Origin of the sequence: Flavobacterium sp. TMP13 (assembly GCF_050847115.1) — a bacterium.
Classification (GTDB): Bacteria; Bacteroidota; Bacteroidia; order Flavobacteriales; family Flavobacteriaceae; genus Flavobacterium.
Window position 1 is genome coordinate 1,977,843 of record NZ_CP193656.1, and the last position, 230,686, is coordinate 2,208,528.

General features: G+C 34.1%; 190 protein-coding genes, 6 tRNA genes, 3 rRNA genes and 1 riboswitch (2 of these 200 only partly in view). Of the genes, 122 read left to right on the top strand and 77 right to left on the bottom strand.

Features of this window, described 5'->3' with window-relative positions; genetic code table 11:
• Window positions 1–1,162: the 3' portion of an MFS transporter gene (locus ACRASX_RS08675; protein WP_432220905.1), read on the top strand. It extends 80 nt beyond the left edge of the window; the window shows 1,162 of its 1,242 coding nt (coding positions 81–1,242); its start codon lies beyond the left edge, outside the window; the stop codon is at window positions 1,160–1,162.
• Between the two features lie 862 nt (window positions 1,163–2,024).
• Here the strand turns inward: ACRASX_RS08675 and ACRASX_RS08680 are convergent.
• From ACRASX_RS08680 to ACRASX_RS08690, 3 genes are read right to left on the bottom strand one after another with little or no spacing between them, the layout of a single operon-like run.
• A complete protein-coding gene (locus ACRASX_RS08680) occupies window positions 2,025–3,011 on the bottom strand; it encodes a HipA domain-containing protein (RefSeq protein WP_432220906.1) in 987 nt (328 codons plus the stop codon).
• Complete coding sequence (locus tag ACRASX_RS08685; RefSeq protein WP_432220907.1) at window positions 3,008–3,337, bottom strand: HipA N-terminal domain-containing protein; 330 nt, start codon at window positions 3,335–3,337, stop codon at window positions 3,008–3,010. The genes ACRASX_RS08680 and ACRASX_RS08685 overlap by 4 nt, the downstream gene beginning before the upstream one ends.
• Window positions 3,334–3,570: a helix-turn-helix domain-containing protein gene (locus ACRASX_RS08690; protein WP_432220908.1), complete on the bottom strand. Its 237-nt coding sequence runs from the start codon at window positions 3,568–3,570 to the stop codon at window positions 3,334–3,336. Before ACRASX_RS08690 ends, ACRASX_RS08685 begins: the two co-directional genes overlap by 4 nt.
• 762 nt (window positions 3,571–4,332) lie before the next feature.
• Here ACRASX_RS08690 and ACRASX_RS08695 point away from each other — a divergent pair.
• From ACRASX_RS08695 to ACRASX_RS08710, 4 genes are all read left to right on the top strand, one after another.
• The gene (locus tag ACRASX_RS08695) at window positions 4,333–5,541 is read left to right on the top strand and encodes a metallophosphoesterase family protein (RefSeq protein ID WP_432220909.1); all 1,209 of its coding nucleotides are present in this window, start codon (window positions 4,333–4,335) and stop codon (window positions 5,539–5,541) included.
• Between the two features lie 20 nt (window positions 5,542–5,561).
• Window positions 5,562–7,685 (top strand): AAA family ATPase, encoded by a 2,124-nt coding sequence (locus tag ACRASX_RS08700; protein ID WP_432220910.1) that lies wholly within the window; start codon window positions 5,562–5,564, stop codon window positions 7,683–7,685.
• Window positions 7,642–9,339 (top strand): 3'-5' exonuclease, encoded by a 1,698-nt coding sequence (locus tag ACRASX_RS08705; RefSeq protein WP_432220911.1) that lies wholly within the window; start codon window positions 7,642–7,644, stop codon window positions 9,337–9,339. Before ACRASX_RS08700 ends, ACRASX_RS08705 begins: the two co-directional genes overlap by 44 nt.
• Window positions 9,340–9,735: 396 nt before the next feature.
• On the top strand, window positions 9,736–11,334 hold the full coding sequence (locus ACRASX_RS08710) for an FISUMP domain-containing protein (protein WP_432220912.1): 1,599 nt from the start codon (window positions 9,736–9,738) through the stop codon (window positions 11,332–11,334).
• Between the two features lie 62 nt (window positions 11,335–11,396).
• Here ACRASX_RS08710 and ACRASX_RS08715 read toward each other — a convergent pair whose 3' ends face one another.
• Complete coding sequence (locus tag ACRASX_RS08715; RefSeq protein WP_432220913.1) at window positions 11,397–11,558, bottom strand: hypothetical protein; 162 nt, start codon at window positions 11,556–11,558, stop codon at window positions 11,397–11,399.
• Between the two features lie 305 nt (window positions 11,559–11,863).
• Here ACRASX_RS08715 and ACRASX_RS08720 point away from each other — a divergent pair, with 305 nt between their 5' ends.
• The 3 genes from ACRASX_RS08720 to ACRASX_RS08730 all read left to right on the top strand — a co-directional run bounded on the left by ACRASX_RS08720 (window position 11,864) and on the right by ACRASX_RS08730 (window position 13,448).
• Window positions 11,864–12,427, top strand: a complete 564-nt coding sequence (locus ACRASX_RS08720) for a sigma factor (RefSeq protein WP_432220914.1) — start codon at window positions 11,864–11,866, stop codon at window positions 12,425–12,427.
• An 88-nt stretch (window positions 12,428–12,515) separates the two neighbouring features.
• A complete protein-coding gene (locus tag ACRASX_RS08725; RefSeq protein ID WP_432220915.1) occupies window positions 12,516–12,809 on the top strand; it encodes a hypothetical protein in 294 nt (97 codons plus the stop codon).
• A gap of 9 nt (window positions 12,810–12,818) precedes the next feature.
• Complete coding sequence (locus ACRASX_RS08730) at window positions 12,819–13,448, top strand: hypothetical protein (protein WP_432220916.1); 630 nt, start codon at window positions 12,819–12,821, stop codon at window positions 13,446–13,448.
• 345 nt (window positions 13,449–13,793) lie between these two features.
• On the opposite strand, the gene ACRASX_RS08735 is transcribed toward ACRASX_RS08730, so the two are convergent.
• Window positions 13,794–14,968 (bottom strand): IS3 family transposase gene (locus ACRASX_RS08735; protein ID WP_432220917.1). Its coding sequence is split into 2 segments (ribosomal slippage): window positions 13,794–14,701 and window positions 14,701–14,968, totalling 1,176 coding nucleotides; the frame shifts between segments, so codons are not numbered across the junction.
• A 714-nt stretch (window positions 14,969–15,682) separates the two neighbouring features.
• Here ACRASX_RS08735 and ACRASX_RS08740 point away from each other — a divergent pair.
• Both ACRASX_RS08740 and ACRASX_RS08745 read left to right on the top strand, forming a co-directional pair.
• Complete coding sequence (locus tag ACRASX_RS08740; protein ID WP_432220918.1) at window positions 15,683–16,546, top strand: hypothetical protein; 864 nt, start codon at window positions 15,683–15,685, stop codon at window positions 16,544–16,546.
• 113 nt (window positions 16,547–16,659) lie between these two features.
• The gene (locus ACRASX_RS08745) at window positions 16,660–17,733 is read left to right on the top strand and encodes a hypothetical protein (RefSeq protein ID WP_432220919.1); all 1,074 of its coding nucleotides are present in this window, start codon (window positions 16,660–16,662) and stop codon (window positions 17,731–17,733) included.
• Window positions 17,734–17,805: 72 nt separating this feature from the next.
• Here ACRASX_RS08745 and ACRASX_RS08750 read toward each other — a convergent pair whose 3' ends face one another.
• From ACRASX_RS08750 to ACRASX_RS08775, 6 genes are all read right to left on the bottom strand, one after another.
• Window positions 17,806–18,153, bottom strand: coding sequence for a cyclic-phosphate processing receiver domain-containing protein (locus ACRASX_RS08750; RefSeq protein WP_432220920.1), 348 nt, complete (start codon window positions 18,151–18,153; stop codon window positions 17,806–17,808).
• Between the two features lie 160 nt (window positions 18,154–18,313).
• Entirely contained in the window at window positions 18,314–19,207 is an 894-nt protein-coding gene (locus ACRASX_RS08755) for a helix-turn-helix transcriptional regulator (RefSeq protein ID WP_432220921.1), read from the bottom strand.
• A 72-nt stretch (window positions 19,208–19,279) separates the two neighbouring features.
• Window positions 19,280–19,855, bottom strand: a complete 576-nt coding sequence (locus ACRASX_RS08760; protein WP_432220922.1) for a hypothetical protein — start codon at window positions 19,853–19,855, stop codon at window positions 19,280–19,282.
• Window positions 19,856–19,882: 27 nt separating this feature from the next.
• Window positions 19,883–20,089, bottom strand: a complete 207-nt coding sequence (locus tag ACRASX_RS08765; protein WP_432220923.1) for a hypothetical protein — start codon at window positions 20,087–20,089, stop codon at window positions 19,883–19,885.
• Window positions 20,089–20,661: a hypothetical protein gene (locus tag ACRASX_RS08770; RefSeq protein ID WP_432220924.1), complete on the bottom strand. Its 573-nt coding sequence runs from the start codon at window positions 20,659–20,661 to the stop codon at window positions 20,089–20,091. The genes ACRASX_RS08765 and ACRASX_RS08770 overlap by 1 nt, the downstream gene beginning before the upstream one ends.
• A gap of 74 nt (window positions 20,662–20,735) precedes the next feature.
• Entirely contained in the window at window positions 20,736–21,464 is a 729-nt protein-coding gene (locus ACRASX_RS08775; RefSeq protein WP_432220925.1) for a hypothetical protein, read from the bottom strand.
• 237 nt (window positions 21,465–21,701) lie between these two features.
• Between ACRASX_RS08775 and ACRASX_RS08780 the strand changes: the two genes are divergently transcribed.
• The 17 genes from ACRASX_RS08780 (at window position 21,702) to ACRASX_RS08860 (ending at window position 40,638) form a co-directional block, all read left to right on the top strand.
• Window positions 21,702–23,426: a type I restriction-modification system subunit M gene (locus tag ACRASX_RS08780; RefSeq protein WP_432220926.1), complete on the top strand. Its 1,725-nt coding sequence runs from the start codon at window positions 21,702–21,704 to the stop codon at window positions 23,424–23,426.
• Window positions 23,427–23,429: 3 nt separating this feature from the next.
• Window positions 23,430–24,140: a hypothetical protein gene (locus ACRASX_RS08785; RefSeq protein WP_432220927.1), complete on the top strand. Its 711-nt coding sequence runs from the start codon at window positions 23,430–23,432 to the stop codon at window positions 24,138–24,140.
• Entirely contained in the window at window positions 24,134–25,255 is a 1,122-nt protein-coding gene (locus ACRASX_RS08790) for a restriction endonuclease subunit S (protein ID WP_432220928.1), read from the top strand. Before ACRASX_RS08785 ends, ACRASX_RS08790 begins: the two co-directional genes overlap by 7 nt.
• A gap of 97 nt (window positions 25,256–25,352) precedes the next feature.
• The gene (locus ACRASX_RS08795; protein WP_432220929.1) at window positions 25,353–26,069 is read left to right on the top strand and encodes a DUF6140 family protein; all 717 of its coding nucleotides are present in this window, start codon (window positions 25,353–25,355) and stop codon (window positions 26,067–26,069) included.
• A 49-nt stretch (window positions 26,070–26,118) separates the two neighbouring features.
• A complete protein-coding gene (locus ACRASX_RS08800) occupies window positions 26,119–26,472 on the top strand; it encodes a hypothetical protein (RefSeq protein ID WP_432220930.1) in 354 nt (117 codons plus the stop codon).
• A gap of 34 nt (window positions 26,473–26,506) precedes the next feature.
• Complete coding sequence (locus tag ACRASX_RS08805) at window positions 26,507–28,276, top strand: DUF262 domain-containing protein (protein ID WP_432220931.1); 1,770 nt, start codon at window positions 26,507–26,509, stop codon at window positions 28,274–28,276.
• Window positions 28,273–30,804, top strand: coding sequence for a GmrSD restriction endonuclease domain-containing protein (locus ACRASX_RS08810; protein ID WP_432220932.1), 2,532 nt, complete (start codon window positions 28,273–28,275; stop codon window positions 30,802–30,804). Before ACRASX_RS08805 ends, ACRASX_RS08810 begins: the two co-directional genes overlap by 4 nt.
• Window positions 30,801–33,851 carry a type I restriction endonuclease subunit R gene (locus ACRASX_RS08815; RefSeq protein ID WP_432220933.1) on the top strand — a complete coding sequence of 1,017 codons (3,051 nt, stop codon included), beginning with the start codon at window positions 30,801–30,803 and terminating at the stop codon, window positions 33,849–33,851. The genes ACRASX_RS08810 and ACRASX_RS08815 overlap by 4 nt, the downstream gene beginning before the upstream one ends.
• Window positions 33,851–34,546 carry a M48 family metallopeptidase gene (locus ACRASX_RS08820; protein ID WP_432220934.1) on the top strand — a complete coding sequence of 232 codons (696 nt, stop codon included), beginning with the start codon at window positions 33,851–33,853 and terminating at the stop codon, window positions 34,544–34,546. Before ACRASX_RS08815 ends, ACRASX_RS08820 begins: the two co-directional genes overlap by 1 nt.
• A gap of 663 nt (window positions 34,547–35,209) precedes the next feature.
• On the top strand, window positions 35,210–35,521 hold the full coding sequence (locus tag ACRASX_RS08825; RefSeq protein ID WP_432220935.1) for a hypothetical protein: 312 nt from the start codon (window positions 35,210–35,212) through the stop codon (window positions 35,519–35,521).
• Window positions 35,522–35,553: 32 nt separating this feature from the next.
• Window positions 35,554–36,207, top strand: coding sequence for an RNA polymerase sigma factor (locus ACRASX_RS08830; RefSeq protein ID WP_432220936.1), 654 nt, complete (start codon window positions 35,554–35,556; stop codon window positions 36,205–36,207).
• A gap of 4 nt (window positions 36,208–36,211) precedes the next feature.
• A complete protein-coding gene (locus tag ACRASX_RS08835) occupies window positions 36,212–36,655 on the top strand; it encodes a hypothetical protein (RefSeq protein WP_432220937.1) in 444 nt (147 codons plus the stop codon).
• 740 nt (window positions 36,656–37,395) lie between these two features.
• Window positions 37,396–37,671: a hypothetical protein gene (locus tag ACRASX_RS08840; RefSeq protein ID WP_432220938.1), complete on the top strand. Its 276-nt coding sequence runs from the start codon at window positions 37,396–37,398 to the stop codon at window positions 37,669–37,671.
• 244 nt (window positions 37,672–37,915) lie between these two features.
• Complete coding sequence (locus ACRASX_RS08845) at window positions 37,916–38,269, top strand: hypothetical protein (RefSeq protein WP_432220939.1); 354 nt, start codon at window positions 37,916–37,918, stop codon at window positions 38,267–38,269.
• A gap of 69 nt (window positions 38,270–38,338) precedes the next feature.
• Complete coding sequence (locus tag ACRASX_RS08850; RefSeq protein ID WP_432220940.1) at window positions 38,339–38,788, top strand: hypothetical protein; 450 nt, start codon at window positions 38,339–38,341, stop codon at window positions 38,786–38,788.
• 162 nt (window positions 38,789–38,950) lie between these two features.
• Window positions 38,951–39,385: a hypothetical protein gene (locus tag ACRASX_RS08855; protein WP_432220941.1), complete on the top strand. Its 435-nt coding sequence runs from the start codon at window positions 38,951–38,953 to the stop codon at window positions 39,383–39,385.
• Window positions 39,382–40,638 (top strand): tyrosine-type recombinase/integrase, encoded by a 1,257-nt coding sequence (locus ACRASX_RS08860; RefSeq protein WP_432220942.1) that lies wholly within the window; start codon window positions 39,382–39,384, stop codon window positions 40,636–40,638. Before ACRASX_RS08855 ends, ACRASX_RS08860 begins: the two co-directional genes overlap by 4 nt.
• Window positions 40,639–40,984: 346 nt before the next feature.
• On the opposite strand, the gene ACRASX_RS08865 is transcribed toward ACRASX_RS08860, so the two are convergent.
• A tRNA-Met gene (locus tag ACRASX_RS08865) sits at window positions 40,985–41,058 on the bottom strand.
• Window positions 41,059–41,211: 153 nt separating this feature from the next.
• Here ACRASX_RS08865 and ACRASX_RS08870 point away from each other — a divergent pair.
• Window positions 41,212–41,604 carry an START-like domain-containing protein gene (locus ACRASX_RS08870; RefSeq protein WP_066307536.1) on the top strand — a complete coding sequence of 131 codons (393 nt, stop codon included), beginning with the start codon at window positions 41,212–41,214 and terminating at the stop codon, window positions 41,602–41,604.
• A gap of 53 nt (window positions 41,605–41,657) precedes the next feature.
• The gene (locus ACRASX_RS08875; RefSeq protein ID WP_432220943.1) at window positions 41,658–42,491 is read left to right on the top strand and encodes an aminotransferase class IV; all 834 of its coding nucleotides are present in this window, start codon (window positions 41,658–41,660) and stop codon (window positions 42,489–42,491) included.
• 4 nt (window positions 42,492–42,495) lie between these two features.
• Here ACRASX_RS08875 and ACRASX_RS08880 read toward each other — a convergent pair whose 3' ends face one another.
• The 5 genes from ACRASX_RS08880 to ACRASX_RS08900 form a co-directional block, all read right to left on the bottom strand.
• Window positions 42,496–43,056: a YqgE/AlgH family protein gene (locus tag ACRASX_RS08880; protein ID WP_066307722.1), complete on the bottom strand. Its 561-nt coding sequence runs from the start codon at window positions 43,054–43,056 to the stop codon at window positions 42,496–42,498.
• 124 nt (window positions 43,057–43,180) lie between these two features.
• Window positions 43,181–43,453, bottom strand: a complete 273-nt coding sequence (locus ACRASX_RS08885) for an HU family DNA-binding protein (RefSeq protein ID WP_066307532.1) — start codon at window positions 43,451–43,453, stop codon at window positions 43,181–43,183.
• Between the two features lie 180 nt (window positions 43,454–43,633).
• Window positions 43,634–44,581 carry a methionyl-tRNA formyltransferase gene (gene fmt / locus ACRASX_RS08890; protein WP_432220944.1) on the bottom strand — a complete coding sequence of 316 codons (948 nt, stop codon included), beginning with the start codon at window positions 44,579–44,581 and terminating at the stop codon, window positions 43,634–43,636.
• Window positions 44,581–46,476: a RecQ family ATP-dependent DNA helicase gene (locus ACRASX_RS08895; RefSeq protein ID WP_432220945.1), complete on the bottom strand. Its 1,896-nt coding sequence runs from the start codon at window positions 46,474–46,476 to the stop codon at window positions 44,581–44,583. Before ACRASX_RS08895 ends, fmt begins: the two co-directional genes overlap by 1 nt.
• A 65-nt stretch (window positions 46,477–46,541) precedes the next feature.
• On the bottom strand, window positions 46,542–47,075 hold the full coding sequence (locus ACRASX_RS08900; protein WP_066307525.1) for an AAA family ATPase: 534 nt from the start codon (window positions 47,073–47,075) through the stop codon (window positions 46,542–46,544).
• A 292-nt stretch (window positions 47,076–47,367) separates the two neighbouring features.
• Here ACRASX_RS08900 and ACRASX_RS08905 point away from each other — a divergent pair, with 292 nt between their 5' ends.
• From ACRASX_RS08905 to ACRASX_RS08920, 4 genes are read left to right on the top strand one after another with little or no spacing between them, the layout of a single operon-like run.
• Window positions 47,368–47,664, top strand: coding sequence for a DUF493 family protein (locus ACRASX_RS08905; RefSeq protein WP_432220946.1), 297 nt, complete (start codon window positions 47,368–47,370; stop codon window positions 47,662–47,664).
• 2 nt (window positions 47,665–47,666) lie between these two features.
• Window positions 47,667–48,392, top strand: coding sequence for a DUF4290 domain-containing protein (locus ACRASX_RS08910; RefSeq protein WP_066307521.1), 726 nt, complete (start codon window positions 47,667–47,669; stop codon window positions 48,390–48,392).
• Window positions 48,393–48,448: 56 nt separating this feature from the next.
• Window positions 48,449–49,759, top strand: coding sequence for a UDP-N-acetylglucosamine 1-carboxyvinyltransferase (murA, locus tag ACRASX_RS08915; RefSeq protein WP_432220947.1), 1,311 nt, complete (start codon window positions 48,449–48,451; stop codon window positions 49,757–49,759).
• Between the two features lie 9 nt (window positions 49,760–49,768).
• Window positions 49,769–50,644 (top strand): cation diffusion facilitator family transporter, encoded by an 876-nt coding sequence (locus tag ACRASX_RS08920; protein ID WP_432220948.1) that lies wholly within the window; start codon window positions 49,769–49,771, stop codon window positions 50,642–50,644.
• A gap of 31 nt (window positions 50,645–50,675) precedes the next feature.
• On the opposite strand, the gene ACRASX_RS08925 is transcribed toward ACRASX_RS08920, so the two are convergent.
• From ACRASX_RS08925 to ACRASX_RS08935, 3 genes are all read right to left on the bottom strand, one after another.
• Window positions 50,676–51,089, bottom strand: a complete 414-nt coding sequence (locus ACRASX_RS08925) for a type II 3-dehydroquinate dehydratase (protein ID WP_432220949.1) — start codon at window positions 51,087–51,089, stop codon at window positions 50,676–50,678.
• Between the two features lie 77 nt (window positions 51,090–51,166).
• The gene (locus ACRASX_RS08930) at window positions 51,167–51,727 is read right to left on the bottom strand and encodes a porin family protein (RefSeq protein ID WP_066307515.1); all 561 of its coding nucleotides are present in this window, start codon (window positions 51,725–51,727) and stop codon (window positions 51,167–51,169) included.
• Window positions 51,728–52,009: 282 nt separating this feature from the next.
• Complete coding sequence (locus ACRASX_RS08935) at window positions 52,010–52,672, bottom strand: outer membrane beta-barrel protein (protein WP_432220950.1); 663 nt, start codon at window positions 52,670–52,672, stop codon at window positions 52,010–52,012.
• 591 nt (window positions 52,673–53,263) lie between these two features.
• On the opposite strand from ACRASX_RS08935, the gene ACRASX_RS08940 reads away from it, so the two are divergent.
• From ACRASX_RS08940 to ACRASX_RS08950, 3 genes are all read left to right on the top strand, one after another.
• Entirely contained in the window at window positions 53,264–53,878 is a 615-nt protein-coding gene (locus ACRASX_RS08940) for an outer membrane beta-barrel protein (RefSeq protein WP_066307510.1), read from the top strand.
• A 278-nt stretch (window positions 53,879–54,156) separates the two neighbouring features.
• Window positions 54,157–55,056, top strand: a complete 900-nt coding sequence (gene xerD / locus ACRASX_RS08945; protein ID WP_432220951.1) for a site-specific tyrosine recombinase XerD — start codon at window positions 54,157–54,159, stop codon at window positions 55,054–55,056.
• Between the two features lie 81 nt (window positions 55,057–55,137).
• The gene (locus ACRASX_RS08950) at window positions 55,138–56,676 is read left to right on the top strand and encodes a PAS domain-containing protein (protein ID WP_432220952.1); all 1,539 of its coding nucleotides are present in this window, start codon (window positions 55,138–55,140) and stop codon (window positions 56,674–56,676) included.
• Between the two features lie 67 nt (window positions 56,677–56,743).
• Here the strand turns inward: ACRASX_RS08950 and rny are convergent, their stop codons facing one another.
• The 3 genes from rny to ACRASX_RS08965 form a co-directional block, all read right to left on the bottom strand.
• Window positions 56,744–58,306 (bottom strand): ribonuclease Y, encoded by a 1,563-nt coding sequence (rny, locus tag ACRASX_RS08955; RefSeq protein ID WP_066307505.1) that lies wholly within the window; start codon window positions 58,304–58,306, stop codon window positions 56,744–56,746.
• Between the two features lie 212 nt (window positions 58,307–58,518).
• Window positions 58,519–58,812, bottom strand: coding sequence for a cell division protein ZapA (locus tag ACRASX_RS08960; RefSeq protein WP_066307501.1), 294 nt, complete (start codon window positions 58,810–58,812; stop codon window positions 58,519–58,521).
• Window positions 58,813–58,816: 4 nt separating this feature from the next.
• The gene (locus tag ACRASX_RS08965) at window positions 58,817–59,107 is read right to left on the bottom strand and encodes a hypothetical protein (RefSeq protein WP_066307720.1); all 291 of its coding nucleotides are present in this window, start codon (window positions 59,105–59,107) and stop codon (window positions 58,817–58,819) included.
• Between the two features lie 175 nt (window positions 59,108–59,282).
• On the opposite strand from ACRASX_RS08965, the gene ACRASX_RS08970 reads away from it, so the two are divergent.
• The 3 genes from ACRASX_RS08970 to ACRASX_RS08980 all read left to right on the top strand — a co-directional run bounded on the left by ACRASX_RS08970 (window position 59,283) and on the right by ACRASX_RS08980 (window position 64,251).
• Window positions 59,283–60,968: a M23 family metallopeptidase gene (locus ACRASX_RS08970; protein WP_432220953.1), complete on the top strand. Its 1,686-nt coding sequence runs from the start codon at window positions 59,283–59,285 to the stop codon at window positions 60,966–60,968.
• 12 nt (window positions 60,969–60,980) lie between these two features.
• Window positions 60,981–63,434, top strand: coding sequence for a TonB-dependent receptor (locus ACRASX_RS08975; protein WP_432220954.1), 2,454 nt, complete (start codon window positions 60,981–60,983; stop codon window positions 63,432–63,434).
• A gap of 91 nt (window positions 63,435–63,525) precedes the next feature.
• Window positions 63,526–64,251 carry a hypothetical protein gene (locus tag ACRASX_RS08980; RefSeq protein ID WP_432220955.1) on the top strand — a complete coding sequence of 242 codons (726 nt, stop codon included), beginning with the start codon at window positions 63,526–63,528 and terminating at the stop codon, window positions 64,249–64,251.
• A gap of 110 nt (window positions 64,252–64,361) precedes the next feature.
• On the opposite strand, the gene ACRASX_RS08985 is transcribed toward ACRASX_RS08980, so the two are convergent.
• From ACRASX_RS08985 to ACRASX_RS09005, 5 genes are all read right to left on the bottom strand, one after another.
• Window positions 64,362–65,063, bottom strand: a complete 702-nt coding sequence (locus ACRASX_RS08985) for a DUF2971 domain-containing protein (RefSeq protein WP_066307498.1) — start codon at window positions 65,061–65,063, stop codon at window positions 64,362–64,364.
• A 38-nt stretch (window positions 65,064–65,101) separates the two neighbouring features.
• A complete protein-coding gene (locus ACRASX_RS08990) occupies window positions 65,102–66,928 on the bottom strand; it encodes an ABC transporter ATP-binding protein (protein ID WP_432220956.1) in 1,827 nt (608 codons plus the stop codon).
• An 85-nt stretch (window positions 66,929–67,013) separates the two neighbouring features.
• A complete protein-coding gene (locus tag ACRASX_RS08995; RefSeq protein ID WP_432220957.1) occupies window positions 67,014–68,741 on the bottom strand; it encodes a phospho-sugar mutase in 1,728 nt (575 codons plus the stop codon).
• Window positions 68,742–68,865: 124 nt separating this feature from the next.
• The gene (locus tag ACRASX_RS09000; protein WP_066307493.1) at window positions 68,866–69,819 is read right to left on the bottom strand and encodes a glycosyltransferase family 2 protein; all 954 of its coding nucleotides are present in this window, start codon (window positions 69,817–69,819) and stop codon (window positions 68,866–68,868) included.
• Between the two features lie 5 nt (window positions 69,820–69,824).
• The gene (locus ACRASX_RS09005) at window positions 69,825–70,367 is read right to left on the bottom strand and encodes a DUF4199 domain-containing protein (RefSeq protein ID WP_432220958.1); all 543 of its coding nucleotides are present in this window, start codon (window positions 70,365–70,367) and stop codon (window positions 69,825–69,827) included.
• Between the two features lie 243 nt (window positions 70,368–70,610).
• Here ACRASX_RS09005 and ACRASX_RS09010 point away from each other — a divergent pair, with 243 nt between their 5' ends.
• The 4 genes from ACRASX_RS09010 (at window position 70,611) to ACRASX_RS09025 (ending at window position 75,760) form a co-directional block, all read left to right on the top strand.
• The gene (locus ACRASX_RS09010; protein ID WP_066307487.1) at window positions 70,611–70,868 is read left to right on the top strand and encodes a type B 50S ribosomal protein L31; all 258 of its coding nucleotides are present in this window, start codon (window positions 70,611–70,613) and stop codon (window positions 70,866–70,868) included.
• A 159-nt stretch (window positions 70,869–71,027) separates the two neighbouring features.
• Window positions 71,028–72,203 carry a GlmU family protein gene (locus tag ACRASX_RS09015; RefSeq protein ID WP_432220959.1) on the top strand — a complete coding sequence of 392 codons (1,176 nt, stop codon included), beginning with the start codon at window positions 71,028–71,030 and terminating at the stop codon, window positions 72,201–72,203.
• 288 nt (window positions 72,204–72,491) lie between these two features.
• Window positions 72,492–73,955 carry an alanine/glycine:cation symporter family protein gene (locus ACRASX_RS09020; protein ID WP_432220960.1) on the top strand — a complete coding sequence of 488 codons (1,464 nt, stop codon included), beginning with the start codon at window positions 72,492–72,494 and terminating at the stop codon, window positions 73,953–73,955.
• A gap of 170 nt (window positions 73,956–74,125) precedes the next feature.
• Window positions 74,126–75,760: an ABC-F family ATP-binding cassette domain-containing protein gene (locus tag ACRASX_RS09025; RefSeq protein WP_432220961.1), complete on the top strand. Its 1,635-nt coding sequence runs from the start codon at window positions 74,126–74,128 to the stop codon at window positions 75,758–75,760.
• A 70-nt stretch (window positions 75,761–75,830) separates the two neighbouring features.
• Here ACRASX_RS09025 and ACRASX_RS09030 read toward each other — a convergent pair whose 3' ends face one another.
• Window positions 75,831–76,133 (bottom strand): GNAT family N-acetyltransferase, encoded by a 303-nt coding sequence (locus tag ACRASX_RS09030; protein ID WP_231739544.1) that lies wholly within the window; start codon window positions 76,131–76,133, stop codon window positions 75,831–75,833.
• A 310-nt stretch (window positions 76,134–76,443) separates the two neighbouring features.
• On the opposite strand from ACRASX_RS09030, the gene ACRASX_RS09035 reads away from it, so the two are divergent.
• Window positions 76,444–77,100, top strand: coding sequence for an alpha/beta fold hydrolase (locus tag ACRASX_RS09035; RefSeq protein ID WP_231739541.1), 657 nt, complete (start codon window positions 76,444–76,446; stop codon window positions 77,098–77,100).
• Here ACRASX_RS09035 and ACRASX_RS09040 read toward each other — a convergent pair whose 3' ends face one another.
• Complete coding sequence (locus tag ACRASX_RS09040) at window positions 77,101–77,796, bottom strand: TlpA family protein disulfide reductase (protein WP_432220962.1); 696 nt, start codon at window positions 77,794–77,796, stop codon at window positions 77,101–77,103.
• A 146-nt stretch (window positions 77,797–77,942) separates the two neighbouring features.
• Window positions 77,943–78,458, bottom strand: a complete 516-nt coding sequence (locus tag ACRASX_RS09045) for a hypothetical protein (protein ID WP_066307482.1) — start codon at window positions 78,456–78,458, stop codon at window positions 77,943–77,945.
• Between the two features lie 166 nt (window positions 78,459–78,624).
• On the opposite strand from ACRASX_RS09045, the gene rpmH reads away from it, so the two are divergent.
• On the top strand, window positions 78,625–78,786 hold the full coding sequence (gene rpmH, locus ACRASX_RS09050; RefSeq protein WP_022828464.1) for a 50S ribosomal protein L34: 162 nt from the start codon (window positions 78,625–78,627) through the stop codon (window positions 78,784–78,786).
• A 146-nt stretch (window positions 78,787–78,932) separates the two neighbouring features.
• Entirely contained in the window at window positions 78,933–81,785 is a 2,853-nt protein-coding gene (carB, locus tag ACRASX_RS09055; protein ID WP_432220963.1) for a carbamoyl-phosphate synthase large subunit, read from the top strand.
• Window positions 81,786–81,853: 68 nt separating this feature from the next.
• Here carB and ACRASX_RS09060 read toward each other — a convergent pair whose 3' ends face one another.
• Complete coding sequence (locus ACRASX_RS09060) at window positions 81,854–82,378, bottom strand: DUF4252 domain-containing protein (RefSeq protein ID WP_432220964.1); 525 nt, start codon at window positions 82,376–82,378, stop codon at window positions 81,854–81,856.
• 223 nt (window positions 82,379–82,601) lie between these two features.
• On the opposite strand from ACRASX_RS09060, the gene ACRASX_RS09065 reads away from it, so the two are divergent.
• Window positions 82,602–84,047 carry a S41 family peptidase gene (locus ACRASX_RS09065; RefSeq protein WP_432220965.1) on the top strand — a complete coding sequence of 482 codons (1,446 nt, stop codon included), beginning with the start codon at window positions 82,602–82,604 and terminating at the stop codon, window positions 84,045–84,047.
• Window positions 84,048–84,346: 299 nt separating this feature from the next.
• On the opposite strand, the gene ACRASX_RS09070 is transcribed toward ACRASX_RS09065, so the two are convergent.
• The 7 genes from ACRASX_RS09070 to ACRASX_RS09100 form a co-directional block, all read right to left on the bottom strand.
• Entirely contained in the window at window positions 84,347–85,378 is a 1,032-nt protein-coding gene (locus ACRASX_RS09070; protein WP_432220966.1) for a YncE family protein, read from the bottom strand.
• 3 nt (window positions 85,379–85,381) lie between these two features.
• Window positions 85,382–87,220 carry a TonB-dependent receptor plug domain-containing protein gene (locus ACRASX_RS09075; RefSeq protein WP_432220967.1) on the bottom strand — a complete coding sequence of 613 codons (1,839 nt, stop codon included), beginning with the start codon at window positions 87,218–87,220 and terminating at the stop codon, window positions 85,382–85,384.
• 26 nt (window positions 87,221–87,246) lie between these two features.
• Window positions 87,247–87,448: riboswitch (cobalamin riboswitch) on the bottom strand.
• A 72-nt stretch (window positions 87,449–87,520) separates the two neighbouring features.
• Window positions 87,521–88,075 (bottom strand): alpha-ribazole phosphatase, encoded by a 555-nt coding sequence (cobC, locus tag ACRASX_RS09080; RefSeq protein ID WP_432220968.1) that lies wholly within the window; start codon window positions 88,073–88,075, stop codon window positions 87,521–87,523.
• On the bottom strand, window positions 88,060–88,854 hold the full coding sequence (locus ACRASX_RS09085; protein ID WP_432220969.1) for an adenosylcobinamide-GDP ribazoletransferase: 795 nt from the start codon (window positions 88,852–88,854) through the stop codon (window positions 88,060–88,062). The genes cobC and ACRASX_RS09085 overlap by 16 nt, the downstream gene beginning before the upstream one ends.
• 19 nt (window positions 88,855–88,873) lie before the next feature.
• Window positions 88,874–90,553: a nicotinate-nucleotide--dimethylbenzimidazole phosphoribosyltransferase gene (gene cobT, locus ACRASX_RS09090; protein ID WP_432220970.1), complete on the bottom strand. Its 1,680-nt coding sequence runs from the start codon at window positions 90,551–90,553 to the stop codon at window positions 88,874–88,876.
• Between the two features lie 57 nt (window positions 90,554–90,610).
• Window positions 90,611–91,120: a bifunctional adenosylcobinamide kinase/adenosylcobinamide-phosphate guanylyltransferase gene (gene cobU, locus ACRASX_RS09095; protein ID WP_066307466.1), complete on the bottom strand. Its 510-nt coding sequence runs from the start codon at window positions 91,118–91,120 to the stop codon at window positions 90,611–90,613.
• 46 nt (window positions 91,121–91,166) lie between these two features.
• A complete protein-coding gene (locus ACRASX_RS09100; RefSeq protein WP_432220971.1) occupies window positions 91,167–91,529 on the bottom strand; it encodes a four helix bundle protein in 363 nt (120 codons plus the stop codon).
• A 163-nt stretch (window positions 91,530–91,692) separates the two neighbouring features.
• On the opposite strand from ACRASX_RS09100, the gene ACRASX_RS09105 reads away from it, so the two are divergent.
• From ACRASX_RS09105 to ACRASX_RS09120, 4 genes are all read left to right on the top strand, one after another.
• Window positions 91,693–92,835: an ABC transporter substrate-binding protein gene (locus ACRASX_RS09105; protein ID WP_432220972.1), complete on the top strand. Its 1,143-nt coding sequence runs from the start codon at window positions 91,693–91,695 to the stop codon at window positions 92,833–92,835.
• A 5-nt stretch (window positions 92,836–92,840) separates the two neighbouring features.
• Window positions 92,841–93,869, top strand: coding sequence for an iron chelate uptake ABC transporter family permease subunit (locus ACRASX_RS09110; protein ID WP_432220973.1), 1,029 nt, complete (start codon window positions 92,841–92,843; stop codon window positions 93,867–93,869).
• Between the two features lie 45 nt (window positions 93,870–93,914).
• Entirely contained in the window at window positions 93,915–94,325 is a 411-nt protein-coding gene (locus ACRASX_RS09115; protein WP_432220974.1) for a GxxExxY protein, read from the top strand.
• Between the two features lie 295 nt (window positions 94,326–94,620).
• Window positions 94,621–95,397 carry an ABC transporter ATP-binding protein gene (locus tag ACRASX_RS09120; protein WP_432220975.1) on the top strand — a complete coding sequence of 259 codons (777 nt, stop codon included), beginning with the start codon at window positions 94,621–94,623 and terminating at the stop codon, window positions 95,395–95,397.
• A gap of 110 nt (window positions 95,398–95,507) precedes the next feature.
• Here the strand turns inward: ACRASX_RS09120 and ACRASX_RS09125 are convergent, their stop codons facing one another.
• The 6 genes from ACRASX_RS09125 to ACRASX_RS09150 form a co-directional block, all read right to left on the bottom strand.
• Entirely contained in the window at window positions 95,508–95,963 is a 456-nt protein-coding gene (locus tag ACRASX_RS09125) for a tRNA (cytidine(34)-2'-O)-methyltransferase (RefSeq protein WP_432220976.1), read from the bottom strand.
• Between the two features lie 40 nt (window positions 95,964–96,003).
• Window positions 96,004–96,576 carry a pseudouridine synthase gene (locus ACRASX_RS09130; protein WP_432223081.1) on the bottom strand — a complete coding sequence of 191 codons (573 nt, stop codon included), beginning with the start codon at window positions 96,574–96,576 and terminating at the stop codon, window positions 96,004–96,006.
• A gap of 76 nt (window positions 96,577–96,652) precedes the next feature.
• Window positions 96,653–97,843 (bottom strand): ectonucleotide pyrophosphatase/phosphodiesterase, encoded by a 1,191-nt coding sequence (locus tag ACRASX_RS09135; protein ID WP_432220977.1) that lies wholly within the window; start codon window positions 97,841–97,843, stop codon window positions 96,653–96,655.
• Between the two features lie 73 nt (window positions 97,844–97,916).
• Complete coding sequence (locus ACRASX_RS09140) at window positions 97,917–99,374, bottom strand: outer membrane beta-barrel protein (protein ID WP_066307451.1); 1,458 nt, start codon at window positions 99,372–99,374, stop codon at window positions 97,917–97,919.
• Window positions 99,371–99,922: an RNA polymerase sigma factor gene (locus tag ACRASX_RS09145; protein ID WP_066307449.1), complete on the bottom strand. Its 552-nt coding sequence runs from the start codon at window positions 99,920–99,922 to the stop codon at window positions 99,371–99,373. Before ACRASX_RS09145 ends, ACRASX_RS09140 begins: the two co-directional genes overlap by 4 nt.
• A 123-nt stretch (window positions 99,923–100,045) precedes the next feature.
• The gene (locus ACRASX_RS09150) at window positions 100,046–100,939 is read right to left on the bottom strand and encodes a protease complex subunit PrcB family protein (RefSeq protein WP_432220978.1); all 894 of its coding nucleotides are present in this window, start codon (window positions 100,937–100,939) and stop codon (window positions 100,046–100,048) included.
• Window positions 100,940–101,096: 157 nt separating this feature from the next.
• Between ACRASX_RS09150 and ACRASX_RS09155 the strand changes: the two genes are divergently transcribed.
• The 4 genes from ACRASX_RS09155 (at window position 101,097) to ACRASX_RS09170 (ending at window position 104,129) form a co-directional block, all read left to right on the top strand.
• A complete protein-coding gene (locus ACRASX_RS09155; protein ID WP_432220979.1) occupies window positions 101,097–102,455 on the top strand; it encodes a DNA recombination protein RmuC in 1,359 nt (452 codons plus the stop codon).
• Window positions 102,456–102,465: 10 nt separating this feature from the next.
• A complete protein-coding gene (locus ACRASX_RS09160) occupies window positions 102,466–102,834 on the top strand; it encodes a 6-phosphogluconate dehydrogenase (RefSeq protein WP_066307443.1) in 369 nt (122 codons plus the stop codon).
• Window positions 102,835–102,837: 3 nt separating this feature from the next.
• Window positions 102,838–103,386 (top strand): acyl-CoA thioesterase, encoded by a 549-nt coding sequence (locus tag ACRASX_RS09165; protein ID WP_432220980.1) that lies wholly within the window; start codon window positions 102,838–102,840, stop codon window positions 103,384–103,386.
• 203 nt (window positions 103,387–103,589) lie between these two features.
• On the top strand, window positions 103,590–104,129 hold the full coding sequence (locus ACRASX_RS09170) for a YceI family protein (RefSeq protein WP_432220981.1): 540 nt from the start codon (window positions 103,590–103,592) through the stop codon (window positions 104,127–104,129).
• Here ACRASX_RS09170 and ACRASX_RS09175 read toward each other — a convergent pair.
• A complete protein-coding gene (locus ACRASX_RS09175) occupies window positions 104,121–105,038 on the bottom strand; it encodes a TIGR01777 family oxidoreductase (protein WP_432220982.1) in 918 nt (305 codons plus the stop codon). The genes ACRASX_RS09170 and ACRASX_RS09175 overlap by 9 nt on opposite strands.
• Window positions 105,039–105,131: 93 nt before the next feature.
• Here ACRASX_RS09175 and ACRASX_RS09180 point away from each other — a divergent pair, with 93 nt between their 5' ends.
• From ACRASX_RS09180 to ACRASX_RS09200, 5 genes are read left to right on the top strand one after another with little or no spacing between them, the layout of a single operon-like run.
• Window positions 105,132–105,791 carry a TetR family transcriptional regulator C-terminal domain-containing protein gene (locus ACRASX_RS09180; protein ID WP_432220983.1) on the top strand — a complete coding sequence of 220 codons (660 nt, stop codon included), beginning with the start codon at window positions 105,132–105,134 and terminating at the stop codon, window positions 105,789–105,791.
• A complete protein-coding gene (locus ACRASX_RS09185; RefSeq protein ID WP_432220984.1) occupies window positions 105,791–107,101 on the top strand; it encodes an ABC1 kinase family protein in 1,311 nt (436 codons plus the stop codon). Before ACRASX_RS09180 ends, ACRASX_RS09185 begins: the two co-directional genes overlap by 1 nt.
• Window positions 107,102–107,386, top strand: coding sequence for a TIGR03643 family protein (locus ACRASX_RS09190; protein WP_432220985.1), 285 nt, complete (start codon window positions 107,102–107,104; stop codon window positions 107,384–107,386).
• A 10-nt stretch (window positions 107,387–107,396) separates the two neighbouring features.
• The gene (locus tag ACRASX_RS09195; RefSeq protein WP_432220986.1) at window positions 107,397–108,080 is read left to right on the top strand and encodes an SDR family NAD(P)-dependent oxidoreductase; all 684 of its coding nucleotides are present in this window, start codon (window positions 107,397–107,399) and stop codon (window positions 108,078–108,080) included.
• 4 nt (window positions 108,081–108,084) lie between these two features.
• A complete protein-coding gene (locus ACRASX_RS09200) occupies window positions 108,085–109,509 on the top strand; it encodes an SDR family oxidoreductase (protein ID WP_432220987.1) in 1,425 nt (474 codons plus the stop codon).
• Window positions 109,510–109,608: 99 nt separating this feature from the next.
• Here ACRASX_RS09200 and ACRASX_RS09205 read toward each other — a convergent pair whose 3' ends face one another.
• The 6 genes from ACRASX_RS09205 to ACRASX_RS09230 all read right to left on the bottom strand — a co-directional run bounded on the left by ACRASX_RS09205 (window position 109,609) and on the right by ACRASX_RS09230 (window position 115,167).
• On the bottom strand, window positions 109,609–110,907 hold the full coding sequence (locus ACRASX_RS09205) for a cryptochrome/photolyase family protein (RefSeq protein ID WP_432220988.1): 1,299 nt from the start codon (window positions 110,905–110,907) through the stop codon (window positions 109,609–109,611).
• A complete protein-coding gene (locus ACRASX_RS09210; protein WP_066307426.1) occupies window positions 110,907–111,368 on the bottom strand; it encodes an SRPBCC family protein in 462 nt (153 codons plus the stop codon). Before ACRASX_RS09210 ends, ACRASX_RS09205 begins: the two co-directional genes overlap by 1 nt.
• Before the next feature lie 39 nt (window positions 111,369–111,407).
• Window positions 111,408–111,848 carry a sterol desaturase family protein gene (locus ACRASX_RS09215; protein ID WP_432220989.1) on the bottom strand — a complete coding sequence of 147 codons (441 nt, stop codon included), beginning with the start codon at window positions 111,846–111,848 and terminating at the stop codon, window positions 111,408–111,410.
• An 83-nt stretch (window positions 111,849–111,931) separates the two neighbouring features.
• On the bottom strand, window positions 111,932–112,771 hold the full coding sequence (locus ACRASX_RS09220) for a phytoene/squalene synthase family protein (protein ID WP_432220990.1): 840 nt from the start codon (window positions 112,769–112,771) through the stop codon (window positions 111,932–111,934).
• On the bottom strand, window positions 112,768–114,234 hold the full coding sequence (locus ACRASX_RS09225; RefSeq protein WP_432220991.1) for a phytoene desaturase family protein: 1,467 nt from the start codon (window positions 114,232–114,234) through the stop codon (window positions 112,768–112,770). Before ACRASX_RS09225 ends, ACRASX_RS09220 begins: the two co-directional genes overlap by 4 nt.
• A gap of 36 nt (window positions 114,235–114,270) precedes the next feature.
• Window positions 114,271–115,167 (bottom strand): MerR family transcriptional regulator, encoded by an 897-nt coding sequence (locus tag ACRASX_RS09230; protein WP_066307419.1) that lies wholly within the window; start codon window positions 115,165–115,167, stop codon window positions 114,271–114,273.
• A 487-nt stretch (window positions 115,168–115,654) separates the two neighbouring features.
• Here ACRASX_RS09230 and ACRASX_RS09235 point away from each other — a divergent pair, with 487 nt between their 5' ends.
• From ACRASX_RS09235 to ACRASX_RS09260, 6 genes are all read left to right on the top strand, one after another.
• Window positions 115,655–116,251 (top strand): Crp/Fnr family transcriptional regulator, encoded by a 597-nt coding sequence (locus tag ACRASX_RS09235; protein ID WP_432220992.1) that lies wholly within the window; start codon window positions 115,655–115,657, stop codon window positions 116,249–116,251.
• Between the two features lie 105 nt (window positions 116,252–116,356).
• Window positions 116,357–116,827, top strand: coding sequence for a heme-binding protein (locus tag ACRASX_RS09240; protein ID WP_231739564.1), 471 nt, complete (start codon window positions 116,357–116,359; stop codon window positions 116,825–116,827).
• Between the two features lie 6 nt (window positions 116,828–116,833).
• The gene (gene uraH / locus ACRASX_RS09245) at window positions 116,834–117,247 is read left to right on the top strand and encodes a hydroxyisourate hydrolase (RefSeq protein WP_432220993.1); all 414 of its coding nucleotides are present in this window, start codon (window positions 116,834–116,836) and stop codon (window positions 117,245–117,247) included.
• Between the two features lie 174 nt (window positions 117,248–117,421).
• Entirely contained in the window at window positions 117,422–117,856 is a 435-nt protein-coding gene (locus ACRASX_RS09250; protein ID WP_432220994.1) for a GlcG/HbpS family heme-binding protein, read from the top strand.
• Between the two features lie 420 nt (window positions 117,857–118,276).
• On the top strand, window positions 118,277–119,431 hold the full coding sequence (locus ACRASX_RS09255; RefSeq protein ID WP_432220995.1) for an MFS transporter: 1,155 nt from the start codon (window positions 118,277–118,279) through the stop codon (window positions 119,429–119,431).
• Between the two features lie 45 nt (window positions 119,432–119,476).
• Window positions 119,477–120,409: a peptidylprolyl isomerase gene (locus ACRASX_RS09260; protein WP_066307407.1), complete on the top strand. Its 933-nt coding sequence runs from the start codon at window positions 119,477–119,479 to the stop codon at window positions 120,407–120,409.
• Window positions 120,410–120,488: 79 nt separating this feature from the next.
• Here the strand turns inward: ACRASX_RS09260 and ACRASX_RS09265 are convergent, their stop codons facing one another.
• Window positions 120,489–121,043 carry a thioredoxin family protein gene (locus ACRASX_RS09265; protein WP_432220996.1) on the bottom strand — a complete coding sequence of 185 codons (555 nt, stop codon included), beginning with the start codon at window positions 121,041–121,043 and terminating at the stop codon, window positions 120,489–120,491.
• Between the two features lie 129 nt (window positions 121,044–121,172).
• On the opposite strand from ACRASX_RS09265, the gene ACRASX_RS09270 reads away from it, so the two are divergent.
• Window positions 121,173–121,508: a tRNA-binding protein gene (locus tag ACRASX_RS09270; RefSeq protein ID WP_432220997.1), complete on the top strand. Its 336-nt coding sequence runs from the start codon at window positions 121,173–121,175 to the stop codon at window positions 121,506–121,508.
• On the opposite strand, the gene ACRASX_RS09275 is transcribed toward ACRASX_RS09270, so the two are convergent.
• The 3 genes from ACRASX_RS09275 to ACRASX_RS09285 form a co-directional block, all read right to left on the bottom strand.
• Entirely contained in the window at window positions 121,505–122,053 is a 549-nt protein-coding gene (locus tag ACRASX_RS09275; protein ID WP_432220998.1) for an RBBP9/YdeN family alpha/beta hydrolase, read from the bottom strand. The two genes, ACRASX_RS09270 and ACRASX_RS09275, sit on opposite strands and share 4 nt — an antisense overlap.
• 88 nt (window positions 122,054–122,141) lie before the next feature.
• Window positions 122,142–122,519, bottom strand: a complete 378-nt coding sequence (locus ACRASX_RS09280; RefSeq protein WP_066307700.1) for a PUR family DNA/RNA-binding protein — start codon at window positions 122,517–122,519, stop codon at window positions 122,142–122,144.
• A gap of 64 nt (window positions 122,520–122,583) precedes the next feature.
• On the bottom strand, window positions 122,584–124,344 hold the full coding sequence (locus ACRASX_RS09285; RefSeq protein ID WP_066307399.1) for an ABC transporter ATP-binding protein: 1,761 nt from the start codon (window positions 124,342–124,344) through the stop codon (window positions 122,584–122,586).
• A 206-nt stretch (window positions 124,345–124,550) separates the two neighbouring features.
• Here ACRASX_RS09285 and ACRASX_RS09290 point away from each other — a divergent pair, with 206 nt between their 5' ends.
• The 3 genes from ACRASX_RS09290 (at window position 124,551) to yajC (ending at window position 127,053) form a co-directional block, all read left to right on the top strand.
• The gene (locus tag ACRASX_RS09290) at window positions 124,551–125,660 is read left to right on the top strand and encodes a Glu/Leu/Phe/Val family dehydrogenase (RefSeq protein ID WP_066307398.1); all 1,110 of its coding nucleotides are present in this window, start codon (window positions 124,551–124,553) and stop codon (window positions 125,658–125,660) included.
• A 180-nt stretch (window positions 125,661–125,840) separates the two neighbouring features.
• Window positions 125,841–126,752 carry a transcription antitermination factor NusB gene (gene nusB / locus ACRASX_RS09295; protein ID WP_066307697.1) on the top strand — a complete coding sequence of 304 codons (912 nt, stop codon included), beginning with the start codon at window positions 125,841–125,843 and terminating at the stop codon, window positions 126,750–126,752.
• A gap of 31 nt (window positions 126,753–126,783) precedes the next feature.
• The gene (gene yajC / locus ACRASX_RS09300; RefSeq protein ID WP_066307396.1) at window positions 126,784–127,053 is read left to right on the top strand and encodes a preprotein translocase subunit YajC; all 270 of its coding nucleotides are present in this window, start codon (window positions 126,784–126,786) and stop codon (window positions 127,051–127,053) included.
• Window positions 127,054–127,243: 190 nt separating this feature from the next.
• Here yajC and ACRASX_RS09305 read toward each other — a convergent pair whose 3' ends face one another.
• The 5 genes from ACRASX_RS09305 to ACRASX_RS09325 form a co-directional block, all read right to left on the bottom strand.
• Complete coding sequence (locus ACRASX_RS09305) at window positions 127,244–128,191, bottom strand: N-acetylmuramoyl-L-alanine amidase (protein ID WP_432220999.1); 948 nt, start codon at window positions 128,189–128,191, stop codon at window positions 127,244–127,246.
• A gap of 1 nt (window position 128,192) precedes the next feature.
• Complete coding sequence (locus tag ACRASX_RS09310; protein ID WP_432221000.1) at window positions 128,193–128,684, bottom strand: hypothetical protein; 492 nt, start codon at window positions 128,682–128,684, stop codon at window positions 128,193–128,195.
• Window positions 128,685–128,725: 41 nt separating this feature from the next.
• Entirely contained in the window at window positions 128,726–130,045 is a 1,320-nt protein-coding gene (gene rimO, locus ACRASX_RS09315; protein ID WP_432221001.1) for a 30S ribosomal protein S12 methylthiotransferase RimO, read from the bottom strand.
• Between the two features lie 247 nt (window positions 130,046–130,292).
• Window positions 130,293–131,795: a transporter gene (locus ACRASX_RS09320; RefSeq protein WP_432221002.1), complete on the bottom strand. Its 1,503-nt coding sequence runs from the start codon at window positions 131,793–131,795 to the stop codon at window positions 130,293–130,295.
• A 38-nt stretch (window positions 131,796–131,833) separates the two neighbouring features.
• Window positions 131,834–132,841, bottom strand: a complete 1,008-nt coding sequence (locus ACRASX_RS09325; RefSeq protein WP_432221003.1) for a hypothetical protein — start codon at window positions 132,839–132,841, stop codon at window positions 131,834–131,836.
• Between the two features lie 101 nt (window positions 132,842–132,942).
• Between ACRASX_RS09325 and proS the strand changes: the two genes are divergently transcribed.
• From proS to ACRASX_RS09355, 6 genes are all read left to right on the top strand, one after another.
• Window positions 132,943–134,421, top strand: coding sequence for a proline--tRNA ligase (proS, locus tag ACRASX_RS09330; RefSeq protein WP_432221004.1), 1,479 nt, complete (start codon window positions 132,943–132,945; stop codon window positions 134,419–134,421).
• An 86-nt stretch (window positions 134,422–134,507) separates the two neighbouring features.
• Window positions 134,508–134,579, top strand: a tRNA-Glu gene (locus ACRASX_RS09335).
• Between the two features lie 47 nt (window positions 134,580–134,626).
• Window positions 134,627–134,698, top strand: a tRNA-Glu gene (locus ACRASX_RS09340).
• Between the two features lie 36 nt (window positions 134,699–134,734).
• Window positions 134,735–134,806 (top strand) — tRNA-Glu (locus tag ACRASX_RS09345).
• A gap of 154 nt (window positions 134,807–134,960) precedes the next feature.
• Window positions 134,961–135,212, top strand: coding sequence for a 30S ribosomal protein S20 (gene rpsT, locus ACRASX_RS09350; protein ID WP_066307385.1), 252 nt, complete (start codon window positions 134,961–134,963; stop codon window positions 135,210–135,212).
• Between the two features lie 493 nt (window positions 135,213–135,705).
• Window positions 135,706–136,722, top strand: coding sequence for a TQO small subunit DoxD (locus ACRASX_RS09355; protein WP_432221005.1), 1,017 nt, complete (start codon window positions 135,706–135,708; stop codon window positions 136,720–136,722).
• Window positions 136,723–136,800: 78 nt separating this feature from the next.
• Here ACRASX_RS09355 and ACRASX_RS09360 read toward each other — a convergent pair whose 3' ends face one another.
• The 3 genes from ACRASX_RS09360 to ACRASX_RS09370 all read right to left on the bottom strand — a co-directional run bounded on the left by ACRASX_RS09360 (window position 136,801) and on the right by ACRASX_RS09370 (window position 139,490).
• Window positions 136,801–137,367: a DUF4494 domain-containing protein gene (locus tag ACRASX_RS09360; RefSeq protein WP_432221006.1), complete on the bottom strand. Its 567-nt coding sequence runs from the start codon at window positions 137,365–137,367 to the stop codon at window positions 136,801–136,803.
• 238 nt (window positions 137,368–137,605) lie between these two features.
• Window positions 137,606–138,559: a transketolase family protein gene (locus ACRASX_RS09365; protein ID WP_432221007.1), complete on the bottom strand. Its 954-nt coding sequence runs from the start codon at window positions 138,557–138,559 to the stop codon at window positions 137,606–137,608.
• A 76-nt stretch (window positions 138,560–138,635) separates the two neighbouring features.
• The gene (locus ACRASX_RS09370) at window positions 138,636–139,490 is read right to left on the bottom strand and encodes a transketolase (RefSeq protein WP_066307379.1); all 855 of its coding nucleotides are present in this window, start codon (window positions 139,488–139,490) and stop codon (window positions 138,636–138,638) included.
• A gap of 151 nt (window positions 139,491–139,641) precedes the next feature.
• Here ACRASX_RS09370 and ACRASX_RS09375 point away from each other — a divergent pair, with 151 nt between their 5' ends.
• The 3 genes from ACRASX_RS09375 to ACRASX_RS09385 all read left to right on the top strand — a co-directional run bounded on the left by ACRASX_RS09375 (window position 139,642) and on the right by ACRASX_RS09385 (window position 141,942).
• Window positions 139,642–140,223: a Crp/Fnr family transcriptional regulator gene (locus tag ACRASX_RS09375; protein WP_432221008.1), complete on the top strand. Its 582-nt coding sequence runs from the start codon at window positions 139,642–139,644 to the stop codon at window positions 140,221–140,223.
• 90 nt (window positions 140,224–140,313) lie between these two features.
• Window positions 140,314–140,811 carry a hypothetical protein gene (locus tag ACRASX_RS09380; protein ID WP_432221009.1) on the top strand — a complete coding sequence of 166 codons (498 nt, stop codon included), beginning with the start codon at window positions 140,314–140,316 and terminating at the stop codon, window positions 140,809–140,811.
• A 36-nt stretch (window positions 140,812–140,847) separates the two neighbouring features.
• Window positions 140,848–141,942, top strand: coding sequence for an alkene reductase (locus tag ACRASX_RS09385; RefSeq protein WP_432221010.1), 1,095 nt, complete (start codon window positions 140,848–140,850; stop codon window positions 141,940–141,942).
• Window positions 141,943–142,073: 131 nt separating this feature from the next.
• Here ACRASX_RS09385 and ACRASX_RS09390 read toward each other — a convergent pair whose 3' ends face one another.
• Window positions 142,074–142,400 carry a rhodanese-like domain-containing protein gene (locus tag ACRASX_RS09390; RefSeq protein ID WP_432221011.1) on the bottom strand — a complete coding sequence of 109 codons (327 nt, stop codon included), beginning with the start codon at window positions 142,398–142,400 and terminating at the stop codon, window positions 142,074–142,076.
• Window positions 142,401–142,540: 140 nt separating this feature from the next.
• On the bottom strand, window positions 142,541–142,855 hold the full coding sequence (locus ACRASX_RS09395) for a hypothetical protein (RefSeq protein ID WP_066307373.1): 315 nt from the start codon (window positions 142,853–142,855) through the stop codon (window positions 142,541–142,543).
• A gap of 252 nt (window positions 142,856–143,107) precedes the next feature.
• On the opposite strand from ACRASX_RS09395, the gene tgt reads away from it, so the two are divergent.
• From tgt to ACRASX_RS09445, 10 genes are all read left to right on the top strand, one after another.
• Window positions 143,108–144,238: a tRNA guanosine(34) transglycosylase Tgt gene (gene tgt, locus ACRASX_RS09400; RefSeq protein ID WP_066307371.1), complete on the top strand. Its 1,131-nt coding sequence runs from the start codon at window positions 143,108–143,110 to the stop codon at window positions 144,236–144,238.
• 123 nt (window positions 144,239–144,361) lie between these two features.
• Window positions 144,362–145,450 carry an LptF/LptG family permease gene (locus ACRASX_RS09405; RefSeq protein ID WP_066307370.1) on the top strand — a complete coding sequence of 363 codons (1,089 nt, stop codon included), beginning with the start codon at window positions 144,362–144,364 and terminating at the stop codon, window positions 145,448–145,450.
• Window positions 145,437–146,324 carry a DMT family transporter gene (locus ACRASX_RS09410; RefSeq protein ID WP_066307369.1) on the top strand — a complete coding sequence of 296 codons (888 nt, stop codon included), beginning with the start codon at window positions 145,437–145,439 and terminating at the stop codon, window positions 146,322–146,324. Before ACRASX_RS09405 ends, ACRASX_RS09410 begins: the two co-directional genes overlap by 14 nt.
• Window positions 146,325–146,439: 115 nt before the next feature.
• Window positions 146,440–147,393, top strand: a complete 954-nt coding sequence (locus tag ACRASX_RS09415) for an acetyl-CoA carboxylase carboxyltransferase subunit alpha (protein WP_066307367.1) — start codon at window positions 146,440–146,442, stop codon at window positions 147,391–147,393.
• A gap of 140 nt (window positions 147,394–147,533) precedes the next feature.
• Window positions 147,534–149,078 carry a replicative DNA helicase gene (dnaB, locus tag ACRASX_RS09420; protein WP_066307366.1) on the top strand — a complete coding sequence of 515 codons (1,545 nt, stop codon included), beginning with the start codon at window positions 147,534–147,536 and terminating at the stop codon, window positions 149,076–149,078.
• 177 nt (window positions 149,079–149,255) lie between these two features.
• Window positions 149,256–149,621, top strand: a complete 366-nt coding sequence (locus ACRASX_RS09425) for a hypothetical protein (RefSeq protein ID WP_066307365.1) — start codon at window positions 149,256–149,258, stop codon at window positions 149,619–149,621.
• Window positions 149,622–149,764: 143 nt separating this feature from the next.
• Window positions 149,765–150,280 carry a hypothetical protein gene (locus tag ACRASX_RS09430; protein WP_432221012.1) on the top strand — a complete coding sequence of 172 codons (516 nt, stop codon included), beginning with the start codon at window positions 149,765–149,767 and terminating at the stop codon, window positions 150,278–150,280.
• A gap of 97 nt (window positions 150,281–150,377) precedes the next feature.
• Window positions 150,378–151,184 (top strand): sensor histidine kinase, encoded by an 807-nt coding sequence (locus ACRASX_RS09435; protein ID WP_432221013.1) that lies wholly within the window; start codon window positions 150,378–150,380, stop codon window positions 151,182–151,184.
• Window positions 151,185–151,320: 136 nt separating this feature from the next.
• Window positions 151,321–151,986: a response regulator transcription factor gene (locus ACRASX_RS09440; RefSeq protein WP_432221014.1), complete on the top strand. Its 666-nt coding sequence runs from the start codon at window positions 151,321–151,323 to the stop codon at window positions 151,984–151,986.
• 348 nt (window positions 151,987–152,334) lie between these two features.
• Window positions 152,335–153,597 carry an asparagine synthetase B gene (locus tag ACRASX_RS09445; RefSeq protein WP_432221015.1) on the top strand — a complete coding sequence of 421 codons (1,263 nt, stop codon included), beginning with the start codon at window positions 152,335–152,337 and terminating at the stop codon, window positions 153,595–153,597.
• 8 nt (window positions 153,598–153,605) lie between these two features.
• On the opposite strand, the gene ACRASX_RS09450 is transcribed toward ACRASX_RS09445, so the two are convergent.
• From ACRASX_RS09450 to thrS, 7 genes are all read right to left on the bottom strand, one after another.
• Complete coding sequence (locus ACRASX_RS09450; RefSeq protein WP_157492618.1) at window positions 153,606–153,854, bottom strand: hypothetical protein; 249 nt, start codon at window positions 153,852–153,854, stop codon at window positions 153,606–153,608.
• A gap of 76 nt (window positions 153,855–153,930) precedes the next feature.
• Window positions 153,931–154,587 (bottom strand): response regulator, encoded by a 657-nt coding sequence (locus ACRASX_RS09455; RefSeq protein WP_432221016.1) that lies wholly within the window; start codon window positions 154,585–154,587, stop codon window positions 153,931–153,933.
• A 3-nt stretch (window positions 154,588–154,590) separates the two neighbouring features.
• Window positions 154,591–156,318, bottom strand: a complete 1,728-nt coding sequence (locus tag ACRASX_RS09460; RefSeq protein ID WP_432221017.1) for a tetratricopeptide repeat-containing sensor histidine kinase — start codon at window positions 156,316–156,318, stop codon at window positions 154,591–154,593.
• A 127-nt stretch (window positions 156,319–156,445) separates the two neighbouring features.
• Complete coding sequence (gene rplT / locus ACRASX_RS09465) at window positions 156,446–156,790, bottom strand: 50S ribosomal protein L20 (RefSeq protein ID WP_066307354.1); 345 nt, start codon at window positions 156,788–156,790, stop codon at window positions 156,446–156,448.
• Between the two features lie 177 nt (window positions 156,791–156,967).
• A complete protein-coding gene (gene rpmI / locus ACRASX_RS09470) occupies window positions 156,968–157,165 on the bottom strand; it encodes a 50S ribosomal protein L35 (protein ID WP_022827375.1) in 198 nt (65 codons plus the stop codon).
• 96 nt (window positions 157,166–157,261) lie between these two features.
• Window positions 157,262–157,819, bottom strand: a complete 558-nt coding sequence (gene infC, locus ACRASX_RS09475) for a translation initiation factor IF-3 (RefSeq protein ID WP_369815133.1) — start codon at window positions 157,817–157,819, stop codon at window positions 157,262–157,264.
• Between the two features lie 16 nt (window positions 157,820–157,835).
• Window positions 157,836–159,782: a threonine--tRNA ligase gene (gene thrS / locus ACRASX_RS09480; protein WP_432221018.1), complete on the bottom strand. Its 1,947-nt coding sequence runs from the start codon at window positions 159,780–159,782 to the stop codon at window positions 157,836–157,838.
• A 1,088-nt stretch (window positions 159,783–160,870) separates the two neighbouring features.
• On the opposite strand from thrS, the gene ACRASX_RS09485 reads away from it, so the two are divergent.
• From ACRASX_RS09485 to rrf, 5 genes are all read left to right on the top strand, one after another.
• A 16S ribosomal RNA gene (locus tag ACRASX_RS09485) occupies window positions 160,871–162,386 on the top strand.
• Between the two features lie 216 nt (window positions 162,387–162,602).
• Window positions 162,603–162,676, top strand: a tRNA-Ile gene (locus ACRASX_RS09490).
• Between the two features lie 88 nt (window positions 162,677–162,764).
• Window positions 162,765–162,838 (top strand) — tRNA-Ala (locus ACRASX_RS09495).
• Window positions 162,839–162,995: 157 nt separating this feature from the next.
• Window positions 162,996–165,881 (top strand): 23S ribosomal RNA (locus tag ACRASX_RS09500).
• Window positions 165,882–166,033: 152 nt separating this feature from the next.
• Window positions 166,034–166,143: ribosomal RNA gene (rrf, locus tag ACRASX_RS09505) — 5S ribosomal RNA — on the top strand.
• The 16S, 23S and 5S rRNA genes sit together here with 2 tRNA genes alongside, the layout of an rRNA operon.
• A gap of 1,380 nt (window positions 166,144–167,523) precedes the next feature.
• Here rrf and ACRASX_RS09510 read toward each other — a convergent pair.
• Complete coding sequence (locus tag ACRASX_RS09510) at window positions 167,524–168,114, bottom strand: RNA polymerase sigma factor (protein WP_432221019.1); 591 nt, start codon at window positions 168,112–168,114, stop codon at window positions 167,524–167,526.
• A 108-nt stretch (window positions 168,115–168,222) separates the two neighbouring features.
• Here ACRASX_RS09510 and ACRASX_RS09515 point away from each other — a divergent pair, with 108 nt between their 5' ends.
• The 10 genes from ACRASX_RS09515 to ACRASX_RS09560 all read left to right on the top strand — a co-directional run bounded on the left by ACRASX_RS09515 (window position 168,223) and on the right by ACRASX_RS09560 (window position 191,554).
• Complete coding sequence (locus tag ACRASX_RS09515; protein ID WP_432221020.1) at window positions 168,223–169,374, top strand: FecR family protein; 1,152 nt, start codon at window positions 168,223–168,225, stop codon at window positions 169,372–169,374.
• Window positions 169,375–169,484: 110 nt separating this feature from the next.
• Window positions 169,485–172,985 (top strand): TonB-dependent receptor, encoded by a 3,501-nt coding sequence (locus ACRASX_RS09520; protein ID WP_432221021.1) that lies wholly within the window; start codon window positions 169,485–169,487, stop codon window positions 172,983–172,985.
• An 11-nt stretch (window positions 172,986–172,996) separates the two neighbouring features.
• On the top strand, window positions 172,997–174,415 hold the full coding sequence (locus tag ACRASX_RS09525) for a RagB/SusD family nutrient uptake outer membrane protein (protein WP_432221022.1): 1,419 nt from the start codon (window positions 172,997–172,999) through the stop codon (window positions 174,413–174,415).
• Between the two features lie 100 nt (window positions 174,416–174,515).
• A complete protein-coding gene (locus ACRASX_RS09530; protein ID WP_432221023.1) occupies window positions 174,516–175,547 on the top strand; it encodes a TlpA family protein disulfide reductase in 1,032 nt (343 codons plus the stop codon).
• Window positions 175,548–175,830: 283 nt separating this feature from the next.
• On the top strand, window positions 175,831–178,638 hold the full coding sequence (locus ACRASX_RS09535) for a M16 family metallopeptidase (RefSeq protein ID WP_432221024.1): 2,808 nt from the start codon (window positions 175,831–175,833) through the stop codon (window positions 178,636–178,638).
• Window positions 178,639–178,766: 128 nt separating this feature from the next.
• Entirely contained in the window at window positions 178,767–180,830 is a 2,064-nt protein-coding gene (locus ACRASX_RS09540; protein WP_432221025.1) for a cytochrome c biogenesis protein CcdA, read from the top strand.
• A 79-nt stretch (window positions 180,831–180,909) separates the two neighbouring features.
• Entirely contained in the window at window positions 180,910–182,445 is a 1,536-nt protein-coding gene (locus ACRASX_RS09545; RefSeq protein ID WP_432221026.1) for an aminotransferase class V-fold PLP-dependent enzyme, read from the top strand.
• 308 nt (window positions 182,446–182,753) lie between these two features.
• Window positions 182,754–186,095, top strand: coding sequence for a glycoside hydrolase family 2 TIM barrel-domain containing protein (locus tag ACRASX_RS09550; RefSeq protein ID WP_432221027.1), 3,342 nt, complete (start codon window positions 182,754–182,756; stop codon window positions 186,093–186,095).
• A 403-nt stretch (window positions 186,096–186,498) separates the two neighbouring features.
• Window positions 186,499–189,621, top strand: coding sequence for a SusC/RagA family TonB-linked outer membrane protein (locus ACRASX_RS09555; RefSeq protein ID WP_432221028.1), 3,123 nt, complete (start codon window positions 186,499–186,501; stop codon window positions 189,619–189,621).
• A 19-nt stretch (window positions 189,622–189,640) separates the two neighbouring features.
• Window positions 189,641–191,554, top strand: coding sequence for a SusD/RagB family nutrient-binding outer membrane lipoprotein (locus tag ACRASX_RS09560; protein WP_432221029.1), 1,914 nt, complete (start codon window positions 189,641–189,643; stop codon window positions 191,552–191,554).
• A 516-nt stretch (window positions 191,555–192,070) separates the two neighbouring features.
• On the opposite strand, the gene ACRASX_RS09565 is transcribed toward ACRASX_RS09560, so the two are convergent.
• Window positions 192,071–192,802 (bottom strand): LytR/AlgR family response regulator transcription factor, encoded by a 732-nt coding sequence (locus ACRASX_RS09565; RefSeq protein WP_432221030.1) that lies wholly within the window; start codon window positions 192,800–192,802, stop codon window positions 192,071–192,073.
• A 51-nt stretch (window positions 192,803–192,853) separates the two neighbouring features.
• A complete protein-coding gene (locus ACRASX_RS09570) occupies window positions 192,854–193,912 on the bottom strand; it encodes a sensor histidine kinase (RefSeq protein ID WP_432221031.1) in 1,059 nt (352 codons plus the stop codon).
• Between the two features lie 225 nt (window positions 193,913–194,137).
• Here ACRASX_RS09570 and ACRASX_RS09575 point away from each other — a divergent pair, with 225 nt between their 5' ends.
• From ACRASX_RS09575 to ACRASX_RS09660, 18 genes are all read left to right on the top strand, one after another.
• Window positions 194,138–196,393: a GH92 family glycosyl hydrolase gene (locus ACRASX_RS09575; RefSeq protein ID WP_432221032.1), complete on the top strand. Its 2,256-nt coding sequence runs from the start codon at window positions 194,138–194,140 to the stop codon at window positions 196,391–196,393.
• Between the two features lie 17 nt (window positions 196,394–196,410).
• Window positions 196,411–198,288 carry a sodium:solute symporter family protein gene (locus ACRASX_RS09580; protein WP_066307060.1) on the top strand — a complete coding sequence of 626 codons (1,878 nt, stop codon included), beginning with the start codon at window positions 196,411–196,413 and terminating at the stop codon, window positions 198,286–198,288.
• Between the two features lie 4 nt (window positions 198,289–198,292).
• Complete coding sequence (locus tag ACRASX_RS09585) at window positions 198,293–199,258, top strand: glycoside hydrolase family 130 protein (RefSeq protein ID WP_066307058.1); 966 nt, start codon at window positions 198,293–198,295, stop codon at window positions 199,256–199,258.
• A gap of 9 nt (window positions 199,259–199,267) precedes the next feature.
• Window positions 199,268–200,338, top strand: coding sequence for a carbohydrate-binding family 9-like protein (locus ACRASX_RS09590; protein ID WP_432221033.1), 1,071 nt, complete (start codon window positions 199,268–199,270; stop codon window positions 200,336–200,338).
• 11 nt (window positions 200,339–200,349) lie between these two features.
• Window positions 200,350–201,465 carry a family 10 glycosylhydrolase gene (locus tag ACRASX_RS09595; protein ID WP_432221034.1) on the top strand — a complete coding sequence of 372 codons (1,116 nt, stop codon included), beginning with the start codon at window positions 200,350–200,352 and terminating at the stop codon, window positions 201,463–201,465.
• Window positions 201,466–201,598: 133 nt separating this feature from the next.
• A complete protein-coding gene (locus tag ACRASX_RS09600) occupies window positions 201,599–203,845 on the top strand; it encodes a GH92 family glycosyl hydrolase (RefSeq protein WP_432221035.1) in 2,247 nt (748 codons plus the stop codon).
• Between the two features lie 11 nt (window positions 203,846–203,856).
• On the top strand, window positions 203,857–204,876 hold the full coding sequence (locus ACRASX_RS09605) for an isoaspartyl peptidase/L-asparaginase family protein (RefSeq protein WP_066307052.1): 1,020 nt from the start codon (window positions 203,857–203,859) through the stop codon (window positions 204,874–204,876).
• Between the two features lie 32 nt (window positions 204,877–204,908).
• The gene (locus ACRASX_RS09610) at window positions 204,909–207,239 is read left to right on the top strand and encodes a glycoside hydrolase family 20 protein (RefSeq protein WP_432221036.1); all 2,331 of its coding nucleotides are present in this window, start codon (window positions 204,909–204,911) and stop codon (window positions 207,237–207,239) included.
• A 2-nt stretch (window positions 207,240–207,241) separates the two neighbouring features.
• Complete coding sequence (locus ACRASX_RS09615) at window positions 207,242–208,591, top strand: alpha-L-fucosidase (RefSeq protein WP_432221037.1); 1,350 nt, start codon at window positions 207,242–207,244, stop codon at window positions 208,589–208,591.
• A 7-nt stretch (window positions 208,592–208,598) separates the two neighbouring features.
• The gene (locus ACRASX_RS09620) at window positions 208,599–210,920 is read left to right on the top strand and encodes a GH92 family glycosyl hydrolase (protein WP_432221038.1); all 2,322 of its coding nucleotides are present in this window, start codon (window positions 208,599–208,601) and stop codon (window positions 210,918–210,920) included.
• A gap of 4 nt (window positions 210,921–210,924) precedes the next feature.
• Entirely contained in the window at window positions 210,925–213,150 is a 2,226-nt protein-coding gene (locus ACRASX_RS09625) for a GH92 family glycosyl hydrolase (protein ID WP_432221039.1), read from the top strand.
• A 58-nt stretch (window positions 213,151–213,208) separates the two neighbouring features.
• Window positions 213,209–214,390: a PNGase F N-terminal domain-containing protein gene (locus tag ACRASX_RS09630; protein ID WP_432221040.1), complete on the top strand. Its 1,182-nt coding sequence runs from the start codon at window positions 213,209–213,211 to the stop codon at window positions 214,388–214,390.
• A 419-nt stretch (window positions 214,391–214,809) separates the two neighbouring features.
• Window positions 214,810–217,926, top strand: a complete 3,117-nt coding sequence (locus ACRASX_RS09635) for a glycoside hydrolase family 2 TIM barrel-domain containing protein (protein WP_432221041.1) — start codon at window positions 214,810–214,812, stop codon at window positions 217,924–217,926.
• 85 nt (window positions 217,927–218,011) lie between these two features.
• Window positions 218,012–219,253: a glycoside hydrolase family 27 protein gene (locus ACRASX_RS09640; protein WP_432221042.1), complete on the top strand. Its 1,242-nt coding sequence runs from the start codon at window positions 218,012–218,014 to the stop codon at window positions 219,251–219,253.
• Between the two features lie 198 nt (window positions 219,254–219,451).
• The gene (locus tag ACRASX_RS09645; protein ID WP_432221043.1) at window positions 219,452–222,730 is read left to right on the top strand and encodes a glycoside hydrolase family 2 TIM barrel-domain containing protein; all 3,279 of its coding nucleotides are present in this window, start codon (window positions 219,452–219,454) and stop codon (window positions 222,728–222,730) included.
• A gap of 382 nt (window positions 222,731–223,112) precedes the next feature.
• Entirely contained in the window at window positions 223,113–225,599 is a 2,487-nt protein-coding gene (locus ACRASX_RS09650) for a DUF4982 domain-containing protein (RefSeq protein ID WP_432221044.1), read from the top strand.
• Window positions 225,600–225,720: 121 nt separating this feature from the next.
• On the top strand, window positions 225,721–227,346 hold the full coding sequence (locus ACRASX_RS09655; RefSeq protein WP_432221045.1) for a sulfatase family protein: 1,626 nt from the start codon (window positions 225,721–225,723) through the stop codon (window positions 227,344–227,346).
• A 227-nt stretch (window positions 227,347–227,573) separates the two neighbouring features.
• The gene (locus ACRASX_RS09660; protein WP_082706565.1) at window positions 227,574–228,410 is read left to right on the top strand and encodes a glycoside hydrolase family 16 protein; all 837 of its coding nucleotides are present in this window, start codon (window positions 227,574–227,576) and stop codon (window positions 228,408–228,410) included.
• Window positions 228,411–228,696: 286 nt separating this feature from the next.
• On the opposite strand, the gene ACRASX_RS09665 is transcribed toward ACRASX_RS09660, so the two are convergent.
• Window positions 228,697–230,686, bottom strand: the 3' portion of a protein-coding gene (locus tag ACRASX_RS09665; protein ID WP_432221046.1) for a TIM-barrel domain-containing protein. Its footprint extends 1,880 nt past the window's final position; 1,990 of the gene's 3,870 nt are visible here — the last part of the coding sequence; the start codon falls outside the window, past its right edge — the gene reads right to left on this strand; the stop codon is at window positions 228,697–228,699.

The following is a 230,686-nucleotide window of genomic DNA, read 5'->3' on the forward strand; positions in this document are numbered from 1 at the left end:
AATTGGGGCTGTGGTGGTTCCTTTTTTATCGATTTATTTCAAAGAAGAATTAAACCTAAGTTATTCGCAGATTGGTTGGATTATGGTTTGTTTCGGAATTGGATCTTTAGTAGGAACCTTCATTAGTGGAAAATTATCTGATGTTTTTGGATCGTATAAAGTGATGGTGTTTAGCTTATTTGCCAGTGGTCTAGTTTTACTTTCGCTGCAATTTGCTAAAACTTTTGAGCTGTTATGTATTACGATTTTTCTGCTAACTGCAGTTGCTGATATGTATAGACCTGCGATGATGGTGAGTCTTAATGATTATGTAAGCAGCGAATCCAGAGTAAGGGCGTTATCATTATTAAGAATGGCAACTAATGTTGGTCTTGTTGTAGGGCCTGTATTAGGAGGAATTCTAATTTTGAATGCAGAATACAATACCTTATTTATTGTAGATGGTCTAACTTCTATCATTTCGGTATGTTTTTTTGTAATTTTTGTTAAAGAGAAAAAACTACTCTATAAGCTCGAGATGAGCGCTATAGGACAGGATAAAATGGCGCCCTTAAAAGATTTTCCTTTTGTGATGAATTGGATTATTGCCCTGATAACAGGATATCTGTATTTTCAGGTTTTTTCTATTGTGCCTATTTATCACAAAGAGGCATATAACTTAACGGAGTTTGATAGTGGAATGTTTCTTGGTTTCAGTGGAGTTATTTTTATTTTATTTGAACTAGCGGTGGTTAATTTTGTTCAAAAAAATAAAATAACAGACATGGTGGCTATAATGATAGGATTACTTTTAATAGGTTCTTCTTATCTCTTACTATTCTTAGTTCATGAGCCTTGGATATTCTGGGCATTTATGTTTTTAATGAGTCTTGGAAACATGTTGACTTTTGCGTTTGCAAGTGGTTTTGTGATGAATAGAAGCCATAAAAACTTAGAAGGAGTGTTTATGTCAACTTTTCAAATGAGCTACGGTTTTGCACACGTATTCAGTTCTAAGACAGGTCTGGCTATTATTCAAAATTACGATTACAATACCAATTGGATCTTTAATTATACGCTTGCATTTGGTACCGCTTTCTTAACTTATCTGATCTTTTTGGTGGTAAAAAAAGAACAAAAGAAGGTAAAAGAAGATATTGTTGTTTCGTTTTTCAAAAAATAATAAAATTTGATATTTTACTTATCTCGAACGATAACAAATGCTATAGTTTCTATTACAATTTATTAAAGCATTGAATCTAAAAATGTAACAATAAAAAAAGGTCTTAAACAAATTAAGACCTTTTTTTATTGTCTCGAATTTGTAATAGTAATTTTTGCAGATTTTAAAAATAATTGAAGCAAGCGATAGCTTTGACCGTTGTAGTTTATAAGTCCTAGAGGCTGATTTAAACTAATAATTCAATGATTCAGTAAGTAGGACTTACTATTGTAATTAGTTGCTTAATGCGAATTAAGATATTGTAAAGTGTATGTGTCTATAAAGCTACTCTAAGATGATTCGGAAAGGTGAGTATTGGTCGGAGTATTAAATCGAAAGATTCCAGTTTAAGTTGAGATGAAATTAAAGTCTATGCTCTTTTGGAATTTTTATTCTTTAGAGATGATTGTTGCGCTAGTTATTTTTAAGTTTCTGGAGAAATGATACTAGTCAAAAAGTAAAGATGTACTTCTATAAGAACACTTGTAAATTTGATTAATTGCGACGGTAAGAATACCTCTTAAAAATAAAAAACCCTTAAACAGTTATTGTTTAAGGGTTTGTTTTTGTAGCGAAGACGGGAGTTGAACCCGTGACCTCAGGGTTATGAATCCTAGATTGTGTTGGTCTTGTGTATTTAAAATGTTAGCTGTCAGTTACTTATATTTTTATATAAAAATGTTTTTTGCTTTTTTTTGAAGGTTTTCTCACTCCTTTTCCTCACTCCTCGTTAACTACAAATTCATTCATTTTTTAAATTCACTTTACAGACTTTAAATTAAGATTTTGTTCTTGCTTTCTAGTTTTTGTTAGTATTTTCTAATCATATTTTCAGTAGTTGTTTTATACGCCCTTGGTAAGATTGCAAATAATTTCTTTTAGTGACATCATTGAGAAAAGAAGCAGCTATCATTTTTTCAACTAAATCTGATTTGGACAGCATTAATGACATAATATCATCAAAAGCTTTTTTACTGATTCCTGTATTCTCTGCTAGTTCACCAAATTGCAAACTGATTTTTCCTTGAGCTAAATTTCTAGGTAATAGACCGTCATCCAATGCGAAGTCTTTATCTTCTATATGGATTCGGCTATTTAGCAAGTCATAAGCCGGACTTAGTCGATAATCGCCCATAGGTGTTTCTAATATCGAAAAATTTTTAAAATGAGCATCTCCATTTGAATAAAGGTAATTAAAGATGAGAATTTTTAAAAGTTTAGGAGCTTCTATTTTGTATGTAGGCAAGTACTTTTGCATTAATTCAAATAGCTCTAAATAATTACCTAAATACTTATAGTGTTCTCCGTGTGTTTGTGGTGTCCTTTCTGCCAAGGAGGCAAAATCATCTTGTGCCAATTTTGAGCCATCTTCTTTTACATCAAATCTTTTGGTGATGTAAGCAGGTTTACCGTCTTTAAAAAAGATCAATGCATTTTCTGCGGTCTCTATACCATAAATCTGGCGGGCTATTTGCATAGTTAAATGCTCATTGGCTGGTATTTGGTCAGATTTTTTGCCAACACTTGGAATTGGTTTCAGGATATAGGTACCATGTTCGTCTTCATTAATGAGCCTTAGTTTGTTTTTGTCAAGCAATACAGAAAATTTTTCTTGTACGCCTGATATTGATATGCATCTTCGATTATCTTCAAATAGTTCGTTTGTCTTTGGATTGGATGTTGGGGAATCGTAAGGTAAAATATGATGCACCTTCTTGCCTTGAAATACTCTTTTCAATGCAGTTCTGCTATAGGTATTAAAGCCCTCAGATAATGTGCCAGGACAATATTTAATTTCTGGTAAACTCATTGATTTTCTGATTTAATAACTCTAACCGCGCCTATACTGTCATTTTTTGCAGTAATCATTAGTAATCCGAAGTAGTCATCAAGGTCGATTCTATTTAGTTTACATACTACTTGCTTATTAGAACCTTCAGGAAGCATGTTGAAAAAAAAGGGAAATAAGTACTTAGATTGAAATTCTTTTTCGGTTTTAGGCAAAGTAAGACTTATGCTTTGCTTACTGTTGTCAGCTATCCATTCATCGTGATAACGAAATGAAAACGAGGCATCGTCGTATTGCGTTAAAATACCTGCTTCTTTGTCCTTAAATAGCACTTTGGCATTTCTCATTTAGTAGGCGTTATATTTTTAATTTTTAGGTAAACCTCCATGCCTAACACATCACAGATTTTCTGTAATGTTAATAGTGTAGGATTTCCTTTTCCGCTTTCAAGCTGCTTTAGTGTTCTCAATCCAACATTAGATAGTTCAGCTAGTGTTTCTTGTGTTACATGTAGCGCTTCCCTGCGTTCTTTTATAGTTTTTATTATTTCTGTAAAGTGCATTATATGGCATAATTTCATGTAAATGTAATGCTAATTTTTCAAACAACAACAAAAAGAGCTATATAGAGCACTATATTATATCTTTTTCATTTTTGACCTTTATTTTTATCATTAAGAGCGTTAAATCGCACTATATCAAAAATATAGTGATTCATTTTATGTGTTTGAGATGTTTAATATTTTACAGATTATTTTAATAAATCAAGTTTTTGAAGTTTTCTCCCACGTTCATCATCTGATGCTAATTTTAAAAATCATCTTGAATACGTAATACTCTTAGAGAAAATGAAGTAAACTCAATTTTGAAAGGAGAATATTAAGAGTCAGAAGTGATCCGATTAAAGAAAGATTCTTTGTTATGTCAAATTGAAAGTATTTTAATTGAAGGAAAAGCTATTTGTGGTACATTAATGGATTCTCAGAAAAACTTACAATTAGCGTATTTAAAATTGTTAACTTATCATGGGTTTAATTATGCTACGAAAAAGGAGAGTTTAGAACTTCTATTGAAAGAAAAAGAATTTTAAGAACAAGGAGAGCATTATTTAACCAGAAATTAATAAGTGAAATTACCACCGAAATTGAAGATCTTAAAATTGAATTAGAGTCCATTAATTTTAAGTTATTGTTAATAGCCTAGAAATAGTAAAGGAGGATATAGTTTCATCATCAAAATTGGCTTACTTTAGAATAGTATTAAGTATCGTTTTTTGATTTTATCACAAAAGAATCAAAGGAATTAAAGTCAGATTGTTACCATAAAATAAAACGAATAGTTATATGAAAATTTTGCACACCGCCGATTGGCATTTAGGAAAAAAGCTAGATTATTTTTCGAGATTCGAAGAACAGAAAGCGGTGATGAATGAAATTTGCGAGGTAGCAGATGAACAAGATGTTGATGTTGTAATTGTAGCAGGTGATTTATTCGATACTTTTAACCCTCCCGTTGAAGCGGTTGATTTGATGTATAAAACCTTGAAAAGATTAACGAATAACGGGAAACGTCCTGTAATTGCTATTGCAGGAAATCACGATAGCCCAGATCGAATAGATGCTCCAAATCCTTTGGCGAGAGAATGTGGAATTCTTTTTGTGGGCAATCCAGATGTAGTAATTCCAAAAATGGCATTCGAAGATAGTTTTGAAATTATGCAATCTGAGAGTGGATTTATTGAAATTCAATTGCCCCAATCCAAATATCCCATTCGCATTATTACGACGCCGTATGCCAATGAATTGCGTTTAAAAACCTATTTGGGCGCAGAAGATAAAGAAGAACAATTGAATCAATTATTACACGATTCCTGGACTTCATTAGCCAATAAATATTGTGACACGAATGGAGTTAATATCTTGACAACACATTTGTATATGTTGAATAGAGGAGGAGAAATCCTTGAAGAACCTGATGGTGAAAAACCATTACGTATCGGAAATGCAGATGTAATTTATACAGATTGTATTCCTAATCAAATTCAATATACGGCTTTGGGACATTTGCATCGCTTTCAAGAAGTGGGCGGTCATAAAAATCCAGTGGTATATTCGAGTAGTCCTTTGTGTTATAGTTTTTCCGAAGCAGGACAGGAAAAAAAGGTAGTGCTTATAGAAGCAGAACCTAATAAACCCGTTCAGTTTACTGATATTTCAATTCAATCGGGTCGTCCTTTGTACAGAAAACGTTTTGACGATATAGATAAAGCAGTTGATTGGCTCAAAGAAAATCCTTATTGTTTGGTAGAACTGACATTGGTTAGTGTTACTTTTATTTTAAATTCCGATTTGAAGCGTATTCACGAAAGTCACGATGGAATTATACACATTATTCCAGAAGTAATTCAAGAGAATATATCTTCTACTCAAGGTCCAAAAGTGAATTTAGATCAGGATATTCACGGTTTGTTCAAAGATTATTTTGTTTCAAGATTCAAGCAGGAACCAAATGAAGATTTAATCGATTTATTCAAAGAAGTAGTAGGCAGTTAATCCTAAATAAACAAAGTATTATGTTACCATTATTTTTAAGTCTTACAGGATTATATTCTTATCAGAAAAAGCAAATTATTGACTTTAAGGAATTGACGGATGCTGGTTTATTCGGAATTTTTGGTGCAGTAGGTTCTGGGAAATCATCCATTTTGGAAGCTATCGGTTTTGTTTTGTATGAAGATACGGAACGATTGAATAAAGCCGAAAAACGATCCTATAATATGTTGAACTTGAAATCGGATACAGTCAATATTGAATTTGAATTCTTAAATTTTGAAGATCGAAAATTCAAATTTGTTGCCAATTGGAAACGTAAAAGAAAGTTTGAAGATACTACACCTATTGAGCGGTTGGCTTACGAATGGATAGACAACGATTGGATTCCATTAGAATCTAATGATGCGACCCCAATTATTGGTTTGACTTACGAGAATTTCAGAAGAACGATTATTATTCCACAAGGAAAGTTCAAAGAATTTTTGGATTTGAAAGGCAAAGATCGGTCGGATATGATGAAAGAGATTTTTCATTTAGATCAATTTGATTTAAGTTCAAAAGTTGGGAATTTACAAAGTAGTACAAAATCAAAACTGGATGAACTTAGAGGTGCATTATCTCGATACGAAGATACTACGCAAGAAAAAATAGTAGTTTTAGAAGAAGAATTAGCTTTAGCAGAAAAAGAATTGTTGCAAAACAAAACAGAGCTTGGAGTCATTGATGCCGAGTTTGCGAGTTTGACAATATTAAAAAATAATTTTGAAGAATTAGTAAAAAAGAAAGGTCAGCTTACTCTTTTAATGGAGAGAAAACCGTTGATGGATCAATTAGCGTCAGAAATCGCTTCTTTTGAAAAAACTGAAAAAGGGTTTAAAGCACTTTTAAATCGTTTTAATTCTAATAAAATAGCATTAGAAAATTCAAAAAAACAATATGTTTCTTTTACAGATCAAAAGGATAAGATTGTGAAAATCATTGACGAGAACCAAACTAAAATAGTGCTTTTGCAACCGCTCTTTGATAATTTAGAAAACACTAAAAATAAGGTCTCCGATTTAGAATCTATTGAAAAGATAAAAGGATTCAAAACTGATTTGATTGTCGTTGACGAAAAGATAAAAAAAGCAGATACTTTATACGTCGAAGCAGAAAAGAAAGAACAAGAATTAAAAACTGACTTGGTTGATATTCAAAAGGAACTAATTACTATAAAGACGAAACGAATGGATGCAAATCTGTTGGTGGAGATAGGGAATTGGTATAATGTACAGGGAAATCATAGCGTAAAACTAGCAGAGATTATTCAAAAAAGTACTCAAGTACAGAATGAAATTGACAAACAAAAAGAATTATTTAGTGCATCGAACTTGCCTTTTGAAAATTGGAAAGAAGTAGTAGCATCAAAAAGAGAAGTGCTTTTACTTCAAAAAAAGGAATTACAAACGGTTCAAACGAAACTTATGGTTTCAAAAGAACTAGCTCATTTTGCAGATAATTTACACGAAGGGGAAAACTGTCCTTTGTGTGGTGCTCTCGAACATCCGAATGTAATGCAAGCGGAAGATGTTTCGGAAAGATTACAAACGAATAAATTAGCACTTTCAGTAGTAGAAGAGCAAGAAGTGGAACTCGCTAAAATAGCTTTAATAGCAGAGAAATTTGAATTGTCTTTTGCGCTATTAAAAAGTCAATTAGAAACTTTCAATTCAGAAAAATTGGCAACTGAAACTACAATTCAAACCCATTTATCAAAATTTGTTTGGACTGATTTCAATGCTAATGATATGACTGTTTTCAATTCAAAAAAGAGAGAGCAGATTGAGGTCGAAAACGGAATAAAAGCGATTGAAGATAAAGAAAAGGCATTCCGATTACTAAAAGAGACAAAGGAAGCAGAATTAAAGCTCCAATTGAATAACAGAGGAATTTTAGTTGCGGAACAGGCTTCCAAATCAGGTGCAATTACTAACGAATTAACCCAGTTAAAAAAACTATTATTTTCAGATTATGATGCCATTCCATTAGCCAGTGTTCAAGCTGAAATAGCTGAATTAAATCAGGAAAATATCAGAATTGCTCTTTGTTTTGAAGGCAATATTGAATTCAAAAAAAACGTTTATTCAAAAAGCTTTGCTCACTGAATTACTGGGAAAGAAAGTTGTTGATTTGGAATTCATTGATTTTAACCAATGTGTAGAACAGTTTACTAATTACCTTAAAACTTGGGAAAAGGATGGTGTTTTTGTAGCATTAAATCAATTGGTGGTTGATTTTAAAGTGGTTGAAATACATCAAAAAGACACCACTAAAGTACATCGCGTTTTGTCGAATGTTAGGCAGTTGTTAGAATTGCTTCAAGAGAAAGAACTCAACAATGCTTTAACACCAAATGAAGTGTATCTTTATTTATACCACCAAACAAAATCATTGGATAGTAGCGAAAATGCAGATTTGTCACAGCGAATTGAAAGTGATGAAGATGCCGTAAAGATTGTTACCATTCATAAAAGCAAAGGATTAGAATACGATGTGATACTGACTCCTTATTTAGATTTATTAGCTAAGGAAATGTTCTATTTTAGTAGTATTAGAATCGAAAATAATGAGAATCAGGATTATGTTTTTGTACGTAATCCAATTCAGGATTCGGAATTAAAGGAAATTTTTATTCATCAAAAAGCTCAGGAAAATATAAGATTGTTGTATGTAGCTTTGACTCGTGCAAAGTATAATGCGATACTAATTAATAAGTCAAATAATCAATATAATAAAAGAATAAAACATAATTTTTCTGCTTTTATAAATGAAATAGAAAATCAAGACAACTTTCAATCGGAAAATATTATAATTAAATCAAAAGAAGAAATAGATAATTGGGGATTAGAATCTGTTTCTTTAAATAAGAAAATTAAATTATCTGTAGATAAAATCATTCCGAAAATTTCATTTGCAGATGCGAACTATAATAAAATGAGTTATTCATTTTTGTCGGCACACGGTGCGAGTTCTCCAAAAGAAAATTTATCGGTTTATGATGCCTTAGAATACAATCATTTTATTTTTAAAGACCTTCAAAAAGGAGCGCAAATAGGAAATCTGCTTCACGCTATATTTGAGTTTATAGATTATACCAACTCCGATAATTGGGAAGCAATAATTCGGAATGCAGTGCGTAGTTTTGCACCTTCAAAACTAGATGATGTAGCCTTTTTTGCAAATTTATATTCGTTGGTGACTTTTACAATGCAAGTTAATTTAGGCTCTGATACCGATGGAAATCTATTTTCTTTGCAATCCATTTCCAAAGATAAGCGAGTCAATGAGTTGGAATTTAATTTTAGTTTACCCAATGATTTTAATATGGCGAGTTTAGAATATCTATTGCAAGACGAAGAACGTCAAATCGAAACCAAGCGTAATGGAGAAGTACAAGGAATGATGCTCGGTTTTATCGATTTGTTTTTTGAACACAAAGGCAAGTATTATATTTTGGATTGGAAATCTAATTTTCTAGGGGATACTTTGGCTCATTATGATGAGGTAAATGTGTTGAAGGCGATGAATGAAAGTAATTACCATTTGCAATATTTAATCTATGCTGTGGCAGTTAATAAATTTCTAACTTCAAAAATTCCTAATTTTGATTTCGAAAGCCAATTTGGTGGTGTGATTTATTTGTTTCTGAGAGGGGTTAGAGAAAATCAAAGTTCGGGAGTTTATTTTCAAAAAGTAACTCTTGATGAGGTTGAAAGAATGGGAAATATTTTTAATTCCGAATTTGTAGTGTCAAATTAGAAATTTTTTAAAATTGCGATTTTATGAGATAATTAAAAGTATCCAAAAAGAATGTTGAATTGTGCAGAGAAGTTGATTTAGATGATTACTTAAACGAAGTTGAAAAATTTACTTCACTTACAAATGCTGAAGAAGGCGAACTGATTTCAAAGAAATGTATTAAATGATCTGATGTGTTCCGATAGATGATTTTGTAAAACGTAAAGTTAAAATTTAGGATTTGCCATTCACGATGTAAATTTCACGAAAATCAGTATAAAAAACTTGTAAATATGTATGCTATAGCATCAATTCCACAATGGGAAAGAATGATTAATTAAACGGCTTGAAGTTTTTAAAAACTAATATTTAAAAAAGATTGTAAGTATAAATTTCATTATCTAAATTGTTTTAAACATGATAAATAAAATAGAACAAATTAAAGAATTAAAGATGCTTCTTGAAACAGGAGCTATAGACCAAGATCAATATTCAATATTGTTAAACGAGATAATTGGAAACAATGTGAAAGTTGAAGAAAAAAAGAAGGAGAAGTTTGAACAGATAGTTGAAGATGAATATAGTACTGTAACCATTGGTGATCAAGTTTGGATGACTGAAAACTTAAATATAAAAACCTTTAGAAATGGAGATTCCATAATTGAAGCTTCAAGTAAAGAACAATGGGAGACTGCTTTAAAAAGTGAAACACCTGCTTGGTGCTATTATGATGATGATCCTTTAAATGGTGAGAAATTAGGACTTTTATATAATTACTTTGCAATTTATGATAGAAGAGGTCTTGCTCCCACTGGATGGACAATACCTACAAAGTTTGATTTTTCAACATTATTGAAAAATGCAGATACAAAAGCTTTGAGAAGTAGAGAGGGATGGTCTTATTATGAAATAATTGAAAAAGTTGAAGAATATCTTACATATAATTCTTTTGAATTACAATCTGGTAAAAATGGTACAAATAAAAGCGGGTTTGATTTGAAACCTGGTGGGTTTTATGGAAAATTGATTAAATGGGAATTTTTTATGATTGAAAGCATTAGTGTTTTATGGATAAAAGATTCTTGGGATAAGTTTTCCTCTACGGACAGTGAGAATACTTCAATGCACGATTATTGTTATATTTATCCTAATATAGTAGATAATGATCGTTATTATTATGATGATATATTTGAGACACCGTTGTCAGATTCTTATGGATATTCAGTTAGATGTATAAAGGAAAATGAAAAAGAAATATCAATAGAATTAAGTTCATCAAAATTGTCAGAAAAAATATTAAATTATGGAAAAAACATTTTAGATGCTTTTAAAGCAGTAGAATATGAGGTTTGTAAGATAACTGCTTTACATGATGATAGCACAATTTATTATGAAATCTGGCCAGAGGCTGGATTTAGGCTTTCCAAAATGAAGGAGGTTGAAAAATACTTTATATACGAATTGTCTTCTAAATTAAATTTATCCATTTCAGATATTAAGTGCCTCATTCCAATACCTGGAAAAGGTACTTTAGGGGTTGAAATACTATTTAATAGTAAAACAGAAATTCTTAAGGAAATAAATATTGATATTGAAAAAAAAATGAATCTCAAATTTAATGAAGATACTTTTCATGAAAAAAAAAATACTTCGTCATTCATATTACCAGAAGTGATTAAATTTGATTTTAGTAATAAAGATTTATTGTTTAAAGAAGCTGCAGAAATAATAGTCAGTACTCAACAAGGTTCAGGATCATTATTACAAAGAAAGTTGAAAATTGGTTATAACAGAGCAGGTCGATTAATTGACCAACTTGAAGCTGCTGGGATAGTAGGTCCTTTTGAAGGAAGCGTAACCAGAAAAGTAAAAATTATTGACATTGAGGAATTAAATTTATTTTATAAAAAGGAAGAATTAGAGAACGTTAATAAAGAAGGAACTGAATTTCCATTAGAAAATAAAACATTATCTCGTAAAATATTTAATTTGTTTTTAGGAAAAGGAGAAAAGTAAATTGATAATTCTAATAAAAATAGGGTTTAACTTAAAAGTTAAACCCTGTAAAATTTAATGTTTTAATTTGGACTAGTTGACATTTGTTTAGCCCAAGAATCTATTTGCCCTGAATATTGAGCTTCAATGTTTTTTTTTGCAGCTGAATTATTGCTTGCTTCAGTAGTAACATTAATTGGATGTCCACCTGATTTTAATCTGATTTTACCGTAGTATGTTTGCATATTTTTATAGATGATATGATTTTATAAAAGTAAATATATACATATTTTTAAAATACTTCTATAAATAAAAAATGATTTGTTTAAATAATATAAAAATTTTTCATGTAATTTTTGGAGGTAAATCAGCTGTGGTAAACTCTTATAAGTAACAAAATGAGGAAGATAATTTTAATAGTATAACTTCTTTAAATTAATATTAAATGTGGTTTCAAAAAAGTAATTTCCGATGAGGTTAAGAAAATGAGAAGTATTTTTAGAAAGGAAATTATAGAAAGGAAATTAGAAATTTTTAAAGTTAAGATTGTATGAGACAATTAAAAGTAACAAAAAAGATAAGTGATTCGGAAAAAGAAGTTGAGTTAAAGAACTATTTACAAGAAATTGAAAATTATAGCTCACTTACAGATGCCGAAGAAGTTGAACTGATTGTATTGATTAAAACGGGCGACCAAAATGCAATTGAAAAATTGGTTAAATCCAATTTTAGTTTGGTAGTATCAATAACAAAAGAATATGAAAATCAAGGGCTTGCTCTTTGGAATCTTATTAATGAAGGTAATTTAGCTTTGATAAATTCTGCTAAATGTTTTAAAGTAGAGTTAGGAGTTTCTTTTCGTTTTTATTTGGAGTGGTCCATTCGAAAATATCTCTCTCAAGCTGTGGCAGAGCAAATAGTGCTATTGCCTATAGATCCAATTTTAGGATCTATGCCTAAAATTGGAAAAAAATATGCTTTGTTAGAAGACACAGTACAATCTCAATTGTCAGTTGAGAAGATAGCTGAGGAAAAAGAACGGAAAATCAAGAATGAACAAGATTTGTTTGCAAGCTATTTAAACGAATACAAGAAATTACCTGATAATCTGTAAAACAAATTTACTAGTTCAATAAATATCGTTAAAACCAAAAAAGAGTTTTGTTATAGCTAGCTGAAATTAAATCACGTAATAAAAAAACATGGCAAACCGATTCGTAATTCCACAATCAGAAAAAAGTATCATTGCTACTATAGAGGATAATAAAATTGTAGAATTAGGTTCTATCAATATTCCCTATCATTCGATAACCATAGTGAGTGAAAACTTGTATTTTGTTTCTATTTTTTATAAAGAGAAAGCCCTTAAAATATTTAATAAAGAGGGTGAATTAATCGCTTTTAACAATCAATTTGATTTTAAAACAATAGCAGTCAAAAACAATACTGTTTATTTAGGAGGTGCTTACAAGAGTAAGAAAAATGGAGCTGGATAACTATGTTCTTTGCTGGATTTAGAAACGATTGAAATCAAATACAAACAAATCGATTTGCCTATTAAATTGATTAAGGAAAAATCTATTGATGATATTGTGATTGTTGATGACAAATTGATTCTAATGGATAATATTGTATACCCAAAATATATTTTTGAATTTGATATAGCCATTTCAAATTCGCCAGAATATTTAAAAACGATTGAATTGCCTATGAATGGAGCCTATGAGCATGTTGTAAAAGGGGATGGAAATAAGGATTGGTTGATCATCTTTTCTTCTACATTTGGATCTATAGGAGGAAGTCAGCATATTAGTATCAAAGGGAAGAAAGACGTTTGTTTGTCTGTTAATGACTATTTTAATTCTAATAACGATTTAATTTATTCAATCGATCCAGATACGGGTGTTTGTATTGAAAAATTGGGTAGCTATTCTTTTAAAGATTTCTTTTTAGTAAATGATTATTTGTATGTACTTCGATCCGATTGCTTAGGCTATATCGACTTGAATAAAACTATTTCGATGGAAAATTTTGTAAGGATACCAACTGATTTAACAGCTATCGATAAGCTTATAAAAACAACAGATAGCAGAATTGTAGGGTATACTAATTTAGGATATGAATTAATAGGTTGAAAGCGACTAAAGTTTTTAAAAAAAACAATTAGAATCTTCATCTTTATGAAATCAGATATAGCAGTCTATAGGCTTGCAATTAGATCAGTATTAAAATTTTCTTATTCTTTTGAGTAATATCGAAAATAGTATTCTACACTACTGTTAAAGATTGAACTTTGTTGCGGAGTTATGACTTTGATAAACATATAAAATCTTATTTTAGAAATATCTTTTTCAAGAATTTTTTTCACAATAGGTTTGGCAATTCTTTTATATTCAAAGGGTGCATTAAGATCGCTTTCAGCATGTAAAACAACTTTTACTTCATTATTGTGGATATGCAAATAAAACCTGCAGTATAAGTTAAGCTACATTTTTGTAATTAATTTGATTGTTAAATTCTTCAATAGTTGCATAATTCAAAGCAGAGTGTCTCCTTTTTCTATTGTACCAAATTTCAATGTATTCAAAGATCTCCAGTTTCATTTGTTCTTTAGAAATCAGTTTGTTCCCATAAATCAATTCCGTTTTCAAAGATTTGAAGAAGCTTTCCGCCACAGCATTATCCCAGCAATTTCCTTTACGACTCATACTGCGGGTTATTTTTTTAGAGGAATCAAGAACATTTACAAACTTTTTACTGGCATATTGGACACCTCTGTCAGAATGAAAAATCAAACCTTCATCGACATCTCGGTTTTTAACCGCCATTTTCCAAGCTCCAAGCGTAGTTTCTTCTGTATTCATTGCGTCACTTAAACTCCAACCAATAATTTTTCTGTCGTATAAATCCATAATAGTGGTCAGGTATACAAACCCCTCTTTAGTTTGGATATAAGTAATATCCGAAACCCAAACTTTTGAAGGCATTTTTACAATAAACTCTCTATTTAATACATTTTCGACAACTAAATAATTATGATTTGAGTTGGTTGTAACTTTGAACTTTTTGCTTAATTTACTTCGCAAGCCAAGTTCTTTCATATATTTTGCAACTGTAATTCGTGAAACTTTATAACCTAAATGCTGTAATTCCAATATTATTCTAGGACTTCCATATCTTTGTTTCGTTGCAAAATAAATCAATGTTATCTGTTCTTTTATAATAATTTTTAGCTGTCGTCTTGCGGTAATTGATTGTTTTTTCCATCGGTAATAACTTCCACTACTCACTTGTAGAACTTTGCACATTTTTTCAATCGGGAATACTTGTTCATTGTTTTTAATGAAACTATAAATCATCGACCGCTCATGGAAAAAATGCCGATTGCTTTTTTTAATATATCACGTTCTAACTCGGCATCTTTGAGTCTTTTCTCCAATTCGTGGATTTTTTCTTGCTCGGGAGTGAGTTTTAAATTTCCTTTACCAGGAAAACTTCCTTCTCCAAACTCCTCGTACTCTTTACGCCATTTATACAACTGTGGTGCTGTAACTCCTAACTCTCTGGCGAGTTCTGATACATTTGTTCTCTCATAACTCAATTGAACGGCTTTTTCTTTAAAAGCTTTGTCATAAATTTTGCGGACTTCTTTCATAGGCTAAAATTAAGATTATTTCTTAACTTTCTGTGTAGGCTAAGTTAGCATGTCCACTCAATACTTATATCTAGAATTGATTGAAAAGTTTAGCTAAAATTGAATATTATGATCAAGTTTTTTATTTTGAGCACTAGCGTAATGAGTTAAGATTTATCATGAAATAACTAACGAAAGACAATTTCGGTTAACTATGATGATCTGTTTTATTCGTTACATCGTTTTTGGGGTGGATTTATTATTTTTGTTTCAAGTCAATAGTGGCTTGGCCTAACATGCGAATTTGTTATATTTTATGGGAATAAAAGCGGAACTTTGAATACTACTTATTAATTAATTATAAGTAGTTATTTGGTTTTTTTTTTTATTCTTTCTAATCTATAAATTATAAATATTTAAACCATTATATAAAGATGACATGAGAAGTAAAAGTTTTAATATTTCAATTCAAGATAAAATCTAACTATAAAAGTTGACCATAGATCGACTTAAAGTGCACTAACTAAATTCACTTTAAATTAATGGTATTATGGATTTGATTACATACGATATTTGGATTTATAAACGACTTAGAAGGCTTTGGTAGAAAATCAATTTATTTATGATCAGCACTTTTTACAAAATTGAATACTGATATTAAATTATTAATTATTTTGCTGGCATTTGTTGTTTTGTTAACGTAAATTAGCTGTATATCAATCGATTATGATAAAAATGAAAGTTATTGCCGAAGAAGAAGTTATCTGTATAAAAAAGAAGTACAACAGTCAAATGAACCACTTCACAATTAATTTAGTTGATAATCAAAGTACAATTGATGTAGATGTTATTATCGCTTACGATCAATTGAAGCAAATACCATTGAAATTCGGTAAAGTTGGGGGAAATTTCACTTGTTCGGGATCAAAACTGCTATCGCTTAAAAATGCGCCACACTTTGTGGGTGAAAACTTTGTGGTAACCAATAATGGTTTAACCTCTTTAAAATACGGACCAAAATTTGTCGGTGGGAACTACGACTGTAGTCGAAATCAGCTCACAACATTGGATGGGTGTGCCGATATCGTTCGAAATGATTTGCTATGTAATAATAACTTATTGCATACTTTAGAGGGATGTCCACAAATAATTAAGGGATGTTTGAATTGCAAATCAAATAAGTTAAAAACCTTAAAAGGTGGCCCAAGAGAGCTGTACGGAAGGTTAAATGTATCTCACAACTTGCTTAATAATTTTGATGGGGTGTCACAAAACATGACTGGGGAAGTATATGCGGAGTCGAACTTTCTAATCAATCTGTTTGGTTTTTCGGCTGATAGTGATTTAAAAATATTCCTGGATACTTCTGCTCAGTCGTTGAATACAGGTTTTCTCTCACAAAAGAAAATAAAGGTAGAGGTACGGCAGAACGATAAATTTGCGTTTAACTTCATGCCAATTCAAGTGAGTAGTAATCTTCGTTACTTGGACCTAATATTTGATTATCAGAATTATTACGAGATATGGAATGCGAATGATGAATTAAATGTGGAATATTTTGAAGATTTGATCGAGGATATAGAGGATGGGTTACTTTAGATGTTCGAGTGTTAATCTTATTCGTTGTAATTAAATTTCTATAAATTCCAAAATCCAACCGACACATTCTGGCAGATCTTCCCAATACTTTTGAAGCAAACAAATAAAAGATTATGTGTTATAAAATCGCAAATAAGAGCGTAGCTATTCAAATTCCAGAAAATATGACTGGAATGATAAAAGTGCTAGGACTAGGTACTTTCGGAATTAATATAATCAATGAATTATTTCTGAATGACAATACAGGATTGGACTTTATAGCTGCGAGCTGCAGTGAAACAACTTTACAAAGTAGTGCGGTTCCAAATAATAGGCAACTAAATACTAACATATCCAGCTTTTTTCCCTTTCGTTCGAATGGTACCATTAAAAAGCAGTATTTAGCCGAAAGTTTTGATAAAATAATTGACGACCGAACTAAAATAATTATTGTAATTGCCGAAAGTAAAAACAGTGAGATGATTGCGTTACTTGGTCGTATGGCAAAGAGTAAAGGAATTCTTTCTATGGCAATTATAACTGTGCCAATTGATCGTAATAAAATAATAGAACAAATGGTAACTCTTCCAAAAATTAAACGACTTTATAGCTATGTGAATGCTCTACTGATTATTGATCATTTCAGAATTAAAGACAAATACGGCATACTCAATCATGATGAAAAATTAGTAAAATTGAAAGAAAGTGTAATTGAATCGCTTTCGTCCATTGTTACTAACATAACTGTGTCTAGTGCAGATACTCTTTGTGCTAACTATTCTAGTATTAACTTTAAATACAGTAAAATGGTGCTGTCAGACAACAGTAATTGCTTTGCAGGACAAGCAATGGCTAAAGGTGAAAACAGAGCAAATAAGGCAGTTACAGAAGCCTTAAAGCCTTGCTGCTTGCTTCATTCAAATATTAAGAGTGCTAAAAATATATCCGTGGTGATTAGCTCGGGAACAGTTGATATGACAATAGAGGAAGTGGGAGTCATAAATGCCTACATTCAAAGTAAAACAGGACATTGTTCGAATATAATTATGAGTACAAGTGAGGATTTAAACCTAAACGATGCAATAGCAGTCAATATTTTAGCGACTGGGTTTGGAGTATCAACTTTCTATAAAATCAAAATTTGGATAGCGATGAAAATCAATAATTTCAGTCTATTTTCTAAAAAGGAATACACATTCATTAATTAATGTGTATTCGTTTTCTGGCTTAGACTTATGATAATGTCCGAACAATTAAATCTAACAAAATTTACTCTCTGATCAAATATCATCGTCACTGTTAAGATGTTTAATATAATTATCCAATAAGCTTTGAATTTGCTGCTTGGCAACTGGGTTAGCCGAATGCACATAGAATTGTAACTCTCTTAAATCTAATCCAGAATTATATACCAACCATTTTGCCGCAGCATATCCATCTGGCGCAATGATTCCATATTCATCAAGTCCAAGATCATTATCGAAACTTATATAAGAAGGAAGTCCTTTTTTTAGTATTACTTTTTTGAAATCAATAAAATTTCTAACAATTATGAAATCATCATCCTTGAGGCTTTTATATACCATTGGAACAGTTCGAATGTCATCAAGAAAAAGTTTGTAGTTCATTATAATGTATTGTTAAAACCTGTTGCTGAAAGAAAATAATTTATTGTCTTCCGCTTTTCATTACGCATATTTGATGATGTAACTTGTGTTTTGCTATCCATACGTAATTAGATTAGCTTTTATTATTCTAAATTGAAATTAAAAGTATGATAGTGAATTTTCACTCATACAACTTCATCATTTCGATCGCACGATTTTTAATGTCATTTCGCAGCGATTCTGGTTCGATTACTTTAACTTCGGCACCGTATTTTAGTAATTCCATGGTAATGTCATTCGTAGCATGCATGAAGAGTTCAATAACCAGTTTTTCTTGGTTGTCTGTTACAATTTTTTGGGAAGTGTGTAGCGGGAACGACTTGATGTAATTTCCTTGCTGCCAAGAAAATTCTAGTACTATTTTTTGTGCGGGAGAATATGTTTCTATGCCAAAAGCATGTTGGTATTTTTTCTCTATATCAGCGAGTACGGGTTTGAATTTAATATCTAAAATTTTAAAATTAGAAATACGATCGAAGCCAAAATTTTTAATCATTTCGGTTTTGCTATCCCAAGCAATCAAATACCAACGGTGTTGCGATTCTTTGATAGCTAAGGGTTTTACAGTTCGTACCGTAATTTCCATATCCCAAAACTTAGTGTGCGTAAAACTCACTTTTAAACTGTTTTGAATAGCGTTCAAAATATCGTTCATCAGATGAGTTCCAGATGATTTTCGTTTTTCTAAGTAAATACTTGGTGTTATTTTATTGCCCTTCAGTGCTTGGTGGATCGAAAAAGCCTCGATCATTCTCGATACTGATGGATCTTCTGTTTCTTCATCAATATAATAGACTTTGTCCTTACGATTGAATTTGATTACAGTCCCAAATAAATCAGCAATGTCTTTTTTATCACGGTCAAAAGTGCGCGACGAGAATTCAAAATTAGAACCAAGATCATCGTTTTTTAACTTAGTCATCACATATTGATGCAAATCTTTAAAGTTTGTGGGAACAGTATTAAGACGATCAATGATGAATAAATACCTTTTGTAAAATCCTACTTTAGCCATAATTACTGTAATTTTAATACGGCTAAAATACAGTTTTACACCGCCAAAAAAAGTCAGTATAAATAAATTATCTTATTTAATTTCAAAAGCATTTTGATACGTTATGATCGTATCGCTTTTTGTAAGATTGAAATTTTGGTTCTGATACTTTATTTGAGTTAACAAATCCTCATTCTCATATTTAGAAATATGGAAAGTGAAATCATCTACAGTCAGATTATGCGAACTAACCTCTAATTGCTCGGATTGAAGTAAACCAATCGTTTTTTGAACTACATAAAGTCCATCTTCCAAATTATTTTTTAAAAAACTTTGGTTCTGTTCTAAATGGAATAAAGGAAACAATAGCATTTCATTAAACAAATCATACGAATCAATTTTTATAACTTTTTTTCGATCAAACCAGATCTCGATATGACTTTTCGGGTTGTTTATCATTCCAATTACACTAGTGGAATCGATATCCGAAACTTGCTTAAAACGTTTATTCTTTAATCTATGATAGAAAAATGGATCTAAAATTAAATCCGTTAGAAGTCGGTTTCTTTTTTTTGCGATTGCGATCCATTGCTGCCGTGTTTCTTCATCCAAATGCAATTGCCGAATTTCGATGCCGATACCGAAAGTATTAATTTTTATCTTGGGCATAGTGCTTATTAAATCCAAAGTTTTTTACTAAATAATTTTCCAATCAACATCGCCCAAATCCAGTTCGCCATTCATATCAACCGTTAGCCAAGACATTCCTGGAAAAGCTTCTTTTAAAGTAATTGAAAATCCAGAAAGTGTACTATGTTCCATGTTTTTAATGGCTTCGCTTTCTATTTTTTTGGTAAACATTTCGTGTTGTTCGTCGGTTAAGGTGATCAGTAACTGTTTCATTATAGTACTTTATTAAATGAATTGCTATATAAATCTTCGATGGCTTTTATACCATTTATAGTAATCTTTCGAATTCCAATGCCTGCGAAATTCAAACTTGTAATTTTGGGACATGATGGTAATATACAGAATTTAGATTCCGAATAAGACCATGTAAACCAAGTATTCTGAATTTGGTCAAACACAAAAATCTCTTTTTGATGATCAATTGCCATTTGAACAGCCCAGCCTGTCCCACCCGAAACACATTCAATATTCTTGAAAATAATTTTACTAATGGCAAAAACTTGGTCGGCATTTTTAATTTGTTGCCAATTTCTAGAAAGTAAATTGATGTATTTGTAGTTGATTTTTCTCTGTAGCGATTTATTAGCTAAATGCACTTTTTCAACACCTTTAAGGAAAGATTCCTCATTAATTTCAATTTTATTTTTACTTTGATGTTCAAGTGTTTTATAAGAATAAGCCAAAGTGATAATACCGTGAGATTCGCCAATAGTTTCAAAAACAGTGTCTGCACCAATTGCACCCCCTGAATGGCATATTATTATAGTTTTTGTAGTTCTTTTCATCCTTTAATACAAATTGGTTGAGTGACATAATTCAAATTGATACCTACTTTGTTATTCTTAAGCTTATTCAATCTTCATAAAATATAATCTATTGTACCATTAATTTTTACTTTTATATCGTACAATTCCTGTTCTAAAAGTTTTAATTCTTCTATGATTTTATCCGCTTTTAGATAGTTGAATTTAACAATTATCGATTTTAATTTTTCCGAAAGTTCTTCCAATTGTACTTCTAACTCAGATTTTCTTTTTTCCAAAGTTGCTTTAACAGTTTGAAAATCCCAATGGTAATAATGTAGAATAGACTTTAGTTGGTTTTTTAATTCTTCATTTGGTATGTTATTTGGTTTTTGCTGTCTACTGGCATGAAATTCTTTCAACATCAATTTTGATTGTATTTCAATGAGTTCCATTTCGCTACTGCACAAATCTGCTGCTTGATTTTGTCCTAATCTCGCGAAGTAAATTTGATCTTGACGGAGTGTAGCATGTTTGTCTTGTAAAATATTTAAACAATAGATCGCTGCATTATTTATTTGCGGTTTCAAATTGTGTTTTTTTTCTAAAATATACAGTTTGCTAGCGAATAATTTTAGTGCAATATGATTGTCACTTATCGTATTCCGAAAGAGTTTCATATGCTCTTGAATTTGTCTTTTGGCAATTCTTTCCTTTTCTTCCAACTCTTTTATTATAAATGTGTTCTTATGAAAATGAGCCTCACTCAATTGATGTTGTATTGCTTCTATTTTGCGCTCTAAGTCTTGTACGACAAATGTTAATTCCTCTATTGTTTTAATCATGACAAATAGTTTTATAATGCGAAAATAGTAAGCTATTCAGCCAATAGGTGGCGGACTGTTTTATTAATTTCGGATTATTATGTAACTAAATAAAAATACTTTTTCTGAGTTTTTTATTTGAGTATTCAATAGCAAAATTCAGCCAAATACTATAGATTAGCGACCGAACTTATTTTAAAATATAAATTCAAATAAGAGCACATTAGTACTCTTGTTTAAAAAGACAATAAACAATCAATGGCAATCAAAAAATCAGAATTATACAGCTCATTGTGGGCGAGTTGCGATGAATTACGAGGCGGAATGGACGCTTCTCAGTATAAAGATTACGTACTGACGATGTTGTTTGTCAAGTACATTTCAGACAAAGCCAAAAAAGACGATAGTTTTGCTATTGTAGTTCCGCCCGAAGCGTCATTTGATGCTATGGTGCAATTAATTGGAACACCAAACATCGGTGATGACATCAATAAGAAAATTCTGAATGTTCTCAAGGAAGAAAATGGGCTAAATGACTTTCCTGATTTTAACGATGAAAACAAACTCGGAAAAGGAAAAGATTTAGTCGATACCGTTTCTAATTTGGTTCGAATCTTCAATGATAATTCATTAGATTTTTCTAAAAATTCTGCCGAAGGCGATGACATTCTCGGTGATGCTTACGAATATTTAATGCGTCATTTTGCAACAGAATCAGGAAAATCAAAAGGGCAATTTTATACACCAGCCGAAGTTTCTCGTATTTTGGCAAAAGTAATTGGGATTTCTCCAAGCAATGCCACGACGCAAACTACGGCATACGATCCGACTGCGGGGTCGGGCAGCTTATTGCTGAAAGTAATGAACGAAGCTGGGAAAGGCATCGATTTGTACGGACAAGAAAAAGAAACCGCTACAGCCAATTTGGCGCACATGAACATGATTTTGCACGCCGCTGAAACAGCGAGTATTGTAGCTGATAATACCTTAACAAGACCAGCGTTTATTGAAAACGGAAAGTTGAAGCGTTTTGATTATGTAGTTTCAAATCCACCTTTTTCGTTAAAAAGTTGGAGTAATGGTGTCAATGTTGAGAATGATCCCTTTGATCGATTCGAGTTGGGTGTTCCGCCAGAAAAAAATGGCGATTATGCCTTTTTATTACATATTCTTCAATCCTTGAAATCAACTGGAAAAGCAGCGGTAGTTTTACCACACGGTGTGTTGTTTAGAGGAAATGCCGAAGGTGAAATCAGAAAAAACATTTTAAAGAAAGGCTATATCAAAGGAATTATTGGTTTGCCAGCCAACTTGTTTTACGGAACAGGAATTCCCGCTTGTATTATTATTTTAGATCGTGAAAATGCCGAACATCGCAAAGGTATTTTTATGATGGATGCCAGTAAAGGATTTACAAAAGATGGCAACAAAAACCGCTTGCGCGAACAAGATATTCGTAAAATTACCGATGTGTTTACCGAACAAGCCGAAGTGTCAAAGTTCAGCCGAATGGTTCCGATAAGTGAAATTGCTGATGCCAAGAACGATTACAACCTGAACATTCCACGATATATTGATACCCAAGAAACCGAAGATTTACAAAATATTGAAGCGCATTTACAAGGTGGTATTCCACTGGTAGATGTAGATGCATTACAAAATTATTGGAATGTCTTCCCTACGTTGCGTAAAACCTTATTCGAAAACCTTCGGGAAGGATTTGTACAAGTGGGCGTTCCTACAAGCGAATTAAAAACTACCATTTTTGACCACAGCGAATTTGTGGCTTTCAATACTAATTTGCAAAACACGTTTGACCAATGGATGCAACAACAGCAACAACTTTGGGGAAACCTGAACGTTGGCGTACATCCTAAAGAAATTATTGCGCAGGCAGGCGAAACGCTTTTGTCTGCTTTTGAAAGCAATGTGTTGGTGAATGGCTATGATATGTACCAACATTTGATGCAATATTGGAACTAAACCATGCAAGACGATGTCTATTCGATTGCTTTAGACGGTTGGAGAGCAGGAAACGAATACCAACGATTGGTAGTAAAAGGCAAAAAAGGAAAGGACGGCAAAGTTGCCAAAGACAAAGAAATTGGCGGGTTAGTAGGTGTAGAAGGCAGAATGATTGCTCCACAATTGCTAATTAAAATATTTTTTAGTGAAGAAAAAAATGCCATTGCCACAAAAGAACAGTTGGTAGAAACTGCACAAGCACGATTAACAGAAATAGAAGAAGAAAATGCTGGTGAAGAAGGATTGTTCGCCGATTTAGAAAAGGTAAACGCTACAGAAGTAGCTAAGTTGCTGAAAGAAAGGCAAAAAGACAAAATGATGCCAAAAGGAGAATTAGAAGTACTAAAAGACTATCTTAAAAATGCCGAGGTCATTAAGAAAGCAAGTACCGAAATTAAGAATTTAGACATAGCGTTAGAAAAATTGGTAATTGCTCAGTATTCAACTTTACCAGATGCTATAATTAAAGATGCTGTTTTGCACTACAAATGGAAAGCGCATTTGCAAAACTGCCTGCAACAAGAACAAGAACGCATTAGCCAAAACCTAACCCAACGCATTAAACTGTTGGCAGAACGTTACGCCACTACTTTAGTAAGTTTAGATACGCAAGCCAATGAAGCGGCAACCAAAGTAAAAGCGCACTTGCAAAAAATGGGATGGTCATGGTAAAAAGCGGTTACAAACAAACGGAGATTGGTGTGATTCCTGAGGATTGGGAGGTTAACGAACTAGGAAACATTGGGAATGTTAATACAGGTATGACACCAGCAACAAATAATCGTAATTTTTATGGTGAAGAATATTATTTTGTTAGTCCTTCAGATTTAGGAAAAGGTAAATACATTTTAAATAGTGAAAAAAAGCTTTCAAAACTTGGTTTTAGTATTGCACGAAAATATCCTAAAAACAGCATCCTTTTTACATGTATAGGTTCAACTATTGGTAAAGCAGGAATATCTTTATTTGAATTAACATCTAATCAACAAATAAATGCAGTTTTGCCTAATGATTTATATTCGAGTGATTTTGTTTATTATTTTCTAACTTTTATTTCACCAAAAATTAAATTAGGAGCTAGTGAACAAGCTGTTCCTATGATAAATAAAACAGAATTTTCAAAAACACAAATCCCACTTCCACCACTAGCAGAACAACAAGCCATAGCCGAAGCTTTAAGCGATGCCGATGCGTGGATTGAAAGTCTAGAACAACTCATTGCCAAAAAACGCCTGCTCAAACAAGGTGCTATGCAGGAATTGCTGACACCAAAGGAAGATTGGGAAGTTAGGAAGTTGGGGGAAGTTCTTCAATTTGGAAGTGGAAAAGATTACAAACATCTTTCTATTGGTGATATTCCAGTTTATGGAACTGGTGGAATCATGACAATGGTTAACGATTATCTTTATGATGGTGAATCTGTTGGAATTGGAAGAAAAGGAACAATAGATAAACCCGTATTTTTAAAAGGAAAATTTTGGACAGTTGATACATTATTTTTTAGTCATTCATTTTCAAACACTTTACCAAAATATATTTATTATCAATTTTTGCAAATTCCATGGAAAGAATATAATGAGGCATCAGGCGTGCCAAGTTTAAATAAAAAAACATTGGAACAAATTGAGATTTCAATGCCATCAATCACTGAACAAACCCGCATTGCGGCGATTTTATCGGATATGGATTTGGAGATAGAAACGTTTGAGAAACAATTAGAAAAAGCAAGGCAAATTAAACAAGGGATGATGCAGGAGTTGTTAACGGGGAGGATTAGGTTGGTTTAGGGTTTCGGATTGGAATTGAAGTTTGATAGTTAGAAAGACATGGTTTGCGTTATTTGGGATTAGGTTTGTGGAATAAATTAGAAAAATGACTTAAAATATGAAAAGAGAAGAGTTTAAAAACTGGCTGTTTGAAAATAAGGAATACGATTCAAATACGGTTAATTCTCGTATTGGTAATTGCAGTACTATTGAACAAGCATACGGTAATCTTGATGAACATTACGATAGTGATAGATTAAGTTATGTTGCTAATCTTCTTAAATATTCAAGACAAGACGATAGAGAAAAAATAAAACCACATCCGCCATTAGAAATTGAAGGAAATATCTATGATGGATTAGCAACTTTAAGACAAGGCTTAAATAGATATTGTGAATTTAAATTATATACTGAATCTTTAGATGAAAGTACAGAATATATTGTGCCGAATGATGTTTTTAAAATAATAACTAGTAATTCAATAGCAAGTATAGAGTTACCCATTCAAAGTAAAAACACACTTATTTTATTACCTATTAAAGATTTAAGTAACAAAACATTTGTAATTGGAAGCTATCAAAGAGGTTATAAATGGGGAAAAAAAGAAATTTTAGAATTATTGAATGATATAGATAGTTACGATAAAAGTCAAGGATTGTACAGTGGTGGTCAAAAACTTGAAAAAGGAATGAGTGTCGAAATTATTGATAACAATAATCCTTTGTCTACAGAAAAAGGAAGAGAAAAAGTAAGAGTAGCTATTGAAGCTAAATATGGCTCTGATTTAAAACAATTTGCATCAAGTTCATATTTTGACAGCGAAAAAATAAATTAAAATATGGAAAAGAAAAAATTAGCAAATATTTTAGAAGGAAAAATATTATATGGAATGGACATTAGTAAAATCAAAGCTTTTAGATAAAACTTATTCAGGCTGTAAATTTGATAAAAACAGTGAAATTAGAGAAGTACTTGAAACACCCGAAATGGAGAATGGAGAATTTAAAATAAAAATTTCAAAGACAGGAACATCTATTAAGATTTCGATGGAAATGCTGAAGAAAGTATTTGAAGCAACAATAGAAAACAAAAACAAGTATAACAAAGGTGTTTTATATAACTTATATCCAAAAGAAGTAGATACGAATAGTTGTTATGTTTACTCAGTAGGTCAATTATTTGAATATATTGGAGTAATGAGTAAAGAAGATAAACGCAATTTTGTAATTATAAAATAATTAATATTAATCAACTAGTTGTAAAAAACAATAAATGGATGCACTACAGTATATAAAAAAATTAGAAGGTTTTATTTTTCATATCGATAAATATCAAAGAGGCTACAGATGGGGAATGCGTGAAATTTATTCTTTATTAGATGATATTTATTCTTTTGATGCTATTAAAGAAAACTTCTATTGTTTACAGCCATTAGTTGTAAAAGTGAAATCTGAAAATAACTTTGAATTAATAGATGGTCAACAACGTGCGACAACGATCTTTTTAATTTTAAAATTTTTATTGAACAAAGATTTTTATCATTTAAAATATGAAACCAGAGGTGATGAAGAAGGAGAAAATACTTTCTTACAACAACTAAATACATTTATTATACCTGATTTTTTAGAGATAAAAATAGATGATTTAGATAAAATGATTTCCAATCATTGGAAAAATGAATTTTTACCAATCCATCAGGTAAAAGATACAGTTGATAATTTCTATTTTTTTAAAGCATATTGTATTATTAAACATTGGTTTTCTTTAAAAAAGGAAGAACACAAAGCTGTTTTAGAACATAATTTACTAAATAAAACAAAGGTTATATGGTATGTTGAAAATAATGCAGAAGCCAATGTAACTAATACATTTATCAACTTCAATGATGGTAAAATTAGTTTAGATCAAGCCGAATTAATAAAAGGATTGTATGCTTTAGATTTTAATAACATTCATGATAAAACAAGAAAATCATATGAAGAAAACCAATTTGCAGATGAATGGAACAATATTGAGCATCATTTAAAAGTACCCTCTTTTTGGAATTTTATTCATTATGAAAAAGATAATAGAGAATTAGCAAATAAAATAACTTTGTTATTAGAGATTGAAAAAGGAAAAGCAAAAAAAGTAGAAGACCTTTTTCATACCTATCGTGAATACGAAAAGGCATTTAAATCTAATGATAAGCCAGAATGGAGAAGCTTATCATCTTTATATAATCAATTAGACGAATGGTATAATTCTCGGGAAACGTATCATTTAATGGGAGCGGTAGTTCATTTAACCAACACTTCGGTGCATATGGTAATAAATCATTACAACGAACAGTCTAATAAAAAAACCTTAAATAAATATTTAAAAGAAGTTTTAAAGGATGAATTTTTTAAAGACAAAAATGAATTTAAAGATGTTTACAATCCCGACGAATTAAAATACGGTAAAAAAGGTATAACGTCAATGTTATTATTATATAATATTGCAGTTGCCCAATTAACCGATAAATATTATAAATTTCCATTTGATCTTTTTAAACAAGTAAAGTCTTGGAATATTGAGCATATTTATGCTAAAAACTCTAAGGGTTTTGAACAAATAGAGGATTTAGAGAATTGGCATATTGAGTTAAAAGAAATTATCGAAGAAAGAAGAGATTTATTAGAAAATATAGAACTTCAGAAACTATGGCAACAGATCGACTTAAAAGATTTAGAAAAGTCTAATTATTTAATTAAAAAGATTGAATTTCAATTACAAGAATTACTGGATAAAGATAGTTTAACAAATCTTTGTTTCTTAGATAATGTTACGAATATTCAAGTTGGTAATAAAGTTTTTAGGAAAAAACGCGAAATGATTTTAGAAATTAGTGAACCCCTAAATGAAGGGGCTTATGTTCCAGTTGCATCAAAAATGGTTTTTCAAAAAGGCTTAACTCCTTCCAACGAGCTTAAGATGAATTATTGGAATACTATGGACCGAGAAGCTTACATTAATGACATTGAAAATAAAATTAAAGAATTTCTATCCATAAAATTATGATTCAAAAATATACTTTTTTCAAATTAATAAATCAATTTATTATTGAAATTCCGATAATTCAGCGTGATTATGCACAAGGTAGAGAATTACCCAATGTTACCTACATTAGAGAAAAATTTATTACAGATTTAGTTCAAACTGTTTCCAAAAATGAAGATATGCATTTAGGTTTTGTATATGGTAAACTTGAAGGAAAAGATAAGAGTCGTAATATGCAACTGCATAAGGAAGCAGTAGAGAAATTATTATATACAGTAGAGCAGTATGCAAATCAATTTCAAATAAATGTCAATTCTACTATTGATTCACAAAATATTGAAAAATCTCATACATTACGTTTTATACCTTTAGACGGTCAACAGCGTTTAACAACTTTATTCTTATTGTATTGGTATATTAATCTTAGAAAAACTAATGCAAATTCAATGTGGTTAACTAATTTTAAATACAATAATCGTAAAGCTGCTTTAGCTTTTTTTGAAGAACTAGGTAAAGAAGAAAACATTACACTCATTAATTCAAATTTAGAATCTAATTTAAAAAAACAACTTCAAAATTACACTTGGTATTTAAATAAATGGGATTACGATGCAACTGTTAGCGGAGCATTAGTAATGCTACAACAAATTCATAATGAATTTAAAAAATATGACAATATTAATTTTGATGATATTAATTTAGAAGAGTTGTCTTTTACATTTGATTTTCTTGATTTAGATGCACTAAATCAATCAGATGAATTATATATAAAAATGAATGAGAGAGGCAAACAACTTACCGATTTTGAGCACTTTAAAGCATGGTTACAAGATTACACAAATAAGAAGTATACAAACGATAATGATAAAGTGTTTTTAAATAATTTTTGGAAACAATTAGATACAGAATGGTTAGAGTTTTTCTGGAAAAACATAGATGTAGATTATACTGGACTTGACGATTTTTACTTTAATTATTTAAAGACAATTGCTATAAACTATCATTTAGCAACAAATTCTGAAAAAGAAATTCCTGAGTATTTAAAAAGTTTATTACAAGACGTTAGAAATACAGATTCCTATGATAAGGAAAAAGTAAAATATATTCCATTAAGTCGATTCGTACAAAAAATTAAAAAAGAAAATACTGAAGAAGAAACAATTTTTGAATTATTTTCTATTGATTCTTTAAAACATATTAGTAAGTCTTTTCAATTCTTAATTAACGTAAGTAAAGATAACGAACTAGTTAATGACATTAATAAAACTATTAAAGCACCATTTATCTCAAATACAATTTTAGAAGCTTATGTAAAGAAAAAATCATTTACACTTAATTTATGGGATCAAACAATGTATTTTTCAATATTAAAATACTTTGAAAACACATCAATATCTAATTCTATACATTTTGAAAATTGGACTAAAGTAATTAGAAATCTAATCTACAATACATATATACAAAGTCCTGAAAACTTATACAACGCATTACACTCAATAAACGACTTGTTTAACAATCATTATAGTGATACTAACTTATTAAGTGAAATACTAATTTCAGATAGTTTCCAATTAAAGTTTTTTAGTGAAAATCAACTGAAAGAAGAAAAAATAAAAGCCACATTATTAGATTCTGAAGAATGGCAAAATAACATTGAAAGGTTTGAAAACCATAACTATTTTAACGGTCAAATTGGTTTTATTTTAAAATTATCATTTGATGAAAGTCAAAGTTACAATTTAGATTTATTTAAAAATAAAGGTTTAATATTAGAATCTCTTTTTGAAAAAGAAACACCAGATTTTTTACTACAACGTGCACTGTTAACTAAAGGTGACTATTTAGTTCAAATTGGCTCCAATCATACTTTTTGTAAAACAGAAACGGATTCGTTAAGAAGCAGAAATGAAAACTGGAGGAGAGTATTTAATGATGATAAAAGATTAAAGTTATTAAATGAACTTGTGATTGACGTTCTGAATAGAGATAATGATGACATTTATGAAAGCCTAAAGGGAATAATAATTTCTCACACTTATGATAGTAATCAATGGCAATTTTATTTTTTAGAATCTCCGTATCCTCTGCAAAATTCTAAAATACTTGAAATTAGATGGAATGATAATGAAGATATAAGACTTTTACAATCAAAGACAGTAATTGGCTATCATTTAGAATTAAGAAGTATTTATCTTTTAAAGATGATTAATTCTAAAGTAGATTCAATTTTTCCATTTGAAAAAATTCAATTTTTATGGGATAAAACATCAAGCGGTCATCCTGGTATTTCAATAACTGGTTTTATTTATAAAAACAAAAAATACCAATTAGATATACGATATTCGTTTGAAAATAATCTTTATAATTTCTGTATTTACCACAAAGCAGATATTTTAAAAGAAAGAAAAATGGACTCAATTGTTTTAGATTGTTTATTGAATTATGACTTTGATGATAAATTTAATTACTATTCTAAATCTGTTCATTTTGATTCAATAGTAGAAGAATTAAATATGTTAATGCAAAATTTAAAAAAAACAGCATTATGATCAACCCAATAGAACGAATTACCCAAAACCGCATCATTCAATTGTTTACCAAGCAATTGGGTTACAGTTATTATGGCAATTGGGAAGAACGCCCCAATAACAGTAATGTAGAGCAATCCCATTTAAAAGCATTCTTGCAAAAGAAAGGGTATGCCGAAGCATTGATCAATAAAGCAGTTGCTGAGGTGGCTCAATTAGCCAATACAAGCAGTGGTAATTTGTACGAACGCAATAAAAAAATGTACAATTTGTTGCGTTATGGCGTAAAAGCGCGTCCTGAATTGGGAGAACAGTTTGATACCGTTTTCCCTATTGACTGGCAACATTGGGAAAAGAATGATTTTGCTATTGCAGAAGAAGTAACTTTAAACAATACTGAACACAGTCGCAGACCAGACATTGTATTGTACATCAATGGAATTGCCATTGGGATTTTAGAATTAAAACGAGGAACCGTAGATATTGCCGAGAGTATTAGACAAAACATTTCTAATCAACAAGGAAAGTTTTCCGAATGGTTTTTTACGACTACGCAAATTGTTTTGGCAGGAAATAATACGCAAGGATTACGCTATGGAACCATTGAAACGCCAGAGAAATATTATTTGTCTTGGAAAGAAGATGAACAAGAAAACAGCGACTACAAACTAGATAAATACCTCCAAAAAATCTGTAGCAAAGAGCGTTTGTTGGATTTGATTTACAACGGAGTGATTTTCGATGCTGGTGTAAAAAAACTACCTCGTCCGCATCAATATTTTTGTTTAAGAGAAGCGCAAGATTTTGTAAAACGCAGAGAAGGCGGTATTATTTGGCATACACAAGGTTCTGGAAAATCATTGATGATGGTAATGCTGGGTAAATGGATTTTAGAAAACATTCCCAATTCACGCATTGCAATTATGACAGATAGAACGGAACTCGACGACCAAATAGCCCGTGTGTTCAATGATGTTGGCGAAACCGATATTGCCAAAGCCAAATCGGGTAAGGAATTGATGATGTATTTGCAATCGTCTCGACCACGATTAATTTGTTCGTTGATTCATAAATTTGGTGCAAAAGGTGAAACCGATTACGACACCTTTATTAAAGAATTAAAAGACAATCCCATTCAAACGCAAGGCGATATTTTTGTATTTGTAGATGAATGCCACCGTTCGCAAGGCGGGAAATTGAATGAAATCATGAAAGCGGCATTGCATAATGCAGTTTTTATAGGATTTACGGGAACTCCTTTATTAAAACAAGATGCTAAGACTTCACAACAGGTTTTCGGTCGCTACATTCATACCTATAAATTTAATGAAGCCGTTGTCGATGGCGTAGTAAAAGATTTAATGTACGAAGGACGTTCGATTGAGCAAAATTTGACTTCTCAAACCAAAGTGGACCAGTGGTTTGAAGCCAAAACTGCTGCTTTGAATGATTTCCAGAAAAATGAAATCAAAAAGAAATGGGGAACGATGCAAAATGTGCTGAGTTCTAAAAGTAGAATGGAGAAAATTGTAGCTGATATTGTAATGGATTTTAGCACCAAATCTCGTCTAAAACACGAAACGGGTAATGCCATTTTGGTAGCTTCCAGCATTTATGAAGCAGCCAAATATTATTCCTTGTTTTTGAACACCGAATTTAAAAACAAATGTGCGATAGTTACTTCATATAATCCTATGGCAAGTGATGTCAGTAAGGAAGATGTAGGAGCAGATACAGACACCGACAAAGAATTCATTTTTAAAGTCTATACCGATTTACTGAAAGACGTGAGTCCAAAAGGGAATAAATCGAAAACAGAAACCTACGAATCAAACGTTAAGGAGCAGTTTAGAAAAGAGCCAGCACGAATGAAATTGCTTATAGTAGTTTCTAAATTACTAACTGGTTTTGACGCACCACCTTGTTCTTATATTTACATTGATAAGAAAATGCAAGATCATACGTTGTTCCAAGCGATTTGTCGTGTGAACAGATTGGATACCGATGATAAAGATTATGGTTATATCGTCGATTATATGGAACTGTTTGGCAAAGTAACCGATGCCATTGATGTTTATACTTCCGAATTAGATAGTGAAGGTTTTACCAATGAAGAAGTAAATATTCAGTTAAAAGATAGAATCAAAGAGGCAGCTGACCGATTGGAAGTAGCGATGGAAACGGTGGAAGCTATTTGCGAAAATGTAGATAGTCCCAAAAATGATTTGAATTATATTCGTTTTTTCTGTGGCAATACAGAAATTGCAGAAGAATTAAAAGGCAATGAATACAAACGTATGGCGTTGTATAAAGCCATCGTTGAATATATTAGAGCCTACACAAACATGGCAGCCGATTTTGAAAATGCAGGCTATGATGCAAAAAGTATTCTGAGATTTAAAACCAAATTAGAGAATTATTTAAGCATCAGAGAATTGATTCGAATTGCTAGTGGCGAAACGATTGATTTGAAATCATTTGAAGCCGATATGCGTTTTTTAATTGATACGTATATCAAAGCCGAAGAATCGGAAAAAATCACACCTTTTGATGATATTTCATTGTTAGAGTTGATGGAAACCAGTATGGCGGATGCAATTGCTTCGATGCCTGCCTCAGTGAGAGGAAATAAGGAAGCCGTTTCGGAAATTATGGAAAATAATGTGCGAAGTAAAATTGTAGAAAATCATTTATTGGATGCGAAGTATTTTGATAAAATGTCGCTTTTGTTGCAAGAATTAATCGAAGCTCGAAAAAGAGAAATGATAGACTATCAAGAATATCTTATCCGAATGGCTACATTAACCAAAATGGTAAATAAGGGACAGCAAGAAGATATTCCGAAAGCATTGAATTCAAAAGCAAAAGTTGCGTTGTATCATTTGCTAGAAGATGAGCAACTGGCAATGGTATGCGATGAAGCGGTTCACTATGCCAAGCAAGATGGCTTTAGAGAAAATATGATGAAGCAGCGTAAAGTGAAAAAAGCAATTAGCGATATTGTTGAAGATGAGGAAATAGCCAGGAAAGTCTACCAAATTATTGAAATTCACAAAGACGAGTATTAATGAGTAGTACGAAAGTAATTATTGGATCGGTTGAAGTTGAGGTTCAGTTTAAACCCATTAAAAATTTACACTTGAGCGTTCATCCACCTTTTGGAGAAGTGACAGTGTCCTCGCCTGATTTTTATGATTTAGAGAAGATCAAAATTTATTTGGCTACCAAATTAGGCTGGATAAAAAGAGAGCAAAAGAAAATTGCCAGTCAAGATCGCGAAGCAGAAAAATTATATATTACCAAAGAAAGTCATCAGTATTTTGGAACTAGATACTTACTGGAAGTCGTAGAGGCAAAAAGATCCAAAATAGCAGTACAGCATGCCAAGATCATTTTACACGCAGTAAAAGACGCGACAGTGGCTCAGAAACAAAAAACACTGTACAATTTCTATCGTAAAGAGTTGCGTTTAAAAATAGAACCCATAATAGCTCTTCATGCAGCAAAAATGGAGGTTACTTGCCCTACTTTCAAAATTCAAAAAATGAAAACAAAATGGGGAAGTTGTGCCGCTGCATCCAACAGATTATTATTTAATATTGAATTGGCTAAAAAACCTATTGAATGTATTGAATACATAGTGATTCACGAATTAGTTCATTTACTAGAAAGAAAGCATAATAAAAATTTTATTCTACTGATGAATCGATTTATGCCTGACTGGAGAGTGCAGAAGAAAATTTTGAACGAGTTGCCGATCTAGCAATTTGGTTCGAACATTCACTTTTTTATTAAATTGAACTATTTGAATCATCCTAGTTTTAAATACGCTGGTCTGAGTAGTAAAAGATCATTGTTGTCTTTATAACAAACATAAAAATTACTTTGTTGGTGTTTAAAAGTTATATATTTTATAAATGATAAGTTGTAAGTATTTGTTTTATAGTTAGTTATTGAGTTATTTGAAGCCATGACACTACAATAATATACACTAATATCCCAAAGCATATAATCTTCATTTCAAATCAGTAATTTTTTTTAATCAATGTTAAAAATTATATATTTTATTCTATTAAAAAGCAAATAAAATAGTATATCATAGTCAATATAAGTAGTTTAAAGTTAAATGACGGCGTTTTTAAATTTCCACTTACCAATATATTAATTTTAACCAAAGATACTTATGCTTTATATATTTTATGAACTAAATATTTTGGTAAAAAAAACATATTTTGTGTAAAGTTCTTGACATTAAGCTTTAAGCAGTTTTTGTTTAGCTCTTTTGTCTTTTTTATGTTTTTAATGCATCGTATGAGTTAAAAGTATGAAGATATTTTCATTATATTTTAAATTCCCTTTAAGGCTTATTTCTTTATGTAAAGGAAGTCTACTCTGTTGAAATATAAATAATCTAGTAAGATTTTAAATGAAAAAAAATATAATAGCGATAAAGTTAGAAGAGTATAGAATCGAATTCAATGAAAGCTCCGGTAGTTATAAAATTTCGAGTGACTTTGATTTTAGAACTTTGTCTTGCAAGAAAATTATTAAGATGCTTGGGCTGAAAAATGACAAAGGACATTTAGTTTTGATTGAGAAATTAAATACGATACAGCCAATTTGGTTAAATATTTTCTTGAAGACCTGTGGTCATTATGATGTTTATAATGACGATAAGGTTATTGATATGTCTAATTTTTACTTATTGTTAGACGACATCTTAGATGGATTAGAATAGTTAAAACAAAAGATACTTAATTTATAAAAGTTATGAACGAAGAAGAATTATTACTTATCCCAGATGCTCAATTGTTGGGGTTAATTTATGAAAATGAAAATTATTTAGGAATTCTATATAAAATATGTAGAGCGGGTTCTTTATCTTTTTTACGATCAAAAAATTCTGTTTTTAATGATGAAGACCTTGAAGATTTATTCTCAGAAGCTATGGTTGTTTTATTTGAAAACATTAGAAAGGGTACTTTTACTTTAACAGGTACTTTTCAAGCTTACTTAAACAAGATTTGTTATTACAAATTTATAGATAAAACTAAGGTGATTAGGTCAGTTTCTTTAAATGAAAATGATAGTATTGATGTTGAAAATGAGGAGGATATCGATTTTGGAATTGATACTAATTCACTCGATTTTGAAACTATAGACGATGATTTATTTAATTCAGTAGTGCAAGATTCGGAGGAAAAAAGAAATTTCGTTGAGAATGCTATTGTTAGTTTAACTCAAGCATTAGAAAGTATCAGAACTGCTGTTGGAAACTGCTATGAACTTATTACTTTATTTAATTATGAAGGGTTCAGTATAGCAGACTTAACGCAAAGATTTAATTACGCTAGTGATCAAGTTACAAGGAATCAAAGATCTCGGTGTATAAAAAGGTTAAGAATAGCAACTCAGATAAATTAAACAAATGAAAACAGCCATAGAAATAGTTAAAGGATATTTAATTCCTAAACTAGAAAAAGTATCTAATTTTAATATTGAAACTTCATCAGAAGATTTTTGGGAAAGTTTTGTTGATTCTCTGCTTATTTTTGAGACAAATGGAAAACCGATTTATAAACTAATCACTAGTTGTAATCTGAGCAACGAGGTAAAAGAAAAATTAATTTCAAAAACTCCTATTATATATTCAAAGTTAATTAAAGAATTAGCAGAAGAATATGTGAAAGGAAATACTTCAAAAGCAATTGGAATACTATTGAATTCAAAAGGAACTTCGTTTAAAGGTGAGGTTGAGTTTTTCTATATTTTGAAAAAGGCTTCGGAAATTGCTGAGCGAAAAAGAATAAAAGAAGAATTGCCATTGTTTTTTGAAAGATTGAAAAACCAAATTTCCAATTCTGATCAATAAATTTTAAATTATAAAGTAAAATTTAATTTTAAACAAAAGGGCGTAACATTTAATTGTTACGCCCTTTTTTTTGTTTTTCCACGAAAATGTATTGTCAAAGTTGCCCTTTTAAATTCTAAGATAAGTATATAAGCGATGTACTGATACGAGATTTTAAAACAACTAAACCAAGTAAGGTTACCTTTTTTTAATTCGACGATAAGTATAAAAGAGAGCTTCTTAAAAGGTATTTAACTAATGTCATCAAGTATAAGATTGTCTTTTTTAAATTCAACGATAAGGATAAATGTTAGGGTTTTCAAAAGAGATTTTAAATAAATGTCTTCAAGTTTAAGGTTACCTTTTTTTAATTCGACGATAAGTATAAAAGAGATCTTCTTAAAAGAGATTTTAAATAAATGTCATCAGGTATAAGGTTACCTTTTTTTAATTCGACGGTAAATATAAAAGAGACCTTCTTAAAAGAGATTTTAAATAAATGTCATCAGGTATAAGGTTACCTTTTTTTAATTCGGCGATAAGTATAAAAGAGAGGTTGTCAAAACATATTTAAATAAATGTCATCAAGTGAGGTTACCTTTTTAAAATTTAACGATAAGTATTAAAGAGATGATAGGGAAAGAGGATTTAAATAAAAATATAGAATGTGGTGTTCTCTGTTGGCAATTTTTAGGAATAAAATATGTACTTCAAATTGATCTAAGAATAAGTAAACAGGTTTAAAAATAAATTATATAAATATGAAGAAAAAATTTCAGTTCAGAACACGCAAAGATGCTTTTCGCGCTTTGTTACAAAGTAGTTGTCAGTTCAATACACAACAACAAGTAGATTATTGGTTTAAAGAATTTATGAGAAATACCCTTGAGGATGAGTATTGGGTATTTAGATTGCTATTTTTTATTGGTTCTAATAATTTCATAATCGAAGATTGGTTTGCAAATGAAGTTAAAAATAAAAGTAATTGGTCTTTAAATTGTTATTATCTAATTGAAAAAATTGATAGTTTTTATTAATTTTTATAGTTTTCCAGAATACGATTAGTTAGAGTTAGGTAAACTCAAGCGAAATAGTTTCAAATACAATATTTGTCCATCATCTCAGGTGGTTTACGAGAAATATTAAGTTGTTGTAGAGAATTACAATACTATTCAAAATCAAATTTATCACACAAGTACAATTCGGTGAAATAGTCGAAGCGGGAAACTCATGCCTTCGAGAAAAATATTACAAACAATAAAATTAATCATAAAAAAAATCATGAATAGAACAGTAGGTAAATCAAAAATTGTTAACATTTTTCCCATTTGTAGTAATGGGGTAATCACCCACATTGGATATTGTGCACATGAATGTGAAGGTGATGCTGAATTTAAGTATAATTTCCTAGAGGCAAATATGAAAAAAGATTTCAAAAAATGCAGCAAAGTTCAGGTTAAATCTAGACTTATTAAAAGTCCTTTCTTAAAAAAAGATCTTGGAATTACTTTGGAGCATTATAAGTTTTGTTTACAAATCCCTAACTATAATGGACTTTTTGATGAAATATTTGAACGCATAGATGCTCCTTTTGACCAACATACTATTTGTCTAATTTCATTATACAACGTCTAATCTTTAATAGTAAAATAGAGGGTATGAATGCTTTCTACACATTAATAATAAATAATAAAAAAAAACATCATGAAAAACACTGCGAATAAATTTTATCATTATACAAGTATTGAACGACTAGAGGAAATTATAACTAGTCAAGAGATAAGACAAGCTACTGCATTTGTGGCCAAAAAAGAAAAACCGATCGCATGGGTTTCTTCAAATCAAACCTGGGAAAACACAGCAACAAAATCGTATTTATCAGAAGGAATAATTTATCCACTAACATTTGCTCAGCAACAAGTAACATGTGGATGTGCAAGAATTGAAGTTTCTTCCAAAGGATTGCATACGTGGGGTAAACTGAAGCATATTGCAAAAATAAAACCCGATACTGTTAGTAGATTAGAAGTCGTTGGTTTAATGAAGGGAAGTAAGCCCTCTGAATGGTTTGGTAGTTTAGTACCTATAAAATGGAGGACTGGATTAAAATTGAAGTTTACCAGAATGGTAAGTGGATCTGAAATAAATGTTTAGAACAATTTATTTTAAAGAATGCAAATTAAAAAAGAAATTAATAACTTCAGTAAATATAGGCAATAAGAAGGTTTTTGTTAAGTTAGTTTTATATAGCAAACTCCTAATTATAGATTTTTAAATCATTTGTTTATATCTATAAAAAATAATAACAATTTAAAAATGAATAAAAATGTAATTAAACAAGAAATAATAAATCCACTAATGTCATCAGTTGATTTGTTTAATAGTGATTTTAGTGTTGGTAGTTTGTGCACATTATCACTGCATGAGGTGGGTTTTATGATTAATATGAGAGATATTGACTGTGTAAAGAGATGGCTTACTTCTAATAACATTAAAATATATAAAAGATCTAAGTTTAACTATGTATATAAAATTGACGTTGAATGCGAAATTGATAAAGTTCGAGTAAGAGATTTACGTGTCTCACATCCAAATGAGTGGGAGATGAGATATAAAATAATCGCAAAGGACGATGCTGTTTATGAGATGGTCGTGCTGAGTTTAGGAGGTGAGGTCTGTATAATGCCAAGTACAAGAGTGATAAAGAAAAATAAAAGAGATGTTGAATTATTTAAAAAATTAATATCATGATAAAGTTATCTCTGCCTAAAAAATCGCACAAAGGCTTGAAAATTTTCTGCAAAGTTTGCTTGCGAGATAATCCAAAATGTAAACATTTAGATTCTCAGATATATAGAGTAAGGGTTCATGTGCCTGGTAGTGCTAAAAGAGTGAAGACAAAGGTTTTGTTATCTAGGGAATATAATGATGCTGTAATTGAAGCGGTTAATTTTGAAAAGGATTTGATTGCACGAAGCTATTCTTCTCCAGTAATTAATTCGGAAGAAGGAAATGACTACTCGATTGTTGATGCGGTCATTAAATTCAATCAATATCTAGATGGAGCAAATCAATATGCTCATTTAAAAAAGAATATAAGCCAAGCTTATAGAGATGAGTTAATTAGATACTGTACGGTTTTTTTAAAAAGTCTTAAGGAGTATAAGAATATCGAAATAGCTAGAATAAACAGTATAACTAATAGTGATATTTCAAAGTTTTATGTGATGGCAGAAAAAATATATGCGCCGAGGACATTTAATAAATGTATGAATGGAGTGAAATTCTTTTTTTCTTTTTTAATTGATATTGAAGATATTGAAATGAAAAATCCAATGCGAAATTATATAGCAAAAGTGGTTTTGAAATCTGAAGTAGAGTCTATTACTAAAGAAGAATTCGAATCTATTTTGCTTGCTATTGATAATTATGACCCAGTAAAAACTTTAGGAGGAAAAGGTGAAAAGAAAAATTTGTTTAAGCCATATTTGAAAGCAGGTTTCAAATTGTTTTTATTAACAGGAGGAAGACGCGAGGAAGTAGTTGATTTACGTTGGGATGATATTTTTATTACGGTAAATGGAGTGAAGTTTTTTAAAGTGGGGAATTTAAAGGTCGAGCGGATAAAAAAAGTAAAAAATGTTTTTAAATATATTCCTATAAATGAAGACTTAAACGAATTGCTTTTAGAAATGGGTTACAATCAAAAAAAGGATACGAACGAATACATTTTGTTTCCAGATCGAGATGTTACTTCCAGAACAATAATGGACGCATTATCAAAAGCTTTTACTCATTATAGAAAAGGAGCTGGTATATCTAAAGAAATTGGTTTGAAGAATTTAAGAAAGACCTATTTAAGTTGGGTAAATCACGTAATGGGAGATGATACAAAAGTCTTATCTTCTCATTCAACTAATGGAGTTTTAAAAGAGTTTTATCTAGATCCAAAAATCTTGTCGCCAATTGAGGAAGCGAGTATTAAAATTAAGATATTCGGTTAAAATTGTAATATTAGAGATTATTATAAGAAGTAGGTGAGATAAAATATAGGGGTTGACTTTTTGATTAAAGTTTACCCTTTTTTTATTTTTAAAAATACTGATAAAAACTATCGTGAGATTATTTGTTAATTAGAGATTGCTATACTTTATTGATTACTTCTTTCAATTAGTCAATTTATAAATGATTTTACATTGGTGTTTTTACGGTTAACTACAAGATGGAAGTGAATGTTTTTTGATAATACCTCACTCGATAACCTCACTCGATAAATAATGTAATTAATTGTTTTAGATTTAATTCCAATAAAAAACCCTTAAACAGTTGTTGTTTAAGGGTTTGTTTTTGTAGCGAAGACGGGAGTTGAACCCGTGACCTCAGGGTTATGAATCCTGCGCTCTAACCGACTGAGCTACCTCGCCAAGGTAAATAAGAAAGTAGCTCCTTATTGCGGGTGCAAATATAAAAATAATATCAATGCAAACAAGCATAAAACAAAGAAAAAAAAATATTTTTCAAAATACTTTTTTTACGTAGTAATATTCTATATATTTCCAAAAAATTTAATGTAGCACATGGATCAAAAAGTACGTTACGAAATAGAGTTCCCTATAAACTCGTCACCTCAGTTATTGTATCAATATATCTCAACACCATCTGGTCTATCGGAATGGTTCGCAGATAATGTTAATTCAAGAGGAGAGTTTTTTACTTTCATTTGGAATGATTCCGAAGAGAAAGCACGTCTTGCTTCAAAAAAGACGGGAGAGAAAGTAAAATTTAAATGGGTAGATGATAACAATAAAGATTCAGAATATTATTTTGAGTTACATATTTTAGTTGACGAAATTACCAAAGATGTTTCGTTGATGGTAGTAGATTTTGCTGAAGAAGATGAGCTGGACGAGGCAAGACAATTATGGGAAAACCAAATTTCAGACTTAAAACATCTTATCGGTTCTGTTTAGAAATGTCTTTATTATAACTTATATTTGCCCTGAACAAAATTCAGGGCTTTTTTATGATTAATTTTAATGGAACAGTAGTAGCAAAAGAAGATAATATTTTAACGAATAACCGCGCTTTTTTATACGGTGATGGTGTTTTCGAAACCGTTAAAATCATTAATAATAAGATCTTATTTTTAGAGGATCATTATTTTCGCTTAATGGCTTCGATGCGTGTGGTTCGAATGGAGATTCCGATGAACTTTACAATGGAATTTTTAGAAGACCAAATTCTAAGTTTAGTTAATCAAAATGGAATTGCTAGTTCGGCAAGAGCTCGTATAACTGTTTTTAGAAACAGCGGAGGCTTGTATTTACCTACTTCAAACGAAATCTCATACTTGATCCATGCGATCAGTCTAAACAACCAGAATTATATAGCTTATACCGATACATACGAAGTTGATCTCTACAAAGACTTCTATGTAACCAAGCAGCTTTTATCGTCTATAAAATCTACCAATAAATTAATAAATGTTACAGCGAGTATTTTTGCAAATGAGAATGACTTAGATAATTGTTTGCTGCTTAATGACGCTAAAAATGTAATTGAAGCATTGCAAGGAAACTTGTTTATGGTTGTAGGAAACAAACTAATTACTCCGCCAATTTCTGAAGGATGTTTGAACGGAGTAATGCGCAAGCAAATTATAGAACTGGCAAAAAAAGAATCCACCTTAGAAGTTGTTGAAGAAGTAATATCTCCTTTTGAATTACAAAAAGCAGATGAATTATTTGTAACCAATGTAATTATGGGAGTTCGCCCGATAACAAAATATCGCAAAAAAGAATTTTCAACAATTGTCTCTCAAATTTTAGTAAAAAAACTGAATGACTTTATAGCGTAATTTCTTAGTTGAGATATGGGTTTTCTGGAGCATTAGACCAAATAACATAATCACCACCTAACTCTACCAATTGTTCTTTCCAGAAATGAGTAGCCGATTTGCCGATAATTTTATTCTTGTAGTTATTGTCAGTTATTATCCAAGAATTCTCTTGCATCTCGTGTTCCAATTGGTCTTCGTCCCAACCCGTATATCCTAAGAAAAAGCGAATGTTGTTTTTGTTAATTCGACCAGCATTAATAAGAACTTTGGTTGACTCAAAGTCGCCACCCCAATAAATTCCATTAGATATTTCAATGCTATTTGGTATTAAATCCGGAATATTGTGGATAAAATACAAGTTATCTTGTTCGACAGGACCGCCGTTATATATTTTAAAGGAAGCTTCAATCTCGGGGATCAAATCATTAATAGTATACTTCAATGGCTTGTTAATAATGAAGCCAATTGAGCCTTCTTTGTTGTGATCTGCCAATAAAATGACTGATCTATTGAATGATAAATCTCCAATTATAGAAGGTTCCGAGATAAGAAGGTGCCCCTTTTTTAATTTTTCTGAAATCATGCGGTTACAATTTTTATTAAATTTAACAAATTTATTTTTAATTACACAAAATAAATCGTCAAACCGCAAAAAAAAACCTTCCATATGGAAGGTTTTAATATATTTTAGCTTGTAAAACTAATTCTTAGTTTACTGCTCCTTCTAATTCTGCACCAGCTTTAAACTTTACAACGTTTTTTGCAGCGATTTGAATTGTTTTTCCAGTTTGAGGATTTCTACCATCTCTTGCAGCTCTAGCAGAAACTGACCATGATCCAAAACCTACCAAGGAAACTTTACCACCTTTTTTCAAAGTAGCTCCTACGTTTCCTAAAAATGACTCTAAAGCTAACTTAGCAGCAGCTTTTGTAATTCCTGCGTCAGCAGCGATAGCATCGATTAATTCAGACTTGTTCATAATTATTAGTTATTAATTGTTGGTTAAAAAAAATTGTTAATACACAAATTTAGTAGGAAATCCGTACCTCGCAAGTATTTTGTTTAATTTTAGATAAAATTGTTGATAACTTGCTTTTATTGTTCATAAAAGTAACAAAAAAAAATCGTTAAACCGCTTAACCTCCCTGTTTTATTGACTTTAGTGCACTTTTGCCTGCTCTGAAAAACGAACTCCATTTAATAATTCAGCGGTTTTCATTCTTTTTTTACCCGGCAGCTGTAAATTATTTACAATTATAAACCCATCACTAATCGTTATTTTTAATTCTTTCTTTGTACTAATTACTTTTCCAATTTTATAATCATGGCTTTCCATGCTAAATTGTGCATCGTATATTTTTACTGACATTTCGTCGGCTTCATCTTTTAAAAAACACCACGCAGCAGGATACGGACTTAAACCTCTAATCAGGTTAATGATATTTGCTCCAGTGTCGTTCCAGTCTATCTTACAGTTTTCTTTATTAAGTTTGTAAGCAGTTTTAATGTCAGCAGGTTCTTCTTGAATGGTCGTAACTACATTTTCATCTTCCAATTTTTGCAGTGTATCAATAACAGTTTGACACCCTAAGTTCATCAATCGATCGTGCAATTCGCCCGCGTTTTCGTTTGGTTCAATTTCGATCTCAGAACTTAAAATCATTGCGCCAGTATCAATTTTATCATCAATAAAAAAAGTAGTTACTCCCGTTTTAGTTTCACCATTAATTATTGCCCAATTAATAGGAGCTGCGCCGCGGTAATTAGGTAGTAGCGAAGCATGAAGATTAAATGTGCCTAGTTCTGGCATTTCCCAAACTACTTTTGGTAACATTCTAAATGCAACAACAATTTGTAAATTGGCATTTAAGCTCTTTAATTCTTCTAAAAAAGAATCGTCTTTTAAATTAGTAGGTTGTAATAAAGGCAAGTTTTGTGCTAGAGCATATTCTTTTACCGCTGAATATTTTAGTTTTTGCCCGCGCCCTGCAGGTTTGTCTGCAGCAGTAATTACACCGACAACTTCATAGTTGTTTTTTACAATGGTATCCAAAATGCCGACAGCAAATTCGGGAGTTCCCATAAATACAATTCTTAATTTTGTCATTATCTTTTTAGTGTATATTTATTATTCGGTAAGATCGCAATTTCATTATTCTCTAAAAGTTCTTGCAAAGCAAAAACAATTTCTTTATCGCTATGATTGGTTTGGGTAGCAAGTACTCTCGAATCTAAATTCTCTTTTTGCAATAACGCTACAATTGCTAATTTAATAGATCGATCGTCTTTTTGCCGTTGTTTTTGATTGATGCAATACGAGCAAATGCCACAATTCTTTTCTGCCGTTTCTCCAAAGTAGGCGAGTAGTAAGGTGCTTTTGCATGTTTTTTTGTCTTTTACGTACTCTAAAACACTTTGAAGCTGATTTTTTTTCAATAAATTTTGTTTTTCAAGATACTTAACAACTCTATTTATTGTGTGGTCATCTTCTCTAACTTCATTAAATAAAATAGAAGAATCGTTGTTTTTAGCTTTATAAGCGATAATTTCTTTTTCTTTTAATTTGTCTAAAACGACCAGAACTTCTGCTTCAGTAGAATTCGATTTTTTTGCTATTAAACTCACATTAAAGGGAGTTTTTACTTCATAAACACCGGGATATGTTCTTAAAATAGCTAAGATAATTTCCTCGTCATTTTGATTTAAACTAATGTATCGAATCACTTCTTTAGATTCAATTAAAAACTGCAGCGAGATTTTTTCCGAGTATTCTTGGGATAAAGTAATAATACCTTGTTTATCTAAAAATTGCAAGGCGTTATAGGTTTTTAAAGTTGGAAAATTATATTTGGTACAAAACTGATTCAAATTAAACGAAAATTGTTCGTTGATTCCTTCGCCGTAAGCAATTTGAAAGGAGTTGCATAATTTGACAAAAAGAGTATTTAAGAATTTTTTATCAGGTAGAACATCCAAAAATTGTGCTTTCGTTTGCATAATGTCCGAAACACTAGTTAAGACCACGGCATATGCTTTTTCGCCATTTCTCCCAGAACGTCCTGCTTCTTGATAATAATTTTCGATGTTTTCGGGCAATTGTGTATGAATAACAGTTTTTACATTTGGCTTGTCAATCCCCATTCCAAATGCATTTGTCGCAACCATAACTTGTGCATCTTCATTCAGCCACAAATTCATCTGTTTTTCTTTTTCTTTAGAAGATAAACCTCCATGATAAAAAGTAGCAGTAAAACCTAAAGATTGTAATTGCTGCGAAAGTGTGATGCAGGATTTTCGATTGCGAACGTATAATATAGAAGGTTGCGGATTTTTCTTTAAAATTTGTTCGGTGCGGTATAATTTATCTTCGACCTCAAAAACCATGTAAGCAATGTTTGCTCTAGCAAAAGATTGCTGAAAAATTGTAGTATTTTGCAGCCCTAATTCTATTTCAATATCTTTCTTTACCGCAGGAGTTGCAGTTGCCGTTAAAGCAATAAAGGGAATCTTAGGAAAGTATTTTTTTAGATCAATAATTTTTAAATACGCCGGTCTAAAATCGTGTCCCCATTGCGACACACAATGTGCTTCATCAATGGCTATATAATTTATAGGTAAGTTTTTTATGCGATCTAAAACCCAATCTTGTTGCAAACGTTCTGGCGAAACATAGAGAAATTTGTAATTTCCATATTGGCAATTGTCCAGTAAATCAATTAAATCTTCGGTATGAATCCCGCCTGTAATTGCAATAGCTTTAATGTTTCGCTTTTGCAAATTGGCAACTTGGTCTTTCATTAGCGCAACTAAAGGTGAAACGACAAGACAAATTCCTTCTCTCATTAAAGCAGGAACCTGAAAACATATCGATTTGCCACCACCAGTAGGCAAAATAGCCAAGGTATCGTGACCATTTGCAACCGATTCAATTATCTCGCGTTGTAAAGGTCTAAACGCATCGTGTTTCCAATATTTTTGAAGAATTGCTAACGCTTCTGGCATTCGTAATTAATTTAAAGTTAGGAAAATAGACCACGGTACCTTTACAAAATAATTAGAATTCGAACCTAAATCTTATCTAAGATATAAAGAATTCTGTTATCAACCGTGTCTTTTGGCACTTCAATCAATTCGTAACCATACTTTTGATAGGTCTGAATGAGGTGATTGTATATAATTGTAGCTTGTTCAAAGTTTTCATATCGCTCGCTGTCGCTCAGATATATTTCTTCCCACGGCGGAAGCAAAAATATTTTTGAATATTTACATTGCTCGCAAGCTGCCGCAAAACGTTCGGGGTATAAGTCACCAATAAAATCCATATACGCCACAACATCGGGTATACCGCGATCAATAAATACCACTTCAGACGATTCTTGCAGCGCGCTTTCAAACTGCTTTATCCTTCCTTTCAAAAGCATATCACTAAACAATAACGGGTTTTCAAGAAACAATTGATCGATTCCTTGCTTTTGCGCCTCCATCGTTACTTCGCGCGAAATTTCAGGATAACAACAGTAACCCTTGGTAACTAACCCTTCTATAATGGTTGACTTTCCCGTTCCCGGACCGCCAATAATAACTATAATTTCTTTTTGCACACTCTAAAAATAAAGGGCAAATTTACCTAAACTAATTCAGAATTAAAAAGGTTATTTGAGTTAGGAGCGAAAGATTTGGCTTTTTTTTAGGCATGGGTTCCTGCTGCCTTTCCAAATCTGCCGAAAATAAACGGCAGGATTTTCCCTTGCATCAGGGCTATTGAATTGACATAGTTTCTTTTATGCCAAGAAAACACAAAAAAGCAGTACTGTTTTGATCTTTTAAATTTACCAAATGGGTTTTCTAGATTCTAAAATCAAAACCGTATATTTGCTGATATTTTATTAGATAATGGAGAACGAAAAAGATAAAAAAGTAACCGAATTTTACGAGCGATTAAAAACGGAATTGGACAATAGTAACACTTGGCCAGCCGAATATTTATTTAAATTTATTGTTCCGTCGCTTGCTGATAATGTAACAACAGTCGAAAAAGCATTTGACAATCTTGGTGCTGTAATTAAAACGACACAATCAAAAACCGGTAAATTTACTAGTGTTTCTGTAGACGTAACCATGAAAAGTGCCGATCAAATTATTAGCAAATACAAAGAAGTTTCAACCATCGAAGGAATAGTTTCACTATAATTATGAGCGAAAAATATAAAAAAGAAAATGCCAATGATGTCGTCTTTAATTTAGAATACAATTCTGAAAGACAGCATTTAATTATTCCCGATTACGGACGTCATTTGCAAAAATTAATTGATCAAGCCACCACAATCGAAGATGATGAATTGCGCAATAAAGCTGCAAAATATATCATTCAGGTTATGGGAACTTTGAATCCGCACTTGCGTGATGTTCCCGATTTTCAGCATAAATTATGGGACCAATTGTTTATCATGTCCGATTTTAGATTAAATGTCGATTCACCCTATCCAATACCGTCCCGCGAAGTATTGCAATTGCGACCAGATGTTTTAGAGTATCCACAAAATTTTCCAAAATACCGTTACTACGGCAACAACATCAAATACATGATTGATGTGGCTAATAAGTGGGACGATGGTGACATGAAAAATGCTTTGATAATGGTCATTGCGAACCACATGAAAAAATCTTATTTAAGTTGGAACAAAGACACTGTAAAAGATGATGTCATTTTTGAGCATCTGTACGAGTTGTCTGAAGGTACTATCAATTTGATACAAAGCACGGAAGAGTTGTTAAATACTACCGATTTGCTGCGTACTAATAAACGCATGTCGAACAAAATTAGCACAAGCACAAGCCAACCTAAAATACAGAATAACAAAAATAAAGTTGGCCCAAAAAAGCCTTTTCAAAAAAGTAATCAAAATAAAAGTAATTAAGAATTAGTTTTTTCACTTCTTAAACAAAATAAAAAGTCATAATAGTAAAAGAATATATGGGAGTATTTAAAATCGAAGGAGGAGTTTCTTTAAAAGGTGAGATCACACCACAAGGTGCAAAAAATGAAGCTTTGCAAATTTTATGTGCGGTACTTTTGACGCCAGAAAAAGTACGAATTAACAATATTCCGGATATTATTGATATCAATAAATTAATTACACTTTTAGACCACTTAGGTGTAAAAATTGAAAGAAACAGTTCAAGCTCGGTGACTTTTCAGGCCGATCAGGTAAATGTTTCTTATTTAGAAACCGAGGAGTTTAAAAAAGAAGGTGGAGCACTACGTGGATCTATTATGATTGTGGGACCATTGTTAGCTCGTTTTGGAAGAGGATACATTCCGAAACCAGGTGGAGACAAAATTGGTCGTCGCAGATTAGATACCCATTTTGAAGGTTTTATTAATTTAGGAGCTAAATTTAGATACAACCGTGAAGATCATTTTTATGGAGTAGAAGCAGAAGATGGTTTAGTTGGGGCAGATATGTTACTTGATGAAGCATCGGTTACTGGAACAGCTAATATTGTTATGGCTGCGGTTTTAGCTAAGGGAACAACAACAGTTTACAATGCCGCTTGCGAACCGTATTTGCAGCAGTTGTGTAAAATGTTGAACTCTATGGGTGCTAAAATCTCTGGAGTTGGTTCTAATTTATTGACGATACAAGGGGTAGAAAATTTAGGAGGTTGTGAGCATACCATACTTCCAGATATGATAGAGATTGGTTCTTGGATTGGTCTTGCAGCCATGACTAGAAGCGAAATCACAATTAAAAATGTAAGCTGGGACAACTTAGGATTAATTCCGAATACCTTTAGAAAATTAGGAATTACCCTTGAGCGAAGAGGAGATGATATTTACATTCCTGCTCACACCGATGGATACGAAGTAAAAACAGATATTGATGGCTCTATACTAACCATTGCAGATGCGCCATGGCCAGGTTTTACACCTGATTTGTTGAGTATTGTTTTGGTCGTAGCCACACAAGCAAAAGGAGATGTGTTAATTCACCAAAAAATGTTTGAGAGCCGTTTGTTCTTTGTCGATAAATTAATTGATATGGGTGCAAAAATAATGTTATGTGATCCGCACCGTGCTGTCGTTATGGGACATAATTTCCAATCGCAATTAAAAGCAACAACAATGTCTTCACCAGACATTCGTGCAGGAATCTCATTATTAATTGCAGCTTTATCAGCAAAAGGAACAAGTACAATTCAAAATATTGAACAAATTGACCGTGGCTACGAACGCATCGACGAGCGTTTAAGAGCTATCGGAGCAAAAATTGAAAGAGCATAAATTCATGCAATGACAAATGAACAAAAAGCAATAAAAGCTACATATTTTAGTATTATAGGAAACACCTGCTTGGCCATCATAAAAGGCTTTGCAGGTTTTTTTGGCAATTCGTATGCCTTAATTGCTGATGCGATAGAATCTAGTACAGATATTTTTGCTTCTTTTTTGGTTTTATTCGGAATCAAGTATTCAAATAAGCCGCCGGATGAAAATCATCCGTATGGTCACGGTAGAGCAGAACCTTTAATTACTTTTTTGGTAGTTGGCTTTTTGATTACTTCGGCAACGATTATTGCGTATGAAAGTATACTCAATATTCAAAAACCGCATGATCTACCTAAATCCTGGACACTTTTTGTGTTAGGTGCTATAATTGTGTGGAAAGAATATTCGTTTCACAAAGTGATGAAACGAAGTAAAGAGACCAAAAGCTCTGCGTTAGCCGCAGATGCTTGGCATCATAGAAGTGACGCAATCACATCCGTTGCTGCTTTTATAGGTATTTCAATTGCACTTTTAATGGGGCAAGGATATGAGTCAGCCGATGATTGGGCGGCACTTTTGGCAGCTTTTTTTATTTTGTACAATAGTTACCGAATATTTAGACCTGCTTTAGGAGAAATTATGGATGAGAATTTAAACGATGATTTAATCGTTGAAATTAGAAAAATAGCCAAAGAAGTTGAGGGTATTATCGATACCGAAAAATGCTTTATTCGTAAAGCCGGAATGAAATACCATGTTGATCTACACGCTATTGTCGAAGCTACAATTACGGTCAAAGAAGGACACGATCTAGCGCATCAATTGAAAGACAGATTAAGAGAGGAAATTCCTGAAATCGGTCATGTTCTCATTCACGTGGAGCCCAATACTTATATTTAAAGAGAATTGAACTTTGCAATCAGCGCGCTTCTTACAAAAAGGAACGAATCGCTAATTCGTAGCTTTTCAAGCCAAAGCCCAAAATAACTCCTTTTGCATTTCCTGAAATGTACGATTGATGTCTGAAACTTTCGCGCGAATAGGTATTTGAAATATGAACTTCAATAACAGAAGTAGTAACTGCTTTTATAGCATCTCCAATACCAATGGAAGTGTGGGTGTAAGCGCCTGCATTTAAGATAATTCCATCACAGTCAAAACCAAATTCCTGAATTTTACCAATCAATTCACCTTCAATATTGCTTTGATAATAACACAACTCTATGGTTGGAAATATAGTCTTTAGTTCTATTAAATAATCTTCAAAAGTAGTAGAGCCGTATACGTCAGGTTCTCTCTTTCCTAATAAGTTGAGGTTTGGTCCGTTGATGATGCAGATTTTCATAAAGTATAATTTGTGTAAAAATAAAAAAACCGTTCTACATTATAGAACGGTTTTTAAAATATTATGTGATATCACTTTTAAAACATAAATCCTGCTGATACTTGAAAAACAGAATTTTTAACATCAGCATTTTTCGAAGCTTCAGTTAATCCTAAGCCGTAACGTGCTTGAACAAAGAAGTTTTCTGTAATTTTGTATCCTAATCCACCTACTACTCCAAATTCGAAAGTTTCACCATTTTTGACATCAAAGTCATTTTTTTCACTTACTAAAAAAGACGCTTGTGGACCTAATTCTAAACTTAAATTTTCTGCAACAAAAAATTTAGCTAAAACAGGGATAGAGATGTATCCTAATTCATTTATAAAATCTTTACCAGCAGTTTTATAAGAAGCTCCTTCTGTTGAATATAAAAGCTCAGGCTGTATAGCAAAACTTTCCATAACTTTTATTTCCGCAACTAAACCTGCATGATAACTTGTAATTCCTTCTTTGTCGTAAGCTATACCATCAAAATTTGCATCACCAGTTTGATTCGCAAAGTTTGCTCCTGCTTTAACTCCAAATTTTACTAATTGTGCTTGTACTTGAGTGAATGACGCTACCATCATTATTGCTCCTAAAATGATTTTTTTCATTAATTGATTTTTTTAAAGTTTAAAATTATTGTGTAAAATAAGACAATATAAAACGAACTATTGTTATAAGTATTGTGCATTTTCTGTTAGAATTTCCATTTTAACTTTTTTTAACAATCGCTGTTTTTATATGTCATTACCTAGTTTACAGTGTATTTTTATAAGTGTCTAGTAGATAGAGTTTTCTTTGTTAAAAGTGCCTAAAATCAGAATTTGTTTGTTAGAATCAAAAAATCCCGTTCCAAGTATTGAAACGGGATTTTAGTATAAATCTATTTGTTATTAGAATTGAAAACCAATTCTAACTCCTCCAAAAACATTTGATGTAATATCAAAATCTTTTGATCCTGGAGTAGACGTAGAATTTGTAACAGTCCCTACTCTTGTAGAAGTTGTTGCATCTTTCGTTTTATCAGACATAAAGCTTAATCCAGCTTCAACACCTAAATAAACTTTTTTAGCAATATAGTAATCTGCACCTGTAAATAGTCCAATTCCAAAACCTGACGTTTTTTGTTCAGCTTTAATGTAATTACCGTTTTGAGAAACGATGTCATTAGCTGTTTTTCCAAGGCCAACGATTAAATCTGCACCCGCATAAGTAGACAATCTGTTTGTACCAGCAAAATGCTTTTCAATACCTAACTTAATAGCGTTAGATGATACTTTGTTAGTCGTTGTAATTTCATTTGGTGATACACCTGCTACAGCTTCGGTCGTAGTACTATTTAATCCTAAACCAGCTCTTAATGCTAAATCTTCTTTAAGAAAATATCTAAATTTTAAAGCTCCGCCATTTAAATTAAAAGTGGCATTATTTAAACCACCTGCTAAACTTACTTCAGTTGTAACACTTCCAGTTGTTGGTTTATAAGAAGAATCATCTTGTGCACTTACTGATTGAAACGCAAAAAAAACTACTGCAATTAAAAATACTTTTTTCATCGAATTAATTAAATTATAATTTTCTCTATTTTGCTTAGTGCAAAATTTTGCGCAAAGGTAGGGAAAAATCCTAATTGATGTTATTTTCTTACACATTTTAAAAATTATTTTGAAAGTATTTACTTGTTTATATTTAAGACACTGACAGACAGTTCTTACAGTTTATAATTCTTGTAAACTCTTGTTATTTTGATCATGATTTTTTACATAATCACAAATTATTAAAGTTTTTATTGCAGCAATTTTTTTTTAAAGTGTCTTATAAAGCTTTTTTTGAGCTACTATTCCTAAATTAGTTCGTTTGATGTATTTTTTTAAGATTAGTCGTAATCTTTCATTTTTTTAGAATCAGTTTTATAGTTGGCCTTTTGATTAAATCGTATAATTCTGAATGTTAAACTATTACTGTGACTATTTTTTTTCCTTTTTGCTAAAAGCTGTTTTTATTGTGAAATAACGATATAAAAGTACCTGTAATTATTCACTGTAGCTATTTTGTAAAAGTCTGCTAAATTAGTTTGACCCTAGGTTTTAAAGGGAAGTATGATTATTTTTGCAACTTTAAACGCAATAATTAATTAAAAAAAAAAGATGAAAAAAATTTTATTAACAGCTGTAGCTGTTTTTGCATTTAGTTTTGCAAACGCACAAGATTCTAGTAAAAGTTTTGGTTTTTCAGAAGGTGATGTTCTAGTTGAAGGTAACTTCAGTTTCAACTCAACTAATGATAAAAACACAGATACTAAAACAAATTCACTTGGTTTCAATCCAAAAGTTGGTTATTTTTTAACTGATAAATTTGCATTAGGACTTGAATTAGAAGTGGCAAATGGTAGCACTGAGGTTGCAGGAATTGATACTAAAAAAAGTTCTAATTTTGGTGCTGGAGTTTTTGGTCGTTACTACTTTCTTGAATTAGGAGAGAGATTTAAAACGTATGCTGAAGTTGGAGTTGATTTTAACAACGGTAAAGATGGACTTGGTAACATGGAAACTAAATACAGCGGTGTTGGATTTGGTGCTGGTTTAGGACTTAATTATTTCGTTACAGAAAATTTCGCAATCAATTTCGGATTGTCTGATATTTTAGGATACTCATCTTACAAAGTTGAAGATGGAAAAGCGGTAAGTGGCTTTGGTGCTAACTTAAATGTTTTCAATAACTTTTTTGCTACTGCAAACTTTGGTTTGACTTTTAAATTGTAATTCTCACAATTTACTTATATGAAAACCTCTCCATTGGAGAGGTTTTTTTTTATATAAAATTCTTGCAAGTATTGATTTAGGTTAAAAACTTTAGCAAACAAGTATCTAGCTATGACGATTAGTTTTTAATGTAGGTTATCAAAAAGACAAAATTAAATTGCATATTGGTATAGAGTCCTTTCTTTAGATAATTTTAAATTTGCAGTAAAAATCAAATTGTAATACTGTATCAATATCGAGAGCGTCCTTTTTAATCGAAAATGATTTACTTTGTAGTTATGAATTGGAGTACTTACATCAAAGATTATCAATCGTATTTAAAGATAGAGCGTGGTTTATCTAAGAACACCGTCGAAAATTACACCTTAGACATTGAGAAGCTGTGCCTTTTTTTAGAAGAAAATAAAATAGAAGTAAGTCCGATAAAAATTAAGGAGGAAACACTTCAAAATTTTATTTATGAAATTTCTAAAAATGTCAATCCACGTTCTCAATCTCGAATTATTTCGGGCTTAAAAAGTTTTTTTAGTTATTTAATTTTTGAAGATTATCGGGCAGACAATCCTTTAGAATTAATTGAGTCTCCAAAACTAGGACGCAAACTTCCAGATACTTTATCACTCGAAGAAATTGATTTTTTAATTGCTGCGATAGATTTAAGTACGCCGGAAGGTGAAAGAAATAAGGCAATATTAGAAACCTTATACAGTTGCGGTTTGCGAGTTTCGGAGTTGATCAATTTAAAATTATCTGATTTATTTTTTGATGAAGGTTTTATAAAAGTTACCGGAAAAGGCAATAAGCAACGATTTGTACCGATAGGTCGCGGCACTCAGGTTATTATAGAGCGCTATGTGCAACATACTAGAGGATTTTTAGCAATAAAAAAAGGACAGGAAGATACGCTATTTTTAAATCGACGCGGAAATTTCTTAACCAGAGCAATGATTTTTACTATTATAAAAAACTTAGCTGTTAATTGCGGAATCGCAAAAAATATTTCTCCCCATACTTTACGCCATTCTTTTGCGACGCATTTACTTGAAAATGGCGCCGATTTACGCTCCATTCAATTGATGTTAGGACACGAATCTATCACAACGACAGAGATTTACGTTCACTTAGATCGAAAGTTCCTTACTGAAGTAGTTTCAAAGTTTCATCCGAGAAAAGGCTGATTGAAATCAGATTGTAATTAAAAATATATTACATTTATAATAGTAATTGCTAGTGGTCAATCTTTTAACTTTTTTGAATCCATGATTTTTGATTTATCAGAAAATACAAATGTCCAAAATGTCAACGATTTTTATAAGAAATTGTTTGAGAGGATACCCGACTTAATTTTCCAATTTATAGTAACTCCCGATAATACGTATTCTTTTCCACTGATTAGTAAAGCAGTTGAAGATCTTTTTGAAATTCCAGTGGATGATTTTTCAAATAGTTCTAAATTTTTAATTTATGAAAAGGTTGCTTTAAGTGATCGAAAAATGTTTTTTAATACATTGATGAATGCAAAAAGAAACTTAGTTCCTTGGGAAATAGAATTTAGAGTTAAATTACCAATAAAAGGAAAGCGATGGTTGAAAGTAACTTCAAAACCAGAACGATCTGATGATGGAAGAGTTATTTTTTGCGGGCGAATTTCAGATATTACTGATGCAAAAAAACAAGAACTAAGATTGCGAATCTCTGAGGAGCGATTTCAGTTTGCTTTGGACGCTTCGACAGTTGGAATTTGGGACTGGGATATGATTGAGAACCGTGTGTTTTATTCGTCTTTATCATTAAAAATTTTGGAGCAAAACTCTAGCGATGTTTTTGATAATCCAGAAATGTGGGATAAGATTGTTCATCCAGAAGATCTCGCGAAATATTATTCAGATATTCAGGAGCATTTTGATAATAAAATTCCGTTCTACGAAAATTACCACCGAGTATTAACATCTAGTGGAAAGTACAAATGGATATTAGATCGTGGTAAGGTAATCGAAAGAGACGAAAGTGGAAAGCCATTGCGTGTGATAGGAACGCATACTGACATTTCTGTACAGAAAGAAAAAGAATTGGCATTGCTAAAAACAATGGAATTATATAGTGACCAAAATTCACGATTGATTAATTTTTCTCATATTGTAACGCACAACCTTAATACACAAGCGGGTAATTTTAAATTGATTTTGGATTTAATAGAAATGCAAGACGATTACAATTCTACTACCGAAATGATTTCGCATTTGAGAACAGTTTCTGATGATTTAAATGAAACTATTTCTCATTTAACAAAAGTAGTCGATATTCAAAATCATTTGAATATTGAAATTAAGGCATTAAATTTAAGCTTTTACTTACGAAAAACTATTACAATATTAAAATCGTATATCAACGAAAACAGTGCAGTAGTGGTTAACAATATTCCCGAAGATGTTTTTGTGAATTTTAATCCTGCTTATTTAGAAAGCGTTCTGCTAAATTTTATGACCAATGCAATTAAATATTCAAAAGATGATGCGAATGCAATTGTCGAATTTGATTATGTGCCAACTTCTGAAGGATTTAGTTGTTTAAAGATAAAAGATAACGGCTTAGGTGTCGATATGAAGCGCTATGGCGACTTAATGTTTGGTATGTATAAAACCTTTCATCAAAACAAAGAATCTCGTGGAATTGGTCTTTATATTACCAAAAGCCAAATTGAATCGATGAAGGGAAAAGTTTCAGTTGAAAGCGAGGTAGGAGTGGGATCGATTTTTTCTATTTTCTTCAATGAAGAATTACCATCACAAGCAAACTAAATTTAAAATAGCAGCATAAAAAAAAGCTTCACAATTGTGAAGCTTTTTTTATCTCTACTAGCTTGTATTATTTTGCAATATTTACAGCTCTTGTTTCTCTAATTACAGTAACTTTTACTTGTCCTGGGTAAGTCATCTCCGTTTGAATTTTTTGTGAAATTTCAAAAGAAAGGGTAGAAGCATTATCATCAGAAACTTTTTCACTTTCTACAATAACTCTCAGTTCTCTACCAGCCTGAATGGCGTAAGCACTTTTTACACCAGTAAATCCGTAAGCAACTTCTTCTAAATCCTTCAAACGTTGAATGTAAGAATCTAATACTTGTCTTCTTGCTCCAGGTCTTGCTCCAGAAATAGCGTCACATACTTGAACAATTGGAGACAGTAAGTATTTCATCTCAATCTCGTCGTGATGCGCTCCAATTGCGTTACATACTTCTTCCTTTTCACCATATTTCTCAGCCCATTGCATTCCTAAAAGCGCGTGCGGCAAATCACTTTCTGCATCTGGCACCTTTCCAATATCATGTAGTAAACCAGCTCTTTTCGCTAATTTTACATTCAATCCTAATTCAGCAGCCATGATTCCACAAAGTTTAGAAACTTCTCTCGAGTGCTGCAACAAGTTTTGACCGTAAGAAGAACGGTATTTCATACGACCAACTACTTTAATCAATTCTGGGTGTAAGCCATGAATCCCTAGATCGATAACCGTACGTTTTCCAACTTCAATAATTTCATCATCAATTTGTTTGGCTGTTTTAGCAACAACTTCTTCGATTCTAGCTGGGTGAATACGACCGTCGGTTACTAATTTGTGCAAGGCTAAACGAGCGATTTCTCTACGAACAGGATCAAAACAAGAAAGTATAATTGCTTCGGGCGTATCATCAACAATGATTTCAACTCCAGTTGCCGCCTCTAAAGCACGAATATTGCGTCCTTCTCTACCAATAATTCTTCCCTTTACATCATCCGATTCAATATTAAAAACAGAGACGCAATTCTCAACTGCTTCTTCTGTTCCAACTCTTTGAATAGTATTGATGATAATTTTTTTAGCTTCTTGTTGTGCAGTCAATTTAGCTTCTTCAATAGTGTCTTGAATGTGAGACATTGCTTCACTTTTTGCTTCGTTTTTTAAGCCTTCCACTAGTTGACTCTTCGCTTCATCTGCAGAAAGACCAGAAATAACTTCCAATTGTTGCAATTGGCTTTTGTGTAAACGATCAACTTCGATTTGTTTTTTATCTAATAGCTCAATTTTTGACTCATGTTCTACAGTTTTAGCTTCATAATCATCATTAATTTTTCGAGCTTTCGAGAGTTCGCTAGAAATTTGAGATTCTTTATCACGAATTCTTTTCTCTACTTCCGCTACTTTTTTGTCACGAGTTAAAATAACTTGCTCGTGTTCTGATTTTAATTCTATAAATTTTTCTTTTGCTTGAAGTATTTTATCTTTTTTAATATTTTCAGCATCTAGATTTGCGTCTTTTATAATTGAAGCGGCTTCCTTCTTTGCATTTTTAATCAGGTTAGAAATATTGCTTTTTTCAATAATTTTTGCGATTCCAAATCCTGCTGCGATCCCAGCAATTAGTGAGATTATAATTGTACTTATGTCCATGTTTGTTTAGGTTTATATATAAAAAAAAGCCTACATTAGATTTATTGTATAAACTCGAAAAGACAAGTTTTGAGCTAACTCATTGTTCAAGTTTCCTCGCCGAAGCGTGGCATACTCTAGTAATGATGATTCGCTCATTTTAATTTGTTAGTGTTGAGTTTACCAAATGTGAACTAATGTAGGCAGTATCTTAGTTGTTATAAAGAACGTATTTATTTATTGAGATATTGATCTAAGATTAAATTTAATTTTTTAATTCTTTCAATTGTTTCTGTTCCATCTATTGCGTTGTCCAATTGCTTTTGCTCTACTTGTGCCGCAAATTGTAGGGCACACATTGCCAAGACATCTTGTTTGTCACGCACAGCATAACTTTCTTCAAACTGCTTAATCATCGTATCAATTTTTTTAGAGGCACTTCGAAGTCCTTCCTCTTGATTGAGTTCGACCGTTAACGGGTATACTCGATCGGCTATTGATATTTTAATTTTAAGCTTTTCGTCCATGTTTTTAGTCAGATAATTGCCCTATACAGTAATCAATTTCGCGAATTAATGAATTTATTTTAAGCTTAGTCTCTCTTTTATTGTCATCGTTGCCCATTAATGAACTGGCAATTTTAAGTGTATCATACTGCTTTTTTAGAGCTGCAATCTCTTCAGATTGATTTTGTATGATGATTGCGGATTGGTTAATTTCTATCTGTAATTCTTGATTGTGTCGCTCTAAACCATTGGTTTTAGTCAGGAGCTTTTCAAGTTTATTTTCAAGAGTATCAATTATTTCTGCAATTACACTCATTTTACTCTTATTCATTACTTAATCATACAAAGTTAGTATTCCTTTTTATTATTACAATATTTTAAGTGTTTTTTTGAATTAAAAAAATAAACAAGCTTATTTTAATACTTTCTAATTTGTAATCTGAACTGTTTTTATGGCATTGTTTTTTTTATCTTAGCTAAAAATGTTACCTATGAAATTTGTTTTTATTTTTGTGTTGATGTGCAGTTTAGCGTTCGGACAAGCTACTTATCCTACAGACTATTTTGATTCTCCATTGGAAGTTCCTTTGCAATTGTCAGCTAATTTTGGCGAATTACGTTCGAATCATTTTCACGCTGGTTTTGATATTAGAACACAGCAGCGTACAGGTCTTAAAGTTTTAGCTGCAGCCGAGGGCTATATTTCAAGAATAAAAATTTCTACTTATGGAGGTGGAAAGACATTGTATATTAGTCATCCAAACGGTTACACAACAGTGTACTGTCATTTGGACAGTGCCGTTGGTGCAATCGAAAACTTTATTAAAGACAATCATTATAAAGAGGAAGCTTACGAAACGGAAATGTTCTTAAAACCAGATCAATTTCCGGTTAAAAAAGGCCAGATTATTGCCTTATCTGGTAATTCAGGAGGATCAGGTGGGCCACACTTGCATTTTGAAATTCGCGATTCAAAAACAGAAAATATCATCAATCCAATGCTTTTTGGTTTTGATAAAAAATTCACCGACACTCAGAAACCTATTTTATCAACGTTGTATGTATACCCATTAAATGATAGTACAACGGTAAATCAATCGCGCAGACCATTGGTTTTAAATGTTAAATTACAAGAAGATGGATCGTATTTATCAGACCGTGTGAGTGCAAATGGTAAAATCGGATTCGGAATCACAGTTCGCGATAAAGACAATGTTTCGCCATTTAAGTATGGTATTTATAAAGTAGTCTCTTTTTTTAATGGCAATCCGAATTACGAGTATAGATTCGATTCATGTTCATTTGATGAAATGCGTTACATTAATGCTTTCATGGATTATGAGAAATATAAAAGTACTGGACAAAAAGTGCAGCAGTTGTTTATGCGTAAAAAATTTCCGTTAAGTATTATAAAAACGGATGCTGCCAATGGCGTTTTGACTATTGTACCTAATTTGGCTTCTTCTTACCGTGTGGAAGTTTCAGATTTTTACGGCAACACGACCAGTATAAATATTCCAATTCAATATGATTCATTACCGGTACTTATTCCTGCAGCAAAACCAGCTTCAAAATATGTAATTAATTCAGGTAAGGATGCTATGTTTTCAAAAGATAATGCGACTGTTTTTTTTCCGGCAGGAACTTTTTACACTGATTTTTCGATGGATTTTGATGTTCGACAAGGCACTGTTTATATTCATGAAGACACTGTTCCCGTTCATTCTTATTTTACCGTTACTATCGACGATAGTACTTTTGGAGCTGGGCAAAGAGACAAAGTCTTCATCGCAGAAGTGCGCGGTAATAGATTAAATTATAACGGAACAGCTTTGAAGGGTACTACTTTTACTGCGAAAACGAGAGCTTTGGGACAATATAAGTTAGCGATGGACACAACGGCACCTTTAGTTAAAATCACAAAAGCAATTGAAGGAAAAAATGCAGACTCAAAATCGGTTCAATTTATTATATCTGATGATTTGTCAGGCATCAAGTCATACAATGGATATATAAATGACAAGTGGATCTTGTTTGAGTACGATTACAAAACTAAAAGAATTACGCATGACTTTGCTGATGGAATTGTAGTAAAAGGTTCCAATACTTTAAAAGTAGTAGTGGTTGATAACGTAGGGAATTCAACTACTTTTGAAACACAATTTTTTAGAAACTAAACTTTATTTCTGTTGAATACGTTAAAAATAGCGCTTGTTTTTCTAATAACTGGAATCGGCATTTCAGTTGAGGCACAAAATGCATTTTTGCGTGGAGTTGTATTAGATGAGAAACATCAAACCGTAGCAAGCGTAAATATTTTGTGTTTAGGCAAACAAGCGCAATCGCAAGCAGATGGCTCTTTTAGTATTGAGCTGCCTTCTAATAAAAAGGTAAGTGTCATTTTTACCCATGTTGCTTTAAAAATGATTACGCTGGATTTACTGTTGAATACAAATGAATACTTTGTTTTTAATCCTGTAATGAAGGAACGAATTGAACAAATTGGAGAGGTAGTTGTAAGTCAGACTAACTCAAAGAGAGTTGACGGAATTTTAGCTTTAAGCGCTTCTATTGTGCAAAAAATTCCGGGTGCCAATGAAGGAATAGAGAATGTTTTAAAAAGCTTGCCAGGCGTAAATTCTAATAATGAATTGAGCACGCAATATGCTGTTCGTGGTGGAAATTATGATGAGAATTTAGTGTATGTGAATGAAATTGAAATGTATCGTCCTTTTTTGATTCGTTCGGGTCAACAAGAAGGATTGAGTTTTAACAACACCGATTTGGTGCAAAATGTTGATTTTTCAGCAGGTGGATTTCAAGCTAAATATGGAGATAAAGTATCTTCTGTTTTGGATATTACGTATCGAAAACCGACCCAATTTGCCGCATATCTGCAAGCGAGTTTTCTAGGAGGAAGTTTAGGGTTTGATTTTATTTCGAAAAGTAAAAAATGGACTGGAGTTACAGGAGTGCGCTACAGAAACAACAGCTTGCTAGTAAATAGTCAAGAAACGCAAACTAATTATACGCCTTCATTTGTAGATGTGCAGACCAACATAAATTTCCAATCGTCAGATGTATGGGAGTTAAGTTTTTTAGGAGCAATTTCGCAAAATAACTACGAATATGAACCTTTAACAAGAGAAACAAAATTCGGAACAATCGCTAAGCCACTAACTCTCTCCGTTTTTTACCAAGGTCTAGAAAAAGATATTTATAATACTTATTTTGGCGCGGTAAAATCAACACACAAAATTTCGGATGCTGCTACTTTAAAAGTTATCGCATCCTTATACCATACTACCGAACAAGAGCATTTTGATATATTGGGTCAATATCTTTTAAAGCCTACAAATGCAGTAGTTGGAGATGTAGATTATGAAACAGGAATTGGATCGCAACTCAATCATGCGCGAAATGATTTAGATGCTTTAATTGCTTCTCTTGAAATTAAAGGAAATAACAACTGCAATGACAATAGCGTAGCGTGGGGTGCTAAATTTACAAGTGAATCGATTCGTGATCGATTAGTAGAATGGGAAGTAATTGATTCGGCAGGATTTTCGATCAATCTGCCAATTTTAAATTTACCTATTAACGAGCAGCCTTACGCTACTTACACTGGACCTTTACTGCCGTATCAAAATGTTCGTGCGAACAATTCAAATCAAATCAATCGATTTTCAGGATTTTTGCAGTTCAATCGGAAAAGTGAGGTCGGTAGCAGTCAAATTTGGTATAATGCTGGAGTTCGATTTCAAGATTGGCAGGTTTTAGGTGGAGCCGTCAGGGGAGGTAATCAGATCGTATTTAGTCCACGCGCACAATTTGCTTTGCGGCCCAATTGGACTGCTAATATGATCTTCAGGCTTTCTGGCGGATTGTATTATCAACCACCCTTTTACAGAGAATTACGAGACAATCAAGGTGTAGTTCAACCAAACGTAGAAGCGCAGCAATCAGTTCAAATCGTCTTGGGTAATGATTATAATTTTAAGATGTGGCAGCGACCTTTTAAGTTAGTTTCTGAGTTGTATTATAAGTGGCTTGACAATGTTAATGTGTACAGCATTGACAATGTTCGCATTCGATATGCAGCCAACAATACTGCAGTAGCTTATGCAAAAGGAATCGACCTGCGATTAAATGGTGAGTTTGTGCCAGGAACTGAATCGTGGTTGAGTTTTGGTTACCTTAAAACCGAAGAAAATTATCAAAATAAAGGATATATAGCCAGACCAACTGATCAACGTTTGAAATTTGCGATGTTATTTCAAGATTATATGCCTAATTTGCCAAGTGTAAAATTATACCTTAATTTAGTCTATAATACAGGTTTACCAGGAGGTTCGCCGTCCTATAGCGATTCGTACCTGTATCAAAATAGGCTAAAGGACTATCGAAGAGCAGATATTGGTTTTTCAAAGGTTTTTATTGATGTAAATACCATCCAAGCGAAACAAAATTGGTTGAGTAATTTTAAAGAATTATCGATTGGTCTAGAAATCTTTAATTTGTTTAATAATCAAAATGCAATTACCAATACATGGGTTCGCGATGTGTATTCTAAAAACGAATATGCCATTCCTAATTATATGACTTCGCGAATTTTTAATGTTAAAATGAATATGAGACTGTAATTGTCCATAAGACGGTCAACAAAATGCTGTTATTAATCCATAAAATATTTCAAATTCATTACATTTGAAATTATTTTTTAATACGAGATAGATGAAAAAAATACATATTGCTCTTACCGCTCTAACTGTTTTATTTATGGTGAGTTGTAAAGAGGAACCAAAGGAAAAACCGAAAGTAATTTATGACGCGACGAATATGGAAAAAGCTTCCGCTCGTTACGATTCTACTCAAGTTGCAATTGCCGATCTTCCCATTCAAATGGAAGGAACTAATTATTTGATTCATCCTGTTGGAGATTTGCGTGTGTACGAGAGAGGAACAAAATCGAGATATGGTAGCTCTAGCGTTAATGATTTGAGCTTTACTATTTCAAATTTTGGGGAATATGAAATTACGGGCTATTTGCAGAATTTGAAGTTTCAGAAAATTGATTCTGATTCTATTAGACCGCTTACTGATAAACCTGCTTTGATTCTAACAGCTACGTATTTAAAAACGATTGCCGACAGGACAGGTCATCAGGTCATGGTGTATACCATGATTGATACCGATACCAATCGCGATGGAAAAATAGACACTAGCGACATTAAAGCACTGTATTTGAGTGAAAGTAGTGGCCAAAAGTTCACGAAAATGTCTGAAGATTTTCAAGAATTAATAGATTGGAACTTAGTAGAATCTAAAAATCGTTTGTATTTTAGAACTATAAAAGACACAAATAAGAACGGTCAATTTGATAAAAATGATGTGCTTCATTACAGCTATATTGATCTGAATTCCAAAGTGTGGGAAGTGCGGTCGTATCAGCCTATTTAAGATATTGATCTAGATCAAAAACACTAAAAACCATTACTCTATCAATTTGAGTAATGGTTTTTTTTAATTCTATTTGCAAAAAAATAAGATATTTTAAGATAGATTTATATTTAAATCAATATGTCGCTTTCTAGATCTGATTTTTCAATGGTGATATCAAATCCTAAACGCTCCATCAATTCAATTACTAAATTTTTATACCAGTTTTCAGACTTAGGATGAATGTATAGCTTTTCGATAAGGTGTCGAATATCTACATTGATCTTTAAGCCATCGTTCAATTTGATATTGTTTTGAGAAGTGTCTGTTATAATGCGGACTTCTCTTTCATATTGAAAACTTTTACGTTTGAATAAAAAAGGAAAAAACAGATCCTCAAACGGAATGTATTCTTTTTTATAGTCGATATAATTCACTTCACCAATATATTGATCGTAATTGTTCTCTGGTTTCAATGCTTTCTTTAAACGGCCTATGGTAGATTGAATTGCTAAACCTTCGCTGTTTTGAGTGAATATTTGCCACATTGCAAACGATTCATTCTCGTTGATGTGCCAGCTACTAACGGCGACTTTTTCGCGATGTGTTTTATAATATTTTAAAAAATCAGGATTATTTTCTGCTAATTTTTTAATTTCACCAAAAGTGGGTTCGCTAAAAGTTCCTTCATATTGATCTTCAAATTTGTCGGAACGTGACATGAATAATTTTTTAGAAATCAATAAATCTAAAAATTTAGATAGGTCTAAGTATTTCCAAACAATTGTATCGGGATCTGCTGGTAAAGTTATATTGGGATGTGATACGTACATTCTAACAGAAGTATTTTGATACTCTAATATACATCAATTTATTCAAAAGATTGCATCGTTACTAATTTGTTGTACATGCCATTATGATTAATTAACTCTTCATGACTGCCTTGTTCTACAATTTTACCTTTTTGCATGACTACAATTACATCTGCTTTTTGAATGGTTGATAGACGATGTGCGATTACAATGGAAGTTCTATTTTGCATCATGTTCTCTAGCGCCACCTGTACAAACTTTTCACTTTCGGTATCCAATGCCGAAGTAGCTTCATCTAAAATCATAATTGGAGGATTTTTAAGAACAGCACGCGCAATAGACAAACGTTGTTTTTGCCCGCCCGAAAGTTTGTTTCCACTGTCGCCAATGTTAGTCATGATTCCAAGCGGTAAATCTTTTACAAATTCGTACGCATTCGCAATTTTTAATGCCACCAAAATTTCTTCGTCGGTTGCATCTAATTTACCTAATGAAATATTTGCTTTGATGGTGTCATTAAATAAGATACTGTCTTGAGTAACCAATCCCATCAAACCACGTAAGGATTGTAAGTGAATGTCTTTAATGTCGATGTTGTCGATTTTTATAGCACCTTCGTGTACATCGTAAAAGCGAGTTAATAAATTAGCAATCGTACTTTTTCCACTTCCAGATTGTCCAACAAGCGCCACAGTTTGCCCTTTTTTAATAGTTAAAGAAAAGTCTTTTAATACATTTTCTTCTTCATATTTAAAGTTGATGTTTTCAATAACAATTGAATCGCTAAAGTCTGTTTTTTCAATTGCATCTATTTTACTAGTAATTGGATTTTCTTGGTGCAGAATTTCTAAAACACGTTCTGCCGCAGCATCTCCTCTTTTTACTCCATAAGAAGCTTTTGATATCGATTTTGCAGGAGTAAGAATATTGTAGGCTAATCCCATATAAGCGATAAAAGCTGCTCCATTAAGTGTTTTATCAATTAAAACCATTTGGCCACCGTACCACAATAAAATCGAAATCACCATAATTCCCATGAACTCACTTGCAGGAGATGCCAAGTTTTGACGGTTTCCAATGCTGTTTGAAAGTTTAAAAAAGCGTTGTGTAGATTCCTGAAAAATACCATTAAAGTAATTTTCAGAATTGTATCCTTTTACCACCTTTAAACCACCGATCGTTTCTTCGATAGTCGAAAGAAAGTTTCCTTGTTCTTGTTGCGCTTTGGTAGATTGCCTTTTTAATTGCTTTCCAATCAAAGAAATTACATAACCAGAAAGAGGAATAAAAATAAATACAAAAAGAGTCAATTTGGTGCTAATGGTAAGCATTGCAATAATCGTAAAAACAATCGTTAGCGGTTCTTTTACGATCAGTTCTAATATGGCTAAAAAAGAGGTTTGTACTTCGTTTACATCTGCAGAAATACGAGCAATTACATCTCCTTTTCTCTTTTCAGAAAAGAAAGATAACGGCAATTCGAGTGTTTTTTTATACATTGCATTACGCATGTCTCTCAATATACCGTTGCGTAAAAAAGTAATAAAAAACATCGCAAAATAATCGCAAATATTCTTTAGTAAAAAAATAGAAATTACAACACCAACCATTATTGATAATGTATAGCCAACACCGTAATTTGCTGTTGTTGTAGTGACGTAATAGCTTAAAAAATCTTCGGCAAATTGCTTAAATTCCCAGATACCAGTGTAAGTTGGCTTAATTGTGTTTTGCTTGGTTTGATCAAATAAAACCTGAATCATCGGAATCAAAGACATAAACGAAAGCGTACTAAATAAAGCATACAAAACATTAAAGAAAATGTTGAGGTAAGCGTATTTTTTATAAGGATATATAAAAGGAAGTATTTTTTTAATATTACTCATTGTAGGCTATTATTTTTACCATTAAAACCCGACAGTTTTTTAAACATTGTCGGGTTTATTTTAAAACAGAAGTTTGTTAATCTCTTTATTTCAACTGCATTGCTGCAATAATGCTTTTTATTTTTTCGTCTAAATACGTCTCAGTCGACTCATAATCTTCAACAGAATCCAAATGCGTATTAACACTGATGTAAAATTTAATTTTTGGTTCCGTTCCGCTAGGTCTGGCACAAATTTTAGAACCGTCTTCCGTATAATAAATCAAAACATTTGATTTCGGAATAATCATTTCAGTAACTTCATTAGTCAATAAATTGAGTGCTGTTGATGATTGGTAATCTTCGACCATTATTACGCGTTGACCAGCTATTTCTTTTAAAGGATTCTCTCGTAAATCAATCATCATTTGGTTGATTTCCTCAATGCCTTCCATTCCTTTTTTAGTTAGAGAAACCAAATATTCTTTATAAAAACCATTCTCTACGTAAAGTTCAATCAATTCTTTGTATACGCTACTTCCTTCTGCTTTAGCTTGAGCGGCTACCTCACAAATTAGTAAAGTAGCTGCAACCGCATCTTTGTCACGAACGGCATCGCCGACCATAAAGCCGAAGCTTTCTTCGCCACCACCAATAAATTCTAATTCAGCAAAATCCTTAATCATTTTGGCGATCCACTTAAATCCAGTCAAGCCAATTTTGCATTCGACCCCATAACTACTTGTTAATTCCATTATCATGGGAGTCGATACTATGGTAGAACCTACAAACTGTTTTCCGTTAAGTTTACCCGCTTTTTTCCATTGCTTTAAAAGAAAAGACGTCATCAAAACCATCGTCTGGTTTCCATTAAGTAAAATCATTTTGCCCTCGTTGTCACGAACAGCGACACCCAACCTGTCGCAGTCAGGATCTGTCCCCACCACAATGTCAGAATTAGTTTTATCAGCCAAAGCCAATGCCATAGTTAACGCTTCTGGTTCTTCTGGATTGGGAGATTGAACGGTTGGAAAATCACCATTTGGCTCCGCTTGCTCAGGAACAATGTGAACATTTTTGTAACCAGCCGCTGCCAAAGTAGGAGGTACCGATACAATCGAAGTTCCGTGCAGCGAAGTAAATACAATTTGCAAATTGTCTTTTGCTTCTTTTGGGGTATTAAAACTGGCGTGTTCAACCGATGAAGCCACAAAAGCGTCGTCAATAGTTGTGCTTATATATTCAATTAAATTCTCGTCGGCTTTAAATTTAATTTTATCGTAATTCAAACTTTCAATTTCGGCAATAATAGCCGCATCTTGTGGCGGGACGATTTGTCCACCATCTTCCCAGTATACTTTATAGCCGTTGTATTCTGGCGGATTGTGAGAAGCCGTCAAAACGATTCCGCACTGACATTTTAAATATTTTAATGCAAACGATAGCTCTGGCGTCGGACGCAATTCTGAAAATAAATAAACTTTAATTCCATTAGCAGAGAAAACATCAGCAACCACTTTCGCAAGCGTATCGCTATCGTGGCGACAATCGTAAGCAATAACTACTTTTATTTCTTGATTCGGAAAAACTTCATGCAGGTAATTAGAAAGTCCTTGCGTATTTTTCCCCAGCGTATATTTGTTAATTCGGTTATTACCAACGCCCATAACACCGCGCATTCCACCGGTTCCAAATTCCAAATTTTTATAGAAACTTTCTTCCAATTCTTTTGGAGAGGTAGTCATCAATTCTTTAACTGCCGCTTGCGTTTCAGTGTCAAAAGTCGGAGTCAGCCATTCGTTCACAGCTGTTAAAATATTTGGTTCAATATTCATCTGGATGTATCTTTTATATTTAAATAATAATTTTCAGTAGCTTATTCCTGCTATTCACTGTATTTTTTGTGTTGAACCCCAACACAAAAAGATGCCGTTGCTATCAGGGCTAGGCCAGTCGTTATTAATTAACTTCTTTTCCTATTTTATAACGGGCTTCGTTGTTTTTAGTTCGCAATATAATTTCACCTAAGAAACCAGCTAAAAACAATTGTGTTCCTAGAATCATGGTAGTCAATGCGATAAAAAACCACGGATTTCTAGTCACTAAACTATAATGCGGGCCTTCATATAAAGAGTACAATTTCATCACACCAATATAAAAAGCCAATAAAAACCCAATTATAAACATAAAAGAACCCAACGCTCCAAACAAGTGCATCGGTCTTTTGCCAAATCGAGATAAAAACCAAATGGTAATTAGGTCTAGAAATCCGTTAATAAAACGCTCCATCCCAAATTTAGTTTCACCGTATTTTCGAGCTTGATGTTGTACTACTTTTTCACCAATTTTTCCGAAACCAGCATTTTTTGCCAAAACCGGAATGTATCGGTGCATTTCGCCCGAAACCTCAATATTCTTTACAACTACATTTTTATACGCTTTTAATCCGCAATTAAAATCGTTTAATTCTACTCCAGACGTTTTTCTAGCAGCCCAATTAAATAATTTTGACGGAATGTTTTTGGCTACAACCGAGTCGTATCGTTTCTTTTTCCAACCAGAAACTAAGTCGAATTTTTGTTGAATAATCATGTCGTACAAATCCGGAATTTCTTCTGGACTGTCTTGCAAATCGGCATCCATAGTAATGATAACATCACCTTGAGCCTTGGCAAATCCAGCATGTAACGCTTGAGATTTACCAAAATTCTTCATAAAACGAATTCCTTTTACATTTGGATTCTCGTTTGAAAATCCTTCAATTATTTGCCAAGAATTATCAGTACTACCATCATCTACAAAAATGATTTCATAAGAATAATTATGAGTGTGCATAACTTTAATAATCCAATTATAAAGTTCTTGCAGAGATTCATCTTCGTTAAGAAGAGGTATGAGTATGGATAAATTCATTTAAATTAGATGCTTTGCGGATTGTTGTTTTTTAAAACTGCTCCCACAATTAAAGAGTATACTAAACCAAAAAAGGAATACATAGCGAGAGTAACTGGGAAAACAATTAATGGATTCATGAATTTTTTAATCATCGACATTCCCATTTCTACTTCTTTACTGGAAATATTTGGGTTTTTTGAAATCATATCTTGTTTAGAAATATATAAAACTTCATTTATGAATTCTGGAAAGAGAAGATTAAATATTACACTAAAAGCAGCGTAGATAAAAGCGGCTACAAAAGCGATAGAAACACCAGTTTTTAAACATTCAGAAAAACTTATAAAACCATTGTTTACGTTTTTCTTATAATTGTTACAACCTAAATAGATAAAGAATAAAGGTAAAATTAGATAATTTGCAATGTTCACAATAGCACCTGCGCTGGTGTTTACCAATGATTTCATGCCAATTACATACATGACAACAAATTCTAAAATCATAATAACACCAAATAGAACACCATATAAAAGACCTGAATTTGCAGGTGAGACATTTTTTATCATAATTTTATGCTTAGAATTAATCTACAAATATAGTAATTCCCAAAATACAGCGGGCTATAAATTGCTTTTCGAATTTAACTAAAAAAATAAAAGTAAACTGTTGTTTATTGAAAAATAATTGTAAATTTGCAGACTGAAAATAATTAAATTTTAGAACAAAAAAAGAGTGGTTGCATTTACACCTTTTTCTATTAATGAAAAAGCTTCAAAATAAAAACGCTCTAAATATCAAATAAAAAAAAGATGAGAAAAGGAATCCACCCAGAGAATTACAGATTAGTTGCTTTTAAAGACATGTCAAATGATGATGTTTTTTTAACTAAATCTACAGCAGATACAAAAGAAACAATTGAAGTTGATGGAGTTGAGTATCCAGTTGTAAAAATGGAGATTTCTAGAACTTCTCACCCTTTTTATACTGGTAAATCTAAACTTATCGATACTGCAGGACGTATTGACAAGTTTAAAACTAAATACGCAAAACACATTAAAAAAGACTAATTTGTTTTTTTATAATACAAAAGCCTTCCATTCGGGAGGCTTTTTTTATGCTTTATTTTTCGTGTTTTATGTCTTTAGTACGAATCAAACTACTCAAAAACTTTGTAACTTTGCCCCGTATTTATAAATAACCACTCATAAATAACCAAACAATACGGTATGAACTATATTCTTTTTGATGGCCCAGCACGAGATGCTTTGTTGCCTTTTACTTTTACGCGACCCGTCGCTGATATCCTAATCGGTATTATGACCATTCGCGAAAAGTGGGAGATGCGTTTGGGATCTACTATTACAACTATTACTGAAGAGTACTTATCACAGAAATTTCCAATGGTCGAAGTGGAAGAGAACGTCATGATAAATGCCTCATTTTTGCCCACAGCCAATTTGGTTGAAATGATTCAAGATTTAAAGGAGAATCAAGCCATTTACAAAGGCGAAGATATAATTGCTTTTTACACTACAGAAAATCAAGAAGAAGTAGATTTGGACGCTTACGAGATTTTACAATTTTCAGAAGATTGCATTACAGTTCAAAACACTTGGGATATTTTCTCTAAAAATAATGCTGCGATTTGCCAAGATTTCGAATTCGTAACCGCAGACAGAAAATCACAGCCAATTCCTAAAAGTGTTAATGTTATTGCGCCAGAAAATATTTTTTTAGAAGAAGGGGCTAAGTTAGAATTTGTAACTCTTAACGCTTCTACCGGACCTATATATATAGGTAGGAATACAGAAATTATGGAAAATGCCGTTATTCGTGGACCTTTTGCGTTATGTGAAAGTGCTTCTGTGAAAATGGGAGCCAAGGTTTACGGCGCTACAACCGTCGGGAATGGCTCTAGAATTGGAGGTGAAGTCAAAAATTCAGTTATTTTTCCAAATTCAAATAAAGGGCACGAAGGTTATTTAGGAGATTCTGTTGTAGGTGAATGGTGTAATTTGGGTGCAGATACTAACAACTCTAACCTTAAAAACAACTATGAAGAAGTGAAATTGTGGAGTTATGAGACCGAAGGATTTGCTAAAACAGGACTGCAGTTCTGTGGTTTAATGATGGGTGATCATAGTAAATGTGGTATAAATACCATGTTTAATACCGGTACAGTTGTGGGCGTCAGTGCAAATATATTCGGGACTGGATTTCCTCGTAATTTTATCCCAAGTTTTTCTTGGGGTGGTGCTGCTGGATTTACTACTTACAATACTAAAAAAGCTTTTGAAACTGTAAAATTAGTCTTAAGTCGTCGTAATATTGCTTTTGACGCGGTCGAAGAATCTATTTTAGAACACGTTTTTGACGAGACTAAAAAGTGGCGTAGAGATTAAATTAAAAGTAACTAAAATAAAAAGAGCTTTTCCGTAATATGGTAAAGCTCTTTTTGTTTTATTGCGAATTTATAATGGATTTACTCTTCAGTATGATGTTTTAACAATAATTATGTAAATTTAGATGCGTTTTTAATAGTTTTATAATTCTTCGGTATTGGTTTTTAAATTTTTAATATGATTATCTATTAGTTTTTTTTCTTTAGATGTTATAGTTTTATACCAAATTTTTATTTTTTGAAAGATTTTATTGCATTTTTAATAATTATAAAATAACAGATTTGTTGTATGGAAGAAATTGTAACGTTTTTGAATGATATCATATGGAGTAATGCTTTAATTGTATTGTGTTTAGGAGCAGGTCTCTATTTTTCATTAAGAACTCGATTTCTTCAAGTACGTCATTTTAGAGAAATGTTTCGCTTGTTATTTGATGGTGAAAGTTCAGAATCTGGCGTGTCCTCTTTTCAAGCGTTGTCGATGTCTTTGGCTGGTAGAGTAGGTACAGGAAATATCGCAGGTGTAGCTACTGCTATTGCTTTCGGTGGACCTGGCGCCTTATTCTGGATGTGGACGGTAGCATTTTTTGGTGCTAGTACGGCATTTATAGAAGCAACTTTAGCACAAATTTATAAAGAAGAAAATAAAGGATTGCTACGTGGTGGACCTTCTTTTTATATTGAAAGAGGTTTAGGAGTAAAATGGTTCGCTACTGCTTTTGCGATTGTAGCTGTAGTTGCCATGGGAATTTTATTACCAGGTGTACAGGCCAATTCGGTTGCTGAAGGAATACAAAATGCTTTTCAATTGGACTCATGGATCACGGGTATTTCATTGGCAGTTATTTTTGCTGCAATTGTTTTTGGAGGAGTTAAACGTATAGCGAAATTTACGGAGCTAATTGTTCCTTTTATGGCAGCAGGTTATATTATTGCGGCTATTATAATTATCGCGGTAGATATTGATCAATTGCCTGGAATCATCTCCTTGATCTTCAAAAGTGCTTTCAATCAAGAAGCTGGTTTCGGTGCTGTATTTGGTTTAGCCGTACAGTGGGGAGTAAAAAGAGGAATTTATTCTAATGAAGCAGGTCAAGGTTCGGCACCACATATTGCTGCAGCGGCAAATGTGTCTCATCCTACGAAACAAGGATTGGTACAAGCTTTTTCGGTTTATATTGATACACTTTTGGTTTGTACAGCTACCGGATTTATGATTTTAATTACGGGAACTTATAATGTGCAAAACCCTGCGTTTGGATCTAAAGGAGAATCAGAGTTTTTATATACAGGATTGGCTAGTGTGAGTCCTGGTGCTGGTTATACGCAAAGTGCGATGGACACAGTTTTTCCGGGTTATGGTTCTTATTTTGTTGCTATCGCATTGTTTTTCTTTGCCTTTACAACTATTTTGGCTTATTATTATATTGCAGAGACTAATGTTTCGTATTTGACACGTAAGTTAAAATCACCATTTTACAATCATTTATTGCGAGCAGTAATGATTTTAGTTATCATTTACGGAAGTGTAAATACAGCAAAATTGGCATGGGATATCGGTGATTTAGGAGTTGGTTTAATGGCGTGGTTTAATATTATTGCCATTTTAATTTTGCAAAAACCTGCTTTGGCAGCTTTAAAAGATTACGAAAAACAACGAAAAGCAGGAAAAAACCCAATTTTTAATCCGAAAGATATTGGTGTTGATAATGCGCCGCTTTGGGAAGAGTTGTATGAGAACAGAAAATTGTAATAACTTTTCGATCAATATAAAAAAATCCGATAAGCATTCTATCAAGATGGTTATCGGATTTTTTCCTGGTTTAAAGAATAAATTTATGGTTGTGCAATTATAAGAGTATCCAATTGTCTACTTCTCTAATTAATCTATCTTTGCAACTTCAAAAAAAATCAATCAACGTAATGATTACAGTAAATGATATTTCCGTTCAATTTGGCGGGACCACACTTTTTAGCGATGTTTCTTTTGCTATTAATGAAAATGATAAGATTGCCCTAATGGGAAAAAATGGCGCGGGAAAATCGACTTTGCTGAAGATTATTGCTGGTCAAAGTAAACCTTCTACCGGAAGTATTTCTACGCCAAAAGATGCTGTTGTTGCTTATTTGCCGCAGCACTTACTAACGGTGGACGGAGCTACTGTAATGGAAGAAGCATCAAAAGCTTTTGGTGAGATCTTTAAAATGAAGTCTGAAATAGATGAAATCAACGAACAGTTAACTGTTCGTACCGACTACGAAAGTGATGCGTACATGAAGTTAATTGAACGAGTTTCTGACCTAAGTGAGAAGTTTTACGCAATTGAAGAAGTAAATTACGAAGCAGAAGTAGAGAAAATTTTAACTGGGTTGGGATTTGTTCGCAAAGATTTTAGTCGACAAACTTCAGAGTTTTCTGGAGGATGGAGAATGAGAATTGAATTAGCTAAAATTTTATTACGCAAGCCTGATTTGATTTTACTAGATGAGCCAACCAATCACATGGATATCGAAAGTATACAATGGTTGGAAGATTTTTTGATTAATTCTGCAAAAGCAGTCGTAGTTATTTCCCACGACAGAGCGTTTGTAGATAATATTACAAATCGAACTATCGAGGTGACAATGGGACGTATTTACGACTACAAAGCAAAATACAGTCATTATTTAGAGCTTAGAAAAGACCGACGCATTCACCAACAGAAAGCGTACGACGAACAGCAAAGGATGATAGCGGATAATAGAACTTTTATCGATCGTTTTAAAGGGACTTTCTCTAAGACAGACGCCGTTCAGTCTCGTGTAAAAATGCTCGAAAAATTAGTGATTGTTCAAGTGGATGAAGTGGATAATTCGGCATTAAAATTAAAGTTTCCGCCGGCTGCGCGTTCAGGTCAATATCCGGTTATTGTTAAAGACTTGACAAAAGCGTACGGAGATCATGTGGTTTTTAAAGATGCTAATATTGTCATTGAAAGAGGTGAAAAAGTGGCTTTTGTTGGTAAAAATGGCGAAGGAAAATCGACTATGATTAAGGCTATCATGAAAGAAATTGGTATTGATGGTGGAAGTTTAGATATAGGCCACAATGCGCAAATTGGATATTTTGCTCAAAATCAGGCTTCTTTATTAGATGAAAATGCAACTATTTTTGAAACTATAGATAATATTGCGGTTGGAGATGTGCGTACGCAAATCAAAAATATTCTTGGTGCTTTTATGTTTCAAGGTGACGACATTACCAAAAAAGTAAAAGTGCTTTCGGGCGGAGAAAAAACGCGTTTGGCAATGATAAAATTATTGCTAGAACCAGTAAATTTATTAATTTTAGATGAGCCTTCCAATCACTTAGACATGAAGACTAAAGACATTATTAAAGATGCTTTGCGTGATTTTGATGGCACTTTAATCTTAGTTTCGCACGACCGTGATTTTCTTGATGGATTAGCTACCAAAGTTTTTGAATTCGGAAATAAACGCGTAAAAGAACATTTTGAAGATATTTCAGGATTCTTAGCGCACAAAAAAATGGAGAATTTAAGCGAAATTGAAAAATAAAAAAGATGCAATAGTATTAAAAAAGGCAAACTAATTAAAGTTTGCCTTTTTTTTATTGTTAAAAGTGAGTTTACAGTCTAATTCCGGGAGGTAGGAGTTCTTTATACGATGGGTTTTTTTTGAAAAACTGAACAACTCTAGGGTAAGTAGGAACAACTTTTAAACGTTGTTCGGTAGCAGTTTCTAAGATGTTTTTAATTAGATTATCAATAAAAGGTTCATTTTTAAATTCTTCGGGAGTGTTTATTTTGGTTAAGAATATTTTTCTATCTTGAAAAGAATATTCAACGCTAATCATTCCTTCTGTTACTGTGGTTTCAAATTGTCTTGCAAAAGTGTTGTCTTTAATTTCAATAGCTGTAATTGGTTCCATAACTTTTATTTGTTTTTTTGAATTTATGCTTTTAAGAGCAAATTATAAGAAAATTATACTCTTTGTTGGTTCTAATAAACCAACAGCTCTCAAAGTCTATTTTGAGTTAATTTAGCAAGTGCAAAGTTAAGTGTTTGAAAGTCAAACACAAAGTGTTTTAACATCTGATTTCTCAGTCTGTCCGAAGGAACAAGCGACCCTTAAAATGATTTGGGCGATTATAAGTAACCAATAGAAGCTTTAGAAATTAGGTGCTTCTATCAAAAAACTTTAAATTTATGGTTCTTAGAAGTTTAAAATCTGTGAAATAATGACACCAAAAATCCCCGTTTATTTTATGCCTGGTTTGGCTGCGAGTAGTTTAATTTTTGAACGAATTAATCTGCCCGACGAATTTGAAGTTCATCTATTAGAATGGGCTATTCCCATGGAAAATGAGTCACTTTCGGCTTATGCAAAACGAATGACGTTGTCTATTAAGGAAGAAAATCCAGTTTTGATCGGCGTGTCTTTTGGTGGAATTTTGGTTCAAGAGATGGCGGAACACATAAAAGTGAAGAAGGTAATCATTATTTCTAGCGTTAAAAGTAATAAAGAATTGCCGCTTCGAATGCGAATTGCAAAATCTACTCAAGCATACAAATTAATTCCTGTACGATTGTTGGCAAACGTTGAGAGTTTAGCGAAGTTTTCTTTTGGAAAAAAAATAAACAAACGATTGGTTTTGTATAAAAAATATTTATCCATTCGCGATTATAAATATCTAAATTGGGCTATTCGAAGTGTTATTCTCTGGGAGAGAGTTGTTGCAAATCCGAACGTAATTCATATTCATGGAGATTCAGACGACGTTTTTCCTATAAAATGTATTGATAATTGTATCGTTGTAAAAGGTGGTACTCACATTATGATTTTAAATAAATTTCGTTGGATGAATGATAATCTACCTGATTTTATAAGAAAGTAATTAATTTTCTACAAGTGGTAAAACAACCGAATTGTTTTTTAATCGTACGGTATTAATCATAGAGATAAAATTTTTATAGCTCTGTTCGGTTGCTTGTTCCAAAGTAATATTTCCCATGAATGGATTGCTAATTCGGTTAATACTTAGCACTTTTTGATTGGAATCAATAAAATAGGAGGTTGGGAAGCCTAAAGTATTTTTTAGCCGCGTTACTAATTCATAATTTTCATTCTCACTAGTGTCCGTATAGCAAATTTGAATTTTTTTATGAAAAAACCGAGACGTTTTTTGCAAGTCAGCTCTGGTTCCCCAAAAGAAAACTAAAACTTCTAAGTCGCCATGCTGTTCTTCAACAATTTTGTTGAGTGCCGGAATATCTCCTTTATTTATAATGCACCAAGAGGCATAGGTAATGATAAAGACGGGTTTGCCTATTTTGCTAAGCGTAATTTTTTTGGAAGAAAGATTTTTTACTGTAAAATCGTCAAATTGTGTTCCGACTAATTTATAGTTCACTAACGAATCAAACAACCGAACTCCTTCTGTGAAATTTTGATCTCTAAAGGCTTTGTTACTCGCTTTGATATACGGACGTATATTTAACTGCAAAGCGCGTGAAAAAGCAACATTAGTATTTTGTCCATAACTAATAGAAAAACAAAGTAAGAGTAGTGTAGAAAATACCTTTTTTAACATAGCTATTTTTTTGTAAGGTTTAAATTATTACAAATCAAGCTACTGCTCTAAAAAACACGTTCAACTGTTTGTTTATTTGATGAACGGCACAAAAAAACCATCCGCAATGGATGGTTTAGTTTATTAAGAAAGAAATTTTATGAAAACTATATTTTCTTCATCTGATCTTTCATCATTATAATTTGATCTTTCAGCATTCCTTGTTTGTCTAATTTTTTAGCTTCAGCTAACAAACCGCTGGCTTCGATTTTTCTTCTTCGAGACATCGCAACCCCTGCAAGGTTTAATTTAGCAACAGCTAAGTCCATATCCATAGACAATCCTAATTCGATTGCTTTTTTGAAATGCTTCTCTGCCTTATTTAAATTGGTTTGCGAAAGCATGATTCCGTGCAAGTAATTAAAGTATCCTTGTTGTTTGCGAACTAGCGCAGTATCGGGATTTTTAATATAAGCCAACCACTTTTTTGCCCCTTCAAAGTCTTGTTTTCTTAATTTAAGAAAGGCTAAAAGAATAAATTCATTCTTAAAATAAAGAAAAACAGGAATTCCTGCTACTAAAATTAAGAAAATTCCATTTCCAATGTTGTTTTCCGTAAACTGCCAAACACTAGCCACTAATATAAGTGCCGCTAGAATTAATTTAATATTTTTGTGAAACATAATAGGGTGTAAATTTATGTTTGCAAAGATAGTAAAATGAATTAAAAATATTTTTATAAAACTTCTTGCTAGTAAAAAAAGACTTTGTATATTTGCACTCGGTTTTGGAGGAAGTCTTTCAAAACTAGTAAAAAGAAAATAGACACCATTTTAAAGATACAAAGCAATGAGCAAAAGAACATTTCAACCATCGAAAAGAAAAAGAAGAAATAAACACGGATTTATGGACAGAATGGAATCTGCGAACGGAAGAAAAGTTCTTGCGCGTAGAAGAGCGAAAGGAAGACATAAACTGACTGTTTCTTGCGAGCCAAGACACAAAAAATAATGTTTGTATAAACATAAATAAGGCGTTACTTTTTTTAAGTATCGCCTTTTTTTATACCTTGTCAGTAAATAAAGGTTTAATCCTTTAGTTTTAAGGTAGCTACAACTTTAAATTAGAAAAAACTATAACTACACAACACAAATAAAATGCCTAAAGACACATCAATTAAATCGGTTTTAATAATAGGTTCGGGTCCTATCGTTATTGGTCAAGCTTGCGAATTTGATTATGCAGGTTCTCAATCTGCACGCTCGATTCGTGAAGAAGGAATTGAAGTTATTCTTATTAACTCTAATCCTGCAACAATTATGACCGATCCAACAATGGCCGATCATATTTATTTGAAACCATTAACTACAAAATCGATTGTTGAAATTCTGAAAGAACATCCGCAAATTGATGCTGTTTTGCCAACTATGGGAGGTCAAACTGCATTAAACTTATGTTTAGAAGCAGAAGAAAAAGGAATTTGGAAGGATTTTGGGGTACGATTAATTGGTGTAGATATTAATGCAATTAATATTACCGAAGATAGAGAGCAGTTTAAACAATTACTTCACAAAATAGGAGTGCCTTCTGCACCGGCAGAAATATGTACTTCTTATTTAAGAGGAAAAGAAATTGCGCAAGAATTTGGATTTCCTTTGGTAATTCGTCCTTCGTTTACACTAGGAGGGACTGGAGCTTCTATTGTTTACAAACCTGAAGATTTTGACCGATTGCTAACCGCCGGTCTAGAAGCATCGCCAATTCATGAAGTACTAATTGATAAAGCTTTGATGGGCTGGAAAGAGTACGAATTGGAGCTTTTAAGAGATAAAAACGATAATGTTGTGATTATCTGCTCGATTGAAAATATGGATCCTATGGGAATTCATACTGGAGATTCGATTACTGTTGCACCTGCAATGACTTTATCTGATACTACATTTCAAAGAATGCGTGATTATGCGATTTTAATGATGCGTAGCATTGGTAATTTTGCAGGAGGTTGTAATGTACAATTTGCAGTATCGCCAGATGAAAAAGAAGATATCGTTGCTATCGAAATTAATCCTCGTGTATCTCGTTCTTCTGCTTTAGCGTCAAAAGCTACTGGATATCCAATTGCAAAAATTGCATCAAAATTAGCTTTAGGATACAATTTAGATGAATTGCAAAATCAAATTACAAAATCTACTTCAGCGCTTTTTGAGCCGACTTTGGATTATGTAATTGTAAAAATACCACGTTGGAACTTCGATAAATTTGAAGGTTCAGATCGTACTTTAGGTCTTCAGATGAAATCGGTTGGTGAAGTAATGGGAATTGGACGTTCGTTTCAAGAAGCCTTGCACAAAGCCACTCAATCTTTGGAAATCAAAAGAAATGGTTTAGGAGCTGATGGAAAAGGATATACCAATTACGAGCAAGTCATTGAAAAATTAACGTACGCAAGTTGGGATCGTGTTTTTGTAATTTATGATGCTATTGCAATGGGTATTCCCTTGAGTCGCATTCATGAAATCACCAAAATTGACATGTGGTTCTTGAGACAGTATGAAGAATTGTATGCTTTAGAAAAAGAAATAGCTACTTATAAGGTAGCCGATTTACCGAGAGAGTTATTGCTTGAAGCGAAACAAAAAGGTTTTGCAGACAGACAAATTGCTCACATGGTTGGTTGTCTAGAAAGTGAAGTGCACACTTTACGTGATACAATGAATATCAACCGCGTATTTAAATTGGTAGATACGTGTGCAGCTGAATTTAAAGCGAAAACACCTTATTATTACTCGACTTTTGAGGCTGAAATTGAAAAAGCAAACGGTGAGCGTTATGTAGATAACGAAAGCGTAGTTTCTGATAAAAAGAAAATTATTGTTTTAGGTTCAGGGCCAAACCGAATTGGACAAGGAATTGAGTTTGATTATTCTTGTGTTCACGGAGTTTTAGCTGCCAAAGAATGTGGTTACGAAACCATTATGATTAACTGTAATCCAGAAACGGTTTCGACCGATTTTGATACAGCGGATAAATTGTACTTTGAACCTGTTTTCTGGGAACATATTTATGATATTATTCAACACGAAAAGCCAGAAGGAGTTATCGTACAATTGGGTGGACAAACTGCTCTTAAGTTGGCAGAGAAACTTTCTAAATATGGAATAAAAATTATTGGAACTAGCTTTGATGCTTTGGATTTAGCAGAAGATAGAGGACGTTTCTCTAATTTATTGACTGAATTAGAAATTCCGTTCCCACAATTTGGGATTGCAGAAACTGCAGATGAAGCTTCAGCTCTGGCTGATGTTCTAGACTTTCCGTTATTGATCCGTCCTTCTTATGTATTGGGTGGTCAAGGAATGAAAATTGTAATTAACAAACAAGAATTGGAAGAGCACGTTGTAAACTTGCTGAAAACAATACCTGGAAACAAATTACTTTTAGATCACTATTTAGATGGTGCCATTGAAGCGGAAGCAGATGCAATTTGTGACGGTGAAAACGTGTATATTATCGGAATTATGGAGCATATTGAACCTTGTGGCGTACACTCGGGAGATAGTAATGCAACATTACCTCCTTTTAATTTAGGTGAATTTGTGCTGCAACAAATTAAAGATCATACTAATAAAATTGCTTTGGGTCTTAAAACGGTTGGATTAATCAACATTCAGTTTGCGATTAAAGACGATACAGTTTACATTATTGAAGCCAATCCAAGAGCTTCTCGTACGGTTCCTTTCATCGCAAAAGCATACGGAGAGCCTTATGTGAATTACGCAACGAAAGTTATGCTAGGACATAATAAAGTAACTGACTTTAATTTTAACCCCCAATTAAAAGGGTATGCAATTAAACAACCCGTTTTCTCTTTCAGTAAATTCCCAAATGTAAATAAAGCATTAGGACCAGAAATGAAATCGACAGGAGAGAGCATCTTGTTCATTGATGACTTAAAAGACGATCAGTTTTACGAATTGTATTCAAGAAGAAAAATGTATTTGAGTAAATAATCTCAGATTATTTATAAAAAAAGCCTCAAGAAATTGAGGCTTTTTTTATAATGAATTGCGAAATAATATTATCGACCGTTTGCTACTTGTTTCAGATACTTTCCACCAGGGATTTGCATTTTATCAATCAATAATGAAATTTCGCTTAAACTAAAATTCCCTTTCAAATCCATTAAAACAGAATCTTCATTGGACGAACTTTCAATAAACATAAACAGTTCCTTAACTTGACTGGCAGTTGCTCCAGCATTAGAGTAAATAGTAACTGTTTTGCCTGTCTCGTTTACTTTTTTAAGCTCCACTAAACTAGCAGACTTTATATAATTGTAAGCGCTAATCTTCATTTCTTTTTCACGGGCAGCATTTTGAGTTGTAAAAACTTTTAGATCGGTTAATTTTTTAGTTAAATTCAGATAGTTTTGACTTACACTGTCAGATCCATCTATTTGTACCTTACCCATTAATTCGAACATCTTTTTTGTGACAACTATAGCATTAACATCATCATGCTGATCGTAGGCATCAAAAGTGCTCTGAGAATAAAATGTTGTGGTGCAAAGCATTGCCATTGCCAATATTGTTAGTTTTTTCATTTCAATTTTTTTTAAATCCACTTTTTTTGATTTATGCAATACAAGATACTACTATAATTGTGCCATTTGTAGGACTATGATAAGTTTCTTGAGCGAAAGCAGATTATTTTATTTTGCACTTATTTATAATCTTAGTGTAATGTGGCTTATTTTTTGTTATTAAAAATATAATTAAAACTAATGCGTTTATATTTACAAGAACCATACAATCGAAATTAACTATATGAAATCTACATTAAAAATTATTGCAGTATTTCTTTTTGCTTCGCTCACCTTCTATTCTTGCCAAGATCAAGATGATATTGATTTAGCGAAACAAGATAACTTAGAAGTTCAAGACTTTATTTGGAAAGGATTAAACCAATACTATTTATGGCAAGCTGACGTGCCAGACTTAGCAGACAATCGTTTTGCCAATCAAGGTCAATTAAATTCTTTTCTACGTAATTATACCGATCCTTTCGAACTATTCGATGCACTGCGTGTTAACCCTAAAATTGATCGATTTAGTTGGATGGTCAAAGACTACACCGCTTTAGAGCAATCTTTTCAAGGAATAACTACGGCTGATGGAATGGAGTTTGGTTTGTCGTATAAATCGAGTGGTAGTTCAGAGATTTTTGGCTATGTTCGGTACATTGTTCCAAATTCTGATGCATCGAAAAAAGAGATTAAGCGAGGCGATATTTTTGTAGGTGTAAATGGAACGCAATTAACTGATAGCAATTACCAATCCTTGCTAAATCTTGAAAATTATACGCTAAATTTAGGTGATAATAACGGTGGTACTTTTACCTCAAATGGTAAAACAGTTGCTTTAACTAAAGGCGTATTAGCAGAAAATCCAATTGCCATTCATAAAGTGATTGAGTCAGGTTCTCATAAAATTGGTTACATCATGTACAACGGTTTTTATGCGGATTATGATAAAGAGTTAAATAACGTTTTTGGAGAGCTGAAAGCCGCTGGAGTTACTGATTTAGTTTTAGATTTACGCTACAACGGTGGAGGTTCCGTGCAAACAGCCACTCGTTTGGCAAGTATGATAACGGGACAATTTGATGGAAAGGTATTTTCGAAACAAGAATGGAATGCGAAATTCAATGAGTATTTTAAAAAAGAAGATCCTGAATTGCTAAAAAATTATTTCACAAAAGATTTAGAAGGACAATCTATCAATAGTTTAAATTTGAGCAAAGTATATATTTTAACAACTAAAAGCTCCGCTTCGGCAAGTGAATTGGTAATTAATGGTTTGAAGTCGTATATAGACGTAGTTCAAATTGGTGATGTCACAACTGGAAAAAATGTTGGATCTGTAACTTTATACGATTCGCCAACTTTTACCAAGAAAAATGTAAATCCGAACCATAAATACGCCATGCAACCCATTGTTTTAAAAATAGTTAATGCAAATGATTTTGGGGATTATTACGACGGACTAGTTCCAACTTACGAACTTAAAGAAAGTCTTAGCAATTTAGGAATTCTTGGAGAGCTTTCTGAACCATTATTAAGTACAGCCGTTGGTAAAATTACTGGAACTCAAAAATTGACAAAGAAGAATCCGAGTTTAGTTTATAAATACTTTACAGATAATAAAGCGATGAACAATCTAAATCAGATGTTTATAGAAAAAGCTCCTGAAGGACTTTTAAGAGCATTATAGTACTAAAAAACGGCTTCCAATTGGAAGCCGTTTTTGTTTAAAACAACTAAAATAAAAATAATTAAAACGTAATTATGGGTTAACTATTTTCTTCAATAGTAGAAGAAAAATTAGTAGTATGCTAAACTTGGATTTATTATATGTTCCTTAATAAAGTTCTTTGTGTGAGTTCTACAACGATAGCCTTTGGTTATAAGTGATTTGTTCTATTTGAATTTAGAAAAATCTTTAAGAAAACGAACAGCTTGTAAAGCTTTAAAAGATGCGCTTGTATTTTATTTAGAAACGTGTTTTTATTTTTAGTTACTAGAGTAAAATCCGTTCGGTCCAACTCCAACATCTACTGTTTTTAAAACTGCTCCAATATTTGAGTATACCGTTACAATTCCACTCGATGTAAATCCGTTTGCATCACCTGAATAAATTTTATCATCAATAACTCCAAACCCGTAAAAAGTAGACCAACTACTATCAGTTACAGAAAATAATGGGGTTTCCGTTAAAGTGGTAGCTTTTAAATCCATTACGTAAACGCCAGTTCCTTTTGTATAGTAGATTTTGTTTCCATCGATATCCATGTTTAAAGCACCAGTTAGTTTAGTTGATTCTATTACGGTTGAAGTATCGGATTTAGAATCGATTGTAAACAATGCGCTTTTTTCTGAACTTCCGCACAATACATAAACATTTCCGTCTTTTGCTTCTATAGAGTTAACACCTTTTTCTACCACTATCGTTTTTGCGATTAAATTCGTTGCAGGATCAATCACTGTTACGTTGCTACCACTTCCGAAAGCTCCATTGGTTATATATAGTTTACCATTTGCTGAAATAATTTTTTCAACAGTTTTGCCTACAGGAATTGATGCTAAATAAGCATAAGTTTTTGCGTCATAAACAGTTACTTCTTTAGAAATACTATTTGTAACATATAATTTTCCGTTTAAAACAGTGCTGTATCTTGGGTTTTTCAGTTTTTCAGTAATGCTTCCTAAACTTTCAAAAGTGTAACGATTAACAATTTTAACTTCATTGGAGTTATTGAGTACAATAAAAGCTTTTTCGTCAGCGAAGCTCATAGATTGTGCCACATCTCCTAGAACTTTTGAAGGATTTACAAGCGCAAATAAGTCGTTTTGGAAAGTAAGTAGATCATTAGAAATAAAGGATACTGATGCGTTTGGTGTTCCAAAATTACCTTCGTTCGTAATAAATACACCATTATCATATGCACCAAGTGGAGTGTCAATTTCGGTGTTGTCATCGTTGCTACAAGAGGCAAATAAAAATGTACTTGCAATAATTCCTAAATAAAGATTTTTTAATTTCATGGTTTAATAATTAAGATTTAAATTAATAGATAAATTTCTTCCAGGCATGTATCTGCTTGGTAAAGCTTCATATTTTTCGTTCCATAGATTTTGCACTTTAAAACCTATTTTGAATGTGTTTTTTTTGCTGAAATTATAATCAATTCCGAAATTCGAAACATTATATGCATCAAGTATGTATTTTGGATTATTATCCGAAGTAGTAAAAATTTCTCCAGTGTACATTATTTGATAATAAGCAGCTACTTTTTTATAATAATAGGATAGTGAACCTGTTAGTTTATTATAAGGAACATAAAACAGTTGCTTGTCCGTATTTTTATCGGTCGAAACCGTATAAGCGTAAGTACTAGTAAGATCGAACGTATGTTTATCTATACTTTTTTTATAATTTAGCAATGTTTCTGCTCCATAAATGAATACTTTATCAGTGTTAACTGGAGACCAATTTCCTGTATTGTTGGGTAACCAGCGAATCATGTCTGTAATTTTCATGGTATAGGCGGTAACCGTAAGTTTTACATCTTTATATTTAAATTGATTTCCAATTTCTGCTTGATAGGAACTTTCTGGTTTTAGGTCTAGGTTGCCACTTCCTTCCCAATACAAATCGTTGAAAGTGGGCACTCTGTAATTTCTAGATAAATTAAATTTTAATTGATAGGAATCGGAGAAATCATATCGAGAACCAGCATTAAAAAGTATTGGACTTTTATAAGCATCAGAAATTTCTTTTCTCAGGCTCATTTCATAATTCCATTTTTCGCTTAAAATGTGGTTTAAAAGAATGCTAACTCCGCCAACTTCACGACTGCTTTTGCCAATTCCAGAGCCAGTTCCATTATTCTTATTGTAATCTAAAATGGTACTAATTTTTGCTTTTGCTGAAAGTTCATACGCAATGTCATATTTTCCAATAAAACTTTTTACTCCGCCAGATGTATACCCGTCAAGTTCGATGTCCTCAAAGTAATTGTAATGTTCCGTGATGTAAGCCAGTTTTAAGTCTGTATTGAATGTACCGAATGAATTTGTCCAAGTCAGTAAATTTCGAGTATTGTAATCCTGATATTTTGTCTTGGTAGCATTGGGAGATGTTAACGAAAAATGACGTTCTCCGTCGAAAATTTCATTATAAAATTGAATTGTGCTTTTTGTATTTATTTTATATCCTAAAGCAAAATTGTATACATTATTATAGTATTGGCCGTTTGAATTTCTTCCTTCGTGTCCGACAAATTTAAAGTTATTATCGGAGCTGTTTCGGGTAAAACTGGCATCAAAACTCATTTTTTTTGTCGATGCAGTAATTCCATACACTGCGCTTAAAGTATTGAAATAGCCATAAGAAACTTGCAAATCATTTTTAAATGTATCTGAAAATTTAAGATCATTATTAAGATGAATAGTTCCTCCAATGGCGCCGCTTCCGTAAACAACACTTCCTCCACCCGCCTTAACATCAATAGAATTAAATCCTCGAGTAGAAATAGTGTTAAAATCGGTTTGCCCTAAAAGTTGTGAATTGATGTTGATTCCGTTCCAAACTACCACAGTTTGTTGTGATGTTGTTCCTCTAAAAGAAGGCGAAGAAGTCATACCTAAACCATTTTCTTTAAAATAAAGTACCGTATTGTAATTTAAAAGCGACGTTAAGGAGGCTTGATTGTTGCGAATTATAGTATCGCTTAGTTTTTGTAAAGATTGGGTGTTGGAGAAGTTTTTGAGATTAGCATCAGAGACGATAACCACTTCGTTAAGTTTAGTAATACTATCGTTCTGTGCCAAAATAATTTGGCAACAAGTCATTAAAATAAATAAAAAGAAATTTTTCGCTTTCATAATTTCTAAACCCTTCTTCCCGAGAGTTCGATTTTTATGCAAAGGCAGGTCTCCTGGCTTGCGTTTTGTTGTTTACCTTCCCATTCGGTGTGTCGAACAGTGGCTTGTAGCTAACAACAAACATTCCTTTCGGAACTAAGCTTACAGTTGCGGGTACAGCTCAAGAATTAACTTGATTCCCTTTTAATGTGTGTGAAAATATACACAACCTTAATGCGGTGCAAATGTAGTAGTAAAAAACAGCAATATGAAAATTTGTTTGAGATTTTAAATTAAATTGTATTTTTATGTATAATTCTCTTATAATGAATTAGTTGCTAATAATGTAATTTGAATAACTTCTCCAAAAGCAACATTATTCTGAAAAGCGTCTTTCAATGCAATACCGTTCACATGACACAAAATGCTGCGAATGATTCCAGCATGAGCCACAATAATAATATTCGTATCATTTTTAAATTTGATTTCATTTTCTATAAAATCAACTACTCTTTGATGTAAATCTTCAAAGGATTCTCCATTTGGAACGCGTACTGAGACAAAATCTTCCATCCAAGGGTTAAGATGTTCGGGATTGATTTCATCCCAATTTTGCAGTTCCCAATCACCAAAATTCATCTCCATTAATCGATTGTCGACTGTCAACGATTGGGGTTTTTTTTGAGATGCAATGTAATTGGAAAGTTTTAAACACCGCTGTAGCGGACTAGAGTATACAATTCCGTTTTCAGGAAGTTGCTTGCTAATTTTTTCAAATATGGCATCGTGTGGCGTAACAAGATCCACATCGGCTTGACCATAACAGATTCCTTTTGCACAAACCGTTTCTGTATGACGAACTAAATAAATTTCCATAAAGCAATAACAGATAAGTAAAAGATGATTTCGCAAATTTGCTGTGTTGCTCCCAAGCAGTCGCCAGTATAACCGTCAATCCATTTCTGAAAATATCGTGCTAAAAAATAACGAATTATAAAAACAGGCAGCAGCACAATTAGAAGTTGAGATTGAAAAAAAGCTAAGACTAAAAGAGGTAGCAAGCCAAAAAATAAAGCACCAACCACTTCTTGCCATCCAAAGTTTTGTGCAATCGGTTTACTTTTGCTGCTCGCATCTTCACGAGAATACTGATGTGTAAAAACAATGCTAATTGCCGCCAAGCGACTCACGGAGTGTCCAGAAATAAACAATAAGGCAAGTGAAAGTAAATAGTGATTCGGAATGATGCTTACTTGCAGTAATTCATTTAAAGAGGTGAATTTCAACAAAAAGAGAACAACTAAACCAATCGCTCCATAAGCACCAATAGCGCTATCTTTCATAATAAGAAGAATTTTTTCTTTGGTCCAGCCGCCACCAAAACCGTCGCAAACATCTGCAAAACCATCTTCATGAAAAGCACCAGTGGTTAAAATTGTTGCCATTATTCCGAAAACAATTGCAGTTTCATTCGAAAATAATTGAGACGAAATATAAAACGCCAAGAAAAAAATAATCCCCACAATCCATCCAATCAGAGGAAAATAACGAGAAGCTTTATTTAAATAGTCCGGATTGTGATCGATGTCTTTGGGACAAGGAATGCGGGTATAAAACATCAAAGCGGTAAAAAAAATATGGAGTTGTTTTTTCATTTAATTATTTGTGTAATTTTTATTGCTGACTCACACCAGCATTTTCAAAACTTGCCATTTCATTAAAAAAGGCAACTGCAGACTGAATGATTGGAAAAGCAACTGCGCAACCTGTTCCTTCGCCTAAACGCAAATTTAGTTGTAAAATAGTTTCAGCATTTAAATAGTCTAATAATTTCCGATGTGCTTTTTCATCAGATTGATGACAGAAAATTGCATTTTGCTGAATAGTAGTATTCATGGTTTTGGCGATCAAAAAGGCAACCGAACAAATAAATCCATCAACTAGAATAAGCATATTATTTTCAAAAGCTGCTATCATCCCAGCGGCCATTTGTATAATTTCGAAACCTCCAAAATACGCTAGGACTTCATTCAAATCGGTTGAGCCAGAGTAATTTTCAATAGCTTTCTTTAGAATTATATTCTTTTCCTTTAGCTTCGTATCATTCAAACCCGTCCCTCTTCCCACACATTCTTCAATGGGGATTTCAGTTAATAGACTCATTAAAACAGCTGCTGTTGCTGTGTTTCCGATTCCCATTTCGCCAAAACCAATGCAATTACTTCCATTTTTAGCAATAAGATCTACGATTTGTTTTCCTTTTTCAAAACACAATTGCAATTCAATATTACTCATTGCAGCCCCGTGAAGAAAAGATTGCGTGCTTTTGGCAATTTTACAATTCAAGAGTTCCGTATTGGTTGGAAAATCATAATTCACGCCCGAATCAATAATTTTTAAATGTATTTTATGTTGTCTGCAAAACACGTTAATCGCAGCGCCACCTTCCAGGAAATTGGCAACCATTTGTCGGGTAACATCTTGCGGATACGCACTCACGCCGTGCAATGCAATACCATGATCGGCTGCAAAAACGACAATTGTTGGTTTTTTGATTTCTGGTGTTACCGTTTGAAAAACGCTAGCCACTTGAAAAGCAATTTGCTCTAATTTTCCCAAAGAGCCAGTAGGTTTTGTTTTTCCATCAATTTTATCTTGAATTGATTGAGTGGAAAATAGAGTAGGTGATGCTGCTATTTTTTTATGAGTTTCAATCTGCTGTGAGATTGTTTTATCGATACTACTAATTTCTGTAACTACTGGAATTTGCGATTTTTGCTTCCAATCCAACTGCTGCAACATGGGTTGGTCGTCGTAGTTTGTCGCTGGCTTTCCAACACAAAAATAACCCAAAGGTTCAATGTTTTCGGGCAAGTTTAAGATTTTCTTAAACTGATAATAATTAATAATCGAAACCCAACCCATTCCATATCCCTGTTCTGTGAGCGACAGCCACATGTTTTGAGCTGCACAAACCGAACTAAATTTTACTGCTTCATTGCTGCCAACAGTCCCGATAGTAAATGAATTTAAAACGGATCGATCATAAGCAATAATTAAACCGATCGGCGCTTCTTCGATCGCTTCCAATTTCAAAGATTTATATTTTGCTTTTTGCTTTTTATCATCTGTCAAGTCCGAGGCCTTGGCGTCATAATCCAAAAACAAGGTTTTAATTGCTCTTTTAACTTCAGGTGATTTAATGATATAGTAACGGGTCGCGTCAGTCAAGCCAACCGATGGTGCCCAATGTCCAGCTTGCAAAGCTTTTTGCAAAACAGAATCAGGAACTTCATCGCCAGTAAAATGACGTGTATCCCGTCTTGCTTTTAAGATATCATCTAAATTGCTCATTTTGAATTTATTTTTTCGGTAAAACTGCCATTGAAATTGTGATTGAAATTGCTTCTGCTACCCTTTTATTTTTACTGCAATTCCAGAAACCATCAACGTCACTTGATCTGCGTTTTTTGCTAAAAACTGATTCATCCAGCCTTGAAGCTCGGTAAATTTTCGGCCAATAGGCGTGTCCGCATGAACGCCCATTCCAATTTCGTTGGTTACAATAATCAAAGTTACATTTTCTTGCGCCGCCATTTTGGTAAATTCAGCTTTTGCTTGCGTTAAACTTTCGGTCACATCATTTTTAGTATCCACAAAAAAGTTGGTCAACCAAAGCGTTACGCAATCAATCAACGCCACTTTATCCGAAAAATCTATTTCACTCAACTGTTTTTCTTTCTCAATATTCGTCCAGCGCTCGTCACGTTCCGTTTGGTGTCGGTCGATTCGGGTCTGAAAATCGGCATCCCATTTTCGTGCAGTAGCCACATAAATCGGAGTTGCCGAAAGTTGTAAAGCCAAATCTTGAGCATAACTGCTTTTGCCTGAACGTTCTCCGCCAGTAATTAAATAGATCATGGAATTAATTATTAATTATAAATGTTTAATTATGAATTTTTGTTACTTACTTATTTATAATTTGTGCTTTCGTTGTCTTTAATATACTGGTGATCAATTTCAGGATTTCTACAGCATCAATTATAATATTTTCGTATTCCTTGTCATTGAGATAGTTAGTAGCTTTAAGTAGTTGTAACCAATATACAGTTTCATTTGCTTCTTTTTGAGCAATCGCAAGTTTATGAATAAAGTCTAATTTGCTTTCGGCATGTTCTGATTCTCGAATCATCGCGCCAACGCTCGTGCCCGATCTTAATAGCTGTTTGGAAAGTATATATTCTCTTTTTTCGACAGATAAATACTGATATAATTTTACAATTCGAATTGCGAACTCAAAACTTTTGGTCTTCACGATATTTTCTCTCATAATTCGCAATTTATAATTGACAATTAAGAATTGATAATTAATAATTAACAATTTATAATTGTTTAGTTAATGTAAAGATAATGGTTGTTCAATTTTTTACCAGCAATAATAAACAAGAAATTTATAAATTCTTCTACCTTTGTTGCTATTCAAATTGTAAATTATGAAAGGAGTATCATACAAATTGCTATTTATAGTTTCTTTTTTAACAGTTGTCAGCTGTAAAAAGAAAGAGGAAGTTAAAGTCGAAAAAGCGATCATCGTACAAAATAGTGTTGAATATGCTGCGGGTTTATCCATTCAAAAATACGACGGGTATTCGGTTGTAAAAGTAAGCAATCCTTGGCCTGATGCCAATAAAAAGTTTACATATATACTAGTAGAAAAAACAGAAAGTGTTCCCGATAGTTTAAGAAAGTATCAAAATATTACTGTTCCTTTAGCGTCTATTGTAGTGACATCAACTACCAATATTCCTTTTTTAGAAATGTTAGAAGTAGAAACCAAATTGGTTGGTTTTCCACATACCGATTATGTTTCTTCTGAAAAAACGCGTGTTTTAATTGATAAAGGAAGTGTGAAAAATGTCGGACAAAACGAAAGACTAAATATCGAACAACTAATCGATTTAAGTCCTAGTTTAATTGTGACTTTTGGAGTAGATAACAGCAATCCAATGTTGGACAATTTACAAAAAAGTGGTTTAAAAGTACTTATTCAAGGCGATTGGATGGAGCAATCTCCACTAGGGAAAGCCGAGTGGATCAAATTATATGGAGCACTTTTTGGAAAAGAAGAGCAAGCCAAAGATATTTTTGATAAAATTGTCATCAGTTACAATCAAGCCTTAAAATTAGTCGAAATGAGTGACGCGAATGCCACTGTTTTATACGGCTCTATGTACCAAGATCAATGGTATGTTGCACGCGGAAAAAGTTGGGTATCGCAATTTATGCGTGATGCAAAATCGAATTATTTATGGTCTGATCTTGACGGAACCGGAAGTTTAGCTTTTTCATTTGAAAAAGTTTTGGACAAAGCCAAAGAGGCTGACTTTTGGATTTCTACAGGTTCTTTTAAGTCTTTAGCAGAATTAGCGGCAAGCAACCCACATTACAGTCAATTCGCTGCGTTTACCAGTAAAAACATCTACACTTTTGAAAATAAGTTTGGCGCAACAGGCGGAACGATTTATTATGAATTAGGTCCAAGTCGTCCCGATTTGGTTTTGAAAGATTATATCAAAATATTTCATCCTGAACTGTTGCCGAGTTATGAATTTACTTTTGCTCAAAAACTAAATTAAGTACGTTGATCAATCAAAAACGCAATACCATTTTATTTGTTGTACTCGCGATAGGACTGGTTTTTTTATTCATCATCAACATTAGTTTTGGTTCAATAACAATTCCGTTCAAAGAAGTTTTTACGAGCTTGACAGGCGGAGAAGCCAGCAAATCTACTTGGGAATATATCATTATCAATTACCGTTTGCCCAAAGCCATTACCGCAATTTTAGTTGGAATGGGATTGTCAATTAGTGGTTTGTTAATGCAAACACTTTTCCGAAATCCACTCGCAGGTCCGTATGTTTTAGGACTCAGTTCAGGTGCGAGTTTAGGTGTTGCTTTTGTGATTTTGGGAGCAGGATTGTTGCCAGCTTTTTTGCGCGAAATGTTGCTGTCCTCTTACGGTATAGTATTGGCGTCCACACTCGGAAGTACACTAGTTTTATTATTGGTATTAGTTGTTTCGCAGCGTTTACGAGATACAATGGCCATTTTAATTGTGGGATTGATGTTTGGTAGTTTTACAAGTGCAATTGTTGGTGTTTTGGCATATTTTAGTTCTGCAGAACAATTGCAAAAATTTACTTTTTGGTCGATGGGGAATCTTGGAAATCTTTCTTGGACTTCAATCATAATTTTATCCATTTGTGTCACTATTGGTTTGTTGGTAAGTCTTTCGAGTATAAAATCATTAAATGCACTTTTGTTAGGGGAGAACTATGCCAAAAGTTTAGGTCTTAATTTTGCTAAAATTCGTCTGATCATTATTTTTGCTACGGGCATTCTAGCAGGCAGCATAACCGCTTTTGCTGGCCCAATTGCCTTTATTGGTTTAGCTGTTCCGCATATTGCCAAACTAGTATTTCAAACCAGCAATCACGCGATTTTATTTTGGAGTACCTTGTTTTTTGGCGCAATGATTATGTTGCTTTGTGACGTGCTTTCTCAAATGCCTGGTTTCGACGTTACTTTACCCGTAAACGCAGTAACCTCAATTATAGGGGCACCGGTGGTCATCTGGTTGATGGTTCGGAAAAAAAGTTTTAGTTAAATTTAAACGCATAGAAACATAGTTTTTATTTCAAATAAATGATAGATGATTACTCAAAAGTATTTAGATGAACTAACGTATGAAGTCATAGGTGCCGCGATAGAGGTGCATAAGATCATTGGTAAAGGTTTACTTGAAAGTGTTTATCATAAGTGTTTAAAGGAAGAACTTACACAAAGAAAATTAAATTTTTTCACAGAGATGAAAGTTCCAATAATATATAAAAAGAAGGAATTGAGTGCAGATTTAAGATGCGACTTATTTGTTGAGAATTGTTTAGTAGTCGAACTAAAAACAGTTGCTGAAATAAACGGACTGCATCATGCACAGCTTTTAACCTATATGAAACTTTTAAAAGCGCCAAAAGGAATTATAATAAATTTTAATTGTTTTAATATTTTTAAAGAAGGTCAAAAAACCTTCGTCAATGAATATTTTAAATTGCTACCCAAGTAATATCCATTTCAAGCTATGTGATAATTTACAAGTAAATGCTATGTAACCTTTTTTGAAGAAAAAATAGCCTATGTTTCTATGTGTTCAAATAAGGAAAATTGTAATTGAAAATAAAGTAGTAAACGACATTTAGCATTGTTATAGAGTTATTCAAAATTGTACAAAAAAAATAATTTAAATCATTATCAAATTACTGCCGCTTAAGTCTATCAGATAATTTGCAAGTAAATGCTATCTGGCCCTTTTAAAGAAAAACAACCTACGTTACTATGTGTTTAAAAAAAATCATCGCAAAATGAAAAACATTCTACAAACAAAAGATTTATCGATTGGTTATAAAACCAATAAATCGGTTGTGATCATTGCTGAAAATTTAAACCTCAACCTGCAATCTGGTAAGCTAATTTCCTTAATCGGCGCAAACGGAATCGGAAAATCTACATTATTACGAACGCTTACTGGAATTCAGAAGCCATTATCAGGCAGTGTTTTACTAAGTGATAAAAACATTTTAGAATATAAAAATATTGAATTAGCACAAAACTTAAGTGTAGTTTTGACCGAAAAATTACCGCCAAGCAACTTGTCTATTTTTGAATTGGTCGCGTTAGGAAGACAACCGTACACCAATTGGATCGGAACTTTAACTCCCGAAGATATTGAGAAAGTAAATCTAGCGATGGAGTTGACGCAAATTACACATTTGTCTCATAAAAAACATTACGAAATAAGTGATGGACAATTGCAAAAAGTATTAATAGCGAGAGCACTAGCGCAAGATACACCGCTAATTGTTTTAGATGAACCCACTACACATCTCGATTTGTTGCACAAAGTATCACTTTTTAAACTCCTTAAAAAGTTAACCAAAGAAACTCAAAAAAGCATTTTGTTTTCAACTCATGACGTAGATTTGGCCTTTCAATTGAGTGACGAAATGATTATCATGACGCCTCAATTGGTAGTTCAAGACGAACCTTGCAACCATATTTCAAAAGGAAATTTCGCAACACTCTTTAACGACGAGCACATTACGTTTGATGCGCAAAAAGGGAAATTTGTAATTACTTAATTTTTTTCAAGAGCTAATCCAGCTATCCACTTGTATCTTTTCCTGGCTAAAAAAGCCAGCAAAAGGATACCGCTTCTATCTGGGCTACGGCAATAGTTTTCATATTACATTTAACCGTTCAATCCAATTTGTCGCTTGGCCTCACCAATTACAAAAGCAACCGAATTGGCAATATTAAAACTTCGAATTTTATCAGACATTGGAATCGTAAGATGATTGTCAAATAAAGCTAAAACTGCATCGCTTAATCCGACACTTTCTTTTCCAAAAACCAACCAATCGCCATCTTTAAACTTTGTTTCTAAATACGAAGTTTCTGCATGCGAACTCATTAAAAATACTCTGGTTTGATCTGGAATTTGTTGCGTCCACGCTGCTACGCTTTCGTATTCAGTAACATCAAGATGCACCCAATAATCCAAGCCAGAACGCTTTAAGTTTTTGTCATTGATAACAAAACCGAAAGGATGAATCAAATGCAAACGGCTTTCAGTTCCTACGCACAATCGACCAATATTTCCTGTATTGTTAGGTATTTCGGGTTCAATAAGAACAATATTTAGCATTTTTTTAATTTGTAAAGTGAATGATTCAGTACTTTAAATACTATCCGAAAGTTTCAAAATCGGTAACTTCCAAAACATCTCCCGCGTTCAGAGTATTAAGTTTTACATTTCCCACACGAACGCGCACCAAACGCAAAGTAGGAAAACCAACTGCTGCAGTCATTTTTCTGACTTGTCGAAACTTTCCTTCAGTTACCGTGATCGATGCCCACGAAGTTGGTCCGTGGCGTTCGTCTCTAATTTTTTTACCTCTAATTCCAAAGTCTGGTTTTTCGGTAATCAAAAAAGATTGACAAGGTTTGGTGGTGTATTTGGTTCCGTTAAAACCAATTTCAACTCCTTTTTTCAATTCTTCGATCGCTTCTTGCGTGATGATACCATCAACTTGCACATAATATTCTTTTTCGACCTTTTTACTCCGAATTTGCTCGCTTACTTTTCCGTCCGTGGTCAATAAAAGCAATCCTTCAGAATCCTCGTCGAGACGTCCAATTGCCATTGTTCCCTCTGGAAAATTATGCAGTTCGCCCAACAGTTTCTTCGTCCTTTTCAATTCATAAATAAATTGGCTAAGATAGCCATACGGTTTAAAAAGGACGAAGTGACGGTGTATAGACATATAAAATAATTGAGGGCAAATTTAGTTTTTGGAATCCGGTATTGCTAGATCAAGTGTACAATAATGGTGCTTAATCTTTTAGTAATGATTTTATTTCGTTGAAGTCTCCATCCACAATTTCAATCTTTAAATCTAAAATATGTGCTATTAAAGTATAAACAGAAACATTCTGAAATGTTTTAACTTTTTTACCCACTTTAAAATTAGGTCCTTTTGCGTAAAAAATGGCATGCATGTCTTTATTTTTATTGTCATAACCGTGTGTACCGCCGCTAATCTTTTGACCTGTTGTGGCCGCCAAACTGTATCCTTTTTTAGCTTCTATAACATAATCTAATGTTCTGGGATTAGTGCCAAAATGCAAGCGTTTCGGAATTTCGCTTGGTTTCCAAAAATGGATGTGTTTTACTTTTTTTAAAGCCATTGCAATAGAATCTTTACAATCTGCTTTAGCCTTAATACTCATTATCGGATTGATAACTTTCGCGTACTCGACCCAACTTTCCTTTAAATAATTTGAAATTATTACCTTCTTATTGTCTGTAATGTCCGTCATTCCGTGATCTGAAACGATGATTAGATTAATTTCTTTTCCGATTGGTAACGCATCTAGTTTTCGAGTCAATTCGCCAACAATAGCGTTCATTTTGGCAACCATTTCTTTATTTTCTTTAGATAAAGGTCCGTATACATGCCCCGTGTGATCGGGTTCGTCAAAATAAAGAGTAATTAAGTGTGGTCTTTGAGCTTCAGGAAGTTGTAACCATTTTATAACTGTATCAATGCGGGTCTCATAAGGGACTCTGTCATCGTATTTCTTATAAATACTCGGACTTTTAGTTCCAGTATCAGAACCTGGCCAATAAAAAGACGCTGTTTTTATACCTTGTTCTTCCGCTACATTCCAAATTGGATTTCCTCCATAAAAGTCTGGATTGTTTTTAGCCGAAGTTGACAATGCAAAGGAAAGTTTGGTAAAAGGATCATAAAAATTATTGTTCACAATACCGTGGTGATCAGGGTACAATCCTGTGGCAATTGAATAATGATTGGGAAATGTTTTGGTAGGATAAGAGGGTTTCATCGACTTGGCTTTTACGCCTTCTGCAGCTATCTTTTCTAAATTTGATGTGTCAAAATATTTATAATAGTCCCAACGAAAACCATCTAAAGAAACTAAAACAACATACGGTTTCTCTGTTTTCTGAGCACTTATTGTTCCAACGAAGAGTAGGAATACGATGTAAAATAAATTTTTCATTTTTCTATTGTAGAAGAACGGCAAAGATAAGCTTTTGGAACTTTTAAGTTGTTAAGAAAACTTTATTAGTAGTTTAAAAATTTACATTTATTCCAAAATTCAATCCCCATTGAAATTGATTGAAACTATTATTTTTAATTGGATTAATGTAGTAATTCATTCCTGGTTCAACAAACAAGTTGGTTTTTTTAAGAACCTCATATTGTATGGTGCTGCTTAATTTTGATCCATATACAAAATCATTTACTTGTAAGTTTTCCCCAATTGAGGTGCCGTCTAAAGTGACTTCGTTTGAAATTAATTTACCCAAAAAACCGCCTGTATTGAAACGAATATTTGCTTTTTTAGTGGTGAAAAGCGAGTACGAAATTTCCAACGGCATTTCTAAATACTGTAAATTTTGATCAATTGTTGCTGTAGCACTTGTTGAAGCTAATTCTTCGGCTGCGCTACTTTTATTGTTTGAATTGTCTGTACCGAAAACGTAGTTGTTATCAGAAGATAGATAGGCTACATTTTGATTGACTTTAAAAAAATCATTTGTCATGATGCCCATTGCCAAGTTCGTTTGTTTGTTGTAATAGGAAACATTTGCTAATGATTGGCCGAGTTCGCTTATTTTTAAGCCTGCACTAACGCCCCACTTTTTGTTGAGTTTGTAATTGGTCTTGAGACCGAAGGCAGCACTTTGTTTTGAGGCAACAGCGGCACCTAACACCTTTTTGTTTGAATAATTTGTTGAGTTAGCCACACCAGCATAAACTCCTACCGACCATTTGTCTGCACGTTCGTCTTGGATTATACTTTCAAGCTTATCTTTTGTTTCATCTGTTTTAGCGATTAAATTTTCTAACAGTTGCAATTCGTTCGCCACTTTTAATTTTATCACAGAATTCACAGAATCAATTTGCTTTTTGCTGAAAGAATTAGTGTTTTGATTTTGTAATGTTTGATTGTTTGCTGACTCTAAAGCTACAGCATTTGATTGTGAAAAGACAGTAACACTTGAATTTTGCAATGGATTGTTCAGTTGCTTATGATGTAGTACGTGCTTATCCAAACTGTTCTGTTGTGTTTTTTGAGTCACTGAAGACTTTATTGATTCCTTTGGTTTTTGCGGCCCATATTGATTCGATACTTTCAACTGATTTAGATTGTGTTTTTCTTTTACGTCTGCTGCTGTATCGGAATTATTCGAAACTATAGCGTTAACTTTTTCATTTTGAATGATTGTAACTGAATCTTGTATTTGTTCTTTATTTTTGATTTGATCCGATTCATCAATCACTATTTTGTTGCTAGTTTCAATTTTACTGTCATTTTTCATTAAGTTGTCATCAGAGAAAAGAAGTAAACCACCAAGTGAAAGACCGAGTACCAAACTTGCTGCAACAGACCACCAAAAAAAAGTGCGTTTTTTACGTTGAGGCTCATCAAGTTGTGCTGCGATACCTTCCCATACTTCTGGTGGAGGAGGGGTAGCATAACTTTCTAATGCTGAAAAAATATCTTCTATATTGGGTTTTTTCATGCTGTTTTAATATTAGATACGGCTAGAATCTTTTTTTGTAAAATGCTTTTGGCTCGGTTCAGGTTTGATTTGGAAGTGCCTTCGGTTATGCCTAATAATTGTGCAATTTCGCGGTGCTTTAATTTTTCAAAAATGTATAAATTAAAAACCGTTCGGTATTGGTCAGGAAGTTCCCTAATGTATTGTAGTAGTTTTTCTTGCGGAATACCATTTTCTTCTATTGGAACTTCTTCAGCTATTTTATCTTCGAAATCAGAGGCATCTATAAAAAAATTTTCTTTTTGTTTCTTTTTTAAAGTTTCTATCAGTTTGTTAATGAAAATTCTTTTCAGCCAACCTTCAAAACTACCTTCAAATTTATACTGATGCATTTTCTGAAAAACTATAACAAAAGCTTCTTGAAAAACATCTTTGGCGTCATCTTCATTTTTCATATACTTTAAGCAAATACCATATAAAACAGGAGAGAACAACTGGTATAATTCCAATTGTCCCCCTCTGTCATTGAGTAAGCACTTATTAATAAGTAAGTTTAAATTTTCGTCCAAAGAATAGTTTTTGTTGAAAAAAATATAAAATAATCGCTTGTAAAAGTACCATCTTAATTTTAAATACTGGCATTAAGTAAATGAGCGAGATATGTCAAAATAGCTGCAAGCAATGTAATTTTTTTATTGTAATGGACTGATCTTGTAGCTAGCAATACGATCTAAAACGGTCTTTTTAAATGCAATAATTTCAGCACTTTGATCTTCAGTAGTATTAGTGTCAAAATAAACAGTAGTTATTTTACCTTCATTATGAAACTCAAAATAAATTCCGCCTTGATCTGCAGAATCTGGTGTCCCGTAAGTCTTTGTTTTTCCGCTTAAAGCGATAATTTCTGCAGGAACTGTTTTAGCAAAAGCGGTAAATTCACCTTTTTTTGTTAAAGACTTAAAATTGTATTTGGACATGTCATATTTGCCGTACTCAACATTTAAAAAAGCTTTGATATTTAAATCTGTCTCGCTGTAAAATGTCTGGCAGTTTGTTTCACAATTACCAAAGTACGTGCCTAAAACCACATAGTTTTTTGCGGGTGTAACTTTGTTAAAATAGATTGGTTTATCTGTTTTAGGAATCAATACAAAATGATGCGGGTTATTTAATGCTTGTCCGTTCTCAGAACCTGCAGTGGGCTCATTTTCATAAAATTGAACAACTACTTCACATTCATTTTCTAAAATAGAACTTACTTTTATTTCGTAACCATTGGTTGCTTTAGTTCCGGCAAAAATTCCGATTAAGTAATTTTTTGTAAAATCAATAGCTGTCGGAATTGTTGCGTCGCCGCATGATGTTTCATTTTTCTTAAAAAACGAATCCATTTTTTCTTGGGTTTTTACAGCAATAACGCCAGATGTTGTGGGCATTGTTTTAATGGTATAATTGCATTCTACAGGATAGCTTGCGAAAGCGGTGTTTTCGTAATTACCACAATTTTTGTAATCGTCTTGTGGATCGTTTAGATCGCAAGAGCTAAAACCGATAGCTACAAAAAGCCCTAAAATAATGTTTCTCATAATTATAAATATATTTTGTTTATACCTAATAGACGACCGTACATCAAAAGGGTTGCGTGCAAATTTTACTTTAAGTATACTGCGTCGAAAAATCTGTGGTATTGATTAGTGTAATGGGTATTATTGCTTATTTTTACTCGTATATAAAAAGTAGTATATGCAAGATTTTCTTCCGATAGTTGTGGTGTTTGTAATTGCTTTTGCGACTGGATTTTTTACAGGAAAAATGGTCTTTTCTGTTAAGAATCGATCAGAAAGAGATATTTTAGTCGAAAGAAATAATGCAGTAAATAATCAGTTGCAGGAGCAAAAAAACCGGGCTGTTGCCGATAAAAGTAGCTTCGAGAAACAAGTAGAATTGCTCCAAAATCAAATCGAAACAATTCGTACAGAGAAAGATAGCTTTGCGATTCAATTATCAAAGAAAGAAGTCGATTTTGAAAATTTGTGGGAACGCAACAAAGATCAAAAGACAGAAGTAGAGCAGTTACAGGAAAAGTTTACGAAAGAATTTGAAAATCTAGCGAATCGTATTTTAGAAGAAAAATCGACGAAGTTTACTGCTCAGAACCAAGAAAATTTAAAGAATATTTTGTCGCCTTTACAGGATAAAATTTTGAATTTTGAAAAAAAGGTGGAAGACACACACAAAGAAAGCATCGATTATCATGCAGCTTTACGAGAACAGATAAGAGGACTCAACGCGATGAATGAGCAAATGAGTAAGGAAACCTTGAATTTGACGAAGGCTTTAAAAGGTGATAGTAAAATGCAAGGCAATTGGGGCGAACTAGTTTTAGAACGAGTGCTCGAAAAATCGGGTTTAGAAAAAGGAAGAGAATATGATGTGCAGCAAAGTTATACCACAGATGAAGGTAATCGTGTTTTTCCAGATGTTGTAATTCATTTACCGGACGGTAAAAAAATGATTGTAGACTCGAAAGTATCTTTGACAGCCTACGAGAAATGGATTAATGAGGAAGAGGAAAGTCTCAAAAACAATTATTTAAAGCAACATGTTTTTTCGATAAAAAAGCATGTCGAACAACTGAGTGCAAAAAACTACCACGATCTCTATCAAATTGAGAGCCCAGATTTTGTGTTGCTTTTTATACCAATAGAACCTGCATTTGCGATTGCATTAAACGAAGACACCAGTTTGTATACCAAAGCTTTCGAAAAAAACATTGTCATTGTAACACCAACCACACTATTAGCCACACTGAGAACTATTGATAGCATGTGGGCCAATCAAAAACAACAGGAAAACGCATTTGAAATTGCGAGACAAGCAGGTGCGTTGTACGATAAATTTGAAGGTTTTGTAACCGATCTACAAAAAGTTGGCGTTAAGATAAAAGATGCCGAAAGCGAGTACGATAATGCCATGAAGAAATTGGTTGATGGCAGAGGAAACTTAGTAAGTAGTGTTGAAAAATTAAAAAAAATGGGAGCAAAAGCAAAAAAGTCATTGCCCGAAAATTTGGTTTCGCAGTCCAATATAAATAATAATTAATATAAAACATATGTTTAGAAAAGTAATAATAATTAGTGTTGTGGTCGTGATAGTGTCAATTGTGGGTTATTTGGCATTTATAAATTATGTCCCGTATAGCAATGGTATGCGCTCGGGCGAATTGATCAAACTAAGTAAAAGTGGCGCTGCTTTTAAAACCTGGGAAGGCGAGCTGAGTCAAGGTATTTCTGGAGCTCAAGTGTTTCGATTTTCAGTGCAGAGCGGTGATACCGAACTGATAGAGAAATTGCAAGGTTTGCAAGGTCATTATGTGGTGTTGAGTTATGTAGAGAAATACCAAGTATTTCCGTGGTGGGGTGATACACGTTTTTTTATCGTTTCTGCAAAAGAAGAAGTTTCTCCATTTAAAATAAAGTAAAAAATGACATCAAATTATAGAAATGTAGCCTGTTCAAAAATTAGTATATCTGAACTAATGTTGCCGTCGCATACTAATTTTAGTGGAAAAATTCACGGGGGTTATATTTTATCTCTGTTGGATCAAATTGCATTTGCGTCTGCATCTAAATACAGCGGGAACTATTGCGTGACTGCATCGGTTGATACCGTAAATTTTTTAAAACCAATCGAAGTGGGCGAACTGGTGACCATGAAAGCATCCGTAAATTATGTGGGTCGAAGCTCAATGATTATTGGTATTAGAGTAGAGGCAGAAAACATTCAAACAGGAGCAATTAAACATTGCAATTCCTCTTATTTTACAATGGTAGCCAAAGACAAAGAAGGTAAAAGTGTCGTTGTTCCTGGTTTAATTTTATCTGATTTGCATGAAGTGCGGCGTTATTTTAAAAGTCTAAAACTTATACAAGTGAAGAAAGAAATTGATGAGCATCAAGAAGAATTAGATTATACTTCGATCGAGGCATTGGCTAGTTTAGACGCATACAATGTACTTTTAGAACTGAATTAATTACATTCTATTTTAAGCGAATGAGAAATTAGGATTGAATTGGCTAAAGATTTTTATTTGCAATAGAAATTAAAAATATTAATCGGTTTTAATTGATTTTTAAGTACTTATTAAAACTATTGCGGCCAAATTTTCGTAACTTTAAGAGAGAGGATTTAGAAATCCTAAGTAGGGTTAGAACGAAAATTTAAATGCAGACGATTATGAAAAATATTACTTATCTACTTTTAGTAGTAATCAGCCAAGTTAGTACCGCCCAAAATAAAATGATCGCCACCAGCGGTCAGATTATATTCGAAGCTTCTGTACCTTTTTTTGAACCGATCAAAGCAACCGACAGTAAAGTTATGGTCACTTATGATCCTAAAACGCAAATGTTGGAATGTGTCAGTTACATCAGGAATTTTAATTTTGAATTGCCGCTAATGCAGAGACAATTTAATGAAAACTACATGGAGAGCAATCGGTATCCGAAAGCAGTTTTTAAAGGGAAAATCGAAAATTTTGTTAGTGCAAACGCTGACTTAATTCCAAAAGAATATACCCTCACTGGAAAAATGCAGTTGCATGGAAAATCGAAAATAATTAGTGTTAAAGCAATAATACAAAAAAATGCTAATGGAATTTTACTAACGTCTCATTTTATACTTGATCCAACAGACTTTAAAATAGAAATTCCATCGACAATTGCGGGTAAAATTGCTAAAACAGTTACTACCAATTTGGCAGCAAATTTACAATAAGGAATCTCTCAGCGCTTCTTCGATCGATTTATAACGAAAGATAAAATCAGTGTTTTCGATTTTTTGAGATGAAACGCGCTGTCCTTTCAGCAATAAATCACTCATTTCGCCCAAAGCTAACTTCAAAATAAAAGAAGGCACATTTGGCAACCACATTTTATAGCCGTAGACGGCGCACATTTTTTTAGAGAAATTTGTATTAGTATTAGAATCTCCCACTGCTGCATTGTAAGGGCCGCTCATTGTATTAGTTTTGATCGCATGAACATATATGCGGGACAAATCTTCTAGATGTATCCATGGCATATATTGTTTACCAGAACCCAAAGCTGCACCAAAACCATATTTAAAAACAGGAGTTAGTGGTTTTAAAAAACCACCATCTTTACCTAAAACTAATCCAGTTCTAATTTTTACAGTCCGAACGCCCATTGCGGCAATTGTATCAGCCGCTGCTTCCCATTTTTCACACACTTGACCTAAAAAATCAGTAGCAGGAGGATTTTCTTCGTGGCATATTTGTTCAGAGGTATAAGCGCCGTAAATACCAACGGCAGAAGCAGAAATAAATCCGTCTAAAATTTTATTGTTTTTCTGAAGACTATTATACAGCAATTGCAAAGAGTCTTCGCGACTAGCTACAATTTCTTTTTTTCTTTTTTCGGTCCAACGTGCACCAGCAATACTGGTTCCAGCTAAGTGAATGATGTAATCGGCTCTTAAAATTGCCTCGTTTTCGATCTCTTTCTTCTGTACATCCCAAGTGTAGTAGGTTACTTCTCTCGTGTTTTTTCTTTTACTGCGCGTCAAAATGCTAACCGAGAATCCTTCATCTAAAAGCAAGTTGGTTAAGTGATTGCCTATAAATCCAGTACCGCCTGTTAGTAATATGTTTTTTTTATTTTTCACTGTTGTGTTTTTTAACATTACTTTTTGTTTAACGTTATGTAAATATACTTAAACATTCTGTATCTTTATACTCAAATTCAAAAAAAGTAAATAATGGCAACTCAAAAAGCAAAAATTACCAAAGACGCGATCGTGTCTTTATATATGAATTATGTTTTAGAACATGGAAAAGCACCCAAATCTGTTTATCTTTTTGCGAAGGAAAACAAGTTTGAAGAAAGCGAATTTTACGCGTTTTTCGGAACATTAGAAGGATTAGAAAAAGAAGTTTTTCAATTATTTTTTGTAAACACCATTAATCTATTGCACGCGCATGCAGATTATAACACTTACGGAATGAAAGATAAAATGCTTAGCTTCTACTTTACTTTCTTCGAATTGTTATCTGCAAACAGAAGTTACGTTATGCAAACATTAAAAAGCAATCCAAATCCCCTTAAAAATTTAACGCAGTTGACTTTGCTCCGTGAAAGTTTTAAGAATTACACTAAAGAAATTTTAACCGACGAGTACCGAATTTCTCAAGAAAAGTTGCAAAATTTTCAAGACAAAGCCATTCAAGAAAGTGCCTGGTTACAATTAATGTATACGATAAAATTTTGGATGGACGATTCGTCTGCAGCTTTTGAGAAAACAGACATTTTAATCGAAAAATCTGTGACTACCACATTTGAACTTATGCGCATAGCTCCATTAAATCACTTGCTTGATTTAGGAAAATTTATTTTTAAAGAAAAAATCTATAATAAATAATGAAAAGTATCGATTATATACCAACTTCCAAAATAGAACGCGCAAGCAAATTGGTGCAAACGGGTGCTAAAATTGGAGTGAATTACATCAAATATTACGGAGAGAAAATCGTTAATCCAGAACTTTCACGCGATAAACTCAACGAAAATAATGCCGAAGACATTTACGATGGTTTAAAGAACCTAAAAGGGAGTGCTTTAAAAGTAGCGCAGATGTTAAGCATGGATAAGAACTTCTTGCCACAAGCGTATGTAGAAAAATTTTCACTTTCGCAGTTTTCTGTTCCGCCCTTGTCAGCTCCCTTAGTTTTAAAAACCTTTAAAAATAATTTTGGGAAAACACCTTATGAAATTTTTGATACGTTTAATGCCAATTCTGTGAACGCAGCAAGCATTGGGCAAGTACATTTGGCAGAAAAAGATGGTAAAAAATTAGCCGTAAAAATTCAGTATCCGGGTGTTGCTAATAGTATTTCGTCAGATCTAGCGATGGTAAAACCAATTGCAATTCGAATGTTTAATTTGCAAGGAAAAGATTCTGATAAATACTTTAAGGAAGTTGAAGATAAATTAATTGAAGAGACTAATTATTTATTAGAATTGGAGCAGAGCCAAGAAGTAGTAGATGCTTGCACGCACATTCCTAATTTACTTTTCCCTAATTATTACCCTGAGTATTCTTCGGATAAAATAATTACCATGGATTGGATGACGGGTAAACATCTTTCAGAGTATGTTGTTACCAATCCAAATCAACAACAGCGCGATCAAGTGGGTCAGGCGCTTTGGGATTTTTACATGTATCAAGTTCACATTTTACGAAAAGTACATGCCGACCCACATCCGGGAAATTTTTTAGTAAATGACAAGCACCAGTTAATCGCTTTGGATTTTGGGTGTATGAAAGCTATTCCGAATGACTTTTATGTTCCTTATTTTGAACTGATTAATAAACAAGTCATTGATGATAAAGAACTATTCAATAAAAAGTTATTTGAATTGGAGATTTTACGTGAAGATGACTCGGCTGAAGAAATAGTTTATTTCACTGAGATGTTTTACGATTTGTTGTCACTTTTTACACAACCTTTTCAGGAAGAAGAATTTGATTTTTCGAACGAAGATTTCTTCGAAAATATTGGTAAATTAGGAGAACGTTTTTCAAAAGATACTAATTTGAAAAAAATGAATGGAAATCGGGGTTCTAAGCATTTCATTTATATGAACAGGACATTCTTCGGATTGTATAATTTAATGTTTGATCTAAAAGCTAAAATCAAAGTCAATAATTTCACACAATATAAAAAATAGATGATTCCAGTTTTTACAACCATAGAAACGGATCGAATTATTGAAATGGCGTGGGAAGATCGTACGCCATTTGAAGCCATAAAGTTTCAATTTTCGATCTCTGAGCAAGAAGTGATAAGCTTAATGCGAACCGAATTAAAGGAGTCAAGTTTTATACGTTGGAGAAAAAGAGTACAAGGTCGAGCTGCTAAGCACGAACAAAAAAGAGTTTTTACTTTGGGACGTTTTAAATGCTCTAGACAAAGGGCAATTTCGGGAAATAAAATTAGTAAACGAGTGCAATAAAAAATAGTAGATGAAAAATATAGTAATTGTAGGAGGAAGCAAAGGAATCGGAAAGGCGATTCTAGAAAAACAAGTTCAGGATAATTATGTTCATAATTTAAGTCGTTCTCAACCTGAAATTTCAAATTTTAATTTGAAACATTATTCGGTTAATATTTTGGAAGACGAATTACCAACTATTGAAGAAGTGGATTCGCTTATTTATTGCCCAGGTTCAATTACTTTAAAGCCGATTCTGAATTTGACTTTAGATACCTTTAGAAACGATTACGAAATAAACGTAATTGGAGCTGTTCGTGCGATTCAACATTTTTTGCCAGCACTGAAAAAATCTCCAAATGCAAATATATTACTGTTTAGCACCGTTGCGGTCAAACTCGGAATGCCTTTTCATGCTAGCATTGCTGCCGCTAAAGCAGGAGTTGAAGGGTTAGTTCGTACATTAGGTGCAGAGTTGGCTTCAACTGTGCGAGTAAACGCTATTGCCCCAACTATTACGGAAACTGAATTGTCTTCGTCTATTTTAAGAAACGATAGAATGAAATTGTTAATGAAGGAAAGACATCCGCTGAAGAACTATTTACAACCTGAAGAAGTGGCTGGTTTGGCTGACTATTTAATTTCTGATTCAGCAAAATCGATTTCAGGTCAAGTTTTTCAAATGGATTACGGAATGGTAAGTTTTAAAATATAACATTATGAAAATTCTCTTAACTGGCGCTACGGGTTACATCGGAAAACGTTTGTTACCAATTTTGGTATTGAATGGTCATCACGTGGTTTGCTGTGTGAGAGATAAAAATCGTTTCTTTTGTCCTCCAGAATTGGCTTCGAATGTTGAAGTTATTGAAGTTGATTTTTTAAAAGAGGAAACGTTAAGTGTTATTCCAGAGGACATTGATTTTGCCTATTATTTAATTCACTCTATGGCGGGCTCAGATTCTAATTATGATGAGTTAGAGAAATTATCTGCTGAAAATTTTGTGAAACGATTATCTGACACTACAGTACAGCAAGTACTTTATTTAAGTGGAATTGTTAATGAAGAAAAGCTTTCGAAACATCTGGCATCGCGCAAGCAAGTAGAAGCGGTTTTAAATAAATCTCCTTTTGCAGTGACTACGCTACGTGCAGGAATTATAGTAGGTTCTGGTAGTGCGTCTTTTGAGATTATTCGCGATTTGGTCGAAAAGTTACCAGTAATGATAACGCCCAAATGGTTAAATACCAGATGTCAACCCATTGCTGTTACCGATGTGTTGGAGTTTTTGTATAAAAGTATGGGCGTCGAAGCAACTTTTAATAAAAGTTTTGATATTGGAGGTCCTGATATCCTCACATACAAAGAGATGCTGCTTGGTTTTGCAGCTGCAAAAAAATTAAAAAGATACATTATTACGGTCCCAATAATGACTCCCAAATTATCATCATATTGGCTGTATTTCGTTACGTCAACGTCATACAAATTGGCCTCTGCGTTGGTAAGTAGTATGAAAGTTGAGGTAGTTTGTCGAAACAATGACATCAATAAATTACTGGCTATTCATCCCATTGGGTACAAAGAAGCAATTGCGAAAGCGTTGGTCAAAATTGATGAAAATATGATCGCTTCTAGCTGGAAAGATTCCTTGATTAGTGGCCGTTTCAATACTAGTCTTTCTGGTTTTATAAAAGTGCCTAAAAAGGATTGTTTTATAGACAGAAGAAAGCGCGAAATAATTGATTACGACTATACGATTAATAAAATCTGGTCTATTGGTGGGGAATCGGGCTGGTACTATGGCGATTGGCTGTGGCAACTTAGAGGCTTTATCGACAAACTTTACGGAGGTGTGGGATCGAGACGTGGCCGAACCAATAGAAACGAAATTCACTCCGGAGATGCACTCGATTTCTGGCGCGTGTTATATGCCAACAAAGATGAAGGAAAATTGATTTTATTTGCAGAAATGAAATTACCAGGCGAAGCTTGGTTGGAATTTAAAATAATACGCAATAATTTATACCAATCAGCGACATTTAGACCCAAAGGTTTTTGGGGAAAATTATATTGGTATTCGGTGCTTCCTTTTCACGGATTCATTTTTAAAGGAATGCTCAACAGTTTAATCGATAAAAAGTAAATATTTTAGAATTATAAAATAAATATGCTACTTTAATTCAATTTATTTTTACAATTATACATACAAAATAATAAAATAATCAACTTCTAATTTTAAAACTTATTTCTGTTGAAGTCCAGTTTTATAAGCGGTTAAGGCACGATCTCTTGCCATTGCGTGTTCTACCATAGGTTTTCCATAACCCAAATCAAATTCAGATATCCAAGTGCGGACATATTCTCCTTTAGCATCAAATTTTTTAAGTTGAATTTCAGGATTGAAAACTCTAAAATAAGGTGCAGAATCACAACCTGTTCCCGCTGCCCATTGCCAGTTTCCTACATTCGAAGCGAGTTCAAAATCTAATAGTTTTTCCGCAAAGTAGGCTTCGCCCCATTGCCAACTAATTAGTAAATGTTTACATAAAAAACTTGCTACAACCATTCGTACTCTATTGTGCATGTATCCTGTTTCGTTTAACTGACGCATTCCTGCATCAACCATTGGGTAACCCGTTTTTCCCTCACACCACAGTTTAAATTCTTCAGGATTATTTCTCCATTGAATTCCATCATAAGCCGATTTAAAATTATGATTGACTGAATTGGGAAAATGAAATAATATTTGCATAAAAAACTCTCTCCAAACTAATTCGTTTAAAAAGGTAGCATTTTTGTGGGAAGCCCAGTGTGCAAGTTTTCTAATGCTTACAGTGCCAAAACGTAAGTGTGGAGACAAGTAAGTAGTAGAATCTAAAGAAGGAAAATTTCTAGTTTCTTCATACGTAGCGACTCCCTTTAAATTGTGCTCTCTTACCGAAATCGAGCTTCTTACAAAACCAATAGATTCTAACGTTAGAAAACTAAAATTGCTTTTGTAGAAATTCGAACTGTTGTTTTTTAATTCGTCTAGTGGTTGCTGTTTTAATGTTTCAAACTTTTCTACCCATTTATTTTTGTAAGGGGTATAAATGGTATAAGGCAAACCATCTGCTTTAGTAATTTCGCTTTCTTCGTAAATTACGTGGTCTTTAAAAACACTAACTTTTACTTTATTTGATGAAAGCAAAGCTGAAATTTCTGAATCTCGTTGCAAAGCATACGGTTCATAATCTTTATTAAAATAAACTTCTTCAATATTGTACTCTTCTATTAAGTCAAACCAGACCTGATGTGTTTTTCCTTTGCGGATTATAATAGAACTTTCAAAATCAATTAATTCCAAATTTATTTTCTGGAGACTCTCATATATAAAAGTTACGCGAGCATCATCCTTTGGAAGTTGCTCGAGAATTTCATCATCAAAAATAAATAGTGGAATTACCGGAAAATCAGATTTCAATGCGTTCCACAAAGCAATATTATCATCCAAGCGTAAGTCACGACGAAACCAAAAAAATGTAACAGGAATAGTATTCATTATTTTTTATTAAAAAGCTGTTCTACTTTTTGATGGCGGTATTTAAAGATTGTTTCTAGTTGTTTCTCAATAACAAGGCTGTTCATTATTCGGCCGATAAACCCTAGCGGAACGCCGTAGTGAACCACATCAGTCATCAAAGTTCCTTGTGGAGTTTCTTCAAAATAATGTTTGTGATGCCAAAAAGAATAAGGGCCAAAACGCTGCTCGTCTATAAAAAACTCTTTGTCTCGAACCGTTGTAATTTCGGTAACCCAACTCATTTTTATTCCCAATAGTGGCGAAATTTTGTAGGCAATTATTTGTCCTTGATACATTTTTTTCTGATCAAAATCGGTTACTTGAAAACCCATTGTTGCTGGTGTAATCTTTTGTAAATTACTCGGATCAGAAAAAAAATGCCAACACTCTTCGAGACTGGCATCAACTAATTGCTTGCTTTCTTTTTTATATAGTTTCATTAAACTGCGGTTTTTTGTTGTATTATAATTCTATTACAATTATATTTTATAATATTTAAAAGGAACAAACAGCATTCCGAAGCATTCTCCGTGGTGTTTGCCTAGATGTTTGTGGTGCACTTTGTGTGCTTTTCTAAGTCCGATGAGGTACTTGTTATTGGTATGTTTAAACCATTTAAAGCGCTGGTGAATTAGAACATCGTGAATTAAAAAATAGCAAATTCCGTATAAAGTGATGCCACATGCAATAAAGAACATGTAATTGAAACCGCCTTGAACACCAAAGTAGAACAAGACAATGCTTGGAACGGCAAAAATGACAAAAAACACATCATTGCGCTCAAAAGTGTTCTCGTATTTGGGCTGATGATGATCAGCATGGAAATACCATCCTAAACCGTGCATAATATATTTGTGCGTAAGCCAGGTTACACATTCCATGAAAAGAAAAACGCCAAGAAATATTAGGAAGGAAATCATTTTATATTTATTAAAATTATAATTCAAGTGCTATGACCCGATCTCATTTTTAAAAATAGTGTAGTATTTGTATATTTTAAAGCCTACACTAATTTTAATTTGTAACTAACAAAAGACTGTGCTAAAAGTCCTGCTTTAGTATAATTAGAAACTCGAATTCGTGTGTTGCCAATTTCATGAGAAGGCGTGTTTTCTAGTTTTCTAAGCAGTTTTCGATAGTACACGTACGCTGTATAAACGCCGAATTTTGCTTCGATTGGCAATTTTTTAATGCCTTCTTTCGCAACTCTAAAGTCTTCTTCGATTTCGGCAATAATCATTGTTTTTGCATTATCATCAAATGAATTTAAGTCGACCCCAGGAAAATAATTGCGGTTCAGTACTAGATTGTCATCTTTTAAATCTCTTAAGAAGTTCACTTTTTGAAAAGCAGATCCAAGTCGCATCGCTTCATGTTTCAACTTGTCGTAGCGTTCTTGTTGACCAGCAACGAATACTTTTAAACACATTAAGCCCACCACATCAGCAGATCCATAAATGTAATCGTCGTATTCTGCTTTGGTATTGTAATCGGATTTTATTAAATCCATTTTCATGCTTTTTAAGAACGACTGAATTAATTCGTCACCAATATTAAATTCTCTTACAGTTTGTTGAAAAGAATTTAAAATAGGGTTTAAACTAATTCCGTTTGCAAATGCTTTGTAATATTCTGCTTCAAAATCATCCAACAATGCCTGTTTGTCAAAATCATGAAAAGAGTCTACAATTTCGTCTGCAAAACGAACAAACCCGTAAATACTATAAATCGCTTCGCGAATGCTTGGTGCAAGCATGTAGACTGCTAGCGAAAAAGAAGTACTGTAACTTTGCGTAACTAGCTTGCTGCATTTAAAGGAGGTATCATCAAATAACTGTTTCATCTTTTTGAGTTTTTTTGGATTAGTTGTGCCACTAATTTTCCTGAAATTAGTGCGGGTGGAACTCCTGGACCAGGAACTGTTAATTGACCTGTAAAATAGAGATTCTTAACTTTTTTACTTTTTAATTTAGGACGTAAAAAAGCGGTTTGTAATAAGGTATTGGCCATGCCGTATGCATTTCCTTTGTATGAGTTATACTCTGATACAAAGTCATTCTTGCAAAACGACTTTTTAAATATAATGTTTTTTCGGACATCTTCGCCTGTAACTTGCTCGAAACGTGTAATTATTTTTTCGAAGTATTCTGATCTAAGTGCTTCAGTGTCATTAATTCCAGGAGCTAAAGGAATCAGGAAAAAAGCACTTTCCATTCCTTCTGGTGCAGCAGTTGCATCGGTCTTAGAAGGAAAATTAGCATAAAATAAAGGATTGTCTGGCCATTTCGGACTGTCATAAATATCTGCAGCGTGTTGATCAAAATCAACATCAAAAAACAAAGCATGATGCGATAGTGATTCAATTTTTTTATCAAAACCTACAAAAAATAATAATGAAGAAGGAGCAAATACGCGACTATCCCAGTATTTTTCAGAATACATTCTAAATTCTTTATCTAATAAAGTTTCGGTATGATGGTAATCAGCGCCACTTACAATAATATCAGATTCGATTCGCTTACCGTTAATAACCAAGGCTTTAGCCGAATTATTATCGACCACAATCTTTTCGATATTGGCACTGGTTTGAAAAACAACTCCAAGTGACTGCGCGAGAGTTGTCATAGCTTGCACAACATCATGCATGCCTGTTTTAGGATGCCATGTACCTAAACCAAAATCGGCGTAATTCATAAAACTGTAAAACGAAGGCGTGTCACTTGGTTTGGCTCCAAGAAATAACACGGGAAACTCCAAAATCTGGATAAGTTTAGGATTTTTAAATTCACTTCGAACATCTTTACTTATATTACTAAAAAACTGTCCAACTCTTGCAGCTGTTTTTGGTGTAATAAGTTCAAATATAGATTCACCAGGACGATATACTAAGTCTTTTATAGCGATATCATAGTTGCGTTTGGCTTCTTCCATAAACGAAACAAGTTTACGGCCACTACCTTGCTCTAAATTTTCAAAAACTGCAGCTATTTCGGGTAGATTATCAGCAATATTAATAAAATTATCCACCCCGTAATACACACGATACGCAGGATTAAGTTTAATTAACTCATAATAATCGGATGTCTTTTTATTAAAGTCAGCAAAGAAACGTTCAAAAACGTCTGGCATCCAGTACCAACTTGGTCCCATGTCAAAAGTAAAGCCTTCAATTTTTAATTGTCTGGCTCGACCGCCAATGGTATCGTTTTTTTCATAAACCGTTACGGCGTAGCCATCTTGAGCCAAATAACATGCCGCTGAAAGCGACGAAAAACCAGAACCTATTATAGATATATTTTTTTTCATTTGTTTAACAAATATATAAAAATATTAAACAAAACACTAAATCGCAGCTACTAAATCATCAATAGATTTAAAAGCAGTAATTCGTGAGTTTAAATTTTTGATTTCTAAATGAGCGGTCATTTTACCAATGAGCCAAATTTCGTTTGTATTTCCCAGCAATTCGTCACTCATCTGTTGTACATACTCGTTGACTATGTTAGGATCGGGTTGCACGGTCATGTAAGATATAAAAACAATTGATTCAAAATGCTTTCTTAAATCTTTAAGGTTTTCTATTGGCATACTTTCCCCTAAATAGATACTTTTATATCCTAATAGCAATACCTCGTATTGCAAGTACATCAATCCTAATTCGTGAATCTCGTTTAAAGGCAGCGAAAGAACAAAGACTTTAGACGTATTTCTAGGAGGTAAAACTTGAAGTTTCTCGGTATTGATTAATAATTTTTGCTTAATCAAATAACTTATAAAATGCTCGTGAGCTGGCGTTATAGTATGGGACTGCCATAGTAAACCCAATTCGTTTAATAGCGGAATAAATACCTCGTTAAAGACTTCTTTGAATGTTTTCTCGGCAATTAACCAATTAAATGTGTTGAAAAATAATTCTTGATCAAAATTCATCATCGCCATTTTGAAGGCACTGATGGCATGATTTTTTGCGTTTTTATTCGAAATGATTTCACGCACTAAAATTGGAATATTTTCTGGTGCGTAAGTAGCTATTTTAGAAATTTTATAGCCGTACTCATGCAGTAAAGTGATATTTAGTAATTTTTGAAGACTGGCAATATCATACAAACGAATATTAGTGTCAGTTCGCATAGGTTCTAAGATGTTATATCTTTTTTCCCAAATACGTATAGTATGTGCTTTAATACCAGAGAGATTCTCTAAGTCTTTAATACTGAAAACACTTTTTATATTGTTCATCATTTATGGAAATTTAATAAACAAAAGTATAGTTTTTTTTCAAATAAGAGGCCATAAGTATAATTTTAATCGAGATAGATATTTGTTGTCGTCCTTTTGTAAGTATATTTTCAACAATAATGAAGCGTCAATTGTGCTTTGCGATGCTGGGTAAACTCTTTTAAAATTGCTGTTTCTCTGCCATCTTTATAATCATCAGGTATAGCAGGCTTAGAAATTATAAATATTAATAAATTAATAAATTAATAAAGTAAAAAATTAAATCTTCAAGAGCAAGTTTTTAATTTGCGTTAGAATCTCTTCGATACATAGTTTTGTCGGTTTTTAAGATTAATTTAATATTTAAGCAATTACTTGTTGAACTAGTTCAAGAGTTAGTTTTTAGGAATCGTTTTAATTTTGCCGATGAAGAATAAACAAAAAGAGTAAAGTGAAATAGTTGATTTTCTTTTGAAATAGTGATTTTAGAATTTTGTAAATTAGCTGTATGACTACATACACTTCTTTTCAAGAAAATATTTTAAAATACGTTGACTTATCTGAAGACGAATTGGCACATTTTACTTCTTTTTATTCTCTTCAGAAAATAGAAAAAAACACTATTATTTTAAATCAAGGCGAGGTTTGTGAATTTGAAAGTTACGTAATTGAAGGTTGTTTTAAGATTTTTTATCAAGATGAAAATATTAAGGAGCACATACTGTATTTTGCTATTGAAGATTGGTGGATTTTGGATGTCGGAAGCTTTGTTTCAGGTCAAATGTCAAAACTAAATATTCAAGCTCTAGAAGATTCAGTGGTATTAACAATTAGTAGAGCTGCAAAAGAGCAACTGTACGAAGATATTCCGAAAGTAGAAAAGCTGTTCCGAATAATGAATCAAAAATCGTTAGCATCCATGCAATTGCGAATAATTAGTATGCTTCATAAAAATGCAGATAAGAGATATTTAGATTTTAATGAACGGTATCCGACATTGTCGCAAAGAATAGCACAGCATCAAATTGCCGCGTATTTGGGAATTTCGCACGAGTTTTTGAGTAAAGTGAAAAAAAGAATTTTGCTTAATAAAAAGGAGTTCTAAATTCTTTTAGAATTTTGAACTTAGCATCAAATGAAAATTACAATCAAAAATAATTTGCTCATAATTAAATAAATATAAAAAATGGAAAAAAGAAAATGTGTGTTGATGGCCATAATACTCTTTATATCTTGTAATTTGTCTGCACAGTACGTCGAAAAACTGAGTAGTTTAAATCAAGCTGGTGCATTAAAATTAGCAGAAATGGCGAATGTTGAAGCTAAAAAACTCGATAAAAATGTATCCATTGCAGTGCTTAATTCTTCGGGTGTAGTTTTACTTTTGCTTAAAGCAGATAATGTTGGGCCGCACAATACGGAGGCTTCTAGAAGAAAAGCTTACACATCGCTTTCTACAAAGACCGCGAGTTATATATTGATGAAAAATGCCACTACAACTGAAGACGCAAAGAACTTAAACACGCTACCAGAACTGTTGTTGTTAGGAGGTGGTGTTCCTATTTGGCAAAACGGAGAATTAGTTGGAAGCTTAGGTGTTTCTGGGGGAGGTAGCGGAGAAAATGACCATAATATTGCGTTGAAAACTGTAGAGAATTTAGGATTTAAAACAAATAAATAATAGAACATGAAAACAAAGAATTTTTTTATCGTCTTAATGCTTGCTATAGCAAGTGTTAGTTTTGCACAGGAAGCAAAATACCAATTGTCAAGTCATATTTTAGATATTACTAAAGGAGAACCTGCTCCAAATGTAAAAATTAGTCTTTCTAAACAAGATCTAAAAGGTAAATGGACTCTAATTGATGAGAAAATCACCGATGCAAATGGCCGTATCCCTGATTTCCTAAAAGAAACTAAAGAAGGTAATAATAACGGTATCTATAAACTAACTTATTTTACAGAACCTTATTTTACAAAATTAAATCAAACGTCTTTTTATCCTTTTATAGAAGTTGTATTTGAAATTAAAGATGGTAAGCATTATCATGTTCCAATTACTTTATCTGCTTTTGGATACGCGACGTACAGAGGCAATTAATAAAAAGAGAGTTTAAATTTTGTGTCGCTATATCAAGAATAGAGGTGCATGCATAATGTTCAAAGTGTATATGGTTTTCAAGCTATTTGCGTTTTGAACATTATTTGTATTAAAACTTTAAAAAATTAAAACATGAAGAAGCTCTTCGTACTATTTCTTATAAATTTTTGCACAATGATAAATGCTCAAAACAACGGTATAACAGAACCTGTATTGACAGGTAGTATGGCAGCCCAAATGGCTCAAGCCGCTTTTAATGAAGCCGAAAAACAAGGTCTGTTTGTAACAATTACTATTGTAGATAAGTCAGGACAAACGCTTGCGGTTCTTAGACACCACAATGCTGGCGTGCATACTATTAGAGCAAGCTACAAAAAAGCATTTACCGCTTGCTCTCAAAAAAGGGAAACCGCTGTAATTGCAAAAGGCATCAAAGACGGTTCTATTCCTGAAGACATTCGTTTTTTGGATGAAAATATATTAATAATGGATGGTGGAATTCCAATTTTTATAAATGAGAAAGTTGTCGGCGGCATAGGTGTTGGCGGTGCGCACGGTAGTGAAGATGTTCGTATTGCAAAAGCTGGATTGCAAGCAATGAGTCAGTAATTTTTTTAAGTCGTTGCTTTTTATCAATTTATAGTGCGTTTACATAAATTAAAAAAGACATTTTATACTTGGATTTTTAGCTATAAATTCTCAAAAGATTATAAAACAGAATCTTCTAAATAAAATAAAAATAACCGTAACTTTTACTTTACGCACCTATAAAATATTTTTGAAGTAATTTATCTCACTGTGTTACTAGCCTATATTAAATGCAGTAGAAATATAGTTGAATACTTATAAACCGAAGTTCAGAGTTCGTAATAGAACTTGGTGTAGGTCTGAAGATGCATTTTTCTACTATAAATTAGTACTGTTCGCTTAATTGTTTTTTTAAAGAATTTATAACAATCGTTTTTTTAATTTTTTTGAATGAAGTAGTATTTTTGCAAAATGAATTTATCAAAGTCTAAAGTCCTGTTTATGGCAGTTTGCACGGGATTAATTGTTGCAAACTTATATTATTGTCAGCCTCTTATTATTTTAATAGCAAAAGAATTCGGAATTAAAGAGGCAGATGCAGGTTCAATAACCTATCTAACACAAGCCGGTTATGCTATAGGACTGTTTTTTATGGTTCCGCTTGGTGATAAAATAGAGCGTAAAAAACAAATAGTAGTAACCACTTTTGCTTCGGTCATTGCTTTGATTATAGCGGCCACAGCAAAAAGTTATTTTATTTTAGAGATAGCCTCTCTACTGATCGGAATTACTTCTATAGTTCCTCAATTAATTTTGCCTTTGGCAGCTTCTTTAAGCGAGCCGAGTCAGAGAGGAAAAGTAGTAGGGACAATTATGAGTGGTTTACTGGTTGGTATTTTACTTTCAAGAACTTTAAGCGGTTTTGTAGGCGAACTATGGGGCTGGCGCGCCATGTTTTGGATCGCAGCAGGATTGATTTTATTGCTGCTAATCGTTATTCAAAGAGAATTTCCTTTTAATAAACCAACATTTGAAGGTACGTACGGACAACTAATTCTTTCTTTGTTTACATTGATAAAAGAACAACCCTTGTTAAGAGAGGCTACTGCAATTAATGTTTTTTGTTTTGCGCAATTTGGTGCATTTTGGACCACGATGGTTTTGTTACTGTCCGATGCTCCTTTTAACTTTAATAGCGCAACAATTGGTCTTTTTGGAATCGTAGGTGCTTCAGGTGCTTTAGCGGCACCATTGGTTGGTAAATTAGGGGACAAAGGCGGTTCTCGTATTGCAGTTGGTTATGGATGTGCTTTAATGGTCTTGAGCTTCTTGGTTTTTTACTTTTCAGGAACAAGTGTGATCGGAATCGTAATCGGAATTGTTTTAATCGATATTGGTATCCAAGGCGTTCACATTTCCAATCAAACACGCGTATATTCAATTTTGCCCGAAGCCAGAAATAGAATGAACACTGTTTTTATGTCTTTTAGCTTTTTAGGAACCGCTGCAGGTTCTGCCTTTGGATTGTTTTTATGGCAATATGGCGGTTGGCATGCAGTCACTTTAGGTTGTATGGTTTTATCAGCTCTCGCTTTTGCAGTTTACGGCTATACGTACAAATCAAAAACGAAACGATTGGAAACCACAAACGGATAAGAAATTAATTTGTAAATTTGCATTCAATAAAAAAATATTAAAATAATGGAAAACGGAATATACGCGAAATTCAACACGGCTAAAGGTTCAATTTTAGTAAAACTAACAGACGATTTAACGCCAGGAACAGTAGGTAACTTTGTAGCTTTGGCTGAAGGTAATTTAGAAAATTCGGCAAAACCACAAGGAACTAAATATTACGATGGATTGAGTTTTCACCGTGTAATTTCAGATTTTATGATTCAAGGTGGTTGTCCACAAGGAAGCGGAACTGGTGGGCCTGGTTATAAATTTGATGATGAATTTCACCCAACATTAAAACACGATCGTCCGGGAGTTTTGTCTATGGCAAACGCTGGAGCTGGTACTAATGGTTCTCAATTTTTTATCACTCATGGACCAACTCCGCACTTAAATAACAAGCATACTGTTTTTGGTTATGTGATCGAAGGGCAAGATGTGGTTGATGCTGTAGAGCAAGGAGATCTTATCGAAAGTCTAGAAATAATTAGAGTAGGTGCAGAAGCTGAAAAGTGGAATGCAGTAGAAGCTTTTAGAACTTTTGAAGGCTCACGCGCCAAAAGAGAATCTGCTCAAAAAGAAGCAGCAGAAGCTGAAATGGAAAAATTGGCTGCTGGTTTTGATAAAACAGAAAGCGGATTGCGTTATAAAATGATTCAAAAAGGTGAAGGAAAGCAAGCTGCAAAAGGAAAAACAGTTTCAGTTCATTATGAAGGTTCATTAGAGAATGGAAAAGTTTTTGATTCTTCTTACCCAAGAAAAAAACCAATTGAATTTAAATTAGGGGTTGGACAAGTTATCGAAGGATGGGACGAAGGTATTGCTTTGTTGAAAGTTGGAGATAAAGCTCGTTTTGTTATACCATCTCATCTAGGATACGGTTCAGCTGGTGCAGGAGGAGTAATTCCTGGTGATGCTACTTTGATTTTTGATGTAGAATTAATGGACGTAAAATAATACATTGTTAAACTATCTAAAAAAACCAATCACTTTATTGCTGATTGGTTTTTTTGTTTGTATCGTAATTTTATTTTATTTATTTCCATTGGATGGAACAACCTTCTCTTGGTTTTTGCGGTTCTTTTAAAGTTCTGTTGTAAATTATAGAGTCAATAGCGCCTCGCAAATCATTTCCGCTTAAACTAATGCCATTGTGTGGCCTAGAATCGTCCAATTGTCCGCGATATATTAACTTGTCATTGCTGTCAAATAAGTAAAAATCGGGCGTACACGCAGCGTCGTAAGCCTTGGCTACCTCTTGTGTCGCATCGAATAAATACGGAAAGTCGATTTTATTGTCAAAAGCAAATTCAGTCATTAAAGCAGGACTATCGTGCGGGTTTTTTAGAACGTCATTGCTCGAAATGGCGATTACTCCAATTCCTTGTACGCGATAATCATTCGAAATCATTTCAATTTCTTCGATGGCATGAAGGACAAACGGACAATTATTGCACATAAAAATTACCAAAGTGCCTAAGGAACCTTTTAAATCGGAAAAATAATAATCGTAATTTGAATTGGTGTCTGGGAGTCTAAATTCGGGAGCAATTGTTCCCAGTGGCAACATGTTGGAAAGTGTCATTGACATTCGATTTTTTTTATAAAGTTAAACAAAACTTCTGGCTAACTGACAATTAAGAGAATGGATTTACGTGCGAGTATTAGATTAGATAATTTAAGTAAATTTGAGTTTCAATTCAATTAAAAAAAAGAAACAATGGATTTATCGTGGTCAGAGTTTGAAAGAGTTGAAATGCGCGTAGGAACGATACTAGAAGTTAACGATTTTCCTGAAGCTCGAAAACCGGCGTTTCAAATGAAAATTGATTTTGGTTCTTTAATCGGCATTCGTAAAACTTCAGCACAAATTACAAAAAGATATTCTAAAGGAGAATTGGTAAACCGACAAATCGTTGCAGTTGTTAATTTTCCAACCAAACAAATCGGAAAATTTATTAGTGAATGTTTAATTTTAGGCGCAGTAGGAGTTGAGGGTGATGTGATTTTATTAGCACCAGATTCTAAAATAGAAAATGGATTGCGAATTGGCTAATTGTCCATTTTAGTAATCAATTGCTGCAAGATCTCTTGTCCTTCTTCCCAAAAATGTAAATTAGATTCTGAGTTTATATGTCCTTTGCAGCCCACGTTTACAAAATCGCTTCCCCAGTGTTCTGCAAATTCTTTTTTTCTAGCGATAGATGCGTAAGGATCGTTTTCGCTGGCAACCACAATGCTTGGAAATGGCAATTGATGCATGGGAATTGGTGCAAAATTCCGAATACAGTCGGGCGTATGTTGAGGAGAATCTACATCTGCTGGCGCAACCAATAAAGCTCCGACGATATGTGAATTAGCATTACTTTTGCTCCAATGTAAAACTAACGAAACCGCCAAGCTGTGGGCAACCAAAACTGTTGGCTGATCTAGTTTTGTAATTGATTCATCTAAAGCATATAACCAATCTTTGAGTTGGGGTTCATCCCAATTTTGTTGCTGTACTTTCGACGAATTTGCATATAGCTTTTGCCAATAGGTTTGCCAATGTTGCTCGCCAGAATTACCCAGACCAGATAAAACTAATAGATGTGGTTTCATTAAAAACTATTTTTTATTAACTCCGAAAGTATAAAAAAAAAGTCCAAAACTTGAGTTTTGGACTTTTAAATTTTATTGGAATTAACGATTAAATATCGTCAAATTCTATATCAGTGAATGTTGAAGTTTGCGGAACGAAATCTTCATTTTTCTCTATCAATGTTTCTCTTTTGAAGTCTTTTTGATGTCTTTCAGAAATAACTTCTTCTCCTTTATGATTCAATACGTAAGAGGTCATATCGCCTAAAATCTCTGCAAAAGCACTAAAATCTTCTTTGTACAAGTAAATTTTGTGTTTTTTGAAATGAAAAGATCCGTCTTCTTCAGTAAATTTCTTACTCTCTGTTATTGTAATGTAATAATCGTCAGCTTTTGTAGCTCTAACGTCAAAGAAATACGTTCTTCGTCCAGCGCGAAGCACCTTTGAAAAAATTTCTTCTTTTTCTAATAGGTCATTTTCTCTCATAATCTTTCTATCATTTTTTTTAATAGCAATCAAAAATCTTAAAAAATTATCTATTATCCAACAATTACAGTAATTCTTTTTCTGAAAGTTGCTTAACATACAGGGCCGAATAATAGCCTTCTTGATTTATCAGTTGATTATGAGAACCTTGTTGTATGATTTTTCCATCATCTAGTATGATGATTTTATCCGCATTTTTAGCCGATGATATTCTATGACTTACAATAATGGTGGTTTTGTCTTTGCAAATTTCAAATAAGTTGTTCAAAATTGTTTCTTCTGTCTCTGTATCGACCGCAGACAAGCAGTCATCAAGCAATAAAATCTCAGGATTTTTTATAATTGCTCTAGCAATAGAAACACGCTGTTTCTGACCTCCCGAAAGAGTAATTCCGCGTTCTCCTAAAACCGTATCATATTGTTTGTTAAAAGCAATAATATTATCATGAACTACAGCATTTTTAGCCGCTTGCATTACTTCATCATCTGTAGCATCTTGATTTCCAAATTTGATATTATTTTTAATACTATCTGAAAACAAGAATGCATCTTGAGGCACAATACCAATGCTGTTTCTTAAATCGTTGAGGTTTAAAGTACTTATTTCTTTGGCGTCAATAGTAACTTGACCGGCATTTACATCGTACAATCTAGAGATCAACGATAAGATTGTTGATTTCCCTGAACCTGTTTTACCTAAAATAGCCAGAGTTTCGCCTTTTTTAACGGTAAAACTAACATTACTTAAAGCTTGGATGTTGGTGTCTTCATAGATAAAAGTGACATTTTCAAAAGCGATTGCACCTTCAATAAGAGAAGGCTCATTTGAATTGTTCTGAATTTGTGGTTCAATTTTCAAAAATTCATTCAGACGTTTCTGTGATGCTTCTGCTTCTTGAACCATAGATGAAATCCAACCCAATGAAGCAACGGGCCAAGTTAACATATTCACGTATAAAATAAATTCTGCAATCGTACCAATACTTGTTATCGTACCATTAATGTACATGGCTCCTCCAAAGTAGATGACAATTAAATTACTGATTCCGATAAGTGCAATCATTAATGGCCCAAAAAGCGACTGTACTTTGGCCAAATGCAAGCTTTTACTTTTACTTTCATTGGCAAGACTGATCATATTGTTCTGATGCTGTTCTTCTAATGAATTGGCTTTTATCACTCGAATTCCCGAAAATATTTCTTGCGTAAAACTCGAAACTTTCGATAAATATTGCTGAAAAGTAGTGCTACGAATGTTGATTTCGGTACTAAGTTTAAAAATACAAAACGATAATATCGGTAACGGAATTAAAGTATATAAGGTTAGTCTTGGCGAAACATTAAACATGTATATTAAAACAATAATAAAGCGAATCAGTGTGTTTATGGTATACATTACTGCTGGACCAACGTACATTCGAACTTTAGAAACGTCTTCGCTAATCCGATTCATTAAATCTCCCGTTCTATTCTGTTTGTAAAAGTTTTGAGATAATTTTTCATATTGCTCAAATACTTCATTTTTTAAATCAAATTCGACCAAACGCGACATTACAATTAGAGTTTGACGCATTAAAAATGTCAAAAATCCAGCGATAATGGCGGTTAATATAATAAGTAGAATATTAGATAATAATTCGCTTTTAATCACTTCGACACTTACGCTTCCTTCTTTCGAGAAATCTTCAATCGCTTTAAAGGACTTGCTGATTAATTTTGGAGTAAATAAAAAGAATATTTGTGCGATTATTGTGATAAATATTCCGGCAAAGAAACGGAACTTATATTTTATAAAGTATTTGTCTAAATAGCGTAATTCTTTCATTTTTTTGTGATATTCAATATAGAAATGTTCTTATTTTTTATTGTTTAATTCGTTTTAGTTTAAAGATAAATTACAGATCGTTAGAGATCGAATTGAAAATTACATAAAAACAAGACTTAATATTAACTTGTATTTAATTTATTCTTATTTTTGAGAAGTCTTTTTGACGAATTCGTAATTTATTATACTTTAAAATATCAAACGCTATGAGTGTATCTTCTTCAACTGAAAAAGAATTTCAGAAAATGGATCCTGTTTTTGGCCAACTTTCATTTGACAATCACGAACAAATTGTATTTTGTAATGACAAAGATACAGGTTTAAAAGCAATTATTGGTATTCATAATTCGGTTATGGGACCTGCACTTGGAGGTACAAGAATGTGGAATTATGCAAACGAATGGGAAGCCTTAAATGATGTATTGCGTCTTTCGAGAGGTATGACTTACAAATCTGCAATTACAGGACTTAATTTAGGTGGTGGTAAAGCGGTAATTATTGGAGATGCTAAAACGCAAAAAACACCAGAATTGATGCGTAAATTTGGAGAATTTGTACACTCATTAAGTGGTCGTTACATTACTGCTGAAGATGTGGGTATGGAAACCAAAGATATGGACACGGTACGAGATGTAACTCCATATGTTACTGGAATTTCAGAAGAAAGAGGTGGTTCAGGAAACCCATCGCCAGTAACGGCATACGGTGTTTTTTTAGGAATGAAAGCTGCTGCAAAACATCAGTTTGGTTCAGATAATTTAGAAGGAAAAAAAGTTTTAGTACAAGGAATTGGACACGTAGGCGAAACTTTAGTAGAATATTTGACTAAAGAAGGAGCAAAGGTTACCATTACAGATATTAATGAAGCACGTTTAAATGAAGTGGCAGCAAAGTACAATGCTACTATTTTTAGAGGGGACGATTTATACAGTGCCGACGTTGATATTTACGCGCCATGTGCTATGGGAGCAGTATTAAATGATGACACGGTTTATAAAATTAAAGCAAAAGTTATTGCTGGTGCTGCCAACAATCAGTTAGCGAATGAAAACATTCACGGAGCTATTTTGCAAGATAGAGGTATTTTATATGCGCCAGATTTCTTGATAAATGCAGGTGGAATTATTAACGTTTATGCGGAATTAGAGCATTACGGTAAAGAAGAAATTATGCGTAAGACCGAGAATATTTACAACACTACTTTAGAGATTATCGATTATGCCGTACGAAATAAAGTAACTACGCACCATGCGGCTTTGACAATTGCTCAAAATCGTATTGATGCTAGAAAGATCGAAAACAGTAAATTGAAATAATCTAAGCGATTGTATTGCATTTTGTAGCAGAAAACCAAAGCATGTCTTACAAAAGATATTCTTTGGTTTTTTTGTTAATCATATATTTTCTAATGATGGGATAAATGATTATTTTTGCAGACTAATTTTAATAAAAGTTCTTACAAGGTGGTAAACAGAAGACACATTCGCTTAAAAGTTATGCAATCCATCTATGCGATGCATCAAAATGGTTCTGATAATCTAGAAAAGGAAGAGAAGTTTCTTTTTTATAGTATCGACAGTATTCAGGATTTGTACCTTGTTATGCTTTCTTCATTGATAGAAATTTGCAAAAAAGAATCGCAATACCTCCACCTAGCAAGCAAGAAACACTTAGCTACGAAAGAAGAAAAAAATCCAAACGAAAAGTTTATTAAAAATCAGGTTTTTCAAATTCTTACCGAAAACAATTCTTTAAGCGTTGCGCTCGAAAATCGTAAGATTAATAATTGGTCATTAAATGATGATTACATTTTATTACTTTTAAAAGATGTTAAAGCGAGTGATTTGTACGCAAAGTACATGAGTAATGACGTAAATACTTTTGCTGAAGACAAAGATTTTATAGCCGATTTATTTGCGGAAGTTATTGTGCCTAATGAAAAGTTGTATGAGTATTTAGAAGATGATAAATTAACTTGGGTTGATGATATTCCGTTGGTAAACACGCAAATTGTTAAGCAACTGAAAGGGTTAAAAAATACCGAAGAAGGAGAGTTTAGAGTACCACGTGTTTATAAAGATACGGAAGATAAGGATTTTGTAAAAGATTTGTTTCGCAAGACCGTTTTAAACGAAAAAGCTTTAGCAAAAGAGTACGATGGTAAAACACCAAATTGGGATGCAGACCGAATTGCCGAAATAGATACTATTATTTTAAAAATGGCAATTTGCGAACTTTTAAAATTCCCATCAATTCCCGTGAAAGTAACTTTAAACGAGTATTTAGAGTTGGCAAAAGAATATTCTACTCCGAAAAGTAGTATTTTTATAAACGGAATTTTAGATAATTTAGTAAAAGAACTCGAGGCTGATAAAAGGTTACTTAAAACTGGCCGAGGTTTAATGTAATGATTAATTAAAAAAAAAGAGAATTTAAATTATGGAACAATTAACTCAGTTTGCACCGTTTTTATTAATGTTTGTGGTAATCTATTTTTTTATGATTAGACCGCAACAAAAGAAAGCGAAAAACGAAAAAGAATTTGAAAGCAGTTTAAAAGTAGGTGATAAAATAGTTACTAAAAGTGGTCTTCACGGTAAAGTAGCTGAATTGGCTGAAACTACGGTAATTGTTGAAACAATGGCTGGTAAATTAAAAATGGAGCGTAGTGCAATTTCATTAGAAATGAGTGCTGCTTTAGCAAAATAATTTTATTTTCAAGAAGTAAGAATTATAAAAGTCCCAATTTGTGCAAACGAATTGGGATTTTTTTTTGGACTAAACAGGTGAATTTGTAAATCAGACAGATCAAAATCTGTGATGTTTGTGCTGAAAGTATTGCATAAAAAAAGCTAACCGTTTAATGATTAGCTTTTGTATATTTTTAATAGTGTACTTTTTACTGCTTTTTGTAAATCGAGTAAATAGTATTAATTGTTTTTCGATCTAACACATTGTCTACTGCTTCTGGAATATAATGTCTTTTAAAAGCGATAATTGCTGCCGACAAATTTTTAGTGTTGTAGCCAATAATTCGCAGAGCAGGTTCTATTTGAAAATCAAAAGGAGCTTCTGTCAAAAATTCATCTTGCCATAGTCCAAATCCATTTGCTGCCAATGCTTTCCAAGGAAATAAATTACTAGGATCTTGCTTTCTCGAAGGCGCAATATCAGAGTGGCCAATTATGTTTTGAGTTGGTATATTGTAGTCTTTCTTAAGCTTTGTCAGTAAAGCCAATAAACTATTGATTTGTGCTAAAGAAAAAGGTTCAAAACCATTATTGTCTAACTCTATCCCTATCGAAGCCGAGTTAATATCAGTGTCTCTTCCCCAAGTGCCTGAACCAGCGTGCCATGCTCGTAAGTAATCGTTTAGCATTTGCACCACTGTTCCATCATCTCCAATAACATAATGTGAGCTTACTTGCAAATTTTTATTGGTAAACGTTTTGATTGTTTGTGCCAAAGAATCTTGCGCAGTATGATGCAGAATAATGTAGTTCGGTTTTCTTAAATTAAAATTTACCGTACTAATCCATTCTGTTTTTATACCATAAGGCAAAGGAACTGGTTTTTTTATAGCAAGTGAATCGCGGTATAAAGTCAGCGGATCTGCAGAATCTGCAGTACCATACATGTTTAAGTTATTTTGACTAGACAATTCCGCCGCTTTCATGCTTGAAATTTGCATTTTGTAAGCTTCCAATTGTTCTTTATACGATTTTTCACTTGCCTGATATGGTTTTGTACTACCACAAGAAGCTACCACTAATCCTAAAAATAAAATACCTAAATATTTAGTAATAGATTGTGTAGGCGTTATATTTAATTTTAAACTATGTGTCATGCTATTCTTTTTTCTTTTTCTTTTTAGATTTTCTTGGCTTGGCATTGTCTTCTAAATAGATTTTATATTTCTCTTGCTGATCAGGGTTCAAGTAATTGTTGATTTGTTTATTAGTATTTTCTGAAAGAGATTTAAATTCGTCCATTTTAGCTTCTTGACTTAAGCTTTCATTTTTGATTAGAATTCCTTGCAGGTTTAGACTTTCAATCAACACATTCTTTATAGCGACTTCTTGCAGCGCATCTAATGTTAATACGGGGGTCATGCGCTCCATTATTTCGCCAGCAGTAACATCAACCGGAATTTCTTTAGGTTTAGACTGTTGTTGCTGTCCCATATCAGACATGCCGCCCATTTGTCTGTTTCTGCCGTAACCATTGTTTCCGTAACCGTTATTGCCATATCCATTTCCATAGCCGTTGCCATACTGAGCCGTAATCAAATTGCTAAATAGCAAGGCAAAAAATAGTATAAAAAGGTTTCTTAACTTCATCTTTTTTGAATTATAGTGGTTAATGAGAAACAAGTAGCTGATTAAACTGAAGCAGGTTCACCGTATAAATCAAACTCTGTTGCTTCGGTAATTATAATATTTGCAAATTCGCCTGTTTTTAAGTAATGTTTTGAAGCATCAATTAAAACTTCGTTATCCACATCCGGACTATCGAACTCAGTGCGGCCCACAAAATGTGCTCCTTCTTTTCGGTCAATAATACACTTAAAAGTTTTGCCTACTTTCTCTTGATTCAAATCCCAAGAAATTTGAGATTGTAATTCCATTATTTCGTTGGCACGTTCTTGCTTCACTTCCGCAGGAACGTCATCTTCTAATAAATAAGCATGCGTATTTTCTTCATGAGAATAAGCAAAACAACCCATTCTGTCAAATTTCATTTCCTGTACAAAATCCTTTAAAATATTAAAATCTTCTTGAGTTTCGCCAGGATATCCTACAATAAGGGTCGTGCGAATTGCCATTCCTGGAACTGCCGCTCTAAATTCTTTTAATAGTTTAGTCGTTTTTGCTTGAGTAGTTCCGCGACGCATTGATTTTAAAATCGAATCAGAAATGTGTTGCAACGGAATATCAATATAATTACAAATCTTTGGCTCACGTTTCATGATCTCTAGAACATCCATTGGAAAACCTGTTGGAAATGCATAATGCAAACGAATCCATTCAATTCCTTCAACAGCGACTAATGCTTCTAAAAGTTCTGCAAGATTTCTTTTCTTATAAATATCTAAACCGTAGTAGGTTAAATCCTGAGCAATCAGAATCAATTCTTTGACACCGTTCTTTGCTAAGCCTTGCGCTTCTTTTACTAATTTTTCAATGGGTTGAGAAACGTGTGTTCCTCTCATAATCGGAATAGCACAGAAGCTGCATGGGCGGTCGCAACCTTCCGCAATTTTTAAATAAGCGTAGTTTTTTGGAGTAGTAGTTAAACGTTCTCCTAATAATTCGTGCTTATAATCTGCTCCCAAAGCCTTCAATAATTGAGGCAATTCAGTTGTACCGAAATACTGATCTACATTCGGAATTTCTTTTTCTAAATCGGGTCTGTAACGTTCCGATAAGCAACCGGTTACAAAAACCTTATCAACTAATCCTCTCTGTTTTTTATCAGCATATTCTAATATCATGTTTACCGATTCTGCCTTCGCATTATCAATAAATCCACAGGTATTTATTACAATAATATTTCCTTCTGTTTCTGCAGGAGCTTCATGTTCAACCTCTTTTCCACTAGCTTTTAGTTGACCCATAAGGACCTCGCTATCATACACATTTTTCGAACAGCCAAGAGTGATTACATTGATTTTGTTCTTTTTTAAAGACTTGGTTCTCATACTTTTATAAATTGGAGTGCAAAATTACATTTTTTATTCTTGGAATCAGCACCCTTGTTGTTTTTTTATAGAGCTAATCCGGCTGTTCACTGTATCTTTTTGGTTTCGCAAGGGCGAGCCAAAAAGGATGCCGCTTCCATCCGGGCTAAAAAAATATCCGTCTCGATACAACAAGACGGATGTTTTTCAAATTAATATTTTTTGTTTATATTTTTAAATAATGAACTTCAAAATTGTAAGCTCAAAATTATAATTCAAACAACACAGTCATTGAAACGGTATTGAATTTAGTATTTAAATTAGCGTAATCAGTAAACCCTTGACTAAATGCCGCTCGTTGCGAATCTCTCTCCGCATACGAGTATGATAAATCAACTTTGGTAGCGCCAAAATCATAACCTAAACCACCAGAATAACTAGTTAGATCGCCAACTGTTTTTCCGTTCTCATACGGGCTACCTTCTAAACGATATCCAGCACGTAAGCTTAATTGTTTAATTTTATATTCCCCACCAATTCGCAATTCGCCATTCGTAGTCATTTTATCATTAATGCTGCTGTTTAGGCCTTTGTAATAGGAGTCGTTTTGTGGTTTAAAAACGGTGCTTGAATAATCTTTTATGGCGTAGTCAACGCTTAATAAGCCAGTTTGTCCAAAAATGTATGCAAAACTCGCAGTTAGTTTTCCAGGAGTTTGCAATTTATAAGGATCATAAACATTGGTAATACGGGGGTCTACAACTTGAGCGGGCAAAGCACCTACATTGTTACTGCTAACCGAAACTATTTTTTGCGATAGTTCGTCATATACATCATACCAAGTATTAGATTCGTAAGCCAGCCCTAAACGAATGGCATCAGAAACTTTAGCAATAGCTCCCAATTGAAAGGAAAAGCCGCTACCGTACGTATATAAGTTGTTATCGAAACGTACGCTAGTCACTTGGTCATTGGTTCCTAGAGTATTTGAATTGTCTTCGTAAAAACTAGAATTACGTCTAAAGTCAATCGTATGTAAATTTAAATTCATACCCAAGTACAAGAAATCGTCGTACTGAGCGCCTAGATTAAAAGTAAATTTCCCATTGTAACCTTCACTATACACTTCATTTTCCTGGTAATAGTTTCCTCCAGCTGGAACGTTAGAAGTATATTCCGTATTATCAACATCGGTGGTAGCGGGATTAATCATGTACGACTGATAGCCAAGAAATGCCTGCTGCTCCCCATTATTTAAATTGCGATACGAACCATTTTCTAAAACGTCAAGCGCAATTCCATTCGCATAAGAAACAAAATAATTAGCAAGTGAATTGTTCGGATTAGTTCCTGCACTAAAAAGTCTACTGTTGTAATTGTTCGAATTGTCGTAATTAAATCCAAGAGAATATTTATTCCACTTACTGCTCTGATTTCTGTTTTTAAATACAAAAACGGCGCCACCTTGGTTTAAAGTAAAGCTATCGTCTTTTTCAGTAATAGCGTTTCCAAAATAATTCGAATTATTTTTAGTTCCGTAGTTACTTAAAGTAACCCCAAATTGATTGTTCGCGAAAACAGCAGAACCAGCTGGGTTTACGTTTAAAGAAGATAAATCTCCACCCAGTGCACCAAAAGCACCACCCATGGCTCTAAAACGAGCTGTACCGCTTAAGTTGTCTTGTGCGTAACGCGTAGCATCAGAAATATCTTGAGCTTGTAGCGCGTTGAATGTTAGTCCGCCGATTAGTAATAAAAATATTTTTTTCATCTTAGATGGTTTGTAGTTCGTAAATTGTTATTTAATAATTAACGTCTTCCGCTTCCAGAAGAACGACCTCCGCCACTGTTTCCGCCTTGCATTGATCCGCCTCCGCCATTAGTACTTCTAGATGGGCTAGGAGTATAACTTCGTGATGGCGCTGTTGTATTTGAATTTCTTCTCGTAGGAGCATCATTATTATAACTTCTGCTCTGCGGTTGAGGATTATTCTGTCTCGTTTGTGGAGTCGCATTTCTTCTATTTTGAGAGTTGTAATCTCTCGTTGGTGTAGAAGAATTTCTTCGATTTATACTATTGTTTTGGTCAACAGCCTGCGCTCTTCGGGTTAGATTCGGAGTTCCATTGCTGAAACTTGAACTTCTTCGGTTGGTTATGCTGCTGTTAGTTCTGTTGTTACGGTAGATATCAGTGTTACTGTAGCTGCTAGAACCACGTCTGCTTGGCGTAGTATTATAGCGATTATTGTTGTAATAGTTGTGGTTGTTATAATAGGGTCTGTAATTATTGTAATAACCTGGGTAGCCCCATCGACCTCCGTAGCCCCAGTTACTAAAACCCCAACCTATACTAAGTCCAGAATAGCCCCATCCAATTCCGTGGTAAGGATAACCCAGGCCCATTCCGTAATACGGATATCCATAACCCATTCCATAATAAGGATATCCCATTCCGTAATAACTGCTACCCCAATAATCAGAGTAAACATTTACAGAGACAGAAGTTGGATTGCTTCCCCAACTTGGGTAATTGGAAACGCTACTTGGATTTTCAGAATTGTAATTACTATAATTATCTACATCGGTAAATATTTCGTCACCGATCTCTTTGTCTTGTAAGGAGTTAAAATAACTCGCATACTGATTACTGTTTTGAGTTGGCGCAGGATTACTTTGATAGGTCGTTCCTCCATAAATTCCGTCGTTTCCATAGTAGGAGCTATTTTGATAAGAGCCACACGAAGTAACGACTAAAGAAATCGATCCGAAGAGAGAATAAAGTAAAGTTTTTTTGGATTTTAAAATATTAGTTTTCATAATCGGTGGAGTTTTTATTGTTGCACATTACAAAAATAGTTAGTTTTGTGGAACTATTTAGGATAAATAAATAACGCAAAATTTGTGCCAAACTATATAATATGAGTAAGAACCTCACAACAAGATCAGAAGACTATTCAAAGTGGTATAACGAGTTAGTCGTAAAGGCCGATTTAGCAGAAAATTCGGGTGTTCGTGGCTGCATGGTCATCAAGCCTTATGGATACGCAATCTGGGAAAAAATGCAAGCAGAATTAGACAGAATGTTTAAAGAAACAGGGCATCAAAATGCTTATTTTCCTTTATTTGTTCCTAAAAGCATGTTTGAGGCGGAGGAGAAAAATGCCGAAGGTTTTGCAAAAGAATGCGCAATTGTAACGCACTATCGATTAAAAAACGATCCAGATAAACCGGGTAAACTAATGGTGGACCCTAATGCGAAATTAGAAGAAGAGCTAATAGTTCGTCCAACTAGTGAGGCAATTATTTGGTCTACTTATAAGGGATGGGTGCAATCGTATCGCGATTTACCTTTATTAATCAATCAATGGGCAAATGTAGTTCGTTGGGAAATGCGTACGCGTTTGTTTTTAAGAACAGCTGAGTTTTTGTGGCAAGAAGGACATACGGCCCATGCTACTCGTGAAGAAGCAGTAGATGAATCAGAAAAAATGATGAATGTTTATGCTGATTTTGCAGAGAATTTTATGGCAATTCCGGTTGTAAAAGGATTGAAAACAGAAACAGAACGGTTTGCAGGCGCGGAAGAAACCTATTGTATTGAAGCATTGATGCAAGACGGTAAAGCACTACAAGCAGGAACTTCGCATTTTTTAGGTCAAAATTTTGCTAAAGCTTTTGATGTGAAATTTGCTAATGCCGAAGGTAAGCAAGAATATGTATGGGGAACGTCTTGGGGCGTTTCAACACGTTTGATGGGTGCTTTAGTGATGACGCATTCAGACGATCAAGGATTGGTATTGCCTCCCAATTTAGCGCCAATTCAAGTCGTAATCGTTCCTATTTATAAAAGTGATGAACAACTAGCAACTATTACAGAAGCGGTTACTGCTTTGGTAGGACAATTGAAAAAACTGAAGATATCGGTTAAGTTTGATGATAGAACGACTCAAAAACCTGGGTTTAAATTTGCTGAGTGGGAACTGAAAGGAGTTCCAATTCGAATTGCAGTGGGGCCAAAAGACTTAGAAAACGGTACTTTTGAAGTGGCACGAAGAGATACATTGACCAAAGAAGTGGTTGCTAAAGAAGGAATCGCAGCTTATATAAATGATTTGCTGGAGCAGATTCAAAACGATTTATTTGCAAAAGCACTGGAATATCGCAATACCCACATTACGGAAGTAAATAGTTTTGAGGAATTTAAGGATATTTTAGAGTCTAAAGGAGGCTTTATTTCTGCTCATTGGGATGGTACTGCCGGTACAGAAGAAAAGATAAAAGATTTAACTAAAGCAACAATTCGTTGCCTTCCATTGGATCAGGATGAAGAGGTGGGAAGCTGCGTACTTACTGGAAATCCTTCTTCTCGAAGAGTGTTTTTTGCTAAGGCGTATTAATATTTCAAAGTTTTTTTGAAATATTTTACTTCTGCTATTGTACATCTTAAAAATAGTTGTATTTTTGCATCCGCATTAGAGAAGCAGGCCCGTTCGTCTATCGGTTAGGACGCATGGTTTTCATCCATGTAAGAGCGGTTCGATTCCGCTACGGGCTACTACTTTTTTTGCAAAACAAAGTTCTTAAAATATTGAGAAATTTAATGGCCCGTTCGTCTATCGGTTAGGACGCATGGTTTTCATCCATGTAAGAGCGGTTCGATTCCGCTACGGGCTACAATCTATTTAAATATAGAAAAACTTAGAACGATATGGTCCGTTCGTCTAGGGGTTAGGACTCCAGGATTTCGTCCTGGTAACAGGGGTTCGATTCCCTTACGGACTACTAAAATTAGTTGTGAATAAGTTTTATAAAATAAAAATTGGTGTCTCAATTTTTGTTTTATTAGTTAAAACCAAAGTGATTGTTAAGCAATTGTGGGAGGTTTTTCTTTTTTAACTAGTATCTATAATTATTATTACATCTAAAATTAAAAAAAATGGCAAATCATAAGTCAGCATTAAAAAGAATCAGAAGTAACGAAAAAAGAAGAGTATTAAACAGATACCAACATAAAACTACTCGTAATGCTATCAAAGCATTAAGAATAGCTACTGACAAATCTGATGCTACTTCTAAATTATCAGTAGTAATTTCTATGATTGATAAATTAGCTAAGAAAAATATCATTCATGATAACAAAGCTTCTAATTTAAAATCTAAATTAACGAAGCACGTTGCTAAATTGTAATTTTACAATTTAATACATATACAAAAAGGCTACTTTTAATTAGGTAGCCTTTTTTAGTTTTTTTTTTTTTTTTTTGAAATGCCTTATGATTATTAAATCATAAGGCATTTTTAATGTAAACCAACACTGATGATTTGTGTATTCTTCTTTGTGTGTTTTGTACTGCAAAAGCTAAGATCAAGATAAAGTTGGAGGTCTCGCTGCTAGAAATTACGGATAAAAATTATTAGTTTATAGTTTGGAATAGTTCTACTACGAATAATATTTTGACTTTATCAAGAAGTAAAAAGCAAGAGTTTCAGTATTCGATTTTAAGTTTCAATTGTAAAATAAAGCTTTTTATTTAGCAACACACTTTTTTCATAGCCCATGTTATTTCTAAAGTTCTTACTTATATTTTACACCAACAGTATTGTATGAAGTATAAGTTTCTTTTTCCTTCGATAGTATTTGCTGTTGGGTTTCTTCTTTTTAATTTTTAAATCAATTTATAATGCAACATAAAAATTTTTCTCATTTTGCAATTTTCACAACTGCTTTGCGCTGGGTAACCGGATGGACTTATTTCTCTGCTTTCTGGAGACGCTTAATTTTAGAAAACAAATTAGATCCCGAACAAGCGGGCTACATCGGCGAAAAATTCAATCACTTTTTGCCAAACGCTTTGGGAATAAAACCTATTATTGAGCACTTGGTTTCTAATCCAGAAAGTCTTTGGTGGGCAATGGCTTCTTTTACGATTATTGAAGGAATTGTTGGATTGCTGTTTATTTTAGGATTCTTTACAAGACTAATGAGTGTTGGTGTTTTTATGCTCGCTATGGGGATTTTATTGGGTTCAGGTTGGCTTGGAACTACCTGCTTAGATGAATGGCAAATTGGCGTTCTTGGAGTAGCAACCGGCTTTACTATTTTTCTAACGGGAAGTGGAAAATATTCTTTGGATTATTATTTAAGTATAAAAAATAATACTCTAACTCAGAAGAAATGGTTTTTATGGTTGAATTCTGGAAATCTTCCTATCAGAGAATATGTTTTAAATAGAATTGTGCTTTTGGGTTCTGTACTCATACTAGCACTAACGTTATATACTAATCAGTATTTTCACGGTGGAGTTTACGGGACATTGCATAATAAATCGGTCAAACCGCATGTGACCATAACGAATACTAAGCTTGAGGAAAAAAAGTTATCCTTTACTGTTTTTAGAGATGAAGGCGCTGATGTATATGGTTCTTTTTTAATTGGAATAAAATTGCGTAATGCTGCTAATGAAGTGGTTTTTGAGCAGAATCAGGTACAGCTTTCGCAGTTGTCTAGTTCGCAAATTAGTAATGACTACGTAGCCAAAGTAAAAACAGGAAAACACAGTCTTATTTTGCCGCTAGGAGCAAGAGGGAATTTGACTTTTGAAGAGGATATCTTTCAAAATATGAGCGGTGCGTATACGTTGGAACTAATAGATATAAGTGGTGCAATGTGGACTAAAGAAGTTGTAACACAAAATTAAATTTTCTCTTTAAATAAAAAATCTGCTACTTGATTGTGACAAGCAGCAGATTTTTTTTTAAATAAATTGCTATGTATTTTATGCTTCTAATGATACTTGTTCACTCTCAACAACAAATTCTTCTGTGTCCATTTCTTCTTTCCATTCCGTTTTTTCTGGTTTCGATGCTTTTAATGCATTGAACTTTTCTAATTGTTCTGTTTCTGTTTCTTCACCACTAAAGTAAGGAAAGACGTCCATGATTGGTGATTCAGAAATAGCTAGAATTGTATAGTCTCCCATAGTATTTTTCATCACAGCAGTAGTGTTATCAAAGGCTTCTTTGATATCATTTGCTTGTAATAAAATGTACATATTAGTTTTTCTTTCTTTTCCGCTTTCTTCATCATAAGCTAGTAGAGAAACTTTCGACTTAAACCAACGATCGCTATTTTCAAAAGGATGAATTTCGGCATAATTTGCTACTTTAATATTCGTGATTTTAAACTCTTCACTAATGTAAGCACTCATTTCTTCAGTAATTCTGCTTTCGGCTTCAGTATAAGATAAAGCGTCTACCAAATACGGTTCTGTAGTTACTTTTTGAGTTCCAGTATCATCTGTTTTTCTATATTTTACTTTGCATTCGTACCAAGTTGCGCTCATGTTATTTTGTTTTAAGGCTGACAAAGATAGATTTTAACGATAGATTAATGTCTTTTTTTTCAAATAGATATTCACAATTTAGAATTTTTTATAATTTTATTTCTATCAATATAAATTTTTAAAATCATTACTAGAGTAAATTATAGGACTTGGTTTTTAATACTTCAGAAAGTAGTAGATCAAAAAAAATCCTGCTTGTAAAAGCAGGATTTTTTTTATCAGTATAAAAAGTAGTGAACTATTTACGTTTCATTACTCTTTCTACAGCTTCAACGATTGATTCGTTAGTAAGATTGTATTTTTCCATTAATTGTGCTGGAGTTCCAGACTCACCAAAACTATCATTAACCGCTACAAATTCTTGCGGAGCAGGGCTGTTAAGCGATAAAACTCTCGCAACACTTTCCCCTAAGCCTCCAAGAATGTTGTGTTCTTCAGCAGTAACGATACATTTTGTTTTTGCCAATGATTTCAAAATTGCTTCTTCATCTAAAGGTTTAATCGTATGAATATTGATTACTTCAGCAGAAATACCTTTTGCTTCTAAAGCTTCAGCAGCAATTAAAGCTTCCCAAACTAAGTGTCCTGTTGCAACGATAGTTACATCACTTCCTTCGCTTAACATAATCGCTTTGCCAATTACAAATGGTTCGTCAGCTGGCGTAAAGTTAGGAACAACTGGGCGTCCAAAACGCAAGTAAGCCGGACCTTGATGATCTGCAAGAGCAATCGTAGCTGCTTTAGTTTGGTTGTAATCGCATGTATTAATTACGGTCATTCCTGGTAGCATTTTCATCAAACCAATATCTTCTAATATTTGATGAGTTGCGCCATCTTCTCCCAATGTTAAGCCAGCGTGAGAAGCACAGATTTTTACATTCTTATCAGAATAGGCGACTGACTGACGAATTTGATCGTAAACACGACCAGTCGAAAAGTTAGCAAAAGTTCCAGTAAATGGAATTTTACCACCAATAGTTAAACCTGCAGCAATCCCAATCATGTTTGCTTCTGCAATTCCGATTTGAAAAAAACGTTCTGGATGATTTTTCTTAAATTCATCAAATTTTAATGAACCAATTAAATCGGCACATAAGGCAACCACATTTTCATTTTTTTGACCTAATTCAGTCATACCATCGCCAAAACCTGAACGAGTATCTTTACTTCCTGTATTTGTATATTTTTTCATTGTTCTTTTAAAATTGAAATATTAAAAAATTGTAAGACTAAAAAATCGAGAAATTTTTAATCTATAAACTTAATTTTTAATAGTCTGAATTACCACCAACATTATAATTTTGACCCAAAGCAGTTTCTAGTTGTGCATCATTTGGTGCTTTACCATGCCAAGCATGACTGTACATCATAAAATCAACACCGTTCCCCATTTCAGTATGCAATAATACACAAACTGGTTTTCCTTTTCCTGTTCTAGCTTTTGCTTCAGCCATACCAGCTAAAACCGCCTCAATATTATTTCCTTCTTTGATTTCAAGAACGTCCCAGTCAAAAGCTTCAAATTTAGCGCGGATACTTCCCATTGCTAAAACTTCGTCTGTTGGTCCATCAATTTGTTTTCCGTTTAAGTCAATTGTAGCAATTACATTGTCTACGTTTTTAGCAGATGCATACATAATTGCTTCCCAGTTTTGGCCTTCTTGCAATTCTCCATCACCGTGCAACGTATAAACGATATGATTGTCTCCATTTAATTTTTTTGCTTGCGCCGCACCAAGAGCTACAGATAGTCCTTGACCTAATGATCCTGAAGCCATACGAATACCTGGTAAACCTTCATGTGTAGTTGGGTGTCCTTGTAAACGAGAGTTTAATTTTCTAAATGTTACTAGTTCAGAAACAGGAAAATAACCACTTCTTGCTAAAACGCTATAAAATACAGGAGAAATATGTCCGTTAGAAAGGAAGAATAAATCTTCTCCAATTCCGTCCATATCAAATCCTTCTTTGCGGTCCATTATGTTTTGGTATAAGGCTACTAAAAATTCAGTACATCCCAAAGAACCTCCTGGGTGACCTGAATTTACAGCGTGTACCATTCTCAGAATGTCTCTTCTTACTTGGATAGTTAAATCGTTTAATTGTTGTGTGTTCGGTTTCATTTGTGTGTTAAATTAGACTGCGCAAAGATAATCAGATATTTTGATTTATGGATAATTCCATTTTTAGATTTATTAATAGTTATTAAGTATTGTATTTTTTTAGAATGCGAATGTTTTTTACGAATTATGAAGTATTTAGTACCTTGTAACCATGTTTGAACAATTATTTAGAAGTATTCAAGAAAAAGTAACTCTCACTCAGGATGAAATGGAATTGTGTAAAGCGCATTTCATTCCTAAAAAGCTACGTAAAAAGCAGACTTTATTACAAGAAGGAGACGTGTGTATCTACAATGCATTTGTTGAAAAAGGAATACTTCGCTCTTTTTCTATCGATCAAAAAGGAAATGAACACATCGTACAATTTGCAATTGAAGGTTGGTGGATTACTGATTTGTCTAGCTTTTTAACCAATAGTAATTCTATTTATACCATTGAAGCGTTAGAGAATTCAGAATTACTTTTGCTCACAACAGAGGCAAGAGAAGCTTTGATGTACCAGATTCCGATGTTTGAACGGTACCAACGCTTGTTATTGCAAAATGCATATATCGCCAATCAAGCTAGAATAAACATGAGCTTAACCAAAACGGGCAAAGAAAAATATATCAATTTAGGAATTGCTTATCCTGGCATTGTAAATCGTGTTCCTCAACATATGATTGCTTCCTACCTTGGACTTAAGCCCGAAACGCTGAGTCGTATTCGCAAACAAATTAGTACTCAAATCTAATTTGATTGACCTAGATCAATAGAATTTCTTGCTTTACATCAACGGAATCTCTTGCTATCGCATTGTAAATTTGCCTTGTAAATAAAAACGATGTTTAATAGAAAAACAGTTGCAATAATTGGACTTTCCGTAGCGAACATTTTCATACTAGCAACTAAAATTGCGGAAGAAAATGCAGTCTTACTTTTTGATCATGATGCTTCTGTAGTTAATAAGATGTTTTTGCAACTTCGTTCAGAAAATCCAAATGCTACAGTAGAAGTGATGACCTGTCCCATTAATGCAAGTTGGGAAGCAGATATTATTGTGCTTGCTAACTATTATTTAGAGCAGGCGAATCTAATACACCAAATCAAAAAAGTAGCTACAGGTAAAAGTATAGTTATTTTGATGGCTGAAGAGGAAAAGAATAAAGCAGCTGAATATCGAGATAGTTTTCAGGATTTATTCACTTTTTCGAAAATTATTTGCGTGTTTGTATCAGATAAAGATAACCATGATTGTTTCGTTTTTGAAGGGAATAATGAAGAGCCATTGCAAACTAATTTGACTTTTTTTACAACTATTGGTTTGAAAGTCATTAAGTAAAATATTTAAAAATTATTAATTTTAATTCAGAATTATATGAGTAAATCAGTTTTATTTCAATCTTACACTCTGGGAAAAAGTGTATTAAAAAACCGAATAGTAATGGCGCCAATGACGCGTAGTCGTTCTAATAACGAAGGAAATGTCGCTACAGCACTTACGGCAAAATATTACGAGCAAAGAGCAACAGCGGGCTTAATTGTTACCGAAGGAACTTTTGTTAGTAAAAAAGCAGTTGGTTTTATTAACGTTCCAGGAATTTATAGCGAGGCGCAAACTGACGGGTGGAAACTAGTTACAAAAGCTGTACATGACAAGGGAGGAAAAATATTTGCCCAATTATGGCATACCGGTAGGTTGTCGCATCCCGATTTGCACCATGGTGATTTACCACACGCGCCTTCAGCACTAAATCCGTATGCAAAAGCCTATACAAACGACGGTTTTGTAGATACGGTAGTGCCAAAAGAAATGACCGTTGAAGATATTAGACAAACTGTTTTAGACTTTGTAAATGCAGCTAAAAATGCGGTCGAAGCAGGTTTTGATGGAGTAGAATTGCATGCTGCTAATGGCTATTTATTGCAACAGTTTTTTAATGGTTATTCCAATCATCGTACAGATGAATACGGTGGTTCAATGGAAAATAAAGCCCGAATTTTGTTTGATATTTTAGATGCATTCAAAGAGATTATTGATTACAGTAAAGTTGGTGTTCGATTAAATCCTAGCTTGCACAACGCACAAGGCATGATGTTAGATAAGGAGACAATTCCGACCCATGAATATATTGTAAAACGCTTGAATGATTACGGATTGGCTTACATACATTTAACGGAGCCTTTTACGCCCGTAGATGACGTTCCTTTTGCTGTAACGGAAGTTGCTAAACATTTTAGACCCTTATATAACGGAACATTAATTATTAATAAAGGATTTACGAAAGAAACAGGAACTAAAGTTATTGAAGATGGATATGCAGATCTTGTTGCTTATGGAGTTCCTTTTATTGCTAATCCAGATTTAGTAGCTCGTTTTGAGGCAGATGCTCCATTGAATCAAGCGGATCAAAATACTTTTTATACACCCACAGAAAAAGGATATACCGATTATCCTTCTATGGAAGAATAAAGTAAATTCTTGTAGTATATTTAAAACACAATATTATTTTAAATAGATTACAAAAACTAAAAGCCCGCAATTTGCGGGCTTTTAGTTTTTATTTCAATCGTTTAGAAACTATCTTTTATGCTGTACAATAGCTACGATTGCTTTTTAATTTTAGTATTTAAACTGCTCCATCCTCCGCCATTGTACACCGATGTATAGCCATTTGATTTCAGAATGTTTTTGGCAGATGCGCTTCGCACTCCACTAGCACAGCAGGTAATAATAGTTTTGCTTTTATCTGTTAATTGAGCCAAATTGTTACTCAATGAACCAACAGGAATATTAATAGATCCATTAACGTGACCATTTGAATACTCATCTTTGCTACGTACATCTACGACAATGGCACCTTTTTGAATTAAATCTGCATAATTTACTTCAGGTCCAAAGCCGAATAATTTTTTTAGACTATTAATCATTGTTATTCAATTGTTATAATGGGTTAGAACTTTAAATTCAATAAAAAAGCATACTATCATAATAAGATTTGATACTAATATAAATTGTAATTCAAATACCAGTGAAAATTAGTGACGATTTTTTGCTTTAAATTTTACTTCTATAAAGTATCGCCTTCGCTGTAATAATTGTTTTCTTCGTCTTCACTACCAATGTTTTCTTGCTGGTCGTCTAAATCAGCACCGGGAACGTCTAAGTCATCACCAAGTTTTTCCTCTTTGTCTATGTTGAAAGAATTCTCATTCCATTCTCCTTCTTTTTGGTCAATTACTTGATCGTTCGTAATTTTCTCGGGATTAATATTTGAAGCCTTGTCTTCTTGATTGAAAATATCTTCGTTTGCAGGATAATTTAACTGCTTTAAATTCGCTTCAATTTCTCTTTCTTTATCGGATTGTTGTTCTTGATCTTTCATAAAAATTTTTATATTTAAAACTCCCTTTTATTTAAGGAATTACATTATTTTAATTTTCTTTGTTTGTTCTATCAAGGTACAAATAGTATAAGACGTGGTGGTTATATATTTAAAAAAAGATTTTGTATCATTCACATTTCAAGAATATTTCACGGTTTTTAAAAGAATTTTAAAATTTAAGCTTTTCTAATTCGGTAATTTTGAATTTAAACTATCTTTGCCAACCCGAATAGCAGGGAGAAAAACGACATTATGAAGTTTGAATTATTACAAAAAGACCCGTTGTCAAAAGCAAGAGCGGGTAGCATTACTACAGATCACGGAGTTATAGAAACGCCTATTTTTATGCCGGTTGGTACAGTAGCTTCGGTTAAAGGAGTGCATCAACGTGAGTTAAAAGAAGACATTAATCCGGATATTATTTTAGGAAATACCTATCATTTATATTTACGTCCGCAGACCGAAATTCTTGAAAAAGCAGGAGGTTTACATAAATTCATGAATTGGGATCGAAATATTTTAACCGATTCTGGAGGATATCAAGTATATTCTCTTTCGAACAATCGAAAAATTAAGGAGGAAGGTGTAAAGTTTAAATCGCATATTGACGGATCGTACCACTTTTTTACACCCGAAAATGTAATGGAGATTCAACGTACTATTGGAGCCGATATAATTATGGCTTTTGATGAATGTACGCCTTATCCATGTGATTATAAATATGCACAAAGATCGATGCACATGACGCACCGTTGGTTGGATCGTTGCATCAATCATTTAGATAAATTACCATTTAAATATGGGTATGAACAAACATTTTTTCCAATTGTTCAAGGAAGTACGTACAAAGATTTGCGTCGTCAATCGGCAGAATATATAGCCAATTCAGGACAACAAGGAAATGCTATTGGTGGATTATCAGTAGGAGAGCCTGCTGAAGAAATGTATGCGATGACCGAAGTAGTTTGCGAAATTTTGCCAGAAGACAAACCCCGTTATTTGATGGGAGTAGGGACACCTATTAATATTTTGGAGAATATTGCGCTAGGAATTGATATGTTTGATTGTGTGATGCCAACGCGTAATGCGAGAAACGGAATGTTGTTTACATCGGAAGGAACTATCAATATTAAAAATAAAAAGTGGGAAGATGATTTTTCTCCAGTCGATCCCATGGGACATACTTTTGTAGATACTGAATATTCAAAAGCCTATTTGCGACACTTGTTTGCGGCCAATGAATATCTAGGAAAACAAATTGCGACTATCCATAATTTAGGTTTTTACATGTGGTTGGTTCGCGAGGCAAGACAGCGTATTATTGCAGGTGATTTTAAACCTTGGAAAGAAATGATGGTTAAAAAAATGGGACAAAGATTGTAAGGGTCGTAATTAGCCAAAAAGTATGTGTTGATTTAAGCGTTGCGTTAGAGGTAATACTATGACTTCAGCTTTCAGTAAACGAAATAGGCTTCTTATTAATTACTAATTTCTAATCACTATGGGATGTTAACAATAATAGATAGGTACATTTTAAAAAGATATCTTGCCACATTTGCGGTAATGTTATTTATGTTTATACCTATTGGTATCATTATTGACGTTTCTGAAAAAGTCAATAAACTGATCGAGAACGACATTCCAATTAGTGCTATTGCGCTTTATTATTATAACTTTACGATCTATTTTGCGAATCTTTTATTTCCTATATTTCTATTTTTGTCAGTAATTTGGTTCACATCTAAACTGGCAAATAACACCGAAGTAATCGCTATTTTAAGTTCTGGAATTTCGTTCAATCGCTTTTTAAAACCTTATGTTATTGGTGCTACAATCGTTTCTATTTTTGTCTTGTTAATGGGCTTTTTTATTGTTCCAGCTGCAAGTGAAGGTTTTAATAGTTTTAGATATACGTATTTAAAAGGTGGAGGGAAAGAGGCAATGCGTGGCGATAATACTAATGTATACAGACAAATTAGCGACGATGAATTTATTTTTGTAAACAGTTACAATGAATCCAGTCAAACCGCTTTTAATTTTACATTAGAGAAATTTAAAGGTGAAAAATTAGATTATAAAATTGTTGCTAGTCGAATTAAATGGAATCCAAAAGACAGCACATACACATTGTATGATTACACAAAAAGAACGGTCGGTGAGTTAAATGATGTAATTGAAAAACAGCCTGAAAAAAAGGCAGCATTTAATTTTGATTTAGAAGACTTAACGCCAGTAGTTTATATTGCAGAAACATTAACGTATGGCAAATTAGTCGATTTTATTGACAAAGAACGAGCTAGAGGTTCGTCTGATATTAATACTTATTTGGTCGTTTTATACAAGAAATTTAGTATTCCAGTTTCGGCATTTATATTGACTTTAATTGCCGTGTCGGTATCATCTATGAAACGTCGTGGTGGAATGGGAACAAACCTGGCTATCGGAATTGCCATTGCATTTTCTTATGTTTTCTTCGATAAAATTTTTGGCACTCTAGCCGAGAAGTCAACATTTTCACCATTTTTGGCAGTTTGGCTGCCTAATATTTTATATACCATCTTAGGCTATTTCCTGTTACGCAATGCAAAACGATAAATTTAAAAGTTATTTAAGCCTCCACTTCATTGTTTTCATTTGGGGATTTACAGCTGTTTTAGGGGCATTAATTACAATCGACGCTGAAATTTTAGTTTGGTTCAGAATGTTATTAGCTGCTGTTTTTTTAGGAGTTTTTATCTTAGGACGACGTAAATCATTTAAGGTATCTGTTAGAGCAGCATTTAAAATGGTGTTTATCGGACTTTTAATTGCCTTGCATTGGATTTTCTTTTTTCGAGCCATTCATGTATCCAATGTTTCAATTACATTGTCCATCTTTTCCTTAGGTGCTTTTTTTGCTTCACTTTTAGAACCTTTATTCTATGGAAGAAAAATTTTATGGTATGAAGTTTTCTTCGGTCTCATTATCATAGCAGGTTTAGCAATGATCATGCAAGTCGAAATACAATATCTAAACGGAATGTATTATGCATTGGCTTCAATCATTCTTGGTGTTTTATTTACCTTAATGAATGGCAAAATGATTGTCAATCACGATTCGGCAGTCATCACTTTGTACGAATTTGGCGCTGGAGTTTTCTTTATATCCATCTATCTTCTTTTACAAGGAAAACTTAATCTAATGATGTTTAATATGACTTTAGAAAACTGGCTTTTGTTGTTGGTTTTATCTTCGGTTTGCACTGCTTATGCGTTTACGGCATCCGTAAAGGTGATGCAAAAGCTTACTCCTTATACAGTCATGCTAACCACTAATTTAGAGCCTGTTTACGGAATTGTTCTGGCCTATTTTATAATTGGAGAAAAAGAAAAAATGAGTACTGAGTTTTATTTCGGAGCTTTGATTATCGTAATCACCGTAATTTTAAACGGAGTGATTAAGCATTATAAAAAAGACGATAAACTATAACTGAAACTGTAACTAAAGCGATACTTTACCAACTTTAATCCCAAATTAAACGTGCCATACGATATAATATTTTTATATTTGCGGTTCGAATTAAAATTAAAAATTCAAAAATCCTATGGAATATTTAGATTTTGAGCTTCCAATTAAAGAGTTAGAGGAGCAATTAGAAAAGTGTGTTATCATTGGAAAAGAATCTGAAGTAGATGTGACGCCTACTTGCAAACAGATTAGCAAAAAATTAGAAGAAACAAAAAAAGATATATACAAGAATTTAAGCGCTTGGCAACGCGTACAATTATCAAGACATCCAAATAGGCCGTACACTTTTGATTATATTAAGGCCATTTGTGGAGATACTTTTTTAGAGTTGCACGGAGACAGAGGTTTTAAAGATGATAAAGCGATGGTCGGTGGATTAGGTAAAATTGATGGCCAATCGTATATGATTATTGGTCAACAAAAAGGATACAACACGAAGACACGTCAATACCGAAATTTTGGTATGGCAAATCCAGAAGGATACCGAAAAGCCTTGCGTTTAATGAAAATGGCAGAAAAATTTGGTGTTCCAGTAGTTACCTTTATCGATACTCCAGGTGCATATCCAGGTTTAGAAGCAGAAGAAAGAGGTCAAGGGGAAGCAATTGCTCGAAACCTTTTTGAAATGGTTCGTTTGCAAGTGCCAATTATTACCATTATTGTGGGTGAAGGTGCATCGGGTGGAGCATTAGGAATAGGAGTAGGTGATAGAGTATACATGCTAGAAAACACATGGTATTCGGTTATTTCTCCAGAATCGTGTTCGTCTATTTTATGGAAAAGTTGGGAGTACAAAGAGAAAGCTGCTGATGCTTTAAAGCTGACTTCATCTGATATGAAAAGACAAAAATTGGTCGATGATGTAATTCCAGAACCGTTAGGTGGGGCGCATTTTGATCGAGAAACTACATTCAAAACCGTTACCCAATACATCACTAAAGCATATGCTGGATTGAAAGACTTATCAACAAAGGAGCTGATCGCCCAAAGAATGGACAAGTACACTAGTATGGGAGAATATAAAGAGTAAAATCGTATAATTTCAGTATAAATCCGAAGCCTTATAGTTTCGGATTTTTTTTTGGTTATCAACAATAAAAGGTTATTTATAAACAATTAATTCTAACAACTCAATAGCTGTAATTTTTTAAAATTCGCTATTTTCGCTTTATGGAAAACTTCAAGAATATAAGTCCTATCAAGGTAGACAAAACCACTATTATTAATTTAGAAAAAGGAAAACTTCCGCCACAAGTACTTGATTTAGAAGAGGCTGTGCTCGGAGCAATGATGATTGATAAAAAAGGAGTAGACGACGTAATTGATATTTTACAACCCGACGCTTTTTACAAAGATGCACACAAACATATTTTTGAAGCCATTGTGCAGCTTTTTACTGAAACCCAGCCCATTGACTTGTTAACCGTTTCAGCTCAGCTTAAAAAGAACGGAAAATTAGACGTCGCGGGTGGCGATTTTTACTTAATCCAGCTGACTCAAAAAGTAGCATCGTCTGCGCATATTGAGTTTCACTCTCGTATTATATTGCAGAAATTCATTCAGCGCAGTTTGATTCGAATTTCGTCGGAAATTATTGAGCAATCTTACGATGAAACTACCGATGTTTTTGATTTATTAGATCAAGCGGAAACCAAATTATACGAGGTAACGCAAGGAAACGTTAAGCGAAGTTCAGAAACCGCTCAAAGTTTAGTTTTACAAGCTAAAAAGCGAATTGAAGAAATTGCTGGTAAAGAAGGATTGAGTGGTATAGCCACTGGATTTGAAAAATTAGACAAAATTACATCAGGTTGGCAGCCGAGTGATTTAATTATCATCGCCGCAAGACCCGGAATGGGAAAAACTGCTTTTGTACTTTCTATGGCAAGAAATGTGGCGATTGACTATGGCCATCCAGTGGCTGTATTCTCACTAGAGATGGCATCAGTTCAGTTAATTACCCGTTTAATTTCATCAGAAACTGGATTGTCTTCAGAAAAATTACGGACTGGGAAATTAGAGAAACACGAGTGGGAGCAACTAAGTACCAAAGTAAAAGATTTGGAGAAAGCACCTTTATTTATTGATGATTCACCTTCACTTTCTATATTCGATTTACGTGCCAAGTGTAGACGTTTAGCTTCACAACACGGAATTAAACTAATAATTGTTGATTACTTGCAATTAATGACTGCGGGAGGAAACGGAAAAGGTGGAGGAAACCGTGAACAGGAAATTTCGACTATTTCTAGAAACTTAAAAGCTCTAGCAAAAGAGTTAAACGTGCCTGTAATTGCTTTGTCACAATTATCGCGTGCGGTAGAAACGCGTGGTTCGAGCAAAAGACCTTTGTTGTCTGACCTTCGTGAATCGGGTGCAATTGAGCAAGATGCCGATATTGTATCGTTTATTTATCGTCCAGAATATTACAAAATAGAGGAGTGGGATGACGACGAACAATCGCCGACTGCTGGACAAGCTGAGTTTATCATTGCAAAACACCGTAACGGTAGTTTAGAAAATGTTCGTTTGAAATTTATTGGTAATTTAGGAAAGTTTGATAACCTAGAAGACTTTACTGGTGGTTACGATGATTTACCCTCTAAAATGAACGCAGACGAAAATACATTTATTACAAAAAATTTACCATCTGCCAACGAAGCTTTTGGTAGTAATTTTAACGACGATGATGACGACAGCGACGTACCTTTTTAAGTAGTTAAAATTGAATTAGCATAAAAAATCTTTGCAAATTAGTTATTTGCAAAGATTTTTTTGTTTTTAATCAATTAAGTAATAGGAAAAAATCCGAAGGTGAAAATTAATTTAGTAGTTTAGCATTCTTGAATTTAATAAAGTTAATACTATTAACTAATTATAAAAATAATATTTATGGATGACAAAACCTTTCCAGGGCCTATTAAAATTTCTTTAGCGACTGCCAAAGAATGGGAAAAAAAGTATGACGGCGATACCACTGTAGGTGATGCTAAAAACAAGATGAAAGCTTTTTTAATACCCAGAGAAAGTTTAGAAAATGTCCTGGCTTTAAAGACTGAGGCAATTCGCGCTTATATCGGCATAAATGATAAAGATGAAAAAATATTATTTTTTGTAGGAGCAGATAAAGACGAAAAAAGCGGGCAGTATACAGATGTTTATGGAAGAAAAACATTAAATTATAATTTAGCAAAAGGACAAGGAGATGGAGACGAAGAAGAAGTTTATAATGGTACACGCCCAAGTCCACCCTTTTAATTTCACATATATTAATGGCAGATTTCTTAATATATAGTGGATATTTAATATTATTTATTAATCTTATTTTATATAATTTTAGTTTTTTATACAGACGAAAAGCTAATATTTTTTTTATAGGTTATTTAATATTTAGTCTTGGAATGCAAATTACAATGGAAGTACTGTATCAGTTAGGTTTTCATAACTTAGTAGTGGTAAATATATTCTTTTTAGGGAACTTTATTTTACTAAGTTTATTTTTTAAATCTTTTTCGAAAACTAGAGAACAAGAAAATTTTATAGGGTATACTTTAGTAGCTGCGGTAGGGGCAATCATTGTACAAAATTGGCGCGATACTCAACTACTGTTTCAGTTCAACTTATTCGCCATTACACTTACAGCTGCTTTATTGATTTGTTATGCTTTAATTCATTTGTACAACCAACTTGGCACTGATAAATCGTATTATTATGTAACAGTTGGTATTGTAATTTATTTGCTATCTAGTACCGTATTGTACTTGATTGGGAATTTAACTCAGAATTTAAGTCCTGATATTAAATATCTTAGCTGGCAGCTAAATGCTTTACTAGTAATTGTTTTGCAATTATTTTACTGCTACGAATGGATGGTTACTTTTTCAAAAAAAAACGAAAAAAAAACAATTAATCTTTAAGTCCTTAAATTCGATACCTATAAATTTATATTTTTTTTAAACAAGTAGAAATAAATAAATTAATATTTTGATTCTATTCTATAACAAACAAAATTTGATGCTACAAGTCTCCGCAAAGCTTAGCTTAATTCCAGAGAAAGATATTGTGCTTATAATTTTATTCAGCTCTGTCTTTTTTATGCTTGTTGCAGCTGCAATAGTTGTTTTTTTCTACTTTTCGAGAAAAAAAATCAATCAAAAAGAAATTGAAAAAAAGAATATAATTATTGAGTATCAAGATCAACAATTAAAGGCAGTTATTCTTACGCAAGAGACTGAGCGAAAGCGTATTGCCCAAGATTTGCACGACGATATTAATTCTAAGCTTAATGTAGTTAAGTTAAATTGTCATTTATTAAGCACTCCGAACTTATCACCGGCCGAGCAAAAAGAGATTACCAGTATTATTATTGATTTAACGAACAAGGCTTTAGATAGTTCGCGTAAAATTGCTCACAATTTATTGCCACCTGTTCTCGAAAAATTTGGTTTAGACGCAGGTATCAAAGAGCTTTGTTTAGAATTCGAAAGTAGTAGGTCAGTAAAGATTGAATATAATAATATTGTTGATTTTGATTTTAAGAATTTACACAATGATTTGCATGTGTTTCGCATCTTACAAGAGTTACTTAATAATTCTGTACGTCATGGTCAGGCGACTTTTATTAGTATTACTTTACGAGAAAACGATAACTTTTATTCTTGTATTTATACCGATAATGGTATTGGTTTTGATACAAATTTGTCAAGTAATCAAAAAGGTCTTGGTACCAAAAACATCGAAAGTAGAGTACGCTTTTTAAATGGGACATTGGAAATAAAATCGGCTAGAGGTGAAGGAACGAGAGTTAATTTCACATTTTAGGTGTTTTTTGTAGCTAAATGTAACATATTTTTTGTACTTTTCTGCAACCAAATTCGATATTGACGTTTCCCCTAAATCCGTTTCTATTGTATTTTTTTTTGAACAATTAATGTATTGCTGACCTCAAAAAACAAATATGAAAAACGTTATTAAAGTTGTTTTGGTAGATGATGAAATTTTGTTTCGTCAAGGAATTAAATTTATGTTAGATCGAGAAGAAGACTTTCAAGTAGTTTTTCAGGCTTCTAACGGAAAAGAATTGCTAGATTATCTTGATAATACGGATGAACAACCAGATGCAATTCTTACTGATCTTAAGATGCCAGTACTTAATGGCGTTGAAACTACCAAAATTTTACACAAAAAATATCCTAGTACTAAAATTATTGCGTTAACAAGTTATGATTCGCATTCTTTTGTAGCCAATATGATTGATGTAGGAGCTGCTGCATTTGTTCTAAAGAACGCAAAACCAGAAGAATTACTTTATGCAATACGACAGGTTGCAGATAAAGGTTTTTATTATAACGAAAAAGTGTTAAAAATTTTGAAGGAAATAGAATTGATGAAAAAAAATGCAAAGTCCGAACTAGATGCAGCTTTTTTATCTCCCCGAGAAATTGAAGTATTGCAATTGATTTGCGAACAGAAAAATACAGCTCAAATCGCCGAAATTCTTTTTATTAGTCCTAGAACCGTCGAGGGGCATCGAACGAATCTATTGTTAAAAACCGAGTCTAAAAATATTGCTGGACTGGTAGTTTTTGCCATTCAAAATAGGTTGGCTTTAATTGACATGTAATTTTCCTAACTTAATAAAAATTTTATCGATAAAATATAATAAACAATTATCATAAGTACTAAAATTCCAACACCAATTTTTTTAATCAAACCTAGTCCTTTAGGTTGATTGTCGTAATTTTTTGATTCCATCATCGTGATTTTTATTTATAGTTTGGTTTTTCTATTTACAAATTTAGTATCAATTTCCTTGATTTCGATGCGTGTTTTTACCCGTTTTAAGAATACACATGTTAAAATATAGAATATTTTAGTTTTTAATTTGTCGCTTTATTTCTTTACGGTCTTTGCAGTATAATGATTGATCTTTCCGTTAGTTTTTTATCTTTGAGCTATAAACTAAGTTGTTATGTCATTACGTCTTTACTTCTATTTTTTTTTGTTTTTTTGCTCCTTAAAAGTAAGCGCTTCTTTTGTGTTATTACCTATGGATGAGTCTTCACAACAAAATCATCTAAAAGCGTACGGAATCACTTATTGGTGTTTGAACAACCAGTACAAAGCAAGTTGGTTACTTAATTATCGTGGGGGCTCTTTTTTATTGCCAGATTCTGAAGAGATTCGGAAAGAATGCCAAATTAGAGGAGTAAGCTATGAAATTTTGAGCGATAGCCAAGTTAATTTAATTTTAGAAGAAATTGCGAGTCCATCTCAAAACATGGAAACAATTATTTTAGAAAAAGCACCAAAAATTGCAGTATACACGCCGCAAGGAAAACAGCCGTGGGACGATGCTGTTACGTTGGTTTTAACTTACGCTGAAATTCCTTTTACACCTGTGTACGATTCAGAAGTCTTAAGTGACCAATTATTAATGTATGATTGGTTGCACCTACATCATGAAGATTTTACAGGACAATATGGTAAATTTTATTCTGCATATAAAAATATCCCTTGGTATATTGAACAAAAAGCTGCTGCAGAAATACTCGCTAAAAATTTAGGATACTCCAAAGTTGCACATGAAAAAGGAGCTGTTGCTAAAAAAATTAGAGACTTTGTAATTGGTGGTGGATTTATGTTTGCCATGTGTTCTGCGACGGATAGTTTTGACATAGCATTAGCTGCAGATGGAGTAGATATTTGCGAAGCAATGTTTGATGGAGACGCAAGTGAGCCCAACTATCAATCAAAATTAAATTTTCAGAATAGTTTTGCTTTTAAAGATTTCACTTTAGAAAGACGGCCTGAACAATATGAGTTTTCGAATATTGACATGACATTACAGCGCAGAATCCCGATGGAAAAAGATTATTTTACTTTAATGGAGTTCTCCGCAAAATGGGATGCTATTCCGAGTATGCTTTGTCAAAACCACACCCAGTTAGTAAAAGGATTTATGGGACAGACAACTTCATTTAATTCTGATCTAGTGAAATCAAATGTATTAGTTATGGGAACTTGTGAACTTAATGGCGAGGCGCGTTACATTCATGGTCAAAAAGGAAAAGGAATGTTTACTTTCTTTGGTGGACATGATCCTGAAGATTTTCAGCATAAAGTTGGGGATCCTCCAACTGTTTTAGATTTGCACCCCAATTCTCCCGGATATCGTTTGATTTTAAATAATGTATTATTTCCTGCTGCTCGCAAGAAGAATCAGAAGACTTAATTTTTATTTTATATTTTTTTATAACGATCTTTAAACGCAGTCACTATAATTATAATTTGTAAAACTACTATCGCAGGTACAAATAATAACTGCCATTCGATTTCAATTATTCCTGTTTTAGCACAAATTAATGCAGTAGCATAAGATAAAATAAAAGTTAGTAGTATGGTTTTTAAAACTACTTTCGATTTTTCAGTCTTTAATTTATTGGCTATTTTACGTAATGATCTTTTGAATAGTGTATTTTTGAAACGCATAATCAACATGTTTTTGCAAACATATCACTCGCAACTGGTTTTTTTTTACGGGAAACCGTAAGGTGCTTAAATTTTTTTAGATTATTCCTAGGTCTTTTGTTAGTGCAATCAAATGGACATTATTGGTAGCTTTAAAGTAAATCTTTAGTTTATTGATCTTTTTTTCAATGCTGCTGGTGCTGTTTGGGATACAATTTTGTCTACTGAATTCACCGCTTATCTCTTGAATGCTAAGTCCGTTAGCGAGTAGTTTTAGCAACGATACGTCGTACTGATCAATTTCAATTAATCCAATAGATCCCTTAGCTAGTGTTACTTTTATTTCCTTTTGAAGGTATAATTTATGTACTGTTTGCTTTAAATTCTCAATACTATTTCGTCCCTTCATTACATAGGCATCAATTTTCAACTGGGTATGTAATTTTGAAATTAAATATGATTTGTCTTCGATTGAAAAAACAATTGTTTTTATATCGGGTTGAATTTTTTTCACAGCTTCAATAAGATCTTCTCCCGAATGTAAGTTAGTTTCACGACAGTCTTTTTTAAAGGACAAGTCAGTAATCAGTAACTCATAAGGAGTATTATCTGTAATTCCTTTTTTAATTTTTAGAAAAGCATCATCGCAATATTTGGCTACGTCAATATTTAAAATATCTATAGATTCAAGTGCTTGCTTAACTGTGAGGGAAATTGTATCTAAATCTTCAGCGACCAAAACTTTTTTATACATGTTTTATGTTGTTGGAAATGTGATTGACGCCTTAAAACCTTTGTCTAAAATTGAACTGTAGGATAGGCTTCCTTTTATCGATTTTAATCTGTTTTCTGCATTTTTTAGTCCGTTTTTGCTGCTTATTTTTTCAGGATTAATGCCTATTCCATTGTCGGAATAGTCAATTTGAATTTCTGTAGCTAGACTTGTAAAAGAAATAACTACGAAAGAGCTCTGACTGTGTTTTTTCATATTTACTAGAAGTTCTTGAAGTACTCTGTAAACTGTAATTTTTTGCGCCGCTGAGATGTTATTCCAGTTTATCACATTTAAATCTTTCATTATAATTTGTATAGCAGATGAATTATAAGTATTAATCATCTGTTTTAAAAATTCGGCAAACGTTTCGTCTGTATTTATAATTCTATTTTGGTAAGAGATGTTTCTGATTTGAGAATAAATTATGTCTAAATTATTTAATAATTCTTCTTTGTTTTCTTTATATGCTAAATTTTTAGATTCAACCATCGTTATGGTTTGGTAAATTTCATTAGCTAATTCGTCGTGTAGTTTTTTAGAAATTCTCGTTTCAGATTTATAAATGGCTTTTGATTTCTCTATTTTGCTTCGATATAGTAAATAGTAATAGATCACAATAGATATAATAAGGACCAATGTAATAAGGAGATAGGAAAGTAATTTTTTATATTTTTCTTGCTCTAATTCTAACTGTGCGGTGATTTTTTGACTTTTGAGAATTTCATTTTCTCTCTTAGCTAGGCTCGAATCGTATTTTACCTTTGCAAACTGATTTTTTGCTATTTGCTTCTGCTTTGTAATACTATCATTTAACGCTACATATTTTAAACTATACTTCTTTAGATCGGTACCTGTAGAGCTATGGATTAATGCTATAAGAGCATTCATTCGATCATTAGAAGAATTCCACTTGGTTGCTAGTTCATACGCTTTACTAGCGTAATGTTTTGAAAGCTTTCGATTTGTTTTTTGAAAGTGCTTAGATTGATTTACGTAATTTCCAATTAAGCCCCATTCATTATTTGTACTTTTATAAATATTGAAACATCGCCTATAATATGATAGTGCTTTTTTAGGATCATTAGCTTCATGACAAAGACCAAGATTATTTAAAATACGTGCATATGATTCAGGATCTGTTTGTATTTCGTTTTGTACGCATAAATAGTCAAATATCTCTATGGCACTATCATAACTACCTTGCTCCATGTAGACGACTGCTTTATTATTTTGCGTGTTTAATTTTCGAAGTTTATCAGTTTTAAGTTGATAAGCTTTCTCATAATATAGTAATGATTTGTTATAATCGTATTTATGAAGATAATTTACTCCTAAGATCACGTAGATATTCCAAGCATAGTTTGGATTTTTTATTTCTTTTAGATAAGGTAGTGCTTCAGTTGCTGCTGATTCGCTAGAAATATAATCTCCTTGCTTTTGATTAATATCAGCCATGTTAAAAATACAGTATACTATTTTTTTTATATTTTTCTCATTTAAGGCAATCGATTTAGCTTTGGTAAAATAGTAATAGGAACTATCAAATTTTTGTGAATCGTATAAGCTATCTCCTATTTGAATTAAAGCTAGCAACTCTTTCGATGCTACTGCTTCATTTGATACAGGTAGTTTTTCGCTATCTCCATTGCATGACAATAATAGCTGGGAAATAAATAGCAAGTATAAGAAAAAGATTGGGGCTACTCTCATAGTACGAAAATAAGCAATTATACGAATACAGTATAAAAACTCAGAACTATTTAGACATAAAAAAACCCGATCTTTCGACTGGGTTTTCTATTATAAGTAAGTAATCTAAATTGAGTTGATAAAACGTTTATTTTACTTTATTAAGTATTGCTTTGAAAGCCTCAGGGTGATTCATTGCTAAATCAGCAAGTACTTTACGGTTCAATTCGATTCCGCTAGTCTTTACTTTACCCATAAACTGAGAATAAGAGATTCCTTCTAATCTAGCTCCAGCGTTGATACGTTGAATCCATAATGAACGGAAATTTCTTTTGTTTTGTTTTCTATCACGGTAAGCATAGCACATTGCTTTCTCAACCGCGTTCTTAGCAACTGTCCAAACGTTTTTACGTCTACCAAAGTAACCTTTGGCTTGCTTCATTATCTTTTTTCTTCTTGCTCTTTTAGCAACCGAATTTACTGATCTTGGCATAATATTATTGTTTTTTTTGTAGTAGGCGTCCCGAATTAAATCAAGAGAACTTATTGGCCATACTCCAAGGTTATATTTAAATTGTTTTAACCTAAAGAATTTAAAAAAAGTGTTCAGTTTTCAGATAGTAGTGCTCAGTTAAAACTGCTTACTACATACTGACGACTGAGTACTAAATTATATAATTCTTAATTGTTGTTTGATGCTTTTCATATCTGTTTTGTGAACTAACGCTGAATGTGTCAAAGCTAATTTACGTTTTTTAGATTTTTTAGTCAAGATGTGACTTTTAAAAGCATGCTTTCTTTTAATCTTTCCAGAACCAGTAACTTTGAAACGTTTCTTGGCGCTAGATTTGGTTTTCATTTTAGGCATTTTTCCTAGTGTTTTTTAATTTATTCTTACTTACTTATATTTTTAGCTAGTAGCTTTTCGCTAATAACTTAGTACTAAAGGCTAATAGCCAAAAGCTTATTTTTTCTTCTTAGGAGCAATAAACATAATCATACGTTTTCCTTCTAAAACAGGCATAGCTTCAACTTTACCAAACTCTTCTAAATCTGTTGCCAAACGCAATAATAAAATCTGTCCTTGATCCTTATAGATAATCGAACGACCTTTAAAGAATACAAACGCTTTTAATTTAGAACCCTCTTTCAAGAACTTCTCAGCATTCTTTCTCTTAAATTCATAATCATGTTCGTCAGTCTGTGGACCAAAACGAATCTCCTTTACAGTTACCTGGGTTGATTTCGCTTTTAAGACTTTATCACGCTTTTTCTGCTCGTAGATAAATTTCTTATAATCCATGATTTTACAAACTGGCGGCTCTGCATTAGGAGAAATCTCAACTAAATCCAACTCGAATTCATCGGCTAGTCTCAATGCTTCTGAAAGTTTAAAAACTCCAGGCTCTATATTTTCCCCTACAAGACGTACTTCTTGTAGACCACGAATATTGTTATTAATTCTGTGGGCATCTTTTTTTTCTACGCGAGGTTGATAACCTCTGTTGCTTCTTATTGCTATGGCTTTATAATTTAAGTTAAACTGTAAATACTTTTAATGTCTTATTTATTTCCTCATTTACAATTGCGACAAATTCCTCAATTGTAACGGTAATATTCCCTTTTCCTTCTTGACCGTGACGACGAATAGAAATCGTTCCATTTCGTTCCTCTTCTTCACCTACAATCAGCATAAATGGCAATTTCTGCATTTCTGCATCTCTAATTTTCTTGCCTATTGTCTCATTTCTGTTGTCAATTAGGGCGCGAATTTCGTGATTTTCTAGCACATCTAAAACTTTTTTGGCATAAATTTCGTATTTCTCGCTTAAAGACAAGATAATAGCCTGTTCCGGTATCAGCCAAAGCGGGAAATTTCCTGCAGTATGTTCCAGCAAGATAGCGATAAAGCGTTCCATTGATCCAAACGGCGCTCTGTGAATCATAACTGGACGGTGTAATTCGTTATCAGCACCTTTATAAGTTAACTCAAATCGCTCTGGTAAATTATAGTCTACTTGAATCGTTCCTAATTGCCATTGTCTTCTTAAGGCGTCTTTAACCATGAAGTCAAGTTTAGGTCCGTAAAACGCAGCCTCACCATATTCTATAACCGTATTTAAACCTTTGTCTGCTGCGGCACTGATGATAGCATTTTCTGCTTTTTCCCAGTTTTCATCAGATCCAATATATTTTTCTCTATTTTCTTTATCTCTCAATGAGATTTGCGCTGTAAAGTTTTCAAATCCTAAAGAGCCAAATACATAGAGCACTAAGTCAATTACTTTTTTAAACTCTTCGTCCAATTGATCTGGAGTACAAAAAATATGTGCATCATCTTGAGTGAACCCTCTAACACGAGTTAAACCATGCAATTCACCCGATTGTTCATATCTGTATACGGTTCCAAATTCAGCGTAACGTTTCGGTAAGTCTTTGTAGGACCATGGACGCACATTGTATATTTCGCAGTGATGCGGGCAGTTCATCGGTTTTAATAAAAACTCTTCTCCTTCATGCGGTGTTGTAATCGGCTGAAAACTGTCAGCACCATATTTCGCATAATGGCCAGAAGTTACGTATAATTCCTTTTGTCCAATATGTGGAGTAACCACTTGTTCGTAACCTGCTTTCTTTTGTGCCTTTTTCAAAAATTGCTCCAAACGTTCTCTCAAAGCAGCTCCCTTTGGTAGCCACAATGGTAAACCTTGTCCAACTTTCTGAGAAAAAGCAAACAATTCTAATTCCTTTCCAAGTTTTCGATGGTCACGTCGCTTTGCTTCTTCAAGTAAAGCCAAATATTCAGTTAAATCTTTTTGCTTAGGAAACGACGTTCCGTAAACACGAGTTAATTGCTTATTTTTTTCATCACCACGCCAATAAGCGCCTGCAACACTCATAATTTTCATTGCTTTAATAATTCCGGTATTCGGAATATGACCACCGCGACACAAATCGGTAAACGTATCGTGATCGCAAAATGTAATGGTTCCGTCTTCTAAATTGGAAATCATTTCGGTCTTGTATACGTTGTCTTTGTACATTTCTAATGCTGCTGCTTTGCTAAGCGGACGCATTTTGAACTCATGTTTTCCTCTAGAAATTTCCAATACGCGATCTTCAATTCTTTTAAAGTCGGCATCAGTAATTTTTTGATCTTCAAAATCCACGTCATAATAAAATCCATTCGCAATTGCAGGTCCAAGAGTTAATTTAACTCCAGGAAACAATTCCTCCAATACTTGCGCCATAACGTGAGAGGTAGAGTGCCAAAATGCCTTTTTACCATCTGCGTCATTCCACGTATATAATATAAGACTACCGTCGGTCGTCAATGGAGTTTCGGTTTCAATTGTTGTACCATCAAAAGATGCCGAAATCACGTTTCTTGCAAATCCTTCACTGATGCTTTTAGCAACCTCCATCGGAGTTACGCCAGAAGCAAACTCTTTAATCGACCCGTCGGGCAAAGTAATCTTAATCATTGTCTTTAATTTTGTGAATGCAAATATACTTCATTACAAAAATCCACACAATATATATGTAGGTTAGTTTTTATATTTATGTTTCAACATCTATCGTTATATATAGGTATAGGAAGTTTTTTTAGTTTCGGGAGCTATTTCCTGTCATTCGCTGTATCTTCTATTGCTTAAAGAAAGCAAAAGAAGGATGCCGCTGCTGCCAGGGCTATGATTTAGCTATTCTTTTTAAATTTTGTGTTTCAGATCAAGCAAGTTTCTGTTACCTATATATAAGGAGTAAATACAGCAGTAAGATTAACTGAATCGAGTTCGAAGTCCTAGTATTATTGGAAAGCGATATCTAAACCTCTCAAAACCCAATAAAAACAGGGAAGTTTTAAAAGAGTTAAAAGTTAATACCCAACTTATTCTCTTAAAACCCCACCAGAAGCAAGAAAGAGGAGTAGAGTAAAAGCAAATAAGCCACGTTAATCCTAAGAAACCGATCGAAAGCGATGTAAAATGCTAAAAAGAGAATAGTATAAAGTATTCACAAGATTAAGGTTTCCAAATAGTTAAGAATTTATTAAAAAAAAAGATTGAAATAATGCAATAAAAAGGGTTGTTTATGTAAATAAAGTGACTATTTTTGCACCCGCAACAGCGACACGTTCTACTTTTTACTGACTACGAATTGAGATATTACAGCGGAGATTTTCTTCAAAAATAATATCAAAATAAAGTTTGTGTACTAAGAAAAAACGTTTTACATTTGCACCCCGCTAAAGGCGCAAGTCATTTGAGATACTGACAAGGAAGAATGGTTTTAGAGTTTGTAAAAAGGCTCAAAATAAATTTCATTTTTTTCTTGTGAGATTAGAAAAGAGTTTGTACTTTTGCAGCCGCCTTGAGAGACACTTAAACAAGTGAGAATTGAGGTTTTAAAATACAGAAGAATACGTTCCTAGACATATTGAATTGACAGCCGTTTTGAGAGAGATTTCAAAACAAAGAATAAGAGTAATAGAATCGAGAGATTTTGAGAATAACCACTAGATAATTCGGAGTCAAAAATAAATAGAGATAGATTTATCTGTCTCGCACAATATACGATGAAGAGTTTGATCCTGGCTCAGGATGAACGCTAGCGGCAGGCTTAACACATGCAAGTCGAGGGGTATAGGTAGCTTGCTACTTAGAGACCGGCGCACGGGTGCGTAACGCGTATGCAATCTACCTTTTACAAAGGGATAGCCCAGAGAAATTTGGATTAATACCTTATAGTATTACGACTTGGCATCAAGATGTAATTAAAGATTTATCGGTAAAAGATGAGCATGCGTCCCATTAGCTAGTTGGTATGGTAACGGCATACCAAGGCTACGATGGGTAGGGGTCCTGAGAGGGAGATCCCCCACACTGGTACTGAGACACGGACCAGACTCCTACGGGAGGCAGCAGTGAGGAATATTGGACAATGGGCGCAAGCCTGATCCAGCCATGCCGCGTGCAGGATGACGGTCCTATGGATTGTAAACTGCTTTTATACAGGAAGAAACAACTCTACGTGTAGAGTCTTGACGGTACTGTAAGAATAAGGATCGGCTAACTCCGTGCCAGCAGCCGCGGTAATACGGAGGATCCAAGCGTTATCCGGAATCATTGGGTTTAAAGGGTCCGTAGGCGGTTTAGTAAGTCAGTGGTGAAAGCCCATCGCTCAACGGTGGAACGGCCATTGATACTGCTAGACTTGAATTATTAGGAAGTAACTAGAATATGTAGTGTAGCGGTGAAATGCTTAGAGATTACATGGAATACCAATTGCGAAGGCAGGTTACTACTAATATATTGACGCTGATGGACGAAAGCGTGGGTAGCGAACAGGATTAGATACCCTGGTAGTCCACGCCGTAAACGATGGATACTAGCTGTTGGGAGCAATCTCAGTGGCTAAGCGAAAGTGATAAGTATCCCACCTGGGGAGTACGAACGCAAGTTTGAAACTCAAAGGAATTGACGGGGGCCCGCACAAGCGGTGGAGCATGTGGTTTAATTCGATGATACGCGAGGAACCTTACCAAGGCTTAAATGTAGATTGACCGGTTTGGAAACAGATCTTTCGCAAGACAATTTACAAGGTGCTGCATGGTTGTCGTCAGCTCGTGCCGTGAGGTGTCAGGTTAAGTCCTATAACGAGCGCAACCCCTGTTGTTAGTTGCCAGCGAGTCATGTCGGGAACTCTAACAAGACTGCCAGTGCAAACTGTGAGGAAGGTGGGGATGACGTCAAATCATCACGGCCCTTACGCCTTGGGCTACACACGTGCTACAATGGCCGGTACAGAGAGCAGCCACTGGGTGACCAGGAGCGAATCTATAAAACCGGTCACAGTTCGGATCGGAGTCTGCAACTCGACTCCGTGAAGCTGGAATCGCTAGTAATCGGATATCAGCCATGATCCGGTGAATACGTTCCCGGGCCTTGTACACACCGCCCGTCAAGCCATGGAAGCTGGGGGTGCCTGAAGTCGGTGACCGCAAGGAGCTGCCTAGGGTAAAACTGGTAACTAGGGCTAAGTCGTAACAAGGTAGCCGTACCGGAAGGTGCGGCTGGAACACCTCCTTTCTAGAGCCTAAGTGTTAGCAATTTATTGCACTCTTGGGAAAAAGACGAAGATTTTTATTGGTTTCAAGAAGGATTTATTTTATTACTCTGCTGTTAGTTCAAATAATACAATTAAGTAAAAGGTACAGATTTATGATTGTTTAATGCTGATTTTCAGCCCTGGATTTTAGGATCTAGAGCAAAGGGAATCAAATCACTTAAATCAAAAGATCATATTGTCTCGTAGCTCAGCTGGTTAGAGTACTACACTGATAATGTAGGGGTCGACAGTTCGAGTCTGTCCGAGACAACTAATTACTTAAAAAGAAGAAGAAATTCTAGAGTTGAGGAGTTATGAATGGTATTCATAATTCATAATTCACAATTCATAATTAAATTGGGGGATTAGCTCAGCTGGCTAGAGCGCCTGCCTTGCACGCAGGAGGTCAACGGTTCGACTCCGTTATTCTCCACAGTTCCGAAAGGAAAAAAGTTCATTGACATATTGAGATAAGAAAATAGTAAAAAAATAAGTAGAAAGAACACTTTTTAGTTATGAATGAGTAAGTTTTGTGTATTTGGTGTAAACTTAATACGTAGTACTTATTTTTTTAGACTTAAAGAGTAGTACAATAAGCAAAATAAGGGCGTATGGGGGATGCCTTGGCTCTCAGAGGCGATGAAAGGCGTGATAAGCTGCGAAAAGCTACGGGGATTGGCACACACGAATTGATCCGTAGATACCTGAATGGGGCAACCCACTATGTTGAAGACATAGTACACCGATAGGTGGGCAAACCCGCTGAACTGAAACATCTAAGTAGGCGGAGGAGAAGAAAACAAAAGTGATTCCGTAAGTAGTGGCGAGCGAACGCGGATTAGCCCAAACCAATGTTGTTACGGCAATATTGGGGTTGTAGGACCACGATATTTCTTGCATGAAGAATTAGAATCTACTGGAAAGTAGAACCATAGAGGGTGATAGTCCCGTATAGGTAATGAATGTAAAGGATAGTGGTATCCTGAGTAGGGCGGGACACGAGAAATCCTGTCTGAATTTGGCGGGACCATCCGCTAAGGCTAAATACTCCTGAGAGACCGATAGTGAACCAGTACCGTGAGGGAAAGGTGAAAAGAACCGTGAATAACGGAGTGAAATAGATCCTGAAACCATACGCTTACAAGCGGTCGGAGCCCTTTCGTGGGGTGACGGCGTGCCTTTTGCATAATGAGCCTACGAGTTAACGTTGCTGGCAAGGTTAAGTGGTTAAGCCACGGATCCGTAGCGAAAGCGAGTCTGAATAGGGCGCTTTAGTCAGTAGTGTTAGACGCGAAACCGTGTGATCTACCCATGGACAGGTTGAAGCTGTGGTAACACACAGTGGAGGACCGAACCCGTTGACGTTGAAAAGTCTTGGGATGATCTGTGGGTAGGGGTGAAAGGCCAATCAAACTCGGAAATAGCTCGTACTCCCCGAAATGCATTTAGGTGCAGCGTTATGCGTAAAGTTATATAGAGGTAGAGCTACTGATTGGATGCGGGGGCTTCACCGCCTACCAATTCCTGACAAACTCCGAATGCTATATAATGTTTCATAACAGTGAGGGCTTGGGTGCTAAGGTCCAAGTCCGAGAGGGAAAGAACCCAGACCATCAGCTAAGGTCCCCAAATATATACTAAGTTGAAAGAACGAGGTTCGTCTGCCCAGACAGCTAGGATGTTGGCTTGGAAGCAGCCATTCATTTAAAGAGTGCGTAACAGCTCACTAGTCGAGCGGACGAGCATGGATAATAATCGGGCATAAGTATATTACCGAAGCTATGGATTTACAATTTATTGTAAGTGGTAGGGGAGCATTCTAACAGGGTTGAAGGTGTGTCGTTAGGCATGCTGGACTGGTTAGAAAAGAAAATGTAGGCATAAGTAACGATAATGCGGGCGAGAAACCCGCACACCGAAAGACTAAGGTTTCCACAGCTATGCTAATCAGCTGTGGGTTAGTCGGGACCTAAGGCGAACCCGAAAGGGACAGTCGATGGCCAACGGGTTAATATTCCCGTACTACTGATTACTGTGATGGGGTGACGGAGTGATGAAAGCGCCGCGAACTGACGGAATAGTTCGTTGAAGTACCTACCTATAAGCTGCGCAGGCAAATCCACGCGGCTTGGGGAAATACGATAGTACTAGGAGTCTTCGGACAAATAGATAGTGCGCCTAAGGGCTTCCAAGAAAAACCTCTAAACTTCAGGTAATTAGTACCCGTACCGCAAACCGACACAGGTAGTCGAGGAGAGAATCCTAAGGTGCTCGAGAGATTCATGGCTAAGGAATTAGGCAAAATAGACCTGTAACTTCGGGAGAAAGGTCGCCAGCAGCAATGCTGGCCGCAGTGAAGAGGTCCAGGCGACTGTTTATCAAAAACACAGGGCTCTGCAAAATCGTAAGATGAAGTATAGGGCCTGACACCTGCCCGGTGCTGGAAGGTTAAGTGGAGATGTTATTCGCAAGAAGAAGCATTGAAATGAAGCCCCAGTAAACGGCGGCCGTAACTATAACGGTCCTAAGGTAGCGAAATTCCTTGTCGGGTAAGTTCCGACCTGCACGAATGGTGTAACGATCTGGACACTGTCTCAGCCATGAGCTCGGTGAAATTGTAGTAACGGTGAAGATGCCGTTTACCCGCAGTGGGACGAAAAGACCCTGTGCACCTTTACTATAGCTTAGTATTGACCTTGGACAAATGATGTGTAGGATAGGTTGGAGACTGTGAAGTGGCGTCGCTAGGCGTTGTGGAGTCATTGTTGAAATACAACCCTTTGTTTGTCTGAGGCCTAACCCCGTAATACGGGGGACATTGCTTGGTGGGTAGTTTGACTGGGGTGGTCGCCTCCAAAAGAGTAACGGAGGCTTCTAAAGGTTCCCTCAGTACGCTTGGTAACCGTGCGTAGAGTGCAATGGCATAAGGGAGCTTGACTGAGAGACATACAGGTCGATCAGGTACGAAAGTAGAGCATAGTGATCCGGTGGTTCCGCATGGAAGGGCCATCGCTCAAAGGATAAAAGGTACGCCGGGGATAACAGGCTGATCTCCCCCAAGAGCTCATATCGACGGGGGGGTTTGGCACCTCGATGTCGGCTCGTCACATCCTGGGGCTGGAGAAGGTCCCAAGGGTTGGGCTGTTCGCCCATTAAAGTGGCACGCGAGCTGGGTTCAGAACGTCGTGAGACAGTTCGGTCTCTATCTACTGTGGGCGCAAGAAATTTGAGTGGATCTGATTCTAGTACGAGAGGACCGAATTGGACAAACCTCTAGTGTATCTGTTGTTCCGCCAGGAGCATCGCAGAGTAGCTACGTTTGGAAGGGATAAGCGCTGAAAGCATATAAGCGCGAAACCCACCACAAGATGAGATTTCTTTTAAGGATCGTGGGAGATGACCACGTTGATAGGCTATAGATGTAAAGGCAGTAATGTCATAGTCGAGTAGTACTAATAATCCGTAAGCTTATGTACACTTTTCCCCCGATGCAAGTCGGGGGAGGAACCTTTCTAATACTATTTACGTTTCTTTATCTCAGTATGTTAAGATATTGTTTAATTGATAATTAACAATTTATAATTGATAATTAATAATTAAGTTATTGCCCAAAGCAATTATAACTCCTTAAGGTGGTTATTGCGGCGGGGCTCACCTCTTCCCTTCCCGAACAGAGTAGTTAAGCCCGCCTGCGCAGATGGTACTGCAGTTATGTGGGAGAGTATGTCGTCGCCTTTCTTTTTAAAACCCTAATTCTAACGAATTAGGGTTTTTTCGTTTGTACAGGTCATACTATTTATGAGATAATGGTTATGTTTGGTTATAAAAAACAACTTACTTGCTTCTACGCAAAGTATTTAGTAAATAAATATTTTTATGTGTACACTTCAAAAAAAGACTGCAAAAACTGTGGTTAGTAACATATTTTTTAAAAGCTTATTCAGGGTGATTTAGCAGTAAGTCGCTAAATTTTCATCTGTAAAAAATTATTCTTCTATAACAATAATTTCGAGATCAATATATGGATATTTAGTAAATTATTTTAAAAATACTCCTTCAATATTTGAATTTCCTACGAACCAGCACTATTTTTTAAGCCTCGTACATCAGAATTTAGTAGATTAAAATACTCTTCCCAGAATGGTAATGCAATATAGTTTCGCATAGTTATTCTCAAGAATGTTCTAATATCTGTATTGCTACTGTTCTATTTCCAGTCATGGAAATACCAAAAGATCTTGTAGTTAAAGCTAATTCAGCAGTAAATTTAGCTAGGTCATTTAGCTATTCCTGACAAAACTATTTCTGGAGAGCACAAAGCGTCTACAAGAACTAATCTTCCTATAGTATCAGCGTGTTGGATTTATAAAATAGTCTCGTACATTACCGTAATACTATCAGCAATAATCAAAATGATTGGAATTTATTTTATTATCGGTTGAAGAAACTAAGGTGTGGAGCTACTTATATAAATTTTATTGCCTAGATATAATTTGTTGGCTCCTTTACTAAATTTTATGTCGTGGCAGCATAAGTATTGTTAAAGTTCGTAAGTGTTCATTACAAAGATCTTGATTGTCGGCATAGACTGTTGGTATACTAATTTCAGCAGTACGTTTATATGTAATAAAGTTACAAAGCTACCCATATAAACTTCTAAGAAAGCTGCTCGAGTCTCTTTTTCTAAATTATTTAAAACCAAAGAGTTGTTGTATTATTATTTTACGCGTTAAGGCGTTCTTAGATAGAAGAATATAATAATTGACATTTTTCGTATTCATTAGAATTCAAAATTACTATCCTACGCGATTTATCTCCCTAAGCGGTGTGTAGTTTTTCTTATATTTAAATAATTGCTGCAGCGATTTGCTTCATTACTATTTTTCATAAATTTAATTTTTCAGACGAAATAATAATGAGACGTTAGAGTTTGATAAATTAAGGATAGCAGTAGCAAGTAAATGGGTTGTTTTAGCAAATAATTTCTTGAAAAATTAACTTCAAAAAACGACTTAATTTTTTTTTGTTGTATTTTTTTTGAAGAGGTAAAGGTTTCAAATGTAATAGTTGTACTCAAAAGCACCTCTAAAGATAAATAGTACGAGCTTTGTACTGTTTTTACAGTTTTCCGTGACCAAATAGTAAGAACAAGATCGTTCTACCTTTTTCTTCTAATGAAGCGCTCAGTAACGAAAAAGCTTTTGTTATTTGAGCCTCAACAGCTTTTACAGTTACTTTGAGATAGTCTGCAATTTCTGCATTAGTTAAGCCTTCTTTTTTGCTTAAAATAAAAACTTCTTTACACTTTGGAGGAAGATTTTGAATTTCTCTATTGATGACCGACATGACGCGCTCAAACGTTTCGGTGTCATCATCGAGTACAACTGCATTTAAAGCATCAAAGTAACTTTTTTCGAGAGTAGAAAGGGATTGATTTTTACGGTATTGGTCGATAAATTCATTGTAGACAGACTTGTATAAAAAGCTTTTTAGGGATTGATGTGATTTTAGTTTAATGCGTTGCTCCCACAAGCGAACAAATACGTTTTGAACAATATCTTCGGCAGCAAACAGATTTCTGATAAGACTGTTGGCATATACACAAAGTTTTTGGTAATGTGTATCCATCAAATAGGCATATGCTTTTTCGTCTCCCTTTTTTAGGGATGCAATTAGGCTATCATTGTCGCTATAAATGTCAATTTTCACGAAAACAAATTAAAGCAATAATAATTAAAAACATACGAATTATAAAAAAAGATTGTCAATTTGTTAGGGTATTGCTTTTTTGCTTCGTTATAGTATAAAGAATCAAAAATGGCCGTAAACATAATGGAGCAATTATTTATTAAATTTATTACAAATCAAGCTACTTCACATGAAATTGATGCGCTTACCGAATGGCTTGAGGCGAATACTGCAAATCAAAAAGTATTTAACGATTTTGTAAAAATAAATTATACGGTTGATTACGCTTTGCACACGTTTGATCTTGATGCTGCCAAAAAGAAATTACTGCAAACAATCAAACAAGAAAGAAGTATGTTTTTTAAGAGTAGAGTTCAATCTTACTTAAAATATGCAGCCGTACTTTTAGTTTTTATTAGCGCATTTTATTTATATCAGAAAAATGGCGGATTAGTTGCTGACGATCCAGTCCTGTTGAATGAAAAGGAGCAATTGATTACGTTGCAATCTGACAACGGAAGCATTCAAGTAATCAATCCTGATAATATAAAAAACGTAACCGATAAATCTGGTAAAATTATCGGGAAACAGGATAAAAATAAGATTGTGTATTCAGGCGAAATTGACGAGCAGCACTTACTGTACAATACCATTAATGTACCAAACGGAAAACGTTTCGAATTAATTTTGTCAGATGGAACCAATGTGCATTTAAATTCCGGAACTTCTTTACGTTATCCGGTTAGATTTATAAAAGGAGAAAATCGTCAAGTGTTTTTAGATGGAGAAGCTTTTTTTGATGTAACTAAAGATCCAAGACATCCGTTTTTGGTTAGTTCTGCAGATATGAATGTAAAGGTGTTGGGAACAAAATTTAATGTTACCTCGTATGTTAAAGATGCAAAAACTTCTGCTGTTTTAGTAGAAGGAAAAGTTGCAGCATCGGATCATCTTAATAAAGAAGAGGTTATTTTAAAACCTGGAAACCGTGCTTATTTTGGTGACAAACAGTTAAGCGTTGAGGCAGTTGATGTACGTAAGTATGTGGCTTGGGTTTCGGGCGAACTAATGTTCATCGATGATTCGTTTGGAGTTATTACCAATAAGTTAGAGCGAAAATTCAATGTTGATATTGTAAATAAATACGCAGAGCTCAACAATATTGTAGTCACTGCAACTTTTAAAGGCGAAAATATTGAGCAGGTTTTAAGGACATTTCAAACCTATAAAGATTTTAACTATACCATTAAAAATAAAGTAGTAACGATAACCAAACCTTAAAATATGTAAAAAATAATTAATCGAAAAAAAAGGAAGGTGCGCCAACACCTTCCCAATCATTTTAAAAATTGATTTAATCTTAAACTATCAAATTAAACCATTGTAAACTTATGAAAAAACAACCAATTACAGGTGCGTTATGGCGCATTTTGGATAACTCAAACCTGAAGATGAAATTCACACTTTTATTTTTATTCACCAGTCTGTTACAAGTTAATGCCTCTAGTACGTACGGACAGAAAAGTAAAGTTACCATTGAAGTTAATGGTACTGCATTGACCAATGTTTTTCAAATTATAGAAGAGCAAACAGATTTCCATTTTTTTTATAATCGAAATGAATTAAATGTCAACCAGAAAATTGATTTAAATGTAAAACAAAAGCAGCTAGTCGAAGTTCTAGGAAAATTGTTTAGTGAAACTAACATTTCATACCAAATTTTTGGTAATCAAATTATACTTAAAAAAGCAACTACAATTAAAACTGAGCCAGAAATGACACCTCTTTTTTCTATTCAACAAAGAGAAATAAAAGGTATGGTAACTGATATAGCCGGAATTCCTTTGGTTGGAGTTTCCATTACAATGGAAGGTACCAAATTTGGAACGACCACCGATTTCGATGGAAAATTTAAGTTGGTCACTACCTCTTCTGGAAGAATTTTAATTTTCTCTCATTTAGGTTACGAGCCAAAGCGTATTGCTTTTAGCGGTGAAGAAGCGCTGAAAATAATACTTATTGAAGAAATGAATGAATTGGAAGAGGTAGTACTTGTTGGCTATGGCAAGCAAAAGCGTACTGAATTCTCTGGAGCTGTTTCTTCGGTAAGTGCCAAAGATATTGTTCAAGCTGCAACTGGATCTATTGGTTTTGATAGAGCTTTGGGAGGATTGGTAAAAGGAGTACAAGTATCGCAAAATACAGGACGACCAGGTGGTCCTGTTCGTATTAATATAAGAGGAATTACTTCTCCATTGTCTTCAGTAGGCGGTGGATTAAATCAGCCGTTATATGTTATTGATGGAGTTCCTTTTAATATAGATGCCTTACAAGGCGCTAATCCATTGTCTACTTTAAATCCAAATGATATTGAAAGTTTTGATGTTTTGAAAGATGCTGGAGCGACTTCTATCTACGGTTCTCGTGGAGCAAATGGGGTAATTATTATTAAAACAAAAAGAGGTAAAAAAGGACAAGCACCACAGGTGAACTTTTCATACGCAACTACACTAGCAAAACCTATAGGTAAAGTTGGCGTATTAAACGCGAGTCAATATAAAGAGTACTATAATTTAATGTTGTCCAATAGTATTGATGCTGCAAATAACTTTCAAATAGATGGATATGAGTTAATGGGTCTTGCTACTATCGGCGAAAATGATTTTGGCGAGCTTACTTATGATGGATTAAATACTGATTATTTTGGAACTGCAAATACCGATTGGAACAAAGAAGTTTTTAGAAGTATGGCAGTAACAAAACAAGCGAACTTTAGTATGAACGGTGGTAGTGATAAAACCAATTATAATTTCAGTTCTTCATTTATAGATCAAGAAGGTCTGACTATAAAAGACAACATGAAGCAATATAATTTAGGACTTTCATTGGATACTGACGTAACTGACCGTGTTAAAATGGGAAGCTCGATTAATGTAGGTCATACCGAGTCTAACTCTGGAGAAAATGATCTTCTAACGCAATATACTATTAATAGTTCTATCGCTCGTGCACGTCCAGATTTACCGGTAAGAGATGTGAACGGAAAATTATTAGCACAGCCTGATTATCAGTATGGTTACTTTGAAACGTTTGAGCCGAATCCGTTAATGAGATTAGCTAGTAACACAAACAAAAAGGCGTATAACCTTATTGGTAGTGCTTACGTTGAAGTAGAGTTGCTAAAGGATTTTAAATTGAAGACGGATGTAAATGCTTCTTTGTTTTATAATAAAAACAGTTCATTTATTCCTGCTACTGTAGAGACTATTTTTGGTGATTATATTGGAGAATCAATCTTGGATGAAAACGATGGTTTAATCTCTAATATTACGACAAACTTCACAGCTAATTACGATTTCTTAATCTCAAACCACAAGTTTGGTCTATTAGCAGGTGCTGCTTGGGACAAAACAAATTTTAATAGTTCTTACAATACCTATTCAGGTTTTCCTGATGATGAAATCCTAAATAATTCTTCTTCTGCGAGAGCAGCAATTGGTTATGGTAGTGCTCGTGTAGAAACAGGCTTGTATTCCATGTTCTCTCGTTTAAACTACGGTTACAAAAATTTGTATAATGCCACTGTGAATTTTAGAACAGATGCTTCTTCAAAATTTGGTCCAGGTAATAAAAGAGGTTATTTCCCTTCTTTATCAGCCAGCTGGAACATTTCTAATGAAGAGTTTTTTTATGATATTACAGCGGTAAATACTTTAAAATTAAGAGCAAGTGCAGGACGAGTAGGTTCTACAAATGTATCTGATTTCGCTTACTTACAGTTTTTTCAAAATCAATCGGGTAATCTGTACAATGGTCAGTCTGCTGTACTTCCAGATAATAATTTTCCTAATTCAAAAATTGGATGGGAAACTACAGACGAAGTGAACTTAGGTTTAGATTTCGGTTTTTTTAACAATCGAATCAAAGGAAGTTTTGATATCTATGAAAGAAAAACAACCGGTGCTTTAGTTAAAACACCTTTACCTTTAGAATTAGGACCTAGCTCTTACTTCTCAAACTTTATGGATGTTTCTAATAAAGGAATCGAAATCAGTTTAGGTGGTGATATTATTAGAGGTAATGATTTTGTTTGGTCTACTACCGTAAACTGGTCATTCAATAGAAATAAATTATTAAAATTAAACGGAGCCAATATCAATCCGAATCAATCGGATTACTTTATCGAAGGTCAGCCAGTAGGAACTATTAAAGGATACAAAGTCGCTAAAATATTACAAACACAAGACGAAGTTGATGCTTTAAACGATGCGTCACCTTCAGGATATTACGATCAATTTTCAACTGGAATAGGAGATTTTATGATGGAAGATGTAAATGGAGATGGCCAAATCACTACTGATGACAGAGCTATAATTGGAAGTATTCAACCAGACTTCTTCGGCGGAATTTCAAATACATTTGCTTACAAAAACTTTAGCTTAACTGCTTTGTTTCAATATTCAGTAGGAGCAAAATCAATTTGGAATGCGATCCCAATCGGAACGTATAATGTTTTGGGAGAAAATAAATATAGTGAATATGCTTTAAATACTTGGACTCCTGAAAATTCGAACGCACGTTATGCAAAAACAGTGTATTCCGATCCTTCTGCGAACGGAAGAGTTTCAGATAGATATGTGTACGACAGTTCGTATTTGCGTTTAAAAAGCATGCAGCTAAACTATAATTTAGACAAAGATTTATTAAGCAAAATTAGAGTTGAAAGAGCAACACTTACATTAACCGCAACAAATCTAGTAACATGGACCAAATGGCCTGGGATTGATCCTGAAACTTTCTCAGAAAGAGGAGGTATAATTGATCAAGTAAGTAATGAAGATCCGTATCCACTAGCTAAGTCATTCTCTTTAGGTGTTCAACTACAATTTTAAATTTAAAACAGATGAAACGATATATAAAAAAAATTAATACGGTTTTAATTTTTGCAATTGCAGCTACTTTTTCGAGCTGTAGTGTGGATGATATTAAACCATATAATAAATTAACATCCGAAAATACAATTAAAGACGAAGCGTCTGCGCAACTGGTTCTTAATGGAGTGTACAATTTAGGTAAAGCATTCGATGTTAGCTCTTTTCCATTGCATCTAGCGGGTTTGGGTATTGAAGGTAATTTAACGCCCGGATTAGTTGGTTCTAAAGGTTTTGTGACCAACCAAGTACCCGTTGATAATATCTTTTTGGCTAATTTATACAATGGACATTATAAAATTATTAATTCTTGTAATTTCTTAATACAAGAGTTAGAAGCAGGAAAAGCAATTGGGATAGCTGATGATAAAAAAGCGGAAATGCTGTCTGAAGCAAAATTTCAAAGAGGTTTTGCTTATTTTAATTTGCTTCGTTATTTTGGAGAATTTTATGACTTATCCTCTAACCATGGTGTGGTTTTAAGAACTAGTTTTTCAACGGATCTTGAAGCAAAACCAAGAAATACGGTGCAAGAAGTATACAACCAGATCGAAGCTGATTTACTTTATGCATCAGCAAAAGGACCTGTTTACATTGATCATTTTTACTCAGGAAGTTTGGCTGCCAAAGCGTTATTGTCTAAAGTTTATTTGTACGAGAAGAAATTTACTCAAGCCGCGGCATTAGCTAATGCAGTCATTAATAACGACGAAGGGTATATGTTAGAAGCGAATTATGCTGATATTTTTAAAAATAGTTTCAACTCATCTGAAGTGATTTTCGCACCCTTTACTGGACCAGACAATGAAGGTAAAACGGCAATGGTATTGGTTAAAAGTACTGCCGCTAGCGAAACATTAAAATCTTTGGCAGATGCGCAATTTGGATCCGAAACTGATGGTAGTCTATCGGGTACTGGTTCTGGTTATGATCCACGTTTCGCTTTTGCGTACGCTGCTAGTACAAAAAAATCGAATGGAAACGGAAAATATCCTTTTCAAGACTTAACACAATCGCAAGGAAATACGTTGTATCATTTGCGTTTGGCCGAAATATATTTAATAAAAGCAGAAGCAGAAGCACGCCAACAAGACGGAGATCTTTCGTCAGCACTTACTGATCTAAACGAAATTAGAATTCGTGCGGGTGTTACAGAAAAAGATCTTTCAGACAAAGCAACTTTATTAGAAGACATTCGTCAGGAGAAAATCTTAGAACTTTTCTTTGAAAATGGAGAAAGCTGGTTCGACCTTGTGCGCTATCATACTTTAGGAAATCTAACAGCTTCGCAAATAAAGTCAAGTCTTATTTCTGAAGATAAATTTATATTACCAATACCACTACAAGTAATTACAGGGAATAAGTCAGTTATTCAAAACAAGGGTTATTAATTCACTGACAATGTAAGCAAGAGTGTGGTATTCAAAAATTGCATTGCAGCAACTGCTACACTCTTGTTTTTTTAATATCTAATTTATAAAATATAAAAAAATGAAAAATATAACATTCATAGCATTACTAATCGTTTTGATGTCTTGTCAAAACGCTACGCCACCAAAGGATTATGTCGTTTTACACGGAAAAATAACGAACCCAATTGCTGGATTAGGTTTACGACTTTTTGATCCAGTTAGTTCACAAACAGTGACCATTGCGGTTGCCCAAGACGGATCTTACAGAGACACGATTAAATTAAAAGAGGCGGCTTACTTTAATGCATTTTATGATAAATTTTTTGGTCTTTATCTTAAAAACGATATGGATTTAGAAATTAATTTTGATGCAAAAAATGTTTCTAAAACATTAACTTTTAAAGGCAACGGAACTAAAGAAAATGATTTTTTAATAGTTAAATCTAAACTGGAAGGCCAATTATTTGGAGCAGATTATAATGCTTTTATCAATTCTGATAAAGCGACTTTCGATTCTAAAATGGCTGCGTTTTCAGGAGATGTTAAATCAGAGTTAGACAAGCAAAAAGCGATTTTAGATACTGCTTTTGTAAGCACTCAATTAATAAAATTACAAGAATTCAATACTTCTTTGACACAGCAATTTTTGGACGAGCAAAGAAATAAAAGTGAATTAGGTGTGGGAATGGCTTCGCCTGAATTTAAAAATTATATCAATTATAAAGGTGGAAAATCGTCTCTATCTGATTTTAGAGGGAGCTATGTTTTTATTGATGTTTGGGCAACTTGGTGCGGACCATGTAAATATGAAATGCCGTTTATTAGCAAAGTCGAAAAAGCATTTCACGGTAAAAACATCAAATTTATAGGTATTTCTGTAGACCGTTTAGCTGACGAAAAAAAATGGCGTGAGATGATTGTAGCGCAAAAGTTAACGGGAACTCAGCTTTTAGCCGATAACGAAATCGGATCTGAATTTATTGCTGGCTATTACATACAAGCAATTCCACGTTTTATAATTTTAGATAAAGAAGGAAAAATTGTGAGTGCGGATGCGCCACGACCTTCAGAACCAGAATTAACTGAATTGTTAAATTCATTGGATCTTTAATGTATCACAGCGAAAATATTAAGTAATATAATTTTCGTTCCGCTTTCTTTGGGGGAAGTGGCGGAATGATTATTAGTAAAATATTATTTTTTATTTTCCTGTGGTATTACCACTATTTTTCTCATGTTGAAATCTCTTTTTAAAATTTATTTTAAGAAAGAGTAGGAATGCTATTGCTTGTTTTTAAATACCGTAAATTAATAGTAGAACTAAAAACTTATGCTACAGTAGTTAAATAAATACCCTGAAAACTCAGAAATACAACTAACATTATTTTTAAAAAATGAAAAATTTATTCACTCTAGTTTCTCTTTTCCTCACAATTAGTGCAGTCAGTGCACAAGAAGTGAAATTGAATGAACCGCTTCCAGTAAATTCTAAAATTAAGAAAGGAGTCCTTAAAAACGGAATGACGTATTATATCTACAAAACAGATGTAGTAAAAAATGTGGCCAGCTATTATATCATTCAAAATGTAGGTTCGGTTTTAGAGAACGATGATCAACAAGGATTGGCGCACTTTTTAGAACACATGGCTTTTAACGGAACTAAAAACTTTCCTGGAAAAGGCGTTTTAAATACATTACAAAAGCATGGAGCTGTTTTTGCCAAAGACATTAATGCGTACACAGCTTTTGATGAAACGGTTTACAATATGGATAATATTCCGACCAATGTTCCTGGTTTGGTAGACATTTCGTTATTGATATTGCACGATTGGGCAGACGGTTTATTGTTAAATGATGCAGAAATTGATGCAGAGCGTGGCGTTATTAAAGAGGAGTGGAGAACCAGACAAAATGGGTACATGCGTCTTTTTAAAAAATCACTTCCGACCATGTACAATAACACCAAATATGCCGACCGTATGCCAATAGGGTTAATGGACATTGTGGATAATTTTAAATATAAAACTTTACGTGATTTTTACCACGATTGGTACAGAACCGACTTGCAAGCAATTGCTGTAGTGGGTGATATTGATGTGGCTGAAATTGAGAAAAAAATTGAAAAAATATTTTCTCCAATTCAAGCAGTAAAAAATCCGTTAGAAAGAGTTGTGACTCAAATTCCTGATAATCAAGAGATGCTATATAACTTAGGAACGGATAAAGAAATTTCTACTTCGTATATCTCTTTTACCATCAATCAGCCCAAATCATTGAAAGACGAAACGGTGGCTGATTTTCAAAAATCGTTGTATAGCGGGATGGTAAACAGAATGATCAATGCAAGATTGAGAGAAATTGCGCAAAAACCAGATTCGCCATTTATTTCTGCAACGTTAATGTACCAAAGTTTAGCAAGAGCCAAAAACACTTTCGGATTAGTAATTTCACCGAAGCCTAATTTACAGCAAAAAGCATTTAAAGTAGCTGTAGAAGAGTTAAATAGAGCGATTAAATTTGGATTTACTCCAGGAGAAATTGACCGAACAATCGCCGTTTATACTAATTTTTATCAAACTAAAATTAGTAAAATAGACCAAATTCCGCATGCTGAAATAGTAAATTCTATCCAGAAAAATTATTTAGATAATAAAGCCATGACCGATGTGCCTAAAGAATTTGAATTGGCAAAAAGTATTTTTAATGAAATGAAGCCTGCTGACTTGCAAGCTTTCCTTAAAAAATTATACACGCCTACCAATAGAGTTTTAGATGTTACTGGAGTCGAAGGAGAACAAAATCTTTCTAAAGAAGAGGCGTTGCAAATACTTGTTGCAGTAGAAAATGGTGGTAGTTTAATGGCTTATAAAGACGAATTTATTGGTAAATCATTAACCGATGGACTTGCTATTCAAGCAGGTAAAATTGTTTCAGAAAAAATAGATAAAAAAATAGGAGCGACCACTTTTGTTTTAAGTAACGGAGCGGTAGTACACTATAAATTTACTAATATCGAAAAAAACAATGTGTTACTTGAGGCTTCTAGTTTTGGAGGAAATTCGCTGGTAAAAGATGCTGATCTTCCTTCTGCAGCAATGGTGAGTACTTTAGCAGGTATGTCTGGTGTAGGTGCTTACAGTGCGAGTGATTTATCCAAAATATTAGCTGGTAAAAACGTAAACACTAGAGTTGGTATCGCAGATTTAGAGGAAAATATTTCGGCAATGACGACCGCAAAAGATATCGAAACTATGTTGCAATTGGTGCACTTGCAATTTGTACAACCTCGATTTGATGAGGATAGTTTTAAAGTGCTTCAAGACAACTTAAACAATACATTAATTCAAAGGAGTAATGATATTGCTTACAAAATGGAAGATACTATTACAACCACTTTGTACGGTTTTAATAATGCTAAAAAGCGATTGTTTGATGAACAGTATTTGAAAGATATTACTTTCGATAAAATTCAATCGGTCTACAAAGAGCGTTTTACTAATTCGGGTGATTTTGTGTTTTTTATCACAGGTGATATTTCGAAAGACACATTGAAACCGTTATTAGAGAAGTATATTGCGAGTTTGCCAACATCAAAAAACAGAGAAAAATGGCAGGATAATTCGGTTGCTTGGTTAAAGAAAACGAATACGAAAGACGTTTTCTTAGCTATGGAAGATCCAAAAGCAACGGTTCGTATGGCCTTTAAAAATGAATTTAAGTACAGTTTGAAAAACAACTATATATTGAAAGCTTTTCAAGATGTTCTAGAATTAAGATTGCTAGAAACATTGAGAGAACAAGAAGGTGGAACTTATGGCGCGAGTGTCTACAGTTCGCTATCTAAAAGACCGAAACAGCTGGCAAGTTTCTATGTTTATTTTGATTGTGATCCTGATAAAGTAGACAAATTAGTGGCTATTGTACACGAAGAAATTGCAAGAATAAAAGCAGGAACTATTGATCAAGAAGATTTAGACAAAGTACGCAGCAGTTATTTAAAAGAACTGAAAGAGCAAAAAGAGTACACGGATTACGAGTTAAATTTAATGTACGATTTCTTTATTGAAGGATTTAATAGAAACGACCCTAAAAATAATGTCGCTCTTATCAATGCCATTACAGCACAAGACATTCAGAAATTTGTTAGTGAAATGACAAAGAATTCTGAAAGCTTCGAAATTATATTTAAACCCAAAAAATAAAAGTACTTCTTTCGTTACTACTTAGTTTTATAAGTCTTTTGAATTAGTATCAAAGAACGAAAGAATTTGGAGGGTCGTTCATGCAGCGGCCCTTTTTTGTACCAAATATTCTCTAAAATTACCGCCTAATGAAAAAACTAATTGTACTGTTAACGCTTCTTTTAAGTGTTACAGCATTTTCACAAATACACAAACCAGTAAAATGGGCTACTTCTGTAGTTCTGGTTTCAGACACTAAATATGATTTAGTAATGCAAGCCACGATCGGTGACGGTTGGCATTTGTATTCTCAAAATGTTCCTGAAAACGGACCCATTCCTACTGCTTTTACGTTTAAAAATAATGCTGATTTTGAATTAATCGGAAAAGTTTCAGAAGAAACTGGACATACGGTTAATGATCCTATTTTTAATATGAAAATTAAGTTTTTTGAAAATAAAGCAGTTTTCAAACAACGCATCAATGTAATTTCTAAAAAAGTAGTCAAAGTTTCGGGAGAAGTAGAGTTTATGGTGTGTAATGATGCGAATTGTTTGCCACCATCTTACGTAGACTTAAATTTTGAAATTCCAGCAACGGTAGTGAGCGTTAAAGCAAATCAAAGTTCGGCCATTGATGAAACGACAGTTGTTGAAACGGAAACTTTAGATGAAGTTACTCTAGCAAAGGATAGTGTAACAGATTCTGAAGTACAAGCAGAAGTTAAACAAGATGTAGTGGTTAAAAGTAGTACTGCTCAAGATACAAAATCGGATGACAGAAGTTTGTTGGCTATTTTTATAATAGCCTTCTTTTCTGGATTCGCTGCTTTATTGACACCTTGCGTTTTCCCTATGATTCCAATGACGGTCAGTTTTTTTACCAAACAGAGTAAAAACAGAGCTAAAGGAATTAAAAATGCCATTATTTATGGCTTGTCGATTGTGGTTATTTATGTGCTTTTAGGCTCAATAGTAAGTGCTGTTTTTGGAGCCGATGCTTTAAATGCGCTTTCTACTAATGTTTGGTTCAATGTGATTTTCTTTCTTCTTTTAGTGGTCTTCGCAGTTTCTTTCTTGGGTGCTTTTGAAATTATGCTTCCCAATTCATGGGCAAATAAGGTCGATTCAAAAGCAGATAAAGGTGGACTAATCGGAATTTTCTTTATGGCTTTAGCTTTGGCTATTGTTTCTTTTTCTTGTACAGGACCCATTGTAGGAACTTTATTAGTACAAGCAGCAGCAGGTGGAAATCAAGTGGGACCAATTATCGGAATGTTAGGATTTTCATTGGCATTGGCCATTCCATTTGCCTTATTTGCCGCTTTTCCGGGTTGGTTAAATTCATTGCCAAAATCGGGTGGCTGGTTGAATACCGTAAAAGTAGTTTTAGGATTTTTAGAATTGGCTTTGGCGTTTAAATTTTTATCGAACGCAGATTTAGTTTTACAATTGCATTTATTAGAACGTGAAGTTTTCTTAGCGATTTGGATTGCCATTTTTGGAACGTTAGCTTTTTATCTTTTTGGAAAAATACAATTGCCACACGATTCGCCTTTAACGCACATATCTGTCGGAAGGTTAAGTTTGGGATTATTGTCTTTGACTTTTACCATTTATATGATTCCAGGATTATGGGGAGCACCTTTAAATATAATTAGTGCTTTTCCTCCAGCACAACATTACAGTGAGTCACCTTATGGAGTTGGTGGTGCATCAAATGGCGGTGCAGTAGCAGTTGCGCAAGAAATTCCTGAAGGTGCACATTTAATGGCACCGCACAATATTTTAGCGTTTACCGATTATGATTTAGGAATGGCGTACGCTAAAAAAGTAAACAAACCAGTGATGCTCGATTTTACAGGATATGCTTGCGTAAACTGTAGAAAAATGGAACAACAAGTTTGGCCAAAGGATCAAATTTTGTCTATTCTTAATAATGATGTAGTACTTATTTCGCTCTACGTAGATGATAAAAGACCGCTTCCAGAAGGAGAAGTGATAGAATCAAAATTGCGACCTGGAAAACAGCTGAAATATGCAGGTCAAAAATGGAGCGAATTTCAAACTATTAAATACAAAGCAAACGCACAGCCTTTTTATGCGTTGACAGATCACGATGGCGAAAATTTAACTGAGCCAGTGGGTTATACACCCGATGCTGAGGAATACCAAAACTGGCTAAAAGCTGGAATTGCAAATTTTAAAAAATAAATGATTTTTGTAGAAAAACACTCTAGTTCTTTTAACGGAGTGTTTTTTTATTCTAAACAGTAAATTAATACCACAGATTATGAGTCTTTTAGCAAATCTATTTAAAAAAGAACTTGCTCCACTTTCTGACAAAAAGAGTAGCGAAATTTCTGAATTAGAATTGTACTTCCAACAATTCAGAGAAAATATAATTGGAACCAGTCAAAAATTTAATTCGCCCTACGGTCCAAAAGAAATTATTTACGCCGATTGGACTGCAAGTGGAAGATTGTATCGCCCGTTAGAAGAAAAATTACTGAATGAATTTGGTCCTTACGTCGCGAACACGCATACCGAAACCGCCATTACGGGTTCGGTAATGACAATGGCCTATCATGATGCGAGAGCCATTATAAAAACGCACGTAAACGCTAGTGAAGATGATGTTTTAATAACAGAAGGTTCTGGTATGACAGGCGTTATCAATAAACTACAACGTATTTTAGGTCTTAAAGTTTCTGAAAATTTAAAATCCTTTACGGAGGTTCCAGATGCACTACGCCCAATTGTTTTTATTACGCACATGGAGCATCATTCTAACCAAACTTCTTGGCTCGAAACAATTGCTGAAGTGGTTGTGATTCCGTGTAATGAGTTGGGATTAATTTGTTTTGATAGTTTCGAAAAATTAATACTACAGTACAAAAATAGACCAATTAAAATTGCTTCGGTAACTGCTTGCTCCAACGTAACGGGCATTGAAACCGATTACCATAAAATCGCACGTATTATTCACCAACATGACGGCTTGTGTTTTGTAGATTTTGCGTGTTCTGCACCTTATGTGGCTATAGATATGCATCCGCTAGAAAAAGACTCCTATTTAGATGCTATTTTCTTCTCTCCTCATAAATTTTTAGGAGGGCCAGGAACTTCAGGAGTTTTGGTATTTAATAAAAAATTATATAAAAACAGTATTCCAGATAATCCTGGCGGAGGAACAGTTAGTTACACCAATCCTTGGGGCGAACACGATTATGTATCGGATATTGAAGCTAGAGAAGATGGCGGGACACCCGGTTTTCTGCAAGCGATCAAAATTGCACTTTCCATTCGATTGAAAGAGAAAATGGGAATTAAAAACATTATAAATCGCGAGCATGAGTTAAACAAGATTATATTTAGTAGATTATCTATCATTCCGAACCTAACTATTTTGGCAGCAGAACATACCAATAGACTGGGAATTTTTTCTTTTTACATTACCGATGCGCATTTTAATTTAATTGTAAAATTACTAAACGATCGGTTTGGAATTCAAACCCGAGGAGGTTGTTCTTGCGCGGGTACTTACGGGCATTTTTTATTGAATGTAGATCAACAAACCTCGCACAGTATTAAAGCTAAAATCGAGGAAGGGTGTATGATTGAGCGCCCAGGTTGGATCCGCATGTCTATTCACCCAACAATGACCAATGCCGAAATTATTTTCTGCTGTGACGCAATTGCGAAAGTTGCTGCACATTTTAAACAATGGCAAGTAGATTATAAGTACGACGCCATAAAAAATGAGTATGTACACCACGCAAATTTCAATACCGAAAAAGAAATAACCAAAAATTGGTTTATTCTGTAAGCAATACTATTTTTATCAAATATTTAAAAAAATGTTATTTTTTAGTATAAATTAAAAAACTGGTAGGCACTAGTGTGTTTAATCTGAAATTCCGTATATATTTGGAAATCGGTATTCTTTTAAATAATTTTGAGAGTAAGAAAACAAATTTATACGGAATTTTCCTTTTTTTAATAGTTCATTTAAGAAAAAGTGTTATCGTACACATAAAATAAGATGTGTTTGAATTGGTGAAGAAAGAAGAAAATTGAAGATGCGTTGAACCGAAAAACGAATAATTGTTATTGCTTAATTTATACCCTTTGAATATGAAAATCTATAGCCTTTTAGTAAGTAGCTCTTTATTTTTGTTCAGCTTAAATGCCCAAAGTCAGAACAAAGACGTGTGGCATTATGTTGCAAACGAAAACGTAATTAGCGAAAACAAAGAACCTGGTCACGCCACATTTACCTCTTTTACCTCGAGTGCAGAAGCAGCAAATGGAAAAGCTAAATACAAGCAAGTTCTTGATGGACAATGGAAATTTAAATGGGTAGCTTCTCCTAAAGAACGTTCGTTGACCTTTATGAATCCTTCTGAAAACATTGACGGTTGGGACAACATCAAAGTACCTTCGAATTGGGAAGTGGAAGGATACGGAATTCCGATTTACGTAAACCATCAATACGAGTTTGCCGATTATAAAGCACCTATTGCCAGCGATATGGAGTTAGACGGCGTTTATCCAAAATATCCAGGAAAAGTTCCGAAAGAAAACAATCCGGTAGGTTCATATCGAAGAGATTTTGACTTGGCCCAAGATTGGGACGGAAAAGAAATTTTTCTACATCTTGGTGCAATGAAATCGGGAGGTTTTGTTTGGTTGAATGGAGAATATATTGGCTATTCTCAAGGAAGTAAATTGCCAGCTGAATTTAATATTACTAAACAGGCCAAACCAGGAAAAAATACAATTGCGCTGCAGATTTTTAGATGGACAGACGGTAGTTATTTAGAATGTCAAGATTTTTGGAGAATTAGCGGAATTGAACGTAGCGTTTATGTATATGCGCAACCAAAGGTGAGAATCAAAGATTTTGAAGTCGTTTCTACTTTAGACAAGGCTTACGAAAACGGACTTTTTAGCTTAGATATTGAACTTAAAAATCATTTGCAAAAAAAGCAAAAACTAAAAGTTGCTTACAGTATTCTTGACGGAAATAAAGTACTGCAAAAAGGAGTGCAGGAAATGGCAATTGAAAATGATGCCAATGCAAAATTATCTTTTAGTTCTGCTATCGAAAACGTAAAAGCCTGGAGCGCTGAGCATCCTAACTTATACACTTTAAATATCGATGTTTTAGATTCAAAAGGAAAAGCAATTGAATCGACTACTCGTCAAATCGGATTTAGAAGTGTCGAAATTAAAAAAGGATTGTTGCTTGTAAACGGACAGCGTATAACGCTGAAAGGAGTAAATGCACAAGAAGCAGATCCAGAAACGGGTCACGTAATGTCTGAAGAATTAATCCTGAAAGACATACGCATGTGGAAAGAAAATAATATTAATGCAGTTCGGTTGAGTCATTATCCGCGCGGAAGTAGATTTTACGAATTGTGTGATGAACACGGAATCTATGTAGTTGACGAAGCGAATATCGAGTCGCATGGTATGTACTACGGAGATCATTCGCTAGCGAAAAAGCCAAGTTGGGAAAAAGCGCACGTAGATCGTATGGAGCGCATGGTCGCTCGTGATAAAAATCATCCTTCGGTAATTATTTGGTCTATGGGCAACGAGGCAGGGAACGGCGTAAATTTTTACGCAGGTTATAATGCAATTAAAGCAATGGATAAGTCTAAAAGACCGGTTCAATATGAGCGTCCGTACAAAGACAATGACGGAACTAATTATGATATGGACTGGAATACCGACATTATTGTACCACAATATCCATCGCCGGCTGCTTTTGAGGAAATAGGTAAATCTAAAACCGATCGCCCATTTATTCCGAGTGAATATGCACACGCTATGGGAAATAGTACAGGTAACTTTCAAGACTATTGGGATATTATTGAGCAGTATGATAATTTACAAGGCGGTTTTATTTGGGATTGGGTAGATCAATCGATCTGGAAAACAAATGAAAAAGGAGAGCGCTATTATGCTTATGGTGGTGATTACGGCGAAAATATGCCTTCGGATAATTCGTTTTTGAACAACGGAATTGTGTTTCCAGACCGTACACCACAACCGGGACTTTATGAAGTTAAAAAAGCGCATGAGTTTATCAATTTCAAATCAAAAGGAATTAATCAACAAAATGAATTGCGCATTTTATTAGAAAATTTATACGATTTTACCAATCTAAATGCCTTTGATATTGTAGCAAAAATTAAAGCCGACGGTAAAGTTTTAAAAACGATTGCTGTTGAAACAATTGATGTAGAAGAGCACACTGGTAAATTGATACGTCTTGATCTAAAAGGAATTGACTATAAAAAAAATACGGAGTATTTTGTTGAGATAGCTGCGCTTACTAAAAAGGACTGGGGAATTTTACCAAAAGGATTTGAAGTTGCACACGAGCAAATAAAAATCGACAAGTCATATATTAAAGAGCAAACAGTGGTAAATAATGGTGCTTCTTTAAAAGTAAAAAAATCAGACAAAGATGTGGTGGTTTACAATGATGCAGTGAGTGTGACTTTTGATAAAAAAGCAGGACGAATTACGTCGTATACGTTTAAAGGGAATGAACTTTTAAAAGATGGAAAAGGGCCAAAACCAAATTTCTGGAGAGCCGTAACAGATAATGATTCGGGAAGCAGAATGTATGCGAATAATATCGAATGGAAAAAAGCATCCTTGTTTTCTGAAGTGGTAAACATGACTACTAAAAAGATTGCCGAAAATGTAATCGAATTAAACATTACTTACGAATTACCTGGTGTAAACACAAAATTCTACAGCACCTATGAAATTAGCGGAAATGGAATTATAAAAGTAGACAACAAATTAGACGCAACTACTTACAAAGCGGATATGCCACGATTAGGAATGCGCATGCAGTTGCCAAAACAATACAATAATATGAGTTATTTTGGTCGCGGTCCTTGGGAAAATTATTCAGACAGATACCATTCGGCATTTGTAGATTTATACGAATCTAGCGTAAGTGATCAATATGTGCCTTATGTACGACCGCAAGAAAACGGATACAAGACAAACGTTAGATGGGTTGCATTGGCTGATGAAAAAAACAGCGGACTTTTGGTTGTTGCAGCTAATGTAAATCAAGGATTAGGAATAAGCGCTTTACACATGACTATGGAAGATTTTGACAGTACCGACGGTTTAGATTACGGTATTGCGGCCAAAGTAGAAGAAAAATACAGAATAGACGGGGTCCCTAAAATCAATATGAGTAAACATACTATTGATATTAAAGAGCGCGATTTGGTCGAGTTGTCTATTGATTTGGGACAAAGAGGAGTTGGTGGTGATGACAGTTGGGGAGCGCAACCTCAAGATAAATACAAAATCAAGGGAGATAGAGAACACAATTATGCGTATTATTTAATTCCGTTTGAAAAGGGAACTAAAGAATCAATGCTAGAATTGTCTAAAGAATATGCAAACTCAAACTTAAAGGTAGAAACGAAGTAAGCATATAATGTACAGCAGTAAAGTCTAAAAAAGTTTCTTTTTTAAATAATAAAAAGAGCAATACGTTTGTAAAAACGCTATTGCTCTTTTTTTTTGCTTAGAGAAAAAGTGGAAATAAAATCACTTTGATAAGCATGCAATATGTTTAATTACTTCTGATTTTTTGCGTGCGCTTTAAGTTTTTTTTGCAAGGTTAAATGCGATTATAAAACAAATCTGACTTTGTTGCATAATTTACGCAGAAGCTTCTCTTTACTTGTAGTATTCGTTTTTTAAGATAATTTTTTATAATAATTAAGAAATTTTAACCAACTCCCGTTATAATATGTCATTAGTCGAAAATATTAATATAAGGCATAATGTTTTTGTTTATTTATCTTACTAATCAAACAAATAACAAATTATGACAAAAAAAGTAATCAGATTACTATTTGTACTAGCCATTCTATGTACTTATGGTATGAATGCCCAAACGACTGTAAAAGGTTTAGTGGTAGATTCAACTACGAAGGGTGCGCTGCCAGGCGTAAGTATTGTTGTTAAAGGAACGTCAAACGGAACTACAACTGATTTTGACGGACAGTATAGTATCACTGTTCCAAATAATGATGCTGTTTTAGAATTCTCTTACTTGGGATTCACATCTCAAGTCGCTCCAATCAACGGAAGAGCTACAATTAACATTACACTTGTAGAAGATGTTAATGAGTTAACTGAAGTTGTTGTAACGGCACTTGGTATTAAGAGAGAAAGAAAATCATTGGGTTATGCAGTACAAGAGCTTAAAGGTGAAAGTCTTACAGAAGCAAGAGAAACTAACGTAGCAAATGCTTTATCTGGAAAAATTTCTGGATTACAAGTTATTAAAGGAAGTAATGGTCCTGCGAGTTCTTCGAAAATTGTTTTAAGAGGTAACAGTTCACTTACGGGTGATAACCAGCCACTTATTGTTGTTGACGGAATTCCGATGGATAACTTTACAGGAGCAGATAATAATGATTTCTTTAATCCATCACAGGATTTAGGGAACGGATTGGGAGATTTAAACCCAGACGATATTGAAACAATGACCGTTTTAAAAGGTGCTTCTGCTGCAGCATTGTACGGTTCACGTGCAGGAAACGGGGTTATTTTGATCACTACAAAAACAGGTAAATCAAAAAAAGGTTTAGGAATTACTTTTTCTGCAACTACAGGATTTGAAAGATTGTTTATCGAGCCTGAAACTCAAAGATCATTTGGTCAAGGTACTGAAGGTGTTTTTAAAAATGATTCTCGCGCAAGCTGGGGTCCAAAAATTGCAGGACAAACAGTTACAGACTATAGTGGAAAGGAATCGCAATTAAATTCTTATGATAACATAGGTAATTTTTACACTGGTGGTTTCAATCAAACGTATAGTTTGTCATTCCAACAACAAGTTTCTGATGGGACATCAATTTATTCGTCAGTTAACTATTTAAAAGATGACAGTAATATTCCGGGAGCAACTTTAGAGAGATTGAATTTAATGACCAGAGCGGTTTCTAGATTTGGTGCAGATAAAAGATGGACTACAGATGTAAAAGTACAATACGTTAATATGGAGGCTGGTAATAGACCTTTAAACGGAAGTAACGTAAATAATGCTTTTGGTACAATCGCTCAATTGCCAGCATCGATAGATGTGAATCAATTTAGAGATGCTAGTGATGAATTCGGAAAAATGAGATGGTTTGTTGCCGAAAATTCTGAAAACCCATACTGGTCTGCAAAAAACAGATTAAGCACAGACACAAGAGATCGTTTCTTATTAAATGGTTCATTGAAATATGAAATCACAAATTGGTTGAGTTCTGAAGTTAAAGCAGGTGCTGATATCTATGACACTACTAACGAAGGAAAATTGTATTCTGGTAGCCCAGGAAATAATACAGGTCGTTACAATTTTGGTAAAGACTCTTTCATAGAAACTAATTACAGCTTTTTATTACTTGCTAATAAAGATGATGTTGTTGGTAAATTTGGTACTGCAGCCACTCTTGGTGGAAACTTAATGTCAAGAAGCTCAAATTACCTTAATGGTAGTTCTGGAGATCTTGTTGTGCCAAACTTGTTTTCATTAAATAACGGAATAAATAGCCCATCTATTGGTCAAGGTTCAAGCGAAAGAAAAACAAATTCTATCTACGGAACGTTCCAGATTAATTACGATGGATTTGTATTCCTTGATTTTACAGGACGTAACGACTGGTCTTCTACTTTAAGTAAAGAAAACAGATCTTTCTTTTATCCATCAGTTAGTGCATCGTTTGTAGTTACGGATATGTTAACTAAACAAGGTGCTGAATTGCCTAATTGGTTGAGTTTTGGTAAAGTGAGAGCTTCATACGCTACAGTGGGTAACGATTTAAATCCGTACCAATTGTATAACTATTATTATATCGGTAACGATGCTAATAACAATACTACTGCAGGAGCAAACAAAACATTGTTTAATCCTGACGTAAAAAGTGAGTTGATTAAATCTAAAGAACTTGGTTTAGAAGTTCGTTTCTTCCAAAACCGTTTAGGATTAGATTTTGCTTGGTACCAGTCTAATGCTACTAACCAATTGATCGATTTGCCTTTAGATCCATTAAGTGGATACAACTTTAAGAAAGTAAATGCTGGAGATGTTCAAAATCAAGGTGTTGAGTTGTCGATCGTTGGAAAAGTAATTCACAATCCTGAAGGATTCAATTGGGAAGCAAGTTTAAACTATTCGCATAACAAAAACACTATTGAAAGCTTAGCTGACGATGTAACACAATTCCGTTTAGGTGGTTTTGACAACTTAGCAGTATTAGCAGTAGAAAGAGGTGGTTATGGTGAAATTTGGGGTACTAGATACTCACGAGTTGAAGACAAAGCGAGCGCTGATTTCGGAAAAATTATTGTAGACGGTAATGGTTTACCTACTGCTTCAAGTGAGAAATTTAAATTGGGAAGTCAACAACCTGACGCAATGGTTGGATTCTCTAACACTTTTGCTTACAAAAACTTTTCTTTTGGTTTCTTAATTGATGCACGTTTTGGCGGTGAAATATTTTCAGGATCAAATCATGCTTTGCAAGAATCTGGAAATGCAGCGGTTACTGTTATTAACGGAGAAAGAAATGATATTATAGTTGATGGTGTGGTTAGTAATGGATCTGGTGGCTTTACTGCAAACACATTCCCTACAACTCCACAAAAATACTGGGAAGCTATTACAAATAGAACGGGTAACTTAGGAATTAATGAGGCTAACATATACGATGCTACTAATATTCGATTGAGAAATATTAATGTAAACTATACAATGCCAAAAGAGTGGTTAGGTACTACTGGTATTCAAAATGCCAAAATAGGTTTATCTGCTAACAATGTTTGGATGATAAAAAGTAGCTTGAACGGTATCGATCCAGAATCAGTTTTTGCTACTGCTACAAATGCAACAGGTTTTGAGTATTTATCATCACCAACAACAAGTAGTGTATTCTTGAACGTATCATTAAGTTTCTAAAATTTAAAGCAAATTAGTTATGAAAAAAATATTAAGAAATATAGGCTTGATGGGTGGTGTCTTAGTGACTTTCCTATCATGTTCCAATTTTGAAGAGGTTAACGTTGACCCAACTGCTGCAAATGCAGATCAGGTACAAATAGAATATTTTATCAATAGTTCTATTGGTGGAGCACAGCAAGACCCGAACATAGCAGAACGTGTTTTTGTATTGTACTGGGATGATGCAGGAAGAATGACTAGAGTAGGAACATTATCTGAGGGTTCTTCAAATGATGACTGGACTAGCCAGTACTATAACAATTATGTTTCTTCTTGGTTAAGAAACATTAATGCAGGTATTAAAATTGCAGACGAGCAGTTGGAAGCTGGTAAAGCTAGACCGTACACTGCTAATCTTAAGCAAGTAGCTAGAATATGGCGTGCTTACATGATGAGTGAAATGACGGATAACTTTGGCCCTATTCCAGTTAATGGCTTTCAAGGTTCTAATCCAGAATACAGTGATGTTAAAGAAGTGTATTACTACATGTTGCAAGAACTGACAGAGGCAACTGCAGCATTGGATCTTACGATTGCAAGTCCTGAAAATTCATTAAAAAAATTGGATCCAGCTTATGGGTACGATTATGCAAAATGGCAAAAATACGGTAACTCGCTAAGAATGCGTTTGGCTATGCGTTTGTCTGAAGTAGATGCTGCTAAAGCAAAACAAGAATTTGAAGCTGCAGTTGCTGCTGGTTACATCAAAGATGCAACAGACAATTTTGCTATTCAAGAAGTTGGTGGATACAATGATTACACGGGTGTAATGACCAGAGAATGGTGGGATCACGAAGTGTCTGCAACGCTTAATAACTTAATGATTGGTTTAGGAGGAGTTCCTTCTGCAAGTATGTTATCTGCAGAAAAACTTACACACATTAAGCCAGCAAATTATATGGGTCTTAAGTTCGACAAGCATTTTACATCAATGACAAATGATCCTTCAGCTGGATTTTTCTTTGACGGATTGCACAATAGTATAGATCCTCGTGCCTACGATTTGTACGCAATTCCTGGTGATTATACTAATCCAGAATTTAATGGATATCCTTCATGGACCAATAATGCTAAAATTACCAAAAGAACTTTAGTAGATGGTAGTAGTAATGTGGTAAAAGAAATTGATGCTGCTTATACTTGGAACGCTTATGTTGGTGGAAATTGGGGCGAAAAAGGAGCTAAGAACAATATTTATGGTTTTACAGGTACTTTACCTCGTTTAGCTGATAAGTATAGAAATAGTTCTAATAAAAGAATATTCTTTGCATCATGGGAGTCTTATTTCTTAATTGCTGAAGCAGCAGTTAGAGGTTGGAATGTACCCATGAGCGGACAATCTGCTTACGAGCAAGGAATTGCTGCCAGTTTTGCATACAACAATGTGTCAGGACAATTGGGTAGTTATTTAACTTCACAAGATTATAGTAGAGTAGGAACTTCTGTAAGCTGGGCGCATACTGCAGAACCAGCTGCGACAGTAGCGATGACTTACGTAGATGGATATACTAATACTCCTGGCACCTACAATATGAAGTATCCTGTGAATACTATTTACAAAAATGGTACTGTAAAAAATGACCTTTTGACTAAAATTATTACTCAGAAGTTTATTGCACAAACACCATGGTTACCACTAGAAACTTGGAGTGATCATAGAAGACTTGGTTTACCATTTTTTGAAAATCCAGCTATTGAAACACCATTAACTGATATGCCAGCATTAACATCGGGTAATTATATGACTAGTAATGTTAAGTTTTATGGACAACGTCAAAAGTATCCATCAGACTTCTCTAGTAATATTCCAGGTGGATATGCACAAGCTCTAAGTAAATTAGGAGGTGCTGATAGTGTTTTTACCCCTTTATGGTGGGCGAAACAACAATAAATAAGTTTTAGTTTTTATTTATATTTTGCGCATAGTGCTAGATGATGGTAAATAAATGCCATTAAAAGTTTTTATGTATTTGGTTGTAGAAGAAGTTTTATGAAATTCGTTTCATAAGACTTCTTCTCGTTTTCGGGAAATTCTAACCGCACTTTTTAAAACACTTGTATTATTACCTTGCAAGTGTTTTTTTTATGGTACAACCTGCTGTTTTCAAAGAGTAAAATGATCAAAAAGCACTTTTAGTTGGTTGAAATAAAAGTAAACTATTGTAAACTTTATGCTTTTTTTAGTGATCCGACTTTTACAATTTTTTATCACTTAGGAAGGCAATCTATATTAATTTGTAGACCCATAATTATAATTTGGGTAATTAGAGAGTCAAAAAATACGTTCATAACCAAAAAAAAACAGCAATAATTTGCTGTTTTTTTTTTATTCTATACCGACTTATTTAATTCGACTACTTAGTTCTGCTTGTAAAATATAGATGCAAATAACGCTGAGTTATAAAGTTTAGATCGATTTGTTTAAAATTGTTTCCTTTACTTCTTCAAGGTACGATCTTCCAATAGTGTAGCGCATTCCGTCTATCTCCAGACTATTTCCTTCTACTGTATCTATTTTATCAATCGCTATGGTGTACGAGCGATGTATTCTAATAAATTCTCCTGGAGGTAATAAGTCCGTAAAATCAGACAACGTACTGTGAATGATAAATTTGCCGTTGGTTGTATTTATTTTTAAATAATCCTTTAAACATTCAATAACCAATAGCTCATCTAAAAATACTTTTTTCATTTTTTTCTTATCTATTTTAATAAATAAGTACGGTCGTATTTTATTAATATCTACCGTCGTTTTGTTTGAATCTGTAGGTACTTTATTAATTTCTAATCGGCTGTAAACCTTGTTTAAAGCTTTCATAAACCTTGGAAACTCGATTGGCTTTACCAAGTAATCAAGCACATCAAGATCAAAACTTTCCGAAGCATATTCGGTGTAGGCACTTGTAATGATAATTAACGGTGGTTCTTTTAAACTTTTTACAAAGTTAAGGCCGTCCAAAACAGGCATATTAATATCCAAAAAAATCACATCGACCGTATTGTCTTTTAAAAAATTGAGTGCATCAATGGCATTGTTAAAAGTGGCTGTTATCTCAGAGTTTTCAATTTGCTGTAAATAATTTTTTATTACATTAACAGCTAATGGTTCGTCATCAATAATTAAAAATTTAATTTTCATACGTGTTAATTTAAAAAGGAATGCTTAATTCGATTAAGATAATCGCGTGTTCTAACATACTTTTATTTTTAGAACAACTGTAAATTTATTATTCTCAGTATTTATTTTAAGATCATAGTCCTCTTTATTATAGCCTAACATTAATCTTTTTTTCACATTCTCTAAACCAATGCCGCTCGATTCACCTAAGCAGCTCTTGATTTCTGTCACAGCAGGTAACGGATTTGTAATCGTAAAGTAAAGAAAATTTTCAAGTATAGTAAAGTCAATATCAATATTAACAATTCCTATATTTTTGTTGGCACCATGCTTAAAGGCATTTTCAACAAAAGTCAGCAACAGTATTGGAGCAATTTCCTTGTCCAAAATATCTCCGGAAATACTCATGTTAATTTGCAGTAAATCATCGTGACGAATTCTTTCTAAATCCAAATAATTTTGAATGCAAAGTATTTCGTTTTCCAGCGATTGTCGCTCCAGTTTTGTTTCGTACAACAAGTAACGCATTAATTCGGAAAGTCTCAAAATTATTTTTGGAGTTTTGCTCGATTTTTCTAAAGCCAAGGAGTGGATGTTATTGAGTGTATTGAAAAAAAAGTGTGGGGATATTTGCGACTTTAAAAATAATAGCTCGGTTTCCAACTGCGCTTTTTCGAGATCGGCAACTCTTTTTTGTTCCTTCAAAAAGTCTAACGTAACCTTGATGGCGGTGATAAAAGTAATTACATACAACTCACCAATCATCATGTCAACTGTATAATTTAATGATAAGCTAGTGATCGTTTGTGGACCTTCGGGCCAGACATTATTGCTGATTAAAAAGTAGGTAAGATTAAACTTGGCGAGCACCATTAAAAAGATCGCCGATAACATTAAAATCACATACGAAATGTATCTCTTTTTGAATAGAAATTGCGGCATCAAAAAATAGATATTGAAATAACACAACAGTACGTGAATGGGAAATCCCAAGAGGTTTGTTTTGAGCGAATACACGTAATCATCGAAGTAGCTACCCCATCTAAAAGTATTGAAAAGAAAATAGACAGACCAAAATATAATGTGATGCCAAAACGATATTTTGTGCAATCGATTAGAAGTATAGTTCATTAAAAAATATTTTTTTTGATGTTCAGGAGAGTTAACGTGTCGTACGTCTAAATTTCTTTGAATTTTGGTTAAAATTATGAAAATTTAACGATTGAAGTGGTCTTGATTTTGTTTTTAGTCGAAAACGGATCATTTTATAAAAGTAGAGAAAAAGTAGTAATCTCATTATTTTTTCAGATTTTTTTTAAACAACAAGCATTTAATAATTCAGATTAAAATATAATCATGAAAAATAAATTCCTAATTATTCTAGCTTCCATTTTAGTAATCAGCTGTGCTAAGAAAACAGAAGATCAAGCAGATAGCAACCCAAACATAAGTAGTTTCGTTGATCCTTTTATTGGTACAGGCGGACATGGACATACCTATCCTGGCGCGACTGTTCCTTTTGGAATGTTACAAGTGAGTCCTGTAAATGGGGTGAGCGAATGGGACTGGTGTTCGGGATACCATTACTCGGATAGTATGGCGATTGGTTTCAGCCATTTAAGTTTAAGTGGCACTGGAATTGGTGATTTAGCTGATATTATTTTTATGCCAACCAATAAAGCGTTTGATTTATCTGCAAATCCAATGTCGAGAGACAGTATTGCTTATAAATCATCTTACAATCATAAAAATGAAAAAGCAACGCCTGGTTATTACCAAGTTTTTTTAGAAGACAGTGATGTTAATGTAGAATTGACTACTTCAAAAAGAACGGCTTACCATAAATATACCTTTAAAAAAGGTGATTCTCAGTCTGTAATTGTCAATTTAGGTGCAGCGATCAATTGGGATAAAGCAGTTGAAACTTCGATAAAAGTAGAAGATGAATATACCATTAGCGGTTTTAGATTTAGCACGGGATGGGCAAAAAATCAAAAAGTGTTCTTTGTAGCTACATTTTCGAAACCTATTCTTAATTATAAATTATACGCAGACGGAAAATTAGCTAATAAAAACATTGTAAAAGGAGCAAAAACAGCATCCCAATTATTTTTTGATGCTGCCAAAGGCGATGAGGTACTTGCAAAAGTGGCTCTTTCTTCGGTAAGTGTAGCCAATGCCAAAGACAATTTTGATGCAACAGAAGAGACCTTTGAAACTACAAAAAAAGCAGCTGAAGGTTTATGGAATGCGGCCTTGTCACACATTGTAGTAGAGACACCAGTAGATTCTCTAAAAACAATTTTTTATACGGCGATGTACCATGCGCAATTAGCGCCTGTGACTTTTAGTGATAAAAATGGTCAATTTCGTTTAGAGAACGACAGTATTGTAACTGCCACAAATTATACAGCATATTCTACATTATCACTTTGGGATACTTTTCGCGCAGAGCACCCTTTATTGACTATAATTGCTCCGGATCGAGTTTCTGATATGGTAAACTCTATGTTGGCCTATTACGATACCAAAAAAATATTACCCGTTTGGACTTTATACGCCAATGAAACCAACACCATGACAGGATACCATTCTATACCGGTTATTTTGGACGCGTACAGAAAAGGAATTCGTGGTTTTGATGCAGAGAAAGCTTTTGAAGCAATGAAAAACACCATGATGCAAGACGATCGCGGACTAATACACTACAAATTATATGGTTTTATACCGTACAGTTTATTAGATGAGTCGGTGACTATTACGTTAGAATATGCGTATGATGATTGGTGTGTAGCGCAAATGGCGAAGGAATTGGGTAAAGAAGCAGATTATCAGTATTTCTTAAACCGCTCCAAAGCATACCAACAGATTTTTGACAAAGAAAGTGGTTTCATGAGAGGCAAGTCAGTGGATGGAAAATCATGGAATGCTCCTTTTGATCCCAAACATTCGAACCACAGAGAACAAACTGATTATACGGAAGGTAATGCGTGGCAGCATAGCTGGTTTGTACCGCATGCAGTAGATGATTTAATTAAAATTCATGGTGGCAACGAAATCTTTGCAAGCCGTTTAGAAAAATTATTTACCGAAAGTTCTGAAATCACGGGCAATAATGTTTCTGCCGATATTACAGGTCTTATAGGTCAATATGCACACGGAAACGAACCGAGTCACCATATCGCGTACATGTTCAATCATGCCGACCAACCTTGGCGCACGCAATATTGGGCACGCCAAATTATGGATACGCAGTACAATACAACCCCAAACGGTCTGAGCGGAAATGAAGACTGCGGACAAATGAGTGCTTGGTATGTGTTGAGTTCAATAGGTTTGTATCCTATGAATCCTGCTTCGGGCGAATACGAAATAGGAAGTCCAATTTTTGAAAAAGCAACTATTAATCTGCCTGAAAATAAAACGTTTGTTATTGAAGCTAAACATGTTTCGAATAATAATTTTTACATACAATCGGCTACGCTAAACGGAAAAACTTTTACCGCAACAAGCTTGTCGCATAAAGACATTTTAAAAGGTGGAACCTTGCATTTTGTAATGGGAAATAAGCCAAATAAAAATTGGGGAATTAAGAAAAACACGCAACAATAATTTAAAACTACACCTACATGGATATAATTGATGTTGTAATAATAGCGATATACATCGCCTTAACCCTAGGAGTTGGTATTTGGATTTCCAAAAGAGCCTCACAAGGATTAGATTCTTATTTCCTTGGCGGAAAAAGTATCAAATGGTACTATTTAGGATTAAGCAATGGTTCGGGAATGTTTGACGTTTCTGGGACAGCGTGGATGGTCGGAATTCTCTTTTTATATGGCGTAAAGAGTTTTATGTTCATGTGGATGTGGCCGATATGGAATCAGATTTTTATCATGATTTTCTTGGCTGCTTGGATTAGACGTTCTAATATAATGACGGGTTCAGAATGGATTTTAACTCGTTTTGGAGATGATAAATCGGGTAGAGCATCGCATTTAGTTGTGGCTATTTTTGCTATTGTAGCATCCATCGGATTTATTGCTTACTTTTTTGAAGGTGTCGGTAAATTCTTAACCATCATTTTGCCTTGGGATTTAACATTAATGCTCAATGATGCTGTGTTTCTAACTTCCGATCAAAATTATGCACTTATAATCATATTCTTAACGACTATTTACACCATCAAAGGTGGAATGTTTTCGGTGGTCGCGACTGAAGTTTTGCAATACGGAATCATGGTTATCGCAGGTGTTTTAATCGCAGGCTATGCATTCTTTACCGTAAGTGATGTTCAAATACACGAGGTGATTTCTACAGAATGGTCTAACGTTGCTTTTTCAAATCAATTAGAAGGTTCGTGGTCGGGCAAGTTCGAAGCTTTTAACAATCTTATCGACACACAAGGTTATAAAATGTTTGGTGCTTTCATCGGAATGTCCCTTTTCAAAGGGTTTTTCGCCAGTATCGCTGGACCAACACCAAGTTACGACATGCAACGAATTTTATCGACACGATCGGTAAAAGAAGCTGCTTATATGAGTGGTTTTACCAATTTGGTCCTTTTCATTCCGCGTTATTTATTAATTGGTGGTATAGTGGTTTTGGCGTTAGTGCATCTGGCACCCGAAATGGCAGCATCTAGCACGTTGAGTTTGGCCGATTTAGAAATTATTTTGCCTAAAGTAATTAATGAATATGTGCCTGTTGGTCTTAAAGGATTATTGTTAGCAGGACTTTTGGCGGCATTTATGTCAACGTTTTCTGCTTTTGTAAATTCAGGACCGGCGTATATTGTAAACGATATATATAAAAAATATTTTAAACCAGAAGCGACAGACACGCATTATATAAAAGCAAGTCATATTGCCTCATTTGCTATTGTTATTTTGGGTGTTATTATGGGCTTTTTTGCAGGTTCAATCAACTCCATAACGCTCTGGATTACCAGTGCGCTTTACGGTGGTTATGTGGCAGCAAATTTTTTAAAATGGATTTGGTGGCGCTTTAACGGCTGGGGTTATTTTTGGGGAATGACTTCGGGACTATTTGTCGCAACGCTTCAATTTTTATTAGACAATAATAAAGATAGTTTCGCAGTAGGCAGTTGGTTGTACGAAGTGTCACAAATTCCAGCAATTTATATGTTTCCATTTATATTTATAGTGTCGTTATTGGGTTCTTTTTTAGGAACATTATTAACTCCGCCTACTTCTATGGAAACGTTAAAGGCATTTTATGAAAATGTGCGTCCGTGGGGTTTTTGGGGACCCGTTTACAAAGCGTTGCACAAAGACGATCAAACTGTGGTTAAAAACAATGATTTTGTAAGTGATATGGCAAATTGTGTGATTGGAGTCATTTGGCAATCCAGCATGATTTTATTACCCATTTATTTCTTGATCAGAGATTATCCAAAAACTTGGATAGCATTGGCTGTTTTTTTGGTAACAACAGTAATTTTAAAATTCACTTGGTTAGATAAAGTAAAAAAATATAAAGATTAAAGACATGAATACAATTCCATGGCAAGACAAGCCCGATAATTGTCAAGATGTAATGTGGCGTTATACAGAAAATCCAATTATAAACCGTTACGATATTCCATCATCCAACAGTATTTTTAATAGTGCAGTGGTGCCTTTTGGCGATGGTTTTGCTGGTGTTTTTAGATGTGATAACAAAGCAGTTCAAATGAATATTTTTGCTGGTTTCAGTAAAAACGGAATAGATTGGGACATTAATCACGATCCGATTGTGATGCAAGCAGGAAATACCGAAATGATCGAATCGGATTATAAGTACGATCCTCGCGTAGTTTTTATCGAAGACCGTTACTGGATTACGTGGTGTAATGGGTATCATGGACCAACCATCGGAATTGGATATACATTTGATTTTAAAGAATTTTTTCAGTGTGAAAATGCCTTTCTTCCTTTCAATAGAAATGGAGTGTTATTTCCACAGAAAATTAACGGAAAGTTTGCGATGTTAAGTCGTCCTAGTGACAACGGGCATACGCCTTTCGGAGATATTTACATCAGTTACAGTCCAGATATGAAATATTGGGGTGAACACCGTTGCGTAATGAAAGCGACTCCTTTTGTGGATAGTGCTTGGCAGTGTACCAAAATTGGTGCAGGACCAATTCCTATTTTAACAAAAGAAGGTTGGCTAATGATTTATCATGGTGTAATCAATACGTGCAACGGTTTCCGTTACGCAATGGGAGCAGCACTTCTTGATGAAAATCAACCAGACAAAGTAAAATACCGAACACAACCGTATTTATTGGGCCCAGCGGTTTCTTATGAAACTACAGGCGATGTACCGAACGTAGTTTTTCCTTGTGCGGCATTGCATGATGAAAAAGAGGATAAATTAGTTGTATATTACGGTGCAGCAGATACTTCGGTGGCTATTGCATTCGGAAAATTAAGCGAGGTAATTCAGTTTACAAAGGATAATAGTCTATAAAAAGTAAGTATGGGTTTGAAGTTTAAATATGCAGTTGTCTTATTTTGGAGCATTTCCATCGGTGTTTTTGCGCAATCTAAAAGTAACGTAGTTCCCAAAAGTTACATCGCGTATCACACCACCGAAAATATAAAGATTGACGGTAGTGATGCAGATGCTTCTTGGAACAAAGTAGAGTGGACGGATCTTTTTATTGATATTGAAGGCGTTAAAAAACCAACCTACAACACACAAGTAAAGATGATGTGGGACGATACTTATTTTTACATTTTAGCCAAGATGGAAGAGCCACATGTTTGGGCAGATATTAAAGACCGTGATGCGATTGTTTTTTACAACAATGATTTCGAAGTTTTCGTAGATCCAACCGGTGATACTCATAATTATTACGAATTAGAAGTAAATGCGATTAATACGGTTTGGGATTTATTTATTACAAATCCGTACCGAGAAAAGAATGTAGCTTTAAACGATTGGACAATTACTGGATTAAAATCAGCTGTAAAAATTGATGGGACGTTAAACGACCCTACAGATACCGATAAAGGTTGGGTGTTAGAAATGGCTATACCTTGGAGCGTTTATAAAACGGCTTTCTTTCATAAAAATGTACCTAAAGATGCATTTTGGCGTGTTAATTTTTCTAGAGTAAATTGGGATCACCAAATTACAGAGGGGAAATACGATCGAAAAAAAGGTTCGAATGGGGAATATCTTCCAGAATACAACTGGGTTTGGTCTCCACAAGGAGTGATTAATATGCATGAACCCGAACATTGGGGCTACGTTTATTTTTCTTCGAAAGAAGTAGGTGCCAAAGACACTTTTGAAATTCCCAATGATGAAAAAATAAAATGGAAATTATTTGAATTGTACCGCGCTCAAAAAAAGTATTTCGATACTAAAAAAGCATGGGCAACTTCCCTTAAAAATATCGCATCAAAACCGATACATATAGAAGGAAAAAGAATTAAACCAGTATTAGAGAACCACAGTTTTGGTTGGACTATTTCAGTTAAAAGTCCGTTCTCTAATAAAGTATTTATTATTAACGAAGTGGGAACATTCTCCACGAAATAAACCTTAACCTAATGAAATTAAATCGTTTATTACTTGTTGCTGTAGTCGCTGTTTTAACAGCCTGCAACCAAAAAGAGGAAAAAAAAGGAGATAATTCTGAAACGGCCACCAGTGGTGCTGACTTTACATTTGCAACATGGATCACTTCTAGTAAAGAAAAATCTAATGAAGAGTACACTGCAGAATTTAAAAAATACAAAGAAGGTGGTATAGATGAACTTTTAATAAATACGCTAACTGATCCCAAAGAGCTGGAGCGTTTGGTTCCTATTGCTAAAAAAGAAGGGTTAAAAGTACATGCTTGGATTATGGCAGTAAACCGTCCTGGAGATGAAGTTGCCTTGAAGCATCCAGAATGGTATATGGTCAGTAAAGATGGAAAGTCATGTTTTGATAACCGTCCGTATGTAGATTATTACCAATGGTTGTGTCCAACAAGAACAGAGTCTAGAAATCATATTTTATCGTTGGTAGAAGGACTGGCAAAAGTAGACGGAATCGAAAGTGTACATTTAGACTACATCCGTTTCCCAGACATTTTCTTGCCAATTGGTTTGCTTCCAAAATACAACTTAAAACAAGATACAGAAATGGCAGAATATGATTTTTGCTATTGTGATGCTTGCGTAAGCGCTTTTGAAAAAGAGCACCATAAAAACCCAAGAGATAGTAAAAACACGTCGATCGACATGGAATGGAAGCAATTTCGTTTAAACGCAATTAGAAATTTAGTTAGTGATGCATACAAAATTGTACATGATAACAACAAAAAATTAACTGCAGCAGTTTTTCCTTATCCAGAAATGGCAGACCACATGGTACGTCAACGTTGGGATAAATGGGACATTGATGAAGTGTACCCAATGATTTACCACGGTTTTTATAATGAAGAAATTGATTGGATCGGCTTTGCAACGAAACAAGGTGTGAACGACGTTAAAGCAGAGAAAATTGGATTGAATACTGGAATTTATATTCCACCATTTACATCTGCAGAAGAATTGCAATTGGCAATTCGCTTGGCTAAAGAAAATGGAGCCAAAGGAGTAGCATTTTTTGATGGTCCGACGTTGACAGATGAATATTTGAAAGCGATTAAGGAAACAAAAGAAAGCTTCAAACAATAATTCATTTCAATTGACAAACAAAGCAGTATAACAAGACTGTCAATTGACCAAGAGTTCCAGTCTTGTAGTGTCATTTTATTTAAATATGCCTTGCATGATGTAAGAATTATTAAAAAATTTAGAATAAAAAGTAATGAAAAAATTTGGTATTATATCTTTATTTTGCGCAGTTTTCTTGCTTAGTTGTCAAGGAAGCAAAGACGTAGTAAACCAAATTAAATTAATAAGTTTTGTCAATCCGTTTATAGGAACTGATGGTCCAGGAAATACGTATCCTGGAGCAACAGTTCCTTTCGGAATGGTGCAATTGAGCCCAGATATTGGTATTCCGGGTTGGGATAGAATTGCGGGTTATTTTTACCAAGATTCTATTATTTCTGGATTTTCGCACATGCATTTGTCAGGAACAGGTGCCGGCGATTTGTACGATATTTTAATAATGCCAACCAACAGTCGTTTTTCCAAGCGAATAGAAGCCAATAACTTCAAACCATTTTCGAGATTTTCACACGAGAAAGAAACGGCATCTCCAGGCTATTATGCAGTTGATTTACTGGACTATGGAATTAAAGCAGAACTTACGGCGACCGAAAGGACAGGAGTTCACCGCTATACTTTTCCTAAAGATGACAAAACGCAAATTCATATTGATTTGGGCTATGCCTTGAATTGGGACAGTCCGACCGAAACGTATTTAAAAGTAGTAAACAATACTACAATAGAAGGCTATCGAAAATCGACAGGATGGGCAAAAGACCAACGGGTTTATTTTATAATCAAAGTTTCAAAACCATTTAAGGACTATCAGATTTTCAAAAATGATACCGAGACCACTTCACCAGTTACGGATAAAAACACGAAAATCATTTTAAACTACGCCACTTCAGAAAACGAACAACTGGTTTTAAAAACAGGAATTTCAACAGCTAGTATCGAAGGGGCTTATAAATCGCTAAACAGAGAAGCTCCCAATTTTGATTTTGACGTTGTGAAGAACGAAGCCGAAAACAAATGGGAAAAGCAACTGAGTAAAATAGACATTACCATTGCAGATGAGACTAAGAAGAAGATTTTTTATACAATGTTGTATCAGTCAATGTTGGCGCCCACTTTATTAAGCGACCACGACGGAAATTATAAAGGAGCAAACGACCAAACGATGAATGCCAAAGGATTTGATCGATACGATACCTTTTCTTTATGGGATACCTATCGCGCAGCGCATCCTTTGTATACCATTCTTCATCCCGATCGTGTTTCGGATATGGTTAATTCGCTTTTGGCGCATTATAAAGAAACGGGATTATTACCGGTTTGGTCGATGCAAGGAAACGAAACTAATATGATGATTGGGTACCACGCCGTTCCCGTAATTGTAGATGCTTATTTTAAAGGAATTAAAAATTTTGATACCGAATTGGCTTACGAGGCTTGTATAAAAAGTGCCACGGATCATTCCAGACAAATTGATGTATACATGAAATTGGGTTACGTGCCCGTTGATGAAAATGACGAAAATTGGTCCGTTTCTAAGACTTTAGAATATGCTTATGACGATTGGTGCATTGCACAATTTGCACAAGCTTTAGGCAAAACCGAAGAATACCATGCGTTTTTAAAACGCTCCGAAAATTGGCGCAATGTTTATGATTCTAAGAGTACATTTATGCGTCCGAAATTAACGGATGGAACTTTCGTAAAAGATTTTGTGCCGAAAGAGTATTCTGCTTATTTCTGCGAAAGTAACGCTTGGCAATATTTTTGGTCCGTGCAACACGATGTAGAAGGACTTACTGAAATTGTAGGTGGAGCTGAAAAATTAGACAAAAAACTGGATTTGATGTTTAGTTTAAATCCGCTTCCAGAAGATAAACTACCGATTTTTAGTACCGGAATGATTGGTCAGTACGCGCACGGAAACGAGCCAAGCCATCACGTAGCGTATTTGTACGATTACATTGGAAAACCTTGGAAAACGCAAAAATTAGTTCGTGAGATTTTAGACACACAATATAAAAACGAACCAAATGGACATTGCGGCAACGAAGATTGCGGACAAATGTCATCATGGTATGTCTTTAATGCTTTGGGTTTTTATCCCGTAAATCCAGCGCAAGGTATTTATGCTTTTGGTTCACCACTAGTTGATGCTGCCGTGGTTCACCTGGAAAACGGAAAAAAGTTTAATGTAAAAGCATTGCATAATAATGCAGAGAATATTTATATACAGTCGGTTACCTTAAACGGAACAATCATCAATCGAAATTACATTACACATAAAGAGATTATGGAGGGCGGAACTTTGGTTTTTAGCATGGGAAGATCTCCAAATAAGGAAAGCAACAATACGATGGCAACATCTTCAAAAATATATAACTAAAAAGAGCTTGTATGTCTGATAGAAGAAATTTTATAAAAAAAGCAGCTTTAGGTACTATCGGCATTGGCTCGGTTTTAAGTTGTGGCGTTTTAAACGATAAAACGGTCGCAATACCTGTAGGTTCAAGAAGTACTAAAGGAAATAAACCGTTAGTTATTTCGACATGGAATCACGGTTTGCCTGCAAACGAAGAAACTTGGAAGCAATTGAAGAAAGGAAACTCCGCTTTAGATGCAATTGAAGAAGGATTAAAAATTCCAGAAGCAGATCCTAAAGTTCGAAGTGTGGGTTACGGTGGCTTTCCGGATAGAGAAGGCAAAGTAACTTTAGACGCTTGCATTATGGATCACAACAGTAATTGTGGCGCGGTTTCTTTTTTACAAGGAATTATGCATCCAATTTCGGTGGCCAAAAAAGTAATGCAAAACACGCCACACGTAATGTTAACTGGTCAAGGGGCACTTCAATTTGCCTTAGCAGAAGGTTTTAAAGAAGAAAACTTGCTAACTGCTGAAGCCGAAGCCGATTGGAAAAAATGGCTGGAAGAATCCAAATACAAGCCAGTCATTAATATGGAAAATCACGATACGATTTCGATGTTGGTTATTGACAAGGATGGAAACATTTCTGGCGGTTGTACCACCAGTGGCGCGGCTTGGAAAATGCATGGTCGTGTGGGCGATTCGCCTATTATTGGTGCGGGTTTATTTTTAGATAATGAAGTAGGAGCAGCTGCCGCAACCGGTTTGGGTGAAGCAGTGATTCGTACTGCGGGAAGTGCGATGGTTGTTGAATTGATGCGTCAAGGGAAATCACCTTATGACGCCTGTAAGGAAATTGTAGAACGCATTTACAATAAACATAAAAACCACAAAGACATGGAATATCTGCAAGTCGGATTTATAGCCATCAACAAAAATGGGGAACATGCGGGTTACAGTTTACGCTCGGGATTTAATTATGCCGTATGCGATGATGATAAAGGGAATAGAATGGAAGATGCAACTTTCAAGATGTCTTGGGACGAGTAAAAAAAACAATTGATAATATAAAATTTATGAAAATGAATGTATTAAAAAAGGTTCTGCTTTTGGTTTTAATAGCCGTAACGGTTTCGTGCCAAAAAACGAAAGTGACTAAGGTCTTTACAGAAAAAGATATTTCAATTATTCCGAAACCAGCAGCATTACAATTGCAAGAGGGTTCGTTCGAATTTACTGAAAATACACAATTTGTAGCCACCGATGCTGCTCAAAAAGAAATTGCGTCTATTTTAATTGACAAATTCAATGAAACTTCGGGATGGAGTTTAGAGTTGGTAGAGCAAGCACCAGCAAAAGACTTTGTTCAATTTGTGGTCGATGAAAAATTAGCTGATGAAGCGTATACGTTAGTAGTAACTTCAGATAAAGTACTAATTACTGCTAAAGGAAACGCTGGATTTTTGTATGGTATAGAAACTCTTCGTCAATTGCTTCCTGCAAGTATTGAGAGTGCAAAGCGTATTTCTAGTGGCGAATGGGTTATTCCAAACGTAACGATTACTGACCAACCGCGTTACAAATACAGAGGTTTAATGTTAGACGTAGCCCGTCATTTCTTTAAAATGGATTATCTTAAAAAAACCGTAGATCGTTTGGCAATGCTAAAAATGAACGTTTTACACTTGCACTTAGTAGATGATCAAGGTTGGAGAATCGAAATTAAAAAATACCCGAAATTAACCGAAGTTGGTGGTTGGAGAGTCGATCAAGAAGACAAACATTGGGATGGAAGATACACACCAACTGCAGATGAAAAAGGAACCTATGGTGGTTTTTATACGCAAGAAGAATTAAAAGAATTAGTGGCCTATGCAACGACTAAAAATGTGGAGATTATCCCAGAAATAGAAATGCCTGCGCACGTATCGTCTGCTATTGCAGCGTATCCAGAATTATCTTGTTTTGGTACACCAATTGGAGTTCCTTCTGGTGGAGTTTGGCCAATTACAGATATTTACTGTGCTGGAAAAGAAAATACATTTGAGTTTTTAGAGGATGTGCTTACTGAAGTGATGGCTATTTTTCCCTCAAAATACATTCATGTTGGTGGCGATGAAGCTACCAAGACGAATTGGGAAAAATGTCCTCATTGCAAAAAAAGAATGCAATCAGAAGGACTAAAAAGCGTAGATCAACTGCAAAGTTATTTCATCAAAAGAATGGAAGTTTTTATCAATTCTAAAGGTAAAAGACTAATTGGTTGGGATGAAATTTTAGAAGGCGGAATCGCTCCCGAAGCTACAGTAATGAGCTGGAGAGGTGTTGCTGGCGGAGTTGAAGCAGCAAAACAAGGACATGATGTAATTATGACTCCAGGATCTCACTGCTATTTTGACCATTATCAAGGACCACAAAACGAAGAGCCATTGGCTTGGGGAGGTTACACACCATTGAGCATGGTTTACACTTTTGATCCTACTGTTGATACCATGACGCCAGCAGAAGCAAAACACGTTTTAGGTGGTCAAGCCAATGTATGGTCTGAGCAAATTAAGACCGAAGCACATTCAGAATACATGATTTTCCCAAGGTTAGCGGCACTGTCAGAGACCTTATGGTCGCCTAAAGAGTCTCGCAATTGGGAAAATTTCTCTAATCGTATTGTGACACTATTCAGTCGTTTTGATTATATGGGAATCAATTATGCAAAAAGTGCTTATTTGGTAACGCACGATGTTCAAATTGATATGAAAACGCAAGAGGTTTCTTTATCGCTGAAAAATGAATTTCCAAATGCTGACATTCGTTATACTTTAGGCGATAAAAAATTAACAGAGCAAGCTACAAAATATACCCAGCCGTTAAAGATTGATAAAACAACTACGGTTCATGCGTCTTTATTTAAAAACGATCAACCAGTTGGAGTTCCATTCAACACGACGATCGAGTTTCATAAAGCGGTTGGTAAAAAAGTAACTTTCAAAGAAACATATGACGATCAATACAAAGGCGAAGGTGAATTTGGATTGACCAATACGTTGCGTGGAACCAAAAATTTTACAGACGGTCACTGGCAAGCATGGTTGGGTAAAGACATGGAAGCGGTAATCGATTTAGGTGCAGCAACAGCAATTCAAGAGGTGACTTTGGGTACTTTAGAAAATCAAGGACCTGGTATTTATTTCCCAACATCAGTTACAGTATTTGTTTCTACAGATGGTAAAACGTATAAAGAAATAGGAGTAGAAAAAAGAGATTTTGCTAAAAACCCATCATTTGATTTGAAAGATTTTAAAATCTCTTTTGAAAAACAGTCAGTACGCTATGTGAAGGTGGTTGCAACAAGTTTAAAAACGCTTCCTAATGGTGGAAAAGCTTGGTTATTTGTGGATGAAATTTTAATTAATTAAGGATGAAGTATTTAAAAATTATAACAGTTTTCGTTTTCTTGGTCACTTTTCAATTGCAAGCGCAAGAAAAGTTGACCAAAGAACAACGGTTGGAGTGGTTTCAAGATGCGAAATTGGGTGTTTTTATTCACTGGGGTTATTATGGCGTAAACGGAATTGGCGAATCGTGGTCGATGTACCACAAACGCATTACGTACAACGACTATATGGCACAAGGTAAAAAGTTCACCGCCGAAAATTATGATCCAGAAGCTTGGGCAAAATTGTTCAAGAAGATTGGAGCACGATATGCAGTATTAACCACAAAGCATCACGATGGGGTGGCTTTGTGGGATACTAAATTTAGCAAGTTGAATGTTAAAGAAAAAACGCCTGCTAAGCGTGATTTAGTAGCACCCTTTGTAGCTGCTTTGCGTAAAGAAAACTTAAAAGTGGGGTTGTACTATTCTATAATCGATTGGTCACATCCTGATTACGATGTGGTTTTTCCTCGTCCTGATACCAGAAAAGACTACCCTCAAAAAAATCAAAATCAATTGTCTCCGTGGCAACGTTTTCTTAAATTCAATGACAATCAGTTAAAAGAGTTGAGCACTAAATTTAGTCCAGATTTATATTGGTTTGATGGCGATTGGGAAAAAACGAGCGAACAGTGGCAAGCAGAATCGTTAAAAGATTCGTTGTTGAAATGGGATCCAAAAGTGATCGTAAATTCTCGATTGAAAACCTACGGCGATTACAGTACGCCAGAACAAGGTGTGCCAATCGTTAGACCCGAAGGAGCTTGGGAATTTTGTATGACCATGAATGACAATTGGGGTTATTTTCCATCAGACACCAATTACAAACCAATCTCTCAAATTGTGAGAACATTTGTTGAAGTGATTGCTACGGGAGGAAATTTATTATTAAATATCGGTCCGAAACCTGACGGAACTATCGCTCCGGAGCAAGTAGAGCGCCTAGAAGGTTTAGGTGAATGGGTAAACAAACATGAATCGGCCATTTTTAGTTCGAAAGCTGGATTGCCTTACGGTCATTTTTACGGACCAACTTTATTGAGTAAAGACGAAACCAAAATTTATTTGGCTTTATTTGATGCACCTAAAAACTATGTTTCTTTAAAAGGAATTCAGAATAAAGTAAAATCGATTAAAGTCGTAGGAACCAATCAAGAATTGAATTTCGAAAGAAATGGTGGGGCAGTTTGGAATAATATTCCAGGTATCTTAAGAATAGAAGTGCCACAGGAAAAAAACTTAGATCCGTATGTTACCTTGTTAGAAGTGACGTTAGATAGTCCGTTGGTTTTGTACCGAGGACATGGTAATGCTGTTGAATTAAACCAATAAAAACACAATGCAAAATCAAATTTTTAAATATTTATGGGTGCTGTTTATTGCTTTTTTAGGAAGTAATCTAAGTACAACAGCTCAAAATATTCAAAGAAATACCGATACTGCTTTAGTTGATTATGTAAATCCATTAATGGGAACGGATTCTTCGTTCGATTTATCCAATGGGAATACGTATCCAGCTATTGCAACACCTTGGGCTATGAATTTTTGGACACCAATGACCTCAAAAATGGGAGATGGTTGGACGTATAAATACGATGAAAATAAGATTAGAGGCATCAAACAAACGCATCAGCCGAGTCCATGGGTCAACGATTACGCTGCTTTTTCATTAATGGCAGTTACTGGCGATTTAAAGTTTCAAGAAGACGAAAGAGAATCTTGGTTTTCGCACAAAGCAGAAACCGTAAAACCGTATCATTATTCCGTTTATTTGGCCGATTATGATGTGGTTGCTGAGGTTGCTCCCACAGAAAGAGCGGCTCATTTTCAATTTACTTTTCCAAAATCGGAGCAATCGTACATCATATTAGATGCTTTTTACAAAGGATCGATGGTAAAAATTCTTCCGAAAGAACGTAAAATTATTGGCTATTGCCGAAATAACAGTGGCGGTGTTCCAGACAATTTTTACAATTATTTTGTGGCAGAATTTGATAAAGATTTTGAAATCAATCACACTTGGAAAGACGGATGGCAATTAGTCGAAAATTCGACCAATAGTGAAGGTGAACATGTGGGCGCTATCATCGGATTTAAAACAAAAAAAGGAGAAGTGGTTCATGTAAAAGTTGCTTCTTCATTCATAAGTGCCGAACAAGCACAATTGAATCTTTCGAGAGAAATTGGATCGGATAATTTCGAACAAACCAAACAAAAAGCAAAACAAGCTTGGGAAACCGAATTAAGCAGAATTCAGATCGAAGATGATAATATTGATCATCTGAGAACGTTCTATTCTAGTTTGTACCGCGTTTTATTATTCCCAAGAAAATTTTACGAATTTGATGCCAACAATAAAGTAGTGCACTACAGTCCGTACAACGGGAAAGTTTTACCGGGTTATATGTTTACCGACAATGGTTTTTGGGATACATTTAGAGCGGTTTTTCCATTCTTTAATATGATGTATCCAGAGCTCAATGGTAAAATCATGCAAGGTTTGGCAAACACGTACAAAGAGTCAGGTTGGTTGCCAGAATGGGCGAGTCCAGGCCATCGTGATGTAATGATTGGATCAAATTCGGCTCCTATTATTGCAGATGCTTTCTTAAAAGGAGCCAAAGATATGGATGCCGAATTGTTGCTGGAAGCCATGCTGAAAAATGCTACTGTTGCCGATGGAAGACCTGTTAATTCAGTAGGGCGAGAAGGTTTAGCGTATTACAATAAATTAGGTTATGTACCCTATGATGTAAAAATAAATGAGAATGCTGCTCGAACTTTAGAATATGCTTACGCTGATTTTACCATTGCACAAATGGCCGAAAAATTAGGAAAAAAAGCGCTTGCAAAAAAGTATTACAAGCAATCGATGAATTATAAAAATGTGTTTGATCCGTCGACCAATTGGATGCGCGGAAAAAACAAAGACGGAAGTTTTCAAAGTCCGTTTAATCCTTTAAAATGGGGAGATGCTTTTACCGAAGGAAACAGTTTGCATTATACCTGGTCTGTTTTTCATGACATTCAAGGTTTAATTGATTTAATGGGAGGTAAAGAACAGTTCGCTTCCAAATTAGATGAAGTTTTTGAAATGCCACCACAATTTGATGCGTCGTATTATGGATTTACCATTCACGAAATCAGAGAAATGCAAATTGTAAATATGGGCAATTATGCGCACGGAAATCAACCAATTCAGCACATGATTTACTTGTACAACTATGCCAATAAACCATATAAAGCGCAAGAAAAAATAAGAGACGTACTGACCAAATTATATTCGGCTACTCCAGATGGATATTGTGGAGACGAAGACAACGGACAAACATCTGCTTGGTATGTTTTTAGTGCCTTAGGATTTTATCCAGTTACGCCGGGCGTTAACGAATACGTGATCGGAAGTCCTTTATTTCAAAAAGCAACCCTTCATTTAGAAAACGGAAATACGTTCGAAATTAATTCAAAAGACAATTCAAAATCAAACTTTTACATCCAAAGTGCCGAACTGAATGGAAATGCGTATAACAAGACGTTTTTAAAATTTGAGGACATACAAAAAGGAGGCGCTTTGCAGTTTAAGATGGGCGATACTCCAAATAAAAATTGGGGAACTTCTGCCGAAAGTGTGCCGTATTCTTTAAGCACTTCAAAAAAATAAAGCCATGAAACAGTTGAAATTAATCGTTCTTTTCGCAATTTTTTGCAATCAATTTGTAGCTTTTGCACAAGAACCAGCCGACTATGTGAATCCATTTATTGGGACATCCAATTACGGAGCCACCTTTCCGGGACCAATTGCACCAAGAGGAATGGCCAGTATTAGTCCGTTTAATGTAGCGGGAGCTCCCAATAAATTAGAAAAAGACAGCCAATGGTTGTCCAATCCGTACGTGCATGAAAATACGTTTTTAACGGGATTCAGTCAAGTCAATTTAAGTGGTGTGGGCTGTCCAGAATTGGGCGTTATATTGCTTATGCCAACCACAGGAAAGATAGAAACCAATCATTTAAAATACGGTTCTACTTATACTAACGAAGTAGCAAAAGCAGCATATTACAGTACTCAAATTGACAAATACAATGTTAAGGGAGAATTTACAGCTTCGAAAAGAGTAGGAGTCAGTAAATTTACTTTTCCGAAGGGACAAGCCAATGTGTTATTGAATTTAGGCGTGGGTTTAACGAACGAGCAAGGCGCCATGATTCAAGTCGTTTCTTCAACAGAAATTCAAGGAATGCGCTCGGTAGGAACTTTTTGTTACAACAGTCCCGAAGCAGCTTACCCTGTTTATTTTGTAGCGAAATTTTCGAAACCAGCCGATCATTTTGGGGTTTGGAAAAAACCTGCCAAATATGAAGGTGTGGAAGCTCAGTGGATGGGATACAACGGAAAAACCAGATTGATGGAGCAATCCAAAAAGATGGTCGTGGGTGATAGTATTGGAAGTTATTTCAGTTATAATTTTGAGAAAACAGAAACCGTAGAAGTTAAAATTGGAGTGAGTTATGTCAGTATCGAAAATGCTCGTGAAAATTTAGAAAAAGAAACTGGTAACAAAAGTTTCGAAGCAGTTTATGCAGCAACTTATAAGGAATGGAATGATGAACTTTCTAAAATTAAAGTAGAAGGCGGGACCAAAGAAGATAAAACGGTATTTTATACTGCATTATATCATACGTTGATTCATCCGAATACACTGAATGATGTTAATGGTGAATATCCCGAAATTAAAACAGGTAAAATTGGCAAGACCGATGGTACGCGTTACACTGTTTTTTCGTTGTGGGATACCTACCGAAATGTACATCAATTAATGTCATTAGTGTATCCAAAACAACAATCGGATATGGTAAAAAGCATGTTGGATATGTACGATGAAAACGGTTGGTTGCCTAAATGGGAATTGAACTCGACCGAAACTTTTACGATGGTGGGAGATCCTGCCAGTATTGTCATTACGGATACGTACCTCAAAGGAATTCGTGATTTCGATGTGCAAAAAGCATACAAAGCGATGCTAAAAAGTGCCGATCAGATTGAGAATAATCCGTTGCGACCAGGTTTACAAGAGTATATCGAAAAAGGTTTTGTAACTACCGAAAATGGTGGATCGGTTTCGACAACTGAAGAATACAATGCTGCCGATAATGCGATTGCTTTATTAGCGAATGAATTAGGACATAAAGGCGATTACAAACGTTTTAAGAATCGCTCGTTATCGTATAAAAAACTGTTCGATAAAAACTTTAAATTACTACGACCACGAACAAAAGATGGAAGTTGGTACGAACCATTCGATCCCAATGCCGGTGCTAATTTTACCGAAAACATTGGTTTTATCGAAGGAAACGCGTGGCAATATGCGTTTATGGTTCCGCATGATATAAATGGTTTGAAGAAGTTAATGGGCGGAGATAAAGGTTTCACTGATCAATTGCAAAAGATTTTTGATACCAAGCAATTTGATATGGCCAACGAGCCAGACATTGCGTATCCGTATTTATTCAATTATGTAAAAGGAGAAGAGTGGCGCAGTCAAAAATTGGTGGAAGAATTGGTTCGCACTCATTTTAAAAATACGCCCGATGGAATTCCTGGAAATGACGATACCGGAACCATGTCTGCTTGGGTCGTTTATTCGATGATGGGTTTTTATCCAATCGCGCCTGGAGAACCAAAATACACGATTACAAAACCGTTGTTTGATAAAATTACGATTCAACTAGATTCGGGATATTACCAAAAAAGTGAATTGGTGATCGAAAAAGTGACGAATTCAAACGGTCGAATCAATACAATTAAAGTAGATGGAAAAACAAACAAAGGTTATTTTATAGACCACAACGATTTAGTAAACGCTAAGAATTTAAAAATTATTTTACAATAAGCGATCGTACTAAAACCTAGAAAGTTTTAGAAGAGAGAAATCAATTAATACATTCAAAATGAAATCAATTACATTATTATTTACCTTATTTTTTGCTGCTGTACTGTCGGTAAACGCGCAGGAAGCTACGCACCATACTATTTTTAATAAGCAGCCTCTTAATTTTGGTGGTGCCAAAGGAACAGATCCTGAAGCAGTGAGTTTAATGAGTGGCCGTGTCGTTTATAAAAAAGTAACCATGCCAACTTTTAAAAATGGTACCGATGTGAAAATAAAATTAACGGTGCGTTCGAATGGGGATCGTTGGGACAAATCGGGTTCTTGTTTTGTGGTTTCTGATCCAAAAAAATTATCAATTCTTAGCTTGACAGAAAAAAACGAAAAATTTCCAACAGATTCTTATGTGGATGATAAATACGCTGGGTTTGTTGCGGGATCAACCTATAATCCTGTGGTAGAATTAATGCGATTTATGACTCCTTTTGGCGTAGGGCATTACAGTGATAATAAAGTAAAAAACAGAAGACCCGTATACATTCCGAGTTGGGAAAAGCAAGTAGTTTGGGAACATGATATTACAGATTTAGAAAGTTTGGTAACCGGTACATTTTATGTTGGAATTTGGATTGATTCGTGGACTCCTGAAGGTTATGAATTTGATTTAGAACTAACCTATTCGAATAGAAAACAGCATAAAGTGATGGTTTTACCTTTGGTAAATACAATACCGTATGTTGGTGGACAACAAATACCAGACAACTTCGCTCATAAGGAGTTAGAAACGGTTTTCAATTTAAAAAAGAATGTAAAAAACGTAAAACTGCATTATATTACAACAGGTCACGGTGGTCATAGTGGTGGTGATGAATTTATCAAGATTAAAAACAGTGTATATTTTGACAATAAATTAGTTTTAGATACGATTCCGTGGAGAGACGATTGTGCCTCTTTTAGAAGATTCAACCCAAGTTCTGGAGTTTGGATCAAAAAAGACTCTGCTTCTTACATTAATGAAAAAACAAATACGTATGAAGTGAAAGAAATCGAAGAGCGCATTGCTTCTTCTGATTTATCACGATCAAATTGGTGTCCAGGTTCTTCTGTAGAACCTATGGTTGTAAAATTAAGTGATTTGAAGGCTGGTTCACATGCGCTTCGAATTAAAATTCCAGCCACTCCAGTAGAGGGTGAGAAATTAAACCATTGGTTGGTTTCTGCCTATTTAACTTATGAATACTAAAATAAGAAAAGATCACGTTGTTCGGCATTAGCTTCAACTCTTATAATTAAAAGATAGTATGTCTTTTTGAAAGATAAACGAAGCGTATTATTAAAATTGAATTAAGAGTCAGAAAAAATTATTTCTGGCTTTTTTTTTATTCCAAATTTAAAATTTTACTAGTTTAAAACCGTCAAGGAAAAGGAATGCTGTAAGTGGCTAAACGTTGAAGCAGAAATAGATTCATGTAAATGCCTTTTTTTAATAGATTTCGCAAAACAAACTGGTAGGTACTGGTGTATGAATCAAGAAAACTGTTATATATTTGAGAATTGCTAATGCAAGTAAAAAAAAACTATCGCTATTGAATTTTACGATTGTACGTGTCGTGAAAGAGGAAACTATACATATCAAAAAAAATCAAGTTAAATTAATTAGAAATGAAACAAACAAGCCACCTATTGCACGTTTTTCTCCTATGGTTTATAGGAGTAAATGTAGTTCAAGCTCAAACGCTAGATCCAGTTATTGAAAATCCAGCAGTTGTGGGAATTAATAAATTAGATGCACGAGCTACTTTTTTTCCGTACAATTCGTTAGAATTGGCTAAAAAAGAAAACATGGCAAAAGCGGAGAATTATTTATTGTTAAATGGTATTTGGCAATTTAATTATGTGGATTCGCCAGAATTAAGACCAGTTGATTTTTTTAAAGACAATTACGATACATCCAAATGGAGCACTATAAAAGTACCTGCCAATTGGGAAGTTGAAGGTTTCGGTATTCCGATTTACGTGAACGCTTCATATCCTTTTCAAAAAGGAGAACTAAATCCGCCAGATATCCCAGACGGAAACAATCCGGTTGGATCGTACAAAAGAACGTTTGATGTTCCAAAAGATTGGAATGGTAAAGATTTATTCATCCATTTTGGTGCGGTAAAATCGGCTTTTTATGTTTGGATTAATGGAGAGAAAGTGGGTTACAGTCAAGATTCAAAACTTCCAGCAGAATTTAATGTGACCAAGTTTGTAAAACCAGGAAAAAATACAATTGCGTTAGAGGTGTACCGTTGGAGTGATGGTAGTTACTTAGAATGTCAAGATTTCTGGAGAATTTCAGGAATTGAGCGCGACGTGTATTTGTACGCTCGACCAAAAGTGCAATTAGCAGATTATTTTGCAAAAGCAGGTTTAGAAAATAATTATACGGATGGTGTTTTTGATTTAGCAGTAGATCTTAAAAGCGTTGATTCTAAAAAACAAAAAGGAAGTATTTCTGTTGAATTGACCAGAGACAATCAGTCGATTTACAGTACAACTTCAGCATACGAATTAAATGCTAATGCTGCAGGAAAATTCAATTTCAAACAAAAAATTCCACAAGTAAAAACGTGGTCTGCTGAGATTCCGAACTTATATCAACTGGACATTGTTGTTAAAGATCATAAAGGAAATGTAGTAGAAGCTATTTCTAAAAAAGTAGGTTTCAGAACTTCTGAAGTTAAAAATGGTCAGTATTTAGTAAATGGTCGTCCAATTTTATTTAAAGGTGTAAACAGACACGAGCATGATCCGAACACGGGACACGTAATTTCTCGTGAAGACATGCTTAAAGATGTTAAGATATTTAAAGAATTCAACATCAATGCAGTACGTACCGCGCACTACCCGAATGATCCTTATTTTTATGAATTATGTGATGAATATGGTATTTACGTTGTCGATGAAGCTAACATAGAATCACACGGAATGGGTTATGCTTTAGATAGAACTTTGGCAAACAATCCGGCTTGGTTAGACGCTCATTTACAGCGTGTAGATCGTATGGTACAACGCGATAAAAACCATCCATCGATCGTAATTTGGTCTATGGGTAACGAAGCAGGTAATGGGTATAACTTCTATCAAACGTATTTATCTGCTAAAAAGATAGATGACACCAGACCAATTCAGCATGAACGTGCCGTTCACGAATGGAACACGGATTTATTTGTACCAATGTATGATACTCCTGAACAAATTGAAGCGTACGCTAAAGACAAACACAGAATTAAACCTTTAGTTTTATGTGAGTATGCGCATGCCATGGGAAATAGTATGGGCGGTTTTAAAGAATATTGGGATTTGTTTGAGAAATACGACAAGCTTCAAGGTGGTTTTATCTGGGATTTTGTAGATCAAGGTCTAAAAGTTACTAAAAATGGTAGAGAAATTTATGCTTACGGTGGCGATTTTGGTCCAGAAGGTACACCAAGTGATAATAACTTTTTACTAAATGGATTGGTGCAAGCCGACCGTACGCCAAACCCACACATTCATGAAGTAGCTCACATACAACAAGATGTGAAATTTTATGCAAAGGATCTTAAAAAGGGAATCGTTGATATTAAAAACTGGTATTTCTTTAGAGATTTATCAAACTATAAATTAAATTGGGAAGTGATTGCTAATGGAGAAGTGGTAGAATCAGGAACTATTGATGCGCTTGATATTGCACCTCAAACGATAAAAGCAGTAAGCATTCCGTTTACAACACAGTTTAAAACGGGTGTAGAATATTTCTTAAATGTGTCTACGGTATTAAAATCGGATGAGCCATTATTAAAAGCAGGTTATAGAGTGGCGTACGAGCAATTTGAATTGCAAAAAGGATTGGTTCAAGTTCCTGAAAAAGCAACTGAAACAGTAAACTTTAAAGCAAAAGGCGATGTGATTACGGTTACAGGAAAAGACTTCCAATTAGCATTTAATCAAAAAGAAGGAACGTTAACTGATTTCAATTTTAAAAATGAAAGTTTGTTGAATAAAGGTCCAGAAGTGAATTTTTGGCGTGCTCCAACAGATAATGATTACGGAGCAGGAACACAAAAAAGTTACAAAGCCTGGAAAGACGCGGGTACTTCTGGTGCTGTAACCGCAAATGTAAAGCAACTGTCAAAAACTGAAGTTCAAATTATGTTTGTAAGAACTTTATTCAATGGCGATGCGACTCTTACGGAAACTTTCGTAGTAGACGGTAACGGTGCGGTAAAAGTAACCAATGACTTAAAAGCCTTAAAAGGGAAGCATACTGATTTTTACAAATTCGGAAATAAATTAGTGTTGCCAGAAACCTATAAAAATATAACTTTTTACGGGAAAGGACCTTTTGAAGCGTATACGGACAGACAGCATGCGGCTAAAGTAGGCTTGTACAAGCAAACTATTGCTGAGCAGTATTTTGGATACCTTCGTCCGCAAGAAAACGGAAATAAATTGGAAACACGTTGGGTGGCTCTTACAAAAGAAAATGGCTCTGGACTTAAGTTTATAAGTGAAACACCATTCTCTGCTTCGGCACTTAATTTCAAAGAAGAAGATTTGCATAGTGGGGACGACAGAGCTCAAGAACACGCAGGAGAAATTGACCCAAGAAAAGAAGTGTTTGTAAACATTGATGGTTTTCAACAAGGATTAGGAAGCATCAACAGTTGGGGAACATTGCCTTTACCAGAATACCGACTGAATTACAAAGATTATTCGTATTCATACTGGATGGTTCCTATAGTAAAGTAAAAACGAGTTTAAAACAATTTAGATAGTGAAGTATCGGCTTTTTGTCAACGATGAAGAGTCGATATTTTTTTTAAAATAAAACGAAATGATTAAATATTATCTCCTAATATCAGTTCTACTTTTAGCATCTTGTAAAGTGCAGGAAAAGCAAACGGTTACTTTGAATACAAGTCAACACGTTCAAAAACCAAAAACGCCTATTATGGGTTGGTCCAGTTGGAATAACTTTCACGTTGCCATTAATGAAGAAGTGATTAAAGGGCAAGCCGATTTTATGATTTCTTCGGGTATGGCCGCAGCCGGCTATTCGTATGTAAATATTGACGATGGTTTTTTTGGAGGTCGTGATAGTAATGGAGATTTGTTGGTGCACAAAGAGCGTTTTCCAAACGGAATGAAAGCAATTTCAGACTACATTCATAGTAAAGGATTAAAAGCTGGAATTTATTCGGATGCTGGAATTAATACGTGTGCGTCGCAATGGGACAAAGATACCATTGGCGTGGGTGCTGGGTTGATGGGACACGACAGAAAAGATTTAAAATTAATGCTTAACGATTGGAACTACGATTTTATTAAAGTGGATTGGTGCGGTGGCGATTGGTTGGGATTAGACGAACAAACGCGCTACACGCAAATCGCGAATACTATTAAAGAGCTCAAACCAAATACCGTTTTTAATATTTGCAGATGGGAATTTCCAGGAACTTGGGCGATTCAAATTGCAGATTCTTGGCGTATTTCGGGCGATATTTCGAATGAATTCAATTCGATTTTACACATTATCGACTTAAATGCTGATTTATGGAAATATGCGTCTCCAGGGCACGTAAACGATATGGATATGTTGCAAGTAGGAAGAGGTATGAGTTATGACGAAGATAAAACCCACTTCACAATGTGGTGCATGATGAACTCGCCACTTTTAGCAGGTAACGATTTGAGAAGCATGTCGAAACAAACGATCGACATATTAACCAACAAAGAAATTATTGCACTTAATCAAGATCCTTTGGTGTATCAAGCGAGAAGAGTGGTTGATAATGGCGATTTAGAAATTTGGGCAAAACCTTTAATTTCTACCATGAGCGGAAAAGTAGCTGTGACGTTGTTGAACAGATCAAACAAAGCAACGACCATGACTTTGGACTTAAATACAGTTGGTATCGATGCCTCGAAAGGGTACAGTTACCGTGATTTATGGGAGAAAAAAGATGTAGCTAACTCTCAAAATAACACCTTAAGTTTTGAAGTTCCTAAACATGGAGTGGTAGTTCTAACTATTGATGGAACTTCGAAACCATTCAATTTTTTTCAGAATAAATAATAGTAGTGTTATAAAAGCAAGATTTAGTACTGCAGTTCAAGAATGAGGGTTAACAATCTGGTTAATGTCTCAAGACAGTATAAGAAATCGGTTTATTAATTATAATAGATTTTAGTTTGAGTCTGTCGGACTCTTGGTCTTCAAAGACGTGGTTATCATTTTTATTTGTTAAGTTATCAATTGTTAAAAGTATTAATTATGATTTTTATACTCCTTTTTTCCTGTTTGGTTTTGTTTCTATTGCTTTCAGTTACTAGAACTCAACCTATTTTTCAACTTTATAATTTAAAGACGAAACCGCTAAAAGGCCTCTCGCTTTTTATTTTTTTAACAATGATGCTTTCGGTTAATGGGCAAAACAATGATTGGGAAAATCAAGAATTAATTTCCGTTAATAAAATGCAAGCTAGAGCCACGTCGTATTCCTATACTACAGAATCAGCTTCTGCGAAAGGAGATCGGAAAAATGCTGAGTTATTGAGTTTAGATGGGGATTGGAAATTTAGTTTTGAGGCCGATAGTAAAAATCGATCCTTAGATTTTTACAAACAAGATTTTGATGCTTCTCAGTGGAAAAATATAGAAGTGCCATCGTGCTGGGAAATGAAAGGATATGGAACACCTATTTATACAAACGTTGTTTATCCTTTTACACCAAATCCTCCATTTATAGATAGAGAAAACCCAGTAGGGTCTTATTTAAAGTCTTTTCAATTGCCTGAAAATTGGAACGAGAAAAATTTGGTACTGCACTTTGCGGGCGTGTCTTCAGCTTTTTATGTATGGGTTAATGGTAAAAAGGTAGGATACAGTCAAGGCAGCAGACTCCCTGCAGAATTTGACATAACCGACTTTGTAACCAAAGGAGAAAATACCATTGCAGTACAAGTGTTCAGATGGAGTGATGGTAGTTATTTGGAAGATCAGGACCATTGGAGAATGAGCGGGATTCATAGAGAGGTACTTTTATTAGCACAACCGAAAGTCAATATTTCTGATTTTTTTGTAAGAACGAATTTGGATGCGAACTATGAGAATGCCTTATTACAAATTAGACCCAAAGTAAAAGTTGCGAAGAATATCGATATCAAAGGTTGGAACTTAGAGGCCAAATTATTTGATTCAAATTCAAAGAATATTCTAGATCAACCTTTAACTATCGCAATTGACAAAATTGTAAACGAAGTGTATCCGCCACGAGACCATGTGCTTTTTGGATTGTTACAACAAGAAATCGTGAACCCGAAAAAATGGTCTGCAGAAATTCCTAATCTGTATACTTTGGTGTTAAATGTAACAGACAATAATGGCAATCTTGTAGAATCGAGAAGTACTAAAATAGGATTTAGAGAAGTTGAAATAGTTGGAGATGGTGTTTTAAAAGTCAATGGAAAAGCTGTAAAATTAATGGGGGTGAATAGACATGACCATAGTGATGTTGGCGGAAAGACTATGACAAGAGCCGAAATTAAACAAGATGTGGAGTTAATGAAGCAATTCAATATCAACGCAGTTAGAACCGCACATTATCCTAACGATGTATATTTTTATGAGTTGTGTGATGCGTATGGGATCTATGTCATGGATGAAGCCAATATTGAATCCCATGGTGTTGGAGGGCAATTAGCGAACGATCCTACTTGGAACGCTTCATTTATGGCGCGTGTCATTCAAATGGTAGAACGCGATAAAAACCATCCTAGCGTTATTTCATGGTCTTTAGGAAATGAATCTGGAACTGGGCCTAACCACGCAGCTGCGGCCGGATGGGTGAAAGATTATGACCCGACAAGATTTATACATTATGAAGGCGCACAGGGCCTACCAGAATCTCCTTTGTATAATAACTTTTACACAAAAGCCTATCAAGATCGTTATAACAAAGACATGTCCAATCCTGATGATCCGAGTTTTGTTGATGTCATCAGCAGGATGTATCCAACCTTAGATCAATTGCAAGAGCTTGCGAAAAATCCATTAATTACACGTCCTATTATTGCTTGTGAATATGCGCATGCTATGGGGAATTCACTTGGCCATTTTAAAGAATATTGGGAAATAATAAGAGCTAACGATAAAATAGCCGGAGGTTTTATTTGGGATTGGATTGACCAAGGAATTAAACAAACCGATAAGAGCGGACAGGATTATTTTGCTTATGGTGGTGATTTTGGAGACAAACCTAATCTCGCAAATTTTTGTATCAATGGTATTATTGCTTCAGACAGAACGCCAAAACCACAGATCTATGAGTGTAAATACGTGTTTCAACCGGTAGCATTTACTGCCATAGATCTTGAGAAGGGCAGTATCACTATTAATAATAGATTTAATTTTGAATCTACAAAAGACTATCGATTTGTTTGGACAGTTTCAGAAGATGGAAAAGAAATTCAAAATGGAAGTATTGCCAACTTAGACCTTGAAGCTGGAAGTTCTAAAGATGTAAATCTTTCCATAAAATCAATTAAGCCCAAAGCGGGTAAAGAGTATTGGCTGAGAATTTCAATGATTAGTACTAAGGAGAACTTGTACAGTAAAATTGGATTTGAGGTGGCTAAAGAGCAATTCAAATTGCCGTTCGAAAAATCCGCTGAAGCAGCAGTGGTAATCTCTAAATTATCAGTTGAAAAAAATGAGAAAGATATTACTATCAGTACAAAAAACTTTGAAGTTAAATTTAATGCTTCTTCTGGAGTTTTAAGTGGGTATAACTATAAAGGTGCTGTTTTAATTAATTCAGAACTCAAATCGAATTTCTGGAGACCACAAACAGACAATGATCAACGTGGATGGAAATCTCAGAACCTTGCAAAATTTTGGAGAACTGCTCCTGACAGTTTAAGTTTAGTTTCTTTAAATTCTGAAACTTTAAAAAATGGTGATATTCAAGTCACAGTGCAACAAGAAATTAAAAATAAGATTCAGTTCAAACAGGTGTACACCATTAACGGTTTAGGATCAATCCACATCGGCAACACCTTAAATATTGATGAATCTGTGGCCATGCCGGTACGAGTTGGTACCACTTTTAATACGCCAAATACTTATAATAATATGTCTTATTATGGGAAGGGTCCTTGGGAAAATTATTCGGATCGAAGTGCGGCTGCAGAAATCGATGTTTATTCGGGCAAGGTTGAAAGCTTCTTGCATAATTATGTGAAACCCCAAGAAAATGGCAATAGAACTGAAGTAAGATGGTTTTCTTTAAAAAATAACAAAGAGAGTGGTATAAAAATAATAGGAGATACACCTTTAAGCATTTCAGTTTGGCCTTGGGAAACCAAACAAATTGAAAAGGCGCTGCATACAAACGAGCTTAAACCAAACAACTATTATACAGTAAATGTAGATATGGTCCAGTTAGGTGTTGGTGGAGCAGATACGTGGTCAATGAAATCTTTAACGATAGAAAAATATAGATTGAACGCTAAAACGTATACCTACGGCTATACTATTGTTCCTGTTAAATAGCGCTTTAGGTGAAACGAAATAAACTCGTAGCTAGTTTTTCGGAGAACAATAAATTAAAATATCAAAATAAAAATTAAACTTAAACTTAAACGAAGCTTTATTACCAGCTGCTTTTTAATTACTAGGTTTAAATCATTTGATAAATAGGCTGCATAATGTTAGTTCTCATATTTTTGGGGAGGTCGCGATAGCAAGAACGATTTATTGTTGCAAAAAGAGCGTTTTTTAACAGAATGAAATTTAATTGCTCCCCTGTAGTAAAACAGTAGCTGTAACTTTATTAAAATGGTCAGATAAATTAATAACGATGACTTTGAAATTAAGTGGAAGCCCTTTACTGTTTTTTAGAATAAATAATAATTTACAACCTTAGAAAAAGCCAATGAGAACTGTTACACTAAAATTTATAAAAAAAACTGACGTAAGCTTTAAGCAGCGTGCTGCTATTTTATTCACTTTTATTTTTACACTAACTGCTTTTGCGCAACAATCGAATCGGGAAGTTTTGACTTTAGAAAAAAATTGGCGTTTCCATAAAGGAGACCTCTCTAATGGTTTTAGCACAACTTTTAATGATTCGAAGTGGGAAAAAGTCACTGTGCCACACGATTGGGCAATAAAAGGTCCTTTTAATAAAAACATAGACAAACAAAATGTAGCGATTGTTCAAAATGGAGAAGACGTAGCTACCGAAAAAACAGGTCGAACTGGTGCATTGCCTTACATTGGCGTGGGCTGGTATCGAAATGAGTTTGCTGTTCCTAATTTTAATTCGGATAAAAAAGTGTTACTACTGTTTGAAGGTGCCATGAGTGAGCCAGAAGTTTTTATCAATGGTAAAAAAGTGGGCAGCTGGAATTATGGATACAGTTATTTTTATTTTGATATAACATCTCATATCTTAGGAACTACTAAAAATAAGATAGCTGTAAAATTGACCAATCGAGAACTATCTTCTCGTTGGTATCCTGGTGCTGGATTGTACCGAAATGTTCGCGTGATTATTAAAAATAACGAAAGCATCGACCAATGGGGAACGTTTATTACTACGCCAATCATAACTAATGAATTGGCAAAAGTAAATATTAAAACTAAAGTTTCTGGAGAAAATCTTAGATTGCGAACTACCATTAAAGATGCCAGCGGAAAAACTGTTGCTATTGATAGTACCACTGCTATTTATGGTAACGAATTTGAGCAAAATATAGCGGTCAAAAATCCAAACTTATGGAGTCCAGAAAAGCCTTATTTATACTCTTCTGTTGCTCAACTTTATGCTGGTTCTATTTTAAAAGATGAAATAGTAACAAAATTCGGAATTCGAAAAATAAAATACGAAGCCAATAAAGGCTTCAGTTTAAACGATTCCATTATAAAGTTTAAAGGCGTTTGTTTGCACCACGATTTAGGTCCAATTGGCACGGCTGTAAACAAAGCTGCTTTGCGCAGACAATTGACGATTTTAAAAGACATGGGAGCCAATGCCATTCGCAGTTCGCACAATATGCCATCATTGGAGCAACTTGAATTGTGTGACGAAATGGGCTTTTTATTTCTGGCCGAAAGTTTTGATGAATGGGCGAAACCAAAAGTCGAAAATGGCTACCATCTTTATTTTGAAACGGATGCCGAAAAAGATATTGTAAACCTTGTTCACGCCACTCGCAATCATCCGAGTATTGTGATGTGGAGTTCTGGAAATGAAGTGCCTGATCAATGGGGAGCCGAAGGAGCAAAGCGCGCCAAGTGGTTGCAAGATATTTTTCATCGCGAAGATCCCACTCGACCAGTTACCGTTGGTATGGACCAAGTAAAAGCGACTATTGCTTCGGGTTTTGGTGCTTTGTTGGATATTCCAGGTTTAAATTACCGCGTAAATTTATACGAAGAAGCATTTAAGGCTTTTCCGCAAGGATTAATTCTAGGTTCAGAAACAGCTTCGACTGTAAGTTCAAGAGGAATTTATAAGTTTCCAGTCGTTGAGGCAAAAATGAAAAAATACGATGATTTTCAGTCTTCTTCTTATGATTTAGAAGCCTGCAGTTGGTCAAATATTCCAGATGAAGATTTTGTGTTGCAAGACGATAAACCCTGGGTAATCGGTGAATTTGTTTGGACTGGTTTTGACTATTTAGGAGAACCGACACCTTATGATGACAATTGGCCGTCGCGCAGCTCGTATTTTGGAATCAACGACTTAGCAGGTTTACCCAAAGACCGTTTTTACTTGTACCGTAGCCGTTGGAATACAAAAAAAGAAACGTTACACATGCTACCACATTGGAATTGGGAAGGTCGCGAAGGCGAAGTAACACCAGTGTTTGTGTACACGAATTACAATAGCGCCGAACTTTTTGTGAACGGAAAAAGTATGGGGATCCAGAAAAAAAATAACAGTTCGCCAACCAACCGATACCGCTTAATGTGGATGGATGTCAAATACGAGCCAGGAATTATAAAAGTAGTCGCATTGGATGACAACGGAAAAGTAGTTGCCGAAAAAGAAACGCGTACCGCTGGCAAACCATATAAATTAATTGTTGAAGCAGATCGAACAAAACTAGACGCCGATGGTAAAGATTTATCTTTTGTAACGGTGAGCGTTGTCGATAAAAACGGAATTCCGTGTCCAACCGCAACCAATCAATTGCAATTTAAAGTAAAAGGTGCTGGTGATTTTAGAGCAGTAAGTAACGGTGATGCTACGTCGTTAGAACTTTTTCACTTGCCAACTATGAAATTATTTAGTGGTAAACTGGTAGTTTTGGTTCAATCGGCTTCAGAAGCGGGAGAGATCGAATTAATGGTATCAGGAAAAGGATTGCAAACTGCAAAATTAAAACTGATTACTCAAAATCTTAAAGAATAAAGACATCCAAACTGCTTCAAAATAATATGAATTTAAAAAAGGAAGATAAAACACTAGAAAACAAATCTTATATTTCTAAAGATTTGAACCAACTATACTATTAATTCAAAACAAATAAAGTATGAAATTAACCAAATTAGCACCCCTTTTTATTTTTACAGTTCTGGCTACAGGATGTAAAGTAAAAAATGAAGTTGCACAAAAAGTGCAAACGATCACTGAAAGACCGAATATCATTTTCATCATGTCTGATGATCACGGCTATCAGGCCATTAGTGCGTACAGCGATAAACTGATCCAAACGCCAAACATCGATCGTATTGCCAAAGAAGGAATGTTATTTACCAATGCTAGTGTAACTAATTCTATTTGTGCGCCGTCTAGAGCTGTAATTCTTACCGGAAAACACAGTCACATCAATGGCAAAATAGATAATTTAAGCGAATTCGATACGAACAATGTTACCTTTCCACAAATTCTTCAAAAAGCAGGCTATCAAACAGCCATGTTTGGCAAATTGCACTTTGGAAACAATCCAAAAGGCTTTGATGAATTTATGATTTTACCAGGTCAAGGAGAATATTACAATCCAAAATTTATTTCTGAAAAAGGAGATACTATAATCAAAGGATATGTGACTGATATTACTACTGATCTTACATTAGATTGGATGAAAAACCGGAGAGATCCAAACAAACCTTTTATGTTAATGTATTTGCACAAAGCACCGCACAGAGCTTGGTTGCCGACCCAAAAATATTATACAGAATATACCAAAAAAACATTTCCATTACCTGAAACACTTTTTGACGATTACAAAACACGTGGTTCTGCAGCTAAAACTGCTGAAATGGGAATTTTAAAGCACATGTCGCTCGTAAACGACAATAAGCTAACGCCTAAAACAATGAAAGAATTGGGCTTAACCGATTGGAATGATCTAGGTGAAAGTTTAGGTAGAATGTCAGCCGAACAACGTGCGCAATGGGATGAGGTGTATGGACCAATCAATGAAGATTTCAAGAAAAGATATCCAACAATGAATGATTCGACTCTTACCGTTTGGAAATACCAACGCTATATGCAAGATTATTTAGCAACGATAGCTTCTGTTGATGATAATGTTGGTCGAGTTTTGGATTATTTGGATGAAGAAAAATTAGCCGATAACACCATTGTAGTGTATACATCAGATCAAGGTTTTTATCTCGGAGAACACGGTTGGTTTGATAAGCGTTTTATGTACAACGAATCGTTTAAAACGCCATTATTAATTAAATGGCCTAATAAAATTACTGCAGGAACTACGGAAGATGAAATGGTACAAAATTTGGATTTTGCACAAACGTTTCTTGATGCCGCTGGAGTAGTAGCGCCTGCGGAGATGCAAGGGGAAAGTTTAATTCCGTTGTTAACAGGTAAAAAAGAGACATGGAATAGAGATGCAATTTATTATCATTATTACGAATATCCTGCTGAACATGCAGTAAAAAGACATTACGGTATTGCGACCAAAGAATTCAAATTAATTCACTTTTATTACGATGTGAATGAATGGGAATTGTACGATCGTAAAAAAGATCCTCAAGAAATTAATAACGTAATTAACGATCCTGCTTACGCTAAAGTGGTTCGCGAAATGAAACAAAAATTGAAGGAAACGCGTAAAAAATATAAAGATTCAGAAACTTTAGACAACCATTATATTCAAATTTATAAGGATAATGTAGGTCGCAAAGAACTTTAGAAAATCTGAAAAATTAATTGTAAAATAACAAATTGCTGGGGGTAGCGCCCAAGATATAATCTAGGGCTGTCCAAATTTTTGGATAGCCTTTTTTTATTAGTTTCTAAAATGGTTACAGTGAATTATAGCTTCTAAGTTCCTTCGCAATTACGGGGGTAAATACTAAATAAAAGTTTCCTTTTCGTAGACAATAAGATTAGGAGAAGAAATTCTAAAAAAAATAAAAAATGAAAGCATATAAAATAAAAAATATACAAAGCATCTTTCTGATCGGTTTTGTGAGCTGTGTACTTTTGTCGTGTTCTAGCAATAAAAAAACAGCAGATCAACAGCTTGCCTCTAAATACAGACTAATTTTTGAGGATGAGTTTAAAGGCAATGCATACGATAAAAATCATTGGACAAGTTATGATGTAAAAAACGGAAAATCGCCGTGGAGTCGCTTTGTAATGGATGATGCTAAATTGGCGGAAGTAAAGAATGGTAATCTGCACATGAAGGCACGTTGGAATAAAGAAACCGATCTCCCTGAGACCGGAGCCATACAAACGAAAGATAAATTTAGTTTTAAGTATGGAAAAATTGAAGTCCGCGCAAAATTTAATAGTGCAGGTCAGGGAGGATGGCCAGCGATCTGGTTAATGCCGCAAAATGGTATCTATCCGGGTTGGCCTAATGGTGGAGAAATGGATATTATGGAACGGCTTAATACGGACAATTTTGTACATCAAGTAGTGCATCAGAGTGATGGAGCTGCGAAACACATTTCGTCTGGAATTACGCAAGAAATAGCACCATCAGAATACAATACGTACAGTGTAATAAAATCACCAAATCGGATAGAGTTTTATGTAAACGAGAAATTAACTGCTGTACATGAATCAAAAGACGACTTCGCAAAACGCTGGCCTTTTGAAACCGATTATTATATTATTTTAAATCATGCTTGCGCAGACAAAGGCCAATCGGGTAGTACTTTTTGGCCGGGTTACGTAACATCTACCGATAATTTTCCATACGAAATGGCTGTGGATTATGTGAAGGTGTGGGAATTAGTGAAGTAGTTCAAAATCAATATCACGAAAAGACTTATAGATTCATAATTCAGGACTTAAAGTGTTAGACAAGAGTTTAGTTGTTAGTTTACCGTGCTTTAATTTTTAAAACTTTTTAGTCACGGATTGAAATACTTAATAATCTTTATAAGCCAAAATAATTGGTAGAAAAATTTATTTTTTTTACCAATTATTTTTTGAGATATTCTAAGCAAGTTGTTTAAGAATACTAAAGAAATAAAAAAAGGACCATGTCAATAGTGATATGGTCCTTTTTAGTAAAAGAAATCGTTGTTTAAAATTTCTCCGTATTCAAATTTTTATCTACCAATATCCCTTCAATTACTTTTAAACTGAAAGTCAGGTTTTGGTTGGCTCTGAATTTAATGACAAACAGTTCTTTTGAACCTTCTAGAGTTTCTTGGTTTCCTAAGTTTACAAAAGTGGGATACAATACTTTTTCTCTGTTAGAATGCAATCTGTCGCTGGTTACATTCTCCATTTTTAAAGTGTTTACAGGGTCAATTTGTAGAAATTTATAACTTGATTCTTTGTAGGGCAATGCAAAACTCAAAGCATTCACATCTTTTAAGTTTTTACCATAAACTAGGACTTCTATAATCTCATCTTTAGCGTAGGTTTTCTTTTTAGTTGAAAGGGTAAGGTTACCAGCCACTTTAGCCAAATCGGTATTTTTAACACCACCGTCTATGCGCGTCGCAACTACCGAAATGTCGTAGGCATCAATTCGGTTGTTTTTATTGACATCGCCATTGCTCACATAACCTTCAAAATCGGCATCACCTAGTTTTAATCCCATGTAATTGATGTAAGAAGTAAGGTCGTTTCGGTCAATTAAACGGTCGTTGTTGATGTCTCCAGGACGGTAACTTTCAGTACCTTCGACTTTAAAAATATACAATTCACTTCCCGAACCAAAGTTACCAACCGCAGTATCTACGGCAAGTTTTACGTAGCGCACCGTTGGATGCGTATCAAATGCAAAGGCTTTTACGGCATCATTATTTTTCCAATTAAAAGCACCCGCTTCGGTCCAGTTGGTTCTGTCGTGACTGTAGTAAATTTTACCTTTTAAGATGTTTCCGTTTCCGCCGCCCGTTCTTGGCATATATTGCAATTTATCCAATTGGTTGATGGTATTTAAATCAATCACCATTTCAAATGGTACTGCTTTCAAATCCCAACTCGTGTGCCAGCCCGTACTTTCATCAAAGTCAAATAAATTGGCCACTTGCGCGCCATCTTGATCTGCCACCGAAACTTTGGCAGTAATGTCCTTGATCGCAAATTCGAGCGGATTACTTTGTGTAGTTGCTGTAAAATCTGTCCAATCAGAATTACCCGATTTATTTACTGCTCGTACTTTAAATGAGTACGTAGTTTCTGGTTGTAAAGCATCAAATACTAACGAGGTATTTTTTATAGTAGAATACAACATGCCGTTAAATTCCACTTCGTAAAAATCAGCATTGGTCACTTTATTCCATGTTGGTTTTAAAGTATAGGCTGTAGCATTTTCTTCCGCCGTTTGCGCATTTTCTGGAGCAGTTAAAGGGCCTGAAGATTTATGATAAGAATCTGCTGGTGAAAACTGAAATCCTTTAATTTCCAAGTTCACGCTATTTTTAGTAATATCGGTCGAAGCCACTTTTACGATTACTTGCGGATTTTTTACAATTTTCACGCTTTCAAAATCACTTCCTTTTGTTGCAAATTGATTCAAGTTTGGGGCTGCATTGAAGAAGTAAACATTCTCTTTCGATTCAAAATCCGCCATCGAAGTTACTTCAGCAAGTTTTACTTTTTTGTTTCCTATTTTGGCAACAATCGCTTTTGGTTTTTCGGTAACGTTGACTACAAATTGAGTTGCTTTTTCGGGAATAAAACCGTTAAACGTTCCTGTGGTTGGCTGTACCATAACGTGAACGGTGTTTTTACGGTCTACTTCTGATGTGATCAAAGTATGTGCTCCAGCGCCCAATTTGTAGGCTTCAGAAATACCGTCGTCATCGTATTGTGTAAACGACGATTTTCCAGCAGGATATATTTCGTAAATGCGCAGTTTTTTATTGATTTCCGATACATTGTTATTCGGATTTACCATCGGAATAATAGCACCAATTTTCACCAAAACTGGAAGTTTCCAAATCGGACTGTCGAAGTTATTGATGATGCGATTTCCTTCGTAGATTTCTCCATTAAAATAATCGATCCAAGTCCCTTCGGGTAAATAAATACCGTTGCGAATGTCATTTCCTTCTTCG

What these genes read in the sequence shown, in the direction of transcription:
- ACRASX_RS08680 (WP_432220906.1), bottom strand. Translation starts at nt 3,011, where the DNA reads ATGAGTTTACCAGAAATTAAATATTGTCCTGGCACATTATCTGAGGGC.
- ACRASX_RS08685 (WP_432220907.1), bottom strand. Translation starts at nt 3,337, where the DNA reads ATGAGAAATGCCAAAGTGCTATTTAAGGACAAAGAAGCAGGTATTTTA.
- ACRASX_RS08690 (WP_432220908.1), bottom strand. Translation starts at nt 3,570, where the DNA reads ATGAAATTATGCCATATAATGCACTTTACAGAAATAATAAAAACTATA.
- ACRASX_RS08695 (WP_432220909.1), top strand. Translation starts at nt 4,333, where the DNA reads ATGAAAATTTTGCACACCGCCGATTGGCATTTAGGAAAAAAGCTAGAT.
- ACRASX_RS08700 (WP_432220910.1), top strand. Translation starts at nt 5,562, where the DNA reads ATGTTACCATTATTTTTAAGTCTTACAGGATTATATTCTTATCAGAAA.
- ACRASX_RS08710 (WP_432220912.1), top strand. Translation starts at nt 9,736, where the DNA reads ATGATAAATAAAATAGAACAAATTAAAGAATTAAAGATGCTTCTTGAA.
- ACRASX_RS08715 (WP_432220913.1), bottom strand. Translation starts at nt 11,558, where the DNA reads ATGCAAACATACTACGGTAAAATCAGATTAAAATCAGGTGGACATCCA.
- ACRASX_RS08720 (WP_432220914.1), top strand. Translation starts at nt 11,864, where the DNA reads ATGAGACAATTAAAAGTAACAAAAAAGATAAGTGATTCGGAAAAAGAA.
- ACRASX_RS08725 (WP_432220915.1), top strand. Translation starts at nt 12,516, where the DNA reads ATGGCAAACCGATTCGTAATTCCACAATCAGAAAAAAGTATCATTGCT.
- ACRASX_RS08740 (WP_432220918.1), top strand. Translation starts at nt 15,683, where the DNA reads ATGAAAGTTATTGCCGAAGAAGAAGTTATCTGTATAAAAAAGAAGTAC.
- ACRASX_RS08745 (WP_432220919.1), top strand. Translation starts at nt 16,660, where the DNA reads ATGTGTTATAAAATCGCAAATAAGAGCGTAGCTATTCAAATTCCAGAA.
- ACRASX_RS08750 (WP_432220920.1), bottom strand. Translation starts at nt 18,153, where the DNA reads ATGAACTACAAACTTTTTCTTGATGACATTCGAACTGTTCCAATGGTA.
- ACRASX_RS08755 (WP_432220921.1), bottom strand. Translation starts at nt 19,207, where the DNA reads ATGGCTAAAGTAGGATTTTACAAAAGGTATTTATTCATCATTGATCGT.
- ACRASX_RS08760 (WP_432220922.1), bottom strand. Translation starts at nt 19,855, where the DNA reads ATGCCCAAGATAAAAATTAATACTTTCGGTATCGGCATCGAAATTCGG.
- ACRASX_RS08765 (WP_432220923.1), bottom strand. Translation starts at nt 20,089, where the DNA reads ATGAAACAGTTACTGATCACCTTAACCGACGAACAACACGAAATGTTT.
- ACRASX_RS08770 (WP_432220924.1), bottom strand. Translation starts at nt 20,661, where the DNA reads ATGAAAAGAACTACAAAAACTATAATAATATGCCATTCAGGGGGTGCA.
- ACRASX_RS08775 (WP_432220925.1), bottom strand. Translation starts at nt 21,464, where the DNA reads ATGATTAAAACAATAGAGGAATTAACATTTGTCGTACAAGACTTAGAG.
- ACRASX_RS08780 (WP_432220926.1), top strand. Translation starts at nt 21,702, where the DNA reads ATGGCAATCAAAAAATCAGAATTATACAGCTCATTGTGGGCGAGTTGC.
- ACRASX_RS08785 (WP_432220927.1), top strand. Translation starts at nt 23,430, where the DNA reads ATGCAAGACGATGTCTATTCGATTGCTTTAGACGGTTGGAGAGCAGGA.
- ACRASX_RS08790 (WP_432220928.1), top strand. Translation starts at nt 24,134, where the DNA reads ATGGTAAAAAGCGGTTACAAACAAACGGAGATTGGTGTGATTCCTGAG.
- ACRASX_RS08795 (WP_432220929.1), top strand. Translation starts at nt 25,353, where the DNA reads ATGAAAAGAGAAGAGTTTAAAAACTGGCTGTTTGAAAATAAGGAATAC.
- ACRASX_RS08800 (WP_432220930.1), top strand. Translation starts at nt 26,119, where the DNA reads ATGGAATGGACATTAGTAAAATCAAAGCTTTTAGATAAAACTTATTCA.
- ACRASX_RS08805 (WP_432220931.1), top strand. Translation starts at nt 26,507, where the DNA reads ATGGATGCACTACAGTATATAAAAAAATTAGAAGGTTTTATTTTTCAT.
- ACRASX_RS08810 (WP_432220932.1), top strand. Translation starts at nt 28,273, where the DNA reads ATGATTCAAAAATATACTTTTTTCAAATTAATAAATCAATTTATTATT.
- ACRASX_RS08815 (WP_432220933.1), top strand. Translation starts at nt 30,801, where the DNA reads ATGATCAACCCAATAGAACGAATTACCCAAAACCGCATCATTCAATTG.
- ACRASX_RS08820 (WP_432220934.1), top strand. Translation starts at nt 33,851, where the DNA reads ATGAGTAGTACGAAAGTAATTATTGGATCGGTTGAAGTTGAGGTTCAG.
- ACRASX_RS08825 (WP_432220935.1), top strand. Translation starts at nt 35,210, where the DNA reads ATGAAAAAAAATATAATAGCGATAAAGTTAGAAGAGTATAGAATCGAA.
- ACRASX_RS08830 (WP_432220936.1), top strand. Translation starts at nt 35,554, where the DNA reads ATGAACGAAGAAGAATTATTACTTATCCCAGATGCTCAATTGTTGGGG.
- ACRASX_RS08835 (WP_432220937.1), top strand. Translation starts at nt 36,212, where the DNA reads ATGAAAACAGCCATAGAAATAGTTAAAGGATATTTAATTCCTAAACTA.
- ACRASX_RS08840 (WP_432220938.1), top strand. Translation starts at nt 37,396, where the DNA reads ATGAAGAAAAAATTTCAGTTCAGAACACGCAAAGATGCTTTTCGCGCT.
- ACRASX_RS08845 (WP_432220939.1), top strand. Translation starts at nt 37,916, where the DNA reads ATGAATAGAACAGTAGGTAAATCAAAAATTGTTAACATTTTTCCCATT.
- ACRASX_RS08850 (WP_432220940.1), top strand. Translation starts at nt 38,339, where the DNA reads ATGAAAAACACTGCGAATAAATTTTATCATTATACAAGTATTGAACGA.
- ACRASX_RS08855 (WP_432220941.1), top strand. Translation starts at nt 38,951, where the DNA reads ATGAATAAAAATGTAATTAAACAAGAAATAATAAATCCACTAATGTCA.
- ACRASX_RS08860 (WP_432220942.1), top strand. Translation starts at nt 39,382, where the DNA reads ATGATAAAGTTATCTCTGCCTAAAAAATCGCACAAAGGCTTGAAAATT.
- ACRASX_RS08870 (WP_066307536.1), top strand. Translation starts at nt 41,212, where the DNA reads ATGGATCAAAAAGTACGTTACGAAATAGAGTTCCCTATAAACTCGTCA.
- ACRASX_RS08875 (WP_432220943.1), top strand. Translation starts at nt 41,658, where the DNA reads ATGATTAATTTTAATGGAACAGTAGTAGCAAAAGAAGATAATATTTTA.
- ACRASX_RS08880 (WP_066307722.1), bottom strand. Translation starts at nt 43,056, where the DNA reads ATGATTTCAGAAAAATTAAAAAAGGGGCACCTTCTTATCTCGGAACCT.
- ACRASX_RS08885 (WP_066307532.1), bottom strand. Translation starts at nt 43,453, where the DNA reads ATGAACAAGTCTGAATTAATCGATGCTATCGCTGCTGACGCAGGAATT.
- fmt (WP_432220944.1), bottom strand. Translation starts at nt 44,581, where the DNA reads ATGACAAAATTAAGAATTGTATTTATGGGAACTCCCGAATTTGCTGTC.
- ACRASX_RS08895 (WP_432220945.1), bottom strand. Translation starts at nt 46,476, where the DNA reads ATGCCAGAAGCGTTAGCAATTCTTCAAAAATATTGGAAACACGATGCG.
- ACRASX_RS08905 (WP_432220946.1), top strand. Translation starts at nt 47,368, where the DNA reads ATGGAGAACGAAAAAGATAAAAAAGTAACCGAATTTTACGAGCGATTA.
- ACRASX_RS08910 (WP_066307521.1), top strand. Translation starts at nt 47,667, where the DNA reads ATGAGCGAAAAATATAAAAAAGAAAATGCCAATGATGTCGTCTTTAAT.
- murA (WP_432220947.1), top strand. Translation starts at nt 48,449, where the DNA reads ATGGGAGTATTTAAAATCGAAGGAGGAGTTTCTTTAAAAGGTGAGATC.
- ACRASX_RS08920 (WP_432220948.1), top strand. Translation starts at nt 49,769, where the DNA reads ATGACAAATGAACAAAAAGCAATAAAAGCTACATATTTTAGTATTATA.
- ACRASX_RS08925 (WP_432220949.1), bottom strand. Translation starts at nt 51,089, where the DNA reads ATGAAAATCTGCATCATCAACGGACCAAACCTCAACTTATTAGGAAAG.
- ACRASX_RS08930 (WP_066307515.1), bottom strand. Translation starts at nt 51,727, where the DNA reads ATGAAAAAAATCATTTTAGGAGCAATAATGATGGTAGCGTCATTCACT.
- ACRASX_RS08935 (WP_432220950.1), bottom strand. Translation starts at nt 52,672, where the DNA reads ATGAAAAAAGTATTTTTAATTGCAGTAGTTTTTTTTGCGTTTCAATCA.
- ACRASX_RS08940 (WP_066307510.1), top strand. Translation starts at nt 53,264, where the DNA reads ATGAAAAAAATTTTATTAACAGCTGTAGCTGTTTTTGCATTTAGTTTT.
- xerD (WP_432220951.1), top strand. Translation starts at nt 54,157, where the DNA reads ATGAATTGGAGTACTTACATCAAAGATTATCAATCGTATTTAAAGATA.
- ACRASX_RS08950 (WP_432220952.1), top strand. Translation starts at nt 55,138, where the DNA reads ATGATTTTTGATTTATCAGAAAATACAAATGTCCAAAATGTCAACGAT.
- rny (WP_066307505.1), bottom strand. Translation starts at nt 58,306, where the DNA reads ATGGACATAAGTACAATTATAATCTCACTAATTGCTGGGATCGCAGCA.
- ACRASX_RS08960 (WP_066307501.1), bottom strand. Translation starts at nt 58,812, where the DNA reads ATGGACGAAAAGCTTAAAATTAAAATATCAATAGCCGATCGAGTATAC.
- ACRASX_RS08965 (WP_066307720.1), bottom strand. Translation starts at nt 59,107, where the DNA reads ATGAGTGTAATTGCAGAAATAATTGATACTCTTGAAAATAAACTTGAA.
- ACRASX_RS08970 (WP_432220953.1), top strand. Translation starts at nt 59,283, where the DNA reads ATGAAATTTGTTTTTATTTTTGTGTTGATGTGCAGTTTAGCGTTCGGA.
- ACRASX_RS08980 (WP_432220955.1), top strand. Translation starts at nt 63,526, where the DNA reads ATGAAAAAAATACATATTGCTCTTACCGCTCTAACTGTTTTATTTATG.
- ACRASX_RS08985 (WP_066307498.1), bottom strand. Translation starts at nt 65,063, where the DNA reads ATGTACGTATCACATCCCAATATAACTTTACCAGCAGATCCCGATACA.
- ACRASX_RS08990 (WP_432220956.1), bottom strand. Translation starts at nt 66,928, where the DNA reads ATGAGTAATATTAAAAAAATACTTCCTTTTATATATCCTTATAAAAAA.
- ACRASX_RS08995 (WP_432220957.1), bottom strand. Translation starts at nt 68,741, where the DNA reads ATGAATATTGAACCAAATATTTTAACAGCTGTGAACGAATGGCTGACT.
- ACRASX_RS09000 (WP_066307493.1), bottom strand. Translation starts at nt 69,819, where the DNA reads ATGAATTTATCCATACTCATACCTCTTCTTAACGAAGATGAATCTCTG.
- ACRASX_RS09005 (WP_432220958.1), bottom strand. Translation starts at nt 70,367, where the DNA reads ATGATAAAAAATGTCTCACCTGCAAATTCAGGTCTTTTATATGGTGTT.
- ACRASX_RS09010 (WP_066307487.1), top strand. Translation starts at nt 70,611, where the DNA reads ATGAGAAAAGGAATCCACCCAGAGAATTACAGATTAGTTGCTTTTAAA.
- ACRASX_RS09015 (WP_432220959.1), top strand. Translation starts at nt 71,028, where the DNA reads ATGAACTATATTCTTTTTGATGGCCCAGCACGAGATGCTTTGTTGCCT.
- ACRASX_RS09020 (WP_432220960.1), top strand. Translation starts at nt 72,492, where the DNA reads ATGGAAGAAATTGTAACGTTTTTGAATGATATCATATGGAGTAATGCT.
- ACRASX_RS09025 (WP_432220961.1), top strand. Translation starts at nt 74,126, where the DNA reads ATGATTACAGTAAATGATATTTCCGTTCAATTTGGCGGGACCACACTT.
- ACRASX_RS09030 (WP_231739544.1), bottom strand. Translation starts at nt 76,133, where the DNA reads ATGGAACCAATTACAGCTATTGAAATTAAAGACAACACTTTTGCAAGA.
- ACRASX_RS09035 (WP_231739541.1), top strand. Translation starts at nt 76,444, where the DNA reads ATGACACCAAAAATCCCCGTTTATTTTATGCCTGGTTTGGCTGCGAGT.
- ACRASX_RS09040 (WP_432220962.1), bottom strand. Translation starts at nt 77,796, where the DNA reads ATGTTAAAAAAGGTATTTTCTACACTACTCTTACTTTGTTTTTCTATT.
- ACRASX_RS09045 (WP_066307482.1), bottom strand. Translation starts at nt 78,458, where the DNA reads ATGTTTCACAAAAATATTAAATTAATTCTAGCGGCACTTATATTAGTG.
- rpmH (WP_022828464.1), top strand. Translation starts at nt 78,625, where the DNA reads ATGAGCAAAAGAACATTTCAACCATCGAAAAGAAAAAGAAGAAATAAA.
- carB (WP_432220963.1), top strand. Translation starts at nt 78,933, where the DNA reads ATGCCTAAAGACACATCAATTAAATCGGTTTTAATAATAGGTTCGGGT.
- ACRASX_RS09060 (WP_432220964.1), bottom strand. Translation starts at nt 82,378, where the DNA reads ATGAAAAAACTAACAATATTGGCAATGGCAATGCTTTGCACCACAACA.
- ACRASX_RS09065 (WP_432220965.1), top strand. Translation starts at nt 82,602, where the DNA reads ATGAAATCTACATTAAAAATTATTGCAGTATTTCTTTTTGCTTCGCTC.
- ACRASX_RS09070 (WP_432220966.1), bottom strand. Translation starts at nt 85,378, where the DNA reads ATGAAATTAAAAAATCTTTATTTAGGAATTATTGCAAGTACATTTTTA.
- ACRASX_RS09075 (WP_432220967.1), bottom strand. Translation starts at nt 87,220, where the DNA reads ATGAAAGCGAAAAATTTCTTTTTATTTATTTTAATGACTTGTTGCCAA.
- cobC (WP_432220968.1), bottom strand. Translation starts at nt 88,075, where the DNA reads ATGGAAATTTATTTAGTTCGTCATACAGAAACGGTTTGTGCAAAAGGA.
- ACRASX_RS09085 (WP_432220969.1), bottom strand. Translation starts at nt 88,854, where the DNA reads ATGAAAAAACAACTCCATATTTTTTTTACCGCTTTGATGTTTTATACC.
- cobT (WP_432220970.1), bottom strand. Translation starts at nt 90,553, where the DNA reads ATGAGCAATTTAGATGATATCTTAAAAGCAAGACGGGATACACGTCAT.
- cobU (WP_066307466.1), bottom strand. Translation starts at nt 91,120, where the DNA reads ATGATCTATTTAATTACTGGCGGAGAACGTTCAGGCAAAAGCAGTTAT.
- ACRASX_RS09100 (WP_432220971.1), bottom strand. Translation starts at nt 91,529, where the DNA reads ATGAGAGAAAATATCGTGAAGACCAAAAGTTTTGAGTTCGCAATTCGA.
- ACRASX_RS09105 (WP_432220972.1), top strand. Translation starts at nt 91,693, where the DNA reads ATGAAAGGAGTATCATACAAATTGCTATTTATAGTTTCTTTTTTAACA.
- ACRASX_RS09115 (WP_432220974.1), top strand. Translation starts at nt 93,915, where the DNA reads ATGATTACTCAAAAGTATTTAGATGAACTAACGTATGAAGTCATAGGT.
- ACRASX_RS09120 (WP_432220975.1), top strand. Translation starts at nt 94,621, where the DNA reads ATGAAAAACATTCTACAAACAAAAGATTTATCGATTGGTTATAAAACC.
- ACRASX_RS09125 (WP_432220976.1), bottom strand. Translation starts at nt 95,963, where the DNA reads ATGCTAAATATTGTTCTTATTGAACCCGAAATACCTAACAATACAGGA.
- ACRASX_RS09135 (WP_432220977.1), bottom strand. Translation starts at nt 97,843, where the DNA reads ATGAAAAATTTATTTTACATCGTATTCCTACTCTTCGTTGGAACAATA.
- ACRASX_RS09140 (WP_066307451.1), bottom strand. Translation starts at nt 99,374, where the DNA reads ATGAAAAAACCCAATATAGAAGATATTTTTTCAGCATTAGAAAGTTAT.
- ACRASX_RS09150 (WP_432220978.1), bottom strand. Translation starts at nt 100,939, where the DNA reads ATGAGAAACATTATTTTAGGGCTTTTTGTAGCTATCGGTTTTAGCTCT.
- ACRASX_RS09155 (WP_432220979.1), top strand. Translation starts at nt 101,097, where the DNA reads ATGCAAGATTTTCTTCCGATAGTTGTGGTGTTTGTAATTGCTTTTGCG.
- ACRASX_RS09160 (WP_066307443.1), top strand. Translation starts at nt 102,466, where the DNA reads ATGTTTAGAAAAGTAATAATAATTAGTGTTGTGGTCGTGATAGTGTCA.
- ACRASX_RS09165 (WP_432220980.1), top strand. Translation starts at nt 102,838, where the DNA reads ATGACATCAAATTATAGAAATGTAGCCTGTTCAAAAATTAGTATATCT.
- ACRASX_RS09170 (WP_432220981.1), top strand. Translation starts at nt 103,590, where the DNA reads ATGAAAAATATTACTTATCTACTTTTAGTAGTAATCAGCCAAGTTAGT.
- ACRASX_RS09180 (WP_432220983.1), top strand. Translation starts at nt 105,132, where the DNA reads ATGGCAACTCAAAAAGCAAAAATTACCAAAGACGCGATCGTGTCTTTA.
- ACRASX_RS09185 (WP_432220984.1), top strand. Translation starts at nt 105,791, where the DNA reads ATGAAAAGTATCGATTATATACCAACTTCCAAAATAGAACGCGCAAGC.
- ACRASX_RS09190 (WP_432220985.1), top strand. Translation starts at nt 107,102, where the DNA reads ATGATTCCAGTTTTTACAACCATAGAAACGGATCGAATTATTGAAATG.
- ACRASX_RS09195 (WP_432220986.1), top strand. Translation starts at nt 107,397, where the DNA reads ATGAAAAATATAGTAATTGTAGGAGGAAGCAAAGGAATCGGAAAGGCG.
- ACRASX_RS09200 (WP_432220987.1), top strand. Translation starts at nt 108,085, where the DNA reads ATGAAAATTCTCTTAACTGGCGCTACGGGTTACATCGGAAAACGTTTG.
- ACRASX_RS09205 (WP_432220988.1), bottom strand. Translation starts at nt 110,907, where the DNA reads ATGAATACTATTCCTGTTACATTTTTTTGGTTTCGTCGTGACTTACGC.
- ACRASX_RS09210 (WP_066307426.1), bottom strand. Translation starts at nt 111,368, where the DNA reads ATGAAACTATATAAAAAAGAAAGCAAGCAATTAGTTGATGCCAGTCTC.
- ACRASX_RS09215 (WP_432220989.1), bottom strand. Translation starts at nt 111,848, where the DNA reads ATGATTTCCTTCCTAATATTTCTTGGCGTTTTTCTTTTCATGGAATGT.
- ACRASX_RS09220 (WP_432220990.1), bottom strand. Translation starts at nt 112,771, where the DNA reads ATGAAACAGTTATTTGATGATACCTCCTTTAAATGCAGCAAGCTAGTT.
- ACRASX_RS09225 (WP_432220991.1), bottom strand. Translation starts at nt 114,234, where the DNA reads ATGAAAAAAAATATATCTATAATAGGTTCTGGTTTTTCGTCGCTTTCA.
- ACRASX_RS09230 (WP_066307419.1), bottom strand. Translation starts at nt 115,167, where the DNA reads ATGAACAATATAAAAAGTGTTTTCAGTATTAAAGACTTAGAGAATCTC.
- ACRASX_RS09235 (WP_432220992.1), top strand. Translation starts at nt 115,655, where the DNA reads ATGACTACATACACTTCTTTTCAAGAAAATATTTTAAAATACGTTGAC.
- ACRASX_RS09240 (WP_231739564.1), top strand. Translation starts at nt 116,357, where the DNA reads ATGGCCATAATACTCTTTATATCTTGTAATTTGTCTGCACAGTACGTC.
- uraH (WP_432220993.1), top strand. Translation starts at nt 116,834, where the DNA reads ATGAAAACAAAGAATTTTTTTATCGTCTTAATGCTTGCTATAGCAAGT.
- ACRASX_RS09250 (WP_432220994.1), top strand. Translation starts at nt 117,422, where the DNA reads ATGATAAATGCTCAAAACAACGGTATAACAGAACCTGTATTGACAGGT.
- ACRASX_RS09255 (WP_432220995.1), top strand. Translation starts at nt 118,277, where the DNA reads ATGGCAGTTTGCACGGGATTAATTGTTGCAAACTTATATTATTGTCAG.
- ACRASX_RS09260 (WP_066307407.1), top strand. Translation starts at nt 119,477, where the DNA reads ATGGAAAACGGAATATACGCGAAATTCAACACGGCTAAAGGTTCAATT.
- ACRASX_RS09265 (WP_432220996.1), bottom strand. Translation starts at nt 121,043, where the DNA reads ATGTCAATGACACTTTCCAACATGTTGCCACTGGGAACAATTGCTCCC.
- ACRASX_RS09270 (WP_432220997.1), top strand. Translation starts at nt 121,173, where the DNA reads ATGGATTTATCGTGGTCAGAGTTTGAAAGAGTTGAAATGCGCGTAGGA.
- ACRASX_RS09275 (WP_432220998.1), bottom strand. Translation starts at nt 122,053, where the DNA reads ATGAAACCACATCTATTAGTTTTATCTGGTCTGGGTAATTCTGGCGAG.
- ACRASX_RS09280 (WP_066307700.1), bottom strand. Translation starts at nt 122,519, where the DNA reads ATGAGAGAAAATGACCTATTAGAAAAAGAAGAAATTTTTTCAAAGGTG.
- ACRASX_RS09285 (WP_066307399.1), bottom strand. Translation starts at nt 124,344, where the DNA reads ATGAAAGAATTACGCTATTTAGACAAATACTTTATAAAATATAAGTTC.
- ACRASX_RS09290 (WP_066307398.1), top strand. Translation starts at nt 124,551, where the DNA reads ATGAGTGTATCTTCTTCAACTGAAAAAGAATTTCAGAAAATGGATCCT.
- nusB (WP_066307697.1), top strand. Translation starts at nt 125,841, where the DNA reads ATGCAATCCATCTATGCGATGCATCAAAATGGTTCTGATAATCTAGAA.
- yajC (WP_066307396.1), top strand. Translation starts at nt 126,784, where the DNA reads ATGGAACAATTAACTCAGTTTGCACCGTTTTTATTAATGTTTGTGGTA.
- ACRASX_RS09305 (WP_432220999.1), bottom strand. Translation starts at nt 128,191, where the DNA reads ATGACACATAGTTTAAAATTAAATATAACGCCTACACAATCTATTACT.
- ACRASX_RS09310 (WP_432221000.1), bottom strand. Translation starts at nt 128,684, where the DNA reads ATGAAGTTAAGAAACCTTTTTATACTATTTTTTGCCTTGCTATTTAGC.
- rimO (WP_432221001.1), bottom strand. Translation starts at nt 130,045, where the DNA reads ATGAGAACCAAGTCTTTAAAAAAGAACAAAATCAATGTAATCACTCTT.
- ACRASX_RS09320 (WP_432221002.1), bottom strand. Translation starts at nt 131,795, where the DNA reads ATGAAAAAAATATTTTTATTACTAATCGGCGGACTAACATTCAACGCG.
- ACRASX_RS09325 (WP_432221003.1), bottom strand. Translation starts at nt 132,841, where the DNA reads ATGAAAACTAATATTTTAAAATCCAAAAAAACTTTACTTTATTCTCTC.
- proS (WP_432221004.1), top strand. Translation starts at nt 132,943, where the DNA reads ATGAGTAAGAACCTCACAACAAGATCAGAAGACTATTCAAAGTGGTAT.
- rpsT (WP_066307385.1), top strand. Translation starts at nt 134,961, where the DNA reads ATGGCAAATCATAAGTCAGCATTAAAAAGAATCAGAAGTAACGAAAAA.
- ACRASX_RS09355 (WP_432221005.1), top strand. Translation starts at nt 135,706, where the DNA reads ATGCAACATAAAAATTTTTCTCATTTTGCAATTTTCACAACTGCTTTG.
- ACRASX_RS09360 (WP_432221006.1), bottom strand. Translation starts at nt 137,367, where the DNA reads ATGAGCGCAACTTGGTACGAATGCAAAGTAAAATATAGAAAAACAGAT.
- ACRASX_RS09365 (WP_432221007.1), bottom strand. Translation starts at nt 138,559, where the DNA reads ATGAAAAAATATACAAATACAGGAAGTAAAGATACTCGTTCAGGTTTT.
- ACRASX_RS09370 (WP_066307379.1), bottom strand. Translation starts at nt 139,490, where the DNA reads ATGAAACCGAACACACAACAATTAAACGATTTAACTATCCAAGTAAGA.
- ACRASX_RS09375 (WP_432221008.1), top strand. Translation starts at nt 139,642, where the DNA reads ATGTTTGAACAATTATTTAGAAGTATTCAAGAAAAAGTAACTCTCACT.
- ACRASX_RS09380 (WP_432221009.1), top strand. Translation starts at nt 140,314, where the DNA reads ATGTTTAATAGAAAAACAGTTGCAATAATTGGACTTTCCGTAGCGAAC.
- ACRASX_RS09385 (WP_432221010.1), top strand. Translation starts at nt 140,848, where the DNA reads ATGAGTAAATCAGTTTTATTTCAATCTTACACTCTGGGAAAAAGTGTA.
- ACRASX_RS09390 (WP_432221011.1), bottom strand. Translation starts at nt 142,400, where the DNA reads ATGATTAATAGTCTAAAAAAATTATTCGGCTTTGGACCTGAAGTAAAT.
- ACRASX_RS09395 (WP_066307373.1), bottom strand. Translation starts at nt 142,855, where the DNA reads ATGAAAGATCAAGAACAACAATCCGATAAAGAAAGAGAAATTGAAGCG.
- tgt (WP_066307371.1), top strand. Translation starts at nt 143,108, where the DNA reads ATGAAGTTTGAATTATTACAAAAAGACCCGTTGTCAAAAGCAAGAGCG.
- ACRASX_RS09405 (WP_066307370.1), top strand. Translation starts at nt 144,362, where the DNA reads ATGTTAACAATAATAGATAGGTACATTTTAAAAAGATATCTTGCCACA.
- ACRASX_RS09410 (WP_066307369.1), top strand. Translation starts at nt 145,437, where the DNA reads ATGCAAAACGATAAATTTAAAAGTTATTTAAGCCTCCACTTCATTGTT.
- ACRASX_RS09415 (WP_066307367.1), top strand. Translation starts at nt 146,440, where the DNA reads ATGGAATATTTAGATTTTGAGCTTCCAATTAAAGAGTTAGAGGAGCAA.
- dnaB (WP_066307366.1), top strand. Translation starts at nt 147,534, where the DNA reads ATGGAAAACTTCAAGAATATAAGTCCTATCAAGGTAGACAAAACCACT.
- ACRASX_RS09425 (WP_066307365.1), top strand. Translation starts at nt 149,256, where the DNA reads ATGGATGACAAAACCTTTCCAGGGCCTATTAAAATTTCTTTAGCGACT.
- ACRASX_RS09430 (WP_432221012.1), top strand. Translation starts at nt 149,765, where the DNA reads ATGCAAATTACAATGGAAGTACTGTATCAGTTAGGTTTTCATAACTTA.
- ACRASX_RS09435 (WP_432221013.1), top strand. Translation starts at nt 150,378, where the DNA reads ATGCTACAAGTCTCCGCAAAGCTTAGCTTAATTCCAGAGAAAGATATT.
- ACRASX_RS09440 (WP_432221014.1), top strand. Translation starts at nt 151,321, where the DNA reads ATGAAAAACGTTATTAAAGTTGTTTTGGTAGATGATGAAATTTTGTTT.
- ACRASX_RS09445 (WP_432221015.1), top strand. Translation starts at nt 152,335, where the DNA reads ATGTCATTACGTCTTTACTTCTATTTTTTTTTGTTTTTTTGCTCCTTA.
- ACRASX_RS09450 (WP_157492618.1), bottom strand. Translation starts at nt 153,854, where the DNA reads ATGCGTTTCAAAAATACACTATTCAAAAGATCATTACGTAAAATAGCC.
- ACRASX_RS09455 (WP_432221016.1), bottom strand. Translation starts at nt 154,587, where the DNA reads ATGTATAAAAAAGTTTTGGTCGCTGAAGATTTAGATACAATTTCCCTC.
- ACRASX_RS09460 (WP_432221017.1), bottom strand. Translation starts at nt 156,318, where the DNA reads ATGAGAGTAGCCCCAATCTTTTTCTTATACTTGCTATTTATTTCCCAG.
- rplT (WP_066307354.1), bottom strand. Translation starts at nt 156,790, where the DNA reads ATGCCAAGATCAGTAAATTCGGTTGCTAAAAGAGCAAGAAGAAAAAAG.
- rpmI (WP_022827375.1), bottom strand. Translation starts at nt 157,165, where the DNA reads ATGCCTAAAATGAAAACCAAATCTAGCGCCAAGAAACGTTTCAAAGTT.
- thrS (WP_432221018.1), bottom strand. Translation starts at nt 159,782, where the DNA reads ATGATTAAGATTACTTTGCCCGACGGGTCGATTAAAGAGTTTGCTTCT.
- ACRASX_RS09515 (WP_432221020.1), top strand. Translation starts at nt 168,223, where the DNA reads ATGGCCGTAAACATAATGGAGCAATTATTTATTAAATTTATTACAAAT.
- ACRASX_RS09520 (WP_432221021.1), top strand. Translation starts at nt 169,485, where the DNA reads ATGAAAAAACAACCAATTACAGGTGCGTTATGGCGCATTTTGGATAAC.
- ACRASX_RS09525 (WP_432221022.1), top strand. Translation starts at nt 172,997, where the DNA reads ATGAAACGATATATAAAAAAAATTAATACGGTTTTAATTTTTGCAATT.
- ACRASX_RS09530 (WP_432221023.1), top strand. Translation starts at nt 174,516, where the DNA reads ATGAAAAATATAACATTCATAGCATTACTAATCGTTTTGATGTCTTGT.
- ACRASX_RS09535 (WP_432221024.1), top strand. Translation starts at nt 175,831, where the DNA reads ATGAAAAATTTATTCACTCTAGTTTCTCTTTTCCTCACAATTAGTGCA.
- ACRASX_RS09540 (WP_432221025.1), top strand. Translation starts at nt 178,767, where the DNA reads ATGAAAAAACTAATTGTACTGTTAACGCTTCTTTTAAGTGTTACAGCA.
- ACRASX_RS09545 (WP_432221026.1), top strand. Translation starts at nt 180,910, where the DNA reads ATGAGTCTTTTAGCAAATCTATTTAAAAAAGAACTTGCTCCACTTTCT.
- ACRASX_RS09550 (WP_432221027.1), top strand. Translation starts at nt 182,754, where the DNA reads ATGAAAATCTATAGCCTTTTAGTAAGTAGCTCTTTATTTTTGTTCAGC.
- ACRASX_RS09555 (WP_432221028.1), top strand. Translation starts at nt 186,499, where the DNA reads ATGACAAAAAAAGTAATCAGATTACTATTTGTACTAGCCATTCTATGT.
- ACRASX_RS09560 (WP_432221029.1), top strand. Translation starts at nt 189,641, where the DNA reads ATGAAAAAAATATTAAGAAATATAGGCTTGATGGGTGGTGTCTTAGTG.
- ACRASX_RS09565 (WP_432221030.1), bottom strand. Translation starts at nt 192,802, where the DNA reads ATGAAAATTAAATTTTTAATTATTGATGACGAACCATTAGCTGTTAAT.
- ACRASX_RS09570 (WP_432221031.1), bottom strand. Translation starts at nt 193,912, where the DNA reads ATGAACTATACTTCTAATCGATTGCACAAAATATCGTTTTGGCATCAC.
- ACRASX_RS09575 (WP_432221032.1), top strand. Translation starts at nt 194,138, where the DNA reads ATGAAAAATAAATTCCTAATTATTCTAGCTTCCATTTTAGTAATCAGC.
- ACRASX_RS09580 (WP_066307060.1), top strand. Translation starts at nt 196,411, where the DNA reads ATGGATATAATTGATGTTGTAATAATAGCGATATACATCGCCTTAACC.
- ACRASX_RS09585 (WP_066307058.1), top strand. Translation starts at nt 198,293, where the DNA reads ATGAATACAATTCCATGGCAAGACAAGCCCGATAATTGTCAAGATGTA.
- ACRASX_RS09590 (WP_432221033.1), top strand. Translation starts at nt 199,268, where the DNA reads ATGGGTTTGAAGTTTAAATATGCAGTTGTCTTATTTTGGAGCATTTCC.
- ACRASX_RS09595 (WP_432221034.1), top strand. Translation starts at nt 200,350, where the DNA reads ATGAAATTAAATCGTTTATTACTTGTTGCTGTAGTCGCTGTTTTAACA.
- ACRASX_RS09600 (WP_432221035.1), top strand. Translation starts at nt 201,599, where the DNA reads ATGAAAAAATTTGGTATTATATCTTTATTTTGCGCAGTTTTCTTGCTT.
- ACRASX_RS09605 (WP_066307052.1), top strand. Translation starts at nt 203,857, where the DNA reads ATGTCTGATAGAAGAAATTTTATAAAAAAAGCAGCTTTAGGTACTATC.
- ACRASX_RS09610 (WP_432221036.1), top strand. Translation starts at nt 204,909, where the DNA reads ATGAATGTATTAAAAAAGGTTCTGCTTTTGGTTTTAATAGCCGTAACG.
- ACRASX_RS09615 (WP_432221037.1), top strand. Translation starts at nt 207,242, where the DNA reads ATGAAGTATTTAAAAATTATAACAGTTTTCGTTTTCTTGGTCACTTTT.
- ACRASX_RS09620 (WP_432221038.1), top strand. Translation starts at nt 208,599, where the DNA reads ATGCAAAATCAAATTTTTAAATATTTATGGGTGCTGTTTATTGCTTTT.
- ACRASX_RS09625 (WP_432221039.1), top strand. Translation starts at nt 210,925, where the DNA reads ATGAAACAGTTGAAATTAATCGTTCTTTTCGCAATTTTTTGCAATCAA.
- ACRASX_RS09630 (WP_432221040.1), top strand. Translation starts at nt 213,209, where the DNA reads ATGAAATCAATTACATTATTATTTACCTTATTTTTTGCTGCTGTACTG.
- ACRASX_RS09635 (WP_432221041.1), top strand. Translation starts at nt 214,810, where the DNA reads ATGAAACAAACAAGCCACCTATTGCACGTTTTTCTCCTATGGTTTATA.
- ACRASX_RS09640 (WP_432221042.1), top strand. Translation starts at nt 218,012, where the DNA reads ATGATTAAATATTATCTCCTAATATCAGTTCTACTTTTAGCATCTTGT.
- ACRASX_RS09645 (WP_432221043.1), top strand. Translation starts at nt 219,452, where the DNA reads ATGATTTTTATACTCCTTTTTTCCTGTTTGGTTTTGTTTCTATTGCTT.
- ACRASX_RS09650 (WP_432221044.1), top strand. Translation starts at nt 223,113, where the DNA reads ATGAGAACTGTTACACTAAAATTTATAAAAAAAACTGACGTAAGCTTT.
- ACRASX_RS09655 (WP_432221045.1), top strand. Translation starts at nt 225,721, where the DNA reads ATGAAATTAACCAAATTAGCACCCCTTTTTATTTTTACAGTTCTGGCT.
- ACRASX_RS09660 (WP_082706565.1), top strand. Translation starts at nt 227,574, where the DNA reads ATGAAAGCATATAAAATAAAAAATATACAAAGCATCTTTCTGATCGGT.